Source organism: Streptomyces sp. NPDC048479, assembly GCF_040651435.1.
Lineage (GTDB): Bacteria > Actinomycetota > Actinomycetes > Streptomycetales > Streptomycetaceae > Streptomyces.
The window spans coordinates 1-229,242 of sequence record NZ_JBEZKA010000013.1; the positions used below are offsets into that span (position 1 = coordinate 1).

Genomic DNA, 229,242 nt, shown 5'->3' on the forward strand with positions numbered 1-229,242 from the left:
AAACGCTACGTGGCCCGCGAGCTCTACCGGCACATTCAGCCTCCGACGGCCACACAGGCACCTTCAGCCGCTTGACGAAACATAGGGGCATCTACTTCCTGCCGCGCGGCTACGCGGTCGCGCAGCTCGACAGCGTCGGCACCGGCGGCTCGACCGGCTGCCCGACCTCCGGCGGGCGCAACGAGACGCTCGGCGCGAAAGCTGCGGTCGACTGGCTGAACGGCCGAGCGAAGGGCTGGGACCTGAATGGACAGCCGGTCGGCGCGGCCTGGTCGACGGGCAATGCGGCGATGATGGGCATCTCGTACAACGGCACTCTGCCAACGGCGGTGGCGACCACCGGTGTTGAGGGTTTGAAGGCGATCGTGCCGATCTCCGGGATCTCCTCCTGGTACGACTACTACCGGGCCAACGGCGGCGTCGTGGCGCCGGGCGGCTACCAGGGAGAGGACACCGATGTACTCGCCAAGTACGTGTACAGCCGCGCCGACCGCGAAATCTGCAAGCCGGTCCTGGACCGGCTGACGGCGGAACAGGACCGGGTGACCGGTGACTGGAGCCCGTTCTGGCAAGAGCGTGACTACCTCAAGGACATCGGGAGGATCAGAGCCGGTGTCTTCGTCGTGCACGGCCTCAACGACTGGAATGTGAAGACCAAGAACGCCGGGCAGCTGTGGGAGGCGCTGAAGAGGAACCATGTGCCACGCAAGTTGTGGCTGCACCAAGGGGGTCACATCAATCCGATGCCGCTGCGGATGGAGGAGTGGCTGAGCCAGGTGCACCAGTGGTTCGACTACTGGCTCTACGGCCTGGACAACGGTGCGCTGGAGGCGCCGCCGGTCGACGTCGAGCAGGCGGACTTCAGCTGGCGCCAACAGTCCGACTGGCCGGCGCGCGGCACGCGTGATGTGACGCTGCGGCTGAATGCGGACGGCCTGTCGTCGCTGCCGAGTTGGCCGGTGAAGCAGTCGTTGTCGGACGCGGGTCGTACGGTCACGGCGGAGCAACTCGTAACCGATCCGGACGGGAAGAACGCGAACCGTCTCGCGTACGCCACCGGCCCACTGGCGAGGGATGTGCGGGTCAACGGCGTGCCCGAGGTGTCAGTGCGCGCCTCGCTGGACGGCACATCGCCCTATGTGACGGCGCTGCTCGTCGACTACGGCACCGACACCCGCGCTACGGCCGGGACTCTCACGGACACGTCGCAGGAGGTCTGTTACGGCGAGGGGATCCCTGGCGACACGGGCTGCGCGTACCGGACGAAGCACCGTACCGAGACCGCCGATTTCAAGATCGTGTCGCGCGGCTGGCTGGACGCCCGCAACCGCGACTCCATCGCACGCCAGGACAAGGTGGTGGAGGGACGCGAGTACCGGCTGGAGTGGGGAATGCAGCCGCAGGACTACGTCTTCAAGAAGGGGCACCGGCTGGGCGTGGTGCTGATCTCGACGGACTACGACTACACCCTCCGCTACCCGGCCGGCACCCGGATGACGGTACGGACCGGGGTCAGCAGCGTGACCTTGCCGGTCGCGCCGTAGCAGCCGCTGGGGCCTCGCGGCGGCGGGCCGGCCGATAGTGCCCGGCTCGCCGCCGCGGCCCGGTGTTCGTCACCCACCGCCGCCCTGGCCCCGGCAAGGTCGTCTCGCCGCGCGATGTGCGCCCGGACACCGGGCCGGCCCGCCTGTCGTACGGGCAGGCCCCCGCGCTGCTGGACCAGCACACCGCGTCGGCCGGGCAGGGCACCGGCTGGGACCCGCACGAGTGGAGGCACTTCGGCATGACCCACCTCGGGGAGGCCGGAGCGAGCCTGCTGATGCTCACGGCCAAGTCGAGGCACGCAAGCCGGAAACGTGAAGCGGTACTTCAAGCCGTCACCGGAGGCCATCGCGGAGGTCACCAGCCTGCTGGCACCCGGGGGCGCCCGGCGCTGAGCGGTCGTATTCGCCGTTGACGGCCAGGACGCCGCCCGCGCCTCCGAGGCGCCCCGACAGGCCGGACTGCTGATGGTGGCCCTAGCTCTGCGGGACGTCCTTGACGAACACGATGCCGTCGCTGTCCGCCAGGTGGGCCGGGTCAAGCGGGGCGTAGCCGAACCAGGGGGATACGCGGGGCGCGGGCCGTGTGTCGCCGAGGGCGGTGGCCAGCCGCGGGGCGTCGATGACGCAGCGGTCCTCCGGGAGCGCGTACAGGAGTCCTTCGACGGTGTCCGGCGGCGGCGTGTCCACTCCCTGGTGCCGGATCGTGCCGAGGGCCGTGGCCACGAACGCGTACTCCTCGCCGAGCTGGGCGCTCACCAGCGCACCGGCGCTCCACCACTCCAGCGGCATCCCGCCCATCCGCATCGAGCTCTTGGCCCGTTGGAGATGGGCGTTCTGAGCGTGGACGAGTGCCGGGCCCCGTTCGGCGACGGCGAGGAGGTTGTGGGCCATCATCTGGTCCCGGACGCCCACCAACCAGGTCATGCGGGCCGGTGAGGTGTCGGCCATCCAGTGGTGGTAGCGCAGCAGGCCGGTCGCGGTGCGCCCGTACAGGCGCGCCCGGTCCCAGTCGTCCCGCGAGGTCGTCACGAGCAGGTGCGGCGTCTGCTGGTCGAGCAGTGCCACCAGATCGTCGGCGAGCAGCCGCAGTTGGCCGGCCTCGGCCGACTGCCCCGTGGACTGGGACGGGTCCATCATCGCGGCGGGATTGGTCCACCGGTCGTCGGCGCCGAGCAGGCGGTCGAGTGTGTCCGCGGTGCAGGGGAGCAGGTCCGCGTCCACCCCGGCCGCGAGGTAGCCGTGGAGTGCGGTGAGTGCCTGCCGGGGGCTCGCGGCGTGGGTGATCTCCAGCGGGCCGTCGAAACCGGCGAAGCGGAGCCGCTCGGACGCGGGTCGGCCGTCGTTGTCGGCACGGACGTTGTAGGCGCGCATCCAGCGCACGAGCTCGCGGTTGGCCGCGGAGGTGCCCCAGCCGTGGCTGATTCCCTGCTCCATGACTTCGTCGAGGGTGCCCGTGCCCGAGGTGACGTAGTCGTCGACGACCAGGCCCATCATGCAGTCGCTCTCGATCGCGATCGTCCGGTAGCCCTCCTGCTCGACAAGCTGCCGGAAGAGCTCGTTGCGCAGGTCGAGCAGAGCGTCCTCGCCGTGGGTGGGCTCGCCCAGGGCGAGCAGCCGGGGCCGGGCGGGGAGCAGCCTCATGACGGCGGCGGCCTCGACGGCATGGGCGGTGTCCTTGGTGTCAGTAGCCATGCCTTCAACGGTATCGTTGAACCTTCGGTTGAAACTTTCCCGCGATATCGTCAGCTCCATGGGGAGAAACCTTCAAAGCGGCGGGCAGCTCAGGCCGATTGACCTGGCGCGCGGGCACGGTCTGTCCACGCAGGCCATCAGGAACTACGAGGAGGCCGGCATCCTGCCGGCCGCCGGTCGCACACCCCACGGTTACCGCACCTATACCCCGCTGCACGCGCGGGCCCTGGGCGCGTTCCTCGCCCTGGTGCCCGGCCACAGCCACCAGACCGCGACGTCGATCATGCAGGCCGTGAACCGGGGCGCGGTCGATGAGGCCTTCCGCCTCATCGACGAGAGCCACGCCCAGCTACTCGACGACCGGCGGACACTCCAGGCCGTGGAGAACGCCCTCCGCGACCTGGCGCCCACCACGGCGTCCGAACCCGACGCTGCGGTGTCCGGGCCCGGCGGCACGTTCATCGGGCCGCTGGCAGGGGAGCTCGGACTCCGGCCCGCGACGCTGCGCAAATGGGAGCGCGCCGGGCTGGTGCGCCCGCGCCGCGACCCGCTGACCGGGTACCGCGTCTACGACGAGGCCGACGTACGGGACGCCCGGCTGGCCCACCAGCTCAGGCGGGGCGGCTACTTGCTGGAGCAGATCGCCCCGCTGATCGCCCAGGTGCGGGCGGCCGGCGGACTGGAACCGCTGGAGGCCGCGCTGTGCGACTGGCGCGGCCGGCTGTCCGCCCGCGGGCGCGCGATGCTGACCGGGGCCGCCGAGCTGGAGGCGTACCTCCGCGAGCGCGCGTCGCGGCCGGCAGCGGCGAGTCCTTAATCGCCTTGCCCGCCGACATGAGGTGCTTGAGGGCATTGCCGGCGGTCGGGCCGGCGAAGCAGTTCAGTCGCGCGTCCATGGTGTGCTCCTCCGTGGTCGTCAGTGGCTACACCCCTGAGACGGGGTGGCCCACCCCCTGCGACATGGACGGATGCGACCCGTGTCTCCCCGCCGTCGGCGCGCGTCAGCCGACGAAGTACTCCAGCACCGGAGGAAGTTGACGGCTCCCAGCAGTCGCTGCTGAGCCGGCACTCAAGCGGTGCGCCAGTATCCGAGGGCATTGACACGGTCCTTCGGCAGGCCCAGGTCCTTGCGTACATACGTGATGAGGGCCCGGGTTGTGGTTGTCTCGCAGGCGATCCAGACGTAAGCGCCGGCCGCGTCATGGATCAGGCCCGGCAGAGCGGTCTTCACCTCCTCGACCAGGTGGGCGCCGGCGTCGCGGCGGGGGATCCTGAGCAGTTCGTGGTGGGCGGGGTCCAGCCGTAGCGGCAGATTGTGGTCCGATTCGTGCGTCGTCTCGAACCAGATGGTCGCGGGCACCTGCGGAAGCGCGTCGAGCAGGGAGTTGATCGCGGGGAGCGACGCCGGGTCGCCGACGACGAGGAGACGCGCCGGCTGTGGGTCGGGCGTGGCGAAGCCTGTGCCCTGGAGTGTCGCTTCGATCGTGTTGCCCGGCTGGGCCTTGCGCGCCCAGTCGCTCGCGCAACCGTCATGCAGGGCGAACTCCAGGCTGAAGGTCCCGCCGACGGGGTCGGGATCCACCAGGGTGTACGCGCGCTGATGCGGCTTGCCGCCGTTGTCGAACCAGACGCGGACCCACATGGTGGGGTGCACGCCCGTCAGTGCGAGCATTCCGCCGTCGGTGAAGTGCACCCGTCGGAAATGCTCAGTGATCTCCTCTGCCCCGGTCACGGTGAACTCGAAGTCCTTGCCGCGCATCAACTTGAGGACGACGCCCTCCCAGCCGTGACCCACCACGTACTCCTCCCCACAGGCCCGGGATTGCCTCCCGAACATCCGTCCGTCAAATTAGGCCAGCCTAACCTAATGGAGTCGAGGAGCAGAGTGAGCGCAAGGATCTACCGGGCCCCTGGGGGATCCCGCGCCTTCGGGCGGAGAACGCGGCCGAACCGGCCTTCGCGCTGGCCGACCCCGCGGATTGTCGTCGAGCCGGACGCCCGCAACAAAAGGCCATCGAGCGGATGGTCCGGGCAGGTTTTTCGCGGGGTCACCGTGAACAGATCGGCGAAGTCGGCGACGAGACCCGCCTCGACGAGCTGGATGACGCGGGTGGCGCCGAGGCCCTCGATATCGAGCTGGTCGCGTCCTGCGGCGTACGAGACGAAGGCCACCAGGCGGCAGTTGCGGCCCCGCACACACCGCCGGCGCTGCTCGGAGGTGTCGATGTCGGAGCCGCACTGCGGGCACACCTCGGGGAAGACGATCGGCTGCTCGTCACCCGTGCGCAGATGGGCGACGGGCGCCTCGATGCGGAGGATGATGTCGTTCGTTGTCCCGGCAGTTGCTGTGTCCCCCGCAGGCCGTGTTGCTGTCGGATGGCTCTGAAGATTTCAGTAGCGCACGAAAGGTTTCCGTCCCGCTCACTGACGGTCACGCGACTGCGTCCAGGTACGTGGGGATCGGCCTGAGGTCCTCGACCGTGTGATCAGAGACGGAGAGACTGCCCGACGAAGTGGGCTGTCTTTGGCCGACGCCACCGGCGTCGGAGTACATGACTGGTTCCGCAAAGGATCACTGCGTGTGCCTCGTTCAGCCTGCGCCTCTGACTCGCCGCGCCTCATGACGAAGCGAGACCGGTAGACGGCAAGCCCTGTAGGGGATGAGGTCCGCGGCGCAGGTCATGGCTGGCGGAGTTCCATGGCGATGGCGTCACGGAGTAGCTCGTGGGCGCGATGGAGTGGTGTGGTCCCGCTCAGCCATCGTTCGCTCAGGCCCTCGACCAGGGCGGTGAGGCGTTCGGCAGCGGCACTCGGGGCGATCTCCGGGCTGGCCAGACCGGCGGCCTGGGCCTGGCGCACTAGGTGTGCGAGGTCCTCAACCCATTCCCTGGTCGAGGTGGCGAGCTGTTCCCGCAGGTCCAGGTCGAAGATTGCGGTGGCGCGGAACTCGCCCCAGGCCGCACTGTTCTCCCTGACCTGGGGGTCGTCCTGCAGTTCCAGGAGCAGCATTTCGGTGAGTTGGGTACGCGGATCGTCGGAGCGGTCCAGGGCGGCGTCGGTGTAGCGCACGGCCCGCTGGTTGATGAATTCCAGCGTGCGGCGCAGCAGCCCGGTGCGGTCCTTGAAGTGGTAGTAGATCAGTGCGGTCGAGACGCCGGCCTCTGCGGAAACTTCCTCAACGCGCAGCCCGCGCACGCCGCGTCGGGCGATCAGTCGGGCTGCGGCTTCGAGGATCTGGGTGGGCCTGTCCGGCATCGAGTGCTCCCACTGCCTCAAGGATCAACATGTGACTGGGTCTGATCATGCCCTACTATCGCACTGACTAAATTTTCAGTCAGGAGGTTGGATCTTGCGAATGACCAGACGTCAGACTCTGCAGGCAGGGGCCCTGGCCGCCTTCGGCGTGGCGCTGAGTGCCTGCAGCACCCAGGACAGCAGCCGCCCTGCGCAGGGCAGCGGCAGTGCTGCTCCCGTGGGGGCGACGCCGGCCGGTGGATGGCGCATGCCCGACGAGGCGCACCCCCACGAGCTGACCTACATGTCATGGCCCACCCGGCAGATCTGGAAGTCGGACATCTACGGCGTGCGTGAGGACATCGCGCGGATCGCGCGGACGATTGCCGAGTTCGAGCCGGTGGTCCTCCTGGCCAATGACCAGGATGTGAAGGCGGCTCGGACGGTCTGCGGCTCTGGGGTGGAGGTCGTACCGATTCCGGTGGACGACCTGTGGATGCGCGACATCGGGCCGACTATCGTGCTCGGGCCCGATGGGATCGCCGGAGTCGACCTCAACTTCAACGGCTGGGGTAACAAGCAGGCCCACGGCCGCGACAGTCAGGTCGCAGAGGCGATCCTGGACGACGAGCACATCACCAGGATCAATGCGCCGATCATCGGTGAGGGCGGCTCGATCGAGGTCGACGGCAAGGGCACCCTTTTGGCGACCGAGAGTTCTCTGGTCAACGGGAATCGCAATCCCGGCAAATCCCGCGACGACATAGAGCAGGCGCTCAAGGCTCTGTTCGGCATCACCGCGGTGATCTGGGTGGACGGCGTCAGGGGCAAGGACATCACGGACTACCACATCGATGCGCTGGCGCGGTTTTCCGAACCCGGCGTCGTGGTCATGAGCACACCGGACGAGGAGGCCCCCCGGGACGTCTGGACCGACGCCTACGATCAGGCCCGGAAGGTCCTGGACAGGGCCGTGGACGCTCGGGGCAAGCGGCTCGAAATTGTCGAGCTGCCCGAACCGGTCGACATCGGCCGCCGCGGGGACGGATTCCTGGCCAGCTACGTGAACTACTACGTGGTCAACGGTGCGGTCATCATGCCCGGCTTCGGCGACAAAAAGGCCGACAGCGATGCCAGGTCCATCGTGCGCGATCTGTACCCGGGGCGGAAGGTCATACAACTGCCCGTCGACACCCTCGGCGAGGGAGGGGGCGGCATCCACTGCTCCACTCAGCAACTCCCCAGGACCGCGGGGCGAGCGCGTCGGTGAGGCTGCGGCCATGAACACCGAGTCCTTGTCGTCCGGTGCCACGTACAGGCGAACGGTGTCGGCCGGCGCGAGGTGCGGCATGTATTGCATGACGTCGTCCAGCCGTGCTGCCCCAAGTGCCTGGCCGAGCCTCCTGTGTGGCCACAGGGCCGTAACGCCTTGTGAGCACGGCCCCGGCCCGCGCGTTCGGCGGCGCCCGGGCGACTTCGCCTCGATTGCCCTGAGGCGGTTCCGCGGCTGTCGGCCGCGGGAGATCCGTGCGTCACCTAGGGATGGTCCCCGATGCCCGCGCCGAGGGCGTTCGTCTACGGTCGCGAGAGTGCGGAGCTTTCCGGCCAGCCGGCCCTTCCGCACCGAACTCGTTCGTTATGGAGAACCCGATGAAGGCAATTGTCCAGGACCGGTACGGCTCACCTGACGTCTTGGAACTCAGGGAGCTCGACAAGCCGGTGCCAGCCGCCAAAGAGGTTCTCGTACGGGTCCACGCGGCGGCGGTCAACGCGCGCGACTGGCACGTCATGCGCGGCGACCCGTACGTCGCGCGCCTGATGCTCCCCTCCGTGTTCGGGTTCGGCGGGCCCAAGAGACAGATACGAGGCAGGGACTTCGCGGGCCGGGTGGAATCGGTCGGCGCAGACGTGACACGGTTCCGTCCTGGTGATGAGGTGTACGGCGACCTCGGCAACGCCGACGGAGCATTTGCCGAGTACGTGTGCGCCCCGGACGAGATGGTGGAGCCGAAACCGGCCAACCTGACCTTCGAGCAGGCGGCCGCGGTGCCGCTGGCGGGCAACACCGCCCTCATGGGCCTGCGCGACGTCGGGCGGGTACAACCGGGACAGCACGTCCTGGTCAACGGCGCGTCAGGAGGCGTGGGAACGTTCGCCGTACAGATCGCCAAGTCGTTCGGCACGGAAGTGACCGGCGTGTGCAGCACCAGAAACATGGACCTGGTCCGATCGCTCGGCGCGGACCACGTCATCGATTACACAGAGGAGGACTTCGCCCGGAACGGACGGCGGTACGACGTCGTGTTCGACCTGGTGGGGAACCGTTCACTGGCCGAATGCCGACGCGCGCTGACACCCGCGGGGACGCTCGTCATGTCCGGCGGAGGCGTGTCCGGCGGCGGCAGTCCTGTCGGGCCGATGGGTCTCCTCATCAGAGGGCAGGCGCTGTCACCCTTTGTCCGCCATCGGCTGCTCGCACTCACGGAGTCGCCGGGCAAGGAGAACCTGGCGGCGCTGAGGGAGCTCGCCGAGTCGGGAAAGGTCACCCCGGTCATCGACCGGACATATCCGTTGAGCCAGGTACCCGAGGCCATCCGGTACCTCGAAGTGGAGCACGCACGCGCCAAGGTCGTCATCACCGTGTGAGGCGATGGATGTCATGCCGCAGAAGTCAGCTGCCTGACAGTTTCTCCTGCAGCCAGTCGAAGACGACTTCGCAGTGCTGCTGCGGGGCCATCGGGGAGCAGTGCAGTTGCGCGCCGGTGGCCGTGGTGAGCTTCACGTAGTCCTTGGGAGCCGTCAGCTTGTCGAACATCTGGCGCGGCTGGCCGGGATAGAACTGCTCGTAGTCGTAGTCGAGGACAAGCGTGGGCATCTTGATGCGGCCCACGACGTTCGTGATGTCCAGCGACTCGATGAGTTTGGCGGGGGTGTAGAAGTCGGTGAACATCTTGCCCTTGCGGGCGTCGAGCATCGCCGGCACGGAGAAGGGCTCGATGCGCTTCTTCATCGTCGCGGCCGCGGACGGCGGCAGCTCGGGGACGACCTCCTTGTTCCAGATGTTGTTGGTCTCCTCCTTGTCCGGGGTGAGGATCTTGCGGAGCTCCGGAGGAAAGCCCAGCCAGGGCGCCAGCAGGCCGGGCATCGCCACCAGAGCGGCGATCCTGTTCTCGAAGGCCGCGGCCCGGGGAGCCAGATCCCCGGCCATGCTCAGCCCGGTCAGGGCGATCTTGCCCGTGTCCACGTCCGAGCGGGCGGCCAGCCAGTCGACGAGCGGCGTGACCACGGTCTCCCAGTGCGGCGTGAAGACCACCTGGTCCACGAAGAGCAACTGCCCCTGGCCGGGCCCGTCGTACACGAGTGCGTTCCAGCCGCGCTCCAGAGCGGCCGCGACGCCGTAGGTCCACATGTCGACGTTCTGTCCGTCGCTGCCGTTCGTGAGGATCACGGTGGGGCGCCGTCCGCCGGAGTCGTCCGGCCGGAAGAGCCACACAGGCAGCGGGGTCTTCCCGTACGGGATGCTCGCCGTCACTGGTGCCGGGTCGCACAGCTCGCAGAACTTGTCCCAGGCGCCGCGCCCGGCTTTGTACAGCTGCTCCTCGCTGCCGGGATCGTCGGAGCCGAGGACGAAGAACAGTGCCTGGCCGTAGTACTGCGCGGCCCGCAGCGCACGGAAGCGTGTGGTCTCCGTCCCGGGCTTGCTGCCCTGGGGCGCCTCCATCAGCTGATCGCCGAGTTTCTTGAAGGTCTCGGTGTACGTCTGCGCGGAGAGGCCGGCCTTGTTGATCGCGTTCACGGCGGTGAGCACCTCGCCCACCTCACCGGCGCCGTAACCGGACCCGCCGAGCGCGAGGAGCCCGTTGAAGTTGAGGGCCGGGTCCTTGAAGAGCGTCATCGCCCCGGGCGTGGGACCGCCCGCCGGGGCGGAGGCCGACGCCGCGCGACTCGGAGTGGGCGCATTCACGGGCGACGCGCCCGACGGGGTGCACCCAGCGGCAAGCACGGTCCCGGCCCCACCGGCGAGCCCTGCAAGCGCGGTGCGGCGGGTGGGGCCGGATGCGCGATCACTCGATACGTTCGTCATGCCAGCCGAACGTACGAGCCTCGCCTCCCGCCCACCGTCCGCGACACCCCCCGTTCCCCCGAACGGCGCTTCACGCAGTCCCTGGGTGCCTCAACGGCGCGGAGGCAAGTGCCCCAGCCCCACGCCGACCTGACGGAGTCCTACCGGGCGCCGAACTGCTGGGCGGCCGCGCGCAGGCGCTTGCCCCGTCTGCCCGTCACCGACTTGACCGGGATCAGCACCAGCCAAAAATACTTCGCGCCCGCCGGGGAGACGAAGGCGAGCGGCACGGCGACGGCGAAGACCAGCACCGTCGACGCCAGATCGGCCACATTGTTGCGCGCGACGGGATCGGGCATCGCCGCGCTACCCAGCCACGGGCGCTTCCACACTGCGACCGTCAGCGCGAGCTGTGTGGCCCCCATGGCCGCGACAGCGCCGGAATAGACGGCCACCGACTGCGACACGTCCCCGTACTCGGCCAGCAGGGTGGTAGGGAAGGGCATCAGAGCGACCAGCCCCAGGCTCAGCAGCCCGAGCCTGATGACCGTCCCATCCACCTCCCGCGTGTACCGGAAGATCTGGTGGTGGCCCCGCCAGAACGCCGCGATGACCAGAAAGCTGAGGGCGTACGCCCACACGTTGGGCATCACATCCCCCAGCGCGTGCTCGAAACCAGCGGGATCCAGCCCGGCGGGCAGCGTGATGTCCAGCGCCAGCAGCGTCATCGCGATGGCGAACACGCCGTCCGACAGCGCGAGGAGTCGGGCCGCGCTCCCCTCGTCGTCCCGCACTCGCTGGTGGCCGTTCACAACCGCCCACCCTAGGGTCGAATGCTCCAGAATGCTCCGATTGATCACTTGAACGTGCTGAGCCGCCCTCCGCTCTCACACCGTTACCGGCCCACCACCCGAGTGAGGCCCGGCCGATGGCTTCGCGTGCGAGTGCTCCACCCGTCAGGCGTCGAAGCGGCTGCGGGAGGCCTCGATGTGACCGAGGTACCGGTGGGTCCAGTCGCACAGTCCGTCGATCGTCACCCGCAGGGCCTGGCCCGGCTCGGTGAGGGTGTACTCGACACGCGGCGGCACGACGGCGTGCACCGTACGCTCGATCAGACCGTAGCGCTCTAGCATGCGCAGGTTCTGGGTGAGCATCTTGTGGCTGACGCCCTCGATCTCGTTCCGCAACTCGCTGAAGCGCAGGGTGCGTTCGCCCAGGGCCTCGATGATCAGGAGCGCCCACTTGTTGGCGACGTCCGAGAAGATCTCCCGCGCCAGAGAGTCCGCACGCCTCAGGTCCGCATCCTCGGGCGAGCCGCTGAACTGCTTGGTCACCATCAGGTTCCCCAGTCACCGAAAAGTGCGTTCTTCCATGTCAGCGGCCACTCTCCTACGGTTTCCGAGTAACCGCAAGAGAGCGACTCTCGTAGCAAATGGAGGCAGACAGCATGGCCATCACCCTGGTGAACCCCAACGGATTGCCGGAAATCGACGCCTACCGGCAGGTGTCGATCGCGACCGGGTCGAAGCTGGTCTTCATCGCCGGGCAGGTCGCCTGGGACGTCGACGGCGTCACGGTCGGCGAAGGCGACCTCGCCTCTCAGGTCGAGCAGTGCTACCTCAACATCGGCACCGCCCTGGCCGAGGTCGGCGCTTCCTTCGACGATGTGGCGAAACTGACCGTCTACGTCGTCGACTGGACCCCCGACAAGATGCCCATGCTCATGGAGGGGCTCGGTCGGGCGGCCGCGAAGCTGGGGGTCACCGCGACACCCCCTGCCTCGCTGCTGGGCGTTGCGGCACTGGACGTACCCGAGCACCTGGTGGAGGTCGAAGCCACCGCGATCATCGACTGAACAGGTGTTCTTCGCCGCCACCACAGGTCTACGGCCCCAAGGGGTCGGCCCGCCGAAGCACGGCACGTTACCGCGCCTTCCGGATGTGCAGATGGCCGTCGAGGGGGAACGGGGGGTACGGCGGCAGCGTCGACTCGTAGACGTATCCACATTTCTCTGCGACGCGGCAGGAGGCGGCGTTGTCCACCTGATGGAGCAGTTCCAGGTGCTGGAGCCCGTCGTCGGCGAAGGTGTCGAAGGCCCAGACCGTGACCGCCTCGAGGGCGCGCGGGGCCACACCGCGGCCCCGGGCTTCGGCCACGGTCCAGTAGCCGACTTCACCGGACGACTCGGCGCGATCGGCTCGTTCGACCGCCACATTGGCCACGAGCCTGCCTTCGCCACTGTCGCCGTCGTCCCGTTCCTCGAGCACGGCGAAGCCGAGATAGTCCCCCGTGTCCCAGCCCCGCTGTCGGACGTCCAGCCACCGCAAGGCGTCGTCGTGGCTCTCCACCAGCACTCTGGTGAACCTCCGCAGGGCGGGATCGCGGTACGCCTCGAGCAGTGCCGCCAAGTCCTCTTCATGCCATGGGCGCATGAGCATGGCGGGTGCGGATGGCGTGGCGGGCACGCGCAGGGCAACGGTCATCGAAGTCTCCCCCTCGTACGGTCTGCACCTGATCATCCCTCAGCGGTCCTGGTCACGCAGGGCGATGCCGCACCAAGCCCGGTCCGGACGACGTAAGACTTTCGTCATCGTGCTCAGCCCTTCCGGCCGGCTCGTCCTGACGTTGAATCGAGGCGGGGGCCGGGGCAGGCCCGGTCGGGACCGGCGATGACAGGAGACGACAGTGGGGCGCATACGGAAGTGGCTCGGCAGACCGTGGGGTGTGGCAGCGCTGGTCGTCGGTCTGGCAGTGGCCGGTGTGGGGCTGTACTGGTTCCAGCCGTGGAAACTGTGGGTGGACGAGACCGTGAAGGACGCGATCCCCACGGCGTCCGGCACCCCGGGCCCGGCGGACCCGGCCGAGCCCACGGCCGGAGCGACCACGACCCCGGCGCCTGCGACGCCGCGGACACTGGCTTCCGGCGAGCTGATCAGCCATGAGCACCGTACGCGTGGCTCGGTGAAGGTACTGCAGCTGGCCGATGGGACGCGCACGCTCAGGCTGGAGAACCTCGATACGAGCAACGGCCCCGATCTGCGGGTGTGGATCACCGATGCCGCGGTGAAGGACGGCACCGCCGGCTGGCGCGTCTTCGACGACGGGAAGTACGTCAGCCTGGGCAAGCTCAAGGGAAACAAGGGGGACCAGAACTACACCCTGCCCGCCGATCTGGATCTGAAGCACTACACCAGCGTCAGCATCTGGTGCGACCGGTTCGACGTCTCCTTCGGCGCGGCCGCGCTCGCACGTACCTGATTCCGCTCCGTACCGGGTTCCGCCGTGTACTTGATTCCGCTCGGCACCGCCGTCCACGGGAGCTGCTGGGCTGCTGCACGGCCCGCATACGGGCAGGCGCCCCTCAGAACGGAAGCACTCTCCCCGACGGGGTCCGCAGGTCGAGATCGCGGGCGGGCTTGCTCCGCACCGGTTTGCGGACTCGGATCTGCGGAGCCTTGGCCATCGCACTCACCCTCTCAGGCCGCAGCGTTGCACAACAGGCTCCAGTCTTGCTCGGGCCGGGATACAACGGTGATACAACGGTGTGCACGGCGGCCCGGGGCAATTGGACGGCCTGTGACATATGACAGAGGCACCACCGTATCGAGTGTTGCCAAATCCCTTACGGGCCCTCGCTCCCTGTGCAACAGTCGTAACAGGTCCACTAATTCGGACCTGGCAGTGGCCGCGCCTGTATCGGAGTACGACATGCCGTCCCATGTGTTCGCGGACCGTCCCGCCCCGCAGCCGCCCGAGCGCGGCAGCGTCGACGCGCTGATCTCTCAGACGCGTCGGCTGCGTGGCGACGTGGACGCCGTGCGACGGGACGCCGTGGTGGACGATGGCGACCCGCAGGGGCGGTGGCAGCGGGCCCTGTGCGACCTGGCGGTGCACCATCTCGACGATCTCGGCAGCCACCTGGGACAGCTCAAGGAAGGGCTGCCGGAGGAAGCCGTCGACGCCTTCGAGGAGGAGCTCGCCGAATACGAGGCGGACCACGCCCAGCGCACCGGTTCGCTGCTCAGCCGCGTCGGCAGCGCCGAGTGGAATCTCCTGACCGACGAGGTCAACTGGTCCGACGAGCTGTACCAGATCCTCGGCCGCTCCCCGGAGAGCGGCCCCATGTCCCTGGACGAACTGCCGGCCATCGTGTTCGCGGAGGACCAGGCGCTGCTGACCGCGCTGGTGACGGACTGCCTCGTCGACGGCCGCCCCATCGACGGCGAATTCCGCATGGTCCGGGCCGACGGGCGGGTCCGTACGGTGCACATGATGGGCGAGCCCGTACTGGACGCCGACGGCTCCACCGCCTCCATGTGGGCCGTGCTCCGGGACGTGAGCGAGCTGCGCCGCAGCCAGCGCGCGGTGAGTGAGACCCGTGACTCGCTGCAGCGCCGGCAGCACTTCGTACAGACCGAGCGCCGGCTCGCGGTCGAACTGCAGGAAGCTGTACTTCCGCCCTGGCGCGGTTCCCTGCAGTTCCCGCTCGACGGACCCACCGCGCTGGACGTATCCGCGCACTATCTGCCGTCCACCAACAGCGCGCTGATCGGCGGCGACTGGTACGACGCGATCCAACTTCCGGGCGACGATTCGCTGTTGAGCGTCGGCGACCTCACCGGGCACGGCGTGACCGCGACCTCGACGACGGCGATGCTGCTCGGCGCCCTGCGCGGAATGGCCGTGGCCGGGATCCGGCCCGGGCCGCTGATGGCGCATCTCAATCACCTGCTGGAGACCTCGGTCCAGCCCGCCCTGGGCAGCGCGGTGTGCTGCCGCTACAACCCGGCCGGACGAACCCTCACCTGGGCGCAGGCAGGACACCCCGCCCCGCTGCTGTTCCGCAACGGGACGGGGCGTGCGCTGACGCCGCCCGACGGGGTGCTGCTCGGAGCGAGGTCCGCCGCCACGTACGAGCAGGCCGAGGTGCAGCTGCTCCCCGGCGATCTGCTGATCCTGCACACCGACGGGCTGACGCGCACGAGCGCTGCCGAGGAGGGCGACACGGACCGGCTGCTCGCGCTGGCACCGCGGTTCAGCGGGGCCCGTGACGCACAGGAGTGCGTACGGACGGTCGTCGAGGAGTTCGGTGAGAACGACCGCGAGCACGACGCCTGTGTGATGGTCGCGAGGATCGGCGCGTAGAACGCGCCTACCGGCGCTCGGCGGAACTGCTTCCTGGTGATTGGGCACGCCTGGATCGCTTGAACCGATCCAGGCTGCTGGATCTATGGTGGTTCGCTGGAAGTGGTTCTCTAGATCTCGACGCTCCTCGACTTCTTCGAGGGGCTGTTGGGCAGGGCCAGCTGGATTTCCTCGCGCAGGTCCTGGATCCTCGGGTAGCCCGCGTAGTGCCCTGTCAGCCGGTACATCTCCCGCAGCCTGTCCCACGTCCGGTGCGAAGAGGTCTCCCCCATCGAGACGAGCGCCAACCTGGCGTAACGGTCGGCCTGTTCGGGGTCGTCGGCGATGAAGCACGCCGACGCCAACGAGATGTAGTCGAAGATCTTTGAGCGCTGGCGGCCGCCCTCGCGCAGCTCCAGCGCCTGTTTGGCGTGGTTCTGCGCGGTGTTCGCCGCAGTCGGATCGTGCTCGGCGAGGGTGCGGTAAGCCAGTGCCTCCATGCCGTGCAGATCCGCCTCGTCGAACATCTGCATCCAACTGGGGGGCGGTACATCGCCCTTGTCGGATACGAACAGGTCCTCGGCCTCGCCGAGGGTGCGACGCATGGCCTGACCGCGGCCCATGGAGGCCTGTGCCCAGGCTTCGATGGTGTGCAGCATCGCCTGGGTGCGCGGCAGGATCTGTTCCCCGGAGCCCGACTTGGCGAGCTTCATCAGGTCCAGGGCGTCGTCAGGACGGCCCAGGTGGACCATCTGGCGGGCGGCCCTGGAGAGCGCTTCGCCGGCGCGCGGGCGGTCGCCGCCCTCGCGTGCCGCGTGGGCGGCGATGACGAAGTACTTCTGGGCGGTGGGTTCGAGGCCGACGTCGTGGGACATCCAGCCGGCGAGTACGGCAAGGTTGGCGGCAACGCCCCACAGGCGCCGCTGGAGATGGTCGGGGTGTCGGTAGGCGAGCATGCCGCCCACTTCGTTGAGCTGACCCACAACGGCCTTGCGCTGGAGCCCGCCGCCACGGGCGGCGTCCCAGGCGCGGAACACTTCGACGGAACGCTCCAGTGCCTCGATCTCCTGCGACCCGATGGGGGCGGCCTCATAGCGGTCGAACCCAGCGGGGTCGGCGTGCAGGGGACTGTCGATACGGGGTGCGTCCTGAGCGAGTGCGGGGTCGGTGTGCAGCCAGTCGTGCATGGCGCTGCTGAGTGCGGAGCCTGCGGCGAGCGCGGCGCCCGCGCCCACCAGGCCGCGTCGGTTGAGCATGAGGTCCATTCCCGTGAATTCGGTGAGGACCGCCGCCGTCCGTTCCGGCGCCCACGGAAGGCCGTCAGGGTTGTCAGCTCCCTGGACGTCCCGCCGTCTACCCGCTCGCCCGATCCGTACGAACCCGAGGTCCTCGATGGTCACGACACGACCGAGTCGCTCGGTGAACAGAGCTGCCAGCACTCGCGGCACGGGATCGCGCGGGGACTCCCCCATGTCGATCCAACGCCGCACCCGCGAGGTGTCGGTCGCCAGCTGAGGGTGGCCCATGGCCGCCGCCTGCCGGTTCACGAGTCTCGCGAGCTCCCCCTTCGACCAGCCGGCCAGGCCGAACAAGTCGTAGAGGCGGGTGTTGGGTTCTCCGGTCACGTCAAGCCCCCAGGTTCTCGGCTGAGTTGACAGTAACCCCCTGTCAGATGCCTGGCGACTATTCGCCAGGGTTCGCCAGGGTGCGCCAGATGGTGTGCCACCCGCGACCGGGTGTCACGTAGGAACGCGCCACCTCGGCCCGGCAGCCGGACGCATTCCCCAGGGTGCCGATCGGTTGCCGGGGCGGGGCCGCTTACGCAACTTGTCGGCACGCGAAGGGATCTGTAACCCGCATGTACACAGCATCGTCCTCCGTGTCCGCTCCGCCCCGGCCGCAGCGCTCCTCGGCTGTCCCGGCCGGCACCGGACCGTATCTCGACCCCACTCACGCCGGTCGGGTTCAACGGCCGGTGGGGATGGTCAGCCAACCCCTCAGCGGGAGAATCGACTTGTCCGGCCCTCAGGGCGCGCAGCTGCGGATGGCGATCGCGGCGGTGCACCGGATCTGCCCGGAGTTCAATCCGGTTCAGGTGCTGCGCCGGAGCGGACGTTCCGTACTGCTCGTCGGAACCACAGGACGCACCACGGCCGTTGCCAAATGCTTACTGGACCACTCGCCCGTCTGGGCCGAGCGGTTCCGTTACGAAATAGCTGCCTATCGCGCCTTCGTCCGGCACCGCCCACCGGTGCGGGCCCCGCGGCTGATCGCCGCGGATCCCGACAACTGCACACTGGTGATCGAGCGGATGCCGGGCCGGGCGGCGGCCCTTGCACGGCACCCGGCCGAGGCTCCGCCCCGTGCCGATGTACGGGCCGCCCTCGGCGCGATCGCCCGCCTCAACGCCTGGCGGCCGCCGGCCGGGATGTTCGACGCCCCGCTCGACTACGCGCCCCGGATCTCGCGCTATCACGAGCTGGGCCTGTTCACCGACCGTGACCTCGGCGACCTGCAGAAACTCCTGCACGGTCTCGCGCACGCGGGCGGACGGCAGGGGATGGGACAGTTCTGTCACGGCGATGCGCTGCTCTCCAACATCCTGCTGTCGCCTGCGGGTCCCGTGCTGGTCGACTGGGAGCACGCCGGCTGGTATCTGCCCGGCTACGACCTGGCGACGCTGTGGTCGGTGCTGGGTGATGCACCGGTAGCGCGTCGGCAGATCAGTCAGCTGGCGCAGCAGGCGGGAACGGCTGCGCGGGACGCGTTCCTGGTGAATCTGATGCTGGTGCTGACACGGGAGATCCGTACCTACGAGACGGCTGTGCAGCGGACGATGCGCGAGGCGGCACCTGCGGGTGCCGGTCATGTGCCGCCCGGTGGACTGTCGGCCGGTGAGGAACAGCGGCTGCTGCTGCGGCGGCTGCACGATGACTGCGCGATGGCACGGCGGGCTGTGCGCGCTGCGGTCGGCACCCGCTGACCGGCCACCACAAGAGGGAAGTGCGCTACGCGCCCAGTGCCGACACACTGGGCGCGTAGCGCACTGTGGTGCTCGGGTGGTTGTGGAACGTGGCCAGAGGGTGTGGCAAACGGCATGTGTCTGCCCGATGTGTCTGCCCGACGGGCGAGCGCGCGGCGGCTCTCGTGACCCCACGCCGGGATGGTCCAACTCTCCTTCCGTATACGGATATTGGTCCAGGCCACTGACGCCCCGCAGGCCCGCGGCCCCTCACCGCGAAACTCCACGGCACCCGCGCTGACGTGCGAAATCCTTACGGCTGAGCATGATTGACGGATCGTCCGGGAGCCGATACCCCTGTAGTCGGGTCCGACCCCGCAGGCCCGTCGCGCACCATCCGTCCCTGGAGGCTGCCTTGCAAGGATCCGCCCCCGCACGACTGAGAGGCGCCCGTCGCCGCATGCTGAGAGCAGGGAGCGCGGTGGCCTCCGCCGCCCTGCTGCTACCACTGGTCTCGACCGGCCCGTCCGCGACCGCGGAGCGGCCCTCGTCCGGCGCGCTGCAGCACGACTTCGCCGCGGCGGCCGCCCAGTACGGTGTGCCGCAGAGCGTGCTGCTCGGCGTTTCCTATCTGCAGTCCCGCTGGGATACGCACGGCGGTGCGGCGAGCGTCACCGGCGGTTATGGGCCAATGCATCTGACCGATGCCAGGACGGCGCTCGCCGAGGCGCCGCACCATTCGCACGGCACCGAGGACGCGCGCGGCGACGAGGCGCGTCCGGCCCGGACGATCACCGAGGCCGCTCTGCCCAAGGCGTCCGAACTCCCGGCCCGGCTGAGGACCTTGGACCGTGCGGTCGAGCTCTCTGGGATCTCCGCCGAACAGCTGCGCGACAGTCCGGCCGCCAATGTGCGCGGCGGTGCGGCTCTGCTCGCCGACGCGCAGAAGAAGCTGGGCCTGCCGTTGAGCGAGAACCCTGCCGACTGGTTCGGCGCGGTGGCTCGGTTCTCCGGCGCGGACGACACTGCGACCGCCACGACGTACGCCAACGATGTCTTCGACGTGATCCGCGTGGGCCAGACGCGCGTCACCGACAGCGGGCAGCGGGTCGCGCTCGCGGCCGACCCGGCCGCGGCCCCCGACCCTGCGCAGGCGGCACGGCTCGGGCTGCGCACGGCTGACGCCAAGAAGACCGAGTGCCCTCGGACGGTGGCCTGCGAGTGGATCCCCGCGCCGTACGAGGAGTTCGGCGACGGCGACTACGGCAACCACGACCTGGCGGACCGGCCCGCGTCCCAGTCGGTGAAGTACATCGTCATCCATGACACCGAGGGCTCCTGGGACACCACTCTGAAGCTGGTGCAGGACCCGACGTATGTCTCCTGGCAGTACACCCTGCGCTCCTCGGACGGGCACGTCGCCCAGCACGTGCCGCTCAAGGACGTGGCCTGGCAGGCCGGCAACTGGTACGTGAACGCCAAGTCGGTGGGCCTGGAGCACGAGGGCTTCCTGGTTTCGCCGGACGCCTGGTACACGGAGGCGATGTACCGCTCGTCCGCCCGGCTGGTGAGGTATCTGTCGAAGCGGTACGACATTCCGCTGGACCGCCAGCACATCCTCGGTCACGACAATGTGCCGGGCACGACCGCCGCGACCATCCGTGGGATGCACACCGACCCGGGCCCGTACTGGGACTGGTCCCACTACTTCCAGCTGCTCGGCAACCCCCTCAGGCGAACCGCCGGACCGGCGAGTGGTGTGGTGACCATCCGCCCCGACTACCTGAGCAACCAGCCGGTGTACACGGGCTGCGCGACTGCCGGACAGGCGTGTGTGCCGCACGGGTCGGGCGCGGTCCGGCTGCACATCGCGCCCGCCGAGGACGCCCCGCTCGTCAAGGACGTCGGTCTGCGTCCGGGCGGACAGGACTCCACCATCGACGTCAATGACACCGGCGCCCGTGCCTCGACCGGCCAGCAGTACGCGGTCGCCGGGCGCCAGGGCGACTGGACGGCGATCTGGTACCTGGGCCAGCAGGCCTGGTTCCACAACCCGCGCAAGCAGCCGACGGCGGTCGGCGCCCGGGGCTGGGTGCTCACGCCGAAGGAGGGCGTGGCGGAGATTCCGGTGTACGGGCGGGCCTATCCGGAGCCCGCGGCGTACCCCACCGATGTGCCGGTGCAGCCGATCTCCCCGCTGCCGTACAAGCTTCTCGCCGGCCAGCGGTACGTGGTCGGTGACCGGACTTTGGGCGAGTACCTGTACGCGCCGACGTTCGACACCGCCGGGCACCGGGTGGTGCGCGGCACGGAGGCCTACTACGAGATCCAGTTCGGGCACCGGGTCGCCTTTGTGAAGGCGTCCGACGTGCGCGTACTGAAGTAGCCGCGGTGCGCCACCGTTCGTGGGGTCCGGTGGCGCACCGCCTCTCTCTTGCGGGCTTGTGTGACTAATTGCCGTGGAGCGTGGGCCGTACGGGCGACGGGTAGGGCTGGGCCGTCCACCTCCGGTCCGCGCTGTCGCGCGCGGATGCTCACCGAAAGGCCCTGGCGCACATGGCACAGCCCTTCGTACTGCCGGACTTCTACGTTCCGTACCCGGCGCGGCGCAATCCGCATCTCGAGGCGGCGCGACGGCACACCAAGGAGTGGGCGCATCGGATGAAGATGCTGGAGGGTTCCGGCATCTGGGAGGAGAGCGACCTCGACGCGCACGACTACGCCCTGCTGTGCTCGTACACCCATCCCGACTGCGACGCCGACGCGCTCTCCCTGGTGACCGACTGGTATGTGTGGGTCTTCTTCTTCGACGACCACTTCCTGGAGATCTTCAAGCGCAGCCAGGACCGCGACGGTGGGAAGGCATATCTGGACCGGCTGCCGGCCTTCATGCCGATGGATCTTTCGGCGGGTACGCCCGAGCCCACCAACCCGGTCGAGGCGGGTCTCGCCGATCTGTGGGTGCGGACCGTGCCCAGCATGTCCGACGGCTGGCGGGTCCGGTTCGCCGAGGCCACCGAGAATCTGCTGAACGAATCCCTCTGGGAACTGTCCAACATCAACGAGGGGCGCATCGCCAACCCCGTCGAGTACATCGAGATGCGCCGCAAGGTGGGTGGCGCTCCCTGGTCGGCATGTCTTGTGGAGTACGTGGCGCGGGCCGAGGTCCCGGAGTCCGTCGCGGACTCCCGGCCGCTGCGGGTCCTGCGGGACGCCTTCTCGGACGGTGTGCATCTGCGCAACGACCTCTTCTCGTACCAGCGCGAGGTCGAGGCCGAGGGCGAGAACAGCAATGGCGTACTGGTACTGGAGACCTTTCTGGGCTGTACGACCCAGGAGGCGGCCGAGGCGGTCAATGATCTGCTGACCTCACGGCTGCAGCAGTTCGAGAACACCTTCTTCACCGAACTGGGGCCGCTCTGCACCGATATGGGCCTCGATCCGGCGGGGACCGCCGCTGTGCTGGCCTATGTGAAGGGTCTGCAGGACTGGCAGTCCGGCGGCCATGAGTGGCACATGCGCTCCAGCCGCTATATGAACGAGGACGCACAGCCCGGCCCGGGGCTCCCGGGGGGCGCCTCCGGGATGGCCGCGGCTATCCGGCTCACTCCGCGCGCGGAGGCCGCCCGGTGGCGCAGTCTCACCCATCTGCCGCACCAGCGGGTGGGGCCGTCCCAACTGCCGGAATTCTTTATGCCGTTCAAGACGACGCTCAGTCCTCATCTGGAGGGCTCGCGGGTCCGGACGGCAGAGTGGGCCCGCCGGATGGGCATGCTGGAAGCTCAGCCGGGGCTGCCCGGTTCGCACGTCTGGGACGAGCGGAAGGTGGCGGGCTTCGACTTCCCGCTCTGCGCGGCGGGGCTCCACCCGGAAGCGACGCCCGACGAGCTCGATCTGTCGTCGGCGTGGCTGACCTGGGGCACGTACGGGGACGACCTCTTCCCCGCAGCGTACGGACGCTCCCGCGATCTGGCCGGCGCGCGGGCCGCCAACGAGCGGCTCTCGTTGTTCATGCCGGTGGACGGCTCACCGGCACCGGACCCCTCCAGCGCGATGGAACGCGGTCTGGACGATCTGTGGCAGCGCACGGCGGGCCCGATGTCCGCCAAGGACCGCCGCACCTTCCGCGAGTCCGTGGAGATCATGACGGCGTCCTGGCTGTGGGAGCTGGCCAATCAGGCACAGCACCGCATCCCGGATCCGGTGGACTACATCGAGATGCGACGTCACACTTTCGGCGCCGAGATGACGACGAGGCTGTGCCGGATCCGGCACGGCGAACGGGTGCCCGAGGAGATCTATCTCAGCGGTCCCGTCCGCTCGCTGGAGAACGCCGCCATGGACCAGGCCACGCTCCTCAACGATCTCTTCTCGTACCAGAAGGAGATCGAGTACGAGGGCGAGGTGCACAACGCGGTCCTGGTCGTGCAGAACTTCTTCGGCGTCGACTACCCGACGGGAGTGTCGATCGTCGGCGATCTGATGAACTCGCGGATGCGGCAGTTCCAGCACATCGCCGCGCATGAGCTGCCGCAGCTCTACGACGACCTCGGCCTGGATGACGAGACCCGGGAGATCCTGGACGGCTATGTCCACGAGCTGGAGAACTGGATGTCCGGGATCCTGACCTGGCACCGCGGCTGCAGGCGCTATCGCGAGGAGGATCTGCGGGCCGGACATGCCGCTCCGTGGCGGCTGAACGGCCCCTCCGGACCGGGCACTTCGGCGGCCCGTGCCCTGACGCTGTTCGCCCGGATGCCTGCCGTCAGGACGTAGCGCGTACAGCACAGAGCACGGTCGGAACACAGCATGGCCAGAACACGGCACCGTCGGAACACAGCATGGCCAGAACACGGCACCGTCGGAACACAGCACCGTCGGAACACAGCACCGTCGGAACACAGCACCGTCGGAACACAGCACCGTCGGAACACAGCACCGTCGGAACACAGCACCGGCCGTTGCGGCCCACCGTGCGGACGATCGCGGCGGGCCGTGCCGCCGGACGGTGGGCGGCCCGGGGTTCTCAGCCCTGCTGGAACAGCTCCGCGGGCAGCGGCTTGAGCAGTGCGTACAGATCGTCCGTGATCGGCCGGTCCCAGCTGGCGATGGTGACCAGGACATTGTCGCTGCGGTCGAACTGGACGCAGGAGATACGGCTTTCGGAGAGCTTGAGACGCCGCACGATCAGCAGGTTGTCGCCCTGCATCACCGGCATGTCCTCGACGTCCACCACATCGACGGGCTCGTCGTTCTCCAGCGCGAGCAGCAGCTGCGCCACCTCGAAGGGGATCTCGCCCTCTTCGATGTCGCGGGCCGGCGAGCCCTCCGGCAGATTGCCGATGATCATCGCGGGGCCGCGGCCGCCGAACAGGTCGTACCGCAGGAAGACGCCCTGGCAGGTGCCGTCGGGAGCGGGAAGGAGCCCGGCGCCGAGATTGCCGGGCCAGTCCCCCGGGTCCATGGCCAGGACATCGAAGTCCGGGCCCGCGGGGGTGGCGGCGCTGCGGCGGCGGAGGAAGGACATACCGCCATGGTACGTGTCCGGGCGGGCCCGGCCGAGCCGGGGCCCGGTGCCTCTTGGACGCCGTCTGTCACCGTGCACGAGAGCCGTCCAGGGTGTCGGCGAGACCGTCGCCGAGGGCCTCCGCCAGGCCCGCCGCATCGGTGCCCACCTTGCGGTAGACGGCGGAGAGCAACCTGGTCACGGCCTGCTCGTCGACATGGAGGGTGGCCGCCACGGCGGCGGTGTCGCGTCCCTTGACCGTCAGCACGGCCGCGGTCCGTTCGCGGGCGGTGAGGGCGTCGGTCTCGATGGCACGCAGCTGCCGCGGGCGCAACCCGGCGGCGGCGAGTTCGTCACGGGTCGTCTCCGCGAGCCCGTCCGCGCCGCACTGCCCGGCCGCATCGAGACCCCGGTAGAGGTGCTCGGCGGCTTCCTGCGGACGACCGGTACGGCGCAGGTGCGTGCCGAGGTCGACGAGGGCGCGGGCCAGTTCGTACGCGGCGGGTGAGCGCTCCAGCCGGAACACGGCCTCTTCGAGGAAGGCGGTGCGTTCGGTGCCGCCGGAGACTTCGGCGGCGACGCGCAGCGCCTGGCCGATCGCCGAGGCCGTGGCGAACCTGCGGGCGCGGCCCACCGCTTCGAGGGCGGTCTCCCGGGCACGTTCCGGAGCGTCGTGCGCCTCCGCGAGGGCGAGGTGGAGCTGCCAGGGACACCAGGCGGGGTTGCGCATGCCACGCGGGTCGAGCCGTCGGCCGGCCGCGGCCAGTTCCACGGCCGCCTCCTTCGGGCGGCCGCAGGCGAGCAGCAGTTCGCCGTACACGGTCTGGGAGTCGGGGAAGGTCACAGCCGCGGGGAAGGGTTCGCCGAAGCCGTGGTCCTGTGCGACCCGTACGGCCTCGTCGGTACGTCCCCGGGCGAGCAGGACCTCGACGAGCGTGCCGAGCGCGTACCACTCGACGGGTGTACGGGGACCAACCCGTTCGGCGAGCCGCAGCCCGGCCCGTACGAAGTCCTCCGCCTCCGCCAAACGTCCGCGCCGGAAGCGGATGTAGGCGAGGAGGGTGTACGCGAACGAGAGGTGCGCGCCGCGCCAGCCCTGGCGTTCGAACTCCGCGGTGCCGACCGCGAACAACTCCTCGGCACGGCCCGGGCGGTCGGCGTAGAGAAAGGTGAGGGCGACCAGGACCGGAACTTCGAAGCCGCGGTCCTCGGCGGCCCAGCCCAGTCCGCCGTCGAGGGCGCGTTCGGCGTGGCGGAGGGCGACGGAGGCGGGTTCGGCGCGCAGCATGGCGTCCCAGCCGCGGAGGCCGATGATGTAGCGCTCGGTGAGGTCTCGTCCGGTGAGCCGGTCGGCGAGGCGGGCCAGCCGCCTGGAGCGGGCGGGCGAGTCGGGCTCGTCGGCATGGAAGGCGTCCCACATGAAATTCTCTGCCTGCATACGCAGCCGGGCGCGCGGGTCGGTGGTGCGGCGGGCTTCGCGGGCCAGGGTGTCGGAGGCCTCGCCGAGGCGGTCGCTGTGGGCGAGGACCTGGGAGAGGCGGTAGACGATGCCCTGGCGCAGGGCGGGGTCGGCGATGGGCTCTTCGAGGGCCGCGCGCAGATGGTTGACGGTGGTGGCGGGTTCGGTGAGCAGGGAGGCGCAGCCGAGTTCGTACAGGACGGCGGCCCGGTCCTCGAAGGGTGGGGGTTCGCGCAGGGCGCGGGCGAGATGGCGGCGGGCGGCGTCGGGGGCTCCGGCGCGCAGGGTCTCGCGGGCGGCCTGGCGCAGATGGTGGACGACCCAGGGGTCGCCTTCGGGGTGGGTCTCCATGAGGTGCCGGGCTGCTGCGGTGGAGCCGAGTCCGGCGTCGACGACGGACCAGGCGGCCTGGCCGTGCAGGGCGACACGCACGGCATCGGGGATGGCGCGGTAGACGGCGGTGGCGATCAGAGGGTGGACGAATTCGAGGGTGTCGGAGCCGGTGAGGATACGGGCGTCGCGCAGCTGGTCGGCGGCGTCGGCGGCCGTTTCGCTGCCGAGGCCCGCGACGGCGGCGGCGAGGGCGGGCGGGATTTCGGTGCCGAGTACGGCGCCGGCCCAGGCGAGACGCACGGTGGAGGTGCCGAGGCGGTCCAGGCGGGTGACGAGTCCGCTGCCTTTGACGGCGGCGGCGAGGTCGCGCAGGAGGTGGGCGCCGGCCTCGTTGGGTTCGAGTCCCCGGTCGTGGACTTTGGCCGTGAGTTCGACGGCTTCGAAGGGGTTGCCCGCGGTGACGGCCCAGCATTCGCGGCAGAACGCGTCGTCGGCGTGGGCGCCGAGCCGGTCGCGTACGAGCCGGCCGACGGCCGGTGCCGTGAGGGGTTCGAGGTCGATGGGACGGTGTCCGGCCCGGCCGGGGAGTCCGCGGAACTGCTGGGCGTGGTCGGGTAGTTCCTCGGGTCGGTAGGCGACGACGAGCAGCATCGGCAGTTCTTCGGCGCGCGGCGCGAAGGCAGCGAGCCAGCTCAGCGACTCCGGATCGGCCCAGTGTGCGTCGTCGAGGACGAGGACGAGCGGGGCGCCCTGGACGGCGAGATGCGTGAGGACCCAGTCGAGGCCGTCGCGCAGACCCTGCGGGTCGGGCGGGGCGCCCGCCTCCGCGGTGCACAGGCCGAGTGCGGGGCCGACGATGGCGTACCAACTCCCCAGCCGCAGACGGAGTGCGGTGTCGGAGGAGCCGGCGAGCTGCGGCTGGATGAGCTGGCGGGCGACATGGAAGGCGACGCGCTGTTCCTGGTCGCCGCCGCGCGCGGAGAGCACGGTGCAGCCCTTTGCGGCAGCGCGGTGGCGGACCTCGGTCAGGAGGGTCGTCTTACCGAGGCCCGCGTGGCCCGCAAAGGCGAGCAGTGCGCCGCGCGGGCGCTCGGGAGGTTCCGCGTCCTGCGGATGGAGGCCGACCAGCTCGCTCAATGCTTCGTCAACAGCGGCCAGTTCGGCTTCGCGCTCGAAGAGCCGACGCCTGTTTCTGCCGGCGCGTCGCGTCATGGTGCACCCCCACGGCCGGGGCGTGCGTCCGGCGCGGCAAGGGGGCTGCCGGACGTACGTCCTCGAGGCACCTCAGGGTACGCCCGCGAGGCCGTGCGCGGACCGGCCTTGCGAAACGCGGTTGTGCGGAGTGCTCCGCCGGCCCGTCAGGCCGAGGTCTGGGTGGGGCCGAGCCCGGTGGCGACAGACCCGTTGATCTTCTCTATGGCCTGCCGGGCGTGCTCACCGGGTGTGCGAGCCGTGAGGGACGACACCGAGGAGGGTGCACCGTGCTGAGTCCGCTCCGGTGCAGGTCGTGCGTGGGATGCCGACCGCGTACGCAGCCGATGGCTGGCGGCCTCGTCGAGACTCACCGGACGCTGCATCTGAGCAGCCAGCCGGCCGGCCTCCTGCCCCAGCGCCGCAACGTCCTCCCACTGCAGACGGACCACCAGGCGGAGTTCGGCCTCGCCGTCCGGAAGAGCTTGGAGAGGAGGATTGGTGGGCTCATTCATGGGCTGATCCCTCACAGTCTCGGAACGGAATCCTCGTGGGAAAGCTGCGCACCCCCGGTTCCGGTGTGCGCAGAGAGATACGGGAAACTCCGTCGCCGCGTTCAAAGCCCGGCGCGCATGCCGAGAGCCGCGGCGCCGAACCCGTCCGCGGGGCTGGGCAGTCCTGGCCGTACGGCCCGCGCGGTCATGGCGAAAACGGCAGGGCCGCACTGAAGCAGTACGGACCGCACAAGTATCGTCGGGATGCTCTACACCGGACCACGGGGGGAATCGCGGAATGACGAACGACGATGTGCTGGCGGTGTGCCGCAGCAACTGGGAGTACCGGGGCCTCGACGAGGCCTCCGTACGGGAGTTGCTCAAAAAGCTCTCCAAGGAACTCGCGGACGCCGAGGCGGCCGGGCGCAACCCGAAGGACGTCGTCGGTCAGGACATCACGGCGTTCGCCGCGTCCCGGGCCCGGGCCCACCGCCCGCTGCCGTACCGGCTGCTGCGGATGGCCGCCATGGTTTCCTTCGTTCTCGGCGTGGTGCTGCTGCTCGGGCACCTGCTCCGGTGGAGCACGGTGCTGCCTGTGCTCCCGAGCCGTATCGCCTTCTACGCCGCCGTCGCGGCGGTCACCGTGGCCTGGGAGCTGCGCCGCGGCAGCCTCGGCATACGCAAGGGCTGGCTGCTCGCCTTCGTGGTCGGCCTGCCGGTCATGGTGATCACCGACCGGCTGGCCGGCGACGAGTCGCTGTTCGACCTGCCTCTCTGGGGCACGCTTGTGCTGTTGCTGCCCGGTCTGCCGTACGCCGTCGTCGACGTCCGCGCGAAGAGGACGGAGAAGGCGGCTCAGACGGTCACATGACCGTCACGTGAGGTCGAACTCCCCGTCGCGGGCGTTGATGACGAAGGCGCGCCACTCGGCCGGGCTGAAGATCAGCGACGGGCTCTCCGGCCGGCCACCGTTGCGCATGGCGATGAATCCCTCGACGAAGGCGATCTGGACGTCCCCCGTTCCCTGGCTGCTCGACTGCCAGTCGGCATTGCTGAGGTCGAGTTCGGGCTTGTCCCAGCCCGAAAACATCTGCGTGGTGGTCATGCTCTCGGCCACGTCCGTGCTCCTCCCGGTTCGTCGTCCGGGCCTCAGACTAGCGACCGTCTCCGGTCACGGACAGGCCGCGGAAGAGGGACCGCGGCCTGTCCGACGTGACGCGCCCCTGCAGGGGGACGGATCATGTCGTGGGCGGTTCGGCGCCGACCAGCCACATGGAGAAGAACTGTGCTCCGCCGCCGTAGGCGTGTCCCAGTGCTTTACGGGCTCCCTCGACCTGGTGCTCGCCGGCCCGGCCGCGCACCTGGAGGGCTGCCTCGGCGAAACGGATCATGCCGGAGGCACCGATGGGGTTGGTGGACAGCACCCCGCCCGACGGGTTGACGGGCAGATCGCCGTCGAGTTCGGTGACGCCGGACTCGGTGAGCTTCCAGCCCTCGCCTTCGGCGGCGAAGCCCAGGTTCTCGAGCCACATCGGCTCATACCAGGAGAACGGGACGTACATCTCGACGGCGTCGATCTCTCGGCGCGGGTCGGCGATCCCTGCCTGCCGGTAGACATGGGCCGCACAGTCCTTGCCGGCCTGCGGCGACACGAAGTCCTTGCCGGCGAACATCGTGGGCTCGCTGCGCATCGCGCCGCCGTGCATCCACGCGGGCGGCTGCGGTGAACGGGCCGCGCCCGCACGGTCGGTGAGGATCATCGCGCACGCGCCGTCGGAGGACGGGCAGGTCTCGGAGTAGCGGATCGGGTCCCAGAGCATCGGGGACGCCTGAACCTTCTCCAGCGTGATGTCGTGCTCATGGAGATGGGCGTACGGATTCTTCAGGGCGTTGCGGCGGTCCTTGTACGCGACGAGCGAGCCGACCGTGTCGGGGGCACCGGTGCGGCGCATGTACGCCCGTACGTGCGGGGCGAAGAAGCCGCCCGCGCCCGCCAGCAGCGGCTGCTGGAACGGGATCGGCAGGGACAGGCCCCACATGGCATTGGACTCGGACTGTTTCTCGAAGGCGAGGGTGAGCACGGTGCTGTGCACGCGGGAGGCCACCAGGCTGGAGGCGACGAGCGCGGTGGAGCCGCCGACCGAGCCCGCGGTGTGCACGCGCAGCATCGGCTTGCCGACCGCGCCCAGCGCATCGGCGAGATAGAGCTCAGGCATCATCAGGCCCTCGAAGAAGTCGGGAGCCTTGCCGATGACGACGGCGTCGATGTCCGCCCAGGTCAGCTGGGCGTCATCGAGGGCCCGCCGGGCCGCTTCGCGTACCAGACCGGCGATGGAGACGTCCCGGCGGGCGGCGACGTGCTTGGTCTGGCCGATACCCACGACAGCCACGCACTCTTTGGATGTCGCGGCCCTGGTCATGACTCTCCCTCGAGTACGGCGACCAGATTCTGCTGGAGGCAGGGGCCGGAGGTGGCGTGGGCGAGCGCCCGGTCGGACTCGCCGCGGTGAATACGGGCGGCGGCCTCGCCGAGGCGGATGAGGCCCGCGGCCATGACCGGGTTGGCGGCGAGCGCTCCGCCGGACGGGTTGACCCTCACGCTGTCGTTGAGCTTGAGGGTGCGGCGCAGGACGACTTCCTGGGAGCTGAAGGGGGCGTGCAGTTCGGCGGTGTCCACCGGCCGTTCGAAGGCTCCGGCGTGTTCGGCGGCGATGCGGGTGGATGGCGAGTCGGTGAGGTCGCGTACGCCGAGGCTGTGCGGCTCGATGCGGTGGTCCATGCCGCGGATCCAGGCGGGGCGCTCGCACAGCTCGTGGGCCCGGTCCCCGGCCGCGAGGATCACCGCGGTCGCGCCGTCGCCGATGGGCGGGCAGTCCCCGGTCCGCAACGGCCGGACGAGGTACTCGCCCGACGGAACCGGACCCTTCAGTTGAGCGTGCGGGTTGTCCGAGGCGTCGGTGCGGCTGCGGGCCGCGACGGCGGCGAGCGCGGGCTCGTCCGCCGCGCCGGCGTCGATCAGCGCCTGTGCCTGGAGTGCGGCGAGCGCGACCGAGTCGGGCCAGAGCGGCGCGACGTAGTACGGGTCGAGCTGGCGGGTCAGTACATCGCGCACCTCGCCCGGCGAGGACTTGCCGTAGGCGTAGACGAGGGCGGTGTCCGCCTCGCCGGTGAGGATCTTCACCCAGGCCTCGTAGAGCGCCCAGGCGCCGTCCATCTCCACATGGGACTCCGAGATCGGCGGCCAGGCGCCGACGCCGTCGAGGGCCATGGTGAAGGAGAATGCCCGGCCGGCGAGATAGTCGGTGGAGCCGGAGCAGGTGAAGCCGATGTCGCTGGTCTGCAGTCCGGTCTGCCGCAGCACGTCGTGCAGCACCGGCATCACCATCTCGACCTCGGAGAGCTCGTCGGTGCGCCGCAGCGTGTCCGTCTGCGCGAAGGCGACGATGGCCACGTCCCTGGCGTATCGCATCAGAGCAGCTCCTTGTACTGGTCGTAGTCGGCGTCCGGCTCGCCGGTGGGCCGGTAGTGGTCGGGGTGGCGGCTGCTTGACGTCCACACCGGTTCGACGCGCAGGCCCATGCGCACCTGGTCGTACGGGATGCCGCCGATGCGTCCGTGCAGGGCGAGGTCGGCGCCGTCGAGGGCGATGTGCGCGTAGACGTACGGCACTTCGATGTCGAGATTCGCCGTATGCGCAGCCTTGATGTTGACGATGCAGTAGGTGGTGACGGTGCCGCGCGGCCCGACCTCGACCTGCTCGGTGGTGGCGACGCCGCAGGTGGGGCAGGCGCCACGGGGCGGGACGTACACCTTCCGGCAGTTCGGGCAGCGCTCGCCGACGGTCCTGCGTCCCGCGAGGGCGTTGATGTAGCCGGACTGGGCGCGGCCCGGCGAGTAGGTGTAGTCGAGCCGGGCGGGAGTCACGATGGCGGTGACCGCTTCGTCGAACACGCCGCTGTGCCCGGTGACGTGAGTGGCCGGCTCGCTGTCGGCCGGCTCGAAGCAGGCGATGTCGGTGATGGCTCCTGTGCGCTCCTCGGCCCAGCGGATACGGACGCGCATTCCGCTGCGTATGTCGTCGGGGCCCGGTGCGTCGAGGACATGGAGGAGCGAGGTGTCGGCGCCGTCGAGCTTCACCAGCACCCAGGCGAAGGGCGTCGTCAGCGGTTGGTCGCGGCGCGGGCTGGGGTTCCAGGCCCAGGTGGTGACGGTTCCGGTGGCGCCGACCTCGACCAGTTCGCGGATCTCCTCGGCGGTGGCGGGGTCGTACTCGACGGGTGGTACGAGGACCTTGCCGTCACTGGTCCGCACGCCGAGTACGGTGCGCTCGCGCAGTCCGGTGAGGAAAGCGCTCTGTACAGGGCCGAGGGAGCGGGTGAACGGGAACTCGACGACCAGCGGTGCACTGAGGAGCTCGGGCATCTGGCATCTCCCTTGGTCAGGCGCGCCGGAAGACCGGCGGGCGCTTCTCGGCGAAGGCGCGGGAGCCTTCCTTGGCATCGGCGGTGTCGAAAATCGGCCAGCCGCGTTTCAGCTCGGCGGCCAGGCCCTCGGTCTCGGTCAGCTCGGCGGTCTCGTAGACCGATGCCTTCACGGCCTCGACGGCGAGCGGTCCGCAGGCGTTGATCTGCTCGGCGATGGCGAGGGCTTTCTCCAGCGTGGTGCCGTCGGGGACGACATGGCCGATGAGTCCGATCCGATGCGCCTCTTGCGCGCTGTACGGGCGGCCGGTGAGCAGCATTTCCAGGGCATGCGTCCGTGGTATCTGGCGCTGAAGCCGTACGGTCGAGCCACCGATCGGGAAGAGGCCCCGCTTGACCTCGAAGAGGCCGAAGGTGGCACTCTCGCCCGCGACCCGGATGTCGGTGCCCTGGAGGATCTCGGTGCCGCCGGCGACGCAGTACCCCTCGACGGCGGCGATCACCGGTTTACGGGGCCGGTGATGGCGCAGCATCGCCTTCCAGTGCAGATCCGGGTCGGCGTTCATCCGGTCCCGGTAGTGCTCTCCTTCCATCCCCCTGCCCGCGAGGGCCTTCAGATCCATGCCGGCGCAGAAGGAGCCGCCCGCGCCCGTCAGCACGATGGAGCGGATCGCGTCGTCCTCGTCCGCCTCCAGCCAGCCGTCGTGCAGACCGACCAGCATCGGCATCGAGAGCGCGTTCTTCGCCTCGGGCCTGTTCAAGGTGAGCACCAGCGTGGCGCCTTCGCGCTGCACGGTGAGGTGTTCGGTACCACCGTGTTCGGTACCACCGTGTTGTCCCATGTGCAGACCTCCCGTCTCAAGACCTAGAACAGGTTGCAGTAGGCCGGGGTCCAGTTCAATAGTTTTCTGACAGACAGTCAGATTTCTTCTGCGGCACCCCTTCCCAGTTGTGCCGACCGGCGCTCTAATGACCGCCGAGCCGAAGTTCGCCGGGTGTCGCCGGGGGTCAGGAGGAACGGTGGAGTACAACCTTGCCGACCTGTTCGAATCGGTCGTCGATGTGGTGCCGGACCGCGAGGCGCTCGTGTACATCGACCATCCCGGTACGGGCGCCGAGCGCAGGCTCAGCTACGCGGAACTCGACGCGGCGGCCAATCGCGTGGCACACCATCTGATCGATGCGGGCATCGAGCCCGGCGAGCATCTCGGCCTGCATCTCTACAACGGCATCGAGTATCTGCAGACCGTGCTCGGCTGCCTCAAGGCACGGATCGTCCCGGTCAACGTCAACTACCGGTATGTGGAGGAGGAGCTGGTCTACCTCTACCGCGACGCCGATCTCGCCGCGCTCGTCTTCGACGCGGAGTTCACCGAGCGGGTCGCGGCCACGTTGCCGCAGACGCCGAAGCTGAGGCATGTGGTGCGCGTGGGTACGCCGCCGGACGGCTCGCCGCGGCTGTCCACCGTCGCCTTCACGGAGGCCGAGGCTGCCGCCTCACCCGAGCGCGGCTTTGGGGCACGCTCCGCGGACGACCAGTTCATCATCTACACCGGCGGCACCACCGGTATGCCCAAGGGCGTGATGTGGCGCCAGGAGGACCTGTTCTTCGCCGGGCTCGGCGGCGGCGCACCGACGGGCGAGCCGGTTGCCGCACCCGAGGAGCTTGCCGAGCGGGTGGCCGCGGGCGGTGACGGCATCACCTTCTTCCCCACTCCGCCGCTGATGCACGGCACCTCCACCCTCACCGCTTTCATCGCCTTCAACTTCGGCCAACGGATCGTCATCCACCGCAAGTTCGTGCCGGAAGAAGTGCTCCGCACGATCGAGAGGGAGAAGGTCACCAGCGTGTCGCTGGTCGGCGACGCGATGCTGAGGCCGTTGATCGACGCGCTTTCGGGGCCGCTCAAGGGCACCGACTTCTCCTCGGTGTTCAGCGTCTCGAGCTCCGGCGCGATCATGTCGGATACCGTGCGCGCGCAGTTCGCTGCGCTGGTGCCGCATGTGATGCTGCTGAACAACTTCGGCTCGTCGGAGTCCGGCTTCAACGGCACCGCGACCGACGACTCAGGACCGGAGAAGGGCTTCAGACTGCGGGTCAACGCCCGTACGACGGTGGTCGACCCGGCCACGTACGAACCGGTGAAGCCGGGCGAGCCGGGCCGCGTCGCCCAGCGCGGACACGTCCCGCTCGGCTACTACAACGACCCGGAGAAGACCGCCGAGACCTTCTTCCAGCGCGGCGACGAGCGGTGGGTGCTGCTCGGCGACATGGCAACGGTCGACGAGGAGGGCATCGTCACCGTTCTCGGCCGCGGCTCGCAGTGCATCAACACCGGTGGCGAGAAGGTGTATCCGGAGGAGGTCGAGCAGGCGCTCAAGTCGCATCCGGACGTGTACGACGCGCTGGTCGCCGGGGTGCCGGACACCAGGTGGGGCAACCATGTGGCGGCCGTGGTGCAGGTCCGCGACGGCGCGCTCACACCGACGCTGGACGACATCCAGTCGCACTGCCGCACCCGGCTCGCCGGCTACAAGATCCCGCGGCAGCTGGTGATCGCGCAGGAGATACAGCGCTCGCCGAGCGGCAAGGCGGACTACCGCTGGGCCCGGACGATCGCGGTGGAGTCGGCCGCGCAATGACCTTCCGGCCCGCCGTCGCGCGCCCGGGGCTGCCGGACTCGCGAACCCAGGTCAGTCGCCGCAGACGGACCGCAGCGAGCGGGCCAGCGCCACCGTGTGAAGCGCGTCGAGCTGCCGCTCGTGCCGTACGTGTGCTGCCGAGGCGATCAGCAGGCCGTCGCAGTACGGAGCCGGCCGGGCCGAGGCGGACTCGGCGATGCTCCGGACGAGAGCGGCATTGATGCGGTTGATCTCCTTGCGTACCTCAGCGAGGTCGGGCCGTTCCGTCGGGGCCTGCGAAGGATCCGCGTCCCAGCGGCGGAACAGGGCTCGCTGGACAAGCTTGTTGGCCTCGATCTGGTCGCGGAAGATCCGTACCGTCGCCCCGGGGTCCGCACCGAGATCGCGGGCCTGCTGCGTCACGCTGTCGAGGACCTGCTTCTCCCGGGCCGGGTCGTCGATGGGACTGCCTGTGCCGTATTTGGCCGCGGCGACCAGATCGGCGGTGGTGAGCCGCTGGGCGGAGAGATCAGCGATCGCGTACAGGCCTGCGTACGAGCCGGAACGTACAGCGGCCGCAGGGACCGAGGCCGACGCCTGAGGCGCGGCGGGGGCGGCGGAGGCCGTGCCCGCCCCCGTGAGCAGCACGGTCATGGCGGCACCCGCGGCCGTCAAACACCTTATGGACATACTCAGTTGCACGCGCTCCCCTTCTCGGATCGATGAATCGCCGTTGATCGTACGCGGCAGGGCCGGCTGCCGGGGCAGGCGCGCGCAAAGGTGCCCCGGCGTGCCGAAGCCGGGCTCTCAATCGATGCGGCATATCTGCCGCGCCCACCGGAGCCGCTCGCTCCTATCCTGGTGAGGGGCGGTCCGGCTCGCGGAGAGCGGGAAGGGAGCCGCCGCGTGGCTGAGCAGACCACCGGTACCGATCAAGCGATCAAGCAGGCGAGGGACGCCGCCGCCCGCGAGGCGTGGGCCGACGTGTATGGCGCCCTGCGCGACCTCGACCCCGGCCGCATGGCCCCCGACGATCTCGCCGTACTCGCCGACGCCGCCTGGTGGACCAGCCGCGTCGAGGAATCGATCGCAGCCAGGATCAAGGCCTACTCCGGCTATGTGACGGCGGGCAACGCACGGCAGGCCGGATTCACCGCGTGGATGCTCTTCTACGAGTATCAGCTGGCGGGGCGTACAGCCGCGGCCGCGGGCTGGCTGAGCCGGGCGCGGCAGCACCTCAGCGGCGAGCCCGAGTGCGTCGAGCACTGCTATCTCGCCTGGGTCGAGTCAGAGGAGGCAAAGCAGCGTGGCGCGTTCGACGAGGCCATGGCCTGTGCCCGCCGCATGGGTGGTATCGCGCAGCGCTGCGGCAGCCCGGATCTCCTCGCCATGAGCACCCAGGCGCAGGCGGGCGTACTGCTGGCGCAGGGACGGATCGCCGACGGGCTCGCACTGCTCGATGACGCCATGTGCTCGACCATGGCGGGCGAGCTCAGCTCGTTGTTCACCGGGTGGATCTACTGCCTGGGCCTTCAGGAGTGTATGTACTCCGCCGACCTGGAACGGGCCGTCGAGTGGACCGACGCGGCCATGGCCTGGTGTGCGTCGATGCCCGAGGAGAACAACTTCCGGGGTCTGTGCCGGGTGCACCGGGTGGAGGTGCTCGAGCTGTGCGGTGACTGGCCCCAGGCCGCGACCGAGGCCGCCCTGACCTGCAGAGAGCTGCTGCCCTACGAGGGGCGGATGGCTGCGGAGGCGTTCTACCTGGCCGGAGGTATCCATCGTCGGCGCGGCGACCTGGCCGCGGCCGAGGCATCGTACGCCCGCGCCCACGAGCTCGGCCGTGACCCCCAGCCGGGCCTCGCGCTGCTGCGCCTGGCCCAGGGCAAGGCCGACTCCTCCGCCGCAGCTCTGCGGCTGGCGCTGGCGGACGAGGACGGTGGCAATGGGCGGCCCGACCGTCTCGGGCGCTGCCGGCTGCTCGCGGGCCAGGTCGAGGTCTCGCTCTCCCTCAGACAGTTCGACCAGGCCCGTATGGCGGCGGACGAACTGGAATCCATCGCGCGCGAGTGGCAGCAGCGGCGCCAGTCCACGACGACCATGCTGCATGCGATCGCCGCGGCGGCGGGCGGTGCGGTGGCATTCGCCGACCGTGACCTCGAACGTGCGCTTCCCCTTCTGCGCCGGTCGCTGTCGCTGTGGCTGGAACTGGGCGTCCCGTACGAGGCGGCTCAGGTCCGGATGACCCTGGCCGCCGCCGACCGGGCCGCGGGCGACGACGAGGGTGCCCGGCTGGAACTGCGGGCCGCACGGGCAGCCTTCGAACGGCTGGGCGCCACGCCGGACGCGCGGCGGGCGGCGGCCCTGCTCAGCAGCCTGTACCACCGGCAGCCGGGCGAGCTCACCGAGCGGGAGATCCAGGTGCTGCGGCTGGTCGCCGCGGGCGGGACGAACCGGTCCGTCGCCGCAGAACTGTTGATCAGCGAGCACACCGTCGCCCGGCACCTCAACAACATCTTCGCCAAGCTCGACGTGTCCTCACGTGCAGCGGCAACGGCGTACGCGTACACGCACGGCCTCGCGTGATCCCGCGTACCCGCTCCGGGTACGTATGGGCTGTTCTGCCCATGCCCGCTCCGGCGAAATGAGCGGTTCCGACGATGAGTAACGCCCGACCGCGTGCCTACAACGGTCCCGTACCCGTTCCCCGAAGTCGCGGAAAGCCGGTGGCGATCATGACCACCCACACATCAGCACTGGACGTGCAGCTGTTGGAGCGGCTGCGCGGAGCCGTACACGGCGACATCGTCGAACCCGGCGACCCCGGCTATGACGACGCCCGCAAGGTCTACAACGCCATGCACGACAAGCGGCCGGCGATCATCGTCAGGGCCGTCGACGCGGGCGATGTCATCGCCACAGTCGATTTCGCTCGCGAGCAGCGGCTGCCGCTTGCGGTTCGCGGCGGCAGCCACAGCGTCCCCGGCTACGGGACCTGCGACGACGGTGTCGTACTCGACCTCGGACGGATGCGCGGGACTCGAGTCGATGCCGAGGCACGTACGGCAAGGGCAGATGGCGGTTGCACCTGGGCCGACGTCAACCACGCCACCCACGCCTTCGGTCTGGCCACCACGGGCGGGATCGTCTCCACCACCGGCGTCGGCGGTCTGACCACGGGCGGGGGCATGGGTTATCTGACCCGCCGCTGTGGTCTGGCCTGCGACAACCTCGTCTCGGTCGACGTGATCACGGCCGATGGATCCTTCCTGACCTGCACGGAGGAGCACAACGCCGACCTGATGTGGGCGGTGCGCGGTGGCGGCGGAAACTTCGGGGTCGTCACGTCCTTCGCGTACCGGCTGCACCCTGTGGCCGACATCCTCGGCGGGCCGACGTTCTATCCGCTCGACGGCGACGTGATCCGTCGGTACCGGGAGCTGATCGCCGACTCCGACGAGGAGCTCGGCGCCTTGCTCATCGTCGGGCTCGGCCCGCCGCTCCCGTTCCTGCCCGAGCGCTGGCACGGGCGGCCGCTCTGCGGGGTGATCACCTGCTGGACCGGGCCGGAAGACCAGGACGACCAGGTCCGTGCCCGTCTCGCCGGGCTCGGACCGGTGGTGGGGCAGCACGTGGAGCGCATGCCCTACCCAATGATCAACACCCTCTTCGACGAACTGGTGCCCGCGGGTCTCTTCCACTACTGGAAAGGCACCTTCAGCCAGGGCCTGCCGGACGGGGCCATCGACGCGTACGTCGAGCACGGCGCCACGACCCCCTCCATCCAGAGCGCGACGGTGGTGTTCCCCATCGACGGCGCCTGCCACAGGGTCGGACCCGAGGAGACCGCGTTCTCCTACCGGGACGTCGACTTCTCAACCGCGCTCAGCCCGACCCTCACCACCCGCGAAGACTGCGAGGTGCAGAAGGACTGGGTACGCAGATTTTTCACGGCGCTCCAGCCGTACTCCGCGGAGGGCGGCTACGTGAACTTCATGGACCACGACGACCAGGACCGCGTCCGGACCAACTACCGGCAGAATTACGACCGTCTGACGGCGATAAAACGGCGCTACGACCCGGGCAACCTGTTCCGCTTGAACCACAACATCGCGCCCTGACAAGCAACCGCAGCCCGCCACGGGCGGACATCGCATGGCCCGCCTCCGGACCGCTCTGTACGGGTCCTGATCTGAGCCGGCCCTCGGCGTCAGCCCTCGTCGTCGGCCGGGCCGACGATGCGCTCGCCGTTGAAGACGCCGAGCTGCTCCCGGTACAGCTCGAGCGGCACGCCGTTGGGGTCGCGGATGTACAGACTGTCCTCGACCCCGCGGTCGGGGCCGAGATACTCGATGCCCGCCCCGTCCATCGCCTCGCGGGCCGCGTCGTACTGCGCCGCGCTCACCGACAGGGCGAGATGCTGCACCCCGCCGATGGTCTCCTTGAGGGGCGGGTGTGCGTGGCCGGGGAAGTCGAAGAAGCCCAGCAGATTGCCGTGGCCGATGTCGAAGAAGAAATGGGTGGAGCCGCGGTAGTCGCGGTTCTCCACGATCTCGACCAGCGGGAAGCCCAGGAACTCCTGGTAGAAACGGATGGTCTTCTCGACGTCGCGACAGATGAAGGCCACGTGGTGGATGCCGCGGGCGGTGGTCGGGGGCCGGTCGGTGATCGGGCGTAGATAGCGCTGCCGCAGCTTCTCCCTGCGGGCGAGTACGGCGTCGAGCTCGGCGCCCTCGGGCTGAGGCATCATGGTCTCCTTCTCGGCGGTTGTTTGCGGGATTCAACTACTACCCCGGCATCTTCCCCCTCACCAGCGGCTCACCGCGACAGGAAGCCGACAACCGTCCGTACGCACCAGTCCGGATCGTCGAGCCAGGGGAAGTGGCCGCCACCCGGCTCTACGACGACCTGGATCGACGGCCCAGCGATGGACCCACCCGGAGCGCATCGTGCGGGGCCCGAGATTTCTGGGAATCAACCCCTTGCCAGGAGACGGGACGGGCTGGATTACTGATCCCGAAACAGCACGACCGAATGATCGGTCGTCCGGTTGGGACGGGAGTATCCGAATGACGGACCTGCTGGATGCGGCGGAGCGGCTCAGTCGCGAGGAGCTCGAGGCACTGCAGCTCGAGCGGCTGCGGGCGACCTTGCGCCATGCGTACGAGAACGTCGGCTTCTACCGGTCGGCCTTCGACAAGGCGGGGCTTCGTCCCGAGGACTGCCGCACGCTCGCCGATCTGTCCCGCTTCCCGTTCACCGCCAAGACCGATCTGCGGGACAACTATCCGTTCGGGATGTTCGCGGTGGAGCAGTCCGAAGTGCGGCGGATCCATGCCTCCAGCGGGACGACGGGCCGTCCGACGGTCGTCGGTTACACCGAGCGCGATCTGGACACCTGGGCGGACGTGGTGGCCCGTTCGATCCGCGCCGCAGGTGGCCGGCCCGGCCACAAGGTCCATGTGGCGTACGGATACGGGCTGTTCACCGGCGGCCTCGGCGCGCACTACGGCGCCGAGCGCCTCGGCTGCACGGTCATCCCGGCCTCCGGCGGCATGACCTCGCGCCAGGTGCAGTTGATCCAGGACTTCCGGCCCGAGATCATCATGGTCACCCCTTCGTACATGCTCACCATCCTCGACGAGTTCGAGCGGCAGGGCGTCGATCCGCGTACCACCTCTCTCAAGGTCGGGATCTTCGGCGCGGAGCCGTGGACGGAGGAGATGCGGAGCGAGATCGAGGAGCGGTTCGCGATCGACGCCGTCGACATATACGGCCTGTCGGAGGTGATGGGGCCGGGCGTGGCGCAGGAGTGTGTGGAGACCAAGGACGGGCTGCACATCTGGGAGGACCATTTCTACCCGGAGGTCGTCGATCCCTTCACCGGTGAGGTGCTGCCGGACGGAGACTCCGGTGAGCTGGTCTTCACCTCGCTCACCAAGGAGGCCATGCCGGTGATCCGGTACCGGACGCGGGACCTGACGCGGCTGCTGCCGGGTACGGCCCGGGTCTTCCGGCGGATGGAGAAGGTGACCGGGCGCAGCGACGACATGGTGATCCTGCGCGGAGTGAACCTCTTCCCGACCCAGATCGAGGAGATCGTGCTGCGTACGCCGCATGTCGCCCCGCATTTCCAGCTGCGGCTGACCCGTGAGGGCCGTCTCGACGCGCTGACCGTACGGGCCGAGGCGCGGCCGGAGGCGACGTCCGAGCAGCGTGCGGCCGCCGCGCGGGCGGTCGCGGCGGCCGTGAAGGACGGCATCGGGGTGTCGGTCGACGTCGAGGTGGTCGACCCCGGAACGCTGGAGCGGTCGGTGGGCAAGATCAAGCGGATCGTGGATCTCAGGACGAATTGAAGCGGTCCCTCAGCTCGCGCTTGAGGATCTTTCCGCTGGCGTTGCGCGGCAGCTCGTCCACGAACAGGACCTTCTTCGGGGCCTTGAAGTGGGCGAGCTTCTCGCGTGCGTGGTCGATGAGTTCGGCATCCGTCACCTCACCGCGCGCGACGACAACGGCGGTGACGGCCTCGATCCAGCGTTCGTCGGGCAGGCCGATGACCGCGGTCTCCGCGACGGCGGGATGGGTGTAGAGGACGTCCTCGACCTGTCGCGAAGCGACCAGTACTCCCCCGGAGTTGATGACGTCCTTCACCCGGTCGACGACCGTGAAGTACCCCTCGCCGTCCCGGACCGCGAGGTCGCCGGAGTGGAACCAGCCGTCACGGAAGGCCTCTTCGGTCTCCTCGGGCTTGTCCCAGTAGCCCTCACAGAGCTGCGGGGAGCGGTAGACGATCTCACCGGCCGTGCCGTCGGCGACCTCCTTGCCGCTCTCGTCGACGACCTTCGCCTCCACGAAAAGGACGGTCCGTCCGCAGGAGTCCATCCGGCCCTCGTGCTCGTCCGGGCCGAGAACGGTGGCGAGCGGGCCGATCTCGCTCTGCCCGAAGCAGTTGTAGAAGCCGAGACCGGGCAGCCGCTCGCGGAGCCTCTCGAGCACGGGCACAGGCATGATCGACGCGCCGTAGTACGCCTTGCGCAGGGCGCCGAGGTCGCGGGTGGCGAACTCCGGGTGGTTCGACAGGCCGATCCATACGGTGGGCGGTGCGAAGAGACTGTCGGCACGGCCTGCTTCGACGAGGTCGAAGATCCGCGTCGCGTCGGGCGCGTCCAGGATGGTGTTCTCCGCGCCGACCGCGAGATACGGCAGCAGAAAGACATGCATCTGGGCGGAGTGGTAGAGCGGCAGCGCGTGGACGGGCCGGTCGGTCTCCCGCAGATCGAGGGCGGCAACGGCGCTGACGTACTCGTGGACGAGCGCCCGGTGGGTCATCATCGCACCCTTGGGCAGGGCGGTGGTGCCGGAGGTGTAGAGCAGCTGGACCAGGTCCTCGGTCCCAGGCTCGCGCTCGGGTGCGAAACTGCGGGGCGTACGCAGCTCGGTCAGCAGCGAGTCCTCCGCGTCGCGCAGCGGCCTGACGGGCAGTCCGGCCGGCAGCCGGGGCGCGAGGTCGGGGTCGGCGAGGACGAGAGCGCTGCCCGACTGCTCGATGATGTACGCGAGGTCGTCGCCGGTGAGGTTCTGGTTGACCGGGACATGGACGAGCCCCGCACGGGCGCAGCCGAGGAAGCCGATGAGATACGCGTCGGAGTTGTGGCCGTAGGAGGCGACCCGCTCCCCCGGTCGCAGGCCATGGCCGGTCAGGACGGCCGCCGCCGTGGTGACGGCGGCGTCGAGTTCGGCGTAGCTCCAGGTCCGGTCCGCGTAGCGCACGGCGGTGCGGTCGGGGGTGCGCCGTGCGCTGCTTCGCACACCGGCGTCGACTGTGTTGCTGCGTACAGCTGTCATGGCGCGATCCTGGGCGGCGGCGACCGGCCGGTCAAGTTTTGGATACCCAACGGGATGTTGACACCGCCCGCCCCGGCTGACTGCATGGACCAACCAGCTTTCACCGCAGTCACGTTGGGAGGCACGTTGCTCTTCCGCACCCGCCTGAGACGGCTCGCACTCACCTGCATAGCCCTGGTGACCGCAGCCGCCGTGCTGCCGCCGGCCGCGGCCGCCGATTCCCGTGACCGGCCCGACCGGCATCCTTCCGGCGGCGGTCTGTCCGCCGTCATCCGCTACACCGAGCACGGTATTCCGCACATTGTCGCCAGGGACTACGCGAGTCTTGGCTTCGGCAGCGGCTGGGCGCAGGCCGCCGACCAGGTGTGCGTACTCGCCGACGGCTTCCTCACCGTACGAGGCGAGCGCTCGCGCTACTTCGGCCCGGACGCGGCCCCGGACGGCTCGCTCTCCTCGGCGACGAAGAACCTCTCCAGCGATCTCTACTTCCGCGGTGTACGGGACGCGGGCACCGTCGAGAAGCTGCTCGCCACTCCGGCTCCGGCCGGTGCCGGCAGACAGGTCAAGGAACTGATGCGGGGCTGGGCGGCCGGCTACAACGCCTGGCTGAAGCAGCATCGCATCACCGATCCGGCCTGCAGGAACGCCGACTGGGTCGGGCCGGTGACCACGCTCGACGTGGCCCGGCGCGGCTTCGCCGTATCGGTACTCGGCGGGCAGGGGCGCGGCATCGACGGCATCACCGCGGCGCAGCCGCCCGGTACGGCCCCGGTCGGCGCACCCGACGCCGCCGGGACGGCCAAGGCCGCGCGGGAGCTGTTCGCCGCCGGGAACGCCGACATGGGCTCCAACGCCGTCGCGTTCAGCGGCAGTACGACCGCCAACGGCCGAGGACTGCTGATCGGCAATCCGCACTACCCGTGGCAGGGTGGCCGCCGCTTCTGGCAGTCGCAGCAGACCATCCCCGGTGAGCTGAATGTCTCCGGCAGCTCGCTGCTCGGCACCGCCGTGGTCAACATCGGCTTCAACGACAAGGTGGCCTGGAGCCATACTGTCGCGACCGGTGTCACGCTGAATCTGCATCAGCTGACGCTGGATCCGGCCGATCCGACCGCGTATCTGGTTGACGGGAAGCCCGAGCGGATGACGCAGCGGACCGTGAGCGTCCCGGTCAAGGACGGCGCACCCGTGACCCGTACGCAGTGGTGGACGCGGTACGGACCGGTCGTCACCTCGCTCGGTCCGACGCTGCCGCTGCCCTGGTCCGCCACGACCGCGTACGCGCTCAACGACCCCAACGCCACCAATCTGCGCGGCTCCGACACCGCCCTGGCCTTCGGCAAGGCGCGCTCCACGGACGACATGGTGAAGGCGCTGAAGCGCACTCAGGGTCTGCCGTGGGTGAACACGATCGCCGCCGACTCGAAGGGACACACGCTCTTCTCGCAGTCGCAGGTGCTGCCGCGGATCACCGATGAGCTGGCGCAGCGCTGCTCCACACCGCTCGGCAAAGTGACCTATCCGGCGTCGGGGGTTGCCGTACTGGACGGCTCGCGCGGCGACTGCGCACTCGGCGCCGACAAGGACGCTGTACAGCCGGGCATCTTCGGTCCGTCGAAGATGCCGACGCTGAAGGGCGCGCCGTATGCGGAAAACTCCAACGACAGCGCCTGGCTGGCCAATGCCGACCACCCGCTGACCGGTTATGAGCGGGTCTTCGGCTCCATCGGCACGCCCCGTTCGCTGCGCACCCGCGGGGGCATCGAGGATGTGGCGGCGATGGCGGACAAGGGTCGGCTGACCGTCTCCGACCTGCAGAAGCACCAGTTCGCGAACCGTGCGCCCGCCGGAGATCTGGCCGCGGCCGACACGGCGAAGGCGTGCGCGGCGCTGCCCGGCAAGGGCGCCGATCTCGCGCAGGCCTGCGATGTGCTGGCGGCGTGGGACCGGACCATGAACACCGGCAGCCGGGGCGCACTGCTCTTCGACCGGTTCTGGCGGGGGCTCACGGCGAGGGTGCCGACGGCGCAGTTGTGGAAGGTGCCGTTCTCGGCGGCGGATCCGGTGCGTACGCCGAACACACTCAACACCGCATCGCCCGGCTTCGCGCAGGCCCTGACAGCGGCGGTCGCCGAGCTGCGTACGGCCGGTATTCCGCTGGACGCGCCGCTGGGTGAGCACCAGTTCGTCGTACGGAACGGGAAGCGGATCCCGGTGCCGGGCGGTACGGAAGGTCTCGGCGTCTGGAACAAGGTCGAGCCGGTGTGGAATCCGGCGGGCGGTGGCTACACCGAAGTGGTGACCGGTTCGAGCCATATCCAGACGGTCGGCTGGGACGGCGGGCGCTGCCCGGTGGCCCGCACCCTGCTGACCTACTCCCAGTCGTCGAACCCCGCCTCCCCCTACTACAGCGATCAGACCGAGCTGTTCTCGGGCGAGCGCTGGGTGACATCGAGGTTCTGCGAGCGGGACATCCTGGGCTCGCCGGAGCTGCGGGTGGTGTGGGCGCGCGAGCGCAGGTGACCGACTGATTCGACGGGCCGGGCCGCGGGCTCACGGCGAGGAACACGAAGGCGGAAGGCGCCGGATGTGTCCCGCCTGGAGCACCGTGACCCGGCCCGGCCCAGCACGGCCTTGAGATGATTGCTGCCCTCCCTCCGCCTCATATGGACCGTTCGTGGCCCTCCCAGTACGGGGCGCGCAGACGTCGCTTGTAGAGCTTGCCGTTCGGGTCGCGCGGCATGGCCTCGATGAAGTCCACCGTCTTGGGACGCTTGTAGGCCGCCAGTTGCCGCTCGCAGTGGGCGAGGATGTCGGCCGCCAGTGCGTCACCCGGCTGCCGGCCGTCGGCGGCCTCGACGACCGCCTTGACCTCCTCGCCCCAGTCGGCGTGCGGGATACCGAAGGCGGCCGCGTCGGCGACGGCGGGATGGGTGAGCAGCGCAGCCTCGATCTCGGCCGGATAGATATTGACACCGCCCGAGATGATCACGTCGATCTTGCGGTCGCGGAGAAAGAGATAGCCGTCCTCGTCGAGGATCCCGAGGTCCCCGACGGTGAAGAAGTCGCCGATACGGTTCTTCCGCGTCTTGGCCTCGTCCTTGTGGTAGCTGAAGCTCCCGGTGCTCATCTTCATGTAGACGGTGCCCAGTTCGCCGGGCGGGAGCCTGTTGCCGTCGTCGTCGAAGACGGCGAGTTCGCTGATGGGCCAGGCCTTGCCGACGGTGCCGGGCTTCTTCAGCCAGTCCTCGGCGGTCGCGAACGCGCCGCCGCCCTCGCTGGCCGCGTAGTACTCCTCGACGCAGTTGCCCCACCAGTCGATCATCGCCCGCTTGACGTGGTCGGGGCAGGGGGCAGCGCCATGGATGGCGTGCCGCATGGAGCTCACGTCATAGCGCTCCTTCACCGCGTCCGGCAGCGCGAGCAGCCGGTGGAACTGCGTCGGGACCATGTGGGTGTGGGTGCACCGGTGGGCGTCGATGAGGCGCAGCATCTCCTCGGGCGTCCACTTGTCCATCAGTACGAGCTGATGGCCGATGTGCAGGGCGGCGCCCGCGAACTGGAGTACGGCGGTGTGGTAGAGCGGCGAACAGACCAGGTGCACATTGTCGTCGAACGGCTTGATGCCGAAGATCCCGAGGAAGCCGCCGAGATACGTCTCCTCGGGGAGCTTTCCCGACAGTGGCCGACGGATACCGCGCGGCCTGCCGGTGGTGCCGGAGGTGTAGTTCATGACCCAGCCGAGCGCACGCTCCTCGGGCACGGACTCGGGCTGTCCGTCGAGGAGTTCGGCGTACGGGCGGAAGCCGCCGATGCCACTGATGCCACTGATGCCACCGATGCCGCCCACGGCGTAGCGGTGGCTCGCGGGCAGCTTCGCCTCGTCGGCGGCGGCCGTCGCGGCGGCCGCGAACCGCTCGTGCGCGATGAGCACCTTGGCGCCGGAGTCGGAGACGATCCAGGCGATCTCGGGTCCGACGAGATGGTGGTTGACGGGCACCAGATAAAGACCGGCCTGGGATGCGGCGAGATACGCGGTGACGAGCTCTACGCCGTTGGCCAGGACGACGGCGAAGGCGTCGCCCTTCTCCAGTCCGGCCGCGCGCAGTCCGTGGACGAGCTGGTTGACGGCGGCGTGCAGCCGGCCGGCGGTCCATGCCTCGCCGTGCGGTGCGATCAGGACCGTACGCTCCGGGTCCGCGGCCGCCAGGGCCCAGAATCCTCCCCCAGACTCCGTCCGGGGGGATCCCCCTGCCCGTTCGGTCATGACTGGCTCCTTCCGGCGATGCGGTTGATGCGGTCGACGGCGCACTCGAAGCCGCTGGTCAGCTCGTCGAAGACCTGCAGGACGGTGCGCTCGGAGTTCATCCGGCCGACGATCTGGCCCACGGGTGTGCCGAGCAGCGGGGCCACTTCGTACTTCTGGATACGGGAGACGGCGTCGGCCACGAGCAGCCCCTGCAACGGCATGGGGAGGGTGCCGGGACCGCTCGGGTCGTCCCAGGCATCGGTCCACTCGGTGCGCAGCTGGCGGGCGGGTTTGCCGGTCAGGGCGCGGGAGCGGACGGTGTCGCCGGAGCCCGCCGCGAGGAGTTTGGCGGTCAGTGCGCGGGAGTGGAGGTCCGCCTCCGTGGTGGTGAGCCAGAGCGAGCCGAGCCAGGCGCCCTGCGCGCCGAGTGCGAGTCCGGCGGCGATCTGTTCGCCGCTGCCGATGCCGCCGGCGGCCAGTACGGGAAGGGGGTTCACGGCCTCGACGACCTCGGGGACGAGCACCATGGAGGCGATTTCGCCGGTGTGTCCGCCCGCTTCGTAGCCCTGCGCGACGACGATGTCGATACCCGCATCGGCGTGGTGCCTGGCGTGCCTGGCGCTCCCGGCGAGGGCCGCGACCAGGACGCCGTGCTCGTGGGCGCGCTGTACGACATCGACGGGCGGTGAGCCGAGCGCGTTGGCGAGCAGCTTGATCGGATAGTCGAAGGCGACGTCGAGCTGATTGCGGGCGACCTGCTCCATCCAGCCGGTGATGCGCCAGCCGGAGGCCTCACCCTCGGGGAGTTCGGGGACCCCGTGCTTGGCGAGGGTGTCTCTGACGAACTGCCGGTGCCCTTCGGGGATCATCGCCTCGACGTCGGCCTCGCTCACGCCCTCGACCTTTTTGGCGGGCATGACGACATCGAGGCCGTAGGGCTTGCCGTCGGTGTGCTCGTGCAGCCAGTCGAGGTCGCGTTTGAGATCGTCGGGCGCGGTGTAGCGGACCGCGCCGAGCACGCCGAAACCGCCCGCCCGGGTGATGGCGGCGGCCACCGCGGGGAACGGCGTGAAGCCGAAGATGGCGTGCTCGATCCCCAGTCTCTTGCTCAGCTCCGTCTCCATGGGCGGCAGGATGCCGCAGCCCGGCAGACGAAGGAAGAGATTTTCTGATGCTGTGTCAGATTCTTTGAGGTGGTTGACAGCACCAGGACCTCGCAAGAAAGTTTCACTGCTGATCGAGATCCCGAAAGATACTTTCAGGAGAGGGTTCCGTATGACAGAGGACGCAGCGGGCAGAGGGATCAGCCGGCGGAGGCTGGGCAGCGGGGCCCTGGCGCTGGGCGGGGCGCTCGCGCTGGCGCCGATTCCTTTCGCTGAGGCGTCGGGGGCGTCGGAGGCGTCGGGCCCGGGTGGCGGCTCGGGCTCCGGCCCCGGTGGCGGCTCGCGCTCCGGTCACGGTTCCGCGCGGCCGACGCTGCGGCGCGGTTCCGCCGAGCGGGCCGGGCTGCTCCCCGGCCGACTGGACCAACTCGTCACCGAAGCGAAGAACTTCCTCGGCCCCTCCCCCAAGTACCCCTGGTACGCAGGTGCCGTACTGCTCGCGGCGCGCGGCGGCACGGTGGCGCTGCACGAGCCGATCGGCAAGGCGGTGCGCTACTCGGCTTACGACGAGAAGACCGACACGGCCGTGGAGTTCCCGGCGGACCGGCAGATCTCGATGGCCGAGGACACCGTCTTCGATCTGGCGTCCGTCTCGAAGCTGTTCACCTCGATCCTCGCCGTGCAGCAGATCGAGCGGGGCGCGCTCCGCTTTGAGGCCAAAGTCGCCTCCTACCTCCCGGATTTCGCTGGCGCGGGCAAGCAGGACATCACCGTGCGCCAGCTGCTGACACACACCTCCGGATTCCGCGCCTGGATTCCGCTGTACAAGGAGCCGACCCGGGAAGGGAAACTCCGGCTGCTGTGGAACGAGGCACCGGCCAGTCAGCCCGGCACCAAGTACCTCTACTCCGACCTCAATCTGATCTCGCTGCAGCTGATCCTCGAGGAGATCACCGGTCACACTCTGGATGTACTGCTCCGAAACGAGATCACCGCTCCACTCGGGATGCAGCGCACGCGATACAACCCGCCCGCCTCATGGAAGCCGAGGATCGCCGCCACCGAGGACGCCCGGCTGCCCTGGTCGGGGCTCGACCGCGGTCTGGTCTGGGGCGAGGTGCACGACGAGAACGCGTACAGCTTCGGCGGCGTCGCGGGCCATGCCGGAGTCTTCTCCTGCGCCTGGGACCTCGCGATCCTCGCCCGCACCCTCCTCAACGGCGGTGTCTACGGACGCTCCCGCATTCTGTGCGCGTCGTCCGTGGAGCTGATGTTCACCGACTTCAACACCGCCTTCCCCGGCGACGAGCACGGCCTCGGCTTCGAGCTCTACCAGCACTGGTACATGGGAGCGATGGCCACGCCACGCACCGCGGGCCACACCGGCTTCACGGGCACCAGTCTGGTCCTCGACCCGAGCACCGACTCGTTCCTGATCGTGCTGGGCAACTCCGTGCACCCGGTGCGTGGTTGGCGCTCCGGCAGCGCCCCGCGGGTCGCCGCCGCCAACAACATGGCCCGTGCGGTCGCCGTCCGCCCGGAGCACGGTCGCACCGCCTGGTTCTCCGGCATGGCGGGCTCCACCGCCGCCACGCTGGCCCTGCCCCCGCTCGCCCTCGCGTCGGAGCGGGCGCGGCTTCGGTGTTCGCTGTGGTGGGACACCGAGCCGGGCTCGGACGCGCTGTTCCTGGAGGCGTCGCCGGACCAAGGAGCGACGTGGCGGCCGGTGCCGTTCACGACCGTACACAAGGGGGCCGAGCCGCAGCCGCACCCGACGGGCTCGGTATCCGGCTGGTCCGGTCGTGTCTGGCACTGGCTGACCGCGGACCTGTCGGCGTGGCGCGGTTCCAAGGTGCGGCTGCGCTGGCGGTATGCGACCGACCAGCTCTATGTCGGCCGCGGCGTCTATGTGGACTCGATCCGCGTCGAGGACCGCGGACGCCCGGTCTTCGACGAGGGCAGACCCGCGGACGCCGCCCTGATCGAGGCGAACGGCTGGACGGCGTCCCGGGACTGACGAACTATCAGAACAGTGTCACCGGCCCAGTGCCGCCATCGCGGCGTTGTGTCCCGGCACACCGCTGACCCCGCCGCCGCGGACGGCGCCCGCCCCGCACAGCAGCACATTGGCGTGCGCCGTCTCGACACCCCAGCGCCCGGTGGACTCGGTGGCGTACGGGAAGGCGAGGTCGCGGTGGAAGATATGACCGCCGGGCAGCCGCAGTTCCCGTTCGAGGTCGAGCGGGGTCTTCGCCTCGATACAGGGCTCGCCGTTCTCGTCGAGCGCGAGGCAGTCGGCGATCGGCTCCGCCAGATAGGCGTCGAGCTCGGCGAGGGTGGCCGTCAGCAGCTGGTCACGCGTCCCGTCGTTGTCCGCCGCGAAGAGCCGGGCAGGGGTGTGCAGCCCGAAGAGGGTCAGGGTCTGGTAGCCCTCGGCCGCGAGCTCAGGGCCGAGGATCGACGGGTCGGTCAGTGAGTGGCAGTAGATCTCGGACGGCGGCGCGCCCGGCAGCCGGCCGTCCGCGGCCTCCCGGTACGCCGTCGCCAACTGGCCGTAGCCCTCGGAGACATGGAAGGTCCCGGAGAACGCCTCGCGCGGGTCGACGGAACGGTCCCGCAGCCGCGGCAGCCGGCGCAGCAGCATATTGACCTTGAGCTGGGCGCCCTCGGCGGCGGCGGGCGGCTCATCGCCGAGCAGCGAGGCAAGCTCCTGCGGCGAGGCGTTCACCAGGACCTGCCGGGCCGCGACGGTGCCCTCGGCGTCCTTGGAGCGGAAGGTGATCTCGGCCCGTTCGCCGTCGGTGTCGATACGGGACACCTCGTGCAGGGTGGCGATCTCCGCGCCGGCCGTTGTGGCCGCGCCCGCCAGCGCGTCGGTCAGCGCGCCCATGCCGCCCACCGGCACGTCCCAGTCCCCCGTCCCGCCGCCGATCACGTGGTAGAGGAAGCAGCGGTTCTGGAGCAGCGAGGGGTCATGGGCGTCGGCGAAGGTGCCGATCAGGGCGTCGGTCAGCACCACACCCCGGACGAGATCGTCGGCGAACCGCTTCTCGATCGCAACGCCGATGGGCTCCTCGAAGAGCGTCCGCCAGGCAGTCTCGTCGTCGATGCGCGCGCGCAGCGCCTCACGCGTGGGCAGCGGCTCGGTGAGGGTCGGGAAGACCCGTTCGGCGACCTTGCCGGTCATCCCGTAAAACTTTTGCCAGGCCGCGTACTCGCTGTCGCCGCCGGTGAGTGCGGCGAACGACTCCCGCGTACGGTCCCCGCCCACGAGCAGGCCGCCGCCGCCCTTCGGCGTGTAGGAGGAGACGGTGCGTTTGCGTACGGCGAAGTTCAGACCCAGCTCGCGCACGATCTTGTCCGGCAGCAGCGAGACCAGGTAGGAGTAGCGGGAGAGCCGGGCGTCGACCCCGGCGAAGGGCCGGGTGGAGACAGCCGCTCCCCCGGTGTTTCCGCGGCGCTCCAGGATGAGGACGGAGCGTCCGGCACGGGCGAGGTAGGCGGCGGCGACCAGGCCGTTGTGGCCGCCTCCGACGATCACTGCGTCGTACGAGGTGTGTGCGGGCATGGCCGGACCCTAACGGCTGATCGCCCGCAGCAGTCAGACCCCCTGCGCGCCGCGCTGCTGTCGCAGGGCCGCCACCCGCCGGTACAGGTCGACCGCCTCGGCGTGGCGACCGAGCTGCTCCAGGCAGTGGGCTTCGTCGTTGCGGCTGGCCAGCGCGTCGGGATGGTCCATTCCCAGCACCCGCTCCCGGGCCTCGGCCACCTGTCCGTAGACAGCGAGGGCGTCCGCCCAGCGTCCCAGCCAGCCGAGCCCCACGGCGACTTCGCGGCGGCTGATGAGGGTGTCGGGGTGGTCGGTGCCCAGGATCCGTTCCCGCTGCGCGCACACGTCGCGCGACTCGGTGAGGGCCTCTTCCCAGCGGGCGAGCCGGCCGAGGTTCACACCCAGACCGTGGCGGGCGCGCAGGGTCTCGGGATCGGCGGGACCGTGCACGCGGGTGCGGTCGTCGACGAGGTCGCGGTAGAGCTCCAGGGCCTCCGCGCTGCGGCCGAGTCGTCCGAGGCTGATGCCGACCTCGTAGCGGGCGGCAAGAGTGTCGGGGTGATCGGCTCCCAGCGCCTGGGCGCGCGCGACGGCCACCTCGCGGTAGGTCTGCAGGGCCTCCGTCCAGCGGCCCAACTGGCCGAGCGCATAGGCGACTTCATATCTCGTTACCAGGGTGTCGGGGTGGCCCGCGCCGAGCACGCGGCCGCGGGCGGCGGCGACGTCGTACGCCATCCGGTACGAGTCCTCCAGCCGTCCCAGCCTGCTGAGGTTGAAGGCGAGGTTGTGCCTGCAGCGCAGCGTGTCGGGATGCTCGTGGCCGATGGTGCGCTCGCGGGAGTCGAGGACCGCCGCGTAGACCTGATGGGCCTCGAAGTGCCGCCCGAGCTGGCCGAGGACGTACGCCATCTCCTGTCGGGCGGCGAGGGTCTCGGGATGGTCGGCGCCCATGGTCCGCTCGCGTCCGTCCGCGACCCGGCCGAACTCCCTCAGCGCGTCCGCGGCACGACCGGTCCTGCTCAGCGTGAAACCGACCTCGTACCGGCTGGCGAGGGTGTCCGGGTGGTCGGGGCCCAGCAGGTGCTCGCGCTCGACGGCGACCGATCGGTGCACCTCGCCGGCCTCCTCCCAGCGGCTCAGCCGGCCGAGGCTGAGGCCCGCGTTGTGCCGGCTGGCGAGGACGGCGAGCAGCTCTGGCGGCGGGGTGGGCCGCTCGGGCCGGGCCTGGACCGGCAGCGGTGGGCCGCCGCGCGGATCGGTGTACGTGGTCCACTCACCGGTCAGGCCGGCGGTGTGGTCGGGCAGGTCGGGCCGCACGGTCGCGGTGCCGTTCGCCTTGTGGCCGGTGGTCATACCCCGGGTCCAGGACGGGAGCCGCGGCGCGCGGGATGGCGGCTGCTCGGGGCGCTGCAAGGGCTCTTCGGTGTGCGCGTGGCCCTGGTGCGGCCGGCCCTGGTGCGGGGAGGCGCCGAACCGGCGGCGGACGTCCTTGGCGTCGGCGGGCCGCTCTTCGGGTGTCTTGGCGAGCAGGTCGAGGACGATTTGCTGGAAGAACTCCGGGATCTCGGCCCGGTGGGTCCGGAGCGGTTCCGGTGGCGTGTCGCGGTGCCCGACGAGCACCGCCCAGGCGTCGTCGTGGTCGAAGGGCGGGACACCGGTGGCGATCTCGTACAGCACACAGCCCAGCGAGTAGAGGTCGCTTCGGTGGTCGACATGGTCGCCGCTGATCTGCTCGGGCGACATGTAGTGCGGGGTTCCCATGGCGATGCCGGTGCCGGTGAGCCGAGAGGTGAAGCCGATGTCCGCGCCGAGGCGGGCGATGCCGAAGTCGCAGATCTTCACCGTGCCGTCGGTGAGCCGCATGATGTTGGCGGGCTTCAGGTCGCGGTGGACGATGCCCTGTTCATGGGTGTAGGCGAGGGCGTCGGCGACCTGCTCGGCGATGTCGACGACGTCGGGCACCGGCAGCGGATGCTGTTTGTTCTCCTCGAGCAGCTGGCTGAGGTTGCTCCCCTCCAGCAGCTCCATGACGAGGTACAGCACCCCCTCGTACTCGCCGAAGTCATGGACCACGGTCACCCCGCGGTGCTGGAGCGCGGCGGCCACCCGCGCCTCGCGGCGGAAGCGCTCCCGCAGGACCCGGGTGAAGGACTGGTCGTGCTGGGGTCCCATCGGCTTGAGGCATTTGACCGCGACACGCCGCCCGAGCGATTCGTCGCGGGCCCGCCACACCTCGCCCATGCCACCGCGCCCGATGACATCGAGCAGCCGGTACCGGCCTTGGATCAGCCTGGATTCCGCCATCGCGTGCTATCGCCCCCGTTGCTTCGCTGCGCCCTCCCCGGCCCGTCCAGTATGGCCTCCTGTCTGCGGAGTTTGTACGGGGCCGGGCGCGCGCCGGGGCCGAGTCGCGCCATCGCTTTCAAGATGTGACCTGGCGGCAGTTGCCAGCGCAGACGGGAGGGAATGCAGCGCAACAGGTTGCCGGTGGCGCTGAGCTGATGCGTTACGCGCTCAGCGGCGGGGGCGGGTCTGCCGTAGAGCTGATGGGCGTAAGGGGGCAGTGAGTTGTACGCGAGTGCGGCCACACGCCGCCACAGCAGTTCGCGCGCCGGGACGAGCAGGGCGTTGATGGGTGGCCGCTGGAGAAAGTCGTCCACGTCGTGCGCCTCGGGTCCGGCGGCGAGCTCGGGGCGGACCACGTCGAAGTACTTCGCGAGCTGCGCGGTGGAGGCGGGCACGTCGGCCGGGTCGAGGCCGACCAGGCGTGCGCCTTCACGTTGTTCGGCAAGGTAACGGTTGGCCTGTGCGTCGCTGATCGGGAGACCGGAGCGGCGTGCGACATCGAGGTAGGAGCCGACCTCGGCGCAGTGCACCCACAGCAGCAGCTCCGGCTCGTCGACGCCGTAGCGCTCGCCCGTCGCGGGATCGGTCGCCTTGAGGCGGGTGTGGATGCGGCGGACCCGGGCGCCCGCCCGCTCGGCGGCCGCGGCGGTGCCGTAGGTGATGGTGCCGACGAAGTTGGCCGTACGCATCAGCCTGCCCCAGGCGTCCTTGCGGAAGTCGGAATTCTGCATGACTCCGCGTACGGCACGGGGGTGCAGCGCCTGGAGGTACAGGGCGCGCACCCCGGCGACCCACATCATCGGGTCGCCGTGCATCTGCCAGGTGACGGAATGGGGTCCGAAGAGCCCCGGGTCGGCTTCGCTCAGGTCGTCGGCTTCGCTCATGTGCGACTCCTTGAGAAACATGTCATCTTGCCCGGAGTGCTGACGTGCAGACGACGCCTGCTGTGCAACCGCGAGGACGTGACGCCGGGGCGTCAGGAGTCCATCATCTCGCGTACCAGCGGTGCCACCTTGGTGCCGAACAGCTCGATGTTGGTCATGAGCGCGTGGTGAGACATTCCGTTCATCCCGTACTTCAGATCGAAACGGGTCGCGTTGAGGTCCTTGAGCGTCGCCGCGATCTTGCGGGCAACGGTTTGGGGCGATCCGATGTGCAGCGCGCCGCCGGGGCCGACATCGCGCATGAGGCTCTCGCGGGTCGGGGTGCGGAAACCGCGCTGCTCGGCCACGCTTCGTATCGTGGCTTCGAAGGCCGGCAGGAACTCCTCTACCGCCTGTTCGTCGGTGGCGGCGACATGGCCGGGCGCATGGACGCCGACGGGCCGCCGGGGTCGGCCGAACTTCTCCAGTGCCTGCTGGAACAGCTGTGAGAACGGCGCGAAGCGGGCTGTCTCGCCGCCGATGGTCGCGAGCATCAGCGAGAACCCGTACCGGGCGGTCCGGATGAACGACTCGGGGCTGCCGCCGATGGGTCGGCCGCCGCGCATCGCCAGGTGCCTCAGGTCGCGATGCGCCGCAGCGCGCGGACGAGCTGGGTCAGGTCGGCGCCTTCGAGGTGGTCGAAGACGTAGCGCCGGGCGCTGGCCAGGTGGGCGGGCCACGCCTGTTCCGACCGGGCGAGGCCCGCATCGGTGAGGACGGCGTTCCACCCGCGGGCGTCCTCGTCGCACCTGGCCCGTTCGATCAGCCCCTGCTTCTCCAGGCGGGTGACGATGCGGGTCATACCGCTCAGCGAGAGGTTGCAGACGGCGGCGAGCTCGCTCATGCGCATCAGCCGGTGCGGAGCCTCGGACAGATGCATCAGTGTCGTGTACTCGGAGAGCGGCAGGTGCTGCTCACGCATCATGTCGGCGTCGATCACGCGGGGCAGGACGATCATCACCCGGCCGAGCTCGCAACAGCGCTTCCTCGTCGGTGTTCAGGGGCTGCAGCGGCTGCTCGGCGGTGGACACGCATCTGCTCACCATCACGCTGGACCAGGTCGTGCCGTGGAGCGTGGCGTTGGCTCCGCTGCGCGCCGCCTGCCCCTGCCCCTGCCCCTGCCCCTGCCCTGAACGGCGTCATGCCAGGTCAGACTCGGTGATGTGGTGGTGGAGCGCTACCGGGCTGCGATGGCATCCGCAGCCGTGGAGATCTACCATCACGTGTAGGCACTATGCGCCCCTGCGGTCGTAGGGAGGCCGATATGGCGGATGCCGGATTCGGACAAGTGGGCCTCTCGCCCTACCTGCCGATCGCCGAGCACGGCCTTATCGGCGATCTTCACAGTGCGGCGCTCGTGGGCACCAACGGCACCATCGATTGGTATTGCTGCCCGCGCTTTGACTCACCGAGCGTGTTCGCCTCCATTCTGGACGCGAACCGGGGCGGATCGTTCGAGCTGGCCGCCGACGTGCCGACGCGAACCCGGCAGTTCTACTTTCCCGACACAAACGTTCTTATCACGCGATTCTTCGCCTCCGACGGGGTGGCTGAGATCCAGGACTTCATGCCGGTGACCGACGACTCCGGCGCGGCGGCCCGGCACCGGCTGATCCGGCGGGTGATCTGCGTTCGGGGAACGCTCCCGTTCACAGCGCGGGTGGCTCCCCGCTTCGGCTACGGGGCCGAACCGCATTCCGCGCAACTGCAGGGCAGCGACGCACTGTTCCGGTCCGAGAACCTGTCGTTGGCGCTGACCGCCACCACGCCACTGGAGTGCGACGGCCTGGACGTGTGGTCGCACTTCAAGCTCCTCGAAGGCGAGTCCGCGGTGTTCGCCCTCGACCAGATCAGTGACGACGTCATCCCGCGAGCCTGCCCCCAGGCCGAGGCGGAGGACCAGTTCGAGACAACGGTCAGGTTCTGGCGCAACTGGCTGGCCGGCTCGCGCTACCACGGACGCTGGCGGGAGATGGTGCACCGCTCCGCGCTCGTGCTGAAGCTGCTCACCTACGCGCCGACCGGTGCGATAGTGGCTGCCCCGACGACCAGCCTGCCCGAGCTGATCGGCGGCGAGCGCAATTGGGACTACCGGTTCGTATGGGTCCGTGACGCCGCCTTCTGTGTCTACGCCATGCTCAGGCTGGGCTTCACCGGAGAGGCCGAGGCGTTCATGGGCTTCCTCTCCGAGCGGGGCATCATGCGTGGCAGCGGTCCCGCGGGGCCGCTGCAGATCATGTACGGAATCGACGGGCGCGGCGAGCTGCCCGAGCGTGAGCTGCCCCACCTCGAGGGCTACCTGGGGTCCGCCCCGGTGCGGGTGGGAAATGCCGCCACCGGCCAGCTCCAACTGGACATCTACGGAGCACTCATCGACTCCGTGTATCTGTACGACAAATGGGGACAACCCATCAGCAGCGATCGGTGGGAGGAGCTCAGTGTTCTGGTGGACTGGCTCTGCGACCACTGGGACCAACCCGACGACGGCGTGTGGGAAACGCGCGGGGGACGCAGGAACTATCTGTATTCGCGGCTGATGTCCTGGGTGGCAATAGAACGAGCCATCCGGATGGCGAACCGCCGCGGCCTGCCCGCGGACCACCGCCGGTGGCGGCAGAGCCGTGATGCGATCTACCGGCAGATCATGCAACGCGGCTGGTCCCCCGAACGAGGGGCGTTCGTCCAGCACCTCGACGACCACGTACTCGATGCCTCTGTGCTGATGATGCCGATGGCCAAATTCATCGCACCCACCGACCCCAAATGGCTCGCGACCCTGGACGCGCTCACCGCGGACCTGGTGTCCGACTCGCTGGTCTACCGCTACGACCCAGAAGCCAGCCCGGACGGCCTCCGGGGGGCCGAGGGCACATTCTCGATCTGCTCCTTCTGGTACGTCGAGGCCCTCGCCCGCGCCGGACGGCTGGAGGAGGCCAGGCTGGCCTTCGAGAAGATGCTCACCTACGCCAACCACGTCGGCCTGTACGCCGAGGAAATCGGACTGACCGGCGAACAACTCGGCAACTTCCCCCAGGCGTTCACCCACCTCTCACTGATCAGCGCCGCGTTCAACCTCGACCGCGCCCTTGGCTGACAGGCCGTCATCGCTGGGCACCGGCCGGTCCGCGCCGCCTCTCCGCGCCCCCGTCGGGCGGGTCCCGGTGTGGCCATGGGGCCCGATCGCGGCATCCCGCTCAGGTGGCACCGATTGAATGATCAAAGTGGCGGGGGGTTAGCATATGAGCACCGCCTAGCTCGAAAGATAAACCTGTGACTGTCAATGACGACTCGTTCACCAACTGGAAGAACCGCGAGGAGATCGCGGAGTCGATGATCCCCATCATCGGGAAGCTGCACAGGGAGCGGGACGTCACGGTCCTGCTTCACAGCCGCTCCTTGGTGAACAAGTCGGTGGTCAGCATCCTCAAGACCCACCGATTCGCCCGGCAGATCGCCGGTGGGGAGCTCTCGGTCACCGAGACGCTGCCCTTCCTGCAGGCCCTCACCACGCTCGATCTCGGCCCTTCCCAGATCGACATCGGCATGCTCGCCGCGACGTACAAGACCGACGACCGCGGTCTCTCGGTGGAGGAGTTCACCGCCGGGGCCGTCGCCGGCGCCACGGGCACCAACAAGATCGAGCGCCGCGAGCCGCGCGACGTCGTCCTCTACGGGTTCGGCCGCATCGGTCGTCTCGTCGCCCGCCTGCTCATCGAGAAGGCCGGCTCCGGCAACGGCCTGCGACTGCGTGCCATCGTCGTCCGCCAGGGCGGCGACCAGGACATCGTCAAGCGCGCCTCGCTGCTGCGCCGCGACTCCATCCACGGTCAGTTCCAGGGCACGATCACCGTCGACGAGGCGAACAGCACGATCATCGCCAACGGCAACGAGATCAAGGTGATCTACGCCAACGACCCGTCGGAGGTCGACTACACGGCGTACGGCATCACGGACGCCATCCTCATCGACAACACCGGCAAGTGGCGCGACCGCGAGGGCCTGTCGAAGCACCTCCGCCCCGGCGTCGAGAAGGTCGTCCTGACCGCGCCGGGGAAGGGCGACGTCCCCAACATCGTGCACGGCGTCAACCACGACATGATCAAGCCGGACGAGCAGATCCTGTCCTGCGCGTCCTGCACCACCAACGCGATCGTCCCGCCGCTGAAGGCGATGGCGGACGAGTACGGCGTCCTGCGCGGCCACGTGGAGACCGTCCACTCGTTCACCAACGACCAGAACCTGCTGGACAACTACCACGCGGCCGACCGCCGCGGCCGCTCGGCGCCGCTCAACATGGTCATCACCGAGACGGGTGCCGCCTCCGCCGTCGCCAAGGCGCTGCCCGACCTCAAGGCAAGGATCACCGGCAGCTCGATCCGTGTTCCGGTGCCGAACGTCTCGATCGCGATCCTCAACCTGCGGCTCGCACGCGAGACCACCCGCGAGGAGGTCCTCGACCACCTCCGCAACGTGTCGCTGACCTCGCCGCTCAAGCGCCAGATCGACTTCATCAGCGCCCCTGACGCGGTCTCGAGCGACTTCATCGGCTCGCGCCACGCCTCGATCATCGACGCCGGCGCCACCAAGGTCGAGGGCGACGACGCGATCCTCTACCTGTGGTACGACAACGAGTTCGGCTACTCCTGCCAGGTCATCCGCGTCGTCCAGCACGTATCCGGGGTGGAGTACCCGACCTTCCCGGTCCCGGTGGTCTGATCCCGGCGGACTGTCGATCCGGTGCCCTGTCGGGGAACGGCAGGCCGCTGTGACTGAATCCCCATGATGGTTGTCAAACAGTTGGCGCTGGGCGGAACCGCGTACGGAGAAGATCCGGCGCGTGTCCGCCAGACGACCTTGTCTCCGTTGGCGATGACCTCCTTGATGTCGAGGTGCATCCCGGTGAACGAGCCGACGCCACTCGATGCCAAGGACGCCTTCCAGTCCTCCAGGCCGCGGTATTCCCCGATGCTTCCGCCGTGCCAGGACATGTCCTGCGCCCACAGCTCGTCGACCAGGGCGACGTCGCCGCCGTTGACCACCTCGTCCAGGAACCGCCGCACAGACATGGACGGCCTGGCGGCCGGGGCTTTACTTCACGGGCTGTACCGCGTGATCATTCGGCGAGGGATGAACCTCTGGCAACCTTTGGACGTCTGGTACCTCGAGTTCTTGTTCGCGGCCCGGACCGCAAGCAACAGGCCTGGACCATCGTCTATGAGATCTAGCGAGAGGCACGGAACGCATGGTGACGTCCGATCCGATCACCCGTCGGCTGCAGCGGCTCTTCGCGGTCCTTGACACCGATGAAGAAGGCTATGTGACGTGGGGCAACTACCAGCGGATCGTGGGCAGGTACACGGCCGGCTACGCGTTGGCGAAGAGTGACGCAAGGATCAAGGACCTGGAGAGGGCGTACTGGGCGCAGTGGCTGGGACTCCTGTCGCAAGTGACCCCCGGGCAGGACCGTCTGTCCCGAGACGAGTTCGTCGCGGCGCACCGCGCTGTGGGTTACGGCTCACATGCGGCGCAGCTGCTGGAGGACCTGGCGCAGGCCGTTTTCAATGTCCTGGACGCCGACGGCGACAAGCGGATCAGTAGGGACGAGTTCGCCAGGTACCTCGATTTCTGCGAGATTTCCAGATCTGACGCCGCGATCATCTTCCGTCGGCTGGACCTGGACGGAGACGCCTTCATCTCCCAGCGAGAGGTTGCCAGGTCCCTCCGCGCCTTCCACCTGTACAACGACGACCTCAACACGCCGGGCGGCATCTTTCTCGGGCTCTACTGAACGAGTCCTATCGAACTCGCCACCGAGAACAGCGACATGAACGAGCATCGCCGTATTCGCATCGCCGGTACGGAACTGGAGTGAAGAGGTGACCTCTCTGCCGGAAGACCCGTCGCCACTGATCGGCGAAGACGACCGCGACACTGCCGTGCAGCGCCTGCCGGAGGCGTACGCCTGAGGGCACATCTCGCACGAGGATCTGGACGAACGCCTCCACCCGGTGCTCACCGTCAAGACGCACAGCGAGCTCGTCTCGGCTCTGGCCTCGCTCCCGGAGGAGAAGGCGGGCACCACGTCCACGATCGCCGCCGCCGGCGGACGGATCCAGCGCCGCGGCGCATGGCGGGTACCTCGGATCCTCAAGGTCGATGCGCCGTCACCTCCGAGAAGACGCGGTGATCTTCATGCCAACCATCCCTCTTTTGTGCCAACTAAAAATCCTCGTCACAAGGCATCAGCGCCGTACCCGCGGCATCCCCAGTCCGATCCAGGAGATGATCTCGCGCTGGATCTCGTTGTTGCCGCCGCCGAAGGTGAAGATGACGGCTGAGCGGTAGCCGCGCTCCAGCTCGCCGTGCAGGACCGCCCCGGCCGAGCCCTCCTTGAGGGCGCCTGCCGCGCCGACGACCTCCATCAGCCAGGCGTACGCGTCACGGCGTGCCTCGGAGCCGTACACCTTGACGGCGGACGCGTCCTGCGGGGTGAGGCTGCCTTGCTCGACGGCGCCCACCATCTGCCAGTTGAGCAGCTTCATCGCGTCGAGCATGGTGTGGGTCTGCGCGAGCCGCTTGCGCACCCAGCCGAGGTCGATGACGCGGCGGCCGTCGGCGAGCTTGGTCTCGGCGGCCCAGCGCTGGACGTCATGGAGCGCGCGGATGGCCATGGTGCCGTGGGCGGCGAGGGTGACGCGTTCGTGGTTGAGCTGGTTGGTGATCAGACGCCAGCCCTTGTTCTCCTGGCCGACGCGGCGGGAAGCGGGTACCCGGATGTTCTCGTAGTAGCTGGCAGTGGTGTCGTGCGAGGCGAGGGTGTTGATGATGGTGCAGGAGTAGCCGGGGTCGGAGGTCGGGACCAGCAGCATGGTGATGCCCTTGTGGGGCGGTGCGTCGGGGTCGGTGCGCACGGCGAGCCAGACCCAGTCGGCGGTGTCGCCGTTGGTGGTCCAGATCTTCTGGCCGTTGACCGTGTAGTGGCCGGTGTCCTCGTCGCCCTCACGTACCGCGCGGGTCTTGAGCGCCGCGAGGTCGGTGCCCGCGTCGGGCTCGCTGTACCCGATCGCGAAGTCGATCTCGCCGGAAAGGATCTTCGGCAGGAAGTACGCCTTCTGCTCGTCCGTGCCGAACTGCATGATCGTCGGGCCGACGGTGTTCAGCGCCATCAGCGGCAGCGGTACGCCTGCCTGGGCGGCCTCGTCGAAGAAGACGAACTGCTCCATGGGGCTGAGGCCGCGGCCGCCGTACTCCATGGGCCAGCCGACACCGAGCCAGCCGTCCGTGCCGAGGCGGCGGATCGTCTCGCGGTAGAAGCGCTTCTGCGCGCCGGGGTCGGTGTAGCGGGCGTGGACGTTGTCCGGCACCAGGTCGGTGAAGTAGGTGCGCAGTTCGGCGCGCAACTGCTGCTGCTCAGGCGTGTATTCGAGGTGCACGGCCCCTCCAGGAGTCTCGCGGTCCGTCCCCAGGCGCGGCGCACACAGTAGAACGTGTTGCAAGAATCTGGAAGGGCCGGACCACGGAGAGGGGGAGCGACTAGCCAGGCAGCTCCACCGACTTGTACAGGGCGTCGATCAACGCCATCTTGCGCGGGTCGTCGGCGATGTTGGGGCCCATGCGGTTCATCACGTATCCCAGGCTGATGCCCGCCTCCGGGTCGGCGAGTCCGCAGGAGCCACCGAAGCCGTCGTGACCGAACGCCCGGGGGTTGGGGCCGTACGAACCGTTCTCACCGCTCAGCCAGAGGCCCAGCCCCACCTCCGTCTCGTGCTCGAAGCCCGCACCCAGCACCAGGTCCCGGCAGCGGCCCTGGCCTTCGCGGACGCGCTCGGCTGCCTCGGGCGACAGCAGGCGCCGGCCCCCGAACTCTCCACGCCCGGCGAAGATTCCGTACAGGGCCGCGACCGCACGGGCCGTTCCGTGGCCGTTGGCCGCGGGGATCTCGGCGGCGCGCCACTCGGGGGTGTTGGCGTCGGCGGCTCCGACGATGGGGTTGACCAGGGCCGCCAGCGCGGCGGGCTGCAACTGGGCGAAGACGGCGGCCTGTTCGCTGCTCGACGCCGCCGGCGGATGTACCAGCTCGGCGGCGCGCCCGGCCTCCTTCTCCGGCAGTCCGATGGTGAAGTCGATGCCGAGCGGTCCGGTGACCTCCTGGAGCAGGAACTCTCCCGGCAGCTGTCCGGTGATGCGCCTGATGACCTCGCCGACCAGGAAGCCGTAGGTCATGGCGTGGTACCCGGACTGCGTGCCCGGCTCCCACCAGGGCTCGGCTGCCGCCAGCCGCGACGTGGTCAGCTCCCAGTCGTAGAGCTCGCCGACCGTGTGCGGTTCGCGCAGTCCGGCCAGGCCCGCGCGGTGCGAGAGCAGATGGCGGACGAGAACGGCCTCCTTGCCGGCTGCGGCGAATTCCGGCCAGTAGGTGGCGACCGGAGCGTCCGGATCGAGCTGCCCCCGGTCGGCCAGCAGATGGGCGCACAGTGCCGTAGGACCCTTGGTCGTCGACCACACATTGACGAGGGTGTCGCGCCCCCATGGAACGCTGCGCGCGGAGTCGGCCCAGCCGCCCCACAGGTCGACCACGGGCTCCCCGTCGATCAGAACGCTCACGGCCGCGCCCAGTTCACCGCGTTCGCGGAAGTTCTCCTCGAAGGAGGCCCGGACGGCCCGGAACCGTTCGTCGCAGTGGCCGTCGATCTGAGCTTCGCGCTCTGACATGGGATCCTCCGTCGCCTCGGGCCAGTCTTGCGGCCTGCCGGTACCCGGCTCCCCAGAACGTACCGACTGGTCGGACTGGCGGGAAGAGTGCAAGCAGAAGGCACGCCGGGCGGCACGGCCCCCTCGTCCGCCCATGCCCCTCAAGCCCGGGCCGTCGCCGGGGTGAGCGAGGATGGAGGGAGAAGATCCACACCCCGGAAGGAACCCGATGGTCCTCGACGACTCCGTACTGCTGCGCACCGAGGGCCACGCGGGGTACATCACCCTCAACCGTCCCCGCGCCCTCAACGCCCTCAACCACGCCATGCTCCGCACCGTCGATACGGCGCTGGCCACATGGGAACAGGACCCTGCCGTCGAGGTCGTGGTCATCACCGGAGCCGGTGAGCGCGGGCTCTGCGCGGGGGGCGACATCCGCGCCGTCCGCGCGGACGCGCTGGCGGGCGGCAGCGCGTCGCTGGACTTCTGGCGGGACGAGTACCGCCTCAATGCCCGTATAGCCCGCTACTCCAAGCCGTATGTCGCCGTCATGGACGGCATCGTGATGGGTGGCGGTGTCGGCGTGTCCGCGCACGGCGACGTACGCATCGTCACCGAGCGGTCGAAGGTCGCCATGCCGGAGACGGGCATCGGCTTCGTACCGGATGTGGGCGGTACGCATCTGCTGGCGCAGGCGCCCGGCGAGCTCGGCACGCATCTGGCGCTCACCGGCTCGGCGGTGGGCGCGGCCGATGCGCTGCTGTGCGGGCTCGCCGACCACTTTGTACCGTCGCAGCGGCTGGCGGAACTCACCGAGTCACTCGCCGAGTCGGACGTGACCGAGGCCGTGCGGCGGTGTGCCGGGCCCGCCCCCGAGGGTGAACTGGCCAGGCACCGCGAGTGGATCGACGACTGCTACGCCGCCGACTCCGTGGAGGAGATCCTCGACCGGCTGCTCGGCCGGGGCGATCCGGCGGCGAAGGAGACAGCCGAAACGATCCTCAGCAGATCGCCCACCTCCCTCAAGGTGACTCTCGCCGCGCTGCGCCGAGCCCGTGAACTCGGTGCGCTGGAGCCGGTGCTGGACCAGGAGTACCGCGTCTCGTGCGCGGCCTTCTCCTCGCCCGATCTGGTGGAAGGCGTCCGGGCGCAGGTCATCGACAAGGACCGCAGCCCGCGCTGGTCGCCCGCGGATCTTGCGCAGGTGACGGACACGGACGTGACCCGGTTCTTCGCACCGCTCGGCGAGCGCGAACTCGGACTCGGACTCGGCCGCGACCTCGGACTTGGGCGGGGCACCGGACCCGGGCGCGGCATCGGCGCCTGAGCTCAGCCGAGCAGATCGCGCAGCGAGGCCTTCATCCGGGCGACGAAGGCCTCGCGGACGGCCTCCTCCACAAGGTCCAGCGAAAGATACGGATTGAGATCCTCCAGCTCGACCAGCAGCAGCTCACCGTCCGGAGCCCGGCAGGCGTCGACGCGCTGGATGCCGTGGTCCAGGGTGTTCCAGTCGATGAACCGCTGGGCGAACTCCAGGTCCGCCGGGCCCGGTTCGTACCGCTCCAGCTCCCAGCGGCGCTCCGGGCGCGGGGCGTACAGGGCGTACTGGAAGTCCCGGTCGACGAAGTAGAACGACACCTCGTAGCGGAACGGGATCCTGGGCTGCACCAGGACATCGCCGTGCATGACCGCAGTGAGGCGGTCGGGGTGGAGAAACTCCATCCCGATCGAGTCCGCCCCGATCTTCGGTTTGACGACGTACTCCACGGCCTGCGGCAGCCGTCCGAGGTCCTCACCGCGGTCCACGGTCGGTATCACCGGAAACCCGGCCGCGCTCAGCTCCACCAGATACTGCTTGCCCGCCATGTCCGCGCGGCCCGTCGGCGGATTGTAGAGGCGGGCACCGGTCTTGCGGGCGAGGGCACGGAAGGCGTCGTACTCCCGCTGGTAGTGCAGCACGGGACCGCTGTTGCGTACGAGGACGCCGTCGAAGGAGCCCGTCAGACGCGCCGCGTCCAGCGGATGGCACAGAGCGACGTCGAAGTCCTCGCGCAGGCGCCCGGAGAGGTGGATGTCCTCGTCGCAGTAGCGGCGGCCCTTCGCCTCATAGCCCAGATCCGTGACATAGAGGATGCTCGGGCGTGCGGCGGTCATGGTGCTCCCGGTGCTCGGCGTGCACGGTCGGGTGTGCTCGCCCGGCCTTCGTATCAATCGCCCGGCCTTCGTATCAGACGGCTCGAGCGCGGCCGGCAGCGGTCCTGCTCAGCGCTCGGGACGGAGCAGCAGCAGCGCCGTGTCGTCGCCGCGCTGACGGTTGCCCGTCGCCTTGGCGATGAGACGGTCGGCCACGGCTTCCAGCGGCTGGTCGGTGGCGTGTCCCAGTTCCTCCGCCAGATCCGCCAGCGCCTCGTCCATGTCGACCCCTGGGACCTCGATCAGTCCGTCCGTGTACAGGACGAGCAGGGTTCCCGGGAGCATCGACACCAAAGTGGTCGGGTAGCCGGCCGACGGATCGACACCGAGCAGCGGGCCGCCGGCCAGGTCCAGGATGTGGACCCGGCCCTCCGGATCGCGGAGCAGCGGCTGGGGGTGTCCGGCACGGGCCAGCAGGGCACGGTGGCGCAACAGGTCCAGGTGCAGATATAGGCAGCTGGCCAGCAGGTCCCCTTCGAGGTCGATCAGCAACCGGTTGGTGGATTCCATGACCCGGCCGGGCGGCTGGCCTACCGCCGTGTAGGCGCGGACCGCAGTGCGGACCTGGCCCATCAGTCCTGCGGCGGTGACATTGTGGCCCTGCACATCGCCGATGACGGCGGCCGCAGCGTCGCGGGTGCGCATCAGGTCGTAGAAGTCGCCGCCGATGTCCATGCCCTGGGTGCCGGGCAGATACCGCGCGGCGACCTCCAGACCGGACATCTTCGGCAGCGAGTTCGGGAGCAGTGCTGACTGGAGTCCGTGGGCCAGCCGGTTCTTGGCGTCGTAGAGCCGGGCCCGCTCCAGGGCCTGGGCGATGAGACCGCTGAGGCTGGTGAGCACGGCACGCTCGTCGCTGGAGAAGTGGTGCGGCTGCGAGTAGCCGAGGACGCAGGTGCCGACGGGGCGTCCGGAGGCGATCAGCGGCAGATAGGCCCAGGCAGCCATGCCGTCCGGAGTCACGAAGCGGGCGGGATAGATGCGCTCCAGCTGCGCACGCGTCTCGAAGAAGGACGGCACTCCGCTCGAGAGCGCCTGGGCACCCGGGGCCTGGGCGACCAGGGGCATGCCGTCGAACTGCTCCACGATCGACGCGTCCTCGTAGCCGCGATGTCCCAGGACGCGCAGCCGGCCCGACTCGGACGCGAGCATGACCAGGGACCGGCTCCCGACAGCCGGCATGATCTCGTCGGCCACCAGCTCGATCACGTCGGACACGCCCACGGCCTCCGTCAGCGCACTGGCCAGGTTGAGGATGTGGGAAATGGCGACCAGCCGTGCGGGGTGCTCGGACGGCACGTCGGAGGGCATTTCCCGGACCGTTCCGCGGGCCGGGGTGATGCACACGCTGATCCCGTCCCGGCTGGGGTGGAGCCGGAACATCAGCCAGTCCTGGGGCGGGCGCAGCGCGACGAACGAGGTGGCGTGCTGGCTGATCAGGGCCGCCCGGTAGCGGTCCTCGTACACCGGATCGTTCAGCCAGGGCAGCGCGGACCACAGCTGGGCTCCCAGCAGCTCGCCCACCGGCGCACCGACCAGCTCGCCGGCGGCGGGGTTGGCGTAGGTGACGCGACCGTCCACGTCCAGCGAGCACATGCCGTCCGGAATCCGCGCCAGCAGGTGCGCGGCCTCGACCGCGCCGGTCGTACCCGCCATGGCGGTCGGTCCCAGGAAGTCGGGCTCGGGGACGAGGGGGCGGCCTGCCTCCGCGGCCCGGCGCAGCCGCAGGGCGAGGCGGTCGCAGGCAGCGGTGAGACGGCCGCGTTCGTCGTCGGAGATGCCCGACGGATGGGAGCCTGGCCAGGTGACGAACACCGCTCCGTACGCGGTGTCGTCGGTCGCGATGGGCAGGGCGGCGAGTGCGAACGGATACGGCAGGACCACCGCGATCCGCTGATAGCGGCTCGCCATTTCCTCCTCGCCGGGGACCCAGATCAGCCGCCGTTCGCGCAGGGCGTCGGCGACAGGGATGGGTGAGCTGAGCGAGATCCGCTCCCAGGGCGCGGCGAAGGCCCGGGGCAGTCCGGCCATGACGGCCATCTCGAGCACCTGCTCATCGGGCGACAGCAGGTACACGGCGCCGGAGTGGGCGTGGACGTCGTCCATCATCCCGGCCAGGGCCAGGGACAGGAGGGGGTGGGAACCCTCGCTTGCGCTGTCCGGCGGGGTGGGCCCGGTGGCAAGCGGGTCCGGCAAGGGAAACCACCTCCTCCCGCCGCAATGCTCACGACCAAGGCTGCCGGTTGCGGGGGCTTCCCGCACGGCGAGCGGCGGTGCGGTCCGCTCGCCGGGCGGTGCGGTGTGCCCACCGGGGGCGGCACGCCTGTCGGCGAGCCGGTCGGCGGGCCGGTCGGCGAGCGCGCGCGAGCCGGACCTGTCCGGAGGCCGCACGCGCGCGACTGCGGAGCGACGACGCCCCTGAGTCCCTTGCGCAGCGAGCCGCTGCACCCTGTCGCGAAGCCGCTCGCGCGGCAGCTCACCGCGGGCGTATGCCGCCCGGGCCGGCGCGCCGGCCTGACGGCCTACCGCAGCGAGCGGCTGGGGAACGGCCGCCTCGCGCGGGCCGGCAAGCGCTGGCGCAGGGCGCGGGCCACCGGGCGCAGGCCGCCTCGACCGGGTCGGCGGTCGCTGGCGCAGGGCGCGGGACGCGGGGCCACCGGGCGCAGGGCCGCTCCCCCGGCCACGACGGGCCTACGCCGCCCGGCGCGATGCCACCCCCTCCGCCGCGATGCGGATCTGTGTACGTTGCGTGACGCCGCCCACCGTCACCGCCAGCGTGACCGTCCCCGGCCGAAGCGCGGTGAGCCGGCCCGTAACCGGGTCGAAGGCCGCCGCATGGCGGTGGCGAGCGTCCTCAGGCGCCCCGATGTACAGGTTCGGCGAGCCCGTCCAGTCCGCGCTCAGCGGGAACGCCACCGGGACCCGCCGCGCACCCTGCGTGACCGTCGCCGGGGCATCCGCGGCGTGGCCGGGCTTCAGCACAGCTGGCGCGTCCAGGGTCAGGCCGTCGACATGCGCCCGGGTCTGGACCGAGACCCAGTCCGGGCGGCCCTCCCACGGGCGAAGCCGCCCCGCCAGCTGCTCCCCGCGCGACACCTTGTCGACGCCGACCAGCGACCAGCCCGTGAAGCCGCCCTCGTCCGCCGGGCCCGCCGGGGCCTTGCCCGAGTTGCCGTTGATCAGATATGGCACGCCGTCCACGTGCTCGGCGTGGAAGACGCCGACATGGCTGCCTACGAGCCCCGCCCCCTTACCGGTCGTACGGCGGAACTCCGCGAGCCACTGCTCGATCAGCGCCGCCTCCTTGCGGTCGCCGAGTTGGCTGCCCTGCTGCACGGTCGGGTCCCGCGGTGGGACGTGCTCGACGAGCATCACCGACGAGATGCTCGCGTCCTTCGCCGCCGCGTCGAGCTGCGCGCGCACCGCCTTGATCTGGTCGAAGCCGCCGCCCCGCAGGCTCAGGCTCGAGGTGTCCAGGGTCAGGAACCGGGTACCGCGATGGTCGAACGTGCGGTGCGCGGGCCCGAATTCGGCGATGAAGTTGTCGATCTTTCCGCCCATCACCTCATGGTTGCCCGGCACGTAATACCAGGGCAGCTCGTCCCCCAGTTCCTCGGTCAGGACGCGGCGCGCGAAGGCCAGATCCGCCGGAGAGCCCTCGTCGACGAGGTCGCCGTTGACGATGAGGAAGTCGGGCCGCGCGGCCTTGATCTCGCGCAGGGTCCGGCGCGCCTGCGCCACGATCGCGCTGTCGGGGTCGCGGGCGACGAACTGCGCGTCGGACATGACCGCGAACTGCCAGTCCCTGCCCTCGGTCTCGGCCGCCGGGTCGATCAACGGGTCTGCCGTACGCGGCTGTTGAGGCAACACGACCGTCGGGGGCACCTGCGCGGTCAGACCGTCGATCACGATCTTCCCGGTGTACTGCTTGGCGGCCGCGGTCTCGGCCAGATAGAAGCGGTGCACCGACAGCGGCATCGCGGCCCCGGGCAGCACGGCGAAGGTCACCTGCCGCCAGCCCGTCCAGGTGACGTACGGTCCGCGCAGCAACTGGTCGGAGCCGGCGGCGTCCTTGAGGTGCAGCGTCGGCCAGGCGCCCTTTCCGTCGCCCTTGATCCAGAGCGTGAAGGACTGCGGCTGGCCCGGAACGGCGATCGGCCGCGGCGGGTTGGCGTACGCGGCCCTGGTCGCGGTCGACTGCGTGAAGTCGTAGCTGAGCTCCAGGCCCGTCCCACTCTGTCCCTCGGGTGTCGCCGCGACCGAGCCACTCGCGCGGGCCTGGCTGAAGGTCCAGGACGCGGCGTCGTCGAAGCCGGAGACCGGCTGCTCGGCGAGGCCGACGCTGGCGGCGAACACGGTGGTGACGCCCGCGGCCCTCGCCGTGATCTGTCCGGCCCCGCTGCCCGTGCGGGACATGACGGTGAACGAGCCCCGGCCGTTGTCGCGGATGTCGAAGAGCGTGTGGTCGTAGCCGAGTTGCACATCGGCCGGTTCGACGGGCGCGCTGTTGCCCCGGGCGTCGAGCCCGAGGATGCCGAAGGTGCCGGTGGCGCTCGCGTCCGCGAGGCCGACCCGCTTGGTGGTCGGCTCGATTCCGGCCAGGTCGTCGAGCACGGTCAGCTCGGTGCTGCCATGGGCACCCGCACGTTCCGCGCGTACCTCGGTCGTGCCGCTGTGCCGCGCCCGGAACGTCCCGTGGTCGTCGACCCGGCCCACCGAGGGCTGGACGGCCCGCCAGTGCGGTGCTCCGGCGGCCGGTCCGTATGTCTCGTCGTAGCCGGCGGCGGTGAGCCGGCGGGTCAGGCCGGGGAACACCCGCTCCGGGTGGCCGCCCCTGACCGGGTCGGCGGTGGGGGCGCTCCCGGCGGGCGTGCGGGTCTCGACCCAGAAGCCGCGCAACCGACCGCTGCCGTCCGGCGCGGTGAGCGCGAGGCCGTTGGGGACGGTGCGCTCGCTGCCGTCGGAGGGGCTGTTCTCCACCTGGAGGGCGTCGCTGCCGGGTTCGCGGGCGACGAGTGTCGAAGACCCGCCGCCGTCGAGGTTGAGCGCGCTGTGCGCGCCGGCCTTCTTCATCATCAGGCCGAGTTCGGTGAGGGTGACTCCGCCGCTGTCGGCCTGGCGGCCGTCGACCGTGATGACCTGCATCGCGCGGCCGTCCTTGGAGAACCCGACGGCGGTACGGGGAGCGGCGGTGTTGTTGCCTTCGCCCTCGTGGTTCAGCGGTACGCCGTCGACGACGAGGAGTTCGCGGCCGCCGACCGCGGTACGCGGGACAGACCCGCTGTCGGTACGCGGCCGGTACTCCAGGGACACGGCGTCGCCCGGGCGCAGCGCCGCCAGCAGCCCGGCTCCGGCCTCCCGGCCGACCAGGACAGTGGTGTCCGTGGCGATCGGCCCGGTGCCGGGCCGTCCGCTGACGCCGACGACCTTGCCGTCCCGTACGACCGCTTCGGCGACGGGAGTCGCGGCGTCGACGGTCAGCGCGCGGTCGGCGGTTCCCCAGGCGGCGGTGTACGCGCCGATCCCGCCGGCCGGGACGTTCGCGGCGTTGTACGCGGTCAGGGGGTGCGCACCGGATGGCAGCGTGAGAGTGCCGTCGAAGTACAACTGCAGGACACGTCCGGCGTTCTCCGGCCCGATGCCGACGGCCCGGTTGGCGCCGGTGGCCGGCGAGTGGGTGACCTTGCCGTCCTTGATGCCGGGACCCTGCGGTGCGCCGGTCTGGTTGATGTCGAAGAAGTCCGCGTTGATCGCGGCGACCGTGCGCCGGCCCTTGCCGGGGTCATGCTGTGCGGCGAGTTCGGAGACGGCGCGGCGGTCGGCGACCTTCCCGGAGGAGAGGTAGTCGGCTTGTACGCCGCTGCCGTCGAGGTCGACGGAGAGCGCGTCGACGCGCAGCCACTTGTCCGATTCGAGCCGGTCGTACGAGGTGAGGCCGATGCCGGGAGCGATCGGTCGGGAGCTGCGCGCGGTCTCGATGCCGTCGCCGTCCGCGACGGATCTCGGCCGTCCGGCCGCACCGCTCGCGGGCGGCGGCGCGACGGGCCGCAGCACTTCGGCGGAGTCTCGGGGACGGGGGTCGGGGGTGGAATCGGCGACGGCCGGGGATGTCGCCCCAGCCGTCAGTGCGGACACCGTCGCGAACAGCACGACGGACCGTCTTGCTCTGCCAAGGCCCACAACTACTCCAGGAATCCGGCTGGTTGAGCGCGTAATGCTGTCGGCGGACAGCATCGCGGCGCTCGGACAGACACACCAGGGGGCAGTGGGAACGATGGGAAGAACAGTCGGGGAGCACGGGCAATGGCACGACCATTGGCGCCCGGGAGATCCAGTGATCATTCCACTGGGCCCGCGTGGAAGGGCGCCGGCCGTTCCCCGTCCCACCGGCCCGCGCCGGTAGCTCCGCATGCGAGCCACATTCACGAAAGAAAGCTGTAACAATTCACCATGCGAGACGATTTCCGGCGGACATTGACGTGACCGGAAGTCGCTGTCATTCTCTCCGGTGTGAGTCAAGCTGACATTCTCGTATCGCGCCTGCACGTCGATCTTCGACGGCACGCCAGCGCACTCTGTGCCGCCGGCCGCTGAAACACGCACAGCTGACTTCTCTTCCGGCGTCGAGCCCTCTCTCCAGAGGGTTGCGGCCAGGCTGAGCACCTCCGCCCCGCCGGGGCAGCAATTCTCACGGCAAGGCCCGTAAAAGAGCCTTCCGATTCTCTTCAACCCTTTTCCTGAACCTGTCGCGCGCCTTTTCAGCGCGATGTTTCAGGCATCTTCGCGTACCCCGAAACGGAATGACTGATGACCTCCATCCTGGCTGTTTCCGGAAGCCCGTCCGTGAACTCGCGCACCGAATTGCTGGTCGAGCACGCGGTCCAGCGACTGTCCGTCACCGGCTTTGACGCGGGCCATCTGAAGGTGCGTGAGCTGCCCGCGGCCGAACTGCTGGCCGGCCGGTCCGACTCGCCCGCCCTGCGTGCGGCGGCCGAGCAGGTCGCCGCGGCGGACGGTCTGATAGTGGCCACCCCCGTCTACAAGGCCTCCTACACCGGACTGCTCAAGGCCTTCCTCGATCTGCTGCCGCAGTCCGGCCTGGCCGGAAAGACGGTTCTGCCGCTGGCCACGGGCGGCAGCCTGGCACACGTACTCACCATCGACTACGCCCTGCGCCCGGTTCTTTCGGCGCTCGGGGCCCGGCATGTCGTCGGCGGCTCCTTCCTCCTCGACAGCCATGTCGAGCGGCTGCCGGAAGGCGGGGCGCAGTTGAGCGCCGAGGCCGGACTCCGGCTCTTCGACGTCGTCGACGAGTTCATCCAGTCGCTCCCCTCCCGAACCCTCTCCCCCGCCCAGTCCCCAGCCAACGGTGCGGCGGCCTCCGCCTCCCGCAGCCACTGAAGGAATCCGACGTGCACACCACAACCAGACGTAACTTCCTCGTCCTCACCGGCATCTCCGCGCTGGCGGCGGCCGGCTGCGGCACAGCGGTCGGCAGCGGCACGCGGAACACCACCACGCTCCGCTACCAGGGTTCGGTCGGCCAGGTCAGCCCGCCCGAACTCGCCGCCTCCCTCGGCTACTTGGAGAACCTGAAGCTCGAGTGGGTGGGTAACACCATCAGCGGTCCGCAGGACATCCAGTCCGCCGCGTCCGGCCAGACCGACTTCGGCGGCGCCTTCAACGGAGCCGTGGTCAAGCTCGCCGCCCGCAAGGCCCCCATCAAGGCCGTCATCAGCTACTACGGCTCCGACAAGTACGCGTACAGCGGCTTCTACGTGACCGAGAAGAGCGCCATACGTACGGCCCGCGACCTCATCGGCAAGAAGGTCGGCATGAACACCCTCGGCGCCCACCACGAGGCGATGCTCGACATCTACCTCAAGAAGAACGGGCTGAGCCGGGCCGAGGCCGAGCAGGTCGAGCGGATCGTCATCCCACCTGTCAACACCGAACAGTCCCTGCGCCAGCGCCAGATCGATGTGGCCGTACTCGGCGGCATTCTGCGCGACAAGGCGCTGGAGAACGGAGGCGTACGCAAGCTCTTCAGCGACTACGACCTGCGCGGGGCTTTCAGCGCCGGTACGTATGTCCTGACCGAGCGCTTCATCAAGCAGAACCCCGAGACCGCACGGACCTTTGTCACCGGAGTGGGCAAGGCCCTGGACTGGGCCCGCACCACGCAGCGCGACGAGGTCGTCGCGCGTATGACCGAGATCGTCGCCAAGCGCAAGCGCAACGAAAGCACCGCCGCGCTCAAGTACTGGCATTCCTACGGCGTCTCGGCGCCGGGCGGCCGGATCGAGGAGAAGGAGCTGTCGGTCTGGGCCGACTGGCTCACCGAGCGCGGCGACCTCAAGTCCGGCCAGGTCAGCGTCTCCGACCTCTACACCAACGAGTTCAACAACCGTGTCAAGAAGGCGAGTTGACCCCGTGACCGCCAAGATCAGCTTCCGAGGGGTGGGCAAGACCTTCCCCGTACGCGGAAAACAGCAGCACGTCACCGCGCTGGACGGGATCGATCTCGATATCGCCGCCGGTGAGTTCGTGGTCGTCGTCGGCCCGAGCGGCTGCGGAAAATCCACCCTGCTCGACCTCCTCGGCGGACTCTCCGAACCCACCAGCGGTCAGATCCTGCTGGACGGCGAGCCCGTCACCGGACCGGGTCTGGACCGGGGCATCGTCTTCCAGCAGTACGCCCTGCTGCCCTGGCGCACCGCGCAGGGCAATGTGGAGTTCGGCCTGGAAGCCACCCGGGTGCCCCGCCGCGAGCGGGCCGAGCGCGCCAGGGAGTATCTGGCGCTCGTCGGTCTCAACGGCTTCGAGGACCGGCATCCGCACGAGCTCTCCGGTGGCATGCGCCAGCGCGTGGCGATCGCCAGGAGCCTTGCCTACGACCCCGATGTGCTGCTCATGGACGAGCCGTTCGCCGCGCTCGACGCGCAGACCCGCGAGTCCCTCCAGGACGAGCTGCTGCGTATCTGGCAGCGCACCGGCAAGACGATCGTCTTCATCACGCACGGCATCGACGAGGCGGTCCATCTCGGACAGCGGGTCGCCGTCCTCACCTCCCGTCCCGGCCGGATCAAGGAAGTGGTCCCGATCGGCCTCGGCGACCGCGGCGCCGACACCGATCCACGCTCCAGCCCCGAGTTCGCGCACCACCGCCATCAGATCTGGAACCTGCTGCGCGACGAGGTCAGCCGGGCCCAGCAAGAGGAGAGGGAGGCCGCAACGCTATGAGCATCGCCACCGAGAAGGCGCTCGCGACAGCCGTCGATGTGAACGGCGCGGCGCAGCGCACCGACCCCGTACTCGCCCCACCAGTCCGTACCCGCGCACTGCCCGCCCCGGTCCGCCGCGCCGGCCGGATCCTGCTGACCGTGGTCACCCGGACCGTCGCCATCGCCGTGCTGCTCGCGGTGTGGGAGGCGGCGCCCCGGCTCGGACTCGTCGACCGGACGTTTCTGCCGCCGTTCTCGGAGGTCGCCGTCGCCTGGTGGCAGCTGCTCCTGGACGGCCAGCTCGCCGAACACACTCAGGCCAGCCTCCAGCGCTCGTTCACCGGCTTCGGTCTCGCGGTCGTCATCGCCGTGCCGCTCGGCCTGCTGATCGGCTGGTACCGGCCGCTCGCGGATCTCCTCGGGCCGCTCCTCGAGGTCTTCCGCAACACCGCCGCGCTCGCCCTGCTGCCGGTCTTCGTCCTGCTGCTGGGCATCGGTGAGACCTCGAAGATCTCCATCGTGCTGTACGCCTGCACCTGGCCGATCCTGCTGAACACCATCAGCGCCGTGAGCAGCGTCGATCCAACCCTGCTCAGGCTGGCCAGGTCGATGGACCTGCCCGCTCCGAGGATCTTCCAGAAGGTGATCCTGCCCGCCTCCGTGCCGACCGTCTTCACCGGCATCCGGCTGGCCGGCGCGGTCGCCATCCTGGTCCTCGTCGCCGCCGAGATGGTGGGCGCCAAGGCCGGGCTCGGCTATCTCGTCAACGCCTCACAGTTCAACTTCGCGATCCCCGAGATGTACGCCGGGATCATCACCATCTCCGCCATCGGCGTGGCCTTCAACCAGCTCCTCGTGGCTCTTGAACGTCGCTTCACGTCCTGGCGCACCCCGACCGGAAACTGAGGATCCGCCCATGTCCGCCGACACCCCACGCCAGTTCCATCTCAACGCGTTCCTCATGAACGCCGGCCACCACGACGCCGCCTGGCGCCATCCGCGCACCCAGCCCGACCGGATCACCGATCTCTCGTACTTCCAGGAGCTGGCCCGTACCGCCGAGCGCGGCAGACTCGACTCGCTGTTCCTCGCGGACGGCGTCGCCCTGTGGGGCAATGCCCGCTACAACGCGGTCGGCGGTTTCGAGCCGCTCACGCTGCTGTCCGCACTGGCCGTTGCCACCGAGCACATCGGTCTTGTCGCCACCGTCTCCACCACGTTCAACGAGCCCTTCCACGTGGCGCGGAAGTTCGCCTCGCTCGACCACCTCAGCGGCGGGCGCGCCGGCTGGAACATCGTCACCTCCGGGAATGAGGCCGAGGCCAGGAACTTCGGTCGCGAGGAGCATCTGGAGCACGCTCTGCGCTACGAGCGCGCCGCCGAGTTCCTCGACGTGACCAAGGAGCTGTGGGACAGCTGGCGCGACGACGCGACGGTCATCGACCGCGAGCGCGGGGTCTACACGGAGGACGGCGCGGTACGGCCGATCGAGCACCGCGGCAAGCATTTCCGCGTCGACGGGCCGCTCAACGTACAGCGTTCGCCGCAGGGCCATCCACTGCTGGTGCAGGCCGGCTCCTCGGAGGACGGCAAGGAGTTCGCCGCCCGGTACGCGGAGGCGGTGTTCACCGCCCAGCAGACCCTCGCCGACGGCCAGACCTTCTACAAGGACCTCAAGTCACGGCTCGCGAAGTACGGTCGTACGCCCGACCAGTTGAAGATCCTCCCGGGAATCTGCCCCATCATCGGCGCGACCGAGGCCGAGGCCCTGGCGCTGGAGGACGAACTGACGGGCCTGCAGGTCCCGGAGTACGGGCTGCAGCAGCTCTCCGGGATGCTCGGCACGGATCTGAGCGGTCTGCCGCTCGACGGTCCGCTGCCCGAGCTCCCCGAGGAGCAGGACATCAACGGCAACAAGTCCCGCTTCACGCTGGTGGCGGATCTCGCCCGGCGCGAGCAGCTCACCATCCGGCAGCTGATCGCCCGGCTCGGCGGCGGCCGCGGCCACCGGGTCTTCGCCGGCACGCCCGAGCAGATCGCGGACCAGCTCGAGCAGTGGTTCACCGAGGGCGCGGCGGACGGATTCAACATCATGCCGCCGTATCTGCCCGGCGGACTGGAGGACTTCGTCGACCAGGTGGTGCCGCTGCTGCAGGCGCGCGGCCTGTTCCGTACGGAGTACAGCGGTCGCACCCTGCGCGACCACTACGGCCTGGAGCGGCCCGCAGGCCGGCCTGCACTTACCCACTGACACCGTTCACTCACCGCCCAGAGAAAGGCAGCACCCGTATGACCAGCACCGGTTTCGACATCCGCCGGATCGGCGGCCGCATCGGCGCCGAGATCCTCGGCGTCGACATCTCCACCGACCTCGACCCCGCCATCGTCACCGAGATCAGCGCGGCGCTCGTGGAGCACAAGGCACTCTTCTTCCGCGGCCAACAGCTCGACGACTCCGCGCAGATACGCTTCGCCTCGCTCTTCGGCGAGCTCACGACCGCGCACCCCACAGTGCCGTCCGCGGAGGGCCAGCCGCACATCCTCCCGGTGGACGGTGACGAGGGCATCCGCGCGAACCAGTGGCACACGGACGTCACGTTCCTGCGCACGCCGCCGAAGGCGTCCACGCTGCGCAGCCTGGTGGTTCCGCCGTACGGTGGCAACACCCTGATCGCGAACTCCGTCACCGCCTACCAGGATCTGCCGGACGCGCTGCGCGAGCTGGCGGACCGGCTGTGGGCCGTCCACACCAACGCGTACGACTACGCCGAGCCGAAGTCGGAGAAGGCGGCCGAGCACCGCAGGCAGTTCGTCTCCACGAGGTATCGCACCGAGCACCCGGTGGTCCGCGTCCACCCGGAGTCGGGCGAGCGCGGTCTGTTCATCGGCGGCTTCGCACAGAGTCTGGTGGGCCTTTCGCCGTCCGAGTCACGCGACATCCTGCGGATCCTGCAGTCGTACGTGACCCGCCCGGAGAATGTCGTCCGCTGGACCTGGGCCCCGGGGGATCTGGTCCTCTTCGACAACCGCAGCACCCAGCACTACGCGCCCGACGACTACGGCGACCTGCCTCGGCTGCTGCACCGGGTGACGGTCGCGGGCGATGTCCCGGTCGGTGTCGACGGCGGGCTCAGCCGGGTCGTCGAGGGAGACGAGGCGGCTCACTACACGCCTGCCGCGGCCTGACAACGACGCAGGGAGGGCGGGCCGTCACCCGACGGCCCGCCCTCCCCGTGTGCACCCGTATCGGTGACGCACCGCCGTTCATGCCGCGGCAGCGCGCCGAAGTCAGTGCTGGGCGCTACGCCGCTTGCGCGCGGCCCACATGATGCCGCCACCCGCGACCATGACGACGGCGGCAGCGCCGGCGATCAGCGGGGTGGAGCTGGAGGAGCCCGTCTCGGCCAGGTCACCGGGGGAGCTCGGCTCGGTCGAAGCCGGCGGCACCTCGGCGGAGCTGGTGGCCGCGCTCGGCGTGTCGCTCGGCGTCTCACTCGGAGTCTCACTCGGCGAGGGAGTGGAACTCGGGGTCTCCGACGGGGTCGGACTGGGGGTGTTGTTCTCGCACACCGGCGCCGTCTCGGTCAGGTCGCGCGAGAACTTGTCGTTGTCGCCCGCCTTCACCACGAGGCGAACGGAGAGCTCCTTGTCATGCTTGGGGAGCTCGAGCTTCTTGTCGAAGCTCCCCCTGAACGTCTCGGTGGGCAGCAGGTCCTTGCCGTCCACCGTGACGGTCACGGTGTTGTCGTCCTTGGAGCTGTAGGCGGTGAGATGGACGCTGACGTCGGTGCAGGTCACCTTCCACTCCGGGGTGTGCGCCTGAGCGGTTCCGGCCGCCAGGCCGACGCCGAAGACACCGGCCGTCGCGACCGCTGCGAAGGCGCCTGCGCGCCGCCACGATCTGTTGTTTGTTGTCACTCGTTCCTCCACGATTGCCGCGCCACCCATCTGGCGGTGCGCGCACAGTACCGCCACGCCCCCTTGGGTGTGCACCCGCCCCACCCCTCACGTCTTTGACTCGCGTCACCACGACGGGCGTTCGGGAAGGGCGGTCGAGGGTACTCGCCCCGAGAAAGAGCACAGAAAGGGACGAAGGTCAGCATGTCTGGTACAAGCACAGTCACATGTCATGCCTTTAACGACCGCGCGCATACGTGACCGAAATGAATCGCAAGGAATCCGACGGAAAGACCCGCGTCACTGTGCTGGTGGCGCTCGCCGCGAATCTGGTGATCGCGGTGGCGAAGGCCGTCGCCGGAATCGCCGTCGGGTCTCCCGCGCTGCTGTCCGAGGCCGCGCACTCGGTCGCCGACAGCATGAACGAGGTGTTCCTTCTTCTCTCGGTGCGCCGCAGCCGTCGCCCGCCGGATGTCCGGCATCCGTTCGGTTACGGCAAGGAGCGCTATTTCTGGGCGCTGCTCGCCGCCGTCGGGATGTTCGTCATGGGTGGCTGCTTCTCCTTCTACCAGGGCTTCCATGCGCTGGGCGCCGACAAGCAGGAGTCCCACGCCGGTTATGTCGCCGGGCTGGCCGTCCTGGCCGTGGCCCTGCTCGCCGAGGGCGGCTCGCTGCTCCGTGCCCTGCACCAGCTGCGCAGCGATAAGGACGGAGCCCGCGATCCCGCCCTGCGCACAGTTGTCGCGGAGGACAGCACCGCGGTGCTCGGCGTCGTGCTCGCCATGGTCGGCATGGTGCTCCACCTGATCACCGGGAAGGTGGTCTGGGAGGCTTCGGCGTCCATCGCGATCGGCCTGCTGCTCGTGTACGTCGCGTACCGGCTCGGCAGGGAGGCCCGCGACCGGCTGATCGGCGAGGCGGTCGAACCGGAGCTGCGCAACCGTATCCGTGAACTTCTTGACGACCAGCCCGAGATCGACAATGTCGCCGCGCTGCTGACCATGCGGCTCGGCCTGGATTCGACGCTCGTGGCTGCCAGGGTCGATCTGGCTCCCGGTTTCGACAGCGAGGAGGTCGAGCTGGTCTGCGTACGCATCAAACGGCTGATCTCAACGGCCTGGCCGCAGGCGGATCATGTCTTTCTGGACATCACGGAGGCGCCGGAGGACTGATGCGTCGCCGTCAGTCCCTGGGCGGGTTCGTGGCGCTGGCCCAGAGCGGCAGGACGACCCAGCAGATGACGAACCAGACGACCATTGCGGCCACCAGCCACAGGGCGAGCGAGTCGTCCACGACCAGTCGCAGGATCAGCAGCAGCGACGACGCCATCGTGCACAGCAGTAGAAACAGTCCGACAAGCGTGAGGCGGGAGGCCCATTGGACTGTCTCCGGTTTGAGCCGCCGGCCGGTGAGGAGCCGGTGGATGGAGACGGGACCGATGAGAGCTCCGGTCGTCGCCGCCCCCAGCAGAATGGTGACCGTGTAGATATTGCGGTCGGTGTCGGACAGGCCGGCAAAACGGGCCTGGAACGCGACCGTGAGCAGGAATCCGAACAGGACTTGCACACCTGTCTGGGCAACCCGCAATTCCTGCAGAAGTTCGCCCCACAGCCGGTCCGCCCGTTCCTCCGGCGTCTCGTCCCGACCGCGCTCGCGGCCCTTTCCGCGCTGCTCCATCACCGGGCGCCTCCCTCATGTCCATGTGGCGCTTTCCTCTTATATCGCACTCCTTATGCGGCGTCCTGCATGATCTCGCGGCGAAGTCGCTCGCAGGAGTTGCTGATCAGCCGTGACACATGCATCTGGGAGATGCCGAGGTCCTCGGCAATGCTGCGCTGTGTCATGTCGCGGAAGAACCGCATGTAGAGGATTTTCCGTTCCCGCGCCGGCAATCGCCGCAGCCGGGGCTTGACTGCCTCCCGGTCGATGACGACATCGAGCGCGGGATCCGGGCCGCCCAGGCCGTCGCACAGTGTGTATCCGCCCTCGCCGCCCGGGAGTTCGGCGTCCAGGGACAGGGCGCTGAAGGAGTCGAGGGCCTCCAGCCCGGCCCTCGCCTCCTCCGGCGTCAGGCCGGCCTGCGTGGCGATATCCGCAAGGGTCGGCGCCCGGCCCGAGACGGTCTGGAGGAGCTCGCGCTGGGCCGCACGGACCCGATTGCGCTGGTCCTGGACCCGACGTGGCACATGGAGGGTCCACATGTGGTCACGGAAGTGCCGTTTGACCTCACCTGTGATGGTGGGGACGGCGAAGCCGGCGAACGCGGTACCGCGCTCGGGGTCGTACCGGTCGACGGCCTTGACCAGGCCCAGAGCGGCCACCTGGCACAGGTCTTCGAGGGACTCCCCGCGGTTCCTGAAGCGGCCGGCGATCCGCTCCGCCATGGGCAGCCAGGCATTGACCAGCTGCTGGCGTACGGCCTCGCGTTGGACCCCCTCGGGCAGGTGCGCCAGTCGGTCGAAGTCGGCTGCGGTGTCGGGGGCGTCGTCGTGCGGATGCTTCCTGCTCGCGTGTGTGCGCATGATGCGCTGCCACTCCCTCAGCGGTACGGAACGGATGATTGCCACCGCGGGAATTACGGATACACACGCAGCCGCACCAGGGCGCGCCGTGCCACTCCCACGGACGTGCCTCCGGTCCGAAGCACGAAACGCGTCTGCCCTGAGCCTTGGCGACGAAACAAGGGCAGATAAATCAGCGCCAATCGCGGACCACCTAAAACCGACGTGTAGGAGGATGGGTAAGGGGAACCCGCCAGGTGGAGGTGCAGACCATGTTTCCCATCCTGCTCGTTCTGCTGCTCGCACTCCTTCTCTTCGGTGTTGGTTTCGCCGTGAAGGCGCTCTGGTGGATTGCCATCATCGTCCTGGTCGTTTGGCTTCTGGGATTTGTGATGCGAAGCACGACACCCACGGGCACAAGGTCCCGTTGGTACAGGTGGTAGGCGAGAAGCGAATGCTGAACGGCGGCCCTCGGGCCGCCGTTCAGCATTTTCGGCGGTGCCCCGTCATGCACGGTGAATCGCCTCGGTGAATCGTCTCGGCACCGTCAGCGCAGGGCGGCGAGACGTCGGCGGGCCGGGCCGATCGCTCGACCGCCACCGATCACGCCGGCCCATGGCTTGGTACGCGCCTGGTCGAGCGCATCGGTCACCGTCCAACGGCGAGCGGTGAGTTCGGGGTCCTTCAGCTGATCCCAGCTGACGGGGGTGGCCACCGGCGCGCCCGGCTTGGGCCGCACGGAGAACGGCGCCACGGCCGTCTGCCCGTATCCGTTGCGCTGGACGTCCAGATAGAGGCGACCGCCTCTCGCCCGTTTGCGTACCTCGGTGGTCAGCCGGTCCGGGTCGCGATCGGCGAGCGTCTGCGCGACCTCCCTGGCGAATTCACGCGCCTCGTCGAAGCCCGCCCCGCGCGCCAGCTGCACGATGACGTGCAGGCCCTTGGATCCGGTGGTCAGCAGGACGGACGGCAGCTGGAGTTGATCCAACAGCTCACCGAGCTGCTCCGCCGTCCGGCGTACGGGTTCGAAGTCGTCCTCCGCCGGATCGAGGTCGAAGACCAGCCGGTCGGGCTGCTCCGGCCGGTTCGCGCGCGACAGCCACCGGTGGAAGGTGATGCACGCCTGGTCGACCAGATGGATCAGGGTCGCGGTGTTGTCGCACACCGTGTGGGTCACCGTGCCGTCCGCCTTGGCCACCTCGACCCTGCGCACCCAGTCCGGATAGTTGTCCGGGGTCTGTTTCTGCATGAAGCCGGGGCCGCCGATGCCGTCCGGATGCCGTTCCAGCATCAACGGCCTGCCGCGCAGATGCGGCAGCATGAACGGCGCGATGCGGCGGTAGTAGTCGACGAGGTCTGCCTTGGTGAGTCCGTCGTCGGGAAAGAGGACCTTGTCCGGCCGGTGGATCTCAACGGTGCGCCGGCCCGCCCGCACCTTGTATGACATCTCACTGCTCCTTGGGAGGGGCTCCCCCGAGCCGGGGGACTTCCGGCGAGGCGCTGTCCAGAGGAACCTGCGGGGAGCGGACGAGGCCCAGCTGGACGCTCTGGCGCGGCAGCACTGCGTCGAGCAGCCAGTCGGCGGTGACGCGTACCCGGTTCCCCGGCATGGCGGCCAGGTGGTAGCCGCGGGTGACGGCGCCCGCGAGCGGTCCCGACAGCGGGACGCCCAGCGGATTCGCGGCGGCCTGGATCCCGCCGAGGTCCACGGCGAAGCCCAGATCGTGGTGTTCATAGCTGCGCTGCTCGCCGTGGCCGAGACTGGCGGCGATATTGAGTCCGGCCAGCTTTCCCTGCCGGGAGGCGTGCTGGGCCGTCATCGGCGTGTACTCCCCCGGCCGGGTCGGATCGGGTACTGCCGCTGCGTCGCCGCAGGCGTAGACCTCGGGACAACCGGGTACGTTCAGCCGGGAGTCGACGACGAGACGGCCGCGCTCGAGGGGCAGTCCGACCTCGGAAACCAACGGGTCGGGGCGTACGCCCACGCACCAGACCAGCGTCCTCGTGTCGATGAACTCCCCGTCGTCCAGCAGGACTCCTGCCCGGGTGGCCTCCTTGACGGAGGTTCCGGTGCGCACGTCGACGCCGCGACGGCTCAGTACCCGGTCGGCCGTCGAGGACAGCCTGCGGTCCAGCCCGGGCAGCACCCGGTCCGCGACGTCCAGCAGCAGCCAGCGCGCCCGGCCGTGGTGTTTCCCGGTGCGCTGCTTACGTGTCAGTGCGTCCGTGAACAGTTTTCCCTGGGCGGCGACTTCGGTGCCGGTGTAACCGGCACCGACGACCACGAAGGTGCGGCGGGAGGCGCTCTCCTCGGCGGTCGCGGCACCGGCGGACATCTCGATCTGTCGGGTGATGTGGTCGCGCAGGTACAGCGCCTCCGGCAGACCGCGGAAGCCGTGCGCGTGGTCGGCGATCCCGGGCACGGGAAGCAGCTTGTTGACGCTGCCCACGGCGAGTACGAGGCGGTCGTACGCAAGCGCGCCGGAACCGCCTTCGGGATCCGTGTAGTGAACCCGCCGGTCCGCCAGGTCGACCCCGCTGGCCTCGCCGAGCACCAGACGTACCCGGGGCAGGGCATCGGGGACCGAGACTGTCACCCGGCGGGGTTCCAGGATCCCCGCTGCGACCTGCGGCAGCAGCGGCAGATAGAGGAAGTAGTCGGTGGGGTTGAGCAGGACGATCTCGGCCCGGTCCCGGACGGTCCGGGACAGCGCGCGAGCGGCCTGGAAACCGGCGAAACCGGCTCCGACGACAACGACACGGGAACGACTCACAATCAACTCCGGTGCAGGAGAGGGTGTGGTGCGGGAGAGGATGTGGTACTGGAGGGGGTGTCGTGCGGCAAGCGGCCCGGCGGGTGCCCCTGGGGCACCGCGCCAAACCGGCACCGTCACTCGTAGAGGCGACCTCGCTCCTCATCGACCACCGGGGTTGCCGGCGGCACGACGACGCGACGACGTTTGGCGATGCTGGTGAACGTGACGACGCCGATGATGCCGACGACCATCAGAATCAGGCCGACCACGTCGAGGTTGGCGCCCTGCACCTTCCAGTCGGTGGCGAACGTGAGAATCGCCCCTGCGGCAATGAGGATGATGCACCCACCGAGACCCATGTGACTCACCTTCCGGTTCGAAATGCTGGTCGCGGCCGAGTACCCGCGCCGGGACCAGCCATGCGTCTACGCGCCTCATGCATCGCGGCATCGGTCCTTCAGATCTGTGCTTCAGACGCGCGCGGCCACAGCAGGTTCGCTGCCGGCCGGGACACCGGCCCTCGCAACCGACGAGCTCGAAGACAGCGGCCTGAACTCGCGCAACAGCGGCATCGGTGCAGACGGCTTCGCAGCCACGCGTTGCGCTGCCTTCGCACGCCTGCTGAACCAGATGACCTTGCCCGTGGCGGTGCCGCATGTCCCCCAGCTGTCACTGAGGACGGCAACCGTCGCCAGTCCGCCCTTCGACGGGGAGGAACTGTGGATCCGGGGCATCCGGCGGTCCTTGTCGGCCACGGACGCGATCACGTGCCTCCCGGTCCAACGCAGCTCCACGACACACGACTTGTCGCCCGGCACGTGCTGTACGACGTTGCCGACGAGTTCGTCGACGGCACGACAGACGGGCACGATATGGGGCTCGAGGCTCCAGTACCGAAGGTGCGCTGCGAGAATGCGCCGGATCTGCGGGATCCGCTCGGGTGATGCCGACACTTCGATGCTGTAGCGGCAGGCGACCGGAACGTTCATGACCGTGGCTCCTCACCGCGACGGCTTCACCCATTCGCATGCGGAACCCCGAGTGCGAAGAGTGAGCCTTTGTCGCTTCTGGGTCACTATCAGACTGCACCCGGAATACCGCAAACCGCAACGCGCGGGGACAATCAGCCACCACGGCACAGGTCGGCGCCGGCAGCTGATGAGCCCAACCGGACCGGCGCCTCCGTTCCCTCGTACGCAGGGAACGTCCAGATCCAGTACCGCGATCACGGCAGTCGAAACGCCGCACAGAGGAGTTTCAGCTTCGGCCAGAAAACCTGCGGGCACGTGTCCTGCCCCCGCACTCGGGGCAACAGCGTGAGCAAGGCGTAGGGCGTGCCAACCGGCCCCGGGGAGCGGGAAAGGGAGCAGGAGCATGACGCGGATGGACGACACCGGATCGGCCCTCGAGAGGACTTCTGCCGCGGCGTGGGCGGCCTCGGACGAGACGCAGTACCGCGTCGTCAGCGCGGAGCTGGAAGCGCAGGTGCTGCGGGAGGAAGTGGCCGGGCTGCGACACGCGCTCAGCACGCACCCGGTGATCGACATGGCGCGCGGGGTCATCATGGCGACCGCCTCATGCACGCCGGACCAGGCCTGGCAAGTGCTGGTGAATGTCTCCCAGCACACGAACATCAAGCTCCGCGAGATCGCGCAGCACATCGTGGACAGCGTCGAAGGACCGCCGCCCGCCAAACCGGTCCGGGCCGCACTGAGCTCCGCACTCGCGGCCCTGCCCGACGGCGGTCGGTGAGGTCGGGGCGTGCGCCGCACCCCCGAGGACCTTCAGCTCCCGAGTGAGCGCTTCAGTTCCGCCTTGTTCATCGAGGACCTGCCATGGATATTGCGGCGCTGCGCCTCGGCGTACAGCTGGTCGTAGGTCGGCCCTTCGGATCCGCTGTGGGAGCGCTTGCCGCCACGCCGGGACGAAGACATGTCCTGCGTGGAACTCTTGCTCGCCGCCCTGGATTCGCCCGAGCGGGCACGTTCCTTGTTAACCGTCCTGGCAGCGATCTCCTCCGCGCGCTTCTTGCTCTCGCCGCGCTCCTCAGCGCTCTCCTTGATGTGTTCGTACTGCCGTTCCCGCTTGGGACTTGAACCGCGAGGCATGACAACTCCTGTCTGAGACTGTTGCCCGCAACTGTCCGGACGTTTTCCCCACTACCCTGTGCCGCGCCGTATACCACCGCAATACGGGTACCGACCGGCGCGACCTTCGGCGCAGCGGGAAGCAGCGGGAAGGCCGGGCCCGGACATCTGCCGTGCAAGGAATGCCCGCGTAGAATCCAGATCGGGCGCGATCACACACTTCGCGTTGTCTGCTCGGAATGGGAGTAGTCGTGACCATGCCTGCGCAGGAGCCTCCGGCTTCAGGCGGCGGGCACGAGGAGGTGTCCGCAGCGGTCGTCAGCCTGACCGCCGAGAACGCCACTCTCCGCGAGCGACTCACGCGACGGCACCTGACCGACCTGGCCACCGGGATCCTGGTGACTCAGCTGGAGGCATCGCCCGCCGAGGCGGCCGAACACCTCGTACTGCTCGCCGAGGCAACCGGCCTGAGCGCCGAAGATCTCGCCGCGGACATCGTGAACAGCGCGGCGGGAACCATCGCCGTCACGTCACCCACTCCGCCCGTCGGTGACGAGGGCGCCGTTGCCGAGGCCCGCCGGATACGCCGTGTCGCCACCGCAGCAGAGGCGAACGACACCGTCAGCGAGGCCGCGGCCACCCTGCTGCAGGGCGGCATGAGCCCGCTCGGAGTGGAGAGCCTCTGGTTGTGGCGGCTCACAGAATCCGACTGTCTCCGCCTCGCCGGACACGCCGGGGTGAGCGCCGGGGAAGCAACGCGGTGGCAGTGGATCCCGCCGGCTGCCCCGGCGCCGTTCCAGCAGGTGGTCACCGAAGGTTCCCCGGTCTGGCTGGCCTCCGGGCCTCCACCGGATGTGGCGCTGCCGGGCCCCGGCCCCGAAGCTGCCCGCGCCCTCCTCCCCCTGCGGCTGAGAGGCTCGACCGTAGGGCTGGCTCTCGCCGTCTGGCCGGGCCGCGCGGAACTTGACGAAAGCGTCCGGCGCGCGCTCACCGATGTGATCGAAGTGGCGGCGAGGGTCCTCAACGCCACGGACGCCGAACCGTCCCAGTCGCCGCTCCTCGACGACCTGGTCGACGCGCTGGCCCATCCCGCGATGACCTTGCGCCGCGATCCGGCCACCTCGAGTCTGTCGGTGGAACACCTCAACGGGCCGGCGTCCGAAGCTCTCGGCGGGACACACCGGACGGGGCAGCCCCTCGAAGTCGCGCTCCCCCGGCACCATTCCGATCTCGCGCTGCTCTCCCAGCGCGCGCACTCCGGCACCTCCCTTCAGCGCGCGGCCAGGCTGCCACCGGAGCACGGCGCGGGCTCCCCCGCGCCTCTTCTCGACGTACGGGTCCTGCCGGTCGGCGCCGAACGCACCGTCGTGCTGTGGCACACCAGCAGCGACCGGCGGTTGTCCGCCACCCGCGCGGTGGGCCAGCTGCAGGGCGTCGCGCCGTTCGAGGACGATCTCACCAGGGGCACGTCGAAGTGGAGTGAACAGGCGTACGGAATTCTCGGCATCGACCGGGAGTCGGAACCGATCCCTCTCACAGCCCTGAGGCTCCGCGTGCACCCGGAGGATCGCGACGATCTGACCGAACTCCTGATGACGCTGACCGAGCGGCGGAAGGGCGCGGTCGCGGTCGTCCGCGTCATCCGTGACGACGGCGGAATGCGACATGTACGCATCGCCGCAGAGCCCCTCATGGATGAGGGAGCCCTCACCGGAATCACCGGAATCACCGGAATCACCGGCGTCTACCAGGACGTCTCCACGGGATTCCACACGGAGGTCGCCCTCACCGCCACGTTCGACCAGCTCACCGCCGTTCAGGCGCAGGCAGCCCTCCGGCACCGGCTGGTTCTCCAGCTCCAGCAGGCGATCGTCCCCGAGATGCCCGCCCTTCAGCGACTCCCCGGACTGCAGGCCACGGCCCGCTACCGGCCCGCGGCCCAGGAGTACCGGGTGGGCGGTGACTGGTACGACGTCATCCCGCTGCCCAGCGGCAAGGTGCTGGTGGCGGTCGGCGACATAGCGGGGCACGGTATCGACGCGGCCACCGGAATGGTCGCCCTGCGGAACGCGCTGCGGGGACTGGCCTTCACCGGGCACACCCCTGGACGGCTCATGGAATGGCTGAACGACGTCACAGTGCACACGCAGGGCCACCCGACCGCCACCGCCGTCTGTGCACTCTACGACCCGGCCGACCGGACCCTGTGCTGGGCGAGCGCCGGGCATCTGCCGCTCCTGCTGGTACGTGACGGCAGAGCGCGGCTGCTCGATCCGCCACGGGACATCCTGCTGGGGGCCGTGCCGTCCTTCGTCTACCAGGAGAGGACCACCCAACTACTCCCTGGCGACACACTGCTGCTGTACACGGACGGACTCATCGAGCGCCGCCACGGCGGACTGGACGAGGGTCTGGCCACACTCCTGGGGGCGGCGGAGAAACTGAGCTCCCTTGAGGTCGAGGAACAGGCCGACCGGCTGCTGAGCGGCGCCACGGGTGACACGGACGACGACACAAGCCTTATCGCGGTCCGCGTCTGCCCAGAACGCTGACGAGTTGGTGCCGGGCAGCGCGCCACCCGTCTCCGTTCAGCCGTCGCGCGCCAGCCACATGCGGATTCTCGCCATCAGATCGTCCGCGTCCACCGGTTTGGCAACATAGTCATTGGCTCCGGCGGCCAGAGCCTTGGCACGGTCCCCCGGCATGGCCTTGGCGGTGACCGCGATGATCGGCACATCGGCGAAGCGGGGCATTTCCCTGATCGCCGCCATGGTGGCGGTGCCGTCCATGCCGGCCATCATCACGTCCATCACGACGAGATCCACCTCGTCGTGCGCCATGAGCAGATCGATCCCCGCTCTGCCGTTGTCCGCCTGAAGCACCAGCATCCCCTCGCGTTCCAGGACCTGAGTCAGCGCGAAGATGTTCCGGGTGTCGTCGTCCACCACCAACACCGTGTGCCCGGTGGCTGGTTCGCCCCCGCGAGGCACGCCTTCCGCGTACTCCTCAGTACCGTCGTGCGACTGCTGCTGGAGCGCCGGGGCCCGCACGGGCAGGTAGAGCGTGAAGGTGCTGCCCCGGCCCACAGTGCTCTCCGCGACGATGGCACCGCCGAGGAGCTGAGCCACCTCCCGGCTGATGGACAGCCCGAGTCCGGTGCCACCGTAGCGGCGGGATGTGGTCCCGTCGCCCTGCTGAAAAGCTCCGAACACGCTCTGCAGACGGTCGGCCGGGATGCCGATTCCGGTGTCGGAGACACGGAAGGCGACAATCGGACCGCGGTCGTGCAGGGCAGGAGGCAGCTCGTCGTCGGCGGCGTGGTGGACGCGGAGTTCGACGCGGCCCTGCTCGGTGAACTTCAGCGCGTTGGAGACGAGATTGCGCAGCACCTGCCGGAGCCGGGACTCGTCGGTGATGAATTCGTCGGGGAGCCCCGGCGTGGCGATCACACGGAACTCCAGCTCGCGTTCGCTCGCCACCGGGCGGAAAGTCGCCTCGACGTACTCCAGGAACTGGTGCAGCGCGAACGGCTCGGCGTGGATGTCCATCTTTCCGGCTTCGACCTTCGACAGGTCCAGGATGTCGTTGATCAGCTGGAGCAGATCGGACCCCGCGGAGTGGATCACCTCGGCGTAGTCGACCTGCTTCTGTGTCAGGTTGCCCTCGATGTTCTGGGCGAGCAACTGGGCAAGGATCAGCAGGCTGTTCAGTGGCGTACGCAGTTCGTGGCTCATATTGGCCAGGAACTCGGACTTGTACATCGAGGTACGGGAGAGCTGCTGGGCGCGTGCCTCCAGCTCCTGGCGGGCCTGCTCGATCTCCAGGTTCTTGCGCTCGATGTCCCGGTTGCGGTCCGCCAGCAGCGCCGCCTTCTCCTGGAGTTCGGCGTTGGAACGCTGCAGCTCCTCCTGACGTGCCTGCAACTCCCGGGAACGGGTGCTGAGTTCCGCCGTCAGCCGCTGCGACTGGTCCAGGAGTTCGTCCGTACGCACATTGGCGATCAGCGAGCTGACGTTCACGCCGACCGTCTCGATGAACTGGTCGAGGAAGTCCCGGTGGATGGCGGTCAGGGGGCGCAGGGCCGCCAGTTCGATGACGCCGAGCGCCTGCTCCTCCACGACGATCGGCAGCACGATCAAGTTGCCGGGGTCCATGCGGCCGGTGCCGGACACGATGGTCGCGTAGCCGGGCGGCAAGTCATCCACGGTGATGGTGTGGCGGCTCTGTGCGGCCTGGCCGACCAGCGACTGTCCCAGCCGGAAACGGCGGGGTTCTGCGGCCGGGTCGTCGGGCGCGCCGTAGGCGGCGATCATGACCAGCTCTGTTCCACGGCCCTCGTCCCCGGCCAGGAAGAAGCCGCCGTACTGGGCGGAGACGAGCGGGGGCACCTCCGTCATGATCAGCTCGGCGACCGCGGAGAGGCTTCGGGTGCCCTGCATGAGGCTCGATATACGGGCCAGATGGGTCTTGAGCCAGTCCTGTTCCTCATTGGCCCGGACCGTCGCGCGCAGCGACTCCACCATCGCGTTGATGTTGTCCTTGAGATCTCCGACCTCGCCGGGAGCGTCCACCCTGATGGACCGGGTGAGATCGCCTTCCGCGACCGCGCTGGTCACTTTGGCGATGGCACGCACCTGGCGGGTCAGATTGCCGGCCAGTTCGTTGACGTTCTCGGTGAGCCGCTTCCAGGTGCCGGAAACGCCCTCCACCTCGGCCTGGCCGCCCAGCCGCCCCTCGCTGCCGACCTCGCGGGCCACCCGCGTGACTTCGGCGGCGAAGGAGGACAGCTGGTCGACCATGGTGTTGATCGTGGTCTTGAGTTCCAGGATCTCCCCGCGCGCGTCGACATCGATCTTGCGCGTCAGGTCGCCGCCGGCGACGGCCGTGGTGACCTGGGCGATGTTGCGAACCTGGTTGGTGAGATTGGTCGCCATGGAGTTGACGTTGTCGGTCAGATCCTTCCAGGTGCCCGACACTCCTCGGACGGTGGCCTGACCGCCGAGCTTTCCGTCCGTTCCCACCTCGCGGGCGACCCGGCTGACCTCCTCGGCGAACGAGGACAGCCGGTCCACCATCGTGTTGATGGTCTCCTTGAGCTCCAGGATCTCCCCGCGCGCGTCCACCCTGATTTTCTGGGTGAGGTCGCCGCGGGCCACGGCCGTAGCAACCTGAGCGATGGACCGGACCTGGGACGTCAGGTTGTCCGCCATGGTGTTGACGCCGGTGGTGAGCTCCTGCCACACGCCGCTCACTCGCGGTTCCTGTGCGTGACCGCCGAGCAAGCCCTGTCCGCCGACCTCCCGGGCGACCCGGGTGACCTCGGAGGTGACCACCGACAGCTGGTCCACCATGCCGTTGTAGATGGTCGCGATCTCGCCGAGCAGCCCTTCGGCGTCGGGAAGCCGGGCCGAGAGGTCGCCGTCCCGTACGGCCGTCAGCCCGGCGAGCAGTTTCCTGAGCCCTTCCTCGCTCAGCTCTGCGGGCAGCCGGGCCTGATAGGGATCAGGCGTGTGGGCAGGCACATCCATCGCTGACCTCGCGCTGTCGTGACTCGCGGCGCCGTGCTGCGAGAACCCGCAGCGTGGCGGCCTCAACGGCTCTTCCCACTGTGGCATGCGGTATCGGTCCGGACACCCGGGGCGGTACGCCGGCATCACCCGTCGAACAGGCATCGCCCGCTCCTCGGGGACGGTCCCCTCGCTCGGGACGGCCCGGTCATTCGGGGACGGCCACCACGAACCAGACCGCCTTGCCCGTTCCGCGCTGCACCCATCCCCAGCCGGCGGACAGCCGCTCGAGCAGATAGAGGCCGTGCCCCGAGGACCGGGCCGCGCGATGCGGGCCATGAGGCCGCGGCCGTACCGGACTGGTGTCGCTGACCTGGACCCACAGACGCCCGGGGGAGCGGTCGAGCCTCAGCTCGCACGGAGTCCCACCATGCAGGCACGAATTGGTGACGACCTCGGATACGAGCAGCAGCACGTCGCCTCTTACGACGTTCCCGGCCGGGCCGGAAAGGCTGAACCACTCGTCGAGCACCTGCCGCGCCAGGTCTCGGCACTGGCCCACCACACCTGGGCCGCCCTGCAGAGAAAATCGGCGGCTGTAGGTCACTCTCCGCTCTTTCTGCGCCCGCTCCATATCATGCCGGTGCCCCGTAAACCGACATCAAAGCATCAGAAGTGGGCATCTTTAAGGGCAGGAAGCTCGTACGACGGTCCCGCTGTACCCGACAGCGCCGACCTCCGCCCCGTCGAAGGAGCCTCATGTCCAGCGGGATTCATACCGCCTCCAGCGGGATTCGTACTGACCAGATCGCCGCGGCTGTCGCGCCGCCGCCACCGGGGCACGAGGTGCGCCGTACCGCGCTGGACGGCCTGCCGGAGATCACCGATCCCTTGTCGGTCAGCCCTGTGGACGCACGGACTTTGTCAACGTCGTTGTTCAAGCGTCTGGGCGCGCTCGACGAGGGCACTCCGGAGTACTCATACGTCCGCAACACGCTGGTCGAGCTCAATGTGAGTCTGGTCAAATTCGCCGCGCAGCGGTTCCGCAACCGGGCCGAGCCCATGGAGGACATCGTCCAGGTCGGGACGATCGGTCTCATCAAGGCGATCAACCGATTCGACGTGTACCGGGGAGTGGAATTCGCCAGCTTCGCTCTTCCGACCATTGTCGGCGAGATCAAGCGGTCCTTCCGGGACACCAGCTGGGCCGTCCAGGTACCGCGCAGGCTCCAGGAGCTGCGGATCGACCTGGCCAAGGCCCGGGACGCCATGGAGCAGCGCCTGGGACGCCTGCCGACCGCGCCCGAGCTGGCCGAACACCTCGGCATCACCGAGGCCGAGGTGGTCGAGGGCGAACAGGCGGCCAATGGGTACGTGGCGCGATCCCTGGACTGGCCGGTCGACGACGACGACGGTTCTCTCAACGCGGTCACCCGCACTCTTGGCGAGGAAGACCCGGCGTTCGACATCGTGGAGTCCGTGGAATCCCTCAAGCCGCTGATCGCCGGCCTCGGGGACAGGGACCGTCTCATACTGTCGCTGCGCTTCGGCGAGGAACTCACGCAGTCCGAGATCGCGACCCGTCTGAGCCTCTCCCAGATGCATGTCTCGCGGCTGCTGGCGCGCATATGCTCGACGCTTCGTACCGCGCTGCTGGACGATGCGCAGCCCAGAGCCACTAACGGCTCCGGGTAGGACGAGCCCGCTCGGCACCTGAGGGAGAGCCGACCTCGAGCCAGACGACCTTGCCGTCGCCCCGCGGGGCCCAGCCCCAACTCCGCGAGAGCCGCTCCAGCACGATCAGACCGTGGCCGCCGGGCTGCGAGGCGGCTTGGGGCGGCCGGGGCCTCGGAGACTCCGGGCTGGCGTCGGCGACCTCGATCCGTAGCCGTTCGCCGTCGTGCATCAACACCAGTTCCGTCGGGCCGCCGGCGTGCAGACAGGCGTTGGTGACCACCTCGGAGACGAGGAGCAGCACGTCCTCGGCGAGTTCCGCCTCGTCCGCCTCCGGCTCCTCCTCCGCCGGAGACTCGGCGGGGATCCATCCCCAGTCCTCCAGCGCCTCCCTGGTGAAGTCACGGCAGCGGCTCACCACCCCCTTGGTCCCGAACAGCGCCAGACGGCGGGTCTGCCCCTGTCCGCGGAGGCTCACGCCCATCGGCTCCTCCGCTACTTCGGCCGCTGGTCCGCCAGCGCCTCGTCGAGACTGGCGTACACCCGGAACACCGCGTGCGCGCCCGTAATGTCGAACATGCGTGCCACCGGCGGGCGCAGCGCGGCGAGTTCCAGTCGGCCACCCGCTTCGCTCGCGGCGAGCCGCGCACGCAGCAGCACATTCAGGCCGGTGGAGTCGCAGAACCGCAGTTCGGTGCAGTCGACCACAATCCGCCCGGCTCCGGCCTCCACGGCTTCCGCAAGTGCCTCACGCAGCGGATCGGCAGTGTCGTGATCGAGTTCGCCGGCGAGTACGAGTACGACGGCGTCGGCGTCCGCTCTCACTTCGACACTGAGGCGCCCTCTGCCGACACCCTCCCGCTGCGGCTGCCCGGCGGCTCCCGACACCATGGGGGTCCTCCCGCCTCCTTGACGTACATCCGGTCAGTTCGACTATTGCCCGACTGGGCCGACGCGGCCAGCCCGGCGAGGGGCTAGAACCGCCGGGGCGTGATGTGTCGCTCCCCGGGCCGCTGATCCGGCCGTGCCTGCGCGATGTAGCGTTCCGCCGCGATGACGGCCTCGGCCGCCGTGCGCCTGCCCATCAGCACACACAGGGTGTACACGGTGTCTTCGAAGCGGCTACGGGCACGGGGGTCGTGCGGGGCGACAAGAACGCGGCGTTCCTGCGCCCGATAACGGGCCATCAGGCCGGCGATCACACCTGCATCCGGCATCAACATCAGTGCCCTCCTTGACTGAAAGCACCAGCGGGAGTCGGGCCGCAAGGGCGGATGATCAGAGCGGGCTCCCGCTCGAAAGAGCGTCACCCGGCCGTTCATTCTCGCCCGGAGCATTCACACCCGCCATTCGTGTGATTACTTTCAGCAATCAAGGGGCTGCTGCACCGTTCACTCAGCATGATCGGCGCCCTCGCGGGCAGGAGCGCCTCGTCTGTTCACCGCCCGACACGGAAAGAGATCCCGCCGCGTGTCCTCCCACTCCTCTACCCCGGGTTCGCCGATCTACGACCAGATGGTTCGCGAGCGCGGCGACGTTCTCGCCGAAGCCCGAGCCATCGCCGCGCTGGCCCATCAGTACGCGGACCAAGCACTGGGGCAGAGTGTCCCGGTCCAGCAGAACCCCGTCGAGCGGCGCTGAGCGCCACCGTAATGAACGCTGTGTGCTCTTGAAGGCGACGGGTACCCGGCACCGTATGACGGTCGAAAAAACGAGTGTCCTCGTCCTGGACTGTGCCGAGCCCACAGAGCTGGCGGAGTTCTACGCCGGCCTGCTCCACGCAGAGCTACGGATCGGGCGCGACCCCGACTTCGTGGAAGTCATCGGCCATAACGGCGTACATCTGGCGATTCGCAGGGATCACGGTTACGCGCCACCCAGCTGGCCGCGGCCCGAGGACTCCCAGCAGGCGCATCTGCGCATCCTGGTGGACCTCGGCGACATGGACGAAGCCGAACGCGAGGCAATCAGCCTCGGCGCCCGGCCGGTGGACACCAAGGACAACGGCGGCCCGCGCGACGTACGTGTCTATGCCGACCCGGCCGGGCACTCCTTCTCGCTGGCCGTGTCTCCGCGGGGCCGGAACGCCAGCTCTCGGCTGCCACGTCAGTGAGCGCTGCGTCGACTGAACATCCGCGCCCAACAGCGTTTCGCGGCGGACCACAGCCCGAGGGCGTGGTCCGCCTGCGTGAAGACGGAGGATATGCGCAAGTCATCTGCCGCCCAAGGTAGTTGAGGGGTGCCTTCGAGTAGATCCTGCGCACGCCGGCCTTCCCGCTCCCCCGCCGCTCCTTTCCCTGGCCACAGCGCCATCAGACCTCAGCAGGCCTCAGCGCGGGCCCGGCTGCGCTGTTCGCGGCGCGTACCTCCTGCTTTCACACAGACGACACCGCCCCTTCCCTTCCAGTCGCTCCTCTTGGAAACTCCGCTCACTCCTGTTTCCTCACTCCAAGAGGTGCCCACTCTCATGCCTGAACTCAATCGGCGCCGCTTCCTCCAGATCGCCGGCGCGACCGCCGGCTTCGCGGCCCTGTCGAGCAGCATCGACCGCGCCGCCGCCATCCCCGCCAGCCGCCGCTCCGGCACCCTCAAGGACGTCGACCACATCGTCGTGCTGATGCAGGAGAACCGTTCGTTCGACCACTACTTCGGCGCGCTGAAGGGCGTACGCGGATTCGGTGACCCGCGTCCCGTCACGCTGCCCGGCGGCAAGTCGGTCTGGCACCAGTCGGACGGCACCAAGGACGTGCTGCCCTACCACCCGGACGCCGAGGACCTCGGCATGCAGTTCATCGAGGGCCTCAACCACGACTGGCAGGGCGGCCACAAAGCCTGGAACCAGGGCAAGTACGACCAGTGGATTCCCGCCAAGTCCGCGGGGACGATGGCGTATCTGACACGCGAGGACATCCCGTTCCACTACGCGCTCGCGGACAAGTTCACCGTGTGCGACGCCTACCACTGTTCGTTCATCGGAGCCACCGACCCCAACCGCTACTACATGTGGACCGGGCACACCGGCAACGACGGCAAGGGCGGCGGGCCCGTACTCGGCAACGACGAGGCCGGATACGACTGGACGACGTACCCCGAGCGGCTGGAGCAGGCCGGGATCTCGTGGAAGATCTACCAGGACATCGGCGACGGCCTGGACGCGGGCGGCTCCTGGGGCTGGATCGAGGACGCCTACCGCGGCAACTACGGCGACAACTCCCTGCTGTACTTCAACAAGTACCGCAATGCCAAGCCCGGCGATCCGCTCCACGACAAGGCGCGCACCGGCACCAACGCGAAGAGCGGCGACGGCTACTTCGACATCCTCAAGGCCGATGTGAAGGCCGGGAAGCTCCCCCAGATCTCCTGGATCGCCGCGCCCGAGGCCTTCAGCGAGCACCCCAACTGGCCCGCGAACTACGGCGCCTGGTACATCTCGCAGGTGCTGGACGCGCTCACGTCCAACCCCGAGGTGTGGAGCAGGACCGCGCTGTTCATCACGTACGACGAGAACGACGGCTACTTCGACCACATCACCCCGCCCTACCCGCCGGCCTCCGCCGCCCAGGGCCTGTCCACCGTGGACGCCAAGCTCGACCAGTTCGGCGGGAACAGCACCTACGCCGCCGGACCCTACGGCCTCGGCCAGCGTGTGCCCATGCTCGTCGTATCGCCCTGGAGCACCGGCGGCTACGTGTGCTCGGAGGTCTTCGACCACACCTCGATCATCCGGTTCATGGAACGCCGTTTCGGTGTTGGCGAGCCGAACATCTCGCCGTGGCGGCGCGCCATCTGCGGCGACCTCGCCTCGGCCTTCGACTTCGGGCTCAAGGACACCAGGCCCGCCTCGCTCCCGGACACCGACGGATACGAGCCGCCGGACCGCGAGCGGCACTCCAGCTACGTGCCGAAGCCGCCTGCCAACCCGGTCCTGCCCATGCAGGAGCGGGGTTCGAGGCCCGCGCGCCCGCTGCAGTACGCACCGCTCGTGGACGGGGCCGCGATGCCGGCGACCGGGCGCTTCACGCTCACCTTCAGCGGCGGCGCGGCGGCGGGAGCGTGCTTCTCCGTCACGTCGGCGAACCGCACCGACGGACCGTGGACCTACACCGCCGAAGCCGGCAAGAAGATCTCCGACACCTGGAACACGGCCTACTCGAAGGATGTGTACGACCTCTCGGTGTTCGGCCCGAACGGCTTCCTGCGCACTTTCAGGGGCCCGGGCAAAACCGCAGGCCCCGAGGTGACGGCCCGCCATGTCCCGGGCGGCTGCATTGAGCTGACGATGACCAATGCGGACAGCGTCGACTGCCAGCTGAAGGTCACCAATGCGTACGACGGAAAGCGCGAGACGTTCACCGTGCGCAAGGGCGGACGCGTGGTGCACACGGTGGACCTGCGTGCGAGTAAGCGCTGGTACGACCTGACCGTGGTGTCCGACAAGGACGGCACATTCCTTCGCCGGTTCGCCGGACACGTCGAGAACGGTCAGCCCGGCGTGAGCGACCCGGCCATCATCACCGTCTGACCTGACGGCCGGCTACGGCCGCCCGCCGAACCCGCGGGCGGCCGTCGTCCGACACCTCGATACGGACTCGCCGCGAAATACACGACTTGGCGCAGAATTCATGGTTTCGTCATTGAATTGGCCGATATCCTTGTCGTAGGAGTCCTCTGTGCGCAGTTTCGCCGTTTCGGCAGTTGTGGTCGCCACGCTCGCTTCGGGTGGTTCCATCTGGGCGGCGAACAGCCCTGGCGGGCCCTCCCGGGTCACGCAGCAGGGCAACGGCACCAACATCCTTGTCGTCGGAATCGACCGGCGTACCGGCATTTCAGCCACGGACCGGAACCGCCTCCACGTCAACGGCCGGGAGTGCAACTGCACAGACGTGATGATGCTCGTGCACCTTGCCGAGAACGGACGGCGGATGAGCGTGGTCTCCATCCCCCGCGACTCCTATGTGGAATTCGCCGAACACGCACACCCCCGCCACGCCGGGAAGATCAATGGCGCCTTTGCACACGGCGGTGGAGATCTGGCCGTACGGACCGTGGAGCAGGCGACCGGCCTACGGATCGATCACTATCTGGAAACGGGCTTCAAAGGCTTTGCCGACACCGTGGACCGCCTCGGCGGAGCGAAGGTGTGCACGGACCAGCCTCTGACAGACCTCAATTCGGGGCTTCAACTGACTGCGGGCACGCACCAGCTGAATGGCAAACGCGCCCTGCGCTACGTACGCGCCCGGCATGTCTCCCCGCCGGGTGATCTGGGCCGGGTCCGCCGCCAGCAGCGCGTACTCATCGAGATGATGTCCCGGCTGAGGGACGGAGGAGCCTTTACCGACCCGGCTGCCGCGGCCCGCACGGCCCGCACGCTGCTGAAGTCCGTACGCACCGACCCGGACACCGGCCTCAGTGACCTCGTCGGCCTGGGCTGGGTAGTGGGCCGGCTGAACGCACAGCAGACGGAGTTCGCGACCGTGCCCATTTCGGACTTCGACCACCGCGTGCCGCAGTGGGGCTCCACACTTCTGTGGCACAAGGAACGCTCCGCCGCACTGTGGGCGGCCCTGCGTGCGGACCGGTCGATTATCAACGACTCGCGCATCCAGCCCTCCAAGGACGTCCCGGTCGAGCTTCCGCCGTCCACCATTCGGCTTCGCGTCACCGATCCCGAGGTCGCCCAGTCGCTTCGTGCGAATGGATTCGCGGTAGAGGGCACGTCGGGTCAGCCTGGTGCGCCACGGCCTCAGGGCCCGACCGTCATCACCTACGACCCGTACTGGGCCCGCCTCGCGCCCACCCTCGCCGCCGCGCTCCCCGGCGCCCGGCTGGATCCCGTCACCGGGCACGGCCAGGTCTTCGACGTCACCGTCGGATCCGAGGCGGCCGCGGTCGTCAAGGTCGTCCATGACCGCAGCAGCGTCGAAGGCGCGCCGACCTCCGGCGACCGGCTGCGGTGCGGGACGTCCGACTGAGGTGCTTGTCCCCCGGTCCGACTGAGGTGCTTGTCCCCAAGAGCTGGGCCGCCGCCGGGGGTTCCGGTCCGCTCGGTGACCGAATCGCGCCCTGGCCGGTCGGCCTGCCGATCACGGAGGATGCACGGGCAGTCCTCACGGATTGCCCTGTGTTGATCCATGTGGCCGAGCAGAGGAAGCAGGGGGAAGTTGCTCATGAAGCGAAGACCGTTAAGGCCCGTGGTACCCCGTGTGATCGCGCTGGTCCTCGCGTGTACGGGCGGTTTGATGGCCCCATCCGGCGCCCAGGCCGCCTCCGTCTCCACCTCGTTGTGCAGGACGGACAATGCGGCCCGGGGGCTGCCGAGCAGCCCGGTGGCGGGCAGCCTGGTCCCGGTCTCCCGGGCGGACGGCCGGGTCGACCAGTTCCAGCTGTTCTATGACGCCACCGCGACCGGGGGCCTGCCGTTCGTCCGGCATCGCGAGCAGGCCGGCCCCGGGGGCGCGTACGGCTCCTGGGAGCGGGTGAGCGCCGCCACCGTCGGGCCGAAGAGCTACTACGTCACCGCGGCCGAGAACGCCGACGGCCGGGTGGAGCTGCTGTTCTCCACCTACGGCCAGTTCTGCCACTCCGTGCAGGACGTCAACGACCTGGAGTGGACCGCGCCGGAGCCCTTCGGCCTGGCCCCCGGCCCGTACATGGGAGGAGTCGTCCTCTTCAAGGAGCGGGACGGCAGCCTCGACGCCTTCGCGTCGACCACGACGACCGGCCGCTCGATGGAGGTCCGCACCCAGCAGAGCCCGGGGGACGTCTGGGGAGCCGTGCAGTCGATGGGCAGGGTGCCCGAGGCGAATATCGGGCTCAGCCATCCGAGCACGGTCACCGAACTCCCCGACGGGCGACTGCATGTGACGGTCCACGAATGGAACCGCGATACCCGTTTCTGGCAGGTCACTCAGCTGGCTCCGCACGGAGCCTGGGGCCCCTGGCAACTGTGTGTCACTCCGCGGTGCGCGTGATCACTGTTCTCGCAGAGGCTGGGAGGCCGACAGCAATGATGGCAATGACAGCAATAGGACGGACGGCGAAAGCACGTGCGGCGGCCCTGGGCGCAGGCCTGGGCTGCGGCGCGCTGTTGCTCTCGCTGATGGGCGCCCAGCCGGGCTGGGCCGAGCCCGCGCCTGCGGGACCCGCGCTGACGGTGGACCGGACGACGGGACTGCTCGACGGCGACATCGTCAACTTCCGCATCACCGGCGGGCCGCCGAAACAGTACGTGTGGGTCAAGGAATGCGGTCCCTCCGCGAGCGTGACCACATGCGACGACGACACCCGACGGCAGTTCCGGGTGCTGCCCGACGGGACGTACGACGTCTCGCCGAAGAAGCTCTACGCCCGGTTGAGCACCGAGTCCGGCGATGTGGACTGCCGCACCGTGGCTCGGACCAACCCGTGCTCGCTGGCACTGACCGACAACGCGGGCGCGCTCCTGACGACGGTGCCAATGAGTTTCCGGCCGCACGGTCCTCTTGAGGCGGCGCCCACCCTGTGGGCCGACCCCAACCGGGACTTGCTCCACGGGCAGGTGGTGCATGTGACCGGCCGAGGCTACGAGCCGCAGTACCACGTCTCCGTGCTGGAGTGCGTCACCGGCTCGACCAGCACCTTCGGCTGCCGCCCCGGCAGCCGGCCGCCGGGCACCACCGACGAGGGCCGTATGGACCGGGAAATCGCGGTGTCGGTCTCGTTCACGAGCATCGACGGTCGTACGGTCGACTGCCGCCCCAGGAACAGCTGTGAGCTGGTCGCCTTCGCCTCGCGGGTCCGGGGGCCCGAGACGGTACGGGCCAGGCTGCACTTCGACCCGGCTCAGCCGCTTCCCTAGTGCGGTGCGCACCGTGCGCCGCTCGCACGGTGCCGCGGCCCTGCGTCCCGCAGCGGGCAGGCTGCGGGACGCTCGCCGCGTCTTTGATCAGCCTGCCCAGGTCCAGCGTACGTACAGAACCATGGGGCGGGCCTCCTGGACTGATGTCCGGAGGCTGCAGCTGACATCGGCCGGCACGGTGCGGCCGTCAGCTACGCAGGCTTCCGCCGCCGGCGGGTCCGTACAGATCGAGCAGGCGGCTGCGGGCGGACTGGAGCCGGTGTGCGATCACCTCGGCAATACGGAGCGTGAGCGCCTGGCTGAGCTCCGGCTCCTCATCGAACAGGGCGCGCACCTTCGCGGCGTCGAATTCGAGCGCTCGGACGGGGGTGGCCGCCGCGGCGCCCAGATGCCAGCTGCGCGGAGGGAAGAGCCAGGACCAGCCCAGCAGATCTCCGGGGCCGAGCTGCTCGACGACGACGGCACGCCGTCCCGGAACGTGCAGGTCGAGCTCGACGGCTCCGGAGCGGATGATCCAGAAGCGATCCGCGCGCGAGCCCTCCTCGAAGATGCGGGCGCCGGCCGGGAAGGCTGATTCCGCGGCGAGTTCCATCATCCTGTCGCGGCCTTCGGGCGGCAGGACGTTCAGCAGTGGGGCCCCGTGGTCATCGCTGTCTCCGTCCCTCGGGGGCCGCAGCGGGGCCCGGGATGGTGCCTCTCCCTCTCCCCAGACTGCGCGGCTTCTCCCCGGACTGCGCGGCGGCGAGCGGACCCGGCGTCGTCGTCCGTGCCCCGGGACGGAATTCCCTCGATACTGGGTATGAGCCGACAGTTCCCCAGTACGACAGCGAAGCCACTGGCCGCGGCCGACCTGCCAATCTCACCTGGAGGTAGTCATGAGGATGCTCATCAATGTGCCGGAGACCGTTGTCGCGGACGCGCTCCGTGGCATGGCGGCCGCGCACCCCGAGTTGTCCGTGGACGTGGAGAACCGGGTGATCGTACGGGGCGATGCGCCCGTCGCCGGGAAGGTGGGGCTGGTGTCCGGGGGCGGCTCGGGGCACGAGCCGCTGCATGGCGGGTTCGTCGGGCCCGGAATGCTCGCCGCCGCCTGCCCCGGCGAGGTCTTCACCTCTCCCGTTCCCGATCAGATGGCGCGGGCGGCCGCCGCCGTGAACAGCGGCGAGGGGGTGCTGTTCATCGTCAAGAACTACACGGGCGACGTCCTCAACTTCGACATGGCGGCCGAGCTCGCCGAGGACGAAGGGGTCCGTGTCGCCAAGGTTCTGGTCAATGACGATGTGGCGGTGACCGACAGCCTCTACACGGCGGGCCGCCGCGGCACCGGCGCGACCCTGTTCGTCGAGAAGATCGCGGGCGCGGCCGCCGAGGAGGGCGCGCCGCTGGAGCGGGTCGAGGCGATCGCCCGCCAGGTGAACGAGAGCTCCCGGAGCTTCGGTGTCGCGCTGAGCGCCAGCACCACACCCGCCAAGGGCAGTCCGACCTTCGATCTGCCGTCGGGCGAGCTGGAGTTGGGCATCGGCATTCATGGTGAGCCGGGGCGTGAGCGACGCGCCATGATGACGTCGCGGGAGATCGCGGACTTCGCGGTCAATGCGGTGCTGGAGGATCTGCCGCCGACAAGCCCGGTGCTGGTGCTCGTCAACGGCATGGGAGCGACGCCGCTGCTCGAGCTGTACGGCTTCAATGCCGAGGTGCAGCGCGTGCTCACCGAGCGTCGCGTGGTCGTGGCCCGTACCCTCGTCGGGAACTATGTGACCTCGCTCGACATGGCCGGCTGCTCGGTGACGCTGTGCCAGGTCGACGAGGAGCTGCTGCGGCTGTGGGACGCGCCGGTGCAGACCTCCGCGCTTCGCTGGGGTCGCTGACCCGTCCAGGCCCGACTCACCACAGGGAGTTCATGTGCTCGACGCCGATTTCTTCCGCCGCTGGCTGACGGCCGCGGCAGTCTCCGTGGACCGCGAGGCGGACCGTCTCACCGAGCTGGACTCGGCGATCGGTGACGCCGACCACGGCAGCAATCTCCAGCGCGGGTTCACGGCGGTGACGGCGGTCCTGGAGAAGGAGGCGCCGCAGACTCCCGGGGCCGTACTCACGCTGGCGGGACGGCAGTTGATCTCTACGGTGGGCGGCGCATCGGGTCCGCTGTACGGGACGCTGCTGCGGCGTACGGGCAAGGCGCTCGGCGAGGACTCCGAGGTCACGCCCGGGCAGTTCGCCGAGGCGCTGGGCGTGGGTGTGGCGGCGGTGGCGCAGCTCGGCGGCGCCAAGGCCGGGGACAAGACGATGCTGGACGCGCTCGAGCCGGCGGTCGCGGCCCTCGGCGACACCACCGCGTCGTTCGCGGCGGCCCGCGAAGCGGCCGAGCAGGGCGCGCTCGCGACCGTGCCACTGCAGGCGCGCAAGGGCAGGGCCAGCTATCTGGGCGAACGCAGCATCGGGCACCAGGATCCGGGGGCGACCTCCTCGGCCCTGCTGATCGCCGCGCTGGCGGAGGTGGCGGGATGAGTGATGCCAAGCCGGTCGGGATCGTGCTGGTCTCGCACAGCAGGGAGGTGGCCGCGGCTGTCGCCGAGCTGGCGACGGGGCTCGCGGGCGGCGGCACGACGGCGCCCGTGGCGTCGGCGGGCGGCACTACGGACGGCGGCCTGGGCACCAGCTCGGAGCTGATCGCGGCGGCGGCCGCCTCGGTCGACCAGGGTAGGGGGGTGGCCGTGCTCGTCGACCTGGGCAGCGCCGTGCTGACGGTGAAGGCGCTGCTGGCCGAGGGCGACGAACTCCCGGAAGGAACACGGCTGGTGGACGCGCCGTTCCTGGAGGGCGCGGTGGCCGCGGTGGTGACCGCGTCGGCGGGCGGCGACCTGGACACGGTCCAAGCGGCGGCCTCGGAGGCGTACGAATACCGGAAGGTGTGACGCCCGCGACCGGAAGGTGTGACGTCCGCGGAAGCCGGCAGGTGACCCACCACGCCGCAGCTCGTGCCAGTCACGATCGACGGCTCGGTGTACCGGGTGCCGCTCCGGCGGGCTCTCGACCGTAGAGGCCGCCGGAGTGACCCCGTCACTCTTTTGGAGTTGCGTTGGAGTCGCGTACCCGGCGGATCGGCCGGGTGCCCGGCCATACCGCGTGACCTGGCACGACCAACACGACCACGGCGGCAGACGGTGGTGACACACCGGGGCCGGGCAGCCCGCGCCACATGCGGCGCCCCCATGGGCCCTCATAGCGTCTTCTCCATCGAGGTGCATTTCTTACGTTTCGCGGAATACATCCGTGGCTGCGCCTCGGGAATTCGGAGAATTCACCATGCGTGCGATACGTGTCGCCTCCCTCGCACTGATCGGCACCGCCGCGCTGGCCCTCGGCGCCCCGGCCGCCGTCGCCGCCGACGACGACGGGAACAGCGCCACGTCGTTCGGCTTCACCGCCACCCCTGCGACCGTCGCGCCCGGCGGCACCGTGACGCTCAACGCCACCGAGTGCGAGGCGCCGACCGTGACGGCCTCCTCGGGCGTCTTCGAGACCGTCACCCTCAACGAAGGCCGATCCGCCACGACGAAGATCGCCGCGGACGCCAAGCCCGCTGCCAAGTACGACGTCACCTTCGACTGCAAGGGCGAAAAGGGCACCGCCCCCCTCACCATCACCAGTGGCTCCGGCTCGCGCACCGGCACGGGAACAGGCGCTGACGTGGGTTCCGGTACGGAAACGGGAGCCGACGCCGGCGCCGGGACGGAAACGGGAGCCGACACCGGCACCGAGCTGGGCACCGGCAGCGACGCAGGTACCGGGACGGAAACGGGGGGCGATGCGAGTACCGAGATGAGCACCGGGAGCGACGCAGGTGCCGGGACGGAAACGGGAGCCGACGCCGGCACCGAGCTGGGCACCGGCAGCGACGCAGGTACCGGGATGGCCAAGCCCGACCGAGGTACCGGGATGGCCAAGCCCGACCGAGGTACCGACACGGCGAAGCCCGACCGAGGTACCGGGATGGCGAAGCCCGACGGAGGTGTCAAAGGCGGCGCCGGCGGCAGCGTCTCCGATCTGAGCCCCGCGCAGATCGCCGTCGGTTCCGCGCTCCTCGCGGGCGCGTTCGGCGCCGGCGTCTTTCTGCTGCGCCATCGCGCCGCTGACAGCGTCTGACGGGCACAGAGCGGCTCCGCCGCGCCGGACCCCCGACGGTCGGGCGCGGCGGAGCGCCAACGGAGGGCCCGAGAAAGCACAAGGGAAGGGTTATGCCTACGTACAACAGGCGCGGCGCCTGGTTCACGGTCGTCTGCGTCCTGCTGCTCGCACTGTTCCTCCTGCGTAACGGATCCACGCAGGTCGCCGACGGCCCGCCCCAGCCCGGCTCCGTCGTCGCGGCCCCGCACGGCACGGCCGATCCACTGCCACCCGCACCCGCTCCAGTGGCCCACTCCGCGCCGCAACGGATCACTGTCCCGTCCGTCAAGGTGGACGCCCCGCTGACCGAGGTCGGCCTCGACACAGACGGCTGGGTGGAACCCCCGCCGCTGGAGGACAGCAACCTCGCCGGCTGGTACCGGGGGTCGGTCAGCCCCGGCGAACGGGGCACGTCCGTCATCGTCGGCCATGTCGACAACACGGCGGGACCGGCCGTCTTCTATGAGCTCGGCGCCCTCGAGCGGGGCAGCCGTATCGAGATCCCGCGCGAGGACGGACGAAGGGCGGTGTTCGCTGTGTACGACGTCGAGGTGTTCGCCAAGAAGGAGTTCCCCGCGGCACGTGTGTACGCGGACGGCCCGGAGCCGGAGCTGCGGGTCATCACCTGCGGCGGCGAGTATGCGAAGAAGACCGGGTACGACGGGAACGTCGTGGTCTTCGCCCGCCTGGTCGAGCTCCGCTGACGGATCGCCCGCGCCCCGTGCAGGCGAAGCCCGCGGCCCCGTGCAGGCGGCCTGTCGGTCGCATGCAGGTGCCCTCTGTGACGGTGATCAGCACACCCCTCCCACCCACACCGTCAGGAGATTCGATGGAGCAGCGGCTGCCGGTCCGGTTCATCCAGGTCACCGAGGTCACCCGGCTGACGCCGCACATGGCGCGTATCACCTTCGGCGGCCCCGATCTCGATGGCTTCGCTCTCGACGCCCCCGACCAGCAGGTGAAGCTGTACTTCCCCCGGCCGGGCCAGAGCGGCCCGCGCCTGCCGGGGCCGGAGGACGGCGACGGCGATGTGATGCGGTGGTACGAGGCGTACCACGCGATCCCCGAGGACGAGCGGCCCTGGATGCGTCAGCTACACGATCCGCGCCCAGCACCCGGGGCACACCACGATCGACATCGACTTCGTCCTGCACGACGACGCGGGGCCCGCGACACGCTGGGCGCTGGCAGCCGGGCCCGGAGACACGCTCGGCATGTACGGCCCGTCGGCGTACTTCGCCAAGGCCGTACCGCTCGGCACCACCGACTGGATGCTGCTGGCCGGGGACGAGGCGGCGCTGCCGGCGATCGGCACGCTGTTGGAGGCGCTGCCCCAGGGGGCGAGGGCCGTGGCGTACATCGAAGTCGCCGACGCGGCCGAGGAGCAGCGCTTCGAGACGGAGGGCGAGGTGACCGTGCACTGGCTGCACCGGGCCGCGGCACGGGCCGGTCACGGCGAGCTGCTCATAGAGTCCGTGCGCGCGGGGCGGTTCCCGCCGGGGTCGGTGTTCGCCTGGCTCGGCGGCGAGGCCGGCGCGGTACGTACACTGCGCCGCCATCTGATCGAGGAACGCGGTATCGGCAAACGCGACATCGACTTCGCCGGGTACTGGCGGCTGAGGCTGACCCAGGACGACGCGCCGACCGAGGAGGACCTCGCGGAGGCGCGGGAGCGGCTGGCCGACGTGCAGGCGCGGGCGGACGGCTGAGGTCGGTCAGATCAGGGCGGCGGCTTCCCGTGCGGACAGGCCGCCGCCCTCGGCGTACGCGCGCTCATACGTCTCCCCCGGCAGCACCGCACGCAGGTCGGACTCGGCCCGCTGCCGGAGCTCCTTCTCCTCGGCGAACGGCCGGAACCCGAGACCGCCGGGCTGCCGACTGCCCCGGTCGTACGCCCCGAGCAGCCGTGCCCCGTCCCGCGCCGCACCCAGATGCGCCATCGCCCAAGCGGCACAAAGGAATTGATCGACAACCAGCTGCGGGTCGACGAGATACGCCAGGCTGTCCAGCCGCCGCACCGCCTCCTCGATCCGGCCGCGGGCCCGTCCGTACTCCCCGTCGATGCAGTCCAGCCAGCCGTACACCCCCGCTACGATGCCACCGAAGAGTCCCGGCGAGTCGGCAGCCAACTCGCCTTCCATCTCTACGAGTTGTTCCCGGGCGGGGCCGGTGCGGCCGGTGCGGCCGTAGTACTGGGTCAGCAGCATCCGGGCCGTACTGAGTGCCTCTGCCACGAACTCGCCCGACTCGGCCACCGCTTCGAGCAGCTGCCGCTCGGCGCGCTCCCTGTCCGCCGGGGTCTTGGCCGTCCGCAGTCGCACCGATGCCAACTGGGCTTTGAAGACTGGCACTTGGGCGTGGGTGCCGACGCGGGCGGAGCTCCGCATGGCCCGCTCGAAGTCCGCGGCGGCCTCCTCGTACAGGCCGCGCCGCTCGAACGCCTCACCGCGGGCGGACAGCGACTCGGCAATACCCCACAGGTCACCGGCGGTCTCGAACAGCGCAAGCGCCCGGTCGGCATCGCTCGTGCACTGTTCGAGTCCGCCGGTGCGATAGCCGAGCAGCTTGGCGCGCAGCAGCAGCGCGAACCCGAGATCCCAGCCCTGGCTCAGGTCGCTCGCCCGATCCGGCCCTTCGCAGCTCGCGACAATGGCGTCCATGGTCTCGGCAAGCCCGTCGAACTCGCCCGTCATCAGCCGGGCGAAGAACCACATGGAGCCCGGCTGCCGGCAGATCTGCGGCAGCCCCGGGCGGTAGGCGGCGACGATTCCGCGCAGATACGCCTGCGTCTGCGGCTCGCTCAGCGCCGTGCCCTCGTCCGCGGTGCTCGCAAGCACCATCAGCCGCACCCCGCGCCGCGCCTCCCACAGCAGTTCCTCGGACCAGGGCGGCGGAGTGTCGGTGCAGCGTGCGGGCAGCGGCACCGCGATCCGTACCGGCGACCGGAAGGGGTCGACGCCGAGCCCGGCGGCCGCCGACGACCAGGTGCGGGCGTCCGCCTGGTGACCGCGCTGCTGCCAGAACCAGTTCAGGGACAGCACCAGACAGAGCGCCTCCTGCTCCTCCGCCAGGCGGACGGCGGTGCGCAGCGCGGTCCGTACATTGTCGTGCTCCGTCTCGAGCCGCTCCAGCCACTCGGCCCGGCGCGGGCCGCGCAGCTGCGGATCGCCGGTGCGGACCAGCTCTCGGTAGGCGCTCATATGCCGTCGTTCGGCCTCGGCCCGCTCACCGGCCTCGTCGAGCCGCTGCGCCGCGTACTCGGCGACGGTTTCCAGCAGCCGGTAGCGCATGCCGTCCTGACGGCCGGGGCCGTCCGGGACGGCGACCACGAGCGACTTGTCGACAAGAGAGGCGAGGGGGTCGAGGGGATCGAGGGCGCCCGCCCCGCACACGGCCTCCGCCTCGGCCAGTGCACAGCCGCCTGAGAAGACGGCAAGACGGCGCAGTACGGTCTGCTCGTTCTCATCCAGCAGGCCCCAGGACCAGTCGACCACCGCCCGCAGCGTCCGCTGCCTGGGCAGTACGGTCCTGCTGCCGCTGCTGAGCAGCCGGAAACGGTCGTCCAGCCGGTCCGCGATCTGCCGCGGCGTAAGGGCGCGCAGCCGGGCGGCGGCCAGTTCGACGGCGAGCGGCAGTCCGTCGAGTCTGCGGCAGATCTCGGCGCACGCCTCCATGTCGTCGTCCGTACGGAATCCGGGCCGGGCGGCCGCGCCGCGCTCGGCGAGCAGCCGCAGCGCCACGTCCGGCGGCAGGGGTCCGACGCCGCGTACGGATTCGCCCGGGACGCCGAGCGGCTCGCGGCTGGTTGCCAGCACCCGCACACCCGGGCAGCCGGTGAGCACCGCCTCCGTCAGCCGGGCCGCCGCGTCGATCACATGCTCGCAGTTGTCCAGGACGAGCAGCATCCGCCGCCGTCCGCAGTACTCGACCAGCCGGGCCAGCGGGTCGCGCACGGCGGCCTCCGCGGCGGCCGGTCCGCGCGCTTGGGTCTCCCGGGCCCCGAGCGCGGTCAGGACCGCTTCGGGAACGGTCGCTTCGTCGCGTACGGGTGCGAGTTCGGCCATCCAGACTCCGTCGGGCCATGTCCCGGCCGCGGCTTCGGCGGCCTCCATGGCCAGCCGGGTCTTGCCCGCGCCGCCGGGGCCGAGCAGGGTCACCAGCCGGTGGGAGCGCAACTGCTCCGCGAGGTCGGCCAGTTCGGCCTCGCGGCCCACGAAGGAGGTGAGCCTGACGCGCAGGTTGCCTCGCGCGACGGGCTTTTCCGGGTCATGTGCCAGCAACTCCGCGTGCAGAGTGCGCAGTTCGCCGCCGGGGTCCGTTCCGAGCTGCTCGGCGAGGCGCACCCGTATGTCCTCGTACGCCTGCAGTGCCTCGGCCTGCCGTCCCGCCGTCCGCAGGGCCCTGATCCGGAGCGCCTGGAGCGGTTCGTCCAGTGGAGCCGCGGCGGCGAGCGCCGTGATCTCGGCGAGCACTCCTTGCGCCCGGCCCAGCCCCACCTCGGCCGCGAGCCGGGTGCGGCGCGCCTCGGTGTGGCGCTGCTCCGTGCGCACGGCCAGTGGATCACCGTCCCTGCCGGGCAGATCGGTGAGCGCCCGGCCGCGCCAGAGCGCAAGCGCCTCGTCCAGCAGACCGGCCGCCGCGGCTGCGTCCCCGGCATCGAGTGCGGCGGTTCCGTGCGACGCCAGCCGCTCGAAGCGGAAGAGATCGATGTCGTCCCGGTCCGCCGCCAGCCGGTAACCGCCCGGCACGGACTCCACCGCCGTCCTGCCGAGCGTTCGTCGCAGGCGTCCCACCAGCGCCTGCAGGGCAGCCGTCTCGTCGGCGGGCCACTCCTCGCCCTCGCCCCAGACCTGGGCGACCAGCTCCTCGGCGGCCACCGTCCGGCCGCCGCCCGCGGCCAGCGCGGCCAGCAGCGCCCGCAGTCGGGCCCCGCTGAGCGGTGCCTCGGTACCGTCCGGGCGGAGCGCCTGAGTGGTGCCGAGTACGCGGTATCGGTAGATCACCGGCCCATTGTCCCTGCCGACTGTCCCGGCCCGATGTCCCTGCCGATCAGGTCGCGCTGCGCTCGCTCGCCAACTGCAGGACGTCCTCGATCTCGCGCCCGGACCGCAGCAGCTCCCGCCAGCGCTCGGCGCTCCAGTCGGCCGGCCGCGTGGTCTCGATGAAGTCCTCGACCAGCGCCAGAAAGCGCGCCGGGTCGGCATGGAAGGGAAAGTGGCCCGCTCCCTCGAAGACCTCCAGGCGGCTCCCCGGCATCGCGTCGTGCGCCCCGTACGCGTGCTCCATCGGCACCACGCCGTCGCGCGATCCCCACAGCAGCATGGTCGGCATTCCCTGCGTCAGATAGCAGCGGTCGAGCATGGTCACCACCTGGCCGCGCCAGTCGACGACCGCCCGCAGTGTGCGGATGAAGGCGCTGCGCGAGGTCGCGTCGGGCAGCGCGTCCACAAGGTTGAGCAGCTCCGGCGCGTCCTGTCCGAGATCGGTGTCCAGCCGCCTGATCAGTTCCGTGAAGATGCCGGTTCCCCGCCGCATACCGGGCAGCGTGAGTACCGAGAGGAGGAGGTCGACCCCGGGCAGCGAGACGGCCCGCAGGACGGGATTGACCTCCCCGCCCACACCGCCGGCGCTCACCAGGACCAGTCGTTCGGTGCGCTCGGGGAACTGGTATGCGAACTGCATGGCCACTCCGCCGCCGAGCGAATGGCCGACGAGCGTGGCCCGGTCGATGCCGAGCACGCCGAGCAGATCGCGCATGCCGTTCGCGTAGGCCGCCACCGAGTAGTCGGCACGGGGTTTGTCCGACGCTCCGTGGCCCAGCAGATCGGGTGCGATGACCGTGTATCTGCGGGCCAGTCCCGGTATGAGGTCGACCCAGGTGGCGGAGGAGTCGCCGATGCCGTGAATGAGCAGGACGGCCGGGCCTTCTCCGGCGATCCGGTACGCGCGGCGGTAGCCGTGCACCACATGGTGGCGCAGCTGCGCGTCGCCTTCGCTCACGGAGCGCAGCCTGCTCCGGTCCATTGCGTGCGGTCCGAGGCCTGCGGCCATCGCGCTCACCCCTCCCCTGTCCCCTGGGTTCCTCATCCGAGCGTAGAACCGCCGCCGCACCGGGGATTTCCGCCAGGTTTCACTGCGGGTACGGCTTTCGAGGCCGCGCGCTCATACGCGCCGTGTGCAGTCGCCAGGGGCGGGCGCGTTCATGGGCACGGGAGCCCTTCGCGCGACAGACGCGCTGCCCACCAGGTAGATTGGTCTACACCACTTCGCCTTCAGAGACAGGGATCTCCGTGGAAGTTGTCATCGTTCCGGACTCCGCCGCCGGCGGCGAGCTCATCGCCGAAGCCATGGCCGAACTCCTGCGACGCAAACCCGAAGCACTCCTGGGCGTGGCCACCGGCTCGACTCCGCTGCCGATCTACGAAGCCCTCGCAGCCAAGGTGCGCGCCGCACAGGTGGATGCTTCCCGCGGCCGGATCTGCCAGCTCGACGAGTACGTAGGACTGCCTTCCGGCCACCCCGAGTCGTACCGCTCGGTGGTCCTCCGTGAGGTCGTCGAGCCGCTCGGCCTGACCGACGCCTCCTTCATGGGCCCGGACGGCACCGCCGAGGACGTCGCGTCCGCCTGCCTTGCCTACGACCGTGCGCTGGCCGAAGCCGGCGGCGTCGACCTCCAGTTGCTCGGCATCGGCACCGACGGACACATCGGCTTCAACGAGCCCTGCTCCTCACTCGCCTCCCGCACCCGGATCAAGACGCTGACCCAGCAGACCCGGCAGGACAACGCCCGGTTCTTCAGTGGCCTCGACGAGGTCCCCCACCACGTCATCACCCAGGGCATCGGCACCATCCTGGAGGCCCGTCATCTGGTCCTGCTGGCGACCGGTGAGGCGAAGGCCGAGGCCGTGGCGCTCGCCGTCGAAGGCCCGCTGTCGGCACTGGTGCCCGCCTCGGCCCTGCAGCTCCATCCGCACGCCACCGTCGTGGTCGACGAGGCGGCGGCCTCCAGCCTCAAGCTCGCCGACTACTTCCGCGCCACCTATGCCGCCAAGCCCGACTGGCAGGGCATATAGGACGCGGCCGCCGTCGACGCCCCGGCTGGAAGAGGAATGTTCCAGTCGAGACATAATTCGCGCCACAACGGCTCGACACCGCCCATGAGTTGATACGGTGCTGCTCGCTCAGCACTATTCACGCGCGTTCAGCGACGCGCCGCCCTGCCGCCCCCGGACCCTGCGCGGCCAGGCCAGTGCATCGCAGGAGCGCGGGGGATTTCATGGACGACATCGATGTGGTCACAGCAAGCCTGGAACGAGTCAGACTCCGGGCCGGCCATGTGGTGCGCTACTTCTACGCGCATCTCTTCACCCACCATCCGCGGCTGCGCCCCCTGTTCCCCGCCGCGATGGACGACCAGTACGAGCGGCTGTTCGCCGCGCTGGTTCAGGTCGTGGAGCATCTCGGCCACCCCGCGCTCCCCGCACACCTGAACCGACTCGGCCGGGATCACCGCAAGTTCGGGATATCCGACGAGGACTACACCGCCGTGGGCGAGAGCCTCGTCGCCGCCATCCGCTACCACAGCACACACACCTGGGACGACCGGACCGAGAAGGCATGGCTGCGGGTGTACGGATTCGTCGCCGCGGCCATGACCGGCGGAGCGCACAGCTCGCTCGCCGCGAACGAGCCGGCGTGGTGGGACGGCACTGTCGTCTCGCACCGCCTGCACGGCGGTCACACGGCCGTCATCCGCGTCGCCCCCTCCGCCCACTACCCGTGGCTGCCCGGCCAGTACGCCACGATCGAGCACCCGGATCTGCCGGGCGTGTGGCGGCCCTACTCCCTGGCCGGCCGCCCCGGCCGCGGCGGTGTGCTCGAGTTCCATGTCGGCCGGGTCGCCGAAGGCCTGCTCAGCAACGTCCTGTGCGACGGCACGACGTCCGGCCACACACTGCGGCTGGGCGCCGCCTCGGGATCCGCGCTGACCCCGCCGCCCGGTACCCCGGCCGTCACACTGATCGCCGCCGGCACGGGCTGGGCCCCGGTCAAGGCGGTCCTGGACGAGTTACTCGCCCGCAGGCCGGCGCCTCGTATCCGTATCGACGTCGTCGCCCGCGGCGAGGCCGACTTCTATGACGGCGGCGCTCTCGTCGACATTTTGCGCGCCCACCCCTATCTGAGCGCGTACTGGTGGTACGAGGAGCGCGGCAAGGGCCGGATGAGGGCCGCGGAACGTCTGCACAGCAATCTGAGCGCGCGCCGTGGGTGGCCCGGCGAAACCGTCTACCTCTGCGGTCCCGTGATGTTCGTGCAGGAGACGACCGAGCTGCTCCACGGCTGCGGTCTGCCTGCAGAATCGCTTATCCGCGATCCGCTGCCCGCGTCGGTGCAACCGCGCGGATACGTCTCCCACGCGGAGCAGTTCCTCGATCCACCGCCCGTGACCTGGATCGATCCGGACGCCCGTACGCGCCCGCTCGACCTCCCGGCGCCGCAGCTCCATCCCGAACCTCAGCCCCTGCACCGGCCCGCGCCCCCGGGCACCAGCGGCGGCTGGTTCGAGCCGCACGGCGCGGTCGGACGGGTCTGACTGCCCGCTCCACCCTCACTCCCCGTGGCGGTACTCCGCACGGAACACGGAACAGCGGCACCACCGGGGGGGTGGTGCCGCTGCCGTCCCGCGGCGCGGAGGAGTCGGGTCAGGAGGCGAGCCAGAGCGCCGGAGCGTTCGGCGGCTCCCATGTGACGATCGAGGTGTGGGCCTGGCGGCAGCCGTATGTGACGCCGTTGTAGAGCACCTGCTGACCCACGGCATACGCGACGCCGGGCGCCCAGGTGGTGGTGCCCGGCGGATCCGGGTCGCCGGGGTCGCCCGGGTCGCCCCCGCCGGGGCAGGCACCGAAGATTTCCATCTCCCAGAGCGAATGGCCGTAAGGCGTGCCGCGGGCAAGCCCGTTCATACGGATGTAGCGCGCCGTCCCGGCCACGGCAAGGTCGTCGATTCCGCCGTCACCGAATCTGTCGACCGGTGTGGTCCAGCTCGATCCGTTGGTGGACAGCTGGATCTGGTAGTGCGAGGAGTACCCCGCCTCCCAGTTCAGCCGCACCCTCGAGACGGGCTGCGCGGAGCCGAGGTCCACCTGCAGCCATCCGGTGTCGACATGGGCGCTCGACCAGCGGGTGCCGGTGGTGCCGTCCACGGCGTACTGCGGGCCGAGGCTTGCGTTCTCGATACTGGAGGAGGTGGCGGGCTTGTTCTTGGAGAGCAGCGGACCGCAGGTGGGCGGAGCCGGATCGCCGGGATCGCTGCCGCCGCCGGACTTGGAGAGCACCCGGACGTAGTCGACGACCAGAGTGCCGCCGGAGGCCGTCGAGCCGGTGGGGCCGCCGCCCATCTTCGCCGGGAACTCGCCGCCGATGCCTCGTCCTGTCGGACCACGGGAAGGGAGCGCGGGGATTCCGGATGCTTCGGAATCGGCCGCGAGAATTCTTGAGAGCGCTCTCAATCGGGCTAGGGACGTGATACCGCCGTGCCGCACGCCTGTCAACGGGTTGCGTCGTCCGCCGTCAACACCGGCGGAGTTCCTTGGGTCCCCGAACCCCACCGGGAAACACTTTTCGGCTTTCGATCAGGAGCAAATGGGTGTATCCCGGATACATAGCGGTGCATGCTCGTACACGCTCCGGCATCGGGTTGCCCGTGGCCGACGGCGAAAGGCCGCCTCATGCAAACAGCGCCCGGCGGATCCCACGGCCCTCCGCTTCCACAGTCGTCCGCGGTGGGTGAGAAGGGGCTCAAGGGCAGCGCGCTGGGTCTCGTCTCCTCCGTGGCCATCGGCCTCGCCTCGACCGCCCCCGCGTACAGCCTGGCCGCCACACTCGGCTTCATCGTCCTCGCCGTCGGGCTCCAGTCACCGGTCGTGGTGATCCTGGGATTCATCCCGATGTACTTCATCGCCTACGCCTACAAGGCGATGAACGCCGTGGACCCCGACTGCGGCACCACTTTCACCTGGTCCGCGCGGGCCTTCGGACCGCATACCGCATGGATGGGCGGCTGGGGCATCATCATCGCCGACATCATCGTGATGGCGAACCTGGCGCAGATCGCAGGCCAGTACGGATTCCAGCTGGTCGGAGCGGACGGCCTGACCGACAGCCGCGGCTGGACTGCTCTCGCGGGCGTCATCTGGATCATCGTGATGACGGCCATCTGCTATATCGGCATCGAGATCTCCGCGGCCCTGCAGAAATGGCTGCTCAGCATCGAGCTGCTGCTTCTCGCCATCCTCTCCGTCATGGCGCTGGTGAAGGTGTACGGCGGCAACGCGCCGCCGGAATCGCTGCACGTGGACGCGGCCTGGTTCAACCCCTTCGAGATCGGCTCCGCCAGCTCCCTGACGCAGGGCGTCCTGCTGGCCGTCTTCATCTACTGGGGCTGGGACACCGCCGTCTCCGTCAACGAGGAGACCGCCGACCGCGAACGCACCCCCGGCCGCGCCGCCGTCATCTCCACCGTTCTCCTGCTCCTCATCTACATCCTGGTGACCACCTCGGCGCAGGCCTTCGCCGGGATCGGCGACAAGGGCATCGGCCTGGCCAACCCCGACAACGCGGGCGACGTCCTGGGCAGTTTCGGTGACGAAGTGTTCGGCACGGAAGGAATCGGCGGGTTCCTGGCGAAGATGCTGGTCCTGATGGTGCTGACGTCGGCCGCCGCCTCCACGCAGACCACGATCCTGCCGACCGCCCGCACCACCTTCTCGATGGCCACGCACAAGGCGCTGCCGGCGGTCTTCGCCCGCGTCCACCCTCGCTTCCTGACACCGACTTGGTCGACCGTCGCCATGGGCCTGGCGTCGATCGCCTTCTACGCCGGGCTGACGGCCATCAGTGGCAATGTCCTGGAGGACTCCATCGCCTCGGTCGGTCTGGGTATCGCGTTCTACTACGGACTGACCGGCTTCGCCTGCGTGTGGTACTTCCGCAAGGTCCTCACCCGCAGCGCCGCCGACTTCTTCATGAAGGGCCTCCTCCCCGCACTGGGCGCCCTGATGCTGCTCGGCCTGTTCTGTTACGCGGCCTTCCACGTCTACTCCGACCCGGCGTACGGAACCACCGTCATCGACCTGCCGCTGCTCGGCAGGACCGGCGGCGTGTCCGTCATCGGCATAGGCGCCCTGGCGCTGGGCGTTGTCCTGATGCTCATTCAGCGGGCAGTGCAGGGCACATGGTTCCGTAACCCCGACGTGCCCGTCAGCGTCGCGTCCAAGTCCTCGCCCCAGTAAGCCACTTCCTTCCGGTGACGCCCGCGGTTGCAGCCCGGCCCGCAGTGGAACAAAGCGGCCATTCCTCATCAACAGGACACAAGGCGGCGCGCCGATGCCGCGTCCATTCGGCTTGTTTTTCACCGTGGTTCGAATTTTCCTGTGAAGCCCTCGTGAATTCCTCTTCATATTCGATCAGCAATATCACTCTCAGCGCGTCAAATCACCCCTCATTGCCCCCGGAGCCGGTGATGGCCGGATGACCGAATCGGTCTCTTGACCCACCGTTGAGATGCAAACCAGACTCACCAGAGGCACTCATGCATCAGGAGCCACAAGCACAGGCACATGCCGATGGCCCTGCGAGACCGATATCGCACGGGGTGTGCGACGGGGGAATGCAGTGGAGAGCGCGTATGCGTGCTCAGTACACACGCGCGCCCTTCACATCCCCTCCTCATCTCTTGGTGCGCGAAGGGAATGGAGGGGGAATGCCGACGCACATGGGCTATCCCGGCGTTTACATCGAGGAACTTCCCAGCAGCATCCGGACCATCGCCTCGGTCACCACCTCGGTGACCGCGTTCGTGGGGCACACCCGCCGGGGTCCGCTCAACCAACCCGTGCGGATCACCAGCTTCGCGGACTTCGAGCGTCGCTTCGGCGGACTCACCTCACAGAGCGCTGTCAGCTACGCAGTGCACCAGTTCTTCGGCAACGGCGGCACGGTCGCGGTGATCGTCCGCGTGGCCAAGGCCGGCACCGGCGAGGAAGCCTGCGTCACGCTCAACTCCACCGAGGGGCACAGCGAATGCCCGGTGCTGGAGGTGCACGCCAAGGAGCCCGGCGTCTGGGGCTCGGGCCTGCGGGTGGCCGTCGACCACGACACCCCGACTCCGGACAGGACGTTCAATCTCCAGATCCTCGACGCGCGCGGCGGGGCCCGCGAGTCCTTCACCGGTCTGTCGATGAACTCCGGCCACGGCCGCTTCGTGGAGACCGTCGTCAACGCGGGCTCCTCGCTCGTCCGGGTGAAGGCTCTGGACGAGGACCGGCCCGACCCCTCCGGCACTGTCTCCAAGCCCTTCGCGGCCGAACTGCCCAATCTGAACGTCGAGTTGAAGGTCAAGATCGGCGATGTGGAGCGTGAGTTCACGCTCTACGACCCCGACCACGACGACGAGCCGCCGAGCAATGTCACCGAACTCGCCCTCCTGCTGGAGCGCAAGCTGCGCGCGCTGCCGGACGCTCCCGGCAAGCACGCCTTCGCCGGCGCCGAGGTCACCGCCTTCGGCCGGCGCGTCCAGGTCGTCGCCGGCTCCGTCGACCCCGACGACGTGGTCCGCTTCGTCGGCGAATGCGCCAACGACCTGGGCCTGGAGGCCTCGGTCAACCCGCCCGTCTTCCCGCTGGAGGGCGGCAAGGACGGCGACCCGCCCGGTCCGCGCGACCTCATCGGCAGCGAGGCCCGCAAGACGGGCGTCCAGGCGTTGCGCGACGTGGACGACGTCAACCTGCTGGCTCTGCCCGAGCTTTCGGCGTACGAGTCCACCGAGGACATGGTCACCGTACTGTCGGCGGCCGAGCAGCTCTGCCGGGAGCGGCGGATCTTCCTGCTCGTCGACTCGCCCTCGACCTGGGGCAGCGTGGACGCCGCACGGGCCGGGATCGGCGCCTTCGAACCCGTACGCAGCAACCACGCGGCCTTGTACTTCCCGCATCTGCAGCTCACCGACCCGCTCACCGGACGGCTTCGTTCCTTCCCGCCGTCCGGTGCCATCGCCGGCGTCGTCGCCCGCACCGACGGCGAGCGCGGCGTGTGGAAGGCGCCGGCCGGAACCGAGGCGCGGCTGGCCGGTGTCCGGTCGCTGACCGTCAAGCTGACCGACCGGGAGAACGGGCTGCTCAACCCGCTGGGCGTGAACTGCCTGCGCACGTTCCCCGTGGTGGGTCCGCTGGTGTGGGGCGCGCGCACGCTCGAGGGCGCGGACGCGCTCGACAGCGAGTGGAAGTACGTGCCGGTGCGCCGGCTCGCCCTGCATGTCGAGGAGAGCCTCTACCGCGGTCTGCAGTGGGTCGTCTTCGAGCCCAACAACGAGCAGCTCTGGCAGCAGATCCGGCTGAAGGCCTCGGCGTACCTCAACGACCTGTTCCGGCAGGGTGCGTTCAAGGGCGGCACGCCACGTGAGGCGTACTTCGTCAAATGCGACAAGGACACCACCACCGACGCCGATATCGACGCCGGAGTGGTCAATGTCGTGATCGGCATCGCGCCGGTCAAGCCCGCGGAGTTCGTGATCGTCAAGATCCAGCAGGTCGCCGGGCAGTTCGACCTCTCGTAACCCTAGGAAAAGGAACACGAAGGAAACCGATGGCTGAGTTCCAGATAAACGCCCATCGCTTCGACCCGTACAAGAATTTCAAGTTCCTGGTCCTCTGGGACGGTCGAACGGTCGCGGGCATCAGCAAGATCAGTCCTCTGAAGCGCACCACCGAGGTGGTCAAGCACCGCCACGGCGGTGACCCCAGCTCACCGCGCAAGTCGCCGGGGCGCTCCGAGTTCGAGGGCGTCACGCTCGAGCGCGGTGTCACCCACGACCCGGAGTTCGACCGCTGGGCCAACAAGGTGTGGCAGGTCGGCGCCGGGCTCGGCTCGGAGGTCTCGCTGCGGGACTTTCGCAAGGACATCATCATCCAGGTCCTCAACGAGGCCGGACAGGTCGCCGTCTCGCACAAGCTCTACCGGGCCTGGGTCAGCGAGTACCAGGTGCTCGGTGAGCTGGACGCCAACGCCAACGCGGTCGCCATCCAGAGCGTCAAGCTCGAGTGCGAGGGCTGGGAGCGGGACTACGAGGTGGAGGAGCCGGTCGAGCCCTCCTTCACCCATCCGGCCTGAGCCCCGGCGGAATGCACCGGAGGAGTGAGGGATGACGCCGACGGGGCCGGCCGAGCTGCTCGCCACCTGGGAGGCCGGGCTGGCACAGCACGAATCCGGGAGGTCCCTGCTGCTGCACCGGGCGGCCCGCCCGGGGGCCGGCACCGACGAGTTGCTGTCGATGCCGGTCGGCGAGCGGGAAGCGGACCTGTTCGCGTTGCGCCGGGCGCTGTTCGGCGAGCGCATGCAGGTGCGTGTCGAGTGTGCGTCGTGCGGCGAGGCCATGGAGTTCGACCTCGACGCGACATTGCTGGGCGCCCGGACGCGGACACCGGACGGGCCGCTGCGAGTGGAGGAGGACGAATGGGTGGTGGAGTTCCGGCTGCCCACCGTCGCCGACCTCGCGGCGGCCGGTGCGGTGCAGGATCCGGCGGCGGCCCGTCGGCTGCTCGTGGCGCGCTGCACGGTTTCGGCCGTACGGGGCGGAGAGGCCGTCCCTTCGGAGCGGCTGACCTCTCTCCTGCCGGAGTGCGTACAGCAGCGGCTCGCCGAGAGGGCGGCGGACGCCGACCCGGCGGCCGATGTGACGCTGAACGTCGTCTGCCCCGAGTGCGGTGAGGCCAACCCGGCCGAGCTGGACATCACCTCCTATCTGTGGACCGAACTGGACACCTGGGCACGGGACTTGATGCTCGATGTCCATCTGCTCGCCACCGCCTACGGGTGGAACGAGCCGGCGATTCTGGCGCTCAGCCCGCTGCGGCGTCGTTACTACCTGGAGCTGTGCGCAGATGCCTGACTATTTCGACCGGCTGCTCGCCCGGTACACGCCGGTGCCGGTGGCCGGTGGTGGCGCCGGCACGGCGCGGGTCCGGCCGCGGCTGCCCGGCCCGTTCGAGCGGGTCGAGGCGCTGCGGAGCGGTCCGCCGGAGCCCGACGCGCCGGCCGCCCTGATCCCGTCCGCGCCGGGGCCCGCCTTCGGAACGGCCGAGTTGGTCCGTCAGGAGCGGGAGGTGCGGACGGATCGCGAGACCGTCGTACGGACCGAGGCCGCGGCCGTGGCGGGTGAGACCGAGCGGCGAGCGGTGCAGGCCATGCAGAGTCCGGGGCCGTTGCTGCGGCCTGCCGTGCCCGCGCCGGTGGCGCCGCGCCAGGCCGCCTCGGATGTTCCGCGTGCCGGGAGGCGGGGGGCTTCGGCCGAGGTGCCCGAGGCACCGCGCACGCAGGCTGCCTCCGCGCCCCAGGCCACGGAAGCGATCCCCCGGGCCGCCTCGGCGCCGGCCCGGCCGCGCGGCGCCGATACGGCTGCGGCCCGTGGCGCGGCGCTCGCCGGAGTGGGGCGGCGCGCGCCGCGGCCCGCCGAACGCGTCGTACACGTACAGATCGGCCGCCTCGAGGTGAGCGCGGCACCGCCGCCCGGCGCGAGCCGCACCGCCGGCGGCCGCCCCGAGCACACCGGACGGCGCGCGCCCGCGCTGACGCTGGACGACTATCTGTCACGCGGCGAGAAGAGGGACTGAGGTCATGAGCAACGCACTCGCCATCGCGACGGTCACCCAGGCACTGGCCCTGCTGATCGCGAACAACCTGAGCCCCGAGATGGACATCGCGGTCAAGGTCGAGACCCGTAAGCCACCGGCCGAGCCGCCGACCGACCCGACCATCCACGTCTTCCTCTACCAGGTCACGCCGAACCCCTCGATGCGCAACACCGACCTGCCGACGCGCGCCTCGGACGGCACGCTGCTCAAGCGGCCCGCCGCCGCGCTGGATCTGCACTTTCTGATCAGTGCGTACGGGGAGGAGGCGGAGCTGGTCGGGCAGCGGCTGATCGGCTGCGTTGTGCGGACACTGCACGAAATCCCGGTGCTGCCGAAGGAGTTGATCGAGCTCGCGGCGGAGCGGCCGTATCTGGCGGGGAGCGATCTGGCGGAGTCGCCGCAGAAGGTGCGCTTCACGCCGACCGTGATGGACATCGACGAGACGTCGAAGCTGTGGGGGATGCTCCACCAGACCCCGTACACCTTGTCGGTGGCGTACCAGGCGTCGCTGGTCCTGATCGAGGGCCGCGAGCGGCCGGTCCCGGCGAAGCCGGTGGAGCAGCGGACGGTACGAGTGCTGCCGTTCGGGGCACCGGGAGCGCCGGTGCCGCCGGGAACCACGCCACCGGCCGAGGAGCCGGCGCATGCCGAGGACGAGACCGAGGCCGCCGGGGCGGAGACGGCAACCGCTGAACCGGGCGCCGGGAAGAAGCGGGAAGCGACCAGGTCGGCACCGTCAACGGCAGCGTCCTCCAGGACTGCGCCGTCCAAGAACGTCCAGAGCAAGGCCGCGGCGTCCAAGTCCGCCGTCTCCAGGCCGGTGGCCAAGCGGGCCGCGCCCTCCTCCCGTACCGGCAAGGATTCCGGCGCGAGCGCAGACGGCAAGGAGAGCTGAGGCACGGTGCGGGACACGGGGGCGGGTGAGGGCATGGGTACGTACGAGGGAACCGATCCGGGCACGGCGGACGCCGGTGCGGACGGCCGCGCGCTGGCTGCGGCCGTGCGGTCCGTCCTCGCGCGCATCGACGCCCATGCACTGCGCGCGCAGCACCGGACCCGGACGGCGGAGGGCGACGCATCTGCCGGATCCAGTGCAGCGGCCGGGGGCCCCGCAGCGGACGCGGCCGCGGCCGCACCCGTACCCGTACGCGAAACCGACGTCCCGCCGGGGAACGACCGGCGCGCGAACACCACCGCTGCCACGCCCGACCAGTCGCGGCCCGCCGCCGCGCCCGAGCTCACCGCACCCCGCACCTCCGCACTCGCCGCCTCCGGGCCCGCCACCCTGGACGCGCTCGTCGCCTGCTTCGGGCTCAGCCCCTTCGAGCGCGACGTCGTCCTGCTCGCCGCCGCCGCGGAGCTGGACCCCACCACCGGCGGGCGTTGCGCCGCCGCGAGCGGCGATCCGGACCGGGCGCATCCCACCTTCTCCCTCGCCCTCGCCGCGCTCGCCGACCCGCACTGGAGCGCCCTCACGCCCGTCGCCCCGCTGCGCCGCTGGCGGCTCGTCGAGCTCGACGACGAGACCCGGCTGACCACCTCACGGCTGCGCCTCGACGAGCGCATCCTGCACTTCCTCGTCGGCTCGCCCTATCTGGACTCCCGGCTGCACGGACTGCTGCGCCGGGCGCCCGTACCGGAGTCCCTGCCCGTCTCGTACGACCTGGCGGCAAGTCAGGTCGCCGCGGGCTGGGCGGGCGCCGGTCCGCACGCGCCGCTGCGGGTCGAGCTGGTCGGCGGCGATCTGCGGACCCGCGCCGACATCGCCGCGGCGGCGGCCCGCCGTTCGGGGCTCGGGCTGTATGCCATGGCCGCCGACGACATGCCCACCGATCCCGTCGAGCGCGACCGGCTCGCCCGGCTGTGGCAGCGCGAGGCGATCATGCTGCCCGCCGCCCTGCTCGTCGAGGTCGGCGAGCTCGACCGTGACCAGGCCGCGGCGACGGACGCGTTCATCGAGAGCGCAGCGGTTCCGCTCGTCGTCTCCAGCCCCGATCCCCGGCAGACCGCCCGGCCGCGTGGTGAGCGCGTGACCGTGCCTCCGCTGGACACGGATGAACAACTGGGGGTCTGGGCCGACGCGTTCGCCGACGTACCGGAGGTGAGCGAGGAGGACCTGCGGGATCTCGTCGAGCAGTTCGCGCTGCCGCCGCATCTGATCCGGTCCGCCGGCGCGGCCGTCGTACGGGATCTGCCGGGCGAGGACGAACTGGACGCCACCTCTCTGGCCTGGCGGGCCGGGCTCACCGAGGCCCGGATGGGTATGGACGAGCTGGGCCGGCGGATCGAGCCGCGGGCGGCATGGGGCGATCTGGTGCTGGCCGAGCGGCAGTTGCGGATTCTGCGCGAGATCGTCGCGCATGTGCGCCGGCGCTCGACCGTGTACCAGGAGTGGGGCTTCGCCGAGACGCTGCGCCGCGGACTCGGCGTCACCGCGCTCTTCGCGGGCGGTTCCGGCACCGGAAAGACCCTGGCCGCCGAGGTGATGGCCAAGGAGCTGGGTCTGGACCTGTTCATCATCGATCTCTCTCAGGTCGTCAGCAAATACATCGGCGAGACCGAGAAGAACCTCCGCAGGGTCTTCGACGCGGCCGAACGCGGCGGCGCGCTGCTGCTGTTCGACGAGGCCGACGCCCTCTTCGGCAAGCGCAGCGAGGTCAAGGACAGCCATGACCGGTACGCCAACCTCGAGGTCAGCTATCTGCTGATGCGGATGGAGGCGTACCGCGGACTCGCGATCCTGACCACGAACATGAAGCAGGCCCTGGACACCGCGTTCATGCGGCGTATCCGCTTCGTCGTCGACTTCCCCTTCCCCGGCGAGAGCGAGCGCGCCGAGATCTGGCGGCGTGTGTTGCCCGCGCGGGCTCCGATGAAGGGCATCGATCCCGAGCAGCTGGCCCGGCTGACCGTGGCGGGCGGCTCGATCCGCAATATCGCGCTGTCGGGCGCCTTCCTCGCCGCGGAGGAGGGCGACCGGCTCCAGATGCGTCACATGCTGGAGGCGGCGCGTACCGAATACCTCAAGCTGGACCGCTCCTTGACGCCCTCGGAGGTCCACGGATGGGTCTGAACGAGGCACGGCGTGAGGTTCCGCGCGAGGCACCGCGCCTTCCGGAGCGCACGATCCGGGTGGACATCGGCGAGCTGGTGCTCGACGGGTTCGAGCGGCTGGACCCCGACCGGGTGTCGGCCGCGTTCGAGGCGGAGCTCGCCAGGCTTGTACGGGAGCGGGGTGTGCCGCTGGCCGCCGACGGAGGCCGGGCGCTCGACGGACTGTCCGGGCTGCCGCCGCTGCCCGCGACCACCTCGCCGGGGCGGCTCGGCGAGGCGCTGGCGCGTGCGGTGCACGCGGGACTTTCGGGGCGGGGTGAGCCGCGATGAGTACGTCACATGCCCAGGACGCGCAGACAGCCCAGGCCGAACGGCGGCGCAAGCGCAAGGAGCGCGCCAAGTCCCGTACGCCGGAGCCGAAGAACATCGTCAGCGGCGCCGGACAACCGCTCGACCTCAGCGTACGGCGGGAGTTGGAGGAGCAGCTCGGCCACGACTTCAGCCGGGTGCGTCTGCACACCGACCGGGACGCGGGCACGCTTACGGAACTGCTGGGCGCGGACGCGGTCGCGGTCGGCCAGGACATCTTCTTCCGGGAGGGGACCTACCGCCCGGGCACGGCGGACGGGCAGCGGCTGCTCGCGCATGAGCTGCTGCACACGGTGCAGAACCCGGACGGCCTGGGCGCGTTGCGCGTGGGCCGAGACCTGGGTGCGGTGAGCCTGCCGCAACAGGCGATGGAGCGCGAGGCGGAGTCGGCGGCGCAGGCCCTCGTACGGGACGAGGAGCAGGCCCCCGAAGTGGTGCCGGAGCAGTCCACGCCCGGCTGGCTGCGGTACGCCACGGTCGACGCCGACCGGTCCCGTATGGAACAGCTGGACCCCGCCACGCTGGTGGACCGTCTTGCAAATGGCGTGCTGCGCTCCCTGCGCGGCGACCCGGCGGACCTTTCGGGACGCGTGCGTCTCCAACTCGCGCGGATGTCACCGCAGTTGCAGGACTCGGTGCTGGACCGGCTGGAAGTGCGGCTGCTCTCCAACGAGTACGACCGGCTCCTCGACCTCGCCGAGGAGTCCGAGACCGGGCCCGTCGACCTCCAGCCTGCCGAGGTGCCCGAACCGGAGACGGACCTCTTCGAGCTGCTGGGTGTCGAGCGCACCCAGTGGAAGCGGCAGGAAGAGGGCGGGCGTAGCTCGAAGGACAAGCAGGCCGAGGACTCCCGCGAGGAGCAGAAGGATGCCAAGGCGCGGGACGAGAAGCGCGGCGGCGACCAGAGCAGGCGGCGCTCCGACGCGGCGGCCGAGGACCAGGAGGCCGCCCAGCGCAAGGACCAGGAGGACGAGCGAGCCCAGTCCCGGCAGCAGGCCGCGCAGGAGCAGCGGCAGGAAGAGGAGAAGCAGGGCCAGGACCGTCAGCAGGTCGACGAGGCCGCGGACGAACGCGCCCAGGGACAGGCGGACGGCTCCGAGCAGGCCAAGGAGGAGCGCAAGGAACAGCGCGACCGCGAGGAGCAGGACCCGGAGCAGGCGAACGCCCCCGGCGCCGACAAGCGCAAGCGCAAGGACGACGCGAAGAAGCCGGCGGACGGCTCGAAGCCGGAGAACCTCGACCCGAAGGCGAAGGGCCTGCCCGGTCCCGTACGCCCGGAGAAGGTGGACGAGCGGGCGGAGCAGCGGGACAGCGCGCTGTCCGAGCACGGGCTGCACGAGAAGGACGAGGACGAGCCGCGCGAGGAGGAGAAGCCGCTCGGGCTTGAGGCGGGCGCGGACCGGGAGATCGGCGGCGAGCGAGACGATGGCCGGGGCGGTGCCGCCAGGAGCGGGCCGGAGCTGAAGCCCGAGGACTATCTGCCCGACGCCGACCTGGACCTTTCCTCCGTACCGACCGCAGACCGGATGACCCCCGGCGCCTCGGAACCGTCCGTCCCGTCCTTCCCTTCGCCGCCCCCGACCAAGGCGGAACGGGTAGAGCAGCAGCGGGAGAACGAAGCCAACGAAGAGGACGAGGAGTCCGCCGGGCCCGAGGCGAAGGCGCCGGGCGAGGACGTGGGTCCGGTCGAGGGCGAGGCGCCGAAGCCCGAAGGTGGGCCCGCGGCCGAGGCCCAGGACCGCAGCGCGAAGGACCTGCAGCCGGAGAAGCCGACCGATCAGGAGGTCGGCCCTGACCCGGAGACCACCGAGAAGGACCAGCAGGAGCCCGAGGCCGAGAAGGCGGACCCCTCACAACGGCAGGACCAGGACGACAAGGCCGAGGACTCCGACGACGGCGAGGAAAAGCCGGACGCCAAGGATGCGCAGGACGAGCAGCAGGAGCTGAAGGAGCGCGGGCAACAGGAACAGCGGGGCGAACAGGGGCAGCCGCGGGGCGCTTCCGCGGACAAGCCCGCTGCCGCGTCTTCGGCGCCGGACACGTCGCCCGGCCCGGCGACGATGCGGCCCGCGGGTGCGCAGACGCAGAAGGCGTCCGCGGAGGACCGAAACCCATCCCCCGCAGCGCGGCGTGACACCGAGCCGCCCAAGTCCGAGCGGGAAGCGGCCGGACCCAAGAGCCGGATCCCCAAGGAATCCGGCCCCGGTGCGGCTCCCCGTGGGACGGTCGGCGGCGGCGAGCAGGCCGGTCCGACGGCCGCGGCGGGACCTGGCGCGGCCCCGTCCGCGGCACAGGCGGCGGTCAGCCCTGCGGGCGAACAGACCGACAGCCCCGGCAGGATGGGCGCGCCCGCACCGGAAGGTGCCCAGGCTGCTCCGGAGGCGTCGCTGGAGAAGGACGGCGGCGGCTGCGCCCCGCCGGAGCCCGCGGCGGAGAAGGAAGAGGGCGGCGGCAGTTGCGGTGGCGGCGGCGGGGCCGCTCCCGAGGAGAAGCAGGAGGAGCCGCCGGACGTCTCGGGCCAGGACCCGAAGGCCGCCATCGGTACGGTCAGCAAGCTGGCGCCGGACCAGGCGGCTGCCGCCATGCCTGGTGTGGACGCCGCGGCGGACAAGAAGGTCGGCGAGGAGCAGCGGCGGCTGGACGCCAACCCGCCGAAGCGGGAACGTCCTTCGGGCGCGCCACAGACTCAGTCGGGCCCGCCCGAGGCGGCCGCTCCGGCCGACCAGGTGACGGGCAAGGTCGAGAAGCTCGGGCCCGAGGACCGCATCGCGAAGCAGAAGGCCAAGGGCAGCGAAAAGGCGGAGGGCGCGAAGCCCACCGACAACACTCCCCCGCCGCCGCCACCCGTGGCGGACAAGCTGACCGCGGAAGAGGCCAAGAGCGTCGATGCTGCGGCCGACGCGGTCCCGACCGTCGACCCGGAACTGCAGAACAAGACGGTCGGCCCCGCCCCCAAGATCCGGCTGGAGGGTGAGAGCGACCCCAAGCGCACGGACGACCAGGCCAAGGCGCTCAAAGAGAAGCAGTCCGACATCCAGAGCACAGGCCGTGAGGACGCGGCCAAGCCGATGGGCGAGGACCAGATCTTCCCGAACGCGCCCCAGGAGCAGCTGGTCGGCAAGGCCACGGCAGGCGGAAAGCGGGGCGGCGGGGGCGGACTCGAGGCCGGGTCCGCGCCCAAGCCGGGCGTCGGCGCGGTCGCCAAGCAGGAACGCGGCTCCGAGATTCAGGGGGCCGCGGGCCAGGCTCAGGGCGACCTGACCGTCAAGGAGAAGGAACAGCAGCAGGGCGAGCAGCAGGCCAAGCAGGAGAAGCAGACCGAGATCGACCGCGAGGTCACCCAGAACGCGGAGAAGCAGACGGCCGAGCGCGGCCGTGCGGCCGAGGATGCTCAGCGCGAGCGCGAGAGCTGGCGCAATGAGCAGGACCAGAAGATCGAGGACGCGGACAAGAAGTCCGAGAAGGAACACACCGACAAGAACAAGGAAATCGTCAAGGCCCGCGACGACAAGGACAAGGAGGTCAACGACCGGAAGGAGAACGACAACAAGCAGATCGACACGGAGCGCGAGAACGCGGAGAAGGAGGCCGAGAAGAAGAAGGAGGAGGAAAAGCCGTCCGGGGGCTTCTTCGGCTGGGTCGCCGACGCGGTGAAGAGCGCGTTCAACGCGATCCTCGACGCGGTGACCAAGGTCTTCGACGCCGCGCGCAAGGCCGTCAACGGCATCATCGACACGTTCAAGGAGTGGGCCAACAAGGCCATCGACTTCGTACGTGACCTCGCCATCACGGCGATCAATGTCCTGGCGGACGCGCTGATCGCCATCGGGGACGTGCTGCTCGCGGCCTTCCCGGAGCTACGGGACAAGTTCCGCAAGGCGATCGAGGGCCTGCGCGACAAGGCGATCGCTGGGGTCAACGCGCTGGCGGACGGCCTGAAGAAGGCGGTCAACGCACTGCTCGACGCGCTGGCGGCGGGCCTGAACGCGCTGTTAGACGTCCTTGAGGCGGGCATCAAGGCCGTCATCAAGATCTACCAGGCGGTGATCCTGGGGGCGATCAAGTTCGCCCAGGCGGCGATCGAGGCGCTCGGCAAGTTCGCGGCACTGGTGGCGGACATCGCCCCGGACCCGGGCGGCTGGATCAGCAAGGCGGGCAGCTCGGCGAAGGCGGGCATCACCGACCACCTCTGGGGCGCCATCAAGACAGGCGTGAAGCGGTGGTTCGACACCAAGGTCGAAGGCATCCTCGGCCTCGGCAAGGCCGTGATCAACGTCCTGGTGAAGGGCTGCGTCTCGATCAAGCAGATCGGGAAGATGGCGTGGGACGCGATCATCGCGTCGCTGCCGATGATGATCGCGTCGCTCGTGATCGAGAAGGTCGTCTCGATGATCGTCCCCGCGGCGGGCGCGATCCTCACGATCGTCCAAGGCCTGATGGCGGCCTGGCAGAGCATCAGCTCGATCCTCTCCGCATTCAGCAAGTTCTGGGCCTACTTGAAGGCGGTCAAGGCGGGCCCCGCAGCCTGCCTGTTCGCGGAGGCGGTAGCAGCGGGAGTTGTCGCGCTGCTCGACTTCATCGCCAACTTCCTCCTTCAGCGCCTCGGTTCCGCGACCAAGGGGGTCGGCAAACGCCTCAAGGCGATGTCCGAGACGATCATGAAGGGCCTCAAGAAGACCGGCAAGGGCGCCAAGAAGGCGGCCGGCGAGGCGGTCAACAAGGCTCGGGGCGCGATCCGGAACGCCAAGCAGACCCTGCGCAAGCCAGCCGTGTCCCCCAAGCCGAAGGCGAAGCCTTCCCCGAACCCGAAGGCTCCGCCGAAACCGAAGGACACGGCGACGCCGAAGTCTCCTGCGAAGCCGGAACCGACGTCGGCGAAGCCGAAGGACACGACACCGGGGCCGTCGAAGGACAAGACTCCGGGCGGCCAGAAGGACAGCACCCCTCAGACTCCCAAGAAGAAGAGGGAAATCGAGGGCCCGAAGCCGACCAAGCCCAAGAAGCCCAAGTCTCCGCTGGGCAACGCCCTGGGCAGGGCAAAGAAGGCCGTCAAGTCGGCCTTGACGAAGGTCCGTAATGCAGCGAAGACGCTGGGCAAGAAGCTCAAGAAGAGCAAGCCGGGCAAGGCGCTAAAGAACAGCGCGTCGAAGCTGCGCAACGTCTTCAAGAAGAAGCGCGACCACCTGCGCGACAACAAGAAGAACCAGCAGGACCAGAAGAAGCAGCACCAGGACAAACGGAAGAAGGACGAGAAGTCCAAAGAGTCCAAGGAACAGCGCTTGGCCCGTGTCCTGGCCCGCATCAAGCCCCTCATACGCAGAATGCTGGCCCGCGGCACCACTGGGCTTCCCTTCCGTGCCGCACTCGGTGCTATGCGGATCTGGTACCGGCTCTCTTCCCTGGAAGCCAAGGGAACAGGGGCACAGCGCGACATCTGGGCGGTACTCAACCCGGGCGGATCCGGCGGAAGCGCCTACGTCCCGGACTCAGACGATCTCCGCGGAATAATCCGTGACGCCGTGACTGACGTGCTCCGCGACACGACCATAGTCAATTCCGCGCAACGCCTCAGCCGCGAGGAGGCTGCCCTGAGGCGTGAGAGTCCCGAAGAAACAAAGGACATAGCGGACGAGGACCTGCCGCACATCTCACACGGCCCAGACTTCCCAGCAGCCGTGCTCCACATGAAGAACCGAGGGACTGACATCCCGAGGGGCAAGATGGCGTACACCATAGGAAAGGAGAAACAGCGCGTCACAGAAAGACACGGGAGCAATCACCCCACAAATGCCGTGGTAGAAGGCATACACGCGTATCCATCGATTTTCCGAACCCTCAAGAGGACGTGGGAAAAGCTAACTCGCCGGACCAAGCGAAAGCTCAAGAAAACCAATCTCGACGCGGACACCGTGGAATCGCTCAAGAAGCTTGAACTCGAGGACGCAACCATCGCCCAACTCGTCCAAGGCTTCCTGGCCCGAGGGGAGTGGCCGCCGGACCTGCGGGCCGACGAGCGGGCGCGATTGGGACGCCTCACGTATCTGATGTATGTACGCGAGTCTGTTCGCGACCCCGAGAATGCTGCGCTGGCGCCGATGACCATGGATCTCATCGCCAGACGTCAGATGACTTTCGAACAAGCCTTCGCCGAGTTCGAGCCGGATGACGGGAAGAAGGAATCTCCACCCAAACGGCCTGGCGGCAGGGGGAGATATCCAGCATCCATGGAGGGTGCAGCACCTGCCGTTCGCGGCCTTGAAGCGGAAGACTCCGGGCAACCGATAAGGGGCGTGAAACAGCACGGGACCGAGGAGACACGCCGAGAGCTGGAATCGCGGAAGATAGACATCGCCACCCGATGGTTCGCCTTGCGACTGGAGAGCTCCGGCGGCTCCTGGGGAAGCACTCGGTCCGATGTCGTAGAGTTCGTCCGAAAGTTCATCCTCCAACATCATGGCGTGATTCAGTGAGCAAAGGCAAGCACATGTCAACAAGCGTCAGAATCGTACTGAAGCCTGAAGTAAGCCTGGATGACGTCGGAGTTGTCGCCTATGACCAGCAATGGGGCATCACCTCAGTCACACGCAAGAACGAGTCCCCTCGACGCCAGGCGTGGTCAACCCCGAGCCGGAATACGTCGATCACCTTCCTCGAGGATCCGTATCTTGGGCTTCGGTACATCGTCGTCAAAGGTCCAGAATTCGCGGATGTCAGCCGCATCATTCGGTCGTCGCTCGCCTGCTGGACGATCGAAGAGGCATTGACGTTCCTCATGGAATCTGGAGATCGTGACCACAAGATCCATGGAATCTACCTGGTTGCCGCCAGTTCCCCGAGCGTGGAATCCGGCACCGTACTGGAAGCCTTGCGCACGGTTTCTCACGATGCCGATCCCGAGGTGCGTCGGGCACTCCTCGTCGCCATGGGCTATCTCGGGCAATGGCCTGTCGTGCGAAGCATTGCGGAATCTCTGCAGAACAACGATCCGGACGAAGGCGTGCGACGTGATGCCGGCTACCTCCTGGAAGGGCTCGACCTGCCAGATGCTCAGTGAACTACCCGGAGGCAACGCTCATTTACTGAGGGGGAAGAAATCGTGACACGCTACGCAGACATACCCAAGCCCATCCGCTCCGGCATCGTCGTCGTCGACCCCGAACGCGGAACCCCCCAGCGCATCATCGTCCTCCAGTTCAACCCCGACACCCTCGAACGCTCCCTCGCCCCCCAGGCCGCCGGAGGAGGCGGTGACGCCGGCGGAGGCGGCAGTGGAGGGGACCGCAATGAAGCCCTCCGGCTCAAGGGGCCCGCCGAGGAGAGTTGGAAGTTCACCGCCGAGATCGATGCCACCGATCAGTTCGAGGTTGCCGCGCCCGACGGGATCCATCCGCAGCTCGCGACGCTGGAGATGCTGGTGCATCCCACCAGCGCGCAGCTCCGCGAGGCCTCCCGGCGAACCCAGAAAGGCACCATCGAGATCAGTCCGATCGAGATGCCGTTGACCCTCTTCACCTGGGGGAGCAAGCGCGTCATGCCCGTGCGGCTCACCGAACTGTCCATCAACGAGTCGGCGTTCGACGTCAATCTCAATCCGATCAGGGCGAGCCTCGGCATCGGTATGAAGGTGCTCAGCGTGAGCGATCTGCCTGCCGGGCATCGCGGGGCCGACCTGTATCTCGCACATCTGGCGCAGAAGGAACGGCTCGCCGCCGCCGCGCGGGGCGGGCGGCTGGCCGAGCTCGGGCTGGGACGGGGGCTGTAGGACGTGATTGATCCTTATGAGAGTGCGCTGGACGCGATCCCGGGGGCACATCCGTACCCCCGCACCAGCCGGTACCACGACGCGGAGATCGGCGTGCACCGCCTCCCGGACGGTACCGAAGTGCGGTACACCAAGCGGCGTTTGCTGCCGCCGCTCAGCGAGGCCGCCGGCGAGACCGCCCCGCACACCGTCAGCAGTGGCGAGCGCCCCGATCATCTCGGGCAGCGCTACTTCGGCGACCCCGGGCAGTGGTGGCAGATCGCGGACGCCAATCCCGTACTCGACCCGCAGGAGCTGACCGCCGAGCCGGGGCGGACGATCGACATTCCTCTGCCGGGTGGGTTCCATGGCTGATGAGCCCATCGGGAGCGGGCCCGTCCATCTCACCCTGCACATGGGGCCCAAGCTCACCCGCCCGGTGCCGGCCGAGGTGGCCGAGGCTCTGTTGTCCGCGCAGATCACCATGACCGCCGGGGAACGGAGCGGGTTCCAGCTCGCCTTCGATCTGACCAAGCGGGGGCTGATCACGCAACGGCTGCTGCCCGAGGGGTTCTTCGATCCGAAGACCAGGGTGATCGTCACGACGTCCGTCAAGGGGACGTCGACAGTAATCCTGGACGGACTGATCGTGCGTCAGGAAGTCGGCGCCAGCAATCAGCCGGGGCAGACCACGCTCACCGTCACCGGTGAGGATCTGACCCTGCTGATGGATCTGGAGGAACGGACGGACCGCTATCCGAATCTCGGCCCCGCACAGCGCGTTGAGCGGATTCTGCGGAGGTACGCGGACTACGGAATCGACCCCTGGATCATCCGTGAGCAGATCCATCAGCCGCCACGCGAGCAGCTGCGCGTCGACTACCAGACCGGCACAGATCTGCAGTATCTGAACGAGCTGGCCCGCGCCAACGGATACACCTTCTATCTGGAGCCGGGACCGGGCATCGGCCGGTCCGTCGCCTTCTGGGGTCCCGAGCAGCGACTCGGTCAGCGCCAGCACGCGCTGAACGTCAACATGGACAACAACTCCACCGTCGACCAGCTGACCTTCGCCTACGACGGGACGGCCAGGGAAGAGCCCCAGGCCCGCGTCCAGGACCCGCGCACCCGCGACGTGCGGCTGCTGGCGCAGCCCGACATCAGCCCGCTGCGGCCGCCCCTCGGCCTCCGCGCCTCCCCCGCCCTCAAGCGCAAGACTCTTTCCGGTACGGCGAAGAAGGAGCTCGGGCAGGCCGAGGCCGAGACCCTCGCCAGGGCCGCGACGTCCGCGGACGCGATTTCCGGATCGGGGTCGCTGGATGTCAACCGGCACGGATATGTCCTGCGTCCGCGGGAGTTGGTGGGGGTGCGCGGCTCGGGCGTGACGTACGACGGCGACTATTACGTCAAGAGCGTGACGCACAACCTCAGGCCCGGCTCGTATCAGCAGAACTTCACGCTCTCCCGCGAGGGCCTGATCGCCCGCAGCAGGACAGTGCGCCCGTAAAGACGCGTCCGCAGAGACGTGAGGACCAGGAGAACTTCGCATGGCTGAAGGACCGAACAACCGGTTTCTCGGCAAGTTCCGGGGGCGGGTGATCGACAACAGGGATCCGCTCAAGCTCGGCCGGATCACGGCCCAGGTGCCGGATGTGCTCGGCGACGAGGCCTCCACCTGGGCGCTGCCCTGTCTGCCGTTCACCGGACGGCAGGCGGGTCAGTATGTCGTGCCCGAGATCGGCGCCGGTGTGTGGATGGAGTTCGAGCAGGGTGATCCCAGCTTCCCTATCTGGACGGGGAGTTGGTACGGCGACGCCTCCGAGCTGCCTCCCCGCGCGAGCGCCGAGCTGCCCGGCTCTCAGCCGGTGGTCATCCAGACGCCGGGCGCTCACAAGCTGGTGATGTCGGACGTGCCCGGCGGTACGGGGATTCTCCTTGAGGCCAAGGGCGGCGCGTACATCCAGATCGACGAGAAGGGCGTGACGATCGGCAACGGCAAGGGGGCGTCGATCGTGCTGATCGGCGACGAGGTCAACATCAACGAGGGCCGGCTGATCGTGCCGAAGAAGCGATGAGCACAGGGACCAAGGGAACGGGGAGTTACGTGTTGTCGGGGAATCTCGTGAACGGCGGCAGCGTGATCAGCTGCCCGCACGGCGGCCGCGTCGTGCCCGCCTCCGCCCCGTCGTCCGGCGTCCGGATCGACGGCCATCAAGTGCCCACCGCCGCCGGCGTCTTCATCGTCAGCGGCTGCCGCCACACCGTCGACGGCGTGCCGCATCCGTGCGCCACCGTCCGCTGGACGCCGCACCGTGGCAGCGTGCTCATCGACGGCTCACCCGTGCTGCTGGACAGCACATCCGCGCTCTGCTTCAGCGCCGCGCTGGTGCCGCAGGGCCCGCCGGTGGTCGCCGTGTCGGCACGGGGGGTGTCGTCCCGATGAGGAGCGATATCGCCTTCCCCTTCCGCACGGACCGGCGGGGACGCACCGCGCACGCGGCGTACGACGAGCATGTGCGCGATCTGATCGAGCAGTTGCTGTTCACCAGTCCCGGCGAGCGTGTGATGCGCCCCGACTTCGGCTGTGGGCTGCTCGATCTGGTCTTCACGCCCAACAGCCCCGAGCTGGCCTCCGCGCTGGAGCTGTCGGTGCAGGCATCCCTGCAGCGCTGGCTGGGTGAGCTGATCGAGGTGGAGGCCCTGGACGTGGTGAGCGAGGAGAACGTGGTCAGGGTGTATCTGCGCTACGTGGTGCGCTCCACCGCGAGCCGGCGCGACGACGTGTTCGAGGGGAGCGGCCCGGCATGAGCGGTACGAGCAAGGAGTTGGTCTGCCGTACGGACGGCAGGCGCGCCAAGGTACGGGCCGCGCAGCTCGGCGGTGTGGACGCCGTCGAGGTCGGTGACGACGGGCTGACGCTCACCGTCACCTTCCTCGGCAAGGCGCCCCACGGGCTGTGCCCGGAGAACATCCGCATCGACGGCGGGCGCCGGATCACCGGCATCGAGGCCGTCGAGGTGTCCGTCGAGCGCGAGGAGGACCCGGAGCTCGACGACCGGCTGTTCGTCACGCTGGACCGCACCGGCGACACGTCCCGGTACACGCTCTCCGTCGTGGACACCGATCCGTACGGACGGCCCGGCACCGAGCCCTTTCCCGGCTTCGACCAGCGCTATTTCTCCGCCGGGTTCGACTTCCGGCCCGACTGCCCGACCCCCTTCGACTGCAAGGACGAGCAGCCCGACTGCCCGCCTGCCTTCCCTGCCGCGCCGGTCATCGACTACACCGCGCGCGACTACGACACGATCCGGCGCCTGATCCTGGACCGGCTGGCGCTGACCACGCCGGACTGGGTGGAGCGCAATGCCGCCGACCTCGGCACGACGCTGGTCGAGCTGCTCGCCCACACCGCGGACCGGATCAGCTATCAGCAGGACGCGGTGGCGACGGAGGCGTATCTCGACACGGCCCGCCGCCGCGTCTCCGTACGCCGTCATGTGCGGCTCATCGACTACCCGATGCACGACGGCGTCAACGCGCGCGCCTTCGTGGCGGTCGAGACAGTACGGCCGCTGACGCTGCAGCCCGGGACGTACCGCTTCGCTGCCGTCGACGTCCGCAGCCTGGGACCGCGCGACAGGCCCGAGATCGGCACCGTCATCGAGGACCGGGACCTGGCCGTCCTCGACGAGCGCGGGTCGGTTGAGGTGTTCGAGCCGGTCGTCGCCGACGAGCCGCTGGCGCTGCGCCCCGAGCACAACACCATCCGCTTCTGGACCTGGGGCGACGAGGTGTGCTCCCTGCCCAAGGGGGCCATATCCGCGACGCTGCGGGACGCGTGGGCGGACGAGGAGTGCTCGGTCCGGTCTCTCGAGCTGGCTCCGGGCGATCTGCTGCTGATCGAGGAGGTGCTGGGGGCCCGCTCGGGTACGCCGGGCGACGCCGACCTGGCCCACCGTCAGGCCGTACGTCTCACCTCCGTCACACCGGTCGTGGACCGGCTGGCCGACCAGCCGCTCCTTGAGGTCACCTGGGCTCAGGAGGACGCGCTCGCCTTCCCTGTCTGTCTGTCGACGCGCGGCGGCGCGGACTGCGAGCCGGTCGAGGATGTGAGCGTGGCGCGCGGAAATGTCGTGCTCGTCGACCACGGGCGGTCGCTGACGTTCTGCGGCGGGACTCCGGAGACGGTCACCGTGCCTCCCGCGCCCGCCGTCCTCGGTTCCTGCGAGCCGTCGGGCTTCGGCTGCTGGGACCGCAAGGAGGGCAACGCCACGGCGGATCTGATCAACGCCCGGCTGGAGCAGACCCGTTGCGGACGGCTGCTGACCGCCGATCAGATACGGGAGCTGTTCACCGTCGTCGGCGAGGGCGAGACCGCACGCGCGGGTCTCGGCCTCGAACTCGCGGGCCGCCGGAGGGAGAAGGTCGTCCCCGGCACCGCCTACGAGCAGGCCGAGGCACTTCAGACACTGCTGGCGCAGGTCGTCTACCCCGGTATCCCGGCGCGCTTCCGGCCCGTGCTGCCCCGCTCCCCCGTCGTCCAGTCGGTGCCGTTCCCCGACCCGCGTCATGTCTCGGCGGGACAGTCCACCCGGCTGGCCGCCATCCCTGGACGCGTCCGGCAGCGGCTTGTGGAGCTGTGGCGCAGCGCCCGCGACTGCGACGGGCTGACGGAGCCGGAAATCGCCGAGCTGACCGTGCTGTTCGGGCTCCGCGTGCTGGAGCGCCTCGAGCTGCGCCGCCATCCGGTGCGCGCGCTGCGGGAGTTACTGCATCGCAGTGAACGGCTGCTGGCCGCGAAGCTGCGCCGTCTCGATGTGCTGACGGCCCGGTCGCGGGCCGGTGCGGTGCTGGACGACTCCATCGCCTGGGAGATCACCCACACCTGGGGCGCCGAGTACGCGGCGGGGATAGATCCGGACGAGCCGGTGCTGCGGGGTCCCGCGGCCTCGCTCGTACAGGATCCGCGGGCCGCGCTTCCCGCCGTGACGCTCGCGGACGGCGAGAAGTGGTGGACCGCGAAGCGGGATCTGCTCGACTCGGGTGCGCGCGAGCGGCACTTCGTCGGTGAGCTGGAGGACGACGGCCGGATCGCGCTGCGGTTCGGGGACGGGCGCCAAGGCGCCCGCCCGCAGCCGGGCGCGCGGCTGGAGCTGCACTACCGGCTCGGCGGCGGCACCGCCGGCAATGTCGGCGCGGAGTCCATCAACCATCTGGTGCTGTGCCGTGATCCAAAGGACGCGGAGGCCGGGAACCCGATGCCCGTCGCGGGTGTACGCAATCCGCTGCCCGCCGTCGGCGGCACGGAGCCCGAGCCGGTGGAGCAGGTGCGCCAGCTCGCCCCGCTCGACCTGAAGCGCACCCGGCTGCGGGCCGTCACCGCCGAGGACTATGCGGCACTGGCGTCGAAGCTGCCCGGAGTGCAGCGTGCGGCCGCCGAGATCCGCTGGACCGGCAGCGTGCAGGAGGCGCATGTCGCCGTCGACGCGCTGGGCAACGGGGACGCGTCCCCGGAGCTGCTCGACTCGGTGGCGTACGCACTGGAGAGCTACCGCCGGATCGGGCACGACCTGGTGGTGGGGCCCGCGCGGTCCGTGCCGCTGGACATCGCGCTGGCGGTGTGCGCGGCGCCCGGTCATCAGCACGGCCAGATTCTCGCCGAGCTGTACCGGCTCCTCGGCAACCGCCGGCTGACCGGCGGACGGCTCGGCTTCTTCCATCCCGACGCGCTGACCTTCGGTGAACCGGTGCGGCTGAGCCGTCTGGTGGCCACCGCTGCGGCCGTCCAGGGCGTGGAGAGCGTACGGGTGACCCGGCTGCGACGACTGTTCCACGAAGACCCACTCGATGACACGGCACTGGAGGCAGGCGTGCTGCGGCTCGGCCCGCTGGAGATCGCGCGTTGCGACAACGACCCCGACCGGCCCGAGCTGGGCCGGCTCTCGATCGAGCTCGGCGGAGGTGCGCGATGAGCGGCTCCTGCGGTTGCGGCTGCGGCGGGCACGACGAACGCCACGCGCCCAAGGCCCTGTACAACGCTCCGGGCCGCACGGCCCTGAACTACCGGGTCGGCGAGTACGGCTCGTTCCTGGCGGCCATGCTCGACCGGCTCGCCTCCCCCGCCTATCCGGCGCTGCGCGGGCTGACCGTCCGCACCCCGGACGATCCGTCGATCGGACTGCTCGACGCGTGGGCGGCCGTGGGCGATCTGCTCACCTTCCACTCCGAGCGCATCGCCGACGAGGGGTATCTGCGCACGGCCGACGAGCACCGTTCGCTGGCTCTGCTGGGGCGTCTCGTGGGACACCGGCCGCGGCCGGGCATCGCCGCCGACACCCATCTCGCATACACGCTGGACAGGGATCCGCGGGCCGAGGACGTGCCGGTGCTGATCCCGCGCGGCGCGCGCGCGAACAGCGTGCCCAGCACCTCCGACGAGGAGTCGCAGGCCTTCGAGACCGGCGAGGATCTCATCGCCCGCTGGGCGTGGAACGAGCTCGCGGTGCGCCGGCGCCGGCCGGCGCTGCTCACCCCGGACGATCTGCGGGGGCGCCCGGAGATCTTCGTCTCCGGGACCGACGCCTCCCTGCAGACCGGGGACAGGCTGCTCTTCGTCTTCGGCGGGGACAAGGACACCCCCGGGCAGCGGCTGCTGCTTCCGGTGGCACGTATCCGCATCGACCGGGACGACGAGGTCACGGCGATCGGGCTGCCGCAGTCCGCCCCGCCCTCGCTGTCCGAGCTGGTGGCCGAGCTGCGCGAGTGGATCACCGAGGACGAGCGGGAGGTCGAGGAGGGTGAGCCGACCCCCGACAACCCCAACCCGCGTCCTGTCAGCCGGATCATCGAGGACTTCGACACTCAGGTGCTCGCGCCGTTGCGTGCGGATCTGGCCGGGATCAAGACGCCGGCGCAGTTCGCGGCGCGGCTCGTCGAGCCGCACGACCGGCTGGCCGAGGCGCAGGCGATCGCCGCGCCGTACGAGGAAGTCGCCGCCTGGTTCGAGCAGTTGGAGGCCGTGGTCGGCGAACTGATGGAGCGGGCGGCCGATCTGGAGCCGTCCCGCCCGGAGATCCCGGCGGCTGCTTCGGACTCACCGGCCATGCAAGCCCTGGGGGCCGTACTTCCCGCGCTGCGCACCCAAGTGGTGCGCCCGCCGTCGGGAGCGCGCACCCTGTCCCACGATCCTGGCCGGTACTTCGCGCCGGGCTCCGATCTCGGCGCGCAGCTATTGTCGGCGCTCGATCCACGGGTCTCCGACGGCATGTACGCGGCATGGCGGCGGGCGGCGCCTGCCACGCCCGCGCTGCTGCGGGAGCTTCAGGCGATGCGGGTGACCGCCGCGCCGTTCGGGGCGACGGCACCGCTCAAGCCCGTGCAGGACGAGCGCGGGCGGGTGATCCGGCAGACGGACTGGCCCGTGAGCGGCGGGGAACTCACCACGATGCGGATCGTGTACGACACGGCCGGACGGGTTCCGGTGCGCGCCGAGTTCCAGCACATCGAGACCGGGTCCTCATGGCAGCGTTCGGAGAACCTGCCTGCGGACACGAGCTTCGGTCTGGGGCCCGGCAGGGTCCAGCTGAAGACCCGGGTGAGCCAGGACCACGATCTGAGCTGGCTGACCAGGCGCCCCGCGGACTCCCAGGAGCCCGGTGTGACCGCCGAGTTCTCCGAAGGGCTTCCGGAGCGGACGCTGTTCGTGTCGAGGCCCGCCGAGGACGGGCGGGTGCATGTGGCCGTGCAGAACGGCCAACCGCTCAACTGGCTGCTGTCTCCCGGTGAACACAAGCAGGTCACGCACGGCGGTGTGGAGGTGACCGCTCGGTACACGGTCGGCAGCGAGCCCCCGAATGTCGAGATCGGCATCGCGACGGTGCCGGAGCAGGCGAACCGTCATGTCCTTCCGCTCGACTCCGTACAGGACGGGATCACCGTCGGCAGCTGGGTTGCGATCGAGCGTCCCCGCAAGGGCGCCGACGAGCCCGACGGGATCCCGGGGGACAAGAAGCTCGCGTTGGTGACCACCCGTGTCACCGCAGTACGCACGGCCGCGTACACCAACTACGGCATCACCGGCCGCGGCACCGAGCTGACGCTCGCCGATCCGTGGCTCGACGAGCACGACGTCCTGCTCTCGGCGATCCGGGACGCGACCGTGCACGCGGGCGGCGAGGCGCTGCGCCCCGCCGACGAGCCGCTGGGCGAGGACGTCCACGGCAATGAGCTCGAACTGGCCGAGCTGTACGACGGGTTGCGGCCCGGCCGTCATCTGGTGGTCTCGGGCGAGCGCACCGACATCCCCGACACGGCAGGGGTCCGCGGCACCGAACTGGTGGTGATCGCGGCGGTGGAGCAGCAGCTCGACCCGCAGCTGCCGGGCGACCATGTCCACACCAGGCTGACGCTCACCACCGATCTGGCCTGTCGCTACCGGCGTGACACGGTGCGGATTCAGGGCAATGTGGTGGCGGCGACGCACGGTGAGAGCCGTGACGAGCCGATCGGCAGCGGCGACGCCGACCGGGCCAACCAGACGTTCACGCTGTGGCAGTCGCCGCTGACCTGGCTGCCCGCCGACAATCCCCTGGGCGCGACGCCCACGTTGGAAGTGCGCGTCGACGGGCTGCTGTGGCACGAGGTGGACAGCCTGGCGGGGCGTGGTCCGCGCGAGCGCGTCTATGTCTCGGGGACGGCCGGGGACGGGCGTACGACGGTGACCTTCGGCGACGGAGTGCACGGCGCACGGCTGTCCACCGGGCACGAGAACGTCCGGGCCCGGTACCGCTTCGGCACCGGCCGGGCCGCCAACGTGCGGGCCGACCGCATCACTCAGGCGGTCTCCCGGCCGCTGGGCGTCAGTGCCGTCACCAATCCGCAGCCCGCCACGGGCGGCGCGGACGCCGACGGTCCGGGGCTGACCCGGCGCACGATCCCGCTGGCGGTCTCCGCGCTCGACCGGCTCGTGTCCGTCGAGGACTACGAGGACTTCGCCCGCTCGCGTGCGGGCATCGGACGGGCCGCGGCCCGCGAGATCTTCGACGGCCGGCGCCGGGTGCTGCATGTGACGGTCGCCGGGGTCGACGACATCGCGATCGCCGATGACTCCGAGGTGCTGCGTGCGCTGCGCTCCTCGCTGGCCGAGTACGGCGACTCGCGCCTGCCGGTCAGGGTGGATGTGCGCGAGCTGGTGCTGCTGCTGCTCGCGGCGAAGGTGAAGGTCGCCCCCGACCACACTTGGAGCGTCGTCGAGCCACGGCTGCGGCAGGCTCTGCTGGCACAATTCGGCAGCGGGCGCCGCGAGTTGGGCCGTCCGGCCCGTCTGTCCGAGGTGCTGGCGACCGCCCATTCGGTGCCGGGCGTCGACTATGTCGACGTGGATGTGTTCACCGGCGTGCCAGCGTCCGTGACGCCCGACGAGCTGACCGGGCTCGCGGATTCGCTCGCCGAGCCGCGCACCGCGGTCGGGGCCAGGCTCGCCGAGTACGACGAGGACGTGCACCGCGTCACCGCCCAGGACGGCGAGACGCTCACCCAGGTCGCCGCCAGGCACGGCATCTCGCTCGCCGAACTGCTACGGCTGAACCCGGACATCACCGATACCCGGCGGCTGGAGAAGGGCCGGGCCGTGTTCGTCTTCCGCGGGATCCGGCCCGCCCAGCTCGCCCTGCTCTCCCCGCATGTCGCGGACACGCTGATTCTGACGGAGGTCACCTCATGACCAGGGAACCGGACGGCCTCGCCGATCTGCTTCCGCAGTGGCACCGCCTGCGGGACGCCGAGGGCGGCGAGCCGCTGCGCGCCCTGCTCGCGGTGATCGCCGAGCAGGTCGACCGGGTGCGGGACGGGGTCGAGCAGGGATACGAGGACTGGTTCGTGGAGACCGCGGCGCCCTGGGTGCTGCCGTATCTCGGCGATCTGGTCGGCTACTCCCCGCTGCCGGGCTACGAACGTGTGCAGGCGCAGGGCCTTGAGGGAGAGGGCGGCGACGATTCACGCCTGCGTCTCGCCGAGGCCCTGGCGCCGCGCCGCGATGTGGCCGCCACCGTCGCCAACCGACGGCGCAAGGGCACCCTCGCCCTGCTCGAGGAGTTGGCGGAGGACGTCGCCGGATGGCCTTCGCGGGCCGTGGAGTTCTCCCGGCTTGTCTCCCACCAGCAGCCGGTGAAGCTGTACGGATCGGGCACGGAGGCCGCCAACGCGCGCCGTCTGGAGCGCGGCAGGCTCGTGGACGTACGCGACGGTGCGGCGCTCGATCTGGCGGGCGGGCCGTTCGGCGCGGTGGCCCGGTCGGTGAATGCGCGACGTGCCAACTCGACCCGTACGCAGGGCGGTTACTCCCCCACCGGAGTGGGTCTGTTCGTCTGGCGGCTGAAGCCGTACCACGTGACCGAAGCGCCCGCGTACTGCATCGACCGGGCCCGCAACCTCTACACCTTCTCGATTCTGGACAATGACTCGCCGCTGGTGACCAAGCCGGTGCCCGAGCCGTCGGCGACCCACATCGCGACGATCGACAATGTCCCCGCGTACATCCGGCGCAGGCAGCTCGCCGACCGGCTCGCGGACTACTACGGGCCCGGCAAGAGCTTCACGATCTGGCGCGACGGGCAGGACGAGCCGGTGCCGCTGTCGGACATCGTGGTGGCGGATCTGACGGACTGGCGCTACCGGCCCAAGCGCGGCCAGGTGGCGGTCGATCCGGCGCTCGGCCGGATCGCCTTCGGTTCGCGGTCCGCGCCGCGGCAGGGCGTCTGGGTCAGCTACCACTACGCGTTCGCCGACGACACGGGCGGCGGCGAGTACCCGCGCGAGCGTGAGACGCCGACGGCGGCGAAGGTCTACCGGGTCGGCCCGGACCAGAGCTACCAGCGGATCATGGACGCGTACAACGACTGGCAGCGCGACCGGCGTTCTGGGCAGTGCGGCCCCGAAGGCATCATCGAGATCACGCACAGCGGCGCCTACCAGGAGCAGCTGGACTTCGATCTGGACCCGGGCGACCGGCTTGAGGTGCGCGCCGCCGAGGGAACCCGGCCGGTCATCCGGCTGCTCGACTGGTACAGCAACCGGCCCGACGCGCTCAACATCCGTGCGCAGGAGGACTGCGAGGGTGACGCGCCGCGGATCGTGCTGGACGGTCTGCTGATCACCGGACGCGGACTCAATGTCACCGGGCCGGTCGGGGCTGTGGTGCTGCGGCACTGCACGCTCGTACCGGGCTGGTCGCTGGAGCCTCAGTGCCATCCGCACTCCCCCGAGGAACCCAGCCTGGTCCTGGACCGCACCACCGCGTGTGTGTCCATCGAGCGCAGCATTCTCGGCACCATCGAGGTCATCGGCGACGAGGTGAACCACGACCCGCTGCCCATCCACATCCGGGACAGCATCCTGGACGCCACAGGACATGAGCTGCCGGCGCTGTCCGCGCCGGACTGCCGCCATGCGCACGCCGTGCTCCACGCGCACCGCACCACCGTCATCGGTGAAGTCCACACCCATGCCGTGGAGATCGCCGAGAACAGCATCTTCACCGGGCGGATGCAGGTGGCGCGGCGGGGCATCGGCTGTATGCGTTTCTCGTACGTGCCTCCCGGCTCACGCACTCCGCGCCGCCACCGCTGCCAGCCGGACCTGGTGGGCAGTCAGAACGCCCAGCTGGTCCGCCCGCTGTTCACCGGTGAGCGCTATGGCACGCCCGCGTACGGGCAACTCGCGGCGGGCTGCGCGGAGGAAGTCAAGCGCGGCGCCGAGGACGGTTCCGAGATGGGCGCCTTCCACGACCTGTACCAGCCGCAGCGCGAGGACAGCCTGCGGGTCCGGCTCGCCGAGTACACCCCGGCCGGTACCGACGCCGGGATCATCCCCGTCACCTGACACGACTTCTCACCGACGTACGAACTTCCGAGGGGGACCCCTTCCCATGCACGCAGACATCTCCCGCAGCACCTTCCGGCCGGACCGGCACTACTCGTCCGTGATCGCCCAGCAGGGCCGCGTCCAGCTGGACGCCGATGCCAATGAGCAGACCGCGATCCAGCTCGCGCAGGCCCGTACCACCGCCGCCGATCTGATCGGACAGCACGGCGGGCCGCGCGGCGCGACCGGCTTCGAGCTCCACTTCCTGGGCGGGAGCCGGGAGTTGGACGATCTGTCCATCGGCGGAGGCCGCTATTACGTGGACGGCATCCTGCTGGAGGCGACCCGCCCGCAGCCGGGCGTCCCGGTCGTGGACGACGCGCACAGCGCCGAGGAGAGCGAGAAGGACGAGCCCGCCGAGGCGCCCGCGCCGGCCGCGCCGCCGGCCACCTGGACGTACTGGGACCAGCCGGACGGTCACCGGGACGCCGAGCGTCCCGGTGACCGGCTGCCTTCCCAGTTCCCGTATCTGGCATATCTGAAGGTGTGGGAGCGCTCGGTCACGGCGGCCGAGGACCCGCTGCTGCGTGAGGTCGCGCTCGGGTCGGCGATGCCCGACACCGCCGCCCGGCTGAAGGTCGTCTGGCAGGTGCTGCCGCTGGCCGGCTCGCAGCTGGAACTCGAGGACGGGGCGACCAAGGACCAGGTCCGCGCGGCGTTCGCCAAGTGGGCCACGGCGCAGGCGCCGACCGCTCGGATGGCGGCGCGCAGCGAGCGTCCCGAGCACGCGGACGAGGACCCGTGCCTGGTGAAGCCGGACGCCCGCTACCGGGGCCAGGAGAACCAGATGTACCGCGTGGAGATCCACGAGGGCGGCGCGGCCAAGGACGCGACCTTCAAATGGTCCCGGGAGAACGGCTCGGTGACCTTCCCTGTCGACGAACTCGACGGCACCTGGGTGGAGTTGGCCTCACTCGGCAGTGACGACAAGCTCGATCTGAACGTAGGCGACCTGGTCGAGTTCGTGGACACCGCCTACACCAGCCGCGGTGAGCCGCTGCCGCTGCTGCGGGTGGAGGAGGTCGACCTGCCGGGCCGCCGGGTGCGGCTCTCCGGCGAGCCGGATCCTTCGGTCGGCAGGCGCCCCGGACTCCACCCGTTCCTGCGGCGCTGGGACCACCGGTCGGGTTCGTCCCGGCACACGAGTGGCTCCGGCCGTACGAAGCAGGGCGCATCGAAACTGCGCAACGGCGCGGTCCGGATCGAGGAGGGCGGCTGGCTGCCGCTGGAGGACGGCGTTCTCGTCTACTTCGAGCCGGGCAGGACGTATCGGCCCGGCGACTTCTGGACCGTTCCGGCGCGTACGGCGACGGGCAGTGTCGAGTGGCCCACGGATGCGGCGCGCCGGCCGCTGCTGCAGGCCCCGGCCGGGATTCAGGTGCACTACGCGCCGTTGGCCTGGGTGCTGGGCGAAGGTTCGGTCGCGGATCTGCGGATGACGTTCGGGCCGCTGGCGGCCGTCATCCCGGCCGCGGACGAGGAGGCGCTGGCGGCGGAGGCCTCGGCCGAGACGGAGGCCGCTGCTGCCGAGACTGCTGCGGCGGCCGGTTCGGGCGGGCAGACGGCGGGGCAGGACGACGAGGGACAGCCCGAGAACTGACGTACCAACCGGGAAGGAGCACCACGATGGCAACGCCTCTGTCCGCCGACAAACTGCTCAAGGCCCTTCGCGACGAAGGGCTTCAGGTCGTCGAGCACCGTAGCTGGCGCACACACAACCGCAACCACAAGGGTCCGTGGGGGCCCATGCACGGGGTGATGATCCATCACACCGTGACCTCTGGCACCCAGAACTCCGTGGACATCTGCTACAACGGCCACTCGAGTCTGCCCGGGCCGCTGTGCCATGGGGTGATAGCCAAGGACGGCACCATCCACATGGTCGGCAACGGGCGCGCCAACCACGCCGGGCTCGGCGACGACGACGTCCTGCGCGCGGTGATCAACGAAACGGCGCTGCCCGGCGACAACGAGGCCAACACCGACGGCAATCGCTACTTCTACGGCTTCGAGTGCGTCAACCTCGGCAATGGCACGGACCCGTGGCCTGCGGCCCAGCTGGAGGCCATCGAGAAGGCGGCGGCCGCGATCTGCCGGGCGCACGGCTGGACGTACCGCTCGGTGATCGGGCACAAGGAGTGGCAGCCGGGGAAGATCGACCCGCGCGGCTTCACGATGGACTCGATGCGCGGCCGGATCAAGGCGCGTCTGGCCGGTAAGCCGGGAGGCCCGACCAAGCCGCCGACGCCGAAGCCCCCGGCGACGTTCGAGCCGTTCCCGGGCGCCGCGTTCTTCCAGGCCGGACGGCACAGTCCCATCATCACGGCGATGGGAAAGAGACTGGTGGCCGAGGGCTGCGGGCGGTACGAAGTGGGCCCGAGCCCGGACTGGTCGGAGGCGGACCGCAAGTCGTACGCCGCATGGCAGCGCAAGCTGGGCTTCTCGGGGAGCGACGCCGACGGCATCCCGGGAAAGTCGAGCTGGGACAGACTCAAAGTGCCCAACGTCTGACCGCGCCCTGTACGACGCCGGCCGGACGGCTCTCCTTGGACGAGGGCCGCCCGGCCGCTGCGTGCCCTGTAGCGTTTCGCGAGAGGATGATCGGCTTCCGGCAGGAGGGCACATGGGCAAGGACGCGATCGTGGTCATCGGAGCAGACGAGGTGCGTGCGGCCCTGCCCATGGCAGCGGCGATCACCGCGCTCCAGGACGCGCTGCGCGACGGGCTCGACCCGGAGGCCGATCCCGCCCGCACTGTGGTCCCGGTCGGGCATGGGCAGCTGCTGCTGATGCCGTCGCACTCCCGCCGCTACGCCGGCGTCAAGATCGCCACGGTGGCGCCGGGCAACCCCGCCATCGGGCTGCCTCGTATCCAGGGCAACTACCTGCTGCTGGACGCAGCGACGCTCGGCCCGCTGGCCGTTCTCGACGGTGTCGCGCTGACCGCCGTCCGTACCGCGGCGGTCTCGGCGGCCGCCGCCGATCTCCTCGCCGTACCGGACGCCGAGCGTCTCGTCGTCTTCGGCACCGGACCGCAGGCGCACAGTCATATCGAGGCGCTGCGTGCTGTCCGCCCGGTCCGGCACATCACCGTGGTCGGCCGCGACCTCGACCGGCTCGCCGGCTTCCTTCAGCAGTACGGGGATTCGGATCCTGTGGTGGAAGCGGGTACGGCGGACGCGGTGGCGCAGGCGGATCTGATCGCCTGCTGCACCACCGCGCGCACTCCGCTGTTCGACGGGTCGGCCCTGGCCGCGCACGCGACCGTCGTCGCCGTCGGCTCCCACGAACCTGATGCCCGCGAGGTGGACGACGAGACGGTGCGCCGCTCGACGGTGGTCGTCGAGGCGCGGGGCGCGGCACTGCGCGAGGCGGGCGACGTCATCCTGGCCATCGGCTCCGGAGCGCTGGAAGCCGATTCCCTCGTCGGCCTCGCGGACCTCGCCCGCGGCACGGTCACGACCGAAGGCTCCCGCCCCCGGCTCTTCAAAAGCGTCGGCATGGCCTGGGAGGACCTGGTTGTCGCCGGTGTCGCCTACGAGGCGCACATCGGCTAAGGCTTCGGTTCAGCGGCCGCCAGGCGGTCACCACCAGAAGGCCGAGTGAGAGCCTCGGGAACGCCATCAGCTTTCCGAAATGCTGTACCTCCAGGCCGAGTTTGTACGCCAGCAAAAACAGCAGATGGGTGATGTGTGAGGCGTTCGGGACCTCGTCGTCACTGAGCCCGGCGACACCCGGCTCACCGAATCCGGGGGCCGCGAGGTCCACGCGGGCCGGCGGAACCCGCCCGTTGTAGGCGTCGTGCACCGCCTTCAGCAACGCGCTCTTGCCGCTGCCGCGCCCGCCGACGACATGGATGAGTGGCGCACCCCTGGGATAGGCGAAATCGACCCGGTACCCGCCACTCTGATGCAGGCCGACAAGCCTGGGTACAAAGCTCTCGTGCAGCGCCCCCTGACCGTACGGTCTCCCGCCCACGGCGCTCCCCCGGCCTTCTGTGATTGCATGCAGGTTCATTCGATCAACTCCCCGCGCACAGAGGAAACTTACCGAACCGGGGTCGAGCCGAGACGCGTGTTGTGAATGCCGATGCCAACGACTGTGGCCGGGCGATATGACCAGCCGTCAGCCACACCTGCCCGGGCGCGGCGAGGAGCTCGGCGATCCGGTGCGCCGAAGGTGAGTGGAGCCGTCGATCGCCTTGCCAACCGCAGCCCTCAATCATCCATTTGACGGTGGAGGGGCAGACTGCCAACAACTTCACAGGGTTTCGGTTTCCTTTATTGACACAGGAAATTAACTCACCTACGTTTCCCGCCATGCCGTCGACGTACCGCGTTGAGACGTTCCCGGCGGCCACCCCGGCCGCCTCCTCGGTGTTCACCACCGTGCTGTCCCAAGGCCCGCTCACCAGGGTGGAGCTCGCTCGCCGTACCGGGCTCTCCTCGGCCGCGGTGACCAAGGCGGTACGCCCGCTCATGGAGGCGGGCTACGTCGTCGAGGCGGCCGATGCGGCGGACGACGGTGCGCGCCCGGCCCTGGGGCGCCCCGCCAACCCGGTGCGAGTCGACGGCGGCAGAGCCCTGTTCCTCGGCGTCAAGGTGACGGCGGACGAGGTCATCGCGGTGCTGACGGACCTGTGCTGCCGCATCCGCGTCGCCCGGCACGCGCCGCTCACCCGAAGCGAACCGGCCGCCGTGCTCGACCTCATCGCCTCGCTGACGGAGGAGTTGCTGACCGAGGCCGAGGGCTACGGAGTCCAGGTCCAGGGACTGGGCATCGCCGTCTCGGGCGATGTGGACCGCGCCGCCGGCGTGGTCAGGTATTCACCCTTCCTCGGCTGGCACGACATCGCTCTCGCCGACGTGGCAATGGAGGCAACAGGCCTTCCGGTCACTGTAGACAACGATGTCCGCGCCCTGACCATCGCCGAGCAGTGGTTCGGCGGTGGCGTGGGCTGCGCGAACTTCGCACTGGTCACCGTCGGCGCCGGCATCGGCTGCGGACTCGTCGTGAACGGCCGGGTGGTCTCCGGCTCGCACGGCGTGGCCGGCGAGATCGGCCATCTCTCCATCGACCCGCAGGGGCCGTTGTGCCACTGCGGCAATACCGGCTGCGTGGAGGCGATCGCGTCGGACTCCGCGATCGTGCGCCGTATCCGCGCAGACACCGGCCGGGACGTGGCCGACTCGGCACAGGGCCTGGAGCTGGCCCACGGCGGGAATCCCGTCGCCCGCGCCGCGTACGCACGAGCCGGCGAGGCGATCGGCCGGGCCATCGGGGCCGTGGTCAATCTCCTCGGTCCCGAGCGTGTGATCATCTCCGGCGAGGGCCTGGCGGCGTACGACCTGTTCGCCGAGCAGATCCGAGAGGCGTTCTCCAGCGCCGCCTTCGGCACCGCCGCGCAGTGCGAGGTGACGACTCGTCCGCTGCCGTTCGACGAATGGGCCCGCGGGGCCGCGGCCGCCGCGATTCAGACGTTCATCGGATCCGAACCCTGTTAGGAGAACGCCATGCTGTCCCCCGCAGCCCTCACCGCAGGAACCGTAGCCCTCGCTCTCGCCGCCGCCCTGACCGCAGCCTCCGGGCAGGCCACATCCAGCTCACGGGCCACTCCCACCGCGCGCCCAACTCCCCTTCAGGGAGGCGGCCTTGCCCAGAAGCCGTACATGGGCTGGAGCAGCTGGAGCATGCAGTCCAGCAAATACCCCGGGCTCAACCCCACGGGCGACTACAGCTACCTCACCGAAGCCAACGTCCTCAAGCAGGCGGACGCCCTGGCTGCAAAGCTCAAGGCGTACGGCTACGAGTACGTCAACATCGATGCCGGCTGGTGGCGGACCTGGGACTGGAAGCCCGGGTTCGACCGGTACGGACGGCAGAAGGCCGACCCCGAGCGCTTCCCGCGCGGGATGAAGCCGGTGGCCGACCACATCCACGCCAAGGGGCTGAAGGCCGGCATCTACCTTCCCGTCGGCCTGGAGAAGGAGGCGTACGGGGAGGGCAAGGTCCCGGTTTGGAACGCGGCGGACTGCACCACCGGCGACATCGTGTACAGCGATCTGCGCACGACTAACGGCTGGGACAGCTCCTACAAAATCGACTTCTCCCGGCCGTGCGCCCAGAAGTACATCGACTCACAGGCGCGGTTGTTCGCCGACTGGGGTTATGACTTCCTCAAGGTCGACGGGGTCGGGCCCGGGTCCTTCAAGAGCGGTGACAACTACGACAACCGCGCCGACATCGCGGCCTGGAAGCAGGCGCTGGCCGGCACCGGACGGGACATCCATCTCGAGATCTCCTGGTCCCTGGACATCAACTACATGGCCGACTGGAATAAGCACTCCAACGGCTGGCGTATTGACACTGACGTCGAGTGCTACTGCAACACCCTGGTGACGTGGGACAACTCCGTCGAGGACCGGTGGCGCGACACCCCGGCCTGGACCCGGCACGCAGGGCCCGGCGGCTTCAACGACCTGGACTCCCTCGACGTGGGCAACGGCGCCATGGACGGGCTGACCAAGGCCGAGCGGCAGAGCTATGTGACGCTGTGGGCCATCTCCAAGTCCCCCTTGTACACCGGCGACGACCTCACGCGTCTCGACGACTACGGAATCGCCCTGCTCACCAACCGCGAGGTCCTCAAGGTCGACCAGCAGGCGTCCCCGCCGGCCCGTCCGGTGACGGCGGGCGAGCAGCAGGTCTGGGGTGCGAAGAACCCGGACGGCACGTACACGGTCGCCCTGTTCAACCTCGGTGACTCCCCTGCAGCGGTGACGGCGAACTGGTCCAGCTTCGGCTTCAGCGGGCAGGCCTCCGTACGCGATCTGTGGAACCGCGAGAACCTCGGCCGGCACAAGAGCAGCGTCACACAGGCCCTTCCCGCCCATGGATCGCGCCTGTTCACCATCACCCCGCACGGCCCGGCGCAGCCCATGACGGCGTACGAGGCGGAGGACTCGGCCAACACCCTCAGCGGCAACGCCTGCGTCGGCGGCTGCGACGAGTGCTCGGGCGCGAAGAAGGTGGGCGGCCTGTATCTGGGCGGGGCCCTGCGCTTCAACGACGTTGTGGTCGACAAGGCCGGCACGTACCTCATCAACGTCGGCTACACCAGCGGCTACCCCCGCTCCATCCAGGTCTCCGCCAATGGAAGGCTTGCCGCCACCTGGGACTTCCCGTCCAGCGGCGGGTGGGGTGCCGCAGCGGCCATCAGCGTCCCCGTTTCCTTGAAGGCGGGCAGCAACACCGTCACCTTCGACAGCGGCCCTTCGGGCTACGCACCGGACATCGACAAGATCGACGTGCCGAAGCGGTCCTGACCGGTAGCGGCCGGTGACGCTCCGGCCGCCGCCCGCCTCCCCCTCCTCTCCCCCGTTCTGCCCGACCACCGTGGAGTGCCCCGTGGACGATCAGCACGCCTGTATGCCTGCGCAGCCCAGCCGCCGCGGATTCGTCTCGCTGGCCGCCGCGGTCGGAACGGCCACCGCGCTCGGTGGCCTCCCGGCCTTCACCGCCTCGGCCGCGCCCGCCCGGCCCGTCACCTCGCCGATGCTGCCGAAGGCGTCGACGACGCAGATGTGGTACCGAGCCCCGGCCTCGGACAAGAGAATGATCGAGCAGGCCCTTCCGATCGGGAACGGCCGGCTCGGCGCCCTCGTCGGCAACGACCCCTCGCATGAACTGCTCTTCCTCACCGACGCCACCCTGTGGACCGGCGGGCTCAACGGCACCCTGGACCAGGACGGCCAATTCCCGTACGCCCGTGAGAACTTCGGCAGCTTCACCCAGCTCGCGCACCTGACGATCGACATACCCGACCACGACCTGTCGGCCGTCTCGGACTACCGCCGCGGCCTCGACCTCAGCCAGGGTCTCGTCAGCGCCACATACACCAGAGCGGGTGCGACGTACGAGCGCCAGATCTACTCCAGCTTCCCCGACGACACGATCGTCATCCGTCTTACGCAGCGGGGCGGCGGCACCTACACCGGCACGATCAGCCTCGACGGCACCCATGGCGAGTCCACTTCGGCGGACAAGACGCGCACCTCGCTCTGGTTCGGTGACTCTTTCGGCAACGGTCTGCGCTACGGAGCGGCCGTCACCGCACGCAGCGGCAGTGGCTCGGTCAGCGTCCGCGGTACGCAGATCGCCTTCTCCCGGTGCAAGGACCTCACCGTGGTGGTCAGCGGCGGAACGAACTACGCACCGGACGCGGCCACCGGCTATCGCAGCCCCGGGCCTGACCCGGCAGCACTCGCCCGTACGAAGGCGGTGACCGCCGCCCGCCAGTCGCCGACCGCACTGCTGCACACCCATGTCACCGACTACCGCGCCCTGTTCGACCGTATGAGCATCTCGCTCGGCGAATCGACGGCGCAGCAGCGGCGCCTGGACACCTGGGAGCGGCTGAAGGCACGCACCCAGCAAGGTGATCCGGACCCGGAGCTTGAGGCCACCTATGTGCAGTTCGGCCGCTACTTGATGATCAGCGGCTCCCGGGACAGCGTGCCGCTCAATCTGCAGGGCCTGTGGCTGGACGGCAACGACCCGGACTGGATGGGCGACTACCACAGCGACATCAACATCCAGATGAACTACTGGATGGCCGACCGCACCGGGCTCTCGCGCTGCTTCGACACGCTCACCGACTACTGCCTGGCCCAGTTGCCGTCGTGGACAAAGCTCACCCACGAGTTGTTCAACGACCCCCGCAACCGCTACCGCAACTCCTCCGGAAAGAACGCCGGCTGGACCGTGGCCATCTCGAGCAACATCCATGGGGGTCTTGGCTGGTGGTGGCACCCGGCCGGTAACGCCTGGCTGTGCAACTCCCTGTGGGAGCACTACGAGTACACCCAGGACACCGCCCATCTGAAGAGGATCTACCCGCTCCTCAAGGGGGCCTGCGAGTTCTGGGAGGCCAGGCTGGTGACCACCACCGTCACCGACCTGACGACCGGCGCCACCCGCCAGGTTCTCGTCGCCGACAGTGACTGGTCGCCGGAGCACGGTCCGCTCGACGCCAAGGGCATCACCTATGCGCAGGAGCTGGTCCGGGCACTCTTCGCCAACTACCGGCAGGCGTGCGCCGATCTGGGCAGGGACGCCCGCTACAGCGAGACCGTCGCCGCCCTGCAGGACCAGCTGTATCTGCCCGAGGCCAGCCCGAAGACCGGCTGGCTCCAGGAGTGGATGTCGCCCGACAACCTCGATGAGACCACGCATCGCCATCTGTCCCCACTGATGGGCCTGTTCCCCGGCGACCGTATCCGGCCGGACTCCGTGTCCAAGGAGCTGCTCGCCGGTACGACGGCTCTGCTCACCGCCCGTGGGATGGAGAGCTTCGGCTGGGCGAACGCCTGGCGGGCCCTGTGCTGGGCCCGGCTGAAGCACGCGGAGAACGCCTATCAGCTCGTCGCCGGCAATCTTCGACCGTCCACCGGTGGCAGCAACGGCTCCGCCATGAACCTCTTCGACATGTACCAGGTCGAGCAGGGGCGCGGAATCTTCCAGATCGACGCGAACTTCGGCACTCCGTCCGCCGTGATCGAAATGCTGGTGTACTCGCGTCCCGGACACATCGAGCTCCTTCCGGCGCTGCCCGCCGCCTGGTCCGGCTCCGGCGCAATCAGCGGGATCGGAGCCCGCGGCGGGTTCGTCGTCGATGTGAGCTGGCGGGACGGCAAGGTGGAGCAGGCCCGTATCCGCAGCGTCGGCGGTCACGCGACGACGGTGTCGTGGCGTGGCACCTCGCGCACCGTCAGGCTGCAGCCCGGGAAGTCCCTCACTCTGCGGGACTTCGGCTGATGGCCCGGCGCATGGCATGTGTGCTCGCACCGGCGCTCGCTCTCTCGTTGTACGCCTCGGGGAACGCCACTTCCCCCGCCGCGGCAGCAGCCGGGCAGCGTCCCGTGGTCACCTGGGCGGCGAGTGCGGACCGGCTCGGCGAGGCCGTGTCCGACCGCAGCTACCGGCTCGTCGTCCACACGAGCGGCGGCGGGCGCGGGCTGCGCATCCGGGTCTCCAACGCGTTCGGCGACCGCCCGCTGACCTTGGGCGCGGCGTATGCCGGCGTCCAGAGCAACGGCGCCCTGCTCGTTCCGGGAAGCAACAGGAAGCTGGCCTTCTCCGGCTCACGGTCCGTGACCCTGGCCGCGGGAGAGTCCCGGTACAGCGATCCACTGCCGGGCAGCGTGAAGGCCCAGAGCAATCTGGTGATCAGCCTGTACGCGCAGATCGCCGGCGGGCAGGCGACCGGGCACGGCATGGCTCTCCAGACTTCGTACACCGCGAGCGGCGATCATGCTGCCGAGGAGACCGACGACGCGTACACGGAACGGATCGCGTCGTGGCTCTACCTCGACGCGGTCACCGTGGGAGCCGCGCCCGGCACCGGTGCCGTGGCCACTCTCGGGGACTCGATCACGGACGGCTGGCAGTCGACCACCGACAAGAACCGCCGCTGGCCCGACTATCTCGCCGGGCGACTGCACGCCGCACCGGGCGGCAGCATCCAGGGCGTGGCCAACGAGGGGATCTCCGGGAACAAGGTCCTGATGGACGGCGCAGGGCAGAGCGCGGTCGGGCGACTGCAACGGGACGTGCTCTCCCAGGCCGGAGTGCGGACCGTGCTCCTCTTCGAAGGCATCAACGACATCAAGGCCCATGACGGCGTGACGGCCGCCGGTCTGATCGCGGGCTACCGCGAGATCATCGGCCGGGCGCACGCGGCGGGAAAGTGCGTCGTGGGCGCCACCGTCCTGCCGTACAAGGGCTGGTCGGAGTGGACCCCTGCCGAGGAAGCCGTCCGCAGGGACGTGAACGCATTCGTCCGCACCGGCGGTGAGTTCGACGCCGTGGCCGACTTCGACCGGGTGCTGAGAAGTCCGTACGACAGCGAGAGGATGCTGCCGACCTTCGACGGCGGCGACCATCTGCACCCCAACGACAAGGGCATGCAGGCCATGGCCGACTCCGTCGATCTGTCCGCGCTGGCGTGCGAGCGCGGAGGAACTCCCCCGTACTCATAAAGGGAGTTCCCGCAGCGAGCGCTCCACCTCATCGGCCCGCGCCACAAAGGCCTCGAGCAGATCCTGTGCGGCCCGCGGCACCGCGCCCGACGGTCGGCGCTGGACGACCAGCAGCACCTGCGGGCTGTCGTCCGCGAGCGGCCGGTAGGTGATCGCGCCGCGTCGTTCCAGCGGGTCGTCCATAACGCTGAAGTCCGAGGCGGACCATCCGACGCAGTGCGTGATACCGCGCCAGGGCTGCTCATACCCAGTGCGTTATCGCGTGCAGCTTGCCGGGAGTGTCGGGGAGCCGGTCGCCTGCCCGCAGGCCGCGCCTGCGCGGATGCGGGCCTTCGGCCGTGCACGCCAAAGCGGCCCGTGAGGACGTCGGCGTTCAGCCCGTGAGGACTCCGGGGAGAGCCAGGGCCGCCACGAGAGTCATGCCTGCGAGCAGCCAGGCGATGTAGTCGCCGATGTGTCCTGAGTGCAGACGGCGCAGAGGTTCCGTCCAGTCGTGCGACGTCATGTCCCCTGGCCGCCGCACAGACCGCCAGCCGCCTCCTCCGTGGCCGCCTTGCCCAGTCCCGTACCGAACGGAGGCAGACCCGCGAGCGCCAGGCCCCCCGTCACGAACATCGCGGCCACCAGCCGCAACCCGCCCGCTCGTCCGTACAATTCGTGCTCGTCGACGCTCCCGTAGCGGTCCAGCAGGATGCCCACGCAGGCGAACAGCGCCGCCTTCACGCCCACATGTCCAGCACGTACACGGCAACGCCGCCCGCCGCTTCCGGCGTGAGCAGCCCGAGACCGGTCAGGAACAGTCCCGTATGGGCGACCGTCGAAGAGGCCAGCAGCCGCTTCAGGTGCCGCTGCTTCCAGCACATGACCGCGCCGACGACCGCTGAAGCTGTGCCGAGGACAACCAGCGCCCGTTCCGCGTCGGCCGCAGGAATACCGCCTGCGGCGAAGACACCGGAACGCGTGCAGGCAGAACCGGCGGGCAGGCGAGGCCGACCGGGCCTCACCCGGAGGGTTCGTCCGGGACCGGCTGCTCGGGATGTACGGAGCCGCTCCGCGGCGACCCACGGGGCCCGGCACCCGTCTGGTCCACATCCGGCAGACCCGGGTCGGGATCGGGCGTGCCGTCGTCCGGCGCATCGGGGCGGGGTACATCCAGCGGGTCGTCGCCGTCGTGCGCCTGCTGGTCGGGCAGGTCCTTCGGCACCTGCGTGTCCGGGTCCGTCCCGGTCTCTTCGGGACCTTCAGGTCGGCGGTCGGTCATGGTGGTCCTCCTCGGCGGGAGCCCTGTGGCAGGAGCTTCGTACGAGGCATCAGCGCTCCCTGCGGCGACGGGTACCCGAACGGCACGTGGTCAATCAGCTGCGCCGGAATAAGCCCGGCGTGAGAATTCGTTGAAGGTGCATGCAAATTGGCGGCCGCCGCTGTCCGCCGGACCCGATTCCGGCGTACTCGTCGCTGCCCGCTCTGATCATCGGGGCTGTGGATCCGTCGGAGACCGGCGCCGCAAACGGCCTCAACACCTTGATGCGTTCGATCGGCACCTCGGTGTCGAGCGCGGTGATCGGCATGGTCCTGGCCCACACGGCGGTCCCGATGGGTTCGGTGCTCGTGCCCAGCATGAACGGCTTCCGGATCTCCTTCCTGATCGCTACGGGCGCCGTGGTCATCGGTCTCGTACTGGCCGCGTTCCTGCCCTCGCAGAAAGACGCGATGCGGCCGCGGCTACGGGCGAGCAGCGAGGACGAGAGCAGCCAGGAGCCGGCATCCGTGGCCGAGTCGGCCGGGCCCGGGTCCGGATCTGCCGGGCCCGCCGGGTTCCGGGGCCGGGTGCGGGACGCCGAAGGCGCTCCCGTACCCGGGGCGAACGTGACGCTGATCGACCGGCGGGGCAAGCAGGCTGGACTGACCGCGGCGGACCAGGACGGTCTCTACACGCTGACCGCGCCGGCGGAGGGCAGCTATGTGCTGGCCGGCTCGGCGACCGGTTATGCGCCGCACGCCTGTCCGGTCGCGTACGACGGGGGCGGACTGACCGTCGATGCGGATCTGGTCCTGACGGCGCACTCGCTGGCTCGCCGGGGCGCGATGTTGTCGTAGTCAGCCGGGTTCCTGGCCGGCTGGACGCCGCCGTGCCCAGCGGAGTACGACGACAGAGGCCACCGCTGCGAGCGCGCACCAAGTGGAGACGAACTCCAGCCGCCACAGCACGGCGCAGGCCACCGCCCCGGCCGCGGCCAGCAGACCGAGCAGGCGCAGCACCGGATCACCGGCGAGCAGCAAGGAGCCGACGGTGGCCAGGAGATATCCCGTGATGATCAGGGGCGAGTGCGGCAGGTCCAGGACGTAGCCGAGGGTGTGCCCGCGGATGTCCGCGCTCACGTGCCGGGCGGCGAGACGGTACGCGAGGACGGTGGCGGTGGCGAGCCCGACGACAACCGGGATCACCAGCCTGCGACGGGCGCGCGGCGGCGCGGCGAGCAGGACGCCGAGCGGCACCCATACCGGCAGCAGAGGCAGCGCGATGACGGCCCAGGTGACGGTCGCCGGGCCCGTACCACCGCCGGAGCGCCAGACGAGGGACTCGATGATCTGGTGGGCGCCGAGGAGCAACGGCAGCGCGGCGAGCGGCAGATCGCGGACCCGGTGCACCTGTGCGACGCAGGCCACCCCGATCGCGGCGATGCCGGTGCCCACCACGAGGTCGGCAGTTGCACTCCAGCACATGGCGTCAACCGCCCGGCACGTGTGGGGGCACCGCCATCGACGATCCCGCGTTGCCCGCCGCCTGGCGGCGACCCAAGCACCACCGGACCGGATTCACCGTCTCCTACTCACCTTTGGCCGTCCGTACGAGATCTAGGTGTATTGACCACGAGCGTCGTTGACAGTGACCCAGGGCTGGTTTCGTCCACTTTTTACGACCTTGCCCGAGGGGGATGACTGTGATGAGTCGGAGGGCGGCATAGCGGGAATCGTCGGCACCGTTCTCTGTGATCCAGTTCGCGGCGGTCTGCTCGCTGAAGCCGAGTAGCCGGATTGCCCGGGAGTCGCTACCGCGCTGCGGGATGTTCAGTCCTGCGAGCAGGTGTCCGCGTCATCCTCGCTGCGTCGGGTCTGCCGGGCAGACCAGGCACTGGCGTCGCGGCTGTAGCGGATGAGGAACTGGGCGAACTGGGTGCGCTCGGTCGGCTTCCATGCGGCGGTGATGTGTTCAAAGGTCTCGCGCTGCTCCGAGGCGAAGCGGTGGCGCTCGGTTTCGCCGGCCTGCGTGAGTTCAAGGACAGTGCGTCGGCCGTCTGCCTGGGATGCGGCTCGCCGCAGCAGCCCGTCGGCAATGCAGGCGGCAATGGTGCGGCTGGCGACGGGCTGTGTGACGCCCATCTCGGTGGCGATGCCCCCCACCGTCATCTCGCCGGGCGCATCCGCGACCACGTTCAGGACGAGGTTGCGGGTCAGATCCCCGCGCCCGCCCGGGGCACGCCGCCGCAGTCGCGACAGTGCAGGTCCGACCAGATCGAAGAGGCCCTTGCCGGTCTCCGGAGGTGTTGACGAGCTGCTCATGCCGTCATCCTAGGGAGCTTCGATCGAACACGCATAACCATGCTGCATGCATGTGCATAGCTTTAGGTATATATTGAGATGAGGGTCGTACTTTAGGAATCGAGGTAAGCCATGTCCGTGACCGCTATCACCGGTGCCCGGGTCTTCGACGGCGAGAAGACGTTGGGGGTGACCACCGTGCTCATCGAGGGCGGACGGATCGCCAGCATCGGCGGCATTGCCCCAGGAGGGGCCGAGATCGTCGATGGCAGTGGCGCCACGCTGCTCCCGGGCCTGATCGACGCCCACGTCCACACCAGCCGGGACGCGCTGGCGTTGGCGCTGCGGTTCGGTGTGACGACCGAGCTGGAGATGCAGGGCACCAATACGCGGGACAATCGGGCCCACATCAGCCAGGATGACACCGTTGCCGACGTGCGTTCCTCCGGTTTCGGCATCACCCCTCCGGGCGGACACCCCAGCGAGCTGTTCCCCGAGGGCTTCCGTCCCGGCCCGCCCGCAGGCGCGAAGCCGACCGGACCGCCGCCGCTCATGCCGTTCTCCACCACCCCCGAAGAAGCAGTCGCCTTCATCCCGCAGCTCATCGAGCGCGGCTCGGACTACATCAAATTCATGGTCGACGACGGCAACATCGAAGGACACCCCGGCCTGCCCATGCTCAACCAGGCCACCTTGAACGCCGGCGTGGCCGAGGCCAAGAAGCACGGCATGCTCACCATCGCCCACACCCTGACCGCGGACGCCACCCGCATGGCCATCGAAGCGGGCATCGATGGCCTGGCCCACCTCTTCATGGACCAGCCCCACACCGACGAGATCATCGGGCTGATCACGAATGCTGGAGTGTTCGTCGCTCCCTGCGTCGTCCTGAACGCCTCCATGATGGGCATCACCGGCAGCGACCTCGCCGACGACCCGCGCGTCGCTTCCCGCCTCGATGCCGACTGGGACAAAGCCCTCCGCTCCGCCTTCGGCCACTACCCCCAGGGCAAGATCGAAGACGTCCTGGCCACCGTCAAGGCCCTCGCCGACGCGGGCGTGGACCTGTTGGTCGGCACCGACGTGTCCCTGCCCCTGCCGTTCCTGGGCGGCCTCGCCCACGGCGCCAGCGTCCACCACGAACTGCAGTATCTGGTCCGAGCCGGTCTCACCCCCGCCCAGGCCCTGCGTGCGGCCACCGCCACCACCGCCCGCCGCTTCGGCCTCGAAGACCGCGGCCGCATCGCCGAAGGCATGCGCGCCGACCTCCTCCTCGTCGACGGCGACCCCACCACCACCATCTCCGACTCCCTCAACACCCGCGCTGTCTGGCGCCGCGGCACCCGCCTCGCGGCCTGACCCCACACCCTCACCCACCGCCAAAGGCCGCCGACCATCCGGTCGGCGGCCTCATACGTGGCCACACTCCCGCCTGAGCCATCCGGCCGAAGACGGCCGATCAAGCCGCACCACGACAGAGGTCTTCGTGTCCCACCCCCATGCCCGACTGACCGTCCACGGCAGACGACTCCTGGTCGACCGCGTCCGGGCCGGCCGACCCGTCGCCCACGTAGCTGACGAAATGGGCATCTCCCGCACCACCGCTCACAAATGGGTGCGCCGCTGGCGAGCCGAGGGCGACGCGGGACTGTATGACCGCACGAGCCGGCCCCGCACGACCCCGCACCGCACCCCCGCCGACGTCGAGGAAGAGGTCTGTGCGCTGCGGCGCGAGCGAAAACTCGGCCCGGCCAGGATCGGCCCGATCCTGGGAATCCCCGCCTCGACGGTTCACCGCATCCTGACGCGTCACGGCCTGAACCGGCTGCGCTGGATGGACCGGCCCACCGGCCAAGTCATCCGCCGCTACGAACGCGCACGGCCCGGCGAACTCGTCCACGTCGACATCAAGAAGCTCGGCAACATCCCCGACGGCGGCGGCCACCGGATCATGCCCCGGCAACAAGCCCTCGCCAACCGGCAGGCCACCACCGATGTACGCAAAGGCGGCAGTCCCGTGATCGGCTACAGCTTCATCCACACCGCCATCGACGACCACTCCCGACTCGCCTACAGCGAGGTCCTGACCAACGAACGCAAGGAGACCGCCACAGCGTTCTGGCGACGCGCGAACGCCTTCTTCAAGGCACACGGCATCACCGTCGAACGCGTCCTCACCGACAACGGCTCCTGCTACAGATCGAGGCTGTTCGGGCAGACCTTGAGCGCCGCAGGCATCGTCCACAAACGCACCCGGCCATACCGTCCGCAGACGAACGGCAAGGTGGAGCGGCTGAATCGAACACTGCTCGATGAATGGGCGTACGTGCGTCCGTACTCCAGCAACTCCGAACGCACCAAGGCCCTGGCCGACTTCCTGCACACCTACAACCACCACCGGTGCCACACCGCACTCGACGGGCAGCCGCCCATCAGTCGCGTGAACAACCCTCCGGGTCAATACATCTAGGCACCGGCCGGCGGCTCGTGCAGTCCGAAGGGCGAGCCCTGGTCGTCGTGGCACAGCCTGAATCGGCCGAACCGGGCGACCGTCTCCTCGTCGCTCCCCCCGTCGAAGTCGTCGACCGTGCCGCCCAGTTCGCGGACGCGTTCCAGCGCGGCCTTCATGCCGTCGACCCTGAAGAACAGATACGGGCGGGCGCCGGAGTCGCCGCCGTGCACTCCGCCGGGGACATTGGGCGTACGGATCGCATACCCGCCACCGTCGGTCGTGCCCGGATCGAAGGTCCAGCCGAACAGGCCGCTGTAAAAGGTGCGGGCCCAGTTCGAAGAAGGAGATCTCACCGGCCATCAAGGGCTCCCGTCATCCGCGCGGAGACTGTGAGTCCCACCGTAGGGCGGGCTTCGGTCCGCTGCACCCGGCCGGTCAGTCCCCCTCGGGCTCCCTGTCGGGCCCGGACGCGGAGGCCGGCTGCACTGCGGCCAGGTAGGCGAGAATGGCGTCGCGGTTACGGGCCAGACAGTCGATGCGCTGCTGAATCCGTTGCGCCTCGCCCCGTAGCAGACCGGCGGTCTCCGCCGTAAGGCACTCCGGATTGACATGGATCTCGTCCGGCCCGGTGAGAAAGGGCAGGATCCTCCGGATGATCTCCGTGGTCAGCCCGGAATCGAGAAGGCCGCGGATCTGCTGGACGCGGTAGACCGCCGCCGCGTCGTATGTGCGGTAGCCGTTCTCGGCCCGCTCGGGATGCAGCAGCGCCGCACAGCCGCCACGCCCGGGATCCCGACCGTGCTGGCCATCACGCTGCTTCTGCTGCTGGGCCACCAGGTGATGTACACCTACATGGCACCGTTCGCCGAGCACTCGGGGTTCGGTCGCACCAGCCTGGTGCTGTTCGTCTTTGGCATCGCCACGGTCGCCGGAATCTGGATCGTCGGCATGCTCATCGACCGCCGTCCGCGGTCGACCCTGCTGGGTGCCCTGGCCCTGGTCGCGGCCGCGATGCTCACCCTGGGCCTGTTCGCCGACGCGCCCGCGGTCCTGTTGATCACGGTCGCCCTGTGGGGCGCCGCCTTCGGTGGTGCGCCCACACTGCTGCAGACCGCTCTGGTCGACATTTCGGGCCCCGCGAACGCGGACGTGGCCACCTCTCTGCAGGCCACCGTCTACAACGTCGGCATCGCCGCCGGTTCACTGGCGGGCGGCGTCGTCCTGGAGAGCTCCGGAGCCGGCGCGGGCGCCCTGCCCTGGACTGCCCTGCCCCTGGTCGCCGCCGCCCTGGCCACGGTCGCCGCGGCACGCGGCCACGCCTTCCCCGCGACGCGTCGCCCCACCCACTGAACCGGCCCCGCAGGGGGACGAGCCCGGGCTCCATCAGTTCGCGCCCCTGCTCAAATCCACTACCGCTTCGGCCGGTTCGCGATCGATTCGGGTTCGCGCACATCCGTCCGGACGTATTCGGTCACGCCCTCCGGAGCGGCCGACCGGGCGGCCCGGCCCAGTCGTACACCCGGGCCGGATGCGGCTTGCCGGCGTCGATCCGATGGACGGCGGGCTCGATCCCGGCCATACGGCGCTCCCTTGGGCCTCGGTTTGGAGGAGTGTGACACCGCCCGGTACGGGCGGAGACCTGGATAGGGCATCGCAGGCAACGGATCAAGAGCGGGCCGGAGAGTGCAAGGTCACAGCCTTTTCCCCTGCTGCACCTTTGCGGGCTTGACCTAACATCTGAGCATGACGGTCCTCCCCGACGACGGGTTTTCGCTGGCCGCCGAATTCCCGGATGCAACCCACGAGCAGTGGCAGGGCCTGGTGGCCGGCGTGCTGCGCAAGGCTGGCAAGGACATCCCGGACACGGCGGCCGAGGACGTGCTGTCCACGGCACTCGAGGACGGGCTCACCACCCGTCCGCTGTACACCGCACGCAACGGCGCCGACAGTGCCGGATATCCGGGCTTCGCGCCCTTCACCCGGGGCGGCAGGCCGGAGGGGGGTGCGGTCTCCGGCTGGGACGTACGCCAGCGCCATGACCGGCCCGATCCAGGACGTACGAACGAAGCCGTGCTCGCGGACCTGGAGAACGGGGTCGGCTCGGTGTGGCTGGCCGTCGGCCCGGCCGGAATGCCGGTCTCCGGGCTCGGCGCGGCTCTGGACGGCGTCTATCTCGACCTGGCTCCCGTCGTACTCGATGCCGGAGCCGAATTCGACGCTGCCGCACGGGAGTTGCTGCGGCTGTACGAGGAGCGGGGAGTTGCCCGCGAGGCGGCGCTCGGCAACCTCGGCGCGGACCCGCTGGGGCATGCCGCGCGCACCGGGCAGTACGAGGACATCGCCGGACTCACGGCGGCCGCGACCGAACTCGGCCGCCTCTGCCATGGCACGTACCCCGGACTGCGGGCGCTGACCGTCGACGCACTGCCGTACCACGAGGCCGGCGCCTCGGCCGCCCAGGAGCTGGGCTGTTCGCTGGCCACCGGCGTCACGATGCTGCGCGACCTCACCGCTGCCGGACTGTCCGTGGAAGCAGGCTGCGGCCAGCTGGAGTTCCGTTACGCGGCCACCGCCGACCAGTTCCTGACCATCGCGAAACTGCGCGCCGCCCGCCGGGTGTGGGCCCGCGTCGCCGAGGCCTGCGGGGCCGATCCCGCCGCCGGGGCACAGCGCCAGCACGCGGTCACCTCTCCGGTGATGATGACCCGGCGCGACCCGTGGGTGAACATGCTGCGCACCACGGTCGCCTCGCTCGCCGCCGGCGTGGGCGGCGCCGACGCCGTGACCGTACTGCCCTTCGACCACGCACTCGGACTGCCGGACGGCTTCGCCCGCAGGATCGCCCGCAACACCTCGACGATTCTGCTCGAGGAGTCGCATGTGGGGCGGGTCATCGACCCGGCGGGGGGCTCCTGGTACGTGGAGCAGCTCACCGACGAACTCGCGCAGGCGGCCTGGGCCTGGTTCCAGGAGATCGAGCGCGCCGGCGGCCAGGAGGCCGCGCTGCGCAGCGGTCTGGTCTCCGAGCGGCTCGGCACCACGTGGGAGAGCCGTAAGAAGAACCTGGCCAGGCGGCGCGAACCGGTCACCGGTGTGAGCGAGTTCCCGCTTCTCGCCCAGGCGCAGGTGGAGCGCGACGCCGCGCCGGCCGCGCCGGCCGGCGGTCTGCCGAAGGTGCGCCGCGACGAGGCGTACGAAGCGTTGCGCGCCCGCTCGGACGCACACCTCGCCGCCACCGGCGCCCGGCCGCGGGTCTTCCTGGCGGCGCTGGGCCCGGCCGCCGCGCACACCGCGCGCGCATCGTTCGCCGCCAACCTCTTCCAGGCGGGCGGTATCGAAGCGGTCCACGATCCGGTGTCCGTCGACGCGGCCTCGGCCGCCGAGGCGTTCGTCCGCAGTGGCGCCGCGGTGGCGTGCATCTGCTCCAGCGATGCCCTCTACGCCGAGCAGGCCGGGCCGGTGGCCGAAGCGCTCAAGTCGGCCGGTGCGCTGCGGGTGTATCTCGCGGGCCGTCCGGGTGAGCAGCGTGAGACGTATGAACGGGCCGGGGTCGACGAGTTCGTCGTCGCGGGCGGCGACGCGGTCGCCGTCCTCACCTCCGTCCTCGACCAAATCGGAGTGGCGTGATGGGGATCCCGGACTTCTCAGGAATCGAGCTCGGGCCCGGCGACGCGCGCGGGGCCACCGAGGACCAGTGGCGTACGGCCGTCAAGGAAAGCACCGGCAAGGGCGACGCCGACCTGATGTGGGACACCCCCGAGGGTATTCCGGTCAAGCCGCTGTACACCGGGGAAGACCTCGCCGGTCTCGACTTCCTCGGCACGTACCCCGGTATCGCTCCGTATCTGCGCGGCCCGTACCCGACGATGTACGTCAACCAGCCGTGGACGATCCGTCAGTACGCCGGATTCTCCACCGCCGAGGAGTCCAACGCCTTCTACCGGCGCAACCTCGCCGCCGGGCAGAAGGGGCTGTCGGTCGCCTTCGACCTGCCGACCCACCGCGGCTACGACAGTGACCACCCGCGGGTGACGGGCGATGTCGGCATGGCCGGTGTGGCCATCGACTCGATCTACGACATGCGCCAGCTCTTCGACGGCATTCCGCTGGACCGGATGAGCGTGTCGATGACGATGAACGGCGCCGTGCTGCCCGTTCTCGCGCTGTACATCGTGGCCGCCGAGGAGCAGGGCGTACCGCCCGAGAAGCTGGCCGGGACCATCCAGAACGACATCCTCAAAGAGTTCATGGTCCGCAACACCTATATCTATCCGCCCCGGCCCTCGATGCGGATCATCTCGGACATCTTTGCCTACACCTCGCAGAAGATGCCGCGCTACAACTCCATCTCCATCTCCGGCTATCACATCCAGGAGGCCGGAGCCACGGCCGACCTGGAGCTCGCGTACACCCTCGCCGACGGTATGGAGTATCTGCGGGCGGGCATCGGCGCGGGACTCGACGTGGATGCCTTCGCGCCGCGGCTGTCGTTCTTCTGGGCGATCGGCATGAACTTCTTCATGGAGATCGCGAAGCTCCGGGCCGCGCGGCTGCTGTGGGCCAAGCTGGTGAAGAAGTTCGAGCCGCAGAACGCCAAGTCGCTCTCGTTGCGCACCCACTGCCAGACCTCGGGCTGGTCGCTGACGGCCCAGGACGTCTTCAACAACGTCACCCGCACCTGCGTGGAGGCCATGGCGGCCACCCAGGGACACACGCAGTCGCTGCACACCAACGCCCTGGACGAGGCGCTGGCCCTGCCCACCGACTTCTCCGCGCGTATCGCCCGCAACACCCAGTTGCTGCTGCAGCAGGAGTCCGGGACTTCCAGGGTCATCGACCCCTGGGGCGGCAGCGCCTACATCGAGAAGCTGACGTACGACCTCGCCCGCCGCGCCTGGCAGCACATCGAGGAGGTCGAGGCGGCCGGCGGCATGGCGCAGGCCATCGACGCCGGCATCCCCAAGCTGCGCGTCGAGGAGGCCGCGGCCCGTACGCAGGCACGCATCGACTCCGGACGGCAGCCCGTCATCGGCGTGAACAAGTACCGGGTCGAGACCGACGAGCAGATCGACGTGCTCAAGGTCGACAACTCCTCGGTGCGCACACAGCAGATCGAGAAGCTCCGGCGGCTGCGCGCCGAGCGCGACGAGGCCGCCTGCCAGGACGCGCTGCGTGCGCTGACCGCCTCCGCGGAGGCGGGCGCGAGCCGGGGCGGCGGCCTGGAGGGCAATCTGCTCGCGCTGGCGGTGAACGCGGCGCGGGCCATGGCGACCGTCGGCGAGATCTCCGACGCTCTGGAGAAGGTGTACGGACGGCATTCGGGCCAGATCCGTACGATCTCCGGTGTGTACCGAAACGAAGCCGGCACCTCCCCGGCAGTGGACGCCACCCGCACGCTGGTTGAGGAGTTCGAGGAGGCGGAGGGGCGCCGGCCGCGCATCCTGGTCGCCAAGATGGGTCAGGACGGTCACGACCGCGGCCAGAAGGTGATCGCCACCGCCTTCGCCGACCTCGGTTTCGACGTGGATGTCGGCCCGCTGTTCCAGACGCCGGAAGAGGTGGCCCGTCAGGCGGTCGAGGCGGATGTGCACATCGTCGGTGTCTCCTCGCTGGCCGCCGGGCATCTCACGCTGGTACCCGCCCTGCGGGAGCAACTGGCCGCCGAGGGACGGGAAGACATCATGATCGTCGTGGGCGGGGTGATTCCGCCCCAGGACGTCCAGACGCTCCACGAGGCCGGAGCGGCCGCCGTCTTCCCGCCCGGCACGGTGATCCCGGACGCTGCCAGGGACCTGGTGAAGACGCTGGCCGCCTCGCTCGGCCACGAGTTGTGAGACTGTGCCCCGGATGCCTCCCTCGATCGACATCGACACCTATGTCAAGGGCGTACGTGACGGGTCGCGGGCGTACATCGCCCGCGCCATCACTCTCGTCGAGTCCACCCGTGCCGATCACCGTGCTCTCGCCCAGCAGCTGCTGACCGAGCTGCTGCCGTTCTCCGGGACGGCACGGCGGGTGGGGATCAGCGGCGTTCCCGGTGTCGGCAAGTCCACCTTCATCGACGCGCTCGGCACGATGCTCACAGGCCTCGGCCACCGGGTCGCGGTGCTTGCCGTCGACCCGTCCTCGACCCGTACCGGCGGCTCCATCCTGGGCGACAAGACCCGGATGGAGCGGCTCGCGGTGGATCCGGCGGCGTTCGTACGCCCCTCCCCCAGCTCGGGCACGCTGGGCGGCGTGGCCAAGGCGACGCGCGAAACCATGATCGTCATGGAGGCCGCGGGCTACGACGTGGTGCTCGTGGAGACCGTCGGCGTCGGCCAGTCGGAGACCGCCGTGGCCAACATGGTGGACTCCTTCCTGCTGCTCTCTCTCGCCCGTACCGGAGATCAGCTCCAGGGCATCAAGAAGGGTGTGCTGGAGCTTGCCGACCTGATCGCGGTCAACAAGGCGGACGGCCCGCACGAACGCGATGCCCGCTCTGCCGCGCGTGAACTCGCCGGTGCACTGCGGCTGATGCACTCCGCCGACGCGGCATGGACTCCCCCGGTCCTTTCCTGCAGTGCCCGGGAGGGCAGCGGTCTCGACACCGTCTGGGAGCGGCTGGAGCAGCACCGGGCGCTGCTGGACTCGACCGGCCGGCTCACGGCCAAGCGCCGCGACCAGCAGATCGACTGGGCCTGGACGATGGTCCACGACGAACTGCGGGACCGGTTGCGCAACCATCCCGAGGTGCGCACGCTCACTCCGGGCCTCGAACAGCAGGTACGGGACGGGGAGTTGACGGCGACACTCGCCGCCGAACGGATCCTCGAGGCGTTCCAGCGACGGTAGCGGGGTCCGGGGCGGGCACGGATTCTTGCTGTGACTCCGCCCCGGACCCCCCGCCTCAAACGCCGACGGGGCTTGTTTTCGCGGCTCCGCCCCGGACCTCGCGCGCCGCGGCCACCAGGTTCTGCCTACTGGCCGTCGCTTCCCGGACCCGTTGCCGGGGCCAGTGCGTAAGACGGCGGTCGTTCCCGCTCACCGCTGCGGGGCAGGGCGAACCAGCTGCGGGCCCACCCTGGGCGCTGCCCCATTGCACGGAACACCCCGCCCACATCCCGGACGGCCGGATCATCATCGACGTGTTATGAACCGCTGGACGCACCCTGCCCGAGGCGCAGACCGGATCCCCTCACGCGGGCCTTGATGCCATCGCGCTCCACGGTGACGTTCTGCAGCCGCAACTCCTTCAGCGAGTCCGGCAGTTCGAACGAGAGGGAGAGCCGCTCAGAGAGCTCCGGGGGCTTGAGTGCGAGCAGCGCCTCGACCAGTGCGGGGTCGATGCCCGCCTTCCGCAGCAGCTGCGGATGGTCGAGGACGACATCGATGAGATTGATCTTCATCAGACGCTCGATGAACTTCGGCGCGTTGGTGAGGCGGTGGAGCTCCTCCTCGCTCCGCAGCGCCTGGCGGATCTGCTTCTTGGACACTCCGAGCCGGTCGACCACCGCGGGCACTGCCAGCAGCGCCTTCACGCGGGCTCCTTCGCGGCTGATCCGCTCGGCCGCCTCGCGGTGCAGCCGTAGGCCGGAGTGGACCGGGTCCTTGCCCGGCCGGTAGGTGGCCACAGCGGGAATGTCGAGCTGCATGCCGTCGAGAGTGGTGGTGAGAGCCCGTTCGTTGTCGCGCTGGATGCGGGCGTATGCCCGTACGCGCAGATCCTGCCCGGCAACAGCGAGGTCACCGTTCACGCGCACTCCGTCGGCGCCACTGCCGGTGAAGCGGAGCTGTGAGGCACCCAGTTCGCGGTTGAGGTCGTCGAAGGAAAGCAGCACCTCGCCGTCCAGTCTGCCGATGACGGCGCCCTTGATCGAGGTCGGCGCGTCGCCGACGATGCGTACGTCCTTGGCGGTGGCCCGCACTTCGGCCAGTGAGACCCGATCGGCGGAGACGTCGGGGACGGTGACGTCGACCTGGTCGATCCGCTTGTCGAGAAGCTGAGTGAGGAACGGGAAGCCGTGGATGTCGACGTCCGGCCTGGTGGCAAGCCCGAGCGACTTCTGGAGCTTGTCCGCCGCCTTGCTCTGGGCGTACAACTCGGCGAGACGGTCGGCGAGCAGCAGACAGACGGTGCATATGAGGACGGCGGCGGCCAGCTTCACCACCGCGGGCAGAGCCGAGAGCCGGCTCTTGCCACGATGGTTGGGCGGCGTCCAGTCGTCGTCGTCCGGGTCCGGGGTGAGCCCGAGTTCGAGAGGGTCGAGCGGGTCGTAGATGCTGAAGTCAGGTTCCGGATCTGACAGTTGAGCGAGTTCCTCGTACGGATTTCGTGAATGCGCTGCTATGCGTGTGGGGGGTCGCATCGCCTCATCCCACCACGCGGGCCACCCTCGAACGCAAGTCCTACCGGGCGTACGTAACGGTTTGTGTCAAAGATCCGTCGACTCTGCGGCGCCCCACGCCGCACGCACGGTCGATGGCGTGACAGACGTCACCGAAGAGCCGGCTGTCCGCGGAGGGACGTCCGCGGTCGCGGCCCGCCCGGACCCGCTCGAGCGCCCGGGGCGTGGGGGCGCTCGGCGAGCCGGCGGAAGGAGTGGCCCTTGTTGCGGACGTACGGGTGGACTGCCGGCCCTGACGCCCCGATGGTCCGGTCAGCCCAGCGCCTTGAGGATCTCGGCGGCGAGCGGGGCGGAGGAGGCCGGATTCTGGCCGGTGAACAGGTTGCGGTCCACGGCCAGGTTCGGGGCCCACGGGTCGCCCTCCTGGAAGTCCACGCCGATCTCGACCAGGCGGTCCTGCAGCAGCCACTTCGCCTTGTCCGCGAGGCCCGCCTGGGTCTCCTCCGTGTTGGTGAAACCGGTCAGCCGGTACCCGGCGAACGGTGAGCTGCCGTCCTCGCGCTTCGCGGCGAGCAGCGCGGCCGGGGCGTGGCAGACCACACCGAGAGGCTTGCCGGAGTCCAGGGCAGCGGTGAGGAGCTTGCCGGAGTCGGCGTTGACTGCCAGGTCCTCCATCGGGCCGTGGCCGCCGGGGTAGAAGACCACGGCGTAGTCGGCCAGGTCGACGTCCTCCAGCTTGAGCGGCTGCCGCAGAGCGGTGATCGACGCGAGGTCGGCGGCGATCGCGTCGGCATTCTCCTGGCCGCCGTTCACCTCGGGCGCGAGGCTCGCCTTGTCCACGGTGGGTACGACGCCGCCCGGCGTGGCGACGACGACCTCGTGACCCGCCCCGGTGAAGGCCTTGTACGGGGCCACGGCCTCCTCCGCCCAGAAGCCGGTCGGGTGCCGGGTGCCGTCGGCCAGTGTCCAGTAGTCCACGCCGGTGATCACAAACAGGATCTTCGCCATCTCGCATCTCTCCATCCGCTGACGCCTGGTCCGTACGCAGCGCGTCATCTCGCTGATGTCCTCGAACGTAGACCGTCCGATCATTGGGATCCAATAGGCTTGCCACCATGAGCCATAGGGAATCCAATGGATCGTCGGGAATACGGGAGCCGGCCTCCGACGGGCCGCCCGATCTGACACTGCTGCGGACCTTCCTCGCCGTACACCGGGCCGACTCGTTCACCGCGGCCGCTCGTCTGCTCGGTCTGTCCCAGCCGACCGTCACCACCCAGATCCGCTCCCTTGAGGGGCAGCTGGGCCGTGAACTCTTCGAGCGGCTGCCGCGTGGAGTTGCCCCCACCCCGGTCGCCGACGATCTCGCAGCCCAGATCGCCGCCCCGCTGGACGCCCTCGCCGCCGTCGCCGACCGCGGTCGCATCGGGGAGGAGACCTCCGCCGGGCCGGTCCATCTCGCCGGACCCGCCGAGCTCCTCTGCGTACGCGCGCTGCCCGCTCTGGCGCCCCTGGTGGAGCAGGGTGTACGGCTTCGGGTCGGCACCGGTCTCACCGACGAACTGCTCGACGGCCTGCGCGTCGGCCATTACGACCTGGTGATCTCCACCATCCGCCCGCGCGGCCGCTCCCTCACCGCCGTACCGCTGATGGACGAGGAGTTCGTCCTGGTCGCCTCACCGCAGTGGGCGGTGCGGATCGGCCCGGACAGGGTCGCGACGGAGGGCTCTGCCGCCCTGCGCGGCGTCCCTCTCGTGACCTACGCCGAGGACCTGCCGATAGCCCGCCGCTACTGGCGCCATGTTTTCGGCACCCGCCTGACCGGGCAGGCCGCCGTGACGGTCCCTGATCTGCGAGGTGTGCTCTCGGCGGTCGCCGCCGGTGCCGGGATCACCGTGCTCCCCCGCTATCTCTGCGAGGGCGAGCTCGCCACCGGCACGCTGGTGTCGCTGCTGACGCCCGACGACCCGCCGATCAACACCGGCTATCTGGTCCAGCGCCCCGGCATCTCGGACAACCCGCACCTTGCCCTGGTCCGCGACCGTCTGCTGCGAGAGGCCCGCACCTGGTGAGGGGTCCCGCACCACGCGCTCAGGCCAGGCAGGGCGACCACGGCCGGACGGTCGCCGGCCGGCCGGTACGCGCAGCACGATCCGGCACACCCTCCCGACGAGAACCGGACACGCCGGCTCGTCGGGCGAACGGTGGCGATCCGCGCATATCGAAGCGCGGCACGAGCCGCCGTCGGCCGGTGCCGACGGCAAGGCAGCGATCGACCGGAGCGTTTCGCCGTCACGGAGCGGGATCGCACACGCGGAAGCCGTCCACCGGGCGGTCCGGCGTCGCGTGAGTCATGTGTGCGGGAGCCACTGCTGCAATTCGGCGGCGGGTGGAGCGGAGCGCGCAGGGACGCACTGGGGTGGCACAGCGCACCGACTGACGCCCCCTTCGGCTCACTTCATATCTGAGCAGCGAAAAACGGCGGGGCGCATTCCGGTACGGGCACCACAAGCCCCTGGCCCGGCACTTCGTCACTCCTGACTCGGGAGTCAGCCGACTGCACTTCAGCAAACGATTCCCGCCCTCTACTCCGTCTCCCAAAGCGCACCCGCAGGCCCACCCATACGACCCTGGCGGACGCACCGCCTCGGCTCGCACCCGAACCACGCCCACCCGTACCGCACTTGCCGCCGTTGGACGCGCGTAGAGCGGCCGAAAGGCGATCTTGCCGCAAGCCCATCCGGAGCCGAGGATTCCAACCGGCGCAGGTTGTCAGGGCCATGACGGTGACTCAGTCGCCATGGCCCCGGCCCGGCGTGTTGACGGGCCCGCCCACCCAGCGGGCCCTGGATTCCCCCACCGGAGGATGTAGTGAACATCAAGCGCTTCTCCCCCCTCCGCGGCGTCGCGAGACGTGCGCGGCTGATCGCCGTCGCATCCAGTCTGCTCACCGTCTCCGCGCTTGCCGCCCCGACCGCCGTTGCCGAATCGGCCGACAGCGTACGGGCCACCACCGCCCAGCTCGCCCAGTCGAGCGACGCCGTGCTCCAGGCGGACGTACCCGGCACTGCCTGGTACACGGACAAGGCAACGGGCAAGCTCGTCGTCACGGCGGACAGCACCGTCTCCGCCGCCGAGATAGCCAAGATCAAGGAAGCTGCGGGCACGCGTGCCGGGGCCCTTGAGATCGAGCGCACCACCGGCAGGTTCAACAAGCTGATCGCGGGCGGCCAGGCCATCTACACCGGCGGCGGACGCTGCTCGCTCGGCTTCAATGTCCGCAGCGGAAGTACGTACTACGCCCTCACCGCGGGCCACTGCACCAATATCGGCAGCACCTGGTACACCAACTCCGCCAACACCACGGTGCTGGGTTCCACCGCCGGTTCCAGCTTCCCGACCAACGACTACGGCATCATCCGGCATTCCAGTGCGTCGGCCGCCGACGGCAGGGTCTACCTCTACAACGGCTCCTACCGTGACATCACGGCTGCCGGCAATGCCTCCGTCGGTCAGTCCGTACAGCGCAGCGGCAGCACCTCCGGCCTGCACAGCGGCACGGTCACCGCTCTCAACGCGACCGTCAACTACGGCGGTGGAGACATCGTCTACGGGCTGATCCAGACCAACGTCTGCGCAGAGCCCGGCGACAGCGGCGGCCCGCTGTTCTCCGGCAGCACCGCTCTCGGCCTGACCTCGGGCGGCAGCGGCGACTGCTCCTCCGGCGGCACCACGTTCTTCCAGCCGGTCACCGAGCCGCTGAGCGCCTACGGAGTGAGCATTTTCTGATGCGCTGACCTGAGCGCGACGGGCAGGCCGACGCCTGCGCAGCCCGGAAGGACCGCCCCGGACACCACCGCCACTCCGGTGCCCGGGGCGGTCCGTACGCGGACTTGGATGACCAGCAGGCCGGAAAACTGAGGGACCGGCCCGTCGTGGTCACGGTTCCGGCGAGTCCGCCGCCGGCTGGTTAGGGTGAGGACATGGTCGCTTCTCACGTCCTCACCTGGGAAGTCACGGAGAGCCAGGGGTACGAGACCTCCTGGATCGAACTCCGCGGCACGACCCTACGGGCCCATGGACGCGCGGTAGGAACCAGACCGGATCCGTACTGGATCTCGTACGACCTCGAAACAGGGGACGACTACGTCACCCGTGAGCTGCGGGTGCACGCCGCGACCGCCACCGGTTCGCACGAACTCCACCTGCGGCACGACGATGACGGCCGGTGGACCGCCAACGGGAAGCACGCCCCCGACGTCGACGGCGCGCTCGACTGCGACCTGAGCCTGAGCCCGCTCACCAACACCATGCCGGTACTCCGGCACGGACTCCACCTGGCGCCCGGCCGAAAGGATCTCCTGATGGCCTGGGTCTCGGTGCCGGACCTGACGGTGCACGCGTCACAGCAGACCTACACCCACCTTGTGCGAACCGAACGCGGTGCGCTCGTCCGGTTCGCGTCTGGCGACTTCCGCAGCGATGTGGAGTTCGACGCGGAAGGGCTGGTCGTCGACTACCCGGGCCTGGCCCACCGGTTTTCAGCCGGCGCGGGCTGGCCGCAGCCCGGGTGAGCCGCGCACCGTGCCGGTGATGCAGGACGCCGGCGCCGACGCGCCGTTGCTGTCCACGCTGCTGCGGCGCGGCGTCGATATGGACCACCGGGCAGGCGCGCGGGGTGAGTTCGTCATGATGCTGCGCCGCGTCGAGATCGTGCGCGCGGTGGCGTACGACGCTGACCTGGCGCGGGCTGTCATGGAGACCGTGACCGGGGTGTTCCAGCCCGCTGCCGTCCGGGAGAGGGACAGGTCGATGCCCTCCTGCCCGGCGAGGATCTCCCGGCAGTGCGTGCCGTAGTAGTCGTCGCCGAAAACCGCGGCCAGTGAGGTGTCCAGACCGTACCGGGCCGCTGCCACGGCGAGGTTGGCGATTCCGCCGGGACCGCAGCCCATCCCGCGGGTCCAGATCTCCTCGCCCGGTGTCGGCGGCTTGCCGAGGCCGGTGAGCACAAGGTCGTAGAAGAGCAGCCCGGTCAGCAGGACATCGGCTCCGGTCTCCTCGTCCACGGGCGTCCTCTCGTCAAAGACCTGCAAGGCGTGGACAGGATCGTGCGCCCGGCGCTCAGAATTGGCAATACTTGAGCGCGAAGGCGCATGGAAATGATTGAGATTGACGAGTAGCGTTCACGGTGTGCTGGCTGAGCGACGACATCAACTCATCCTGCGGGCTCTGCGATCAGGCGGCCCCGCAGCCGTGACCGACCTGTCCGAACGGCTCGGCGTCAGCCCCGCGACCATCCGGCGCGACCTGGTCAAACTGGAGGAGGAGGGCCTGCTCACGCGGGTCCACGGGGGAGCCGCGGTCGAGGAAGGCGATCAGCCTTTCGCGGAGGTCGCCGAGATCCGGGTCCCGGAGAAGGACGCCATAGCGGTCCAGGCGGCCGCCATGGTCGAGGACGGGCAGTCCGTGCTCCTCGACATCGGCACCACCGCCTACCGCCTCGCCCGGCAGCTGCACGGCCGCAGACTGACCGTGATCACCAGCAATCTGGTGGTGTACGAGGAGCTGGCGGACGACACCGGGATCGAGCTGATCCTGCTCGGCGGGATGCTCCGGCGGGAGTACCGCTCCCTGGTCGGCTTCCTCACCGAGGACAATCTGCGCCAGCTGCACGCCGACTGGCTGTTCCTCGGCACGAGCGGCATCCGTCCCAACGGCCAGGTCATGGACACCACGGTGGTCGAGGTCCCGGTCAAGCGGGCGATGATCGCGGCCGCCGACACGGTGGTGCTGCTCGCCGACGCGGGCAAGTTCCCCGGCACCGGCATGGCCAGGGTCTGCGGCCCCGAATCCCTCGACACGGTGGTGACCAACGCCCCGGCGGACCCGGCGACCAGTTCGGCGTTCGACGAGGCAGGAGTGAAGGTGGTTGAGGTATGAGGCTCACGATCCTCGGCGGCGGCGGCTTCAGGCTGCCGTTGGTGTACGGCGCGCTGCTCGGCGATCACGCCGATGGCCGGATCACCGAGGTCACGCTGCACGACGTGGACGCCGGCCGGCTGGCCGCGATCGCGCGGGTGCTGACCGACCAGGCGGCGGGTGTGCCGGACGCGCAGGAGGTCACCGTCACCACCGACCTCGACGAGGCGCTGCGCGGCGCCGACTTCGTGTTCTCCGCGATCCGGGTCGGCGGCCTGGAAGGCCGTGCGGCCGATGAGCGTATCGCGCTCGCCGAGGGTGTACTGGGCCAGGAGACGGTCGGCGCGGGCGGCATCGCCTACGGCCTGCGTACCGTCCCGGTGGCGGTGGACATCGCCCGTCGTATCGCCCGGCTCGCCCCCGACGCCTGGGTCATCAACTTCACCAATCCGGCCGGCCTGGTCACCGAAGCCATGTCCCGCCACCTCGGCGACCGGGTCATCGGCATCTGCGACTCGCCGGTGGGCCTCGGCCGACGCGTCGCCCGGGCGCTGGGGGCCGATCCCGACACCGCCTGGATCGACTACATCGGCCTGAACCACCTCGGCTGGCTCCGCGGGCTGCACATCGAAGGCCGGGACGCACTCCCCCAGTTGCTTGCCGATCCCGCACTGCTCGGCTCGTTCGAGGAGGGCAAACTCTTCGGCGCCGGCTGGCTCCAGTCGCTCGGCGCGATCCCCAACGAATACCTGCACTACTACTACTTCAACCGCGAGGCGGTCCGCGCCTACCAGGAGGCGAAACAGACCCGCGGCGCCTTCCTGCACGACCAACAGGCCCGGTTCTACGAGGAGATGAAGCAGCCGGACGCCCCAGCGCTGGCGACCTGGGACCGCACCCGCGCAGAGCGCGAAGCGACGTACATGGCACACAACCGCGAGGCGGCCGGAGCCGGCGAGCGCGACGCCTGTGACCTGGAGTCCGGCGGGTACGAGAAGGTCGCCCTCGCCCTGATGCGGGCCATCGCACACAACCAGCGCACCACCCTGATCCTCAACGTCCGCAACCGCACCACGCTCTCCGTGCTCGATACGGACGCGGTCATCGAGGTCCCGTGCTTCGTGGATGCGAACGGCGCCCATCCCGTCTCCGTGGCTCCCCTGCCGCTCCACGCCACCGGACTGGTGACCGCCGTCAAGGCCGTCGAGCGCGAGATCCTCGCCGCGGCCGACAGCGGCTCACGCACCACCGCTGTCAAGGCCTTCGCACTGCACCCCCTCGTCGACTCCGTGACCGTCGCCCGCCGACTCGTCGACGGCTACACCAGCGCCCACCCCGCTCTCGCGTATCTGAGGTAGGAGTCCGCACATGCACGACGAACGCCGCCGCATCGAGGAGCGCGTCGAGCGCATCCTGCAGCAGCGCATCCAGCCCGCCGTCCATGCCGTGTCGCTCCCCTTCGAGGTCGAGGCGTGGGAGGTTCCCGACGAGCCGGTGCCCTTCGCCGAGGCCGAGTCCCAGACGTACAAGCCGTTCGCGATGGGGACGCCATGGGGGCCGCCCTGGGGCACTACCTGGTTCAACGTGGGGGCGAGGTCCCCGCGGAGTGGGCGGGCCGGCGCGTCGAAGCCGTCTTCGATCTCGGCTTCGTCGGCGACTGGCCCGGCAATCAGGCCGAGGCACTCGTGCACACGCCGGACGGCAGCCCGTTCAAGGCCGTCAACCGCCGTGGGGCGGTGGAAGGAGGCCGTCCCGGTCGTCGCGGCGCCGCATGCCGCGGATCGCGGATCGCGGACGGCCGGCTCAGGATGCCTCGACAGCCGCCTTCATCCGGCCTGCGAACGCATCGGCGTCCTTGCGTGCCGCGCTCAGGGCGAGGCCCGCGATGAGCTTGCCGATGCCATGACCTTCGAGCCTGTTGAAGACGCGCAGACGAGTGTTGCCCTGCGGGGTGGACTCGAGGTCGTAGCCGCCCTCGGTGGCCGTCACGAGGTTCTTCGAGAGCTCGGTCCAGCGGATCCTGTTGGGCGCCTGGAACTCACTGATCCGGAACTCCCGCTTGGTCGTCATGCCGGCGTCCTTGACCGTGCTCCTGTAGACGGTGCCCACCGTGGTGGGGCCGGCCGTCACCTTGGCCATCTCCTGCACCCTGGGGCTGAACTTGGGATCGTTCTCACCGTTGGCGAGGAAGGCGAAGACCTCCTCGACGGGGCGGCCGATCTCGACCGTTGCCTCGAACTGACCGGCCATGGCTCCTCCACTGATCGCTCGCGCCCGGGCGGCGGCGTGCCGGCATCGTCCCGGACGGCCCGGGAGACATCCGGCAGGCTCGCGACTGGCGGCCCGCGCCAGGCTGGTGTCCTGCCATTCTGGTTTCACGGACGGCGGCGGCGCCACCCGAGACGTATCGGGTGTGAGCGGCGCAGCAGCTTGAGGTTCTCGGCCGCGACGGAGATACCTGCGTCGGCGGCTCGTTCGACCAGGCTTCCGCTTCCCTCAGGTTCCTCCCTCGCTCCGCGAGGAGCGCAGGTCGTTCGCCGCGTCGGCATTGCCGGCTTCGGCGGCTTGTCTCATCCAGCTCTCGGCCTCGCCGAGATCACCGCGTTGCTTGAGGAGCAGCGCCAGAACGGCTCCGGCCACGCTGCCGGCCTCCGCGGACCGCCGGAACCAGCCCCCGATGTCGGCGGTGTCCTGCAGGGTGGGGCCGTCCGACTGCCCGGATGCCCACCCCGGCTCGCCGCCCTCACCCGGGAATCACTGCTCGGACCGTCGCGCCAAGTGGGCGAGGAGTACCGGGACATGGCTGCGCTCGATGTCCTTGACCGAGGTGAGGACGGTCACGGCCTGCGTGGCGGACAGAGCGAGAACCCGGTCGACGGCCGGGGCGTGGTCGGAGTCGGCCAGTTCTCGCGTGTACCGCCGGGCGAACTCCTCGTAGCGGCTGCGGTCTTCGTGGTACCAGTGCCGCAACTCGGCCGAGGGCGCGGTGTCCTTCAGCCACTCGTCGACGGCGGCGCGCTCCTTGGAGACGCCCCGCGGCCAGAGCCGGTCCACAAGTACCCGGCACCCGTCGTCGGGGTGCGGCGGATCGTACACACGCCGGACGTGGAACGGGCCGGACACCATCACCTCACCTCCCTCGTGCGAAGGCCGGCGGCCGGGCTCCGCAGCGCTGACGCCGTACCTTCTCAGGCTCCGCCGTACGGGCCGGCTCCGCACCTCGCCCCAGGCAGCGCTCGACCTGGAGCTCACGGCAGAGCGGCGTTGGAGGCCGGACACGGCACTGTGACAGGCTGCGTGGAAGTGCCCGCGGCCAGTCAGGTCGCCGGGCCGGAGACTTCGGGAGAGCACGGCACCATGGACATACCGGATCATTCGCGCTGGGCTTCCAGCCCTGCAGCCCACCGCAACGCCGTCGCCGCGGAGACCGCCAGGTTCGTGGCGGTCGTCAAGGGCGCAAAGTCGGCGACCCCGGTGCCCAGCTGCCCGGGCTGGACGCTCGTCGACCTGATCAGGCACACCGGCAGCGTGCAGCGCTGGTTCTCCGTCCTGCTGCGTCAGCTCGTCCAGGAACCACCGCGGAGCCGTGATGTGGAACTGCGGCTGCCGGCGGACGAGGACGACTATGCCGACTGGCTGACGGCGAGTGCGGCGGAGGCCGCGAGCGCCTTCGCAGTCACCGATCCGAATGCCCCGATGTGGGTGTGGGGCGCCGATCGCCATGCCAGGTTCTGGGTACGGCGGATGCTGTTCGAGACTCTGGTGCACCGCGCCGACGCGGAACTCGCCGTCGGCCTGCGGCCCGTGATCGACCGCGACCTCGCGGCCGACGGCGTGGACGAGTTCTTGGTCAATCTGCCCTTCGCCACGTCCTTCGCCCCCAAGGTGGCCAATCTGCGTGGCGACGGAGAGACCATTCGCTTCCGGTGCACCGACAGGGACGGCGACTGGCTGGTCCGCCTGCGGCCCGATGGCTTCGGGATCGACCCCGACCCCGCGGCCACCGGGACAGCCACATCGGCCGACGCCACCGTCCAGGGAGCCGCCGCGGATCTGCTGCTGCTCATGTACGGCCGCCTCGACCGCAGCGCGGATGCCTTCGAGAGTTCCGGGGACGAGGATCTGCTGACGCTCTGGTTCAGCAACTCCGATTTCTGAAGAGCAAGCGGTTGTGGCCTGCGGCCAGGTGCCGCCGCAGGCCCGTGGCGGGGGCCCGTCGGCTGGCCGGTTCCCGCCGTGCGACCTACCGTCGAATGGAGCAGGTCCGATAGAGGTTCATACGCGGTAGCCCTGTCCCCATCCCGCGGAGGTGCCCCCCATGACCGGAGACCGGACCAGCGCCACACCGGGCAAGACCCGGTTCGACGACATCTACAACCAGCCGGATCCTCGTGCCTACTTCCGTCGGCTCGCCCCACTCGAATACGAGATTCCGCACCAAGCCCAAGACATTTTCCGCCGCACTCGTGCCGACCGGGCCGCGGTGTCGGGCACGGGCGGGCCTGTCACAGTCCTCGATCTCTGCTGCTCGTACGGCATCAACGCCGCCCTCCTCAATCATGACCTCACGCTGGCCGAGCTGTACGCGCACTACACGGGCGCGGAAGCAGCGGCGCTCACCCCGGCTGAACTCATCGAGCGCGACAAGGAGTTCTACGCCTCAAGGCGCCGCGCGGACGCGAGCCCGGTCATCGGACTCGACGCGGCCGACCGCGCCGTCGACTACGCCCTGGCGGTCGGCCTGCTCGACGAGGCCTACGCCGAGAACCTGGAAGAGCGGCCGATCGGCCCCCACTTGCGACGCGCCGTCGCAGACACCGGACTGATCACGGTCACCGGAGGCATTGGCTACATCACCCGCCGCACCTTCGAATCCCTCCTGGAGAGTGCGCGCAGCCCCGTCTGGGTAACCGCTTTCGTCCTGCGTACCGTCCCGTACCAGCCGGTGATCTCGAGCCTGGCCGATTACGGCCTGGTCACCGAGACGGACCCGTCGCAGACCTACCCGCAGCGGTTGTTCTCCGACCCGGCAGAGAAGCGCAACGCCATCGAGCAGGTGCTCCTCCTCGGTCACGACCCCGCCGGGCTGGAGGCCGACGGCCGCTACTACACGCAGCTGTACCAGTCCCGACCCCGTCCGGCGTGACCTGACGCTGCCGTTCCGCACAGCCACCAGGCATGGAGCACCTGGCTGTGTACCGGGCGCACCCGGCCCCGCACGGGGTACCCGGCCGGGGTATCGTCGGGGCAGGCCGCGCCACACGGGCGCGCGCGGGGATGAAGCGTCGGAGGGAACCGGCAGTGGTGGACAGCGGACGACCGCGGGGGCCGGGCATCGCCCTGCTGCCGGCGGTCTGCGCGGTCCTGCTCGGCCTGTTCCTCATGCACGGCGCCCCGGCCACCACCACAGTCGGCTGCCACGGTGCGATGTCCGCGCCTGCCCCGATGCATAAAGACCATGCCGTCGCTTCGATGACGTCCGCGGCCACGACGGCCATGGCACACCCCGGCGCCGCCCAGGCGTCGGACGCGTCGTTGACGCACGGGGCGCTCTGCGCCTCGACTCCCGCACGCGACCGGACCCCGCTGCCGATGACCGGCCTGGTGACCGTCATCGCCCTCGCGGCGGCGTGGTCCCTGACAGGTCGGCCTGCGGCCCTCGGCCGGACGGGGCGGCGTGGGCCACCGACCGGTGGACGGAGCCTGCTGCTCCAGGTGTGTATCGCGCGAGCGTGACAGGACCACGCCGGAACCCCGCATGAACGGGCCCGGCAGCGAGTCCTGCTCACATCGGCGCGCCACCCGGCGTGGTGCGCCCACCCGGAAAGACCACAGTGATGTTCAGTTCTTCCCGTTCCGCCGTGCGCCGCCCTGCCCTGGCGACGGCCGGAGCAGCAGCCGCCCTGGCCCTGACCCTGGCCGCCTGCGGTTCCTCCAACGACTCCTCGATGCCCGGCATGGACCACGGCGCCAAACCGTCCGGCTCCTCCTCGGCGAGCGTGACTCCCTCGGTGAGCGGCATGCCCGGCATGGACCACATGGCAGGCGGCAGCGGCCTGGCCGACGCGAAGGACGGTTACCGCCTCACCTCGCGGGACACGACGTTCCCGGCGGGCAAGCAGGCCGGCTACCGGTTCGGCGTCACCGGCCCGGACGGCAAGCCAGTCACCGATTTCGAGGTCGACCAGACCAAGCGGATGCACTTCTACGCCATCCGCTCGGACCTGACAGGCTTCCAGCACATCCACCCGACCATGGCCGCCGACGGCACCTGGACCGCCGACCTGGCCACACTCGCTCGCGGTTCCTGGCGCATGTTCGCCTCGTTCACCCCGAACTCCGGGACCGGTGAGGGCAAGGACTTCGTGCTCAGCCGCACCCTCACCGTCCCCGGCACGCAGACGAAGACCCCGTTGCCGGCGGCAGCCGGCTCCACCGAGGCCGACGGGTACACCGTCACCGTCAAGGCCGAGCTGATGGCCGGCATGGCGCACCCGCTCACGGTCACCATCACCAAGGGCGGCAAGCCCGTCACCGACCTGCAGCCCTACCTGGACACCTACGCCCACCTGACTGCCTTCCACGAGGGAGACACCGCGTTCGCGCACCTTCACCCCGAGACGAAGGTGAACGGCGCCCACGGCGGCCCCGAGCTGTCCTTCCGCGCCGAACTGCCGACGTCCGGAAACTGGCGGCTGTTCCTGCAGTTCCGGACCGGCGGCAAGCTGCACACTGCCGCGCTGACCCTGCGCGTCGGCTGACCGCCCACGCGGGGGCGCCGCCCACGCGGGGGCGCCCCCGTAACCCCACCCTCGCGTGACACCTCGCAGGTGCCCCGCGTCGGTGGGCCCGGGGTCGCACTCCCGGAGGAATGCTTCAGGGATGATCCACGCCGTACTGCACGCACTGTCGATCGCCGGTTCCATGACCTGGGAGATCACCTGGGCGCTGATCCTGGGATTCGCCCTGTCCGCCGTGGTCCAGGCGGTCGTGCGCAAGTCCACCGTCATCTCGCTGCTGGGCGACGACCGCCCTCGTACTCTGGCCATGGCCGCCGGTCTCGGCGCGGCCTCGTCCTCGTGCTCCTATGCCGCGGTGGCGCTGGCCCGCTCGTTGTTCCGTAAGGGCGCGAATTTCACCGCCGCGATGGCCTTCGAGATCGCGTCGACCAACTTGGTCGTCGAACTCGGCGTCATCCTGGCGCTGCTGATGGGCTGGCAGTTCACTGCGGCGGAGTTCGTCGGCGGCCCCATCATGATCATCGTGCTTGCGGTGCTCTTCCGGCTGTTCCTGCGCGACAAACTCCTGCGCCAGGCCCGCGAGCAGGCCGAACGCGGGCTAGCCGGTGCGATGGAGGGCCATGCTGCGATGGACATGTCCGTGCAGCGCGAGGGCTCCTTCGCCCGGCGGCTGCTGTCCGGCGAGGGCTTCACCTCGACCGCGCACGTGTTCGTCATGGAGTGGGCGGCGATCCTGCGTGACTTGGTGCTCGGCCTGCTCATCGCCGGCGCCATCGCCGCCTGGGTGCCGGACTCCTTCTGGAGCACGTTCTTCTTCGAAGGCCACCCGCTGGCAGCCAAGTTGTGGGGGCCGGTCATCGGCCCGCTGGTCGCCATCGCCTCGTTCGTCTGCTCGATCGGCAACGTGCCGCTCGCGGTCGTGCTGTGGAAGGGCGGCATCAGCTTCGGCGGCGTGGTCGCGTTCATCTTCGCCGACCTGCTGATCCTGCCGATCCTCAACATCTACCGGAAGTACTACGGCGCGAAGATGGCCCTCTTCCTGCTGGGCACCTTTTACGTCGCCACGGTCATCGCCGGCTACATCGTGGAGTTCACCTTCGGTGGCCTCGGCCTCATCCCCGACCAGGCCGACGCCAAGGTCCCCATGGAGGGCGTCACATGGAACTACACCACCTGGCTCAACATCGCCTTCCTCCTCCTGGCGGCCGCCCTCCTGGTGCGGTTCTTCCGCACCGGCGGGATGGCGATGCTGCGCATGATGGGCGGCGCACCCGGCAACAGCCATGCACACGATGGCCACGGCAAGAGCCACGAGAAGCATGACGGCCACCGCTGACCGGCGCGGCAGGCGCGTTCGGTGGTGGTGACACATGAAGGAGCGGCCACGGCGAAGCGCCGTGGCCGCTCGGTTGTTCAGCTGCCCGGTGGCACTCGCGCAGGACGGCCGGACCCCCGGGTGAGGGAGTAGCCGGCGATGACCGCCAGGGCACCGAGCAGGCCGCCCGCCACGGTCCAGATCCAGCGATCGGACCACCAGCCGGAGGCCCAGCCGCCGTCCGGCTCGGCGAAGGCCGCCGCCTGCTTCGGTGCGTTCTCGTCGTCCTTCGCCGACCGGGCCGTGGCGCCGGGTACCAGCGGAGTGGAGAGTGAGCCGTCACCCGCGTGCGCGCCGCCGGCGTCGGCCGACCGGGCCTCGACCTCGGCCCGTACCGGCTGGCCGAGGTCCTGCTCAGGAAGATCGACGACCGTCAGGCGTACGTAGTAGCTGCCCGGCAGCGGATCGTTGGCCCACGGCTCCGCCCAGGAACGGACCGTACGCAGCGTGCAGGACAGCTCGACCGATGCGGCGTCCTTCGCCGCCGCCCGGGTCTGCATGCCGTACATACAGGCCTGGCGACGGCGCAGACCGTCGTACACGTCGAGCTGCCATGTCGAGGCTCCGTGCCGACCGGTGGACTCGGGCAGCGTGACCTTGGCCTTCACCGTGGACCGCTCCCCCGCGTCCGCGGGAAACACCCAGTACAGGTAGTCGCCGGTGGACGCGCCGGCCGTGGCCCGCCGGCCCTGCTCGACCGCGGTCGCGGTACGGAAGGTGGTACCGGCCTCGGTCGGGCCGGCCGTGCTCTCGCTCGGACTCGCCGACGGATCGTCCGCGGCGGCCGCGCCCGCCGTGCCGAACAGTGCGGCAGCGGCCAGCAGAGCTGTCGTCAGTATGTGTGCGGTACGCATCAGTTGGTCCTCCAGACAGCGACACGCCAGCGTGAGATCCAGCCCCACAGCAGACCGGCCACCAGGCCGGTGAGCACCAGGACGGCGAGGAGCCACCAGCCCCGGCCGAGACCGAAGGAGGCCACGTCGGACGCGTCGTCGGGCGCGTCGACCACGTCGATGGTCAGCTCGACGGGCAGGCCCGGGGCGGTCTTGACCGACGCGGGCGCCGAGAAGGAGTTGCTGACCTGCAGGCAGACGGTCTCCGCGGCGGGTTTGGCCTCGTCCGCGTCGGCCTGCGGAGCCTTCGGATAGCGCAGACCGGCCGAGACCATGTCGGTGCGTCCGTTGCCCGCCTCCGCGCCGCGGACGATTTCCCGGCCGTGTACGGTCACCGCCCGCAGCATGACGCCGTAGTCGTTGTTGACCGCCCGGTCGGCGGCGACGCTCACCGAGGCGCGCAGCTCCTGGCCGGGCAGGACATCGATCCGGTACCAGCGGTGCTCGCCGAACTTCTCACGGTCGGTGAAGAGGCCCGCCTTGAGCTGTGGTGCGTCCGTGCACTGCTGTCCACCCTCGGTCGCCACCGGGGTGACGACCGGCGCTGCGGCACGGTCCACCAATTGACTGACGCGGCCGGAGAGTTCATCGGTGTGCTGTACCGAGGTGTACGTACCGCCGGTGGCCTCGGCGATGCACCTCAGCTGGTCACGGGTCTTGGCATCCGGGACCAGCCCCAGCGTGTCGACGACGAGGTGGATTCCCTTGGCGGCGATGTCACGCGCGACGACACACGGGTCGAGCGGAGCACAGGTGTCCTCGCCGTCGGTGATGAGCACGATCCGCCGGGTGGCGTCGCCGCCCTTGAGATCCTCGGCCGCGCCCAACAGAGCCGGTCCGATCGGCGTCCAGCCGGTGGGAGCGAGCGTCGCCACGGCGGTCTTCGCCTCGGTCCGGTCGAGCGGGCCTACCGGATAGAGCGGCCGGGTGTCCTTGCAGCCGAGCTTCTTGTCATCACCGGCGTAGTCGGCGCCGAGGGTGCGTATGCCGAGCTGCACCTCTTTCGGCACTGCGTCCAGCACCTCGTTGAAGGCCTGCTTCGCCGCTGCCATCCGGGTCTGGCCGTCGATGTCTCGCGCCCGCATCGATCCGCTGACGTCGAGCACCAACTCGACCTTGGGGGAAGCGTTCGCCACCGGTTCATCGGCGGCGGCGCCCACCGGGAAGAGCGCGACAGCCAGGGCGGCGAGCAGGCCGCACGACGAGGCCGCCAGCCGTTTTCTTGTGATCATCGCCGGATCGTATTGAAGATCGCCCGCTGATCCAAAACCCGGCCGTTCTCCCCTCCGGTATGTGTGGGGAGAACAGCCCGGATTGTGGTTGAAGCTGCCGGCGATATGCGGAGGCGGTACGTGTGCGGGGCGCGGCACAGGTAGTTGACCCCGGGGCGGTCAGGCCCTCAGCCTTCGTCGAAGGAGGCGAGATAGCTGGCGGCCATGTCGCTCTCGCCCAGGCCCCGGTCCACCAGTCTTTCGAAGCGCACCACTCCGGCCCGTGCCACATCCAGCCGTACGCCGGAGCGCTCGCCCGCGTCAACGATGAGCCGTGTGTCCTTGAGGGCGTTGTCGACCGAGAAGCTGGGCGTGTAGTCGTCTGCGAGGATCGCCTTGGCCTTGACCCGGAGGTACCCGTTGTCCAACGGCCCGCCGGAGACACTGTCGAGGAAGGACTGCGGATCGACACCGAGCCCCTGTGCCAGGGCGATCGCCTCGGCCGTGGCATGCGTCAGGGCGCCGACCCAGCTGTTCAGTACCAGTTTGAGTCTGCTGGCAGCCCCGGTGGAGCCGTCGTCGTCCAGCCAGGTGGTGCGCCGGCCCACGGCTTCGAAAACGGGCGTCAGAACGGCGCGGGCACTGTCCGGGCCCGCGGCCAGTACCAGCAACTCCCCGGCTTCGGCGGGCTGCCTCGTACCGAGAACGGGAGCGTCGACAAAGACGAGGCCCTGCTCCCGCGCGAAATCGGCCAGCTCCGCCGTGGCGGCGTCGCCGACGGTGGCCGTCTGGGCCCAGACCGTTCCGGGGGAGAGGCCGGGGCTTGCCTCACGCATCGCGGCGAGCACCCGTGGTCCGTCGTTGAGCATGGTCAGCACCACGTCCGCGCCGGTGGCGGCGTCGGCGGGCGACGCGGCACAGTGCGCCCCCTCAGCCACCAGGGCTTCGGCCTTCGCTCGCGTACGGTTCCACACCCGGACGGGCAGGCCCGCGCGGAGCAGGTTGCGTGCCATCGCCCCACCCATGAGGCCGGTGCCCAGCACCGCCACCGTGGGACGGGCCGCGTCATCGTGCGTTGCCGGTGTTGCCACTCGGGTCACCCCTCGCCATCGTCATGCGCCTGGCCCAGAGATACCCGACGCGACCGCCCGGGACGGGGCGGCCGCGCCGGGCCGGTCCGGGTCAGCTCCGAGCCGACGCTGCGGTGCCGTAGCGGCGCTCGAAGCGCTCCACACGGCCGGCCGAGTCCAGGACCCGGGATTTTCCGGTGTAGAACGGGTGGCTCGCCGAGGAGACCTCGACGTCGATCACCGGGTAGGTGTTGCCGTCCTCCCACTCCACACGCTGCGCGGAGTCGGCGGTCGAGCGGGTCAGGAAGGCGACGTCCGCGGCGCGGTCACGGAAGACGACCCGGCGCGAAACGGGGTGGATACGAGGCTTCATACGGAATCCTTCCTCAGTGTCGGCACCTAGTGGGGGTGAATGTCACATTCACTTCGGCGCCTGGTGCTGTAACCCGGCAGGCTCCGGCGGCATTCCCGCCGGGCCGGGCCGCCCGACCGGTCTGCCTGGCCGGTCCGGCAGACCGGCCCCGGGCGTGCGCCGCGCTGACCGGGCACACATGGGAGCCAATCGTTAGAATTCGGGCATGGGAGAGCGGCCTGTCGCGTCGACTGCGCCCGAGCTGGTCCTCGAAACCGACGCGGGCTCCACGGTGATGAGCCCGAGCCGGGACTACCACGTCGGGCGCGACCCCAGGAGCGACATCGTCATCGACGATGTCCGGGTCTCCTGGCACCACGCTGTGCTCCGGCCCATGGACGACCACTGGACGCTCGAGGACGAGCACAGCACGAACGGCACATACGCCGACGGCAAGCGCATCCACGAGTGGGGAGTCGGCCCCGGCAGCGTCATCCGGTTCGGCAACCCCGCCGACGGCCCGCGCGCCGTACTCGTCGGCCGTGCGCCTACCGCGTCGGCGGCGCAGGCGCCCGTCCGTCCGTCCGCCGTCTCCATGCCGGCCGCCACCAGCACCTTCCGGCAGCCGACCACCGTACGGCCGCTGCCCGTCCGCACCGTACGCATCGGACGTGGCACCGACAACGACCTGGTCATCGACGACCTCACCGTCTCACGCCTGCATGCCGAGCTACGGGCGCAGTCGGGCGGCATATACGAGATCGTCGATCTCGGCAGTCACAACGGAACCTTTCTCAACGGCCAGCCTATTGAACGGGCCCAGGTCTCCCCCGGTGACATCGTCGGTATCGGGCACTCGGCGTTCTGCCTCGTCGGCGACCAGCTGCAGGAATTCGTCGACACCGGTGAGGTGTCGCTCGGCGTCGAGGACCTGACGGTCTCGGTGGACCGGGGCCGCAAGACGCTCCTCGACCATGTCTCCTTCCCGGTCGGCGAGAAGAGCCTGCTCGCCGTCATCGGGCCCAGCGGAGCCGGCAAGTCGACGCTCCTCAACGCCCTGACCGGGCTCCGTCCCGCCGATCAGGGCACCGTCCTCTACGACGGCCGCGACCTCTACCACGACTACGCGGAGCTGCGTCAGCGCATCGGTCTCGTACCTCAGGACGACATCCTGCACTCCCAGCTGACGGTCCAGCGGGCCCTCGGATACGCCGCCGAGCTGCGGTTTCCGCATGACGCCGCGAAGACCGAACGTCAGGCCAGGGTCACCGAGGTCGTCCACGAGCTGGGGCTGGGGCAGCGGGCCGGGCAGCCGATCCACAGTCTGTCGGGCGGTCAGCGCAAACGGGTGAGTGTGGCTCTGGAACTGCTGACCAAGCCGTCCCTGCTCTTCCTCGACGAGCCGACCTCCGGGCTCGACCCCGGCATGGACCGGTCGGTCATGCATATGCTCCGTGGCCTCGCCGACGACGGACGTACGGTCATCGTGGTCACCCACAGCGTGCTCAGTCTGGACGTGTGCGACCGGCTGCTGGTGCTCGCCCCGGGCGGGAAGATCGCCTATTACGGGCCGCCCGACGACGCGCTCGCCTTCTTCGGCTTCGAGCACTGGCCGGAGGCGTTCGAGGCCTTCGAGAACGACGAGTCCCGCGAGTGGGCGGGAGAGTACCGCGAGTCCCCGTTCCACCAGCAGTACATCGCGAACTCGACCGCACAGCCGCCCCTCCCGCACCCCGCAGGGACCGCAGCCGTCACGCCGCCACCGCGGACCCGGAGCTGGGGGGCACAGCTGGGGACCCTGGTGCGGCGGTACACCGCCGTACTGAGCGCCGACCGGACCTTCATGATCACCATGATCGCGCTGCCGTTCGTGATGGGCGCGATGACCCGCGCCCTGGCCGGGAGCCGACTGACCGCCGAGACGGCGTTGAACGCCCTGTTCATCCTGTGCGTGGGCGGTGTGCTGATCGGCGCCGCCAACGCCGTACGGGAGCTGGTCAAGGAACGGGTCATCTATCAGCGGGAGCGGGCCGTCGGGCTGTCCAGATCCGCCTATCTGATGTCCAAGGTCGTGGTGCTGGGCACCGTCACGGTGCTGCAGGCCGTCGTACTGACCCTCGTGGGTCTGGCCGGCGTCGACCTCAACGCCCCGGGCGGCGAAGGAGTGCTGATGCCGCCCCTGCTGGAGATCACCCTGGCCGTGGCCCTGCTGTCCTTCACCGCGATGATGCTCGGCCTGCTCGTCTCCTCGCTGGTGCGCAAGGAGGAAGTCACCATGCCGCTGCTGGTGCTCCTCACCATTGTCCAGGTCATCTTCTGCGGCGCGCTGCTGGAACTCAACGGAGTTCCCGGGATTGAGCAGCTTGCGTGGCTGGTCCCCTCGAGATGGGCGCTGGGGGCGATGGCAGGGACCATCGAGCTCACCCGGATCGTCCCGGGCGATCTGACAGCGGATCCGCTGTTCGAGCACTCCCAGTCTGTGTGGCTGCTGAACATGGGGAAGCTTGTGGTGCTCTCGGTCGTCTTCGGATACGCAGTCGCGAGACTGCTGCGCCGACATGAACCCGCCATCATGCGGAAGTAGAGGCGGGATCCATGACGTTCGAGGACTTCAGCCCGACACATGTCGTCCCCCAGGGCGGGCTGCCCGCCTGGGAGGCCCCGGACGTGTCCCGGCCGACCGAACCGCTCGACCCGCTGCTCCCGGTACGGCTCGTCGACCGGCGTGGGGACTGGGGGCGGATCCTGTGCGCGAACGGCTGGTCGGCGTGGGTCGACGGCCGGCTGCTGGTCGCCGTACCGCATGAGCCGCCGGCGGCTCATCAGCCGCTTGCCAGGACTGCGGACCCGCGACCGCTGCTGGCGCGGGTCGAGGAGTCGCTGAGCCAGTATCGGCGCGCGGCGGAGGAGCTGACGTCCGGCCAGACCGACGGAGAGACCTTCCGCCACCGTACGCAAGGGCTGCGGGTCGGGATGGTCGTCGACGGTGAGTCGGTGTGGCTGTACGACGCGGAGCACGAGCGGTGGGTGTACTGCGACGGGACGCGGCTCAGCACATTCGCGGCCTCTCCGGGCCCGGGCATGACGACGACGGACGCCCGGGCGAAGGCTCCGGACCCGAAACGGCAGGCGGCGCCGGCGACAGAGGTCGTCAACCCCGCACGGGCGGGCGGCCCCGGACCCAGGCGACCCGTCGGACCGGATGCCGACACCCACTCCCCCGACCCGCAGCGGCCCGCCCGGCCCGGTGACGCCTGATGACCCGCGCCCCGCACGACTCGAGCCTGCAGGTCGGACGGCCCTCCGACCTGCTCGGGAAGCAGATCGCCGGATACCTGGTCGAAAGCGAGATCGGCCGCGGCGGGATGGCCGTCGTCTACCGCGCCAAGGACCTACGGCTGGAACGCACCGTCGCGCTCAAACTGCTCGCTCCCGAACTCGCCCGCAACGACACCTTCCGGCAGCGTTTCACCCATGAGTCGAGGGTGGCCGCCGCGATCGACCACCCGCACATCGTGCCGGTCTTCGAGGCCGGCGAGACCGACGGCATCCTCTACATCGCCATGCGCTACGTCGCCGGACAGGATCTGCGCGCGCTGCTCGACGACAGGGGACCACTCTCGCTGGCGGACGCGGGACGGATCGCCGCTCAGGTGGCGTCCGCTCTCGACGCCGCCCACGACCACGACCTGGTGCACCGGGACGTCAAACCCGGCAACATCCTGGTCGCGGCGGGCACGGACAGCGACCATCCCGAGCACGTCTACCTCACGGACTTCGGCCTGACGAAGAAGTCGCTGTCGCTGACCGGGTTCACCACCGTGGGCCAGTTCGTCGGGACGCTCGACTATGTGGCGCCGGAGCAGATTTCGGGGCTCCCGGTGGACGGCAGGTGCGATGTCTACAGCCTCGCATGCGTCGTCCACGAGACTCTGGCCGGAGCACCGCCCTTCCAACGCGACGACGATATGGCGCTGTTGTGGGCCCACCAGTACGACCCGCCGCCGCCCGTCACCGCGCAGCGTCACGAACTCCCCACCGCCGTCGACGGCGTACTGGCGAAGGCCCTCGCCAAGAGTCCCGACGACCGGTACGACTCGTGCCTGCAGTTCGTGACCGCGCTGCGCGCGGCGGCGGTGGGCGCCGAGGAAGGGGACCATCCGCCGACAGAGGTGGACCTCCGCGCGCCGGCCGCCGATCCGGGGCCGCCGCCGCAGCCGCCCCGCTGGGCGCTGCCGGTGTTCCCCGGTTACCCCGAGTAGACGAGCCCGGACCTCAGTTCGCCGCCGGCTCCACTTCTCCGCGACGGTGGACCCGCGCGGCGAGCAGGCTCCCGACGAATCCGGCGGCCAGCCCCCAGACCACGGCCAGGCCGAGCGCCGTCCACAGGTTCGGACGCAGGAACACCTCTCCGTCGAGGCCGCCGCCGATGTCTCCGACGCCCAGCAGCGACAGGCCGTACTGGACCGAGAGCCGGGCGACGAGGCAGATGGTGAGCACCGTGAGGGCGAGCGCCACCGCCATGTGCACGGCGTGCTGCCAGGGCCGCATCCGGGCGGGTGAGCGGGCCGCCATGAGGAACGCGGCGGCCAGCAGCAGGAGGGCGGCTACGACCAGCAGCCACCAGGCCCGCCCGTCGTGTTCGGAGAGCGAACTCAGGTTGAGGGTGGAGACGTCCGAGGTGCGCAGTACCGAGTCCAGTGCGTGCGGCACCGGCAGCCCGAAAGGGCCTTGCACCTTCCCCTCCCAGGAAGCGCCGAGGCCGAGCGTGAAGGCGAGCCAGACGAGGTTCGGCAGTCCGAGGAGGAGCACGGCGAGCGTCTCGGCCAGGTGACCACGGGTGACCAGTACGACGAGTCCGGTGACCAGCCCCAGCACGACGTATGCCAGCAGCAGCGCCACCATGGCGAACGCTGCTGGGCGCACCGACTCCTGGAAGCGCACCAGGCGGGCGGGCAGCGGCGCCTTGCGCGAGACGAGAAGGGCCAGCACCAGGAGGCCCGCCAGCCACAGCAGGCCGAAAACCAGGGTGAGGGCGATGTCGGCCCGGAACCCGACCTCGGGCGATGCGTCCAGCACTTCGCCGATGTCCGCGATCGTCCGGTCTCCGAGCCGGATGGCGAAGTTGTGGCGGGCCAGGGCCGCGAGGGCGATGAGCGCGAGCACCCACACCGCCGCCATCCGGGCGGCCCAGCCGGCCAGTTCGCGGGTGCTGGCGACGGCTCGGTGCCGCAGCGGCCGGAGAAAGCCGGTGGCGATGACCAGGGCCCCGGCGAGGGTCACCGAGAGAGGCATCACCGTGAGGCCCGCCTTCGTCTCGGCGATGGCCCCGGCGTCTCCCGAGAGGTCGACAGAACCGCCGACGGCCATCACGACGACGGCCGCGACGACCCGCGGAAACGCGTTCCCGGGGAGGCCTGCCGCGCCCGCGGCCCAGAGGCCGAGAGCGGCCGTGACGATCATGACGGCCAGCCCGGCGAGCACCGCTACAAGGGCGTCACGCCAGTAGTGCGCGGCGCGTCTCGTATCCACCCGTTCGCTGGATCGCTGCTGGCTCACGCTGCCACGCTAAGCAGGGGTCCGGCGCTCCGCCCCCTGGGAGGGCCGACCGCGTCAGCTTGCGAGCCGGACGGATGCGGCGCACACAATGGTGATGGTCAAGGAAGAAAGTGAAAGTACTTCACTTTCTCTGACATTCACTGACATTCCTGTGCCGAGTTTCCTGCGCTGCACGATTCCTACGCTGGGAAGAAGAGCCCGTGAGTGCCCAACCACCACCCTCCGAACGCCCCACCGGACCTCCCTCCGGCCCACTCTCGGGCCCGTCACAGCCGGGTTCGACGCCGCCGCCCGGTCCGGTGCCGCCCGAGCCCCCACCGAGCGGCGGGGGCTTCGGCGGCACAGGCGGGCCCGGCGGCACAGGCGGGCCGGGCGGACCGGCGAGGGGCTCGGGCGAGGGCCCCGGCCACCCCTGGTGGCGGTCCGCGCCACGTATTGCGGCGGTCGCCGCCGCGCTCGTGGCCGCGGTGGTACTGACCATCGTCTTCACCCGTCCCGAGTCGGCCAAGGCCGGCGAGGTGGTCCTCGAGCCCGCCGGCTCGACCGGGCCGGATCCGTACACCGAATCGACGGCTCGGGAGAGCTCCCCTCCACCGACGCTCCCCAGACTGCCGGGCAGCTCCGAGACCCCGGCCAACGCCACCCGCAGCGTGCGGGGATCGACCCCCGGCCTGTACACCGGGACCCGTAAGGTCGCCAGCTGCGACGTGGAGAAGCAGATCAGCTCTCTCATGGCCGATCCGGCCAAGAACAGGGCGTTTGCCTCGGTCCACGGCATCGCGCCCGCCGCCGTTCCCGGGTTTCTGCGGTCATTGACGCCCGTACAGCTGGGGATGGACACCCGGGTCACCAACCACGGCTACAAGAACGGCGCCTCCACCAGCTACCAGGCGGTGCTGCAGGCCGGTACGGCCGTGCTCGTCGACGCCCGCGGCGTGCCCCAGGTGCGCTGCGGCTGCGGCAATCCGCTGCGGCCTCTGGTCCCGACGAAGGGCACACCCCAACGGAAGGGTGACCCCTGGCCCGCGTACCGGCCCTCGAACGTCGTGGTCGTGGCGCCCTCCGTCACGGTGGTGAATGTGTTCATCGTGTTCGACCCGCACAAGAATGACTGGTTCGCCCGCGACAGGGGCGACACCGACGGCCACCACGACAAGCGGACCCCACCGCCGGTGAAAATAGAGCTGCCACGCTTCCCGGACACGTCGTCACCGTCCCCGGGCAAGTCGTCACCGTCCCCGGGCAAGTCGTCACCGTCCCCGGGCAAGTCATCGCCCTCTCCGGGCAGCTCGTCGCCTTCCCCGGACACGCCCGCACCCTCTCCCGGCAGTTCGTCGCCGTCCCCGGGAGAGGAGAACCCGCAGCCGCAGTCCTCCGAGCCGTCGGCACCCTCGCCGCCGTCCCCGGGAGAGGAGAACCCGCAGCCGCAGCCCTCCGAGCCCCCGGCATACTCGCCGCCCGAGGAAGCCCCGCCGTCGGACGCCTCGCTGCCTGCGCCACGGCCTCCCGCCGTCCCGGAATCTCCCCCCGAATCCGCAGCGGAGCCTCCCCTCCGACCGGACTCACCCGTGTCCTGAGGAACCGGACCCAACCTGGCACGGCTCAGGTGATGACGGCCGGAGACGTACCGGACTTCACGGTCAGCCGGGGTGTTCCGCCGCCGTCCGCCGGAATCGACCAGAGGTCGGCACCGAAGTCGCCGGGCACTGCGTAGAGGAGCGTGTCGCCGGTCAGCCACAGGGGCTGGTCATCGACGCTTCTCCGCTCGGCGAGCGCAGTCTCCCTGCCTGTGCGCAAGTCCAGCACATGCAGCCGCCAAGGGGTGGCTGCCGGGGCGCCGGGGACTCGCTTCTTGAAGGCGACGCGGGTGCCGTCCGGGGAGAGGGAGGGGCACTCCACGTTCTCGCGCACGGTGTGCAGAGTACGCAGGGCCAGGTCGCCCTCCACCAGATAGGTATGTCCGCCGGTGGCGAGGGTCGCATAGAAGCGGTTGTCGTCGGCGGCGAAGGTGACGCCCCAGAAGTTGTGGTCGGCGGCCCGGTCTCGATGCCCGTCCTTGACCACGGTCAACTTCTCGAGGTCGGCGTGGAGGGCGCCGGTACGGGTGTCGTAGATGGCGGTACGGGTGGAGAAGGCGCCGCCCGCATAGGAATCGCCGCTGACGAAGACCGTCCACGCCGCCAGTCGTCCGCTCGGCGACACCCGGGCGCGGGTGGGCATGCCGGGCGCCGGAAACGTACGGACGGGCCGCAACCGCTCGTCGAGGAGCACGGCTTCGTGGCCCGGGATGACTCCGCCGGTGGCTCGGAGACAGATGCCTGTGCCGGCGGCCGCGTGGAAGCGCAGGCAGTTGCCGGGCGCGGCGGTGCGCGGGGCGGCCGGGGTGGTCAGCGGGACGGAGGAGATGTGGTCGCGCTGCGGGCCCCAGGCTAGGTTGCGGAAGAGCAGCCGACCGGGCTGACGCAACGTCACCGTACCGGTCCGGGCGACCGGTTCGCCCGGCCTGGCCCGCTCGCGCTCGGCCGCGCGGTCGGCGGCCCGCAGCGTGGCGACGGCGGCGACCGAGGCCAGGACCGCGGTGGCGAGGACAAGGATGAGCAGCCTGGCCCGCATGCTCATGGGTGACTCCCTCGGTGGAGGACGACGGCCACAGCCATGGCGACGGCCAGACCGGTGGCAGCCACGGTCAGAGCGCCTTCAGGACCGAGGTACATCCAGGCCGCGCCGAAGAGCAGTGAGCCCACGAAGCGGGCGAGGGCCCCGGCCGTCTGAACGAGGCCGAGGCCGCTCGCCTTCAGGTGCGGCGGCAGCAGCGGGCCCGCGGCGGCCATCAGCACACCGTCGGTTGCCGCGTAGAAGACACCGAGCAGCACCAGTACGCACCCGGCCGCGGCCGGTCCGCCCGCCCAGGATGCGAGGAGCACCCCGTACGCGATGAGCAGCGCCCCATGGCCCGCGAGGAAGACCGCGCGGCGGCCGATCCGGTCGGCCAGCCGGCCGAGCGGCACTGCCAGCAGCAGAAATCCGGCGGCGGCGCCGACTGGCAGCAGCGGGAAGTACGGAGTGGGCAGGTCGAGGCGGCGCTGGAGCAGCAGATAGAGGAACGAGTCGCTCACCGTGACCACGCCGAGCAGCGCGGCGATCAGACACAGCCGCGGCAGGCCGGGGGTGCGGGCGAGGGCGCGCAGCGACCGCGGGCCGGGTCGCTTTCGGTTCGCCGCGGCGGGACTTCGCGTCGAGGCGTCCCGTACGAAGAGCACAAGCAGCAGGACACCGAATGCGGCGGCGCAGAAGCTGACCACGAACACCGCGTCGTAGCCGTCGCGCGCGGCCCACAGCACGGCGAATGCGGCGAGCGGCCCGAGCAGCGCGCCCGCGGTGTCCATCGCCCTGTGCACTCCGAAGGCTCTGCCCTGCTCCTCGGGCGGGCAGGACAGAGAGATCAGCGCGTCGCGTGGGGCGGTGCGGAGCCCCTTGCCGGTGCGGTCGGCGGCGAGGACAGCGCCGACCGCCCAGGGTGTCGTGGCAGCGAGCAGGGCGAGCTTGCAGCAGGCGGACAGGGCATAGCCGGTGCCGGCGACGAGTTTGCGGCGCTGGGCGCGGTCGGCGAGGTGACCGCCGACCAGCCGGGACAGCACGGTCGCACCCTGGTAGAGGCCGTCGAGGGCGCCGAAGGCGAGCGGGGACATACCGAGGCCGACGACGAGATAGAGCGGCAGTACGGCGGTGACCATCTCGGCCGAGACATCCGTCACCAGGCTGACCGCGCTAAGGGCAATGACGTTGCCGGCGACCGCGCGGCGGGCTCCGTTACCGCGCGCCGGGCTCGGCCGGGTGCGGCGTACGCCCGCCGTGGTGTCGGCGGCCCGACCGGCCGACAGGTACACGGGTGTCTCCCTTCCGGTCGCTGATGGTTCGCCAGAAGACCTTGGGCTCAGAACCAGTTGACGGTCAGGGGGAAGGTGGTGCCGGCAGAGGCCGCGGTGGAGTCGGTGGCGGTGGCGGTGATCTGGACGGTGCCGGTCTGCCAGGGTTTTCCGGTGATACGGCCGGTCGAGGTGTCGATGGACAGGCCGAACGGGAGTCCGGAGGCGCTGTACTTGAGCGGCGTCCTTCCGCCGGTCGCGGTGATCTGGATGGTGCAGCTCTGGTTGAACTTGCACGCCTGCGCACCGGGGTTGGCTACGCTCAGATCCCCGCCGGGCGGCGGAGTGCCGTCGCCGAAGACCTCGGTGACGGGGGTCGCGCTCGCCGCGTTGCCGGCGTGGGTGGTGCCGAACAGGTCCTCGAAGGTGCGCAGCAGGTCGTAGTGGTTGTACGCGCTGCTGAACGTGCCCTGCTTGACCTTGGCCCCGGAGAAGACTGTTGCGATCCGGTTGGAGCCGAGGTAGTTGTCCTCGTCCCAAGTGAGCACCAGCAGACTGTTGTTGGCCTTGGCCCACTGGGCGTAGGCGTCGAGGTTGTTCTTCACCCAGGTGTCTCCGGTGCCGACCGAGCAGGAGTGCATGTCATTGCACTGGTTCGGGACGACGAACGACAGGTGCGGCAGCTGGGTGAAGTCGCTCTTCGGGAACTGCGCCCAGGTCTTGCCGGTGTTGAGAGGCACGTTCTTGAAGGCGAACCAGGGGTTGTGCTTCTGCGCGTACTGGCCGTTCGTGCAGGCGGTGGAGCCCTCGCTCGGCAGGTCCTCGTTGTAGGTGGCGAAGGTCTTGCCGGCGGCGGTCAGCTCCTGCCCGAGGTTGGCGGCGTTCATGGACTGCGGTGTGTAGCAGCCGTCGCCCGTGATGCCCTGGGTGCTGCCGGAGAAGAGGTTGAAGTAGTTCGGCTGGCTGGGGTGGGTCAGCGCCTTCATGCCGGTCAGACTGGCGCCGGCGTTCGCGAGCTGGTTGATGTAGGGCGCGTTGGAGCTGCCGATGATCTCGCCGTACTGTTTGTTCTCGAAGACGACGACGATGACGTGGTCGTAACCGGGCAGCGCGGCAGCCGCCTTCGGCGCTGCGGTATGCGAGTCGGCCGCACCGAGGGTGGCGACCAGACAGAGCGTGCTGAAGATCCCGGCGGCAGCGGTGCGCCACCTGCTGGTGCTGCGGCCGTGCGGTGACCGTTCCGGTAGGGCTCTTGGCTCCATGAGGGTGTTCCTCCTTGTTCCTCTCACTCCTCGCGGCGGGCCGCGCCCGCCACGGCGATGTTCAGGAAGCGCGGTACGGGCCGTCCGCGGCTGCGGAACTCCTCGGCCACGGTGGTACGGAGGGTCGTCAGCCGGTCCTGCGGCAACAGCACCAGGGCGCTGCGCCCCGGCTCTGGTCCGGGCCGCCAGGCGGCGAGCGCACCTGCGCGCCGAGCGGCGTCCAGCGCGCGCCGGATGTCAGCGGCGCCGGGTCCCTCGCCGCGTGTCACCAGGAGCATCAGCTTCGCCCCGTGTTCGGGCGGGTCGAAGGGGATACGCCGTCGGCGGCCGTTGTCGAACAGCAGAGCCCTGCCGGGGCGTGCGAAGAGCACGGCCTGCCTCAGGGCTTCGTCACCGGCGGGCGCCGCTGCCCGGGCGAGGGCGGCGAGTCGGCCACGCGGCGGTCGCGGTCTGGTGCCGCCGGCGTGCAGATCGGCGACTGCGAGCGCCACGGCGCACTCCAGCGGCTCCGCGCTCGAGAGTCCGGCCGCCGCGGTCAGCGTGGAGTGGATGTGCAGGTCGATGCCGCCACGGCCGTATCCGGCGCGGGCCATGGTGCGCAGCAGGGCGTAGCTGCGCGCGGCCCAGTCGGGGTGGGGCAATGGCGGTCCGGTGAGGGGTAGTTCGCAGCTCTGCGCGGGGTGGGCGAGGGAGCTCAGCCGTACCAGGCCGTCCTCGCGCGGGGCCGCGGCCGCTGCCACGGGCCAGCCGGCCGCGGCGACGACGCGGGGCGAGCCCAGATGGAAGGCGTGCGGGGCGCTCCACACCGTGGCCGGGGGGCGGTCGTGCGCCGATTCGAGGGCATAGGCGACCAGCCGGAAGAGTGGGTCGGCGGTGTGGCGGCGGGCGATGTCCAGCGTGCTCATGTCCGCGCTCGTGTCCGTGCTCATGGTTGCACTCATCTCCGTCACCCCGTCTCGTGAGCCGCCGGCGTCCTGCGGGCCAGCAGGCGGTAGGCGTTGCCCCCTTCGGTGGCGCGGGCCACTGCCGCACGCACTCCGTCGAGGGCTGCCGCGACGGCGAAGCACGGCAGCGCCGCGGTGTGCACGACGGTGCGGACCACCCGCCGGGTGCGGGTCGCGGTGCCCGGTCCCCAGGGGGCGTACGGGTGAGGGGCGAGCCGGTTCGCGGTGAGGAGGACGGCACCGACGAAATCGCAGGACTGGTGGGCCGCGCCGTGCTCCTCCGCCAGGACGGTGAATCCGCGGTCGGCCAGTGCCTGCCGGAGGTTGGCGATCGGGATGAGGTGCTGGTGCTGGGGCTGGAACCAGGGCAGCCAGTGCGGGCCGAGGAGGCGGGCGAGCCGTGATTCGGGGTCCGGCAGCTCGATGAGCAGATGCCCGCCGGGGGCCAGCACGGCGGCGGCCGCGTCGAGTTCGGCGAGCGGCTCGCGGGTGTGCTCCAGATAGTGGTACATGCTGACGGTGTCGTAGCGGTGGACGAGCCCGGCGGCGAGATCGGGGAACTGGCCCTGGTGGGCGGTGCCGACCCAGCCACGTGCCTCCGCCTCACGTACGGCGGCGCTCATGTCCAGACCGTCGAAGCGGGTGCCTGGCCAGATGTCGCGCGCGCTGTCGCAGAAGTGACCGTGCCCGGTGCCCACGTCGAGCCAGGCGGTGGGCGTCCCGAACGGCTTCAGCATGGCGGCGCGGGCGCGGTACGAACGGCCCATCGTGCCGAACACCTGGGCCGCGCCTCCGACGCCCAGGCCCTCGTAGAAGTCGCGATAGTAGAAGTCGAGGCCGTCCAGGGAGAGGCGGGGGTTCTGGAAGACGTGTCCGCACTCGCCGCACTGTTCGAGGGTGAAACGGCCCGGCTTGCCCTGGAGCAGATCGGGTACGCGGATACGCACCGAGAGCCGGGTGGAGCCGCACCAGGAGCAGTCGTCGCGACGGGGCTCGAAGAACCGGTCGGTTCCGGCCTTGAGTTCGGCGGCATAGGCGGGGCGCAGAGCCTCCAGCTCGGGAGACGTTCCGGCCGGTCCGGAGCGGTCGCTCGAGGCCGTACGCAGAGCGGCGCCGAACGAGTACAGGGGCCGCGCTGCGGTGGCGCGGATCAGGTCGGCCGGGCGCAGCCGGGTGCGCGGGCCGCCGAGGATCAGGGCGGGCTGCAGCCAGTACAGCGCGGCGGCCGCGGCCCCCCAGCCACCGTCCGCGACGGCCGCCCGGACGAGCAGGGCGAGACCGGCCAGTTGAGCAACGGTCAGCAGGCCCGGGGGCAGCCCTTGGGCGCGCAGTTCCGCGGCACGGCGGGCGGGGTCGGGAGCCGGCGCGGCCAGGCCGGGTGCGATGGCGACGCCGGTGCCGGCGGGGGCGTACGGCTTCAACCGCCGCAGGAGGATGTGCAGTTCGGCGGGGCCCGGACACGAGTCGGGACCGGTGTCGCACTCCACGCCGGCCCGGCGCCGGACGTCCTCGGCGATCAGCAGGGCGTGTCCCGCGCCGCGGCCGTCGGCCGTGCGGTTGTAGCGGGCGGCGCTGAGGTCGAGGATCCGGAGCAGGCTCAGAGCGCGTTCCGTGTCGAGGCGGGCGGGAACCAGGTCGAGTACCCGCAGGCCGGTCCGTTCGGCGTGGGCGACGGCGGCGCGCACCGTGGCGTCGTCGACCTCGACTCCGCGAGCGCTGATCAGGTGCCAGCGGCCCGGAGTCGGTGCGGTGTGGGTGGGGGAGGCCGGTTCCAGGACGGGTACGGCGCGCAGCCTGCGGCGAGCGCGCACGGTGCCCGCGGTGAGCCCGGCCAGTGCGACGAACGCGGCCCATGGGAGGTCAGTCGGGAACGGCGTCATATCAGTTTCTCCAACTGGTCGGCCGCGGCACCGCCGGCCGCGGCGAACGAGGCCTGGATGCGGCGGGCGGCCCGGCGGTGGGCGGGGTCGTCGAGTGCGGCGTCGAGTGCGGCATGGAGTTCGTCCGCGCGGGCCCGGCCGAAGCGGACCCGGATCCCGGCCCCTGCCGCGGCGACCTGCTGGGCGACGATCGGCTGGTCGTCGCGGATCGGGGCGACGACCAGGGGCAGGCCGTGCGCGAGTGCCTCGCAGACCGTGTTGTGGCCGCCGTGGCAGACGACGGCGTCGAGGTGGGGCAGCAGCTGAAGCTGGGGAACGTGTTCCAGGAGCAGGACATGGTCCGGTACTTCGCCGACCACGTCCCTGGGCGCGGCCAGGATCAGCTGAACACGGTCGGCGAGCCGTTCGGCGGCCTGTAGCACCGCGGCGTAGAAGCGGCCGCCGGCCTCGCGGTTGAGCGTGCCGAGCGATACCAGGACCCGCCGTCGTCCGGGATCGAGCCGCCGCCACGGAAAGGCCGAGCCGTCCGACGGGCGGGGGCTCATTGCGGGGCCGACGAAGGCGTAGTGCCCGGGGTACGGCTCGTCCGCGCCGACCAGTTCGAGCGTGGAGAAGACCAGGACCAGGCGGTCCGAGTAACGCGGGTCCCAGCCGCCCGGTGCTCCGGAGTCGGCGAGCAGTCCGGCGATCCGCTCCGCCACCCACTCCCCCACTCTGGGGAAGCCGGCGAAGGGCCGGGTGAATTCGGCCGAGGTCGTCGCCGACGTCACCCACGGCAGCCCGCGCCGCTGCGCGATCACCGCGCCTGCGAGGGCCTGCTGGTCGACGACGAGCAGATCGGGAGCGTACGCGTCGACCGCCGCATCGACGCCCGGCAGCATCGCGTGGGCGAGCGGGATGAGCGCCTCCTCCCAGAGGAAGCGCAGGGCGGCGACGCCGCGCAGATCGCGCCAGTGCGCGTGCAGCGAACCGTAGGCCGCGGGCCCGGCGCGGTCGCCGGAGGGAAACAGCGCGGCGCCCGCCGGCAGGAGTCGGGGCAGCACTTCGGCGGGGCCCGTCCAGGCCACCCGGTGACCGCGCGCGGCCAGCTCGGCGGCGACGGCGACGGTGGGGTTGATGTGCCCGGCGAGCGGCGGAACGACGAACAGGGCCTTCATACGACCACCGCCTGGGCGCGCTCGGAGCACCCGGAGCGCTGGGCGCGTTCGGCGCCTTCAGAGCGCGGCCGTGCGGCTTCGGCCAGTCGGTCGAGCACCGCACGCCGGAGCTCTTCGGTGCCGCCCTGGAGCACGTCGTGGCCCAGGCCCGGGATGATGTGGACGGTGCAGTTGGGTGCGTGGCGGGCCAGTTCCCGGGCTCCCGGGACGAGTTCGGAGTGCTCGCCGCAGACGGCCAGCACCGGGCAGCGCACCCGGGCGAAGTCCGCCGGGGTGAACGGCCGGCTCACCGCGATGTCGTCGATCAGCGTGGTGCGGTTGAGGAGTTCGTCGGCGGTGGCGGTCAGCCGGGCGGCCTTGCGTGCACCGAGTGAGGAGAGTTCCTGCGGCACCTGGCTGCCTTCGAGTGCGAGGGCTGCGACGGACAGTGTGTCGAGCATGTTCTCGATCCAGGGACCGTTCAGCGGGGCCTCGACCAGGACGAGCCCGGCGACGAGGTCGGGGCGCGCGAGTGCGGTGTGCAGCGCGATCGTGCCGCCGTAGCTGTTGCCTATGAGGTGTACGGGGCGTTCGTCGAGGCCCAGGGCGGCGAGCAGGGCGGTCAGGTCCCGTACGGCGGTGCCGATGTCGTAACCGGTGGGGGGTCGCTCGGTGCGGCCGTGGCCGCGCAGGTCGTAGAGGACGACGTCGTGGCCGGCTCGCGCGGCGGGGACGGCGAGGGTGGCGTAGAAGCTGGAGAGGTTGTCGACGACCAGACCGTGGAGGAAGACGACGGTCGTGCCCGCGGTACGGCTCACGTCACCGCCGGACAGCCGGTGGACGTGGAAGCGGAGGGAGTTGGCGAGGACTTCGGCCATGGCGGGTTCAGGCGGCGGGGGCCGGAGCGGGAGCGGCCGTCGGGGCGGGCGTGGGTGTGGGAGCCGGCGTCGGTGTGGGAGCCGGCGTCGGTGTGTCGGCGATATGGGACACGAGGTCGCCGACCGTCATGGCCAGGATCTCCTCCATGTCCTTTTCGGCCAGGAACGCGATCAGGTCCACCGCTGTGCCGTACCGCTGCTGGAGCAGCTCGGCGAGTGCGACGAACTCGATGCTCTCCAGCGCCAGGTCCTCGTTGAACGTGGTCTCCAACGTGACCTCCTCCGCGAGGAGGAACTCGTCGCCGACCGTCTCGACGAGCATGGCGGTGATCTCGGCGAGTATGCGTTCGGCCGTGGGGTCAGATGCCATGGCTGGCCTCCGTCGGGGTGGGGGTGACTGAGCGGGCGGGAGTACGGGCCGGGACGGTCCACGCGACGACGAAGACCTCGGGTGGGGTGTCCGGGCCCGGCAGATCGTGGACCGTGCTGATCCGAACGGTGTGGCTGCAGCCCCCGGGAGAGGTCACACGGAGCCCGGGGGATCCGTCGGTGACGGTCCACTGCCGCAGACGGCCGCCCAGGCCCGTGCCCTCCGCCTTGGCGGCCGCTTCCTTGGCGCACCAGAGTGTGGTGAGCGCCTGTGCGAGGCCGGACCCTTCCCGCGCGGCGAGTTGCCCGGCGAGTCGCCGCTCGTCGGAGGTGAGCGCGATACGGCTCAGTACGCCGGGGTCGTCGGTGACGGCCTCGATGTCGATGCCGACAGCCTGGGCGGGATGGGCGTACGCGACAGCCAGCCGGTCCTTGTGGGCGAGGGAGAGCCGGAGTCCGGCGGCGAGCGGGCCTTCCGTGCGGGGGCGGCCGTGTTCGTCGTTGCCGACGGGGATCTCAACGGGGAAGAGCGGCCCCGCGCCGTCGTCCCACAGGAGCTGGCGCACCGCGTCCTTCGCGGCGATCCGCCCGAGCAGCCAGGCCGCGCGGGCCCGCGGCGGGCGCTGCTCGTACACCGCGCGCTCGGCGGCGCCCAGATACCGCCGCATCACCAGCTCCTGCGAGGCGGGGTCGGTCCAGCGGCGCCGCGCCAGGCACCAGCCGCCGGGCTGAGGCTCGCCGATACCGCAGATCTCGGGGGTGAACTTCATCGGCCACACCCGCTCGTCGGCGGCGAAGCGCCGGTACGTCCAGCCTTCCAGGCGGGCCCAGAGTGTGCCCTCGGCGGAGGTGAGCTCCACGTCGCCCCGTACCGAGTCCGGCCGCACGGCGCGGATACGGGCGGTGGCGCGCAGGAGTTCGCCGTCGCGGGGTGCTGGTCCGTACAGGCGGACCCGCTCCAGTGACGCCGGGAAGACCAGTCGGTCGGCGGTCAGGCGCAACTGCATCCAGTGCCCGAGCAGTTGCCCGGCTGTATCCAGCAGCGCGCCCGGCGCGGGCAGGGCGCGCAGCAGCCCGCGGATGCCGTCCTCGGCGACGGCGGTCACTTCGTGCACCCCGGCGAATCCCGGCCCGTGGAACATCCATCGGTCGCGGTAGAGGGCTTCGGCGCTGACGGGTGGTGGTCCTTCGCCGATGAGTGGGGCGGGGTCGGGAGCGGGGCGGGCGGTGTGCCGGTCGGCGAGCACGACGGTGACGGTCGCGCACCCGCCTATCTCGACGCGTACCCGGTCGCTGCCGTCGGTGGCGGGTGTCGCGGTGATCTCCGCATCGACGGGCGGAGCGACGGGCAGCCAGCGCAGGGCCCTTACGTCGTCGAAACCGGCCACCACCCGTCCGGGCACGGATTGGCGTGCGGCGTCGGCGGCCAGCTCGAGCAGCGTGGTCATGGGGACGACCGGGAAGCGGTCGGAGGGCTCGGGCCAGGTGTCGGGCTGGAGATAGACGCAGTGGTCAAGGACGTACGGCATGGTCTCGAGAGAGAGCCGACGCCGGGTGCGGTGGGGAGGGGACGGTGCGGGGGCAGCCGGGACGCGGGAGGCGGCCGGTGCGGCTTGCTGCCGAGCGCCGGGTCTCGCGGCGGGGCCCCCGTAAGCGGGCGGGGCGGCGACCCCGGGCGCGTGCGCCGCCGAGGACTGGCGTGCGCTCGGTGCCACGGCGGGGGCCGCCGCCCGGCTGGCTTCGACAACAGTGCGTGCCGCGCCCTCTGTCTCCTCCAGTACGGCGTCCAGGGCCGACAGCAGCGCAGGTTGACCGGCGACGGGTGCCCGGGTCGGCCGGGTCGGCCCGTCCAGGTGCAGCGCGGGCGCGGCGCCGCCCATGCTCACCAGCGGGGAGCCGAGATCGAGCCGTACCGGACCGTGCGCGGAGGCGGCACGCGTCGCCGGCTCGACGGTTGCGGCACCGTCGAGCCGTACGGGGCTCTGCGCGTCGGCCGTGGGCCTGTCGGGTGGTGCGAGCGCGGCCGGCGGGACGGGGGCGGCATCGGCAGAAGCCGGCGCGGCGGACGGCGCGGGAACCCCCGAGGCCGAAAGTGCGGGCGAAGGCGGCTCGTGCTCGGTCAGCCGCTCCCAGCGCGGATTCAGTCCCTCCGTCCACAACGCCGCAGCCAGCCGCCGCAGTTGGTCAAGGCCGCTGCCCCCTCGGGCCGCGCCCGCCGAGACCGCGAGGTGCGCCCGGCCGTGCAAGGTGTCCCCCACGAAACCGGGGAGGCTGCCCGGACCCATCTGGACGAAGGCCCGTACGCCCTCCGCGTACAGCCGCGCCGTCAGCTCCCTGAAGCGCACCGGCTCCAGCAGGTGGCGCAGCACCACCTCCCGGACTTCGTGCTCGGGCTCCGGGTACGCGGTGCCCGTGGTCGCCGACCAGACGGGCACGGTCTGGGGACGCAGTGGCAGCGCGGCGAACGCGGCGCGCACCTGGTCGAGATACGGCGCCCACATCGGCGTATGGAAGCCCGATCGAAAGGGCAGCTCCTGGGCGAGCACACCCTCGGCAGCCAGCCGGGTCAGCGCTTCGGCCACCGGACCGGGCTCGCCGCACAACACCGACTGGTGCGGGCAGTTGTCATGGCTGACGGCGACGCGGTCCAGCCCGCGCAGCGCGTCGGCGGCCTGGCGCGCACCGCAGCCGAGTGCCGCGTACACCAGATCGGGGACGTCGAGATCGCCCGGCCGCAGCGAGTCGAGGAAGGTGTCGACGGCGCGCCGCGGGTACATCCCGGCGACCACCATGGCGGTCCACTCGCCGAGGCTGTGCCCGGCCAGGAGGTCCGCCTCGATGCCGAGTTCGGGGAGGACGCGGGCAAAGAGCCGTCCGACGGCTATGGCGTCGACCGCCCGTTCCACCAGCGTGCCGCCGCCTGTCAGGGCGGGCCTCGGCAGTCCGAAGCGGTCGGCGACGTCGTCGACGCAGGGGGTGAAGTCCGGTTCCAGGCCCGGGAAGAGGAACGCCAGTCGGCCGGCACCGCGCCCGAGGAGCGGACGTGGAGTGAACCAGACGCCGCCGCGGCCGCGCCACGGCTTCCCTCTGGCGACGACCGCCGCTGCAAGAGCCCGGCGCCTGGGTGTGAGTCCGAGGACGGCGAGGCGGCAGGGCCCGTTGGACCGGGGCGCCGCAGGGACTTGGCCCGAGGCCGATAACTCCTCGACCAGGCGGGCGAGTTCGCCTGAAGACGCGGCGGCAAGCAGAGTCATCGTGGCTTCCCCTGCCTCGGCGGCTGCCGCAGCCGGTGCGCGCTGCTCGTCCGGGGCCGGCGGGACCCTCTCCTGGCCGGCCCGGCCCCCGGACCTCCCCGGGCCCTGGGAGTCCGGCTCGGGGACACGGTGCGCCGCATCCCGGTCGCGCCGTCGTCCGGGGGCGGCAGACGAAGCCGGGGCCCCGGGCGCCTCCTCCAGCACCACATGCGCATTGATCCCGCCGAAGCCGAACGCATTCACGCCCGCCCGACGCGGTGCCCTCCCCCGCTCCCAGGGCTCCGCCTCCGTCACCGGGCGCATACGCGTACGGGCGAAGTCCTCGTGCGGATCGTCGAGATGGAGGGTCGGCGGCAGGATCCCGTCGTGCACGGCGAGCGCGGCCTTGATCAGCCCGGCCATTCCGGAGGCCTGCATGGTGTGGCCGAGCATCGACTTCACCGAGCCCATCGCGACCGGTTCGACGCCCGCCGCGGGAGGGCCGAAGACCCGGGCCAGGGTCGCGAGTTCGGCCTCGTCGCCGACCGGCGTCCCGGTGCCGTGGGCCTCCAGCAGGCCGAGTGCGTCGGGCGCGGCCGGGTCGAGACCGGACCGCGCCCAGGCCTGGGCCAGGGCGCGCGCCTGGCCGTCCACCAAGGGGCTCATCAGGCTCGCCGCCCGGCCGTCACCGGCCACGCCGACTCCTCGTACGACGGCGTAGACGCGGTCGCCGTCGCGTTCGGCGTCGGCCAGGCGCTTGAGGAGGACGACGCCGGTGCCTTCGGACAGCAGCGTGCCGTCGGCGCGCCGGTCGAAGGGGCGGATGTGCTGGCTCGGGCTGAGCGCCCGCAGTTGGGTGAAGACGCTCCACAGGGTGGCGATATGGCAGTGGTGCACCGCCCCGGCCACCACCAGATCGCAGCTGCCGCCCGCCAGCAGGCCGGCTGCCTGCTCGACGGCCAGCAGGGAGGAGGCACAGGCGGCGTCGAGGGTGTACGCGGGGCCGCGGAAGTCGAGGCGGTTGGCGGTACGCGCGGCGGTGAAGCTGGGGACGAGGCCGATGGATGCCTCCGGCCGTTCCGGGCCGAGGCCGGCCTGGAAGGCCTCACGGACGGCCGTGATCCGGTCCTCGCCCAGCTCGGGGGCGAGTTCGCGCAGGGTCGCCGCGAGTTGGTGGGCGGTGCGCACGCGCTGGTCGAGGCGGGCGGTGGCGACGCCCATGAACCCGCCGCGGCCGAGGATGACCCCGATCCTGGAGCGGTCGGCGGGCAGCCGCTCCTCGCCTCCGGCATCGGCCACGGCCTCGGCGATGACGCGCAGCGCGAGCAGCTGGTCGGGCTCTGCCCCGGCCACGGCGGCGGGCATGATGCCGAAGCGGGTCGGGTCGAAGGCGGCGAGGCCGTCGATGAAACCGCCGCGCCGGCAGTAGAAGCGGTCGCTGCGGGCGGTTCCTTCGGCGCCGTGCGGGTCGTAGTAGACCTCGGGGTCCCAGCGACCGGGCGGTACGTCGGTGATGGCGTCCGTGCCCGCGAACAGGTTGGTCCGGTAGGCGGCCAGGTCGGCGGAGCCGGGGAAGACGGCGCCCATACCGACGATGGCGGCGTCGGCCGGGCGTGGGCCGCCCCGCAAGTCAGCCACGGCGGGCCTTGCCCGGAGCAGCGCTCTCTTCCGCAAGGAGTACGACCTGGCCCCCGGTGCCGCGCGCCAGCTCGGCGAGGAACGCGGCCGTGCCTCCGGCCGGGTCGATGAGCGGGATGCCGCGGCTCGCGTACATCCGTTCCAGCTCCGGCGTCACCATTCCGCCGGCCTCGGCCGCCCAGGGGCCCCAGTCGACGGCGACGACGCGGCCGGGGAAACGGCGCGACCAGGCGGGGGTGGCGGCGAGCGTGTCCAGGGCGTCGTTGGCGGCCGCGTAGTCGGCCTGACCGCGGTTGCCGAAGACACCGGCGACGCTGCCGAAGAGGGCGAGGAAGGCCGGTGCGGGGGCGTCGCCGTGGTCGGCGGCGGCGTCGGCGAGGTGCCGGGCGCCGTCGACCTTGGTGGCGAACACCCGCGCGAAGGAGGCCGGGTCCTTGTCGCAGAGCAGCTTGTCCTGGATGGTTCCGGCGCCGTGCACGATCCCGTCGAGGCGGCCGTGACGTGTGCGTATGTCATCCATGACGGCTCGTACGGCATCGGAGTCGGTGACGTCGGCCGCGTGGTAGCGCACGGAGGCGGCAACGCCGTTGAGGGCAGCGAGGGTCGCGCGGATCTCGCGTGCGGCCAGGATGAGGGACGCTGCCGCCTCGATCTCGGCGGGGGTGCGCAGGCCCTGGCTGACGAGAGCCGCGCGCAGCGCGACCCGGTCGTGGGCGTGGGCGACGGCCGGGTCCTCGGCGGCGTCGGGGGGCGGGGTGCGGCCGATGAGTTCGATGTGGCAGCCGGTGGCAGCTGCGAGGGCAATGGCTGTACGAGCGGTGATGCCGCGGGCTCCGCCGGTGAGCAGTACGACAGCTTCGCGGCCGAACGGGAGCTGTGGCGCCGGTGCGGTGTCGGTGAGGGGGGCGGGGACGGTACGCAGCGTGTTGCGGGTGCCGTTGGTGTACCCGACGGCCACCGGCTCCTCGGGCGCGCACAGTTCGGCGATCAGATGTGCGGCGATCCGCTCGGGACGGTCCTTGGGATCGACGTCCACGGCGCGTATCTGGGTGCCGGGGTATTCGATCGCGGCGGTACGGGCGAATCCGTAGAGTCCGGCGCCGGGGATCGGGTCCGGGTCGGCGGAACCCGGGGAGCCCGGTGCGTCGGGGGCGTCCGGTGACTGCGCGGTTCGGCCGAACGCTCCGCCGCAGCCGGTGACGAGCAGCAGTCGGCGGGTTCCGGCGATCAGGGTCTCGCGCAGTGCGGCGAAGGCTTCCGGAAGCACGGGGGCAGGGGCGGGCCGCAGCGCGCTGAGGTCCACGACACCGTCGGCGTCGGATCCGGCGGCGTCGGCCAGGCGGTCCTGGTGGACGGTACGTACCTCGGCGCCCCGGGCCTCGAGCGCCGCGGCGAGAGCGACGGCGACCCCGAGTCCGTCGTCGACGACGGCGAACCGCCGGCCGGGCAGTACGTCGGCGGGGTCGCGGGTCGCGGGCGGACCCACGGGCGTGACCTCGACCAGGAGCCGCGCGGGCCGGGCGGGGCTCTGTTCGGTGACCGGGCTCGCCGCCCGGCCCGTGGCCGGATCCTGGACCACGTTCGGGGGCCGGTCGCCGCCTGCAGCCCATCCTGCGCCAAGGCCCGCACCCGTGACCGGGATCAGGCCCGGGACCACGCCCGGATCCGTCATCGCATCGGTCATCGCGTCCGTCATCGCATCCACTGCCGGATCAGTGGTCGTGCCACGCGCGACGATCCAGTCGACGATGCCGCTGATGGTCTTCAGCCTCGCGAGTTCCTCCACCGCCGACTCCGCCGGGCCGTCCGCACCCTGCGGCAGCCCGATCCGGTCGGCGAGCGCACCGATGATCTCCACCCGCTTGATGGAGTCCACCGAAAGGTCGGCCTCCAGGTCGAGGCCGGGGTCGAGCATCTCCCGCGGGTATCCGGTGCGGACGTGTACGATCTCCAGTACCGCGTCCATGAGTTGATCGGGCGTCAGAGGATGTCTGACGGCCGGTTCGGCCACGGGCTGCGGCCCCCAGTGCTCGGTCGGCGCGGAGTGCTCGGTCGGCACGGCGGCGTGCGACTCGGGCTCCGGCGCGGTCGGCAGCGCCGATGGCGTTGCCGATGGCCCGCCCGCCCCCAAGTATCCCAGCAGAACGTCCCGTTGTGCGGCCACCAGTTCCCGCGCTCCGCGCAGATACTCCAGTACGGCGTCCTCCCGCCGGTCCACCGCTGCCACCGGACGGGCCACCGCCACCCGCCGGGCCGGGCGCAGCCCGCCCGCCACGGGCTCGCCGTCCGCGGTCCGTACGAGATGGCCGTCCACCAGCCATCCGGCGCGCCGCGGCGGCTCGGCGGGCAGCGCCACCGTACGGCCCGTGAACAGTGGCTCGAGGTCGATCGGCACGCCCGCCACGGCGAGTTCGGCGAGTGCGGTGACCAGGCGGGTCAGACCGTTCTCACCCTGAACGTCGAGCGGGACGGCATTGTGCGGCCGGTCGCCCAGGATGCGGCCGACCAGGCCGGTGAGCACCCGGCCGGGGCCGGCCTCGACGAAGGTGCGCACACCGGCCGCGTACATGGCCTCGATCTGTTCGACGAAGCGCACGGGCTCGGCGAGCTGACGGGCCAGCAGTTCCCGGACGGCCGCCGGGTCGGCGGGGTACGGGCGCGCGGTGGTGTTGGACCAGACCGGGACGGTGGGCGCGGTCACGGCCGTGCCGGTCAGTTCGGCGGCCAGCGCACCGGCTCCACCGGCGACGACTTCGCTGTGGAAGGCGCAGGCCACCGGGATGCGTTCAGCCGCGATACCCGCCTCGCGCAACGCGGCAATCGCGGCCTCGACCGCCGGGGTCGGGCCCGATATGACGCTCTGCCGGGGCGCGTTGTGGTTGGCGACGACACATCCGGCCGGCAGCTCGGGAATGCCGTCCGGGGCCGACGGCACTGCGGCCATCGCTCCGGGGTCCTCCCCGGCGGCGGCCAGAATCGCCTCGGCACGGCGGTCGCTGAGCCGCAGGAGGGTCTCGGTGTCGTACGCACCGGCCGCCCAGAGGGCGACCAGTTCGCCGTAGGAATGCCCGGCCGTGCAGTCAGGGCGTACTCCCAGCGACGTGAGCAGCAGATGCGCGGCGGCGCCGGCGAGGCCGAGGGCGGGCTGGGCGGTCCGCGTGTCGGTGACGGCGGCGCGCTGGGCGGCTCGTTCCTCAGGGGTGAAGGCGGCGGGCGGGAACATCGCGGCGACACAGCGCGGATCCGCGTCGTACAGCAGCGTCCGCAGGCGCGGGAACGCGATGAAGAGATCGCTCAGCATGCCCGGGCGCTGACTGCCCTGCCCCGGGAAGAGGAAGGCCATCCGGCCGGGGGCACCCGTGTCATCGGATGCGTGAACACCGTCACCGGAGACGAACTCCCGGGCCCGGTCCAGCTTTTCGGCCAGGTCGTCCAGGCTGGTGGCGACGACCGCGACCTGGACGGGGACCTGGGTCTGGCCCTCATCCGCGGAGCCCCCGGAGCCCCCGGAGCCCGCGGCAGCCTCGGCAGCGAGGTCGCGCAGCGGCCAGGGACGTCCCGCCGCGTCGTTCTGTTCCAGCCGGGCGGCGAGGCGGTCGATGGCGCGCAGCGCGGCCTTGCGGCCGGCGCCGCGGAAGCAGAACAGCTCGGCGGGCCAGGCGTCCAGCCCGTGCGCGGGCTCGCCCGCATCCGCGTACCCGGCGAGAACGGCGTGGTAGTTGGTGCCGCCGAAGCCGAAGGCGCTGACCGCGGCGAGCCGCCGCCCGGCGGGCACGGCCCATGGTCTGGCCTCCGTGTCGAAGAAGAAGGGGCTGCTGTCCGGCCGCCAGTCGGGGTTGGGGCTGGTCAGATGCAGAGTCGGCGGCCGTACGCCGGAGTGCACGGCCCGGACCGCCTTGATGAGCCCGGCCAGGCCCGCCGCACACTTCGTATGGCCGAGCTGCGACTTGACCGAGCCGAGCGAGCAGAAGCCCGGGCCGCCACCGCCGCCGAAGACCTCGGTGAGGACGGTCAGTTCGGTGCTGTCGCCCACGACGGTGCCCGTGCCGTGTGCCTCCACGAGACCGATCTCGGCGGGCGCGATCCCGGCCCGCCGGTAGGCACGTTCCAGGGCCCGCCGCTGTCCTTCGGGGCGTGGTGCGGTGAGGCCGAGCGAGCGTCCGTCGCTGGATGCGCCAACGGCCTTGACGACGGCGTAGATACGGTCGCCGTCGCGTTCGGCGTCGGCGAGGCGTTTGAGGACGAGGCAGGCGACGCCCTCGCCGAGTGCGATGCCGTCGGCGGCCGCGTCGAAGGGCCGGCACCGGCCGGTGGGCGACAGTGCGCGTACGGAGGCGAACATCAGGTAGTCGTTGATGCCGTTGTGCACATCGGCGCCGCCGCACAGCACCATGTCGCTGTCACCGTCACGCAGTTGTTTGCAGGCCAGGTCGAGGGCGGCGAGCGAGGAGGCGCAGGCGGCGTCGATCGTGCAGTTGGCGCCGCCGAGGTCGAGGCGGTTGGCGACGCGTCCGGCGATGACATTCGCGAGGACTCCTGGGAAGGAGTCCTCGGTCAGCCGCGGCAGTTGGGCGTCCAGTTCGGGCGGCAGCTCACCGAGGTAGCCGGAGTGGAGCGCACGGAAGCCGTAGGCGCCGGCGAGGTCGGTGCCGGCTTCGGCGCCGAAGACGACTGAGGTCCGGGAGCGGTCGAACTGCCGCTCCCTGGCGTAACCGGCGTCTGCGAGGGCCCGGGCGGAGACGTCGAGGGCGAGCAGCTGTACCGGTTCGATGCTGCCGAGTGAGGCCGGGGCGATGCCGTGGCTGAGCGCGTCGAACGGTGCGGGCTGCAGGAAGCCGCCCCACCGGGACGGAGTCCGCTCCCCTGCCCGTGCCGGGTCCGGGTCGTAGTGGGCGGCCGGGTCCCAGCGGTCGGCGGGCACTTCGCCCACGGAGTCGGTCCCGGCGACGATGTTCGCCCAGTACCCGGCGAGGTCGCCGGCGCCGGGGTAGCGGCATGCCATGCCGACGACGGCGATGTCGAGCGGGGCTTCTTCGTGCGGAGCGGGCTCGGCCGAAAGACCCCGGAGCTGTTCGGCGCGCTCGGCCAGCAGTGCCGTCGCGCCCTCGGTCACCTGGGCGTGCAGGGCGGCGACCGTGGTCGTGTCAGTGCGTGCGGTGGCGATCTGGCCGAGCATGTACAGTCCCTCGCCGCGCTGCTCGTCCTCGTCCACCGGGACGGGTCCCGCAGCGGTGTGACGCAGGCCCTTGCTGGCGATACGCAGCCGCCCGAGGTTGAGTTTCTCCAGCTCCTCCCAGACCTCGATCGGGCTCGCGCCGTTCTGCCCAAGCCGCTGCGCGGTGGCGGTGAACGTATCGGCATACGGTGTGGCGGCGCAGCGTGTCGCGTGCCCGGGCGCGGTGCGGAGCAGTGTGGTCGTGTCGCAGTCGAGCGCTGCCCGCTGAAAGCCCGGCAGTACGGCTCCGGCCGCGACGGCCTCCTCGGTGAACAGGTAGGCGGTGCCCATGAGTACGCCGGTCCGGGCGCCGCGCTCGGCCAGCGGCCCGGCGGCGGCAGCGGCCATCGCCGCGGAGCGTTCGTCGTGGATGCCGCCGGCGAAGAGCACGTCGAGTTCGGCGGGGTGGGGGCAGGAGAGCAGCCGCTCGATCTGCTCCTCCCAGAGCGGGAAGGCGGCGCGCGGGCCGATGTGGCCGCCGCACTCGAGCCCTTCGAAGACGAACCGTCGCGCTCCCTCGGCGAGGAATTGCTCCAGCAGTCCCGGCGAGGGTACGTGCAGATAGGTCCTGGTTCCGGCGGCTTCGAGCGGGGCGGCCTGGGCGGGGCGGCCACCGGCGATGATCGCGTACGGCGGGCGCACTTCGGCGACGGCGGCGAGCTGTTCGCGGCGCAGTTCGTCCGGGGCGAAGCCGAGCAGTCCGACGCCCCAGGGCCGGTCGGCCAGGCGCTCGGCGGTTTCGGTGAGCAGTTCGCGTACCTCGCGGCCGTCCATCACGGCCAGGGCGAGAAAGGGCAGTCCACCGGCGTCGGCCACGGCAGAGGCGAACGCGGGCCGGTCGCTGACCCGGGTCATGGGTCCTTGGACCACGGACGGACCCTCGTCCCCGGGCCGACGCTCGTCCACCGCTGGGCGCTCTGTCACGCGCTCTTCCGCCGGCAACCGGTCTGCGCCGGGGCGCGGCTGGAGAGGACGGGCCCGTACGGCCGCTTCGAGGTGGTCGGTGATGGCCGCCCGTACGGCCTGCACGACAGAGCCGGTCGTACGGTGACACGCGGCGAGCCGGGCGGCGCTCGCCCCGTCCTGGCCGATGGGCAGCGGCTGGGTGCGCAGATCCCCGGCGCCGAGCACCTCGGCGATGTCCCCTTCCGGTGGTGCGAGATCCGGGCGGGTGTAGACACGGTGACCCGCGACGAGGGTGGTTTCGCTGCCGTCCATGGCACGGATCGCGGCCGCGACCGCGCGGGGCAGACCGCCCGCGCCCTCGGTGGTGAGTGCGAGCTGCGTATCGAGCACGACGCCGGCGGCGCCGCCGGCGACCGCGGCGGCGGCCGTGTGGAGCCCGATGCCGCCGGCCGCGTGGACCGGGACCGTCAACCCCGGGTCGGCGAGCAGGCGTTGCAGCAGTACGAATGTGGTCAGTTCGCCGACCCGGCCGCCGGCCTCATGTCCTTTGGCGACGATTCCGGCCGCTCCGGCGGCGACCGCGGCAGCGGCTTCGGCGGGGCTGACGACCTCGGCCCACACCCGCCGCCGGCCGCCGGCCGCCCAGTCGCCCGTTCCGGTCCGCCACCAGGCTTCGGTGAGCAGCACGGTGTCCACGGCGTCGGGCAGTTCGTCCGGCGTGAGCGGGCATCCGGCCGGCACCCGCACTCCGTACGACCCGTGAAGCCCGGCAAGCGCGCTGCGCGCCCGGTCGCGGTCCCTGCCGAGGTCGAGCAGGCCCAGCGCCCCGGCACGTTCCGCGGCCGCGACCATCCGGGGACGGGGCTCCTCGAACGGGCTGACCACCACGACGAGATCCCGACGGGAGTGCCGGGTGTGCTGAGAGGTCACGGGCTCTCCTTGGGTTCCGAGCAGGGCCGGGCGGGGGAGCAGAGACGCATTGCTTCACGGCCGCTGGGTGCACGGCACCACGGCCACGGCCACAGCCGTGACGCTCGGATGACGGAGTACCGGGGGTGTACGGGTGTCACAGGAGGAATAACCCGTCAGTAACCGCCATGCCGCGTTGAATGGTGCGGCGGTCGGCGGGCACTGTCAACGCACATCAGCCACCCATGCCACAGAGGTATGGGCTGCTGTCGGCCACGGATCAACTCCCTTGGCCGAATGGACACTTGTTCCCACTGGTGCCCCTTACACCCGCAAGGCCCGGCCGCTAACGTCCGCTCATGACCCCCACACTGCAACAGCTGCGCTATCTCGTAGCCGTCGCGGACTGCCGCTCCATCACCGCCGCGGCCTGCTCCGTCTATATCGCCCAGCCGGCCCTCTCCCGCTCCATCCAGTCCTTGGAACGCGATCTGGGTGTGGAACTGCTGGACCGCAGGGGCAGAGCGGCGACCCTCACCCCCGAGGGCTCGCGTGTCGTGCGCCTGGCCCGGACAGTCCTCGACTCGGTGGAGGCGATCGAGGACATCGGTCCGGCGCACGCGGGCAGTTCACGCGGCACGCTGACCCTGGCCGCCACCCCGACCCTCTCCCTCGACCTCGCCGCCGATCTGGTGCCGTCCTTCACCGAAAGCCACCACGGCATCGACGTACGCCTCCGCCAGCACGACAGCCGCGAGGCGCTCGTGCGGGCGCTGATCGACGGCTCGGCGGAGCTCGGCCTGGTCGATCTCCCCGTCGACAAGGAACTCTCCACGCACCACCTCCAGGACCGCGAGGTCGTACTTATCTCCCCGCCGGGATCAGGGCTGCCCGACCCGATGCCGTTCCGGATGCTGGGTGGACTGCGGATGGTGCTGCCGACCCCGGGCACAGGACGGCGCACGGAGCTCGAGGCGATGTTCGGCCGCCTCGGCGTGCGCCCCGTGACCGTGGTGGAAGTGGATGAACGGCTGGCCTGGGTGACCAGCGTGACGGACGGGCGCGGCTCGCTGATCTGGTACCGGGACATGGTGTTACGGGCCTTCGGCCACCGCGTGGAGGTCCGTTCCTTCACTCCGCCGCTGCTGCGCGCCGTCGGCATAGTGCATCCGCGCGGCCCACTCAGCCGCGCCGCCCGCGCCTTCCTCTCGCACGCACGCCACAACGCGCCTGTGCGGGAGCCCGCGAGGTGAGCCGACCGGGGACGGCCTGCCCGCCGGGCCCCGGCCCCCGCCCCGCAGGTGTGCGGTATCGAAGATCTCGCGCCCCTCGGCGGCGTCCTGCGACGGGCGTCCTGAAGGCTCTGCTCATGGCGGCAGCAACGCACGATGCGCCCGCACCCTGTCGCGGGTGCGGGCGCATCGTCGGGTTGAACTAGGCGGGGAGAATGTTCTCCGCCTGCGGGCCCTTCTGGCCCTGCGTGACGTCGAACGTCACCTTCTGGCCCTCCTGGAGCTCACGGAAGCCCGAGGTGGCGATGTTCGAGTAGTGGGCGAAGACGTCCGGGCCTCCACCGTCCTGCTCGATGAAGCCGAAGCCCTTTTCCGAGTTGAACCACTTGACGGTTCCGCTGGCCATTTGTCCTCCAAGGGGACTCGTAGTCGGTTCCCGCACCGTGCGGGATCCGGAGGTGATCGCCCTGGCCCTCAGAGACTCTGAACAGCAAAACGCCCGTGAACTCGCGCTCACGGGCGACCGGTACTTCGGAACCATGACAGCTGAACGCGACGCTACACGGACAAGTGGCTGTAGGGCCACAACAACGATCAAGTCGTTGCGGGATGACGCCCGCGAAAGCGGCGCGAGGTCCCGGTGTGCCGCCCACCGGGACCCGCCGGTCCTCGTCAGGACGCGGTGCTATCCCAGTTCGAGACTGGTGACGCCATAGGTGCGCGCCACCCAGGTGTCAGGGACGTGGCCGGTGTACATCCGCACGGTCTGGAAGCGGGGGGTGAGGCCGCGGGCCTTGGCCAGGGCACCGGCGGCCTGCTGCGGTTCGGGAATGTCGATGGAGACCTCCTCGTCCGGGCCGAGGTGCCCGATGAGGGTGTCGAAGAGCGCTTCGGCACCCTGAGGGGTGTCGGCGAAGAGGGGGCCGATGCGATGGCCGTCACGGGCGGGCCTGATCACTCCGTAACCGGCGATCCGGCCGTCGCGCAGGTATACGTACGCGGTGTGGCCGTCGGCGGTCAGCCAGCGGGTGAGGAAGGCGCCCCGTTCGGCCGGGAAGCACTGCCGGTCGTAGGCGGCGATCGCGTCGAGATGGGCCGAGGTGACGGGCACGGCTCCCGCTGCCGGGGTGCCGGACCGCTCGGGGCGGCCGCCGTAGCGGACAGTGTCGTTGGCGGCGGTGAACCCGGCACGTTGATAGGTAGCGGTCTGGGCGGGTACGGCATCCAGGCCGATCGTTCGGGTTCCGGCGTGCGGGAAGGCGGCCTGCCAGGTGGCCAGGCCCAACCCCTGACGGCGGTGGTCGGGGTGGACCAGGTAGTAACCGAGGAAGGCGAACTGCTCCGAGTAGTTGACGATCGAGATCGCCGATACCGGCCGGGTGCCCAGGCGGCCGATGAAGAACCCGGCGGGATCGGTGGGGTGGAAGGAAGCCACGTCGTCGCGGCCGGGATTCCACCCTTCCTCGGCGGCCCACTCAACCACCTGATGCCATTCGTCCAGCGAGGCGCCGGTGACGGTGAGTCCGTCGGCGCCCGGGGCGGCGGGAGTCGGGGCCTCGCTGGTGGAGCGCGGCTGAGGGGTTTCGCCGAGGGGGTGCATACCTGCTGTTCGTCCCTTCCGATGGGGCCGGCGCGGCCGCCGCGGGCGGTCTGCCGGTGCTGTGACTGGTGCGTTGCGGGTCAGATCAGGTCCATGGCAGCCACTTCGTCGGGGCTGCCGTAACTGACAGGCCCGTGGAACCGCCGACGGGCTGTGGCGAACCACCACACGGTGGCGATGAGCAGCACCACTCCCAGTGCGATCGGTGCGTAGTTGAACGAGTCGGCGGTGATCGGTGAGACCTGCGGCAGCATGAACAGCACACTACTGATCACGATCCAGGTCACGGCGATACCCGCGACGAGCTTGCCGTAACGCCCCAGGTTCCACGGGCCGGGCTCGAAGTCGTCCAGCCGCAGCCGGAGGAAGATCGGCACGCCGTAGGCGAGGAAGAGCCCGACGACGTTGACGCTCACGATGGCGGTGAAGGCGGTGTGGGACCACCAGCCGGGCAGTACTAGCACCATGGGGCAGACCGCGGCGAGCCATACGGCTTTGACCGGTGTGCGCGTACGGGAGGACACCGAATGCCACCAACGGGAGCCGGGCATCGCCCCGTCGCGGGAGAACGCGAAGATCTGGCGGGTATTGCTGGTCATGTTGGCCAGACCGCAAAACAGCATGGCGCCGATCACGATCAACAGGAGCAGCTTGGCCGTGCCCGTGCCGAGTGCGTCGATGAGAATTTGCACCGGCGGCGCTGACGCACTCGCCGTATCGGCATAATCACGGATCGCGTACACCAGTGCGAGCATGAGGATCAGTCCGGTGATCGCCGAGTAGGCGATCGCACGCATAATGCCCTTCGGTGCGTTGACAGTTGCCTTCACGGTCTCTTCGGACATGTGGAAGCTGCCGTCGAAGCCCGTGAACGTCCAGCTGGTGACGAGCAGACCAAGCATTGCCGCGTACATGCCATTACTGAAACCGGTGTTATTGACGAAGTGGGTCATGAACGACGCCGGCTGATGGTGCGTGGGTATCACGATCAGCGAGGTGACGATCACCACCATGCCGATCAGCAGCCACCATACGGAGATCCGGTTCACCAGGGCGACGAGCTGCACCGTATACGTATTGGCCAGCGCCTGGAGCAGCAGGATCACCGCTGCGATGCCGACCGTCTGCTGCGCTGTCGCCTCGTAGGAGGGCCACTGCATCGCGATGAACGCCTGGATGAAGGTGGCGGCGGCGTAGTTGGTGGCGGCGGTGCCGCCCACCTGACCGACGAAGTTCAGCCAGCCCGTGTACCAGGACCAGGCGCCGCGATGACGCTTGGCGAGCTTGCCTGCGGAGAAGTACAACGCGCCGCTGGTCGGGTAGGCGGAGGCGATTTCGCCCATGGCCGCACCGACGAACAGCACCATGATCGACACGCCGATCCAGCCGAAGACGAGAATCCTCGGCCCACCGGCACCCATTCCGAACCCGAATGCGGAAAAGATCCCGGAGATGATGTTGATGATCGTGAAGGAGATCGCGAAATTGTCGAATGCACGGAATCGGCGGGTAAGTTTCCGCGGATATCCCATGGCATGCAGCGTCGCGTCATCATCGAGGGTGACAGACGTTTCGTCGTGACGGGTTTTCGAGCGAGAGAGATATGTGCGCTCGGACACAATCGCAGCCTTTCTGATGGGGCTGATGGGGGGTGATTGCGCTGAAAGGAGTATTTCATCGTGCGCCCTGGAATTCCGTAAACTCACCAGGGCGGTTCAGGCGGCATTGGGGATCGGCAGTCCGCAAGAGCGTCTCGCTTTGGTGAGCTGCTCCGCGGGTTCGCCGAACGCACTCCAGGGCATGCGAGAGGCATACGGGCCCATCGCCGTGAAGACTTCCCGTGCCTCGAATTCGCGCTTCGCCATGTACAGCGCGTGCGCGAGGTACGCCAGGTCCAGCACCGGAGTGAACCGGTAGTCGGCCACCTGCGGAAACCAGTGGTTGTAGCTTCCTGTCGCCGTGGCGATCCACTGGGACTGCTCCCACGTGCTGTCAGCCAGCAGAGCGGACGGGTCGTAGTCCTCGACGAGCGCCACCAGCGGGAGCAGCCGAAGGGCCGAGGTGGCCGGTGCCCGGTGGCTGAGGAACGAGGCGACGTCCCATCTCGCGCTCGCCGACCCGCCGTGACGGGTGAAGAAGAAGGCCAGGAACCGGTGGTGCGCTTCGCGGTTCCAGGGGTCGAGCCGGAGAATGCGGGAAAACAGGTACCAGGGGCCCGGCGGTGCTGTCAGCAGCCCTTGCGGAGCGGGATCGCGGGGTCGGCGGAGGCGGGCCATGGCCAGTTGAGCCACCCATGGGGTCGGGTCCTCGGGCAGCATCTGCGCCGCTCGATCACACGCCGTCTGTGCGATGCCCACGAGGGTGCCCGCCCGTCGGTCACCGGCATCCGCCATACGTAACGCCCGGAGCATCGCCACGCGCGCCCACAGCAGTGCCGCCTCCGCGCTCGGCTCCTCGGCCAGCCAGCGTTCGGCCAGATCGGAGTCCGCAGCCTCGGAAGCCAGCACCAGTGACCGGTGGGCCCGCACATCGAAATCGCCCCGTGCCTCCCTGAGGACGTCGTGTGCGCCGAGGTACCTGCCGGCCTTCACATCAATGCATGCTCGCGCCAACTGGCGATCGTCGGCCGCCGGATGCCACACGTACTGCCCCTCAAAGGAGCCAGCAGCCACGATCCCCTCCCAATCCCGCACAGGACACCACTCACAACACACACATTTCCGGCCACTGCCGAATTCAGCCGGATCCGACAGATCCACCGGCAGCGTCAACACCCTACTCAAACATCAAGTCGCCTCGAAACTGATCCCCCGGAATATCTGGCTTCAAATCGATTGGCACTATGGCATTCAAGACGGATGCGATCCATGTCGTGGAGGATGATTTGGCATATGCCTTTCTCGCGGGATCCTCTCCTGCGCCTGCATTGGTGGAGGCGTTCCCGGACGAGGCGACCGCGGCGCAGGTCGACGACGACCACTTCTCCGCGGCGCCGGAAACGATGGGCCCCGGTGGCGGGCCCGTGCGGATGCGAACCGGCCCACGTGCGGTGACCCTGGAGGAGTGGGGGCCATGCGGCGAGGAGGATGACTGATGTCCGTAATGGACAAGATCAAGCACATGCTCAAGGGCCATGAGTCTCAGGCCGACCAGGGCATCGAAAAGACGGGCGACTTCGTCGACGACAAGACAAAGGGCAAGCACCGACGCCAGGTCGACACCGCCCAGGACACGATGAGGGAGCAGTTCGGCACGGACCGGGACCGGGACAACCCGCCCCAGCCCTGACCACGCCGAGCCACTCCCCCACACGTTCGCCTCCGCCGCCCTCAGTACGAGGGCGGCGGAGACAGCGCTGACATGGGCAGGCGGGCTGCAGTGGCGAAGGAGAGCCGATCAGTGATCGGCGGGCTCGGGGACGAGGCCGTCCGCGACGAGGCCGGCGAGTACCGCCTCGCTCAACGCATGGACCGCGGACTGCGGGCGGACCATCACGGTGAACTCCTTGATCCGGCCCGTCTCGTCGAACTGGAGCAGATCGATGCCGTGGATCTGCATGCCGTTCACGGCTGCCCGGAAGAGCAGGATCTCCGACGGAGCCTCCGCACCGTCCGTACTGGTCTCGGCCGCGCCGTCGAACTGTCCGATGTAGCGGAAGTCCTCGAAGGTCCGCAGCAGGACACCGAAGAGGCCCAGCACCATCGGCCTGCCCTCGAAGGGCCTGAACTTCACGGGGCTGTAGAAGCGGACATCGTCGGTGAACAGCTCGTCGAGCGCGGTGAGATCCCGCGCCTCCACGGCGGCGCGGAAACGTTCAGCAGTCTCCATGACTCCTCCTGATCCTGATTCTTCTCATACTCAAGAAAATGACTAGTCAGTTCCTTGAGTATGATGCAGGGACGGACAAGGAATGGGAAGGGGCTGCTTCGATGGCCTTGCGGCACGCCGTACTGGCGGCGCTCCTGGACGGCGAGTACAGCGGATACCAGCTGGCCAAGGCGTTCGACGTCGGCGTCGCGAACTTCTGGCACGCACTGCCGCAACAGCTGTACGCCGAGCTGGCCAAGCTGGAGAAGGAGGGCCTGGTCGCGGGACGGCAGGTGGTACAGGAGACCCGGCCCAACAAACGGCTGTTCCAGGTCACCCAGGCCGGTCTCGCCGAGCTCGAGCAGTTCGCGGCAGCCTCGTCGAAACCCTCGTTCATCCGCGACGACCTGCTGGTCAAGGTCCAGGCCGCCGACCGCATCGGCACCGGCCCCGTGATCGAACAGCTCGAGGAGCGAGCCGCTGTCGCGCAGGCCAAGGTCGAGCTCTTCGGCAAACTTCTGCGGCAGATGCGCGGCGATGCGGACGAGGAGGAGTTCCTGCTCCGCGGCGAAAGGATCGGGCCGTACGTGACCTGCCTGCGCGGCCTGGCCTTCGAACAGGACAACCGGGACTGGTGCTTGCGGATCGCGGCCGTCCTGCGGAAGAGGCAGAGCACTCCTGCCGAGCGGTGAACACCGGCGCAGTACGCGACCACGTGCGTGCCCGCGTCACCGTCTCGTCTCCGGATGGCCGGCCGCCGCCGGTGACAACGCTTCCGGCGGCGAGCACCCGTACGGGACCGGGCGTCCAGGGCGGGTTTGAGAAGTCCCGCCCGCCCTGCGGGCGGACGGCGCTACTTCTGAAGCACACCCCAGGGAGCAGGCCTGGTTCCGATGACAACGGTGGCGTACAGCTCCTCGGAGCTGACCACCTGCGGGATCAGCCCGTCACGGGCGACGGTTTCGACGGCCCGCGGCGCCTGGCGCTCGCTCGTCTCGAACAGCAGATGGCCGCCCGGCGCCAGCCAGAGTGACGCCGCGGCGGTCACCCGCCGCAGGACGTCGAGCCCGTCCGTGCCACCGTCGAGCGCCACCCGCGCCTCGTGGACACGGGCCTCCGCGGGGAGCAGCTCGATCTCTTCGGTGGGCACATAGGGCACATTGGCGAGCAGGACGTCGACGCGGCCCCGCAGTGTGCCGGGCAAGGGCTCGTAGAGGTCACCTTCATAGACCTGGCCTCCGGCGGCGGTGACATTGCGGCGGGCGCACCGCACCGCGGCGGGATCGATGTCGGCGGCGTGCAGCTCGGCCCGGTCCAGGCCGGCGACCACCGCCGCACCCAACGCGCCCGAGCCGCAGCACAGGTCGACGACGACAGCTCGCGGCCCGGCCAGCGCGGCGGCCCTGCCGACGAGGAACTCGGTGCGGCGGCGCGGTACGAAGACGCCGGGGTCCACGGCGATCCGCAGGCCGCAGAACTCCGCCCAGCCAAGGACGTGTTCGAGGGGCAGGCCGACAACTCGCCGCTCCACCATGGCAGCGAGGTGTTCGGAGTCGCGTGCCGCGGAGACGAGCAACTGTGCCTCGTCCTCGGCGAAGACGCAGCCGGCGGCACGAAGCCTGGTGACGATGACGGAAAGAGGAAGAAGTGACGGTGAAACCGACATACGAACCTTTCGGGATGCCTATGGGCGCTCCCGCGGTCACCTATGCCTGACGGACCGCACAGCCGTGAGATGAGAGCACCCCGCCTGGTACAGCGGTAATGGGTCTCACCTCCTCGGCACGTTTCCTGCTGGAGACGGCAACACTACCCGAGCCGGACCGCGGCACGCAGTTCGGTCGACGCCCGGGCGCAAACACGCCCTGCCCAGATATTCTCATCAATGATGTTCACCCCCACGAGCCCCACCTTCCGCGAACTGGCTGTGCAGGCGCTCTCGTCCACCGAGCACGGCTACGACCTGCTGGCTCCGAAGTTCGACCAGACGTCGTTCCGGACATCGGATCGTCTGCTGGACGCGGTGGTACGTGCCGTCCGGCCGCTCGGGCCGTTCGCGGCCGGACTCGACATCTGCTGCGGCACCGGCGCCGGAGTCGGTGTCCTGCGTCAGTTGTGCCAGGGACGCGTCACCGGCGTCGACTTCAGCGCGGGCATGCTCGCCACCGCCGGATCCACTCTGCCGGATGTCCCCGGGGCACCGCCGGTGAACTGGGTGCGGGCCGACGCCCGCGCACTCCCCTTCCGGCGGGCCTTCGACCTGGCCGTGAGCTTCGGAGCGTTCGGCCACTTCCTGCCCCGCGAACGACCCACGCTCTTCGCGCAGGTGCACGCGGCGCTGAAGCCCGGCGGCCGGTTCGTCTTTCCCGTTCCGGCACCGCCTCGAGTGGGCTCGAGGCACTACTGGGCCCTGTGGGGCTTCGACGCGGCGATGCGCGTCCGGAATCTGCTGTGGCACCCGCGCTTCATCATGTACTACCGCACGTTCCGGCTGCCGGACGTGCTGGACGAACTGACGCAGGCAGGGTTCACCGTGGAGGTGCTGCCACTGCCGGAGATCGGCCGGCTGCCGGACGGCAGTCCTCGCTGCGTTGTGGTGGTCGCACGCCGAACGTGAGCACAGGGCTTCACCGGGCCACGACCTCGAGGGCCGGCGCCGTCGGTCGGCCGGAGACGTGAGTGGTGGCGGCTGTAGAGCAGGTACACCGCCAGGGCAACAGCGAGCCAGCAGGCGAACAGGGCGTACGCGGGCAGCGGAAGTCCGTAGAGCGAGTAGCCACAGAAGGACACGGACAGCACCGGCACCACCGGATAGCCCGGCACCTTGAAGCCGCGGTCGAGATCGGGCGCCTTGCGGCGGCGCGGCGACGGCACCCCGCAGGAGATCCGCTTCCGACTCGGCCTGCCCGAAGGGCCGCCGCTGACGCTCCTCGGCTTCGCACCGGCCACATACGGGCTCGACCGCACGGGCTCTGCGGCCGTCCGGCTGGGCGCCGCGGCCGCCCGGCACTGGGCCGCGGCGCACGACGAGGCAGCCGTGGCCACCGTCGGCCGTACCCTCTACACCTTGCTGCCGCAGGCCCGTCCCGCCGAGGCGGCTGTTCGGGATCGACCTCGACCACCGCGACGTCCGGCTCTCCTGCTGGCTGCAACTGCGGCTCACCGGGCCGGACGCGGGCGACCCGCCGACGACCGAGGGGTGAAAGGCGCCGGAGGTCAGACACGCTCCGGTTCTGCTCAGCTGTTGCTCAGCCTGCGTCCTTGACGTGTGACTCCCACTGCCTCGTGATGTGCCCGGCCTGCCGGGTGAGCGCGGCCACCAGTTCCTGTGCGCTGGGTGCGACGGTCGAGCGGAGGATCGCGACGCTGATCTCGCGGGCCAGCGGTGGCCCCTCCAGCGGCCGTACGGCGAGGTCGTCGCGCGGGGCGCCGAGTGCGAGGCGGGGCACCAGGGCCACGCCGGTGCCTGCCGCGACGAAGCCCTGCACCATGGCGTAGTCGTCGGTCCGCATCACATGTACCGGTTCGAAGCCGTGCTGCGCGCAGGCCCAGGACAGGACGCGGTCGCACGGATCGCGGGGATCCGCGGCACCGACCCAGTCGTCGTCGCGCAGCTCTTGCAGCGGCACCCGATCCAGCGCCGCGCATCTGTGGTTGTCGGGCATGACCAGCAGCAGCGGGTCGGTCAGCAGCGGGTGCAGTTCGAAGTCCTCGTCCAGGTCGAGTCGGTCGCCCGGCTGGGAGAAGACGAGCGCGGCCTGCAGCTCGCGGGACCGCAGTCCGCGCAGCAGGCTGGGCAGTTCTCCTTCGGCGAGGGAGATATGAACTCCCTTCTGGTTCAGGGCTTTTACGGCAGGTGGCAGCAGCAGCGCACCGGCCGTGGGAAAAGTGCCGATACGCAGCGTGCGGGTGCCGCGCTCGGCCAGCCCGCGGACTTCCCATTCGGCGAGCTGCAGGCGCTCAAGGACCGCTTCCGCATGCGGCAGCAGTGTCTCGCCGAGTTCGGTGAGTACGGCGCCGCGGGGCCCGCGCTGCACCAGCGCAGCATCGAAGTGGGCTTCGAGGACGGTCAGATGGTGCGTGACGGTGGGCTGTGCGTAGTGCAGCGCGCGGGCGGCGCCCGCGAGCGAGCCCTCTTGCGCGATGGCCTTGAGTACCTGGAGGTGACGAAGCTCGAGCATATAGACATTCTATGGAGATACCCAGAGAACTCCAGCATTCCTCTATGAGCCTCGCGCTGGCACGCTGACCGGCGTGAACACCAGAACCGCAGCAGTACCCGACCTCTCACCGCCGGTGTCCGCACAGTGCCGCGCTCCGTTTGCCGAGGCCCTCAGGACCCACGCCGGCCGGGGCTGGCTCCGCCTCAACGTCCCGGGTCACGCCGCCGAGCCCGACAGCTTCGGCCCGCTCGCCGGGACCTTCGGGCCCGAGCCGCTGCGCCTCGACTTCCCTCCGCTGCTCGAGGGCCTCGACCTCGGTACGGCTACCCCCATGGATGAGGCGCTGGCCCTGGCCGCGGAAGCGTGGGGAGCACGACGCACCTGGTTCCTGACGAACGGCGCCTCGCAGGGCAACCACATCGCGTCCCTGGTGGCCCCGGCCCTGGGGCGTACCCTCGTCGTCCAGCGCAGCGTGCACTCCAGCGTGATCGACGGGTTGGTGCTGTCCGGGCTGAAGGCCGCCTTCGTCCAGCCGTCCGTCGACACGGAGCAGGGCATCGCCCATGGTGTGACGGCCGAGGATCTCGCCGCGGCCGTCGCCCGGCACCCCGATGCCGCGGCCGCCTATGTCGTCTCGCCCAGCTACTTCGGTGCGGTCGCCGACATACGCGCGCTCGCCGAGGTGGCCCATGGCGCGGGCATCCCGCTGATCGTGGACGAGGCCTGGGGTGCACACTTCGGATTCCATCCGCGCCTTCCCGGTAACGCGCTCTCGCAGGGCGCCGACCTGGTGACCTCCAGTACGCACAAGCTCGCCGGCAGCCTCACCCAGTCCGCGATGCTGCACCTCAGGCACGGACCGTTCGCCGACGTGCTCGAGCCCTTGATCGACCGGGCGTTCCGGCTGGTGCAGTCCACGAGCTCGAGCGCGCTGCTGCTGGCCTCCCTCGACCTGGCCCGGATGACGCTGATGGCAGGCCGCGACGCCGTCGGCGCCTCCGTCGAGGCAGCGGACGAGATACGCCAAGTGATCCGCTCCGTCGGCCGGTTCGTCGTGGTCAGCGACGGTTTCGGACGGTTCCCCGACATCGTGACAGCCGATCCGCTGCGGATCGCCATCGACACTCGTGCCGGAGGGATCCCGGGCCACGAGGCACGCCGCCGGCTGTCGCGCGACCATCGGATCATGGTGGAGGTGGCCACCGACTCGGCGATCGTCGCGGTGGTCGGCGCCGGTTCGGCCCCCGGTACCGACCGGTTCATCGAGGCCCTGCACGCCTTGCCGTCACCTCTTGCAGGCACTGGTCCCGGAGGCACCGGCACGGGAAACACCGGCCTTGGCGACAGTCTTGGCGGCGCCGGCCTTGGAAGCACCGGCCTTGGAAGCACCGGCCTTGGAAGCACCGGCCTTGGAAGCGCCGACGAGCGGCTACGGCTGTCACTGCCGCAGCCCGGACCCTCCCGGCTCACCGCCCGTGAAGCCTTTATGAGCCCCACCCGCGTGGTCCCCGCGGCAAAGGCCGTCGGTCTCATTTCCGCCGACACACTGGCCGCGTACCCGCCGGGCATCCCCAATGTGCTGCCCGGGGAGGTCGTCACCGCCGAGACGGTCCGTTTCCTGCAGCGCACCGCGTCGGCCCCGAGCGGCCATGTACGCGGCGCGGTCGATCCGGGCGTCTCGCACATGCGCGTCGTCGACCCATCGCGCGTCGTCGACGCCGCTGTCACCGCGCGGGCCGACTGACACTCCGCCGCGCACTTCTGTGCCCCGCCTCACCCCTTCACCGATGGAGAACTCGATCATGACTGCACGCATACCGAGCCGCCGTGCGCTCACGGCCGTCGCCGCCGCGTGTTCGGCCGGCCTGCTGCTGACCGCCTGCGGCAACCAGACCGCCGACGCGGAGAAGGAGAAAGCCGGCGGCAGGAAGAGCAGCGCGCCGCTCTTCGACAAGCTGCCGGCGGGCATCCGGCAGGCAGGTGTCATCAAGGTCGGCACGGACGCCCAGTACGCGCCGATGGAGTACGAGGAGGGCGGCCGGATCGTCGGAGTGGACCCCGACATCGCCGCGGAACTGGGCAAGCAGCTCGGCGTGACGTTCGAGTTCACCTCGGGCTCCTTCGACGGCCTGATCACCGCGCTGAACTCCGGCCGCCACGATGTCGTCATCTCCTCCATGAGCGACACCAAGGCCCGTCAGGAGGGCCTGGACGAGAAGGGCAAGAAAGCCGGCAAGGGCGTCGACTTCGTGGACTACTTCGTCGCGGGCACGGCCGTGTACGTCGAGAAGGGCAACCCGCTGGGCATCAAGTCCATCGCGGATCTGTGCGGCAGGCCAACCGCCGTACAGCGTGGAACCACCTTCGAGAAGTCTGTGCAGACTCAGTCGAAGGCGTGTGTGAAGGCCGCGAAGCCGGCCGTCGAGATCGAGTCCTTCGACACCGATGCGGAGGCCCAGACCCGGGTGAAGTCCGGCGGCGCGGTCGCCGGGGTCAACGACTATCCGGTGGCCCTGGACCTGTCCCGCAAGGCGGACGGCGGCAAGGCGTTCGAGGTCGTGGGCGAGCAGGTCGACGCCGGTCCGTTCGGTATCGCCGTCGACAAGGACAACGCACAGCTCCGTGACGCGCTCAGGGGGGCGGTTGACGCGATCATCGCGGACGGCACGTACACCAAGGTCCTCTCGAAATGGGACGCCGCCAGTGGCGCGATCACCAAGGCAACCGTCAACGCCGGTTCCTGACCAATGCGTTCCACCGAGAGGAAGACATGGTGAGTAGACCGATTGACCGGGCCCCGGAGGAGATCCGGGCGATTCCGGTGCGTCACGTGGGCCGTTGGGTTTCCGGTCTGATCGTGGTGGCGTTGCTGGCGACGCTGATCTACGCGTTCTCGCAGGGTGATGTGCGCTGGGCGACGGTGGGGGACTTCCTCTTCGACGACCGGGTGCTGAAGGGGCTGGGCCGTACGCTGCTGATCAGCGTGCTGTCGATGGCCATCGGTCTGGTGCTGGGGGTGGTCTTCGCGGTCATGCGGCTGTCGAAGAACCCGGTGACGGGTGCGGTTTCCTGGCTGTACATCTGGTTCTTCCGCGGCACACCGGTGTATGTGCAGCTGCTGCTCTGGTTCAACCTGGCGCTGAACAAGGACGAGATGACCGATGTGATGACCCCGTTCGTGGTCGCCCTGCTGGGCCTGGGCCTGAACGAGGGCGCCTATATGGCCGAGATCGTCCGGGCCGGCATCCAGTCGGTCGACGAGGGCCAGACCGAGGCCTCCCACGCGCTGGGCATGACCAACACCCGCACCATGCGCCGGGTGGTGCTGCCGCAGGCGATGCGGGTGATCATCCCGCCGACCGGCAACGAGTTCATCAACCTGCTCAAAACCTCCTCGCTGGTCTCCGCCGTGCAGTACGTGGAACTGCTGCGGGCCACTACCAACATCGGCTCCACGTCGTTCGCGGTGATGGAAATGCTGTTCGTGGCCTCTGTCTGGTACCTGGCTCTGACCAGTGTGTTCAGCGTCGGCCAGTACTACGTCGAGCGCCGCTACGCCCGCGGGTCGCTGCGGCAGCTGCCGCCCACGCCGTGGCAGAAGGTCAAGGCAAACATGCTGTCCCTCGCAAGCCCCCGGGGGGTGTGATGAACCCGATGGTGAAGGCTGAGGGCGTCCACAAGTCCTACGGTTCCGCGCACATCCTCAAGGGCATCGATCTCGAGGTCGCCCCGCGTGAGGTGTTCTGCCTGGTCGGCCCGTC

General features: G+C 69.9%; 182 protein-coding genes and 12 pseudogenes. 107 read left to right on the forward strand and 87 right to left on the reverse strand.

All coding sequences use genetic code 11. The features are described 5' to 3' along the window. The first annotated feature begins 71 nt into the window (after nt 1-71). Complete coding sequence (locus AB0D12_RS20845; protein WP_362684705.1) at nt 72-1,544, forward strand: Xaa-Pro dipeptidyl-peptidase; 1,473 nt, start codon at nt 72-74, stop codon at nt 1,542-1,544. 47 nt (nt 1,545-1,591) lie between these two features. Further along, nucleotides 1,592-1,937 (forward strand): annotated as a pseudogene (locus AB0D12_RS20850) (site-specific integrase); the annotation flags it as partial. Between the two features lie 81 nt (nt 1,938-2,018). On the opposite strand, the gene AB0D12_RS20855 reads toward AB0D12_RS20850, so the two are convergent. Beyond that, nucleotides 2,019-3,236 (reverse strand): erythromycin esterase family protein, encoded by a 1,218-nt coding sequence (locus tag AB0D12_RS20855; RefSeq protein ID WP_362684708.1) that lies wholly within the window; start codon nt 3,234-3,236, stop codon nt 2,019-2,021. Nucleotides 3,237-3,294: 58 nt separating this feature from the next. Between AB0D12_RS20855 and AB0D12_RS20860 the strand changes: the two genes are divergently transcribed. Further along, entirely contained in the window at nt 3,295-4,053 is a 759-nt protein-coding gene (locus AB0D12_RS20860) for a TioE family transcriptional regulator (protein WP_362684711.1), read from the forward strand. On the opposite strand, the pseudogene AB0D12_RS20865 reads toward AB0D12_RS20860, so the two are convergent. The 4 genes and pseudogenes from AB0D12_RS20865 to AB0D12_RS20880 all read right to left on the reverse strand — a co-directional run. Beyond that, nucleotides 4,025-4,132 (reverse strand): annotated as a pseudogene (locus AB0D12_RS20865) (carboxymuconolactone decarboxylase family protein); the annotation flags it as partial. The gene AB0D12_RS20860 and the pseudogene AB0D12_RS20865 sit on opposite strands and share 29 nt — an antisense overlap. A gap of 173 nt (nt 4,133-4,305) precedes the next feature. After that, on the reverse strand, nt 4,306-5,031 hold the full coding sequence (locus AB0D12_RS20870) for a siderophore-interacting protein (RefSeq protein WP_362684714.1): 726 nt from the start codon (nt 5,029-5,031) through the stop codon (nt 4,306-4,308). Between the two features lie 254 nt (nt 5,032-5,285). Then, a pseudogene (locus tag AB0D12_RS20875) lies at nt 5,286-5,561 on the reverse strand (NAD-dependent DNA ligase LigA); the annotation flags it as partial. 354 nt (nt 5,562-5,915) lie between these two features. Continuing rightward, complete coding sequence (locus AB0D12_RS20880; protein ID WP_362684717.1) at nt 5,916-6,491, reverse strand: TetR/AcrR family transcriptional regulator; 576 nt, start codon at nt 6,489-6,491, stop codon at nt 5,916-5,918. Nucleotides 6,492-6,591: 100 nt separating this feature from the next. Here AB0D12_RS20880 and AB0D12_RS20885 point away from each other — a divergent pair, with 100 nt between their 5' ends. Beyond that, a complete protein-coding gene (locus AB0D12_RS20885; RefSeq protein WP_362684720.1) occupies nt 6,592-7,740 on the forward strand; it encodes an agmatine deiminase family protein in 1,149 nt (382 codons plus the stop codon). Between the two features lie 380 nt (nt 7,741-8,120). Then, complete coding sequence (locus tag AB0D12_RS20890; protein ID WP_362684723.1) at nt 8,121-9,116, forward strand: NAD(P)-dependent alcohol dehydrogenase; 996 nt, start codon at nt 8,121-8,123, stop codon at nt 9,114-9,116. 25 nt (nt 9,117-9,141) lie between these two features. Here AB0D12_RS20890 and AB0D12_RS20895 read toward each other — a convergent pair whose 3' ends face one another. From AB0D12_RS20895 to AB0D12_RS20905, 3 genes are all read right to left on the reverse strand, one after another. Beyond that, nucleotides 9,142-10,365, reverse strand: coding sequence for an alpha/beta hydrolase (locus AB0D12_RS20895; protein WP_362684726.1), 1,224 nt, complete (start codon nt 10,363-10,365; stop codon nt 9,142-9,144). A 329-nt stretch (nt 10,366-10,694) separates the two neighbouring features. Continuing rightward, entirely contained in the window at nt 10,695-11,345 is a 651-nt protein-coding gene (locus tag AB0D12_RS20900; protein WP_362684729.1) for a TMEM175 family protein, read from the reverse strand. A gap of 144 nt (nt 11,346-11,489) precedes the next feature. Further along, nucleotides 11,490-11,870, reverse strand: coding sequence for a helix-turn-helix domain-containing protein (locus AB0D12_RS20905; RefSeq protein ID WP_362684732.1), 381 nt, complete (start codon nt 11,868-11,870; stop codon nt 11,490-11,492). 110 nt (nt 11,871-11,980) lie between these two features. Between AB0D12_RS20905 and AB0D12_RS20910 the strand changes: the two genes are divergently transcribed. Beyond that, nucleotides 11,981-12,388, forward strand: coding sequence for a RidA family protein (locus tag AB0D12_RS20910; protein WP_362684735.1), 408 nt, complete (start codon nt 11,981-11,983; stop codon nt 12,386-12,388). A 67-nt stretch (nt 12,389-12,455) separates the two neighbouring features. Here AB0D12_RS20910 and AB0D12_RS20915 read toward each other — a convergent pair whose 3' ends face one another. Beyond that, complete coding sequence (locus AB0D12_RS20915) at nt 12,456-13,016, reverse strand: GNAT family N-acetyltransferase (RefSeq protein ID WP_362684738.1); 561 nt, start codon at nt 13,014-13,016, stop codon at nt 12,456-12,458. Between the two features lie 202 nt (nt 13,017-13,218). Here AB0D12_RS20915 and AB0D12_RS20920 point away from each other — a divergent pair, with 202 nt between their 5' ends. Together AB0D12_RS20920 and AB0D12_RS20925 are read left to right on the forward strand one after the other, a co-directional pair. After that, entirely contained in the window at nt 13,219-13,791 is a 573-nt protein-coding gene (locus AB0D12_RS20920; RefSeq protein ID WP_362684741.1) for a DM13 domain-containing protein, read from the forward strand. Nucleotides 13,792-14,241: 450 nt separating this feature from the next. Next, nucleotides 14,242-15,678 (forward strand): SpoIIE family protein phosphatase, encoded by a 1,437-nt coding sequence (locus AB0D12_RS20925; RefSeq protein ID WP_362684744.1) that lies wholly within the window; start codon nt 14,242-14,244, stop codon nt 15,676-15,678. Nucleotides 15,679-15,788: 110 nt separating this feature from the next. Here the strand turns inward: AB0D12_RS20925 and AB0D12_RS20930 are convergent, their stop codons facing one another. Continuing rightward, nucleotides 15,789-17,282, reverse strand: coding sequence for a hypothetical protein (locus AB0D12_RS20930; RefSeq protein ID WP_362684747.1), 1,494 nt, complete (start codon nt 17,280-17,282; stop codon nt 15,789-15,791). 233 nt (nt 17,283-17,515) lie between these two features. Here AB0D12_RS20930 and AB0D12_RS20935 point away from each other — a divergent pair, with 233 nt between their 5' ends. From AB0D12_RS20935 to AB0D12_RS20945, 3 genes are all read left to right on the forward strand, one after another. Then, nucleotides 17,516-18,640: an aminoglycoside phosphotransferase family protein gene (locus AB0D12_RS20935; RefSeq protein WP_362684750.1), complete on the forward strand. Its 1,125-nt coding sequence runs from the start codon at nt 17,516-17,518 to the stop codon at nt 18,638-18,640. A 439-nt stretch (nt 18,641-19,079) separates the two neighbouring features. Then, complete coding sequence (locus AB0D12_RS20940; protein ID WP_362684753.1) at nt 19,080-21,005, forward strand: N-acetylmuramoyl-L-alanine amidase; 1,926 nt, start codon at nt 19,080-19,082, stop codon at nt 21,003-21,005. A gap of 170 nt (nt 21,006-21,175) precedes the next feature. Beyond that, entirely contained in the window at nt 21,176-23,395 is a 2,220-nt protein-coding gene (locus AB0D12_RS20945) for a terpene synthase family protein (RefSeq protein WP_362684756.1), read from the forward strand. A 250-nt stretch (nt 23,396-23,645) separates the two neighbouring features. Here AB0D12_RS20945 and AB0D12_RS20950 read toward each other — a convergent pair whose 3' ends face one another. The 3 genes from AB0D12_RS20950 to AB0D12_RS20960 all read right to left on the reverse strand — a co-directional run bounded on the left by AB0D12_RS20950 (nt 23,646) and on the right by AB0D12_RS20960 (nt 27,623). Continuing rightward, complete coding sequence (locus AB0D12_RS20950; RefSeq protein ID WP_327321566.1) at nt 23,646-24,146, reverse strand: hypothetical protein; 501 nt, start codon at nt 24,144-24,146, stop codon at nt 23,646-23,648. 67 nt (nt 24,147-24,213) lie between these two features. After that, nucleotides 24,214-27,129 carry an AAA family ATPase gene (locus AB0D12_RS20955; protein WP_362684760.1) on the reverse strand — a complete coding sequence of 972 codons (2,916 nt, stop codon included), beginning with the start codon at nt 27,127-27,129 and terminating at the stop codon, nt 24,214-24,216. A gap of 146 nt (nt 27,130-27,275) precedes the next feature. Next, a complete protein-coding gene (locus AB0D12_RS20960) occupies nt 27,276-27,623 on the reverse strand; it encodes a hypothetical protein (protein WP_362684763.1) in 348 nt (115 codons plus the stop codon). Between the two features lie 277 nt (nt 27,624-27,900). Here AB0D12_RS20960 and AB0D12_RS20965 point away from each other — a divergent pair, with 277 nt between their 5' ends. Then, on the forward strand, nt 27,901-28,473 hold the full coding sequence (locus AB0D12_RS20965; RefSeq protein WP_362684766.1) for a hypothetical protein: 573 nt from the start codon (nt 27,901-27,903) through the stop codon (nt 28,471-28,473). Between the two features lie 3 nt (nt 28,474-28,476). Here the strand turns inward: AB0D12_RS20965 and AB0D12_RS20970 are convergent, their stop codons facing one another. From AB0D12_RS20970 to AB0D12_RS20990, 5 genes are all read right to left on the reverse strand, one after another. Continuing rightward, a complete protein-coding gene (locus tag AB0D12_RS20970) occupies nt 28,477-28,707 on the reverse strand; it encodes a DUF397 domain-containing protein (protein ID WP_362685183.1) in 231 nt (76 codons plus the stop codon). A gap of 133 nt (nt 28,708-28,840) precedes the next feature. Then, a complete protein-coding gene (locus tag AB0D12_RS20975) occupies nt 28,841-30,022 on the reverse strand; it encodes a thiolase domain-containing protein (RefSeq protein ID WP_362684769.1) in 1,182 nt (393 codons plus the stop codon). After that, nucleotides 30,019-31,071 carry a thiolase domain-containing protein gene (locus AB0D12_RS20980; RefSeq protein ID WP_362684772.1) on the reverse strand — a complete coding sequence of 351 codons (1,053 nt, stop codon included), beginning with the start codon at nt 31,069-31,071 and terminating at the stop codon, nt 30,019-30,021. The genes AB0D12_RS20975 and AB0D12_RS20980 overlap by 4 nt, the downstream gene beginning before the upstream one ends. Beyond that, entirely contained in the window at nt 31,071-32,024 is a 954-nt protein-coding gene (locus AB0D12_RS20985; protein ID WP_362684775.1) for an OB-fold domain-containing protein, read from the reverse strand. The genes AB0D12_RS20980 and AB0D12_RS20985 overlap by 1 nt, the downstream gene beginning before the upstream one ends. Nucleotides 32,025-32,040: 16 nt before the next feature. Further along, nucleotides 32,041-32,865 (reverse strand): crotonase/enoyl-CoA hydratase family protein, encoded by an 825-nt coding sequence (locus AB0D12_RS20990; protein ID WP_362684778.1) that lies wholly within the window; start codon nt 32,863-32,865, stop codon nt 32,041-32,043. A 178-nt stretch (nt 32,866-33,043) separates the two neighbouring features. Here AB0D12_RS20990 and AB0D12_RS20995 point away from each other — a divergent pair, with 178 nt between their 5' ends. After that, nucleotides 33,044-34,666 (forward strand): acyl-CoA synthetase, encoded by a 1,623-nt coding sequence (locus AB0D12_RS20995; RefSeq protein WP_362684781.1) that lies wholly within the window; start codon nt 33,044-33,046, stop codon nt 34,664-34,666. A gap of 51 nt (nt 34,667-34,717) precedes the next feature. Here the strand turns inward: AB0D12_RS20995 and AB0D12_RS21000 are convergent, their stop codons facing one another. Then, nucleotides 34,718-35,299 carry a chorismate mutase gene (locus AB0D12_RS21000; protein ID WP_362684784.1) on the reverse strand — a complete coding sequence of 194 codons (582 nt, stop codon included), beginning with the start codon at nt 35,297-35,299 and terminating at the stop codon, nt 34,718-34,720. A 252-nt stretch (nt 35,300-35,551) separates the two neighbouring features. Here AB0D12_RS21000 and AB0D12_RS21005 point away from each other — a divergent pair, with 252 nt between their 5' ends. After that, nucleotides 35,552-37,231: a helix-turn-helix transcriptional regulator gene (locus tag AB0D12_RS21005; protein WP_362684787.1), complete on the forward strand. Its 1,680-nt coding sequence runs from the start codon at nt 35,552-35,554 to the stop codon at nt 37,229-37,231. Between the two features lie 149 nt (nt 37,232-37,380). Next, complete coding sequence (locus tag AB0D12_RS21010) at nt 37,381-38,766, forward strand: FAD-binding oxidoreductase (protein ID WP_362685186.1); 1,386 nt, start codon at nt 37,381-37,383, stop codon at nt 38,764-38,766. Between the two features lie 89 nt (nt 38,767-38,855). On the opposite strand, the gene AB0D12_RS21015 is transcribed toward AB0D12_RS21010, so the two are convergent. Beyond that, nucleotides 38,856-39,392: a VOC family protein gene (locus AB0D12_RS21015; RefSeq protein ID WP_362684790.1), complete on the reverse strand. Its 537-nt coding sequence runs from the start codon at nt 39,390-39,392 to the stop codon at nt 38,856-38,858. Nucleotides 39,393-39,714: 322 nt separating this feature from the next. On the opposite strand from AB0D12_RS21015, the gene paaK reads away from it, so the two are divergent. Next, nucleotides 39,715-41,001, forward strand: coding sequence for a phenylacetate--CoA ligase PaaK (gene paaK / locus AB0D12_RS21020; protein ID WP_362684793.1), 1,287 nt, complete (start codon nt 39,715-39,717; stop codon nt 40,999-41,001). Here the strand turns inward: paaK and AB0D12_RS21025 are convergent. Then, nucleotides 40,988-42,490 carry an acyl-CoA synthetase gene (locus AB0D12_RS21025; RefSeq protein WP_362684796.1) on the reverse strand — a complete coding sequence of 501 codons (1,503 nt, stop codon included), beginning with the start codon at nt 42,488-42,490 and terminating at the stop codon, nt 40,988-40,990. The genes paaK and AB0D12_RS21025 overlap by 14 nt on opposite strands. Nucleotides 42,491-42,574: 84 nt before the next feature. On the opposite strand from AB0D12_RS21025, the gene AB0D12_RS21030 reads away from it, so the two are divergent. Then, nucleotides 42,575-45,013: a penicillin acylase family protein gene (locus AB0D12_RS21030; RefSeq protein ID WP_362684799.1), complete on the forward strand. Its 2,439-nt coding sequence runs from the start codon at nt 42,575-42,577 to the stop codon at nt 45,011-45,013. A gap of 139 nt (nt 45,014-45,152) precedes the next feature. Here AB0D12_RS21030 and AB0D12_RS21035 read toward each other — a convergent pair whose 3' ends face one another. Next, on the reverse strand, nt 45,153-46,757 hold the full coding sequence (locus tag AB0D12_RS21035; RefSeq protein WP_362684802.1) for an acyl-CoA synthetase: 1,605 nt from the start codon (nt 46,755-46,757) through the stop codon (nt 45,153-45,155). Further along, nucleotides 46,754-47,863, reverse strand: a complete 1,110-nt coding sequence (locus tag AB0D12_RS21040; RefSeq protein WP_362684805.1) for a nitronate monooxygenase family protein — start codon at nt 47,861-47,863, stop codon at nt 46,754-46,756. Before AB0D12_RS21040 ends, AB0D12_RS21035 begins: the two co-directional genes overlap by 4 nt. A 151-nt stretch (nt 47,864-48,014) precedes the next feature. On the opposite strand from AB0D12_RS21040, the gene AB0D12_RS21045 reads away from it, so the two are divergent. Beyond that, nucleotides 48,015-49,859 carry a serine hydrolase gene (locus tag AB0D12_RS21045; RefSeq protein WP_362684808.1) on the forward strand — a complete coding sequence of 615 codons (1,845 nt, stop codon included), beginning with the start codon at nt 48,015-48,017 and terminating at the stop codon, nt 49,857-49,859. A gap of 18 nt (nt 49,860-49,877) precedes the next feature. On the opposite strand, the gene AB0D12_RS21050 is transcribed toward AB0D12_RS21045, so the two are convergent. From AB0D12_RS21050 to AB0D12_RS21070, 5 genes are all read right to left on the reverse strand, one after another. After that, nucleotides 49,878-51,410, reverse strand: coding sequence for an NAD(P)/FAD-dependent oxidoreductase (locus AB0D12_RS21050; RefSeq protein WP_362684811.1), 1,533 nt, complete (start codon nt 51,408-51,410; stop codon nt 49,878-49,880). Nucleotides 51,411-51,443: 33 nt separating this feature from the next. Continuing rightward, entirely contained in the window at nt 51,444-53,696 is a 2,253-nt protein-coding gene (locus AB0D12_RS21055; protein WP_362684814.1) for a serine/threonine-protein kinase, read from the reverse strand. Next, nucleotides 53,678-54,622, reverse strand: coding sequence for an oxygenase MpaB family protein (locus tag AB0D12_RS21060; RefSeq protein ID WP_362684817.1), 945 nt, complete (start codon nt 54,620-54,622; stop codon nt 53,678-53,680). Before AB0D12_RS21060 ends, AB0D12_RS21055 begins: the two co-directional genes overlap by 19 nt. A gap of 92 nt (nt 54,623-54,714) precedes the next feature. After that, a complete protein-coding gene (locus tag AB0D12_RS21065) occupies nt 54,715-55,227 on the reverse strand; it encodes a hypothetical protein (RefSeq protein WP_362684820.1) in 513 nt (170 codons plus the stop codon). 11 nt (nt 55,228-55,238) lie between these two features. Then, the gene (locus tag AB0D12_RS21070; protein WP_362684823.1) at nt 55,239-55,601 is read right to left on the reverse strand and encodes a MarR family transcriptional regulator; all 363 of its coding nucleotides are present in this window, start codon (nt 55,599-55,601) and stop codon (nt 55,239-55,241) included. Nucleotides 55,602-55,925: 324 nt separating this feature from the next. Between AB0D12_RS21070 and AB0D12_RS21075 the strand changes: the two genes are divergently transcribed. Continuing rightward, a complete protein-coding gene (locus AB0D12_RS21075) occupies nt 55,926-57,755 on the forward strand; it encodes a glycoside hydrolase family 15 protein (protein ID WP_362684826.1) in 1,830 nt (609 codons plus the stop codon). 176 nt (nt 57,756-57,931) lie between these two features. Continuing rightward, nucleotides 57,932-59,377, forward strand: coding sequence for a glyceraldehyde-3-phosphate dehydrogenase (locus AB0D12_RS21080; protein ID WP_362684829.1), 1,446 nt, complete (start codon nt 57,932-57,934; stop codon nt 59,375-59,377). Here the strand turns inward: AB0D12_RS21080 and AB0D12_RS21085 are convergent. Then, nucleotides 59,299-59,727 (reverse strand): nuclear transport factor 2 family protein, encoded by a 429-nt coding sequence (locus AB0D12_RS21085; protein ID WP_362684832.1) that lies wholly within the window; start codon nt 59,725-59,727, stop codon nt 59,299-59,301. The two genes, AB0D12_RS21080 and AB0D12_RS21085, sit on opposite strands and share 79 nt — an antisense overlap. Before the next feature lie 176 nt (nt 59,728-59,903). Here AB0D12_RS21085 and AB0D12_RS21090 point away from each other — a divergent pair, with 176 nt between their 5' ends. Together AB0D12_RS21090 and AB0D12_RS21095 are read left to right on the forward strand one after the other, a co-directional pair. Beyond that, a complete protein-coding gene (locus AB0D12_RS21090; RefSeq protein ID WP_362684835.1) occupies nt 59,904-60,449 on the forward strand; it encodes an EF-hand domain-containing protein in 546 nt (181 codons plus the stop codon). A 184-nt stretch (nt 60,450-60,633) separates the two neighbouring features. Next, nucleotides 60,634-60,852, forward strand: a pseudogene (locus AB0D12_RS21095) (hypothetical protein); the annotation flags it as partial. Nucleotides 60,853-60,903: 51 nt separating this feature from the next. On the opposite strand, the gene AB0D12_RS21100 reads toward AB0D12_RS21095, so the two are convergent. After that, complete coding sequence (locus AB0D12_RS21100) at nt 60,904-62,094, reverse strand: acyl-CoA dehydrogenase family protein (protein ID WP_362684838.1); 1,191 nt, start codon at nt 62,092-62,094, stop codon at nt 60,904-60,906. 100 nt (nt 62,095-62,194) lie between these two features. After that, on the reverse strand, nt 62,195-63,373 hold the full coding sequence (locus AB0D12_RS21105; protein WP_362684841.1) for a serine hydrolase domain-containing protein: 1,179 nt from the start codon (nt 63,371-63,373) through the stop codon (nt 62,195-62,197). Between the two features lie 208 nt (nt 63,374-63,581). Between AB0D12_RS21105 and AB0D12_RS21110 the strand changes: the two genes are divergently transcribed. Next, the gene (locus AB0D12_RS21110; RefSeq protein ID WP_362684844.1) at nt 63,582-64,679 is read left to right on the forward strand and encodes an enoyl-CoA hydratase/isomerase family protein; all 1,098 of its coding nucleotides are present in this window, start codon (nt 63,582-63,584) and stop codon (nt 64,677-64,679) included. A gap of 2 nt (nt 64,680-64,681) precedes the next feature. Here AB0D12_RS21110 and AB0D12_RS21115 read toward each other — a convergent pair whose 3' ends face one another. From AB0D12_RS21115 to AB0D12_RS21125, 3 genes are all read right to left on the reverse strand, one after another. Then, complete coding sequence (locus AB0D12_RS21115) at nt 64,682-65,506, reverse strand: hypothetical protein (RefSeq protein WP_362684847.1); 825 nt, start codon at nt 65,504-65,506, stop codon at nt 64,682-64,684. Between the two features lie 108 nt (nt 65,507-65,614). After that, the gene (locus AB0D12_RS21120) at nt 65,615-67,654 is read right to left on the reverse strand and encodes a SpoIIE family protein phosphatase (RefSeq protein ID WP_362685189.1); all 2,040 of its coding nucleotides are present in this window, start codon (nt 67,652-67,654) and stop codon (nt 65,615-65,617) included. Nucleotides 67,655-68,236: 582 nt separating this feature from the next. Further along, nucleotides 68,237-71,779 (reverse strand): phosphodiester glycosidase family protein, encoded by a 3,543-nt coding sequence (locus tag AB0D12_RS21125; RefSeq protein ID WP_362684850.1) that lies wholly within the window; start codon nt 71,777-71,779, stop codon nt 68,237-68,239. A 276-nt stretch (nt 71,780-72,055) separates the two neighbouring features. On the opposite strand from AB0D12_RS21125, the gene AB0D12_RS21130 reads away from it, so the two are divergent. The 7 genes from AB0D12_RS21130 to AB0D12_RS21160 all read left to right on the forward strand — a co-directional run bounded on the left by AB0D12_RS21130 (nt 72,056) and on the right by AB0D12_RS21160 (nt 77,955). Beyond that, entirely contained in the window at nt 72,056-72,139 is an 84-nt protein-coding gene (locus tag AB0D12_RS21130) for a putative leader peptide (RefSeq protein WP_351446407.1), read from the forward strand. Between the two features lie 213 nt (nt 72,140-72,352). Then, on the forward strand, nt 72,353-72,946 hold the full coding sequence (gene ssuE / locus AB0D12_RS21135) for an NADPH-dependent FMN reductase (protein WP_362684853.1): 594 nt from the start codon (nt 72,353-72,355) through the stop codon (nt 72,944-72,946). A gap of 11 nt (nt 72,947-72,957) precedes the next feature. Beyond that, nucleotides 72,958-73,974, forward strand: a complete 1,017-nt coding sequence (locus tag AB0D12_RS21140) for an ABC transporter substrate-binding protein (RefSeq protein WP_362684856.1) — start codon at nt 72,958-72,960, stop codon at nt 73,972-73,974. 4 nt (nt 73,975-73,978) lie between these two features. After that, on the forward strand, nt 73,979-74,788 hold the full coding sequence (locus AB0D12_RS21145) for an ABC transporter ATP-binding protein (RefSeq protein WP_362684859.1): 810 nt from the start codon (nt 73,979-73,981) through the stop codon (nt 74,786-74,788). Beyond that, the gene (locus AB0D12_RS21150) at nt 74,785-75,675 is read left to right on the forward strand and encodes an ABC transporter permease (protein ID WP_362684862.1); all 891 of its coding nucleotides are present in this window, start codon (nt 74,785-74,787) and stop codon (nt 75,673-75,675) included. Before AB0D12_RS21145 ends, AB0D12_RS21150 begins: the two co-directional genes overlap by 4 nt. A gap of 10 nt (nt 75,676-75,685) precedes the next feature. Next, the gene (locus AB0D12_RS21155; RefSeq protein WP_362684865.1) at nt 75,686-77,020 is read left to right on the forward strand and encodes an LLM class flavin-dependent oxidoreductase; all 1,335 of its coding nucleotides are present in this window, start codon (nt 75,686-75,688) and stop codon (nt 77,018-77,020) included. A 38-nt stretch (nt 77,021-77,058) separates the two neighbouring features. Next, on the forward strand, nt 77,059-77,955 hold the full coding sequence (locus AB0D12_RS21160) for a TauD/TfdA family dioxygenase (protein ID WP_362684868.1): 897 nt from the start codon (nt 77,059-77,061) through the stop codon (nt 77,953-77,955). 102 nt (nt 77,956-78,057) lie between these two features. Here AB0D12_RS21160 and AB0D12_RS21165 read toward each other — a convergent pair whose 3' ends face one another. Continuing rightward, nucleotides 78,058-78,687: an LAETG motif-containing sortase-dependent surface protein gene (locus AB0D12_RS21165; RefSeq protein ID WP_362684871.1), complete on the reverse strand. Its 630-nt coding sequence runs from the start codon at nt 78,685-78,687 to the stop codon at nt 78,058-78,060. Between the two features lie 245 nt (nt 78,688-78,932). Between AB0D12_RS21165 and AB0D12_RS21170 the strand changes: the two genes are divergently transcribed. Then, nucleotides 78,933-79,838, forward strand: coding sequence for a cation diffusion facilitator family transporter (locus AB0D12_RS21170; RefSeq protein ID WP_362684874.1), 906 nt, complete (start codon nt 78,933-78,935; stop codon nt 79,836-79,838). Nucleotides 79,839-79,848: 10 nt separating this feature from the next. On the opposite strand, the gene AB0D12_RS21175 is transcribed toward AB0D12_RS21170, so the two are convergent. Together AB0D12_RS21175 and AB0D12_RS21180 are read right to left on the reverse strand one after the other, a co-directional pair. Then, nucleotides 79,849-80,343: a DUF6328 family protein gene (locus AB0D12_RS21175; protein ID WP_362684876.1), complete on the reverse strand. Its 495-nt coding sequence runs from the start codon at nt 80,341-80,343 to the stop codon at nt 79,849-79,851. 53 nt (nt 80,344-80,396) lie between these two features. After that, the gene (locus AB0D12_RS21180) at nt 80,397-81,188 is read right to left on the reverse strand and encodes a SigB/SigF/SigG family RNA polymerase sigma factor (protein WP_362685192.1); all 792 of its coding nucleotides are present in this window, start codon (nt 81,186-81,188) and stop codon (nt 80,397-80,399) included. Between the two features lie 251 nt (nt 81,189-81,439). On the opposite strand from AB0D12_RS21180, the gene AB0D12_RS21185 reads away from it, so the two are divergent. Further along, a complete protein-coding gene (locus AB0D12_RS21185; RefSeq protein ID WP_362685195.1) occupies nt 81,440-81,610 on the forward strand; it encodes a hydrophobic protein in 171 nt (56 codons plus the stop codon). Nucleotides 81,611-81,714: 104 nt separating this feature from the next. Here the strand turns inward: AB0D12_RS21185 and ligD are convergent, their stop codons facing one another. The 4 genes from ligD to AB0D12_RS21205 form a co-directional block, all read right to left on the reverse strand. Beyond that, nucleotides 81,715-82,614, reverse strand: coding sequence for a non-homologous end-joining DNA ligase (ligD, locus tag AB0D12_RS21190; protein WP_362684879.1), 900 nt, complete (start codon nt 82,612-82,614; stop codon nt 81,715-81,717). Between the two features lies 1 nt (nt 82,615). Then, complete coding sequence (locus AB0D12_RS21195; RefSeq protein WP_362684882.1) at nt 82,616-83,941, reverse strand: NAD(P)/FAD-dependent oxidoreductase; 1,326 nt, start codon at nt 83,939-83,941, stop codon at nt 82,616-82,618. A gap of 116 nt (nt 83,942-84,057) precedes the next feature. Next, entirely contained in the window at nt 84,058-84,282 is a 225-nt protein-coding gene (locus AB0D12_RS21200) for a DUF6458 family protein (RefSeq protein WP_362684885.1), read from the reverse strand. Between the two features lie 111 nt (nt 84,283-84,393). Then, nucleotides 84,394-84,912, reverse strand: coding sequence for an ATP-binding protein (locus tag AB0D12_RS21205; protein WP_362684888.1), 519 nt, complete (start codon nt 84,910-84,912; stop codon nt 84,394-84,396). 385 nt (nt 84,913-85,297) lie between these two features. Between AB0D12_RS21205 and AB0D12_RS21210 the strand changes: the two genes are divergently transcribed. Further along, entirely contained in the window at nt 85,298-85,675 is a 378-nt protein-coding gene (locus AB0D12_RS21210) for an ANTAR domain-containing protein (RefSeq protein ID WP_362684891.1), read from the forward strand. Nucleotides 85,676-85,707: 32 nt separating this feature from the next. Here the strand turns inward: AB0D12_RS21210 and AB0D12_RS21215 are convergent, their stop codons facing one another. Next, nucleotides 85,708-86,031 carry a plasmid stabilization protein gene (locus AB0D12_RS21215; protein ID WP_362684894.1) on the reverse strand — a complete coding sequence of 108 codons (324 nt, stop codon included), beginning with the start codon at nt 86,029-86,031 and terminating at the stop codon, nt 85,708-85,710. Nucleotides 86,032-86,267: 236 nt separating this feature from the next. Between AB0D12_RS21215 and AB0D12_RS21220 the strand changes: the two genes are divergently transcribed. Beyond that, nucleotides 86,268-88,562, forward strand: coding sequence for a SpoIIE family protein phosphatase (locus AB0D12_RS21220; protein WP_362685198.1), 2,295 nt, complete (start codon nt 86,268-86,270; stop codon nt 88,560-88,562). Nucleotides 88,563-88,598: 36 nt separating this feature from the next. Here AB0D12_RS21220 and AB0D12_RS21225 read toward each other — a convergent pair whose 3' ends face one another. Both AB0D12_RS21225 and AB0D12_RS21230 read right to left on the reverse strand, forming a co-directional pair. After that, nucleotides 88,599-91,538 (reverse strand): HAMP domain-containing protein, encoded by a 2,940-nt coding sequence (locus AB0D12_RS21225; protein WP_362684897.1) that lies wholly within the window; start codon nt 91,536-91,538, stop codon nt 88,599-88,601. A 187-nt stretch (nt 91,539-91,725) separates the two neighbouring features. Then, entirely contained in the window at nt 91,726-92,124 is a 399-nt protein-coding gene (locus AB0D12_RS21230; RefSeq protein ID WP_362684900.1) for an ATP-binding protein, read from the reverse strand. A gap of 152 nt (nt 92,125-92,276) precedes the next feature. Here AB0D12_RS21230 and AB0D12_RS21235 point away from each other — a divergent pair, with 152 nt between their 5' ends. Beyond that, nucleotides 92,277-93,212 carry a SigB/SigF/SigG family RNA polymerase sigma factor gene (locus AB0D12_RS21235; RefSeq protein WP_362684903.1) on the forward strand — a complete coding sequence of 312 codons (936 nt, stop codon included), beginning with the start codon at nt 92,277-92,279 and terminating at the stop codon, nt 93,210-93,212. Here the strand turns inward: AB0D12_RS21235 and AB0D12_RS21240 are convergent. The 3 genes from AB0D12_RS21240 to AB0D12_RS21250 all read right to left on the reverse strand — a co-directional run bounded on the left by AB0D12_RS21240 (nt 93,196) and on the right by AB0D12_RS21250 (nt 94,414). Then, a complete protein-coding gene (locus AB0D12_RS21240) occupies nt 93,196-93,675 on the reverse strand; it encodes an ATP-binding protein (protein WP_362684906.1) in 480 nt (159 codons plus the stop codon). The genes AB0D12_RS21235 and AB0D12_RS21240 overlap by 17 nt on opposite strands. Nucleotides 93,676-93,686: 11 nt before the next feature. After that, complete coding sequence (locus AB0D12_RS21245; protein WP_362684909.1) at nt 93,687-94,082, reverse strand: STAS domain-containing protein; 396 nt, start codon at nt 94,080-94,082, stop codon at nt 93,687-93,689. A gap of 83 nt (nt 94,083-94,165) precedes the next feature. Further along, on the reverse strand, nt 94,166-94,414 hold the full coding sequence (locus AB0D12_RS21250; protein ID WP_327321644.1) for a DUF5133 domain-containing protein: 249 nt from the start codon (nt 94,412-94,414) through the stop codon (nt 94,166-94,168). 247 nt (nt 94,415-94,661) lie between these two features. Between AB0D12_RS21250 and AB0D12_RS21255 the strand changes: the two genes are divergently transcribed. The 6 genes from AB0D12_RS21255 (at nt 94,662) to AB0D12_RS21280 (ending at nt 101,031) form a co-directional block, all read left to right on the forward strand. Continuing rightward, nucleotides 94,662-94,832, forward strand: a complete 171-nt coding sequence (locus AB0D12_RS21255; RefSeq protein WP_362684912.1) for a hypothetical protein — start codon at nt 94,662-94,664, stop codon at nt 94,830-94,832. Between the two features lie 55 nt (nt 94,833-94,887). Further along, nucleotides 94,888-95,304 carry a VOC family protein gene (locus AB0D12_RS21260; protein WP_362684915.1) on the forward strand — a complete coding sequence of 139 codons (417 nt, stop codon included), beginning with the start codon at nt 94,888-94,890 and terminating at the stop codon, nt 95,302-95,304. A gap of 354 nt (nt 95,305-95,658) precedes the next feature. Beyond that, entirely contained in the window at nt 95,659-97,713 is a 2,055-nt protein-coding gene (locus AB0D12_RS21265) for a phosphocholine-specific phospholipase C (RefSeq protein ID WP_362684918.1), read from the forward strand. Nucleotides 97,714-97,861: 148 nt separating this feature from the next. After that, nucleotides 97,862-99,166: an LCP family protein gene (locus tag AB0D12_RS21270; protein ID WP_362684921.1), complete on the forward strand. Its 1,305-nt coding sequence runs from the start codon at nt 97,862-97,864 to the stop codon at nt 99,164-99,166. Between the two features lie 267 nt (nt 99,167-99,433). Further along, on the forward strand, nt 99,434-100,165 hold the full coding sequence (locus tag AB0D12_RS21275; RefSeq protein ID WP_362684924.1) for a hypothetical protein: 732 nt from the start codon (nt 99,434-99,436) through the stop codon (nt 100,163-100,165). Nucleotides 100,166-100,209: 44 nt separating this feature from the next. Further along, nucleotides 100,210-101,031, forward strand: a complete 822-nt coding sequence (locus tag AB0D12_RS21280) for a neocarzinostatin apoprotein domain-containing protein (RefSeq protein ID WP_362684927.1) — start codon at nt 100,210-100,212, stop codon at nt 101,029-101,031. A 187-nt stretch (nt 101,032-101,218) separates the two neighbouring features. Here AB0D12_RS21280 and AB0D12_RS21285 read toward each other — a convergent pair whose 3' ends face one another. Continuing rightward, nucleotides 101,219-101,626, reverse strand: a complete 408-nt coding sequence (locus tag AB0D12_RS21285) for a cyclic nucleotide-binding domain-containing protein (protein ID WP_362684930.1) — start codon at nt 101,624-101,626, stop codon at nt 101,219-101,221. Between the two features lie 280 nt (nt 101,627-101,906). On the opposite strand from AB0D12_RS21285, the gene dhaK reads away from it, so the two are divergent. From dhaK to AB0D12_RS21315, 6 genes and pseudogenes are all read left to right on the forward strand, one after another. Further along, nucleotides 101,907-102,899 carry a dihydroxyacetone kinase subunit DhaK gene (gene dhaK / locus AB0D12_RS21290; protein WP_362684933.1) on the forward strand — a complete coding sequence of 331 codons (993 nt, stop codon included), beginning with the start codon at nt 101,907-101,909 and terminating at the stop codon, nt 102,897-102,899. A 34-nt stretch (nt 102,900-102,933) separates the two neighbouring features. Next, nucleotides 102,934-103,539 carry a dihydroxyacetone kinase subunit DhaL gene (gene dhaL, locus AB0D12_RS21295; RefSeq protein ID WP_362684936.1) on the forward strand — a complete coding sequence of 202 codons (606 nt, stop codon included), beginning with the start codon at nt 102,934-102,936 and terminating at the stop codon, nt 103,537-103,539. Next, a complete protein-coding gene (locus AB0D12_RS21300) occupies nt 103,536-103,946 on the forward strand; it encodes a PTS fructose transporter subunit IIA (RefSeq protein ID WP_362684939.1) in 411 nt (136 codons plus the stop codon). The genes dhaL and AB0D12_RS21300 overlap by 4 nt, the downstream gene beginning before the upstream one ends. 391 nt (nt 103,947-104,337) lie before the next feature. Next, nucleotides 104,338-105,177, forward strand: coding sequence for a hypothetical protein (locus AB0D12_RS21305; RefSeq protein WP_362684942.1), 840 nt, complete (start codon nt 104,338-104,340; stop codon nt 105,175-105,177). A gap of 92 nt (nt 105,178-105,269) precedes the next feature. Further along, on the forward strand, nt 105,270-105,902 hold the full coding sequence (locus AB0D12_RS21310; RefSeq protein WP_362684945.1) for a class F sortase: 633 nt from the start codon (nt 105,270-105,272) through the stop codon (nt 105,900-105,902). 125 nt (nt 105,903-106,027) lie between these two features. Continuing rightward, nucleotides 106,028-106,907: pseudogene (locus tag AB0D12_RS21315) on the forward strand (siderophore-interacting protein). A 6-nt stretch (nt 106,908-106,913) separates the two neighbouring features. Here the strand turns inward: AB0D12_RS21315 and AB0D12_RS21320 are convergent. Together AB0D12_RS21320 and AB0D12_RS21325 are read right to left on the reverse strand one after the other, a co-directional pair. Beyond that, nucleotides 106,914-110,201 (reverse strand): BTAD domain-containing putative transcriptional regulator, encoded by a 3,288-nt coding sequence (locus tag AB0D12_RS21320; RefSeq protein WP_362684948.1) that lies wholly within the window; start codon nt 110,199-110,201, stop codon nt 106,914-106,916. A gap of 46 nt (nt 110,202-110,247) precedes the next feature. Beyond that, nucleotides 110,248-111,222, reverse strand: a complete 975-nt coding sequence (locus AB0D12_RS21325; protein WP_362685201.1) for an alpha/beta hydrolase — start codon at nt 111,220-111,222, stop codon at nt 110,248-110,250. A 266-nt stretch (nt 111,223-111,488) separates the two neighbouring features. On the opposite strand from AB0D12_RS21325, the gene AB0D12_RS21330 reads away from it, so the two are divergent. Together AB0D12_RS21330 and AB0D12_RS21335 are read left to right on the forward strand one after the other, a co-directional pair. Continuing rightward, on the forward strand, nt 111,489-112,271 hold the full coding sequence (locus AB0D12_RS21330; protein WP_362684951.1) for a glucosamine-6-phosphate deaminase: 783 nt from the start codon (nt 111,489-111,491) through the stop codon (nt 112,269-112,271). A 203-nt stretch (nt 112,272-112,474) separates the two neighbouring features. Next, a complete protein-coding gene (locus AB0D12_RS21335) occupies nt 112,475-113,791 on the forward strand; it encodes a globin domain-containing protein (protein WP_362684954.1) in 1,317 nt (438 codons plus the stop codon). A gap of 109 nt (nt 113,792-113,900) precedes the next feature. On the opposite strand, the gene AB0D12_RS21340 is transcribed toward AB0D12_RS21335, so the two are convergent. Continuing rightward, a complete protein-coding gene (locus AB0D12_RS21340; protein WP_362684957.1) occupies nt 113,901-114,596 on the reverse strand; it encodes a discoidin domain-containing protein in 696 nt (231 codons plus the stop codon). A 384-nt stretch (nt 114,597-114,980) separates the two neighbouring features. On the opposite strand from AB0D12_RS21340, the gene AB0D12_RS21345 reads away from it, so the two are divergent. The 26 genes from AB0D12_RS21345 (at nt 114,981) to AB0D12_RS21470 (ending at nt 155,005) form a co-directional block, all read left to right on the forward strand. Beyond that, nucleotides 114,981-116,489 carry an APC family permease gene (locus tag AB0D12_RS21345; RefSeq protein WP_362684960.1) on the forward strand — a complete coding sequence of 503 codons (1,509 nt, stop codon included), beginning with the start codon at nt 114,981-114,983 and terminating at the stop codon, nt 116,487-116,489. Nucleotides 116,490-116,959: 470 nt separating this feature from the next. Further along, on the forward strand, nt 116,960-118,810 hold the full coding sequence (locus AB0D12_RS21350; protein ID WP_362684963.1) for a phage tail sheath C-terminal domain-containing protein: 1,851 nt from the start codon (nt 116,960-116,962) through the stop codon (nt 118,808-118,810). Nucleotides 118,811-118,839: 29 nt separating this feature from the next. Continuing rightward, a complete protein-coding gene (locus AB0D12_RS21355; RefSeq protein WP_030352235.1) occupies nt 118,840-119,364 on the forward strand; it encodes a phage tail protein in 525 nt (174 codons plus the stop codon). A 31-nt stretch (nt 119,365-119,395) separates the two neighbouring features. Beyond that, nucleotides 119,396-120,142 carry a hypothetical protein gene (locus AB0D12_RS21360; protein ID WP_362684966.1) on the forward strand — a complete coding sequence of 249 codons (747 nt, stop codon included), beginning with the start codon at nt 119,396-119,398 and terminating at the stop codon, nt 120,140-120,142. Further along, on the forward strand, nt 120,135-120,863 hold the full coding sequence (locus AB0D12_RS21365; RefSeq protein WP_362684970.1) for a hypothetical protein: 729 nt from the start codon (nt 120,135-120,137) through the stop codon (nt 120,861-120,863). The genes AB0D12_RS21360 and AB0D12_RS21365 overlap by 8 nt, the downstream gene beginning before the upstream one ends. A gap of 4 nt (nt 120,864-120,867) precedes the next feature. After that, entirely contained in the window at nt 120,868-121,779 is a 912-nt protein-coding gene (locus AB0D12_RS21370; protein ID WP_362684973.1) for a Pvc16 family protein, read from the forward strand. Nucleotides 121,780-121,812: 33 nt separating this feature from the next. Continuing rightward, on the forward strand, nt 121,813-123,957 hold the full coding sequence (locus AB0D12_RS21375) for an ATP-binding protein (RefSeq protein ID WP_362685204.1): 2,145 nt from the start codon (nt 121,813-121,815) through the stop codon (nt 123,955-123,957). Beyond that, the gene (locus AB0D12_RS21380; RefSeq protein ID WP_362684976.1) at nt 123,948-124,268 is read left to right on the forward strand and encodes a hypothetical protein; all 321 of its coding nucleotides are present in this window, start codon (nt 123,948-123,950) and stop codon (nt 124,266-124,268) included. The genes AB0D12_RS21375 and AB0D12_RS21380 overlap by 10 nt, the downstream gene beginning before the upstream one ends. Beyond that, nucleotides 124,265-130,777: a DUF4157 domain-containing protein gene (locus tag AB0D12_RS21385; RefSeq protein WP_362684979.1), complete on the forward strand. Its 6,513-nt coding sequence runs from the start codon at nt 124,265-124,267 to the stop codon at nt 130,775-130,777. Before AB0D12_RS21380 ends, AB0D12_RS21385 begins: the two co-directional genes overlap by 4 nt. Further along, the gene (locus AB0D12_RS21390) at nt 130,774-131,361 is read left to right on the forward strand and encodes a HEAT repeat domain-containing protein (protein WP_362684982.1); all 588 of its coding nucleotides are present in this window, start codon (nt 130,774-130,776) and stop codon (nt 131,359-131,361) included. Before AB0D12_RS21385 ends, AB0D12_RS21390 begins: the two co-directional genes overlap by 4 nt. 42 nt (nt 131,362-131,403) lie before the next feature. Then, a complete protein-coding gene (locus AB0D12_RS21395; RefSeq protein WP_362684985.1) occupies nt 131,404-132,069 on the forward strand; it encodes a hypothetical protein in 666 nt (221 codons plus the stop codon). A 3-nt stretch (nt 132,070-132,072) separates the two neighbouring features. After that, nucleotides 132,073-132,423, forward strand: a complete 351-nt coding sequence (locus tag AB0D12_RS21400; RefSeq protein WP_324979539.1) for a hypothetical protein — start codon at nt 132,073-132,075, stop codon at nt 132,421-132,423. After that, on the forward strand, nt 132,416-133,555 hold the full coding sequence (locus AB0D12_RS21405) for a hypothetical protein (protein ID WP_362684988.1): 1,140 nt from the start codon (nt 132,416-132,418) through the stop codon (nt 133,553-133,555). The genes AB0D12_RS21400 and AB0D12_RS21405 overlap by 8 nt, the downstream gene beginning before the upstream one ends. Before the next feature lie 40 nt (nt 133,556-133,595). Continuing rightward, nucleotides 133,596-134,123, forward strand: a complete 528-nt coding sequence (locus AB0D12_RS21410) for a phage baseplate assembly protein V (protein ID WP_362684991.1) — start codon at nt 133,596-133,598, stop codon at nt 134,121-134,123. Further along, nucleotides 134,120-134,491 (forward strand): hypothetical protein, encoded by a 372-nt coding sequence (locus AB0D12_RS21415; protein WP_362684994.1) that lies wholly within the window; start codon nt 134,120-134,122, stop codon nt 134,489-134,491. The genes AB0D12_RS21410 and AB0D12_RS21415 overlap by 4 nt, the downstream gene beginning before the upstream one ends. Further along, the gene (locus AB0D12_RS21420; protein WP_266487781.1) at nt 134,488-134,856 is read left to right on the forward strand and encodes a GPW/gp25 family protein; all 369 of its coding nucleotides are present in this window, start codon (nt 134,488-134,490) and stop codon (nt 134,854-134,856) included. Before AB0D12_RS21415 ends, AB0D12_RS21420 begins: the two co-directional genes overlap by 4 nt. Continuing rightward, entirely contained in the window at nt 134,853-138,020 is a 3,168-nt protein-coding gene (locus tag AB0D12_RS21425; protein WP_362684997.1) for a putative baseplate assembly protein, read from the forward strand. Before AB0D12_RS21420 ends, AB0D12_RS21425 begins: the two co-directional genes overlap by 4 nt. Then, on the forward strand, nt 138,017-141,769 hold the full coding sequence (locus AB0D12_RS21430) for a putative baseplate assembly protein (protein WP_362685000.1): 3,753 nt from the start codon (nt 138,017-138,019) through the stop codon (nt 141,767-141,769). The genes AB0D12_RS21425 and AB0D12_RS21430 overlap by 4 nt, the downstream gene beginning before the upstream one ends. Further along, a complete protein-coding gene (locus AB0D12_RS21435) occupies nt 141,766-143,925 on the forward strand; it encodes a hypothetical protein (protein ID WP_362685003.1) in 2,160 nt (719 codons plus the stop codon). The genes AB0D12_RS21430 and AB0D12_RS21435 overlap by 4 nt, the downstream gene beginning before the upstream one ends. 46 nt (nt 143,926-143,971) lie before the next feature. Beyond that, entirely contained in the window at nt 143,972-145,567 is a 1,596-nt protein-coding gene (locus AB0D12_RS21440) for a DUF6519 domain-containing protein (RefSeq protein WP_362685006.1), read from the forward strand. A 26-nt stretch (nt 145,568-145,593) separates the two neighbouring features. Then, nucleotides 145,594-146,478 carry a peptidoglycan-binding protein gene (locus AB0D12_RS21445; protein ID WP_362685009.1) on the forward strand — a complete coding sequence of 295 codons (885 nt, stop codon included), beginning with the start codon at nt 145,594-145,596 and terminating at the stop codon, nt 146,476-146,478. 112 nt (nt 146,479-146,590) lie between these two features. After that, nucleotides 146,591-147,523: an ornithine cyclodeaminase family protein gene (locus AB0D12_RS21450; protein ID WP_362685012.1), complete on the forward strand. Its 933-nt coding sequence runs from the start codon at nt 146,591-146,593 to the stop codon at nt 147,521-147,523. 762 nt (nt 147,524-148,285) lie between these two features. Beyond that, nucleotides 148,286-149,470 (forward strand): ROK family transcriptional regulator, encoded by a 1,185-nt coding sequence (locus AB0D12_RS21455; protein WP_362685015.1) that lies wholly within the window; start codon nt 148,286-148,288, stop codon nt 149,468-149,470. 9 nt (nt 149,471-149,479) lie between these two features. Beyond that, nucleotides 149,480-151,291 carry a carbohydrate-binding protein gene (locus tag AB0D12_RS21460; RefSeq protein ID WP_362685018.1) on the forward strand — a complete coding sequence of 604 codons (1,812 nt, stop codon included), beginning with the start codon at nt 149,480-149,482 and terminating at the stop codon, nt 151,289-151,291. A gap of 103 nt (nt 151,292-151,394) precedes the next feature. Then, on the forward strand, nt 151,395-153,782 hold the full coding sequence (locus AB0D12_RS21465) for a glycoside hydrolase N-terminal domain-containing protein (protein ID WP_362685207.1): 2,388 nt from the start codon (nt 151,395-151,397) through the stop codon (nt 153,780-153,782). After that, nucleotides 153,782-155,005: an SGNH/GDSL hydrolase family protein gene (locus AB0D12_RS21470; RefSeq protein WP_362685021.1), complete on the forward strand. Its 1,224-nt coding sequence runs from the start codon at nt 153,782-153,784 to the stop codon at nt 155,003-155,005. The genes AB0D12_RS21465 and AB0D12_RS21470 overlap by 1 nt, the downstream gene beginning before the upstream one ends. Here AB0D12_RS21470 and AB0D12_RS21475 read toward each other — a convergent pair. The 3 genes and pseudogenes from AB0D12_RS21475 to AB0D12_RS21485 form a co-directional block, all read right to left on the reverse strand. Further along, nucleotides 155,000-155,200, reverse strand: a pseudogene (locus AB0D12_RS21475) (LysR family transcriptional regulator); the annotation flags it as partial. The gene AB0D12_RS21470 and the pseudogene AB0D12_RS21475 overlap by 6 nt on opposite strands. Nucleotides 155,201-155,378: 178 nt before the next feature. Next, a pseudogene (locus AB0D12_RS21480) lies at nt 155,379-155,955 on the reverse strand (proton-conducting transporter membrane subunit); the annotation flags it as partial. Nucleotides 155,956-156,005: 50 nt separating this feature from the next. Next, nucleotides 156,006-156,266, reverse strand: coding sequence for a hypothetical protein (locus AB0D12_RS21485; protein WP_362685024.1), 261 nt, complete (start codon nt 156,264-156,266; stop codon nt 156,006-156,008). Nucleotides 156,267-156,448: 182 nt separating this feature from the next. Here AB0D12_RS21485 and AB0D12_RS21490 point away from each other — a divergent pair. Beyond that, nucleotides 156,449-157,102: pseudogene (locus AB0D12_RS21490) on the forward strand (MFS transporter); the annotation flags it as partial. Here AB0D12_RS21490 and AB0D12_RS21495 read toward each other — a convergent pair. Both AB0D12_RS21495 and AB0D12_RS21500 read right to left on the reverse strand, forming a co-directional pair. Next, entirely contained in the window at nt 157,103-157,729 is a 627-nt protein-coding gene (locus AB0D12_RS21495) for a DUF6629 family protein (RefSeq protein ID WP_362685027.1), read from the reverse strand. A gap of 345 nt (nt 157,730-158,074) precedes the next feature. Then, on the reverse strand, nt 158,075-158,566 hold the full coding sequence (locus AB0D12_RS21500) for a MarR family winged helix-turn-helix transcriptional regulator (RefSeq protein WP_362685030.1): 492 nt from the start codon (nt 158,564-158,566) through the stop codon (nt 158,075-158,077). A gap of 111 nt (nt 158,567-158,677) precedes the next feature. Here AB0D12_RS21500 and AB0D12_RS21505 point away from each other — a divergent pair, with 111 nt between their 5' ends. Further along, nucleotides 158,678-159,904, forward strand: coding sequence for an amidohydrolase family protein (locus tag AB0D12_RS21505; protein ID WP_362685033.1), 1,227 nt, complete (start codon nt 158,678-158,680; stop codon nt 159,902-159,904). 127 nt (nt 159,905-160,031) lie between these two features. Then, nucleotides 160,032-161,015, forward strand: a complete 984-nt coding sequence (locus AB0D12_RS21510) for an IS481 family transposase (protein WP_362685036.1) — start codon at nt 160,032-160,034, stop codon at nt 161,013-161,015. On the opposite strand, the gene AB0D12_RS21515 is transcribed toward AB0D12_RS21510, so the two are convergent. Beyond that, a complete protein-coding gene (locus AB0D12_RS21515; RefSeq protein ID WP_362685039.1) occupies nt 161,012-161,350 on the reverse strand; it encodes a VOC family protein in 339 nt (112 codons plus the stop codon). The genes AB0D12_RS21510 and AB0D12_RS21515 overlap by 4 nt on opposite strands. An 82-nt stretch (nt 161,351-161,432) precedes the next feature. Continuing rightward, nucleotides 161,433-161,831, reverse strand: a complete 399-nt coding sequence (locus AB0D12_RS21520; protein ID WP_362685042.1) for a MerR family transcriptional regulator — start codon at nt 161,829-161,831, stop codon at nt 161,433-161,435. Here AB0D12_RS21520 and AB0D12_RS21525 point away from each other — a divergent pair. From AB0D12_RS21525 to meaB, 4 genes are all read left to right on the forward strand, one after another. Beyond that, on the forward strand, nt 161,796-162,347 hold the full coding sequence (locus AB0D12_RS21525; RefSeq protein WP_362685045.1) for an MFS transporter: 552 nt from the start codon (nt 161,796-161,798) through the stop codon (nt 162,345-162,347). The genes AB0D12_RS21520 and AB0D12_RS21525 overlap by 36 nt on opposite strands. A 393-nt stretch (nt 162,348-162,740) precedes the next feature. Next, the gene (locus tag AB0D12_RS21530; RefSeq protein ID WP_362685048.1) at nt 162,741-164,624 is read left to right on the forward strand and encodes a methylmalonyl-CoA mutase family protein; all 1,884 of its coding nucleotides are present in this window, start codon (nt 162,741-162,743) and stop codon (nt 164,622-164,624) included. Beyond that, the gene (gene scpA, locus AB0D12_RS21535; protein ID WP_362685051.1) at nt 164,624-166,831 is read left to right on the forward strand and encodes a methylmalonyl-CoA mutase; all 2,208 of its coding nucleotides are present in this window, start codon (nt 164,624-164,626) and stop codon (nt 166,829-166,831) included. Before AB0D12_RS21530 ends, scpA begins: the two co-directional genes overlap by 1 nt. Before the next feature lie 13 nt (nt 166,832-166,844). Continuing rightward, nucleotides 166,845-167,831, forward strand: coding sequence for a methylmalonyl Co-A mutase-associated GTPase MeaB (gene meaB, locus AB0D12_RS21540; RefSeq protein ID WP_362685054.1), 987 nt, complete (start codon nt 166,845-166,847; stop codon nt 167,829-167,831). A gap of 296 nt (nt 167,832-168,127) precedes the next feature. On the opposite strand, the gene AB0D12_RS21545 is transcribed toward meaB, so the two are convergent. Together AB0D12_RS21545 and AB0D12_RS21550 are read right to left on the reverse strand one after the other, a co-directional pair. After that, nucleotides 168,128-169,345 carry a DUF2993 domain-containing protein gene (locus AB0D12_RS21545; protein WP_362685057.1) on the reverse strand — a complete coding sequence of 406 codons (1,218 nt, stop codon included), beginning with the start codon at nt 169,343-169,345 and terminating at the stop codon, nt 168,128-168,130. A gap of 291 nt (nt 169,346-169,636) precedes the next feature. Then, nucleotides 169,637-170,332: a type 1 glutamine amidotransferase domain-containing protein gene (locus tag AB0D12_RS21550; protein WP_362685060.1), complete on the reverse strand. Its 696-nt coding sequence runs from the start codon at nt 170,330-170,332 to the stop codon at nt 169,637-169,639. A gap of 107 nt (nt 170,333-170,439) precedes the next feature. On the opposite strand from AB0D12_RS21550, the gene AB0D12_RS21555 reads away from it, so the two are divergent. The 3 genes from AB0D12_RS21555 to AB0D12_RS21565 all read left to right on the forward strand — a co-directional run bounded on the left by AB0D12_RS21555 (nt 170,440) and on the right by AB0D12_RS21565 (nt 173,898). Next, a complete protein-coding gene (locus tag AB0D12_RS21555) occupies nt 170,440-171,396 on the forward strand; it encodes a LysR family transcriptional regulator (protein WP_362685063.1) in 957 nt (318 codons plus the stop codon). 799 nt (nt 171,397-172,195) lie between these two features. Beyond that, nucleotides 172,196-173,113, forward strand: coding sequence for a S1 family peptidase (locus AB0D12_RS21560; protein WP_362685066.1), 918 nt, complete (start codon nt 172,196-172,198; stop codon nt 173,111-173,113). 194 nt (nt 173,114-173,307) lie between these two features. Next, nucleotides 173,308-173,898, forward strand: a complete 591-nt coding sequence (locus AB0D12_RS21565; protein ID WP_362685069.1) for a putative glycolipid-binding domain-containing protein — start codon at nt 173,308-173,310, stop codon at nt 173,896-173,898. 180 nt (nt 173,899-174,078) lie between these two features. On the opposite strand, the pseudogene AB0D12_RS21570 reads toward AB0D12_RS21565, so the two are convergent. Then, nucleotides 174,079-174,390 (reverse strand): annotated as a pseudogene (locus AB0D12_RS21570) (PfkB family carbohydrate kinase); the annotation flags it as partial. A 124-nt stretch (nt 174,391-174,514) separates the two neighbouring features. On the opposite strand from AB0D12_RS21570, the gene AB0D12_RS21575 reads away from it, so the two are divergent. From AB0D12_RS21575 to AB0D12_RS21585, 3 genes and pseudogenes are all read left to right on the forward strand, one after another. Continuing rightward, on the forward strand, nt 174,515-175,264 hold the full coding sequence (locus tag AB0D12_RS21575) for a DeoR/GlpR family DNA-binding transcription regulator (protein ID WP_362685072.1): 750 nt from the start codon (nt 174,515-174,517) through the stop codon (nt 175,262-175,264). Next, nucleotides 175,261-176,601 carry a 6-phospho-beta-glucosidase gene (locus AB0D12_RS21580; protein ID WP_362685075.1) on the forward strand — a complete coding sequence of 447 codons (1,341 nt, stop codon included), beginning with the start codon at nt 175,261-175,263 and terminating at the stop codon, nt 176,599-176,601. The genes AB0D12_RS21575 and AB0D12_RS21580 overlap by 4 nt, the downstream gene beginning before the upstream one ends. A 10-nt stretch (nt 176,602-176,611) precedes the next feature. Next, a pseudogene (locus AB0D12_RS21585) lies at nt 176,612-176,967 on the forward strand (alpha-mannosidase 2C1); the annotation flags it as partial. 79 nt (nt 176,968-177,046) lie between these two features. Here AB0D12_RS21585 and AB0D12_RS21590 read toward each other — a convergent pair. The 3 genes from AB0D12_RS21590 to AB0D12_RS21600 all read right to left on the reverse strand — a co-directional run bounded on the left by AB0D12_RS21590 (nt 177,047) and on the right by AB0D12_RS21600 (nt 178,369). Then, complete coding sequence (locus tag AB0D12_RS21590; RefSeq protein ID WP_362685078.1) at nt 177,047-177,493, reverse strand: SRPBCC family protein; 447 nt, start codon at nt 177,491-177,493, stop codon at nt 177,047-177,049. A gap of 246 nt (nt 177,494-177,739) precedes the next feature. Further along, nucleotides 177,740-177,883, reverse strand: coding sequence for a hypothetical protein (locus AB0D12_RS21595; RefSeq protein ID WP_362685081.1), 144 nt, complete (start codon nt 177,881-177,883; stop codon nt 177,740-177,742). Nucleotides 177,884-177,997: 114 nt separating this feature from the next. After that, the gene (locus tag AB0D12_RS21600; protein ID WP_362685084.1) at nt 177,998-178,369 is read right to left on the reverse strand and encodes a DUF488 family protein; all 372 of its coding nucleotides are present in this window, start codon (nt 178,367-178,369) and stop codon (nt 177,998-178,000) included. 231 nt (nt 178,370-178,600) lie between these two features. On the opposite strand from AB0D12_RS21600, the gene AB0D12_RS21605 reads away from it, so the two are divergent. From AB0D12_RS21605 to AB0D12_RS21625, 5 genes are all read left to right on the forward strand, one after another. Further along, on the forward strand, nt 178,601-179,401 hold the full coding sequence (locus tag AB0D12_RS21605; protein ID WP_362685087.1) for a maleylpyruvate isomerase family mycothiol-dependent enzyme: 801 nt from the start codon (nt 178,601-178,603) through the stop codon (nt 179,399-179,401). 160 nt (nt 179,402-179,561) lie between these two features. After that, complete coding sequence (locus tag AB0D12_RS21610) at nt 179,562-180,389, forward strand: hypothetical protein (protein ID WP_362685090.1); 828 nt, start codon at nt 179,562-179,564, stop codon at nt 180,387-180,389. A gap of 158 nt (nt 180,390-180,547) precedes the next feature. Continuing rightward, nucleotides 180,548-180,979, forward strand: a complete 432-nt coding sequence (locus AB0D12_RS21615; protein WP_362685093.1) for a hypothetical protein — start codon at nt 180,548-180,550, stop codon at nt 180,977-180,979. Between the two features lie 125 nt (nt 180,980-181,104). Continuing rightward, on the forward strand, nt 181,105-182,004 hold the full coding sequence (locus tag AB0D12_RS21620; RefSeq protein ID WP_362685096.1) for a hypothetical protein: 900 nt from the start codon (nt 181,105-181,107) through the stop codon (nt 182,002-182,004). A 124-nt stretch (nt 182,005-182,128) separates the two neighbouring features. Beyond that, nucleotides 182,129-183,319, forward strand: a complete 1,191-nt coding sequence (locus AB0D12_RS21625; protein ID WP_362685210.1) for a permease — start codon at nt 182,129-182,131, stop codon at nt 183,317-183,319. 77 nt (nt 183,320-183,396) lie between these two features. Here AB0D12_RS21625 and AB0D12_RS21630 read toward each other — a convergent pair whose 3' ends face one another. From AB0D12_RS21630 to AB0D12_RS21645, 4 genes are all read right to left on the reverse strand, one after another. Then, nucleotides 183,397-184,212, reverse strand: a complete 816-nt coding sequence (locus AB0D12_RS21630) for a hypothetical protein (RefSeq protein WP_362685099.1) — start codon at nt 184,210-184,212, stop codon at nt 183,397-183,399. Further along, complete coding sequence (locus AB0D12_RS21635; RefSeq protein WP_362685102.1) at nt 184,212-185,483, reverse strand: VWA domain-containing protein; 1,272 nt, start codon at nt 185,481-185,483, stop codon at nt 184,212-184,214. Before AB0D12_RS21635 ends, AB0D12_RS21630 begins: the two co-directional genes overlap by 1 nt. Before the next feature lie 167 nt (nt 185,484-185,650). Further along, nucleotides 185,651-186,553, reverse strand: coding sequence for an NAD(P)-dependent oxidoreductase (locus AB0D12_RS21640; RefSeq protein WP_362685105.1), 903 nt, complete (start codon nt 186,551-186,553; stop codon nt 185,651-185,653). 91 nt (nt 186,554-186,644) lie between these two features. Further along, on the reverse strand, nt 186,645-186,905 hold the full coding sequence (locus AB0D12_RS21645) for a type B 50S ribosomal protein L31 (RefSeq protein WP_362685108.1): 261 nt from the start codon (nt 186,903-186,905) through the stop codon (nt 186,645-186,647). Nucleotides 186,906-187,110: 205 nt separating this feature from the next. Here AB0D12_RS21645 and AB0D12_RS21650 point away from each other — a divergent pair, with 205 nt between their 5' ends. From AB0D12_RS21650 to AB0D12_RS21660, 3 genes are read left to right on the forward strand one after another with little or no spacing between them, the layout of a single operon-like run. Further along, entirely contained in the window at nt 187,111-189,468 is a 2,358-nt protein-coding gene (locus AB0D12_RS21650) for an FHA domain-containing protein (protein WP_362685111.1), read from the forward strand. An 11-nt stretch (nt 189,469-189,479) separates the two neighbouring features. Continuing rightward, entirely contained in the window at nt 189,480-190,142 is a 663-nt protein-coding gene (locus AB0D12_RS21655; RefSeq protein ID WP_362685114.1) for a hypothetical protein, read from the forward strand. Continuing rightward, nucleotides 190,142-191,146 carry a serine/threonine-protein kinase gene (locus AB0D12_RS21660; protein WP_362685117.1) on the forward strand — a complete coding sequence of 335 codons (1,005 nt, stop codon included), beginning with the start codon at nt 190,142-190,144 and terminating at the stop codon, nt 191,144-191,146. Before AB0D12_RS21655 ends, AB0D12_RS21660 begins: the two co-directional genes overlap by 1 nt. Nucleotides 191,147-191,159: 13 nt before the next feature. On the opposite strand, the gene AB0D12_RS21665 is transcribed toward AB0D12_RS21660, so the two are convergent. Next, a complete protein-coding gene (locus AB0D12_RS21665; RefSeq protein WP_362685120.1) occupies nt 191,160-192,443 on the reverse strand; it encodes a streptophobe family protein in 1,284 nt (427 codons plus the stop codon). Nucleotides 192,444-192,643: 200 nt separating this feature from the next. Between AB0D12_RS21665 and AB0D12_RS21670 the strand changes: the two genes are divergently transcribed. After that, complete coding sequence (locus AB0D12_RS21670) at nt 192,644-194,020, forward strand: DUF6777 domain-containing protein (protein ID WP_362685123.1); 1,377 nt, start codon at nt 192,644-192,646, stop codon at nt 194,018-194,020. Between the two features lie 25 nt (nt 194,021-194,045). Here the strand turns inward: AB0D12_RS21670 and AB0D12_RS21675 are convergent, their stop codons facing one another. The 10 genes from AB0D12_RS21675 to AB0D12_RS21720 form a co-directional block, all read right to left on the reverse strand. Then, complete coding sequence (locus tag AB0D12_RS21675; protein ID WP_362685126.1) at nt 194,046-195,062, reverse strand: TolB-like translocation protein; 1,017 nt, start codon at nt 195,060-195,062, stop codon at nt 194,046-194,048. After that, the gene (locus AB0D12_RS21680; RefSeq protein WP_362685213.1) at nt 195,059-196,222 is read right to left on the reverse strand and encodes an MFS transporter; all 1,164 of its coding nucleotides are present in this window, start codon (nt 196,220-196,222) and stop codon (nt 195,059-195,061) included. Before AB0D12_RS21680 ends, AB0D12_RS21675 begins: the two co-directional genes overlap by 4 nt. 155 nt (nt 196,223-196,377) lie before the next feature. Continuing rightward, a complete protein-coding gene (locus AB0D12_RS21685; RefSeq protein WP_362685129.1) occupies nt 196,378-197,571 on the reverse strand; it encodes an alkaline phosphatase family protein in 1,194 nt (397 codons plus the stop codon). A gap of 23 nt (nt 197,572-197,594) precedes the next feature. After that, nucleotides 197,595-198,500, reverse strand: a complete 906-nt coding sequence (locus AB0D12_RS21690) for a galactokinase (RefSeq protein WP_362685132.1) — start codon at nt 198,498-198,500, stop codon at nt 197,595-197,597. Nucleotides 198,501-198,517: 17 nt separating this feature from the next. Beyond that, on the reverse strand, nt 198,518-200,395 hold the full coding sequence (locus AB0D12_RS21695) for a class I SAM-dependent methyltransferase (protein WP_362685135.1): 1,878 nt from the start codon (nt 200,393-200,395) through the stop codon (nt 198,518-198,520). Further along, nucleotides 200,392-201,552, reverse strand: a complete 1,161-nt coding sequence (locus AB0D12_RS21700) for a glycosyltransferase (protein ID WP_362685138.1) — start codon at nt 201,550-201,552, stop codon at nt 200,392-200,394. The genes AB0D12_RS21695 and AB0D12_RS21700 overlap by 4 nt, the downstream gene beginning before the upstream one ends. Continuing rightward, a complete protein-coding gene (locus tag AB0D12_RS21705) occupies nt 201,549-202,409 on the reverse strand; it encodes an alpha/beta hydrolase (RefSeq protein WP_362685141.1) in 861 nt (286 codons plus the stop codon). The genes AB0D12_RS21700 and AB0D12_RS21705 overlap by 4 nt, the downstream gene beginning before the upstream one ends. A 7-nt stretch (nt 202,410-202,416) precedes the next feature. Continuing rightward, on the reverse strand, nt 202,417-202,779 hold the full coding sequence (locus tag AB0D12_RS21710) for a phosphopantetheine-binding protein (protein ID WP_362685144.1): 363 nt from the start codon (nt 202,777-202,779) through the stop codon (nt 202,417-202,419). Further along, nucleotides 202,769-207,649: a beta-ketoacyl synthase N-terminal-like domain-containing protein gene (locus AB0D12_RS21715; protein ID WP_362685147.1), complete on the reverse strand. Its 4,881-nt coding sequence runs from the start codon at nt 207,647-207,649 to the stop codon at nt 202,769-202,771. The genes AB0D12_RS21710 and AB0D12_RS21715 overlap by 11 nt, the downstream gene beginning before the upstream one ends. Beyond that, nucleotides 207,642-214,700, reverse strand: coding sequence for an SDR family NAD(P)-dependent oxidoreductase (locus AB0D12_RS21720; protein ID WP_362685150.1), 7,059 nt, complete (start codon nt 214,698-214,700; stop codon nt 207,642-207,644). Before AB0D12_RS21720 ends, AB0D12_RS21715 begins: the two co-directional genes overlap by 8 nt. 338 nt (nt 214,701-215,038) lie before the next feature. On the opposite strand from AB0D12_RS21720, the gene AB0D12_RS21725 reads away from it, so the two are divergent. Then, nucleotides 215,039-215,932, forward strand: coding sequence for a LysR family transcriptional regulator (locus tag AB0D12_RS21725; protein WP_362685153.1), 894 nt, complete (start codon nt 215,039-215,041; stop codon nt 215,930-215,932). A gap of 181 nt (nt 215,933-216,113) precedes the next feature. Here AB0D12_RS21725 and AB0D12_RS21730 read toward each other — a convergent pair whose 3' ends face one another. From AB0D12_RS21730 to AB0D12_RS21745, 4 genes are all read right to left on the reverse strand, one after another. Then, nucleotides 216,114-216,317: a cold-shock protein gene (locus AB0D12_RS21730; RefSeq protein ID WP_326647991.1), complete on the reverse strand. Its 204-nt coding sequence runs from the start codon at nt 216,315-216,317 to the stop codon at nt 216,114-216,116. Between the two features lie 279 nt (nt 216,318-216,596). Continuing rightward, complete coding sequence (locus AB0D12_RS21735; protein WP_362685157.1) at nt 216,597-217,511, reverse strand: GNAT family N-acetyltransferase; 915 nt, start codon at nt 217,509-217,511, stop codon at nt 216,597-216,599. 80 nt (nt 217,512-217,591) lie between these two features. After that, the gene (locus AB0D12_RS21740) at nt 217,592-219,043 is read right to left on the reverse strand and encodes an amino acid permease (protein WP_327321737.1); all 1,452 of its coding nucleotides are present in this window, start codon (nt 219,041-219,043) and stop codon (nt 217,592-217,594) included. 183 nt (nt 219,044-219,226) lie between these two features. Then, entirely contained in the window at nt 219,227-220,183 is a 957-nt protein-coding gene (locus tag AB0D12_RS21745; protein ID WP_362685216.1) for a hypothetical protein, read from the reverse strand. A gap of 170 nt (nt 220,184-220,353) precedes the next feature. On the opposite strand from AB0D12_RS21745, the gene AB0D12_RS21750 reads away from it, so the two are divergent. Further along, nucleotides 220,354-220,605 carry a hypothetical protein gene (locus tag AB0D12_RS21750; protein ID WP_362685160.1) on the forward strand — a complete coding sequence of 84 codons (252 nt, stop codon included), beginning with the start codon at nt 220,354-220,356 and terminating at the stop codon, nt 220,603-220,605. Next, nucleotides 220,605-220,799 carry an antitoxin gene (locus AB0D12_RS21755; protein ID WP_327321739.1) on the forward strand — a complete coding sequence of 65 codons (195 nt, stop codon included), beginning with the start codon at nt 220,605-220,607 and terminating at the stop codon, nt 220,797-220,799. Before AB0D12_RS21750 ends, AB0D12_RS21755 begins: the two co-directional genes overlap by 1 nt. A gap of 108 nt (nt 220,800-220,907) precedes the next feature. On the opposite strand, the gene AB0D12_RS21760 is transcribed toward AB0D12_RS21755, so the two are convergent. Further along, entirely contained in the window at nt 220,908-221,339 is a 432-nt protein-coding gene (locus tag AB0D12_RS21760) for a nuclear transport factor 2 family protein (protein ID WP_362685163.1), read from the reverse strand. Nucleotides 221,340-221,440: 101 nt separating this feature from the next. Here AB0D12_RS21760 and AB0D12_RS21765 point away from each other — a divergent pair, with 101 nt between their 5' ends. Continuing rightward, nucleotides 221,441-222,010 (forward strand): PadR family transcriptional regulator, encoded by a 570-nt coding sequence (locus AB0D12_RS21765; RefSeq protein WP_362685166.1) that lies wholly within the window; start codon nt 221,441-221,443, stop codon nt 222,008-222,010. Nucleotides 222,011-222,171: 161 nt separating this feature from the next. Here AB0D12_RS21765 and AB0D12_RS21770 read toward each other — a convergent pair whose 3' ends face one another. Further along, a complete protein-coding gene (locus tag AB0D12_RS21770; protein WP_362685169.1) occupies nt 222,172-222,984 on the reverse strand; it encodes a putative protein N(5)-glutamine methyltransferase in 813 nt (270 codons plus the stop codon). A 222-nt stretch (nt 222,985-223,206) separates the two neighbouring features. Here AB0D12_RS21770 and AB0D12_RS21775 point away from each other — a divergent pair, with 222 nt between their 5' ends. Next, nucleotides 223,207-223,935 carry a class I SAM-dependent methyltransferase gene (locus tag AB0D12_RS21775; protein ID WP_362685219.1) on the forward strand — a complete coding sequence of 243 codons (729 nt, stop codon included), beginning with the start codon at nt 223,207-223,209 and terminating at the stop codon, nt 223,933-223,935. Between the two features lie 119 nt (nt 223,936-224,054). Here AB0D12_RS21775 and AB0D12_RS21780 read toward each other — a convergent pair. Beyond that, nucleotides 224,055-224,192: pseudogene (locus tag AB0D12_RS21780) on the reverse strand (hypothetical protein); the annotation flags it as partial. Between AB0D12_RS21780 and AB0D12_RS21785 the strand changes: the two are divergent. Beyond that, entirely contained in the window at nt 224,143-224,583 is a 441-nt protein-coding gene (locus AB0D12_RS21785; RefSeq protein WP_362685222.1) for a hypothetical protein, read from the forward strand. The pseudogene AB0D12_RS21780 and the gene AB0D12_RS21785 sit on opposite strands and share 50 nt — an antisense overlap. On the opposite strand, the gene AB0D12_RS21790 is transcribed toward AB0D12_RS21785, so the two are convergent. After that, nucleotides 224,567-225,499 carry a LysR family transcriptional regulator gene (locus AB0D12_RS21790; RefSeq protein WP_362685172.1) on the reverse strand — a complete coding sequence of 311 codons (933 nt, stop codon included), beginning with the start codon at nt 225,497-225,499 and terminating at the stop codon, nt 224,567-224,569. The two genes, AB0D12_RS21785 and AB0D12_RS21790, sit on opposite strands and share 17 nt — an antisense overlap. A gap of 73 nt (nt 225,500-225,572) precedes the next feature. Here AB0D12_RS21790 and AB0D12_RS21795 point away from each other — a divergent pair, with 73 nt between their 5' ends. The 4 genes and pseudogenes from AB0D12_RS21795 to AB0D12_RS21810 form a co-directional block, all read left to right on the forward strand. Beyond that, nucleotides 225,573-227,225, forward strand: coding sequence for an amino acid decarboxylase (locus tag AB0D12_RS21795; RefSeq protein ID WP_362685175.1), 1,653 nt, complete (start codon nt 225,573-225,575; stop codon nt 227,223-227,225). A gap of 43 nt (nt 227,226-227,268) precedes the next feature. Beyond that, complete coding sequence (locus AB0D12_RS21800; RefSeq protein ID WP_362685178.1) at nt 227,269-228,225, forward strand: ABC transporter substrate-binding protein; 957 nt, start codon at nt 227,269-227,271, stop codon at nt 228,223-228,225. A 29-nt stretch (nt 228,226-228,254) separates the two neighbouring features. Then, nucleotides 228,255-229,127 (forward strand): amino acid ABC transporter permease, encoded by an 873-nt coding sequence (locus AB0D12_RS21805; protein WP_362685180.1) that lies wholly within the window; start codon nt 228,255-228,257, stop codon nt 229,125-229,127. 8 nt (nt 229,128-229,135) lie between these two features. Next, nucleotides 229,136-229,242 (forward strand): annotated as a pseudogene (locus AB0D12_RS21810) (ectoine/hydroxyectoine ABC transporter ATP-binding protein EhuA); the annotation flags it as partial.

Bases quoted from the DNA above. Each gene is read 5' to 3' on its own strand.
- AB0D12_RS20855 (WP_362684708.1), bottom strand. From the start codon at position 3,236: ATGGCTACTGACACCAAGGACACCGCCCATGCCGTCGAGGCCGCCGCC.
- AB0D12_RS20860 (WP_362684711.1), top strand. From the start codon at position 3,295: ATGGGGAGAAACCTTCAAAGCGGCGGGCAGCTCAGGCCGATTGACCTG.
- AB0D12_RS20880 (WP_362684717.1), bottom strand. From the start codon at position 6,491: ATGCCGGACAGGCCCACCCAGATCCTCGAAGCCGCAGCCCGACTGATC.
- AB0D12_RS20885 (WP_362684720.1), top strand. From the start codon at position 6,592: ATGACCAGACGTCAGACTCTGCAGGCAGGGGCCCTGGCCGCCTTCGGC.
- AB0D12_RS20890 (WP_362684723.1), top strand. From the start codon at position 8,121: ATGAAGGCAATTGTCCAGGACCGGTACGGCTCACCTGACGTCTTGGAA.
- AB0D12_RS20895 (WP_362684726.1), bottom strand. From the start codon at position 10,365: ATGACGCTCTTCAAGGACCCGGCCCTCAACTTCAACGGGCTCCTCGCG.
- AB0D12_RS20905 (WP_362684732.1), bottom strand. From the start codon at position 11,870: ATGGTGACCAAGCAGTTCAGCGGCTCGCCCGAGGATGCGGACCTGAGG.
- AB0D12_RS20910 (WP_362684735.1), top strand. From the start codon at position 11,981: ATGGCCATCACCCTGGTGAACCCCAACGGATTGCCGGAAATCGACGCC.
- AB0D12_RS20915 (WP_362684738.1), bottom strand. From the start codon at position 13,016: ATGACCGTTGCCCTGCGCGTGCCCGCCACGCCATCCGCACCCGCCATG.
- AB0D12_RS20925 (WP_362684744.1), top strand. From the start codon at position 14,242: ATGCCGTCCCATGTGTTCGCGGACCGTCCCGCCCCGCAGCCGCCCGAG.
- AB0D12_RS20935 (WP_362684750.1), top strand. From the start codon at position 17,516: ATGTACACAGCATCGTCCTCCGTGTCCGCTCCGCCCCGGCCGCAGCGC.
- AB0D12_RS20940 (WP_362684753.1), top strand. From the start codon at position 19,080: ATGCTGAGAGCAGGGAGCGCGGTGGCCTCCGCCGCCCTGCTGCTACCA.
- AB0D12_RS20945 (WP_362684756.1), top strand. From the start codon at position 21,176: ATGGCACAGCCCTTCGTACTGCCGGACTTCTACGTTCCGTACCCGGCG.
- AB0D12_RS20950 (WP_327321566.1), bottom strand. From the start codon at position 24,146: ATGTCCTTCCTCCGCCGCCGCAGCGCCGCCACCCCCGCGGGCCCGGAC.
- AB0D12_RS20955 (WP_362684760.1), bottom strand. From the start codon at position 27,129: ATGACGCGACGCGCCGGCAGAAACAGGCGTCGGCTCTTCGAGCGCGAA.
- AB0D12_RS20960 (WP_362684763.1), bottom strand. From the start codon at position 27,623: ATGAATGAGCCCACCAATCCTCCTCTCCAAGCTCTTCCGGACGGCGAG.
- AB0D12_RS20965 (WP_362684766.1), top strand. From the start codon at position 27,901: ATGACGAACGACGATGTGCTGGCGGTGTGCCGCAGCAACTGGGAGTAC.
- AB0D12_RS20970 (WP_362685183.1), bottom strand. From the start codon at position 28,707: ATGACCACCACGCAGATGTTTTCGGGCTGGGACAAGCCCGAACTCGAC.
- AB0D12_RS20975 (WP_362684769.1), bottom strand. From the start codon at position 30,022: ATGACCAGGGCCGCGACATCCAAAGAGTGCGTGGCTGTCGTGGGTATC.
- AB0D12_RS20980 (WP_362684772.1), bottom strand. From the start codon at position 31,071: ATGCGATACGCCAGGGACGTGGCCATCGTCGCCTTCGCGCAGACGGAC.
- AB0D12_RS20985 (WP_362684775.1), bottom strand. From the start codon at position 32,024: ATGCCCGAGCTCCTCAGTGCACCGCTGGTCGTCGAGTTCCCGTTCACC.
- AB0D12_RS20990 (WP_362684778.1), bottom strand. From the start codon at position 32,865: ATGGGACAACACGGTGGTACCGAACACGGTGGTACCGAACACCTCACC.
- AB0D12_RS21000 (WP_362684784.1), bottom strand. From the start codon at position 35,299: ATGACCGTGCTGCTCACGGGGGCGGGCACGGCCTCCGCCGCCCCCGCC.
- AB0D12_RS21010 (WP_362685186.1), top strand. From the start codon at position 37,381: ATGACCACCCACACATCAGCACTGGACGTGCAGCTGTTGGAGCGGCTG.
- AB0D12_RS21015 (WP_362684790.1), bottom strand. From the start codon at position 39,392: ATGCCTCAGCCCGAGGGCGCCGAGCTCGACGCCGTACTCGCCCGCAGG.
- paaK (WP_362684793.1), top strand. From the start codon at position 39,715: ATGACGGACCTGCTGGATGCGGCGGAGCGGCTCAGTCGCGAGGAGCTC.
- AB0D12_RS21025 (WP_362684796.1), bottom strand. From the start codon at position 42,490: ATGACAGCTGTACGCAGCAACACAGTCGACGCCGGTGTGCGAAGCAGC.
- AB0D12_RS21030 (WP_362684799.1), top strand. From the start codon at position 42,575: ATGGACCAACCAGCTTTCACCGCAGTCACGTTGGGAGGCACGTTGCTC.
- AB0D12_RS21035 (WP_362684802.1), bottom strand. From the start codon at position 46,757: ATGACCGAACGGGCAGGGGGATCCCCCCGGACGGAGTCTGGGGGAGGA.
- AB0D12_RS21040 (WP_362684805.1), bottom strand. From the start codon at position 47,863: ATGGAGACGGAGCTGAGCAAGAGACTGGGGATCGAGCACGCCATCTTC.
- AB0D12_RS21045 (WP_362684808.1), top strand. From the start codon at position 48,015: ATGACAGAGGACGCAGCGGGCAGAGGGATCAGCCGGCGGAGGCTGGGC.
- AB0D12_RS21050 (WP_362684811.1), bottom strand. From the start codon at position 51,410: ATGCCCGCACACACCTCGTACGACGCAGTGATCGTCGGAGGCGGCCAC.
- AB0D12_RS21055 (WP_362684814.1), bottom strand. From the start codon at position 53,696: ATGGCGGAATCCAGGCTGATCCAAGGCCGGTACCGGCTGCTCGATGTC.
- AB0D12_RS21060 (WP_362684817.1), bottom strand. From the start codon at position 54,622: ATGAGCGAAGCCGACGACCTGAGCGAAGCCGACCCGGGGCTCTTCGGA.
- AB0D12_RS21065 (WP_362684820.1), bottom strand. From the start codon at position 55,227: ATGCGCGGCGGCCGACCCATCGGCGGCAGCCCCGAGTCGTTCATCCGG.
- AB0D12_RS21075 (WP_362684826.1), top strand. From the start codon at position 55,926: ATGGCGGATGCCGGATTCGGACAAGTGGGCCTCTCGCCCTACCTGCCG.
- AB0D12_RS21085 (WP_362684832.1), bottom strand. From the start codon at position 59,727: ATGTCTGTGCGGCGGTTCCTGGACGAGGTGGTCAACGGCGGCGACGTC.
- AB0D12_RS21090 (WP_362684835.1), top strand. From the start codon at position 59,904: ATGGTGACGTCCGATCCGATCACCCGTCGGCTGCAGCGGCTCTTCGCG.
- AB0D12_RS21105 (WP_362684841.1), bottom strand. From the start codon at position 63,373: ATGTCAGAGCGCGAAGCTCAGATCGACGGCCACTGCGACGAACGGTTC.
- AB0D12_RS21110 (WP_362684844.1), top strand. From the start codon at position 63,582: ATGGTCCTCGACGACTCCGTACTGCTGCGCACCGAGGGCCACGCGGGG.
- AB0D12_RS21115 (WP_362684847.1), bottom strand. From the start codon at position 65,506: ATGACCGCCGCACGCCCGAGCATCCTCTATGTCACGGATCTGGGCTAT.
- AB0D12_RS21120 (WP_362685189.1), bottom strand. From the start codon at position 67,654: ATGATGGACGACGTCCACGCCCACTCCGGCGCCGTGTACCTGCTGTCG.
- AB0D12_RS21125 (WP_362684850.1), bottom strand. From the start codon at position 71,779: ATGCTGTCCGCCGACAGCATTACGCGCTCAACCAGCCGGATTCCTGGA.
- ssuE (WP_362684853.1), top strand. From the start codon at position 72,353: ATGACCTCCATCCTGGCTGTTTCCGGAAGCCCGTCCGTGAACTCGCGC.
- AB0D12_RS21150 (WP_362684862.1), top strand. From the start codon at position 74,785: ATGAGCATCGCCACCGAGAAGGCGCTCGCGACAGCCGTCGATGTGAAC.
- AB0D12_RS21155 (WP_362684865.1), top strand. From the start codon at position 75,686: ATGTCCGCCGACACCCCACGCCAGTTCCATCTCAACGCGTTCCTCATG.
- AB0D12_RS21160 (WP_362684868.1), top strand. From the start codon at position 77,059: ATGACCAGCACCGGTTTCGACATCCGCCGGATCGGCGGCCGCATCGGC.
- AB0D12_RS21170 (WP_362684874.1), top strand. From the start codon at position 78,933: ATGAATCGCAAGGAATCCGACGGAAAGACCCGCGTCACTGTGCTGGTG.
- AB0D12_RS21175 (WP_362684876.1), bottom strand. From the start codon at position 80,343: ATGGAGCAGCGCGGAAAGGGCCGCGAGCGCGGTCGGGACGAGACGCCG.
- AB0D12_RS21180 (WP_362685192.1), bottom strand. From the start codon at position 81,188: ATGCGCACACACGCGAGCAGGAAGCATCCGCACGACGACGCCCCCGAC.
- AB0D12_RS21185 (WP_362685195.1), top strand. From the start codon at position 81,440: ATGTTTCCCATCCTGCTCGTTCTGCTGCTCGCACTCCTTCTCTTCGGT.
- ligD (WP_362684879.1), bottom strand. From the start codon at position 82,614: ATGTCATACAAGGTGCGGGCGGGCCGGCGCACCGTTGAGATCCACCGG.
- AB0D12_RS21200 (WP_362684885.1), bottom strand. From the start codon at position 84,282: ATGGGTCTCGGTGGGTGCATCATCCTCATTGCCGCAGGGGCGATTCTC.
- AB0D12_RS21205 (WP_362684888.1), bottom strand. From the start codon at position 84,912: ATGAACGTTCCGGTCGCCTGCCGCTACAGCATCGAAGTGTCGGCATCA.
- AB0D12_RS21210 (WP_362684891.1), top strand. From the start codon at position 85,298: ATGACGCGGATGGACGACACCGGATCGGCCCTCGAGAGGACTTCTGCC.
- AB0D12_RS21215 (WP_362684894.1), bottom strand. From the start codon at position 86,031: ATGCCTCGCGGTTCAAGTCCCAAGCGGGAACGGCAGTACGAACACATC.
- AB0D12_RS21220 (WP_362685198.1), top strand. From the start codon at position 86,268: ATGCCTGCGCAGGAGCCTCCGGCTTCAGGCGGCGGGCACGAGGAGGTG.
- AB0D12_RS21225 (WP_362684897.1), bottom strand. From the start codon at position 91,538: ATGGATGTGCCTGCCCACACGCCTGATCCCTATCAGGCCCGGCTGCCC.
- AB0D12_RS21235 (WP_362684903.1), top strand. From the start codon at position 92,277: ATGTCCAGCGGGATTCATACCGCCTCCAGCGGGATTCGTACTGACCAG.
- AB0D12_RS21240 (WP_362684906.1), bottom strand. From the start codon at position 93,675: ATGGGCGTGAGCCTCCGCGGACAGGGGCAGACCCGCCGTCTGGCGCTG.
- AB0D12_RS21245 (WP_362684909.1), bottom strand. From the start codon at position 94,082: ATGGTGTCGGGAGCCGCCGGGCAGCCGCAGCGGGAGGGTGTCGGCAGA.
- AB0D12_RS21250 (WP_327321644.1), bottom strand. From the start codon at position 94,414: ATGTTGATGCCGGATGCAGGTGTGATCGCCGGCCTGATGGCCCGTTAT.
- AB0D12_RS21260 (WP_362684915.1), top strand. From the start codon at position 94,888: ATGACGGTCGAAAAAACGAGTGTCCTCGTCCTGGACTGTGCCGAGCCC.
- AB0D12_RS21265 (WP_362684918.1), top strand. From the start codon at position 95,659: ATGCCTGAACTCAATCGGCGCCGCTTCCTCCAGATCGCCGGCGCGACC.
- AB0D12_RS21275 (WP_362684924.1), top strand. From the start codon at position 99,434: ATGGCCCCATCCGGCGCCCAGGCCGCCTCCGTCTCCACCTCGTTGTGC.
- AB0D12_RS21280 (WP_362684927.1), top strand. From the start codon at position 100,210: ATGACAGCAATAGGACGGACGGCGAAAGCACGTGCGGCGGCCCTGGGC.
- AB0D12_RS21285 (WP_362684930.1), bottom strand. From the start codon at position 101,626: ATGATGGAACTCGCCGCGGAATCAGCCTTCCCGGCCGGCGCCCGCATC.
- dhaK (WP_362684933.1), top strand. From the start codon at position 101,907: ATGAGGATGCTCATCAATGTGCCGGAGACCGTTGTCGCGGACGCGCTC.
- AB0D12_RS21300 (WP_362684939.1), top strand. From the start codon at position 103,536: ATGAGTGATGCCAAGCCGGTCGGGATCGTGCTGGTCTCGCACAGCAGG.
- AB0D12_RS21305 (WP_362684942.1), top strand. From the start codon at position 104,338: ATGCGTGCGATACGTGTCGCCTCCCTCGCACTGATCGGCACCGCCGCG.
- AB0D12_RS21310 (WP_362684945.1), top strand. From the start codon at position 105,270: ATGCCTACGTACAACAGGCGCGGCGCCTGGTTCACGGTCGTCTGCGTC.
- AB0D12_RS21325 (WP_362685201.1), bottom strand. From the start codon at position 111,222: ATGGACCGGAGCAGGCTGCGCTCCGTGAGCGAAGGCGACGCGCAGCTG.
- AB0D12_RS21335 (WP_362684954.1), top strand. From the start codon at position 112,475: ATGGACGACATCGATGTGGTCACAGCAAGCCTGGAACGAGTCAGACTC.
- AB0D12_RS21340 (WP_362684957.1), bottom strand. From the start codon at position 114,596: ATGGGCGGCGGCCCCACCGGCTCGACGGCCTCCGGCGGCACTCTGGTC.
- AB0D12_RS21350 (WP_362684963.1), top strand. From the start codon at position 116,960: ATGCCGACGCACATGGGCTATCCCGGCGTTTACATCGAGGAACTTCCC.
- AB0D12_RS21355 (WP_030352235.1), top strand. From the start codon at position 118,840: ATGGCTGAGTTCCAGATAAACGCCCATCGCTTCGACCCGTACAAGAAT.
- AB0D12_RS21360 (WP_362684966.1), top strand. From the start codon at position 119,396: ATGACGCCGACGGGGCCGGCCGAGCTGCTCGCCACCTGGGAGGCCGGG.
- AB0D12_RS21365 (WP_362684970.1), top strand. From the start codon at position 120,135: ATGCCTGACTATTTCGACCGGCTGCTCGCCCGGTACACGCCGGTGCCG.
- AB0D12_RS21370 (WP_362684973.1), top strand. From the start codon at position 120,868: ATGAGCAACGCACTCGCCATCGCGACGGTCACCCAGGCACTGGCCCTG.
- AB0D12_RS21375 (WP_362685204.1), top strand. From the start codon at position 121,813: ATGGGTACGTACGAGGGAACCGATCCGGGCACGGCGGACGCCGGTGCG.
- AB0D12_RS21380 (WP_362684976.1), top strand. From the start codon at position 123,948: ATGGGTCTGAACGAGGCACGGCGTGAGGTTCCGCGCGAGGCACCGCGC.
- AB0D12_RS21385 (WP_362684979.1), top strand. From the start codon at position 124,265: ATGAGTACGTCACATGCCCAGGACGCGCAGACAGCCCAGGCCGAACGG.
- AB0D12_RS21405 (WP_362684988.1), top strand. From the start codon at position 132,416: ATGGCTGATGAGCCCATCGGGAGCGGGCCCGTCCATCTCACCCTGCAC.
- AB0D12_RS21410 (WP_362684991.1), top strand. From the start codon at position 133,596: ATGGCTGAAGGACCGAACAACCGGTTTCTCGGCAAGTTCCGGGGGCGG.
- AB0D12_RS21415 (WP_362684994.1), top strand. From the start codon at position 134,120: ATGAGCACAGGGACCAAGGGAACGGGGAGTTACGTGTTGTCGGGGAAT.
- AB0D12_RS21420 (WP_266487781.1), top strand. From the start codon at position 134,488: ATGAGGAGCGATATCGCCTTCCCCTTCCGCACGGACCGGCGGGGACGC.
- AB0D12_RS21425 (WP_362684997.1), top strand. From the start codon at position 134,853: ATGAGCGGTACGAGCAAGGAGTTGGTCTGCCGTACGGACGGCAGGCGC.
- AB0D12_RS21430 (WP_362685000.1), top strand. From the start codon at position 138,017: ATGAGCGGCTCCTGCGGTTGCGGCTGCGGCGGGCACGACGAACGCCAC.
- AB0D12_RS21435 (WP_362685003.1), top strand. From the start codon at position 141,766: ATGACCAGGGAACCGGACGGCCTCGCCGATCTGCTTCCGCAGTGGCAC.
- AB0D12_RS21440 (WP_362685006.1), top strand. From the start codon at position 143,972: ATGCACGCAGACATCTCCCGCAGCACCTTCCGGCCGGACCGGCACTAC.
- AB0D12_RS21445 (WP_362685009.1), top strand. From the start codon at position 145,594: ATGGCAACGCCTCTGTCCGCCGACAAACTGCTCAAGGCCCTTCGCGAC.
- AB0D12_RS21450 (WP_362685012.1), top strand. From the start codon at position 146,591: ATGGGCAAGGACGCGATCGTGGTCATCGGAGCAGACGAGGTGCGTGCG.
- AB0D12_RS21455 (WP_362685015.1), top strand. From the start codon at position 148,286: ATGCCGTCGACGTACCGCGTTGAGACGTTCCCGGCGGCCACCCCGGCC.
- AB0D12_RS21460 (WP_362685018.1), top strand. From the start codon at position 149,480: ATGCTGTCCCCCGCAGCCCTCACCGCAGGAACCGTAGCCCTCGCTCTC.
- AB0D12_RS21465 (WP_362685207.1), top strand. From the start codon at position 151,395: ATGCCTGCGCAGCCCAGCCGCCGCGGATTCGTCTCGCTGGCCGCCGCG.
- AB0D12_RS21470 (WP_362685021.1), top strand. From the start codon at position 153,782: ATGGCCCGGCGCATGGCATGTGTGCTCGCACCGGCGCTCGCTCTCTCG.
- AB0D12_RS21485 (WP_362685024.1), bottom strand. From the start codon at position 156,266: ATGACCGACCGCCGACCTGAAGGTCCCGAAGAGACCGGGACGGACCCG.
- AB0D12_RS21495 (WP_362685027.1), bottom strand. From the start codon at position 157,729: ATGTGCTGGAGTGCAACTGCCGACCTCGTGGTGGGCACCGGCATCGCC.
- AB0D12_RS21500 (WP_362685030.1), bottom strand. From the start codon at position 158,566: ATGAGCAGCTCGTCAACACCTCCGGAGACCGGCAAGGGCCTCTTCGAT.
- AB0D12_RS21505 (WP_362685033.1), top strand. From the start codon at position 158,678: ATGTCCGTGACCGCTATCACCGGTGCCCGGGTCTTCGACGGCGAGAAG.
- AB0D12_RS21530 (WP_362685048.1), top strand. From the start codon at position 162,741: ATGACGGTCCTCCCCGACGACGGGTTTTCGCTGGCCGCCGAATTCCCG.
- scpA (WP_362685051.1), top strand. From the start codon at position 164,624: ATGGGGATCCCGGACTTCTCAGGAATCGAGCTCGGGCCCGGCGACGCG.
- meaB (WP_362685054.1), top strand. From the start codon at position 166,845: ATGCCTCCCTCGATCGACATCGACACCTATGTCAAGGGCGTACGTGAC.
- AB0D12_RS21545 (WP_362685057.1), bottom strand. From the start codon at position 169,345: ATGCGACCCCCCACACGCATAGCAGCGCATTCACGAAATCCGTACGAG.
- AB0D12_RS21550 (WP_362685060.1), bottom strand. From the start codon at position 170,332: ATGGCGAAGATCCTGTTTGTGATCACCGGCGTGGACTACTGGACACTG.
- AB0D12_RS21555 (WP_362685063.1), top strand. From the start codon at position 170,440: ATGAGCCATAGGGAATCCAATGGATCGTCGGGAATACGGGAGCCGGCC.
- AB0D12_RS21565 (WP_362685069.1), top strand. From the start codon at position 173,308: ATGGTCGCTTCTCACGTCCTCACCTGGGAAGTCACGGAGAGCCAGGGG.
- AB0D12_RS21580 (WP_362685075.1), top strand. From the start codon at position 175,261: ATGAGGCTCACGATCCTCGGCGGCGGCGGCTTCAGGCTGCCGTTGGTG.
- AB0D12_RS21590 (WP_362685078.1), bottom strand. From the start codon at position 177,493: ATGGCCGGTCAGTTCGAGGCAACGGTCGAGATCGGCCGCCCCGTCGAG.
- AB0D12_RS21600 (WP_362685084.1), bottom strand. From the start codon at position 178,369: ATGGTGTCCGGCCCGTTCCACGTCCGGCGTGTGTACGATCCGCCGCAC.
- AB0D12_RS21605 (WP_362685087.1), top strand. From the start codon at position 178,601: ATGGACATACCGGATCATTCGCGCTGGGCTTCCAGCCCTGCAGCCCAC.
- AB0D12_RS21610 (WP_362685090.1), top strand. From the start codon at position 179,562: ATGACCGGAGACCGGACCAGCGCCACACCGGGCAAGACCCGGTTCGAC.
- AB0D12_RS21630 (WP_362685099.1), bottom strand. From the start codon at position 184,212: ATGCGTACCGCACACATACTGACGACAGCTCTGCTGGCCGCTGCCGCA.
- AB0D12_RS21635 (WP_362685102.1), bottom strand. From the start codon at position 185,483: ATGATCACAAGAAAACGGCTGGCGGCCTCGTCGTGCGGCCTGCTCGCC.
- AB0D12_RS21645 (WP_362685108.1), bottom strand. From the start codon at position 186,905: ATGAAGCCTCGTATCCACCCCGTTTCGCGCCGGGTCGTCTTCCGTGAC.
- AB0D12_RS21650 (WP_362685111.1), top strand. From the start codon at position 187,111: ATGGGAGAGCGGCCTGTCGCGTCGACTGCGCCCGAGCTGGTCCTCGAA.
- AB0D12_RS21655 (WP_362685114.1), top strand. From the start codon at position 189,480: ATGACGTTCGAGGACTTCAGCCCGACACATGTCGTCCCCCAGGGCGGG.
- AB0D12_RS21660 (WP_362685117.1), top strand. From the start codon at position 190,142: ATGACCCGCGCCCCGCACGACTCGAGCCTGCAGGTCGGACGGCCCTCC.
- AB0D12_RS21675 (WP_362685126.1), bottom strand. From the start codon at position 195,062: ATGAGCATGCGGGCCAGGCTGCTCATCCTTGTCCTCGCCACCGCGGTC.
- AB0D12_RS21685 (WP_362685129.1), bottom strand. From the start codon at position 197,571: ATGGAGCCAAGAGCCCTACCGGAACGGTCACCGCACGGCCGCAGCACC.
- AB0D12_RS21690 (WP_362685132.1), bottom strand. From the start codon at position 198,500: ATGAGCACGGACACGAGCGCGGACATGAGCACGCTGGACATCGCCCGC.
- AB0D12_RS21695 (WP_362685135.1), bottom strand. From the start codon at position 200,395: ATGACGCCGTTCCCGACTGACCTCCCATGGGCCGCGTTCGTCGCACTG.
- AB0D12_RS21700 (WP_362685138.1), bottom strand. From the start codon at position 201,552: ATGAAGGCCCTGTTCGTCGTTCCGCCGCTCGCCGGGCACATCAACCCC.
- AB0D12_RS21705 (WP_362685141.1), bottom strand. From the start codon at position 202,409: ATGGCCGAAGTCCTCGCCAACTCCCTCCGCTTCCACGTCCACCGGCTG.
- AB0D12_RS21710 (WP_362685144.1), bottom strand. From the start codon at position 202,779: ATGGCATCTGACCCCACGGCCGAACGCATACTCGCCGAGATCACCGCC.
- AB0D12_RS21725 (WP_362685153.1), top strand. From the start codon at position 215,039: ATGACCCCCACACTGCAACAGCTGCGCTATCTCGTAGCCGTCGCGGAC.
- AB0D12_RS21730 (WP_326647991.1), bottom strand. From the start codon at position 216,317: ATGGCCAGCGGAACCGTCAAGTGGTTCAACTCGGAAAAGGGCTTCGGC.
- AB0D12_RS21735 (WP_362685157.1), bottom strand. From the start codon at position 217,511: ATGCACCCCCTCGGCGAAACCCCTCAGCCGCGCTCCACCAGCGAGGCC.
- AB0D12_RS21740 (WP_327321737.1), bottom strand. From the start codon at position 219,043: ATGGGATATCCGCGGAAACTTACCCGCCGATTCCGTGCATTCGACAAT.
- AB0D12_RS21750 (WP_362685160.1), top strand. From the start codon at position 220,354: ATGGCATTCAAGACGGATGCGATCCATGTCGTGGAGGATGATTTGGCA.
- AB0D12_RS21755 (WP_327321739.1), top strand. From the start codon at position 220,605: ATGTCCGTAATGGACAAGATCAAGCACATGCTCAAGGGCCATGAGTCT.
- AB0D12_RS21760 (WP_362685163.1), bottom strand. From the start codon at position 221,339: ATGGAGACTGCTGAACGTTTCCGCGCCGCCGTGGAGGCGCGGGATCTC.
- AB0D12_RS21765 (WP_362685166.1), top strand. From the start codon at position 221,441: ATGGCCTTGCGGCACGCCGTACTGGCGGCGCTCCTGGACGGCGAGTAC.
- AB0D12_RS21770 (WP_362685169.1), bottom strand. From the start codon at position 222,984: ATGTCGGTTTCACCGTCACTTCTTCCTCTTTCCGTCATCGTCACCAGG.
- AB0D12_RS21775 (WP_362685219.1), top strand. From the start codon at position 223,207: ATGTTCACCCCCACGAGCCCCACCTTCCGCGAACTGGCTGTGCAGGCG.
- AB0D12_RS21790 (WP_362685172.1), bottom strand. From the start codon at position 225,499: ATGCTCGAGCTTCGTCACCTCCAGGTACTCAAGGCCATCGCGCAAGAG.
- AB0D12_RS21800 (WP_362685178.1), top strand. From the start codon at position 227,269: ATGGAGAACTCGATCATGACTGCACGCATACCGAGCCGCCGTGCGCTC.